At 45.1% G+C, this 230686-nt stretch carries 169 protein-coding genes, 13 pseudogenes and 3 riboswitches (1 of these 185 cut by a window edge); of the genes and pseudogenes, 82 read left to right on the top strand and 100 right to left on the bottom strand.

The window, feature by feature from the left end:
* Positions 1 to 4: the 5' portion of a hypothetical protein gene (locus BQ5591_RS11885; protein ID WP_071149547.1), read on the bottom strand. 551 nt of this gene lie to the left of the window's left edge; 4 of the gene's 555 nt are visible here — the first part of the coding sequence; its start codon is at positions 2 to 4; its stop codon lies off the left edge, out of view.
* Positions 5 to 70: 66 nt separating this feature from the next.
* Between BQ5591_RS11885 and BQ5591_RS11880 the strand changes: the two genes are divergently transcribed.
* Positions 71 to 271 carry a hypothetical protein gene (locus BQ5591_RS11880; RefSeq protein WP_071149546.1) on the top strand — a complete coding sequence of 67 codons (201 nt, stop codon included), beginning with the start codon at positions 71 to 73 and terminating at the stop codon, positions 269 to 271.
* Positions 272 to 284: 13 nt separating this feature from the next.
* Here the strand turns inward: BQ5591_RS11880 and BQ5591_RS11875 are convergent, their stop codons facing one another.
* The 6 genes and pseudogenes from BQ5591_RS11875 to BQ5591_RS20880 all read right to left on the bottom strand — a co-directional run bounded on the left by BQ5591_RS11875 (position 285) and on the right by BQ5591_RS20880 (position 6271).
* On the bottom strand, positions 285 to 551 hold the full coding sequence (locus BQ5591_RS11875) for a hypothetical protein (protein ID WP_235817088.1): 267 nt from the start codon (positions 549 to 551) through the stop codon (positions 285 to 287).
* A gap of 580 nt (positions 552 to 1131) precedes the next feature.
* Positions 1132 to 2160, bottom strand: a pseudogene (locus BQ5591_RS21610) (RHS repeat domain-containing protein); the annotation flags it as partial.
* Between the two features lie 89 nt (positions 2161 to 2249).
* Positions 2250 to 2666 (bottom strand): energy transducer TonB, encoded by a 417-nt coding sequence (locus BQ5591_RS11865; protein WP_071149545.1) that lies wholly within the window; start codon positions 2664 to 2666, stop codon positions 2250 to 2252.
* Positions 2667 to 3256: 590 nt separating this feature from the next.
* Positions 3257 to 4036, bottom strand: a pseudogene (locus BQ5591_RS21895) (RHS repeat-associated core domain-containing protein); the annotation flags it as partial.
* Between the two features lie 183 nt (positions 4037 to 4219).
* Positions 4220 to 4735 (bottom strand): hypothetical protein, encoded by a 516-nt coding sequence (locus BQ5591_RS11855; RefSeq protein WP_071149544.1) that lies wholly within the window; start codon positions 4733 to 4735, stop codon positions 4220 to 4222.
* Between the two features lie 6 nt (positions 4736 to 4741).
* Positions 4742 to 6271: an RHS repeat domain-containing protein gene (locus tag BQ5591_RS20880; protein ID WP_235817129.1), complete on the bottom strand. Its 1530-nt coding sequence runs from the start codon at positions 6269 to 6271 to the stop codon at positions 4742 to 4744.
* 275 nt (positions 6272 to 6546) lie between these two features.
* Here BQ5591_RS20880 and BQ5591_RS21410 point away from each other — a divergent pair, with 275 nt between their 5' ends.
* The gene (locus BQ5591_RS21410; protein WP_159434471.1) at positions 6547 to 6828 is read left to right on the top strand and encodes a hypothetical protein; all 282 of its coding nucleotides are present in this window, start codon (positions 6547 to 6549) and stop codon (positions 6826 to 6828) included.
* Between the two features lie 129 nt (positions 6829 to 6957).
* Here BQ5591_RS21410 and BQ5591_RS11845 read toward each other — a convergent pair whose 3' ends face one another.
* From BQ5591_RS11845 to BQ5591_RS11745, 22 genes and pseudogenes are all read right to left on the bottom strand, one after another.
* Positions 6958 to 7692: an SMI1/KNR4 family protein gene (locus BQ5591_RS11845; protein WP_071149543.1), complete on the bottom strand. Its 735-nt coding sequence runs from the start codon at positions 7690 to 7692 to the stop codon at positions 6958 to 6960.
* Positions 7682 to 8248 carry a hypothetical protein gene (locus BQ5591_RS11840; RefSeq protein ID WP_159434470.1) on the bottom strand — a complete coding sequence of 189 codons (567 nt, stop codon included), beginning with the start codon at positions 8246 to 8248 and terminating at the stop codon, positions 7682 to 7684. Before BQ5591_RS11840 ends, BQ5591_RS11845 begins: the two co-directional genes overlap by 11 nt.
* Positions 8249 to 8272: 24 nt before the next feature.
* Positions 8273 to 9352: pseudogene (locus BQ5591_RS22015) on the bottom strand (RHS repeat domain-containing protein); the annotation flags it as partial.
* Positions 9353 to 9406: 54 nt separating this feature from the next.
* A complete protein-coding gene (locus BQ5591_RS11830) occupies positions 9407 to 10147 on the bottom strand; it encodes a hypothetical protein (RefSeq protein WP_159434468.1) in 741 nt (246 codons plus the stop codon).
* Between the two features lie 86 nt (positions 10148 to 10233).
* A pseudogene (locus tag BQ5591_RS22305) lies at positions 10234 to 13206 on the bottom strand (RHS repeat domain-containing protein); the annotation flags it as partial.
* Between the two features lie 220 nt (positions 13207 to 13426).
* A complete protein-coding gene (locus BQ5591_RS11820) occupies positions 13427 to 13699 on the bottom strand; it encodes a hypothetical protein (protein WP_071150692.1) in 273 nt (90 codons plus the stop codon).
* Positions 13700 to 13703: 4 nt separating this feature from the next.
* Positions 13704 to 15968 (bottom strand): RHS repeat-associated core domain-containing protein, encoded by a 2265-nt coding sequence (locus tag BQ5591_RS11815; RefSeq protein ID WP_071149539.1) that lies wholly within the window; start codon positions 15966 to 15968, stop codon positions 13704 to 13706.
* A 243-nt stretch (positions 15969 to 16211) separates the two neighbouring features.
* Positions 16212 to 16694, bottom strand: coding sequence for an NTF2 fold immunity protein (locus BQ5591_RS11810; RefSeq protein ID WP_071149538.1), 483 nt, complete (start codon positions 16692 to 16694; stop codon positions 16212 to 16214).
* Between the two features lie 13 nt (positions 16695 to 16707).
* Positions 16708 to 17259 carry a DUF4329 domain-containing protein gene (locus BQ5591_RS22300; protein ID WP_449374830.1) on the bottom strand — a complete coding sequence of 184 codons (552 nt, stop codon included), beginning with the start codon at positions 17257 to 17259 and terminating at the stop codon, positions 16708 to 16710.
* Positions 17254 to 18368 (bottom strand): annotated as a pseudogene (locus BQ5591_RS21680) (RHS repeat-associated core domain-containing protein); the annotation flags it as partial. The pseudogene BQ5591_RS21680 and the gene BQ5591_RS22300, both read right to left, overlap by 6 nt.
* Before the next feature lie 69 nt (positions 18369 to 18437).
* Positions 18438 to 18845, bottom strand: coding sequence for a hypothetical protein (locus BQ5591_RS11795; protein ID WP_071149537.1), 408 nt, complete (start codon positions 18843 to 18845; stop codon positions 18438 to 18440).
* Between the two features lie 605 nt (positions 18846 to 19450).
* A pseudogene (locus BQ5591_RS21875) lies at positions 19451 to 20080 on the bottom strand (RHS repeat domain-containing protein); the annotation flags it as partial.
* A 142-nt stretch (positions 20081 to 20222) separates the two neighbouring features.
* A complete protein-coding gene (locus BQ5591_RS11785; protein ID WP_071149536.1) occupies positions 20223 to 20909 on the bottom strand; it encodes a hypothetical protein in 687 nt (228 codons plus the stop codon).
* A gap of 12 nt (positions 20910 to 20921) precedes the next feature.
* Positions 20922 to 21323: pseudogene (locus BQ5591_RS22190) on the bottom strand (AHH domain-containing protein); the annotation flags it as partial.
* A 120-nt stretch (positions 21324 to 21443) separates the two neighbouring features.
* Positions 21444 to 22361: pseudogene (locus BQ5591_RS21870) on the bottom strand (RHS repeat domain-containing protein); the annotation flags it as partial.
* Positions 22362 to 22817: 456 nt separating this feature from the next.
* A pseudogene (locus BQ5591_RS11770) lies at positions 22818 to 24448 on the bottom strand (RHS repeat domain-containing protein); the annotation flags it as partial.
* A gap of 109 nt (positions 24449 to 24557) precedes the next feature.
* Positions 24558 to 25265 carry a hypothetical protein gene (locus BQ5591_RS11765; protein WP_159434464.1) on the bottom strand — a complete coding sequence of 236 codons (708 nt, stop codon included), beginning with the start codon at positions 25263 to 25265 and terminating at the stop codon, positions 24558 to 24560.
* Between the two features lie 8 nt (positions 25266 to 25273).
* Positions 25274 to 28540 carry a DUF6443 domain-containing protein gene (locus tag BQ5591_RS21385; RefSeq protein ID WP_159434463.1) on the bottom strand — a complete coding sequence of 1089 codons (3267 nt, stop codon included), beginning with the start codon at positions 28538 to 28540 and terminating at the stop codon, positions 25274 to 25276.
* Positions 28541 to 28555: 15 nt separating this feature from the next.
* Positions 28556 to 32269 carry a hypothetical protein gene (locus BQ5591_RS11755; RefSeq protein ID WP_071149532.1) on the bottom strand — a complete coding sequence of 1238 codons (3714 nt, stop codon included), beginning with the start codon at positions 32267 to 32269 and terminating at the stop codon, positions 28556 to 28558.
* A gap of 134 nt (positions 32270 to 32403) precedes the next feature.
* Positions 32404 to 32508 (bottom strand): smalltalk protein, encoded by a 105-nt coding sequence (locus BQ5591_RS21380; protein WP_022163173.1) that lies wholly within the window; start codon positions 32506 to 32508, stop codon positions 32404 to 32406.
* 170 nt (positions 32509 to 32678) lie between these two features.
* On the bottom strand, positions 32679 to 33122 hold the full coding sequence (locus tag BQ5591_RS11750) for an N-acetylmuramoyl-L-alanine amidase (protein ID WP_022163174.1): 444 nt from the start codon (positions 33120 to 33122) through the stop codon (positions 32679 to 32681).
* A gap of 376 nt (positions 33123 to 33498) precedes the next feature.
* Positions 33499 to 34011 carry an HU family DNA-binding protein gene (locus BQ5591_RS11745; RefSeq protein WP_071149531.1) on the bottom strand — a complete coding sequence of 171 codons (513 nt, stop codon included), beginning with the start codon at positions 34009 to 34011 and terminating at the stop codon, positions 33499 to 33501.
* 431 nt (positions 34012 to 34442) lie between these two features.
* On the opposite strand from BQ5591_RS11745, the gene BQ5591_RS11740 reads away from it, so the two are divergent.
* Entirely contained in the window at positions 34443 to 35060 is a 618-nt protein-coding gene (locus tag BQ5591_RS11740; RefSeq protein ID WP_071149530.1) for a hypothetical protein, read from the top strand.
* A gap of 133 nt (positions 35061 to 35193) precedes the next feature.
* Here the strand turns inward: BQ5591_RS11740 and BQ5591_RS11735 are convergent, their stop codons facing one another.
* From BQ5591_RS11735 to BQ5591_RS11725, 3 genes are all read right to left on the bottom strand, one after another.
* Positions 35194 to 35448, bottom strand: a complete 255-nt coding sequence (locus BQ5591_RS11735) for a DUF4248 domain-containing protein (RefSeq protein ID WP_071149529.1) — start codon at positions 35446 to 35448, stop codon at positions 35194 to 35196.
* A gap of 278 nt (positions 35449 to 35726) precedes the next feature.
* Positions 35727 to 38144, bottom strand: coding sequence for a DUF3987 domain-containing protein (locus BQ5591_RS11730; RefSeq protein ID WP_071150691.1), 2418 nt, complete (start codon positions 38142 to 38144; stop codon positions 35727 to 35729).
* A 257-nt stretch (positions 38145 to 38401) separates the two neighbouring features.
* Positions 38402 to 40138 carry a bifunctional metallophosphatase/5'-nucleotidase gene (locus BQ5591_RS11725; protein WP_071149528.1) on the bottom strand — a complete coding sequence of 579 codons (1737 nt, stop codon included), beginning with the start codon at positions 40136 to 40138 and terminating at the stop codon, positions 38402 to 38404.
* 270 nt (positions 40139 to 40408) lie between these two features.
* On the opposite strand from BQ5591_RS11725, the gene BQ5591_RS11720 reads away from it, so the two are divergent.
* Complete coding sequence (locus BQ5591_RS11720; protein WP_071149527.1) at positions 40409 to 42541, top strand: Tex family protein; 2133 nt, start codon at positions 40409 to 40411, stop codon at positions 42539 to 42541.
* Between the two features lie 112 nt (positions 42542 to 42653).
* On the opposite strand, the gene BQ5591_RS11715 is transcribed toward BQ5591_RS11720, so the two are convergent.
* Positions 42654 to 43523, bottom strand: a complete 870-nt coding sequence (locus tag BQ5591_RS11715) for a CPBP family intramembrane glutamic endopeptidase (protein ID WP_317042579.1) — start codon at positions 43521 to 43523, stop codon at positions 42654 to 42656.
* Between the two features lie 116 nt (positions 43524 to 43639).
* On the opposite strand from BQ5591_RS11715, the gene BQ5591_RS11710 reads away from it, so the two are divergent.
* Positions 43640 to 44689 (top strand): leucine-rich repeat domain-containing protein, encoded by a 1050-nt coding sequence (locus BQ5591_RS11710; protein WP_071149526.1) that lies wholly within the window; start codon positions 43640 to 43642, stop codon positions 44687 to 44689.
* 132 nt (positions 44690 to 44821) lie between these two features.
* Here the strand turns inward: BQ5591_RS11710 and BQ5591_RS11705 are convergent, their stop codons facing one another.
* Positions 44822 to 46438: an ABC-F family ATP-binding cassette domain-containing protein gene (locus BQ5591_RS11705; protein ID WP_022163855.1), complete on the bottom strand. Its 1617-nt coding sequence runs from the start codon at positions 46436 to 46438 to the stop codon at positions 44822 to 44824.
* A gap of 218 nt (positions 46439 to 46656) precedes the next feature.
* On the opposite strand from BQ5591_RS11705, the gene BQ5591_RS11700 reads away from it, so the two are divergent.
* From BQ5591_RS11700 to BQ5591_RS11690, 3 genes are all read left to right on the top strand, one after another.
* The gene (locus BQ5591_RS11700; protein WP_071149525.1) at positions 46657 to 47295 is read left to right on the top strand and encodes a nucleotide exchange factor GrpE; all 639 of its coding nucleotides are present in this window, start codon (positions 46657 to 46659) and stop codon (positions 47293 to 47295) included.
* Positions 47296 to 47322: 27 nt separating this feature from the next.
* Positions 47323 to 48492 carry a molecular chaperone DnaJ gene (gene dnaJ / locus BQ5591_RS11695; RefSeq protein ID WP_071149524.1) on the top strand — a complete coding sequence of 390 codons (1170 nt, stop codon included), beginning with the start codon at positions 47323 to 47325 and terminating at the stop codon, positions 48490 to 48492.
* A gap of 253 nt (positions 48493 to 48745) precedes the next feature.
* Positions 48746 to 49300 carry a DUF3332 domain-containing protein gene (locus BQ5591_RS11690; protein WP_022163858.1) on the top strand — a complete coding sequence of 185 codons (555 nt, stop codon included), beginning with the start codon at positions 48746 to 48748 and terminating at the stop codon, positions 49298 to 49300.
* A 113-nt stretch (positions 49301 to 49413) separates the two neighbouring features.
* Here the strand turns inward: BQ5591_RS11690 and BQ5591_RS11685 are convergent, their stop codons facing one another.
* The 5 genes from BQ5591_RS11685 to tamL all read right to left on the bottom strand — a co-directional run bounded on the left by BQ5591_RS11685 (position 49414) and on the right by tamL (position 59139).
* Positions 49414 to 50709 (bottom strand): HlyD family secretion protein, encoded by a 1296-nt coding sequence (locus tag BQ5591_RS11685; protein WP_071149523.1) that lies wholly within the window; start codon positions 50707 to 50709, stop codon positions 49414 to 49416.
* 5 nt (positions 50710 to 50714) lie between these two features.
* On the bottom strand, positions 50715 to 52907 hold the full coding sequence (locus BQ5591_RS11680) for a peptidase domain-containing ABC transporter (protein WP_071150689.1): 2193 nt from the start codon (positions 52905 to 52907) through the stop codon (positions 50715 to 50717).
* A 143-nt stretch (positions 52908 to 53050) separates the two neighbouring features.
* Positions 53051 to 54307, bottom strand: a complete 1257-nt coding sequence (locus BQ5591_RS11675) for a TlpA family protein disulfide reductase (RefSeq protein ID WP_071149522.1) — start codon at positions 54305 to 54307, stop codon at positions 53051 to 53053.
* Between the two features lie 129 nt (positions 54308 to 54436).
* Positions 54437 to 56101, bottom strand: coding sequence for a tetratricopeptide repeat protein (locus BQ5591_RS11670; RefSeq protein WP_159434462.1), 1665 nt, complete (start codon positions 56099 to 56101; stop codon positions 54437 to 54439).
* Between the two features lie 731 nt (positions 56102 to 56832).
* Entirely contained in the window at positions 56833 to 59139 is a 2307-nt protein-coding gene (tamL, locus tag BQ5591_RS11665; RefSeq protein WP_071150688.1) for a translocation and assembly module lipoprotein TamL, read from the bottom strand.
* 190 nt (positions 59140 to 59329) lie between these two features.
* On the opposite strand from tamL, the gene BQ5591_RS11660 reads away from it, so the two are divergent.
* Positions 59330 to 60094 carry a TrmH family RNA methyltransferase gene (locus tag BQ5591_RS11660; RefSeq protein ID WP_071149520.1) on the top strand — a complete coding sequence of 255 codons (765 nt, stop codon included), beginning with the start codon at positions 59330 to 59332 and terminating at the stop codon, positions 60092 to 60094.
* Here the strand turns inward: BQ5591_RS11660 and BQ5591_RS11655 are convergent.
* The 6 genes from BQ5591_RS11655 to BQ5591_RS11630 form a co-directional block, all read right to left on the bottom strand.
* Positions 60045 to 60302, bottom strand: a complete 258-nt coding sequence (locus tag BQ5591_RS11655) for a hypothetical protein (protein WP_022161681.1) — start codon at positions 60300 to 60302, stop codon at positions 60045 to 60047. The two genes, BQ5591_RS11660 and BQ5591_RS11655, sit on opposite strands and share 50 nt — an antisense overlap.
* Positions 60299 to 61351: a DUF4296 domain-containing protein gene (locus BQ5591_RS11650; protein WP_083380962.1), complete on the bottom strand. Its 1053-nt coding sequence runs from the start codon at positions 61349 to 61351 to the stop codon at positions 60299 to 60301. Before BQ5591_RS11650 ends, BQ5591_RS11655 begins: the two co-directional genes overlap by 4 nt.
* Positions 61348 to 61980, bottom strand: a complete 633-nt coding sequence (locus BQ5591_RS11645; RefSeq protein ID WP_022161679.1) for a lipoprotein signal peptidase — start codon at positions 61978 to 61980, stop codon at positions 61348 to 61350. The genes BQ5591_RS11650 and BQ5591_RS11645 overlap by 4 nt, the downstream gene beginning before the upstream one ends.
* Positions 61981 to 62361, bottom strand: coding sequence for a TraR/DksA family transcriptional regulator (locus BQ5591_RS11640; RefSeq protein WP_022161678.1), 381 nt, complete (start codon positions 62359 to 62361; stop codon positions 61981 to 61983).
* A 41-nt stretch (positions 62362 to 62402) separates the two neighbouring features.
* Entirely contained in the window at positions 62403 to 65906 is a 3504-nt protein-coding gene (gene ileS / locus BQ5591_RS11635) for an isoleucine--tRNA ligase (RefSeq protein WP_071149519.1), read from the bottom strand.
* 93 nt (positions 65907 to 65999) lie between these two features.
* Positions 66000 to 66899: a helix-turn-helix domain-containing protein gene (locus BQ5591_RS11630; protein ID WP_022161676.1), complete on the bottom strand. Its 900-nt coding sequence runs from the start codon at positions 66897 to 66899 to the stop codon at positions 66000 to 66002.
* A 376-nt stretch (positions 66900 to 67275) separates the two neighbouring features.
* On the opposite strand from BQ5591_RS11630, the gene BQ5591_RS11625 reads away from it, so the two are divergent.
* The gene (locus tag BQ5591_RS11625; RefSeq protein WP_071149518.1) at positions 67276 to 67836 is read left to right on the top strand and encodes a DapH/DapD/GlmU-related protein; all 561 of its coding nucleotides are present in this window, start codon (positions 67276 to 67278) and stop codon (positions 67834 to 67836) included.
* 222 nt (positions 67837 to 68058) lie between these two features.
* On the opposite strand, the gene BQ5591_RS11620 is transcribed toward BQ5591_RS11625, so the two are convergent.
* From BQ5591_RS11620 to BQ5591_RS11600, 6 genes are all read right to left on the bottom strand, one after another.
* Complete coding sequence (locus tag BQ5591_RS11620; protein WP_071149517.1) at positions 68059 to 69603, bottom strand: carbon-nitrogen hydrolase family protein; 1545 nt, start codon at positions 69601 to 69603, stop codon at positions 68059 to 68061.
* A 127-nt stretch (positions 69604 to 69730) separates the two neighbouring features.
* The gene (locus BQ5591_RS11615; RefSeq protein WP_071149516.1) at positions 69731 to 70162 is read right to left on the bottom strand and encodes a Fur family transcriptional regulator; all 432 of its coding nucleotides are present in this window, start codon (positions 70160 to 70162) and stop codon (positions 69731 to 69733) included.
* Positions 70163 to 70352: 190 nt separating this feature from the next.
* Positions 70353 to 70874, bottom strand: a complete 522-nt coding sequence (locus BQ5591_RS11610) for an HU family DNA-binding protein (protein ID WP_071150687.1) — start codon at positions 70872 to 70874, stop codon at positions 70353 to 70355.
* A 243-nt stretch (positions 70875 to 71117) separates the two neighbouring features.
* Entirely contained in the window at positions 71118 to 72731 is a 1614-nt protein-coding gene (locus tag BQ5591_RS11605; RefSeq protein ID WP_071149515.1) for a hypothetical protein, read from the bottom strand.
* Positions 72732 to 72755: 24 nt separating this feature from the next.
* On the bottom strand, positions 72756 to 72908 hold the full coding sequence (locus BQ5591_RS21605) for a hypothetical protein (protein ID WP_162841930.1): 153 nt from the start codon (positions 72906 to 72908) through the stop codon (positions 72756 to 72758).
* A gap of 507 nt (positions 72909 to 73415) precedes the next feature.
* Positions 73416 to 74546, bottom strand: a complete 1131-nt coding sequence (locus tag BQ5591_RS11600) for a helix-turn-helix domain-containing protein (protein ID WP_071150686.1) — start codon at positions 74544 to 74546, stop codon at positions 73416 to 73418.
* Positions 74547 to 74630: 84 nt separating this feature from the next.
* A riboswitch (TPP riboswitch) is annotated at positions 74631 to 74721 on the top strand.
* 219 nt (positions 74722 to 74940) lie between these two features.
* Here BQ5591_RS11600 and thiS point away from each other — a divergent pair.
* From thiS to BQ5591_RS11540, 13 genes and pseudogenes are all read left to right on the top strand, one after another.
* Positions 74941 to 75138, top strand: a complete 198-nt coding sequence (gene thiS / locus BQ5591_RS11595; RefSeq protein ID WP_022163310.1) for a sulfur carrier protein ThiS — start codon at positions 74941 to 74943, stop codon at positions 75136 to 75138.
* A gap of 143 nt (positions 75139 to 75281) precedes the next feature.
* Complete coding sequence (locus BQ5591_RS11590; protein WP_071149514.1) at positions 75282 to 75938, top strand: thiamine phosphate synthase; 657 nt, start codon at positions 75282 to 75284, stop codon at positions 75936 to 75938.
* 117 nt (positions 75939 to 76055) lie between these two features.
* Positions 76056 to 76832, top strand: coding sequence for a thiazole synthase (locus BQ5591_RS11585; RefSeq protein ID WP_022163312.1), 777 nt, complete (start codon positions 76056 to 76058; stop codon positions 76830 to 76832).
* Between the two features lie 82 nt (positions 76833 to 76914).
* The gene (gene thiC / locus BQ5591_RS11580) at positions 76915 to 78609 is read left to right on the top strand and encodes a phosphomethylpyrimidine synthase ThiC (protein ID WP_022163313.1); all 1695 of its coding nucleotides are present in this window, start codon (positions 76915 to 76917) and stop codon (positions 78607 to 78609) included.
* A gap of 50 nt (positions 78610 to 78659) precedes the next feature.
* Positions 78660 to 79790 (top strand): 2-iminoacetate synthase ThiH, encoded by a 1131-nt coding sequence (thiH, locus tag BQ5591_RS11575; protein WP_071149513.1) that lies wholly within the window; start codon positions 78660 to 78662, stop codon positions 79788 to 79790.
* 101 nt (positions 79791 to 79891) lie between these two features.
* Positions 79892 to 80587, top strand: coding sequence for a HesA/MoeB/ThiF family protein (locus BQ5591_RS11570; protein ID WP_071149512.1), 696 nt, complete (start codon positions 79892 to 79894; stop codon positions 80585 to 80587).
* Positions 80588 to 80661: 74 nt separating this feature from the next.
* A pseudogene (locus BQ5591_RS21865) lies at positions 80662 to 81243 on the top strand (thiamine phosphate synthase); the annotation flags it as partial.
* 9 nt (positions 81244 to 81252) lie between these two features.
* Positions 81253 to 82029: a bifunctional hydroxymethylpyrimidine kinase/phosphomethylpyrimidine kinase gene (gene thiD / locus BQ5591_RS11565; protein ID WP_235817127.1), complete on the top strand. Its 777-nt coding sequence runs from the start codon at positions 81253 to 81255 to the stop codon at positions 82027 to 82029.
* 70 nt (positions 82030 to 82099) lie between these two features.
* Positions 82100 to 83221 carry a DUF362 domain-containing protein gene (locus BQ5591_RS11560; RefSeq protein ID WP_071149511.1) on the top strand — a complete coding sequence of 374 codons (1122 nt, stop codon included), beginning with the start codon at positions 82100 to 82102 and terminating at the stop codon, positions 83219 to 83221.
* 21 nt (positions 83222 to 83242) lie between these two features.
* Positions 83243 to 83752 carry an ECF transporter S component gene (locus tag BQ5591_RS11555; RefSeq protein WP_071149510.1) on the top strand — a complete coding sequence of 170 codons (510 nt, stop codon included), beginning with the start codon at positions 83243 to 83245 and terminating at the stop codon, positions 83750 to 83752.
* 197 nt (positions 83753 to 83949) lie between these two features.
* A complete protein-coding gene (locus BQ5591_RS11550; RefSeq protein ID WP_022163320.1) occupies positions 83950 to 84759 on the top strand; it encodes a patatin-like phospholipase family protein in 810 nt (269 codons plus the stop codon).
* A 68-nt stretch (positions 84760 to 84827) separates the two neighbouring features.
* Entirely contained in the window at positions 84828 to 86528 is a 1701-nt protein-coding gene (locus tag BQ5591_RS11545; RefSeq protein ID WP_071149509.1) for an alpha-amylase family protein, read from the top strand.
* Between the two features lie 35 nt (positions 86529 to 86563).
* Positions 86564 to 87922, top strand: a complete 1359-nt coding sequence (locus tag BQ5591_RS11540; protein ID WP_071149508.1) for an MATE family efflux transporter — start codon at positions 86564 to 86566, stop codon at positions 87920 to 87922.
* 15 nt (positions 87923 to 87937) lie between these two features.
* Here BQ5591_RS11540 and BQ5591_RS11535 read toward each other — a convergent pair whose 3' ends face one another.
* The 3 genes from BQ5591_RS11535 to BQ5591_RS11525 all read right to left on the bottom strand — a co-directional run bounded on the left by BQ5591_RS11535 (position 87938) and on the right by BQ5591_RS11525 (position 90982).
* The gene (locus BQ5591_RS11535; RefSeq protein WP_159434461.1) at positions 87938 to 89008 is read right to left on the bottom strand and encodes an alpha/beta hydrolase; all 1071 of its coding nucleotides are present in this window, start codon (positions 89006 to 89008) and stop codon (positions 87938 to 87940) included.
* Positions 89009 to 89297: 289 nt separating this feature from the next.
* On the bottom strand, positions 89298 to 90584 hold the full coding sequence (locus BQ5591_RS11530; protein WP_071147970.1) for an IS1380 family transposase: 1287 nt from the start codon (positions 90582 to 90584) through the stop codon (positions 89298 to 89300).
* Between the two features lie 131 nt (positions 90585 to 90715).
* Positions 90716 to 90982, bottom strand: coding sequence for a hypothetical protein (locus BQ5591_RS11525; RefSeq protein WP_159434460.1), 267 nt, complete (start codon positions 90980 to 90982; stop codon positions 90716 to 90718).
* Between the two features lie 256 nt (positions 90983 to 91238).
* On the opposite strand from BQ5591_RS11525, the gene BQ5591_RS11520 reads away from it, so the two are divergent.
* From BQ5591_RS11520 to xyl3A, 3 genes are all read left to right on the top strand, one after another.
* Positions 91239 to 94121, top strand: a complete 2883-nt coding sequence (locus BQ5591_RS11520) for a glycoside hydrolase family 31 protein (protein WP_071149505.1) — start codon at positions 91239 to 91241, stop codon at positions 94119 to 94121.
* An 86-nt stretch (positions 94122 to 94207) separates the two neighbouring features.
* The gene (locus BQ5591_RS11515) at positions 94208 to 96430 is read left to right on the top strand and encodes a glycoside hydrolase family 3 C-terminal domain-containing protein (RefSeq protein ID WP_083380961.1); all 2223 of its coding nucleotides are present in this window, start codon (positions 94208 to 94210) and stop codon (positions 96428 to 96430) included.
* 109 nt (positions 96431 to 96539) lie between these two features.
* Positions 96540 to 99137 carry a xylan 1,4-beta-xylosidase gene (gene xyl3A / locus BQ5591_RS11510; protein ID WP_071149504.1) on the top strand — a complete coding sequence of 866 codons (2598 nt, stop codon included), beginning with the start codon at positions 96540 to 96542 and terminating at the stop codon, positions 99135 to 99137.
* A gap of 388 nt (positions 99138 to 99525) precedes the next feature.
* On the opposite strand, the gene BQ5591_RS21860 is transcribed toward xyl3A, so the two are convergent.
* From BQ5591_RS21860 to BQ5591_RS11395, 24 genes and pseudogenes are all read right to left on the bottom strand, one after another.
* Positions 99526 to 99825, bottom strand: a complete 300-nt coding sequence (locus BQ5591_RS21860; protein WP_262483129.1) for a glycoside hydrolase family 97 C-terminal domain-containing protein — start codon at positions 99823 to 99825, stop codon at positions 99526 to 99528.
* Positions 99826 to 99840: 15 nt separating this feature from the next.
* Positions 99841 to 101502: pseudogene (locus BQ5591_RS21175) on the bottom strand (glycoside hydrolase family 97 catalytic domain-containing protein); the annotation flags it as partial.
* A gap of 60 nt (positions 101503 to 101562) precedes the next feature.
* Positions 101563 to 105591 (bottom strand): hybrid sensor histidine kinase/response regulator transcription factor, encoded by a 4029-nt coding sequence (locus tag BQ5591_RS11500; protein ID WP_159434459.1) that lies wholly within the window; start codon positions 105589 to 105591, stop codon positions 101563 to 101565.
* Between the two features lie 147 nt (positions 105592 to 105738).
* Positions 105739 to 106719, bottom strand: coding sequence for a family 43 glycosylhydrolase (locus BQ5591_RS11495; protein WP_071149502.1), 981 nt, complete (start codon positions 106717 to 106719; stop codon positions 105739 to 105741).
* Position 106720: 1 nt separating this feature from the next.
* The gene (locus tag BQ5591_RS11490; RefSeq protein WP_159434458.1) at positions 106721 to 109198 is read right to left on the bottom strand and encodes a glycoside hydrolase family 95 protein; all 2478 of its coding nucleotides are present in this window, start codon (positions 109196 to 109198) and stop codon (positions 106721 to 106723) included.
* Positions 109199 to 109502: 304 nt separating this feature from the next.
* Positions 109503 to 111272: a cellulase family glycosylhydrolase gene (locus tag BQ5591_RS20860; protein ID WP_159434457.1), complete on the bottom strand. Its 1770-nt coding sequence runs from the start codon at positions 111270 to 111272 to the stop codon at positions 109503 to 109505.
* 48 nt (positions 111273 to 111320) lie between these two features.
* Positions 111321 to 112589 carry a DUF4959 domain-containing protein gene (locus BQ5591_RS11480; protein WP_071149501.1) on the bottom strand — a complete coding sequence of 423 codons (1269 nt, stop codon included), beginning with the start codon at positions 112587 to 112589 and terminating at the stop codon, positions 111321 to 111323.
* A gap of 243 nt (positions 112590 to 112832) precedes the next feature.
* Positions 112833 to 114773 (bottom strand): RagB/SusD family nutrient uptake outer membrane protein, encoded by a 1941-nt coding sequence (locus BQ5591_RS11475; RefSeq protein WP_071149500.1) that lies wholly within the window; start codon positions 114771 to 114773, stop codon positions 112833 to 112835.
* A 12-nt stretch (positions 114774 to 114785) separates the two neighbouring features.
* Positions 114786 to 117935 (bottom strand): SusC/RagA family TonB-linked outer membrane protein, encoded by a 3150-nt coding sequence (locus BQ5591_RS11470; RefSeq protein WP_235817087.1) that lies wholly within the window; start codon positions 117933 to 117935, stop codon positions 114786 to 114788.
* A gap of 188 nt (positions 117936 to 118123) precedes the next feature.
* The gene (locus BQ5591_RS11465; RefSeq protein ID WP_071149499.1) at positions 118124 to 120289 is read right to left on the bottom strand and encodes a glycoside hydrolase family 3 C-terminal domain-containing protein; all 2166 of its coding nucleotides are present in this window, start codon (positions 120287 to 120289) and stop codon (positions 118124 to 118126) included.
* A 21-nt stretch (positions 120290 to 120310) separates the two neighbouring features.
* On the bottom strand, positions 120311 to 122569 hold the full coding sequence (locus BQ5591_RS11460) for a right-handed parallel beta-helix repeat-containing protein (protein ID WP_159434456.1): 2259 nt from the start codon (positions 122567 to 122569) through the stop codon (positions 120311 to 120313).
* Positions 122570 to 122718: 149 nt separating this feature from the next.
* Positions 122719 to 123969, bottom strand: coding sequence for a glycoside hydrolase family 5 protein (locus tag BQ5591_RS11455; protein WP_083380956.1), 1251 nt, complete (start codon positions 123967 to 123969; stop codon positions 122719 to 122721).
* Between the two features lie 148 nt (positions 123970 to 124117).
* On the bottom strand, positions 124118 to 125773 hold the full coding sequence (locus BQ5591_RS11450; RefSeq protein ID WP_159434455.1) for a hypothetical protein: 1656 nt from the start codon (positions 125771 to 125773) through the stop codon (positions 124118 to 124120).
* A 623-nt stretch (positions 125774 to 126396) separates the two neighbouring features.
* The gene (locus BQ5591_RS11445; RefSeq protein ID WP_071149495.1) at positions 126397 to 127200 is read right to left on the bottom strand and encodes a TrmH family RNA methyltransferase; all 804 of its coding nucleotides are present in this window, start codon (positions 127198 to 127200) and stop codon (positions 126397 to 126399) included.
* Between the two features lie 381 nt (positions 127201 to 127581).
* On the bottom strand, positions 127582 to 128274 hold the full coding sequence (locus BQ5591_RS11440; protein WP_083380955.1) for an SGNH/GDSL hydrolase family protein: 693 nt from the start codon (positions 128272 to 128274) through the stop codon (positions 127582 to 127584).
* 52 nt (positions 128275 to 128326) lie between these two features.
* On the bottom strand, positions 128327 to 129232 hold the full coding sequence (locus BQ5591_RS11435; RefSeq protein WP_071149493.1) for an IS982 family transposase: 906 nt from the start codon (positions 129230 to 129232) through the stop codon (positions 128327 to 128329).
* Between the two features lie 109 nt (positions 129233 to 129341).
* A pseudogene (locus tag BQ5591_RS11430) lies at positions 129342 to 129980 on the bottom strand (IclR family transcriptional regulator); the annotation flags it as partial.
* A 152-nt stretch (positions 129981 to 130132) separates the two neighbouring features.
* Positions 130133 to 131566, bottom strand: a complete 1434-nt coding sequence (locus BQ5591_RS11425; protein WP_071149492.1) for a rhamnulokinase — start codon at positions 131564 to 131566, stop codon at positions 130133 to 130135.
* Between the two features lie 9 nt (positions 131567 to 131575).
* The gene (locus BQ5591_RS11420) at positions 131576 to 132214 is read right to left on the bottom strand and encodes a class II aldolase/adducin family protein (RefSeq protein ID WP_071150680.1); all 639 of its coding nucleotides are present in this window, start codon (positions 132212 to 132214) and stop codon (positions 131576 to 131578) included.
* A 39-nt stretch (positions 132215 to 132253) separates the two neighbouring features.
* Positions 132254 to 134029 carry an L-fucose isomerase gene (fucI, locus tag BQ5591_RS11415; RefSeq protein ID WP_071149491.1) on the bottom strand — a complete coding sequence of 592 codons (1776 nt, stop codon included), beginning with the start codon at positions 134027 to 134029 and terminating at the stop codon, positions 132254 to 132256.
* Positions 134030 to 134117: 88 nt separating this feature from the next.
* On the bottom strand, positions 134118 to 135101 hold the full coding sequence (locus BQ5591_RS11410; protein WP_071150679.1) for a GntR family transcriptional regulator: 984 nt from the start codon (positions 135099 to 135101) through the stop codon (positions 134118 to 134120).
* Between the two features lie 506 nt (positions 135102 to 135607).
* On the bottom strand, positions 135608 to 136981 hold the full coding sequence (locus BQ5591_RS11405; protein WP_071149490.1) for an efflux transporter outer membrane subunit: 1374 nt from the start codon (positions 136979 to 136981) through the stop codon (positions 135608 to 135610).
* Positions 136978 to 140118, bottom strand: a complete 3141-nt coding sequence (locus BQ5591_RS11400) for an efflux RND transporter permease subunit (RefSeq protein WP_071149489.1) — start codon at positions 140116 to 140118, stop codon at positions 136978 to 136980. The genes BQ5591_RS11405 and BQ5591_RS11400 overlap by 4 nt, the downstream gene beginning before the upstream one ends.
* Positions 140119 to 140122: 4 nt before the next feature.
* Positions 140123 to 141256, bottom strand: a complete 1134-nt coding sequence (locus tag BQ5591_RS11395; RefSeq protein ID WP_071149488.1) for an efflux RND transporter periplasmic adaptor subunit — start codon at positions 141254 to 141256, stop codon at positions 140123 to 140125.
* A gap of 200 nt (positions 141257 to 141456) precedes the next feature.
* Here BQ5591_RS11395 and BQ5591_RS11390 point away from each other — a divergent pair, with 200 nt between their 5' ends.
* Positions 141457 to 142341, top strand: coding sequence for a helix-turn-helix domain-containing protein (locus BQ5591_RS11390; protein ID WP_071149487.1), 885 nt, complete (start codon positions 141457 to 141459; stop codon positions 142339 to 142341).
* On the opposite strand, the gene mfd is transcribed toward BQ5591_RS11390, so the two are convergent.
* Entirely contained in the window at positions 142342 to 145737 is a 3396-nt protein-coding gene (gene mfd, locus BQ5591_RS11385; protein WP_071149486.1) for a transcription-repair coupling factor, read from the bottom strand.
* A gap of 239 nt (positions 145738 to 145976) precedes the next feature.
* On the opposite strand from mfd, the gene BQ5591_RS11380 reads away from it, so the two are divergent.
* The 9 genes from BQ5591_RS11380 to BQ5591_RS11335 all read left to right on the top strand — a co-directional run bounded on the left by BQ5591_RS11380 (position 145977) and on the right by BQ5591_RS11335 (position 155792).
* Positions 145977 to 146720 carry a polyprenol monophosphomannose synthase gene (locus BQ5591_RS11380; RefSeq protein WP_022164141.1) on the top strand — a complete coding sequence of 248 codons (744 nt, stop codon included), beginning with the start codon at positions 145977 to 145979 and terminating at the stop codon, positions 146718 to 146720.
* Positions 146721 to 146757: 37 nt separating this feature from the next.
* On the top strand, positions 146758 to 148107 hold the full coding sequence (locus tag BQ5591_RS11375; protein ID WP_071149485.1) for a dihydroorotase: 1350 nt from the start codon (positions 146758 to 146760) through the stop codon (positions 148105 to 148107).
* 18 nt (positions 148108 to 148125) lie between these two features.
* A complete protein-coding gene (locus BQ5591_RS11370; RefSeq protein ID WP_071149484.1) occupies positions 148126 to 149016 on the top strand; it encodes a vitamin B12 dependent-methionine synthase activation domain-containing protein in 891 nt (296 codons plus the stop codon).
* A gap of 118 nt (positions 149017 to 149134) precedes the next feature.
* Positions 149135 to 149334, top strand: a riboswitch (cobalamin riboswitch).
* A gap of 294 nt (positions 149335 to 149628) precedes the next feature.
* Complete coding sequence (locus tag BQ5591_RS11365; protein WP_071149483.1) at positions 149629 to 151086, top strand: DUF5074 domain-containing protein; 1458 nt, start codon at positions 149629 to 149631, stop codon at positions 151084 to 151086.
* A 20-nt stretch (positions 151087 to 151106) separates the two neighbouring features.
* The gene (locus BQ5591_RS11360; protein WP_205410635.1) at positions 151107 to 152384 is read left to right on the top strand and encodes a DUF5074 domain-containing protein; all 1278 of its coding nucleotides are present in this window, start codon (positions 151107 to 151109) and stop codon (positions 152382 to 152384) included.
* Between the two features lie 283 nt (positions 152385 to 152667).
* Entirely contained in the window at positions 152668 to 153153 is a 486-nt protein-coding gene (locus BQ5591_RS11350) for an RNA polymerase sigma factor (protein WP_022164146.1), read from the top strand.
* A 4-nt stretch (positions 153154 to 153157) separates the two neighbouring features.
* Positions 153158 to 153784, top strand: coding sequence for a hypothetical protein (locus BQ5591_RS11345; protein WP_022164147.1), 627 nt, complete (start codon positions 153158 to 153160; stop codon positions 153782 to 153784).
* Positions 153772 to 154944, top strand: a complete 1173-nt coding sequence (locus BQ5591_RS11340; protein ID WP_071149481.1) for a metallophosphoesterase — start codon at positions 153772 to 153774, stop codon at positions 154942 to 154944. Before BQ5591_RS11345 ends, BQ5591_RS11340 begins: the two co-directional genes overlap by 13 nt.
* A gap of 86 nt (positions 154945 to 155030) precedes the next feature.
* On the top strand, positions 155031 to 155792 hold the full coding sequence (locus BQ5591_RS11335) for a lysophospholipid acyltransferase family protein (protein WP_022164149.1): 762 nt from the start codon (positions 155031 to 155033) through the stop codon (positions 155790 to 155792).
* Between the two features lie 307 nt (positions 155793 to 156099).
* Here the strand turns inward: BQ5591_RS11335 and BQ5591_RS11330 are convergent, their stop codons facing one another.
* The 3 genes from BQ5591_RS11330 to BQ5591_RS11320 all read right to left on the bottom strand — a co-directional run bounded on the left by BQ5591_RS11330 (position 156100) and on the right by BQ5591_RS11320 (position 158368).
* Positions 156100 to 157086 carry an IS3 family transposase gene (locus BQ5591_RS11330; protein ID WP_235817086.1) on the bottom strand — a complete coding sequence of 329 codons (987 nt, stop codon included), beginning with the start codon at positions 157084 to 157086 and terminating at the stop codon, positions 156100 to 156102.
* The gene (locus BQ5591_RS11325; RefSeq protein WP_071149480.1) at positions 157086 to 157466 is read right to left on the bottom strand and encodes a transposase; all 381 of its coding nucleotides are present in this window, start codon (positions 157464 to 157466) and stop codon (positions 157086 to 157088) included. Before BQ5591_RS11325 ends, BQ5591_RS11330 begins: the two co-directional genes overlap by 1 nt.
* Positions 157467 to 157621: 155 nt before the next feature.
* Positions 157622 to 158368, bottom strand: a complete 747-nt coding sequence (locus tag BQ5591_RS11320; protein WP_071149479.1) for a DUF4369 domain-containing protein — start codon at positions 158366 to 158368, stop codon at positions 157622 to 157624.
* A 132-nt stretch (positions 158369 to 158500) separates the two neighbouring features.
* Between BQ5591_RS11320 and BQ5591_RS11315 the strand changes: the two genes are divergently transcribed.
* The 5 genes from BQ5591_RS11315 to BQ5591_RS11295 all read left to right on the top strand — a co-directional run bounded on the left by BQ5591_RS11315 (position 158501) and on the right by BQ5591_RS11295 (position 165222).
* Positions 158501 to 159733 carry an anaerobic sulfatase-maturation protein gene (locus tag BQ5591_RS11315; RefSeq protein ID WP_071149478.1) on the top strand — a complete coding sequence of 411 codons (1233 nt, stop codon included), beginning with the start codon at positions 158501 to 158503 and terminating at the stop codon, positions 159731 to 159733.
* 103 nt (positions 159734 to 159836) lie between these two features.
* Positions 159837 to 161996 carry a S46 family peptidase gene (locus tag BQ5591_RS11310; protein WP_071149477.1) on the top strand — a complete coding sequence of 720 codons (2160 nt, stop codon included), beginning with the start codon at positions 159837 to 159839 and terminating at the stop codon, positions 161994 to 161996.
* Positions 161997 to 162099: 103 nt separating this feature from the next.
* Positions 162100 to 164262 carry a S46 family peptidase gene (locus BQ5591_RS11305; RefSeq protein ID WP_071149476.1) on the top strand — a complete coding sequence of 721 codons (2163 nt, stop codon included), beginning with the start codon at positions 162100 to 162102 and terminating at the stop codon, positions 164260 to 164262.
* Positions 164263 to 164330: 68 nt separating this feature from the next.
* Positions 164331 to 164630: a thioredoxin gene (gene trxA, locus BQ5591_RS11300; protein WP_022164228.1), complete on the top strand. Its 300-nt coding sequence runs from the start codon at positions 164331 to 164333 to the stop codon at positions 164628 to 164630.
* A gap of 172 nt (positions 164631 to 164802) precedes the next feature.
* Entirely contained in the window at positions 164803 to 165222 is a 420-nt protein-coding gene (locus tag BQ5591_RS11295; protein WP_071149475.1) for a thioredoxin family protein, read from the top strand.
* Between the two features lie 13 nt (positions 165223 to 165235).
* Here the strand turns inward: BQ5591_RS11295 and BQ5591_RS11290 are convergent, their stop codons facing one another.
* The 4 genes from BQ5591_RS11290 to BQ5591_RS11275 all read right to left on the bottom strand — a co-directional run bounded on the left by BQ5591_RS11290 (position 165236) and on the right by BQ5591_RS11275 (position 170219).
* The gene (locus tag BQ5591_RS11290) at positions 165236 to 166117 is read right to left on the bottom strand and encodes a histidinol-phosphatase (protein ID WP_262483128.1); all 882 of its coding nucleotides are present in this window, start codon (positions 166115 to 166117) and stop codon (positions 165236 to 165238) included.
* Positions 166118 to 166221: 104 nt separating this feature from the next.
* Positions 166222 to 168093 carry a ribosomal protection-like ABC-F family protein gene (gene abc-f / locus BQ5591_RS11285; protein ID WP_071149473.1) on the bottom strand — a complete coding sequence of 624 codons (1872 nt, stop codon included), beginning with the start codon at positions 168091 to 168093 and terminating at the stop codon, positions 166222 to 166224.
* Positions 168094 to 168120: 27 nt separating this feature from the next.
* On the bottom strand, positions 168121 to 168927 hold the full coding sequence (locus BQ5591_RS11280) for a DUF3805 domain-containing protein (protein WP_071149472.1): 807 nt from the start codon (positions 168925 to 168927) through the stop codon (positions 168121 to 168123).
* An 80-nt stretch (positions 168928 to 169007) separates the two neighbouring features.
* On the bottom strand, positions 169008 to 170219 hold the full coding sequence (locus BQ5591_RS11275; protein ID WP_071150677.1) for a hypothetical protein: 1212 nt from the start codon (positions 170217 to 170219) through the stop codon (positions 169008 to 169010).
* Between the two features lie 142 nt (positions 170220 to 170361).
* On the opposite strand from BQ5591_RS11275, the gene BQ5591_RS11270 reads away from it, so the two are divergent.
* The 13 genes from BQ5591_RS11270 to BQ5591_RS11210 all read left to right on the top strand — a co-directional run bounded on the left by BQ5591_RS11270 (position 170362) and on the right by BQ5591_RS11210 (position 183115).
* The gene (locus BQ5591_RS11270; protein WP_071149471.1) at positions 170362 to 170688 is read left to right on the top strand and encodes an ArsR/SmtB family transcription factor; all 327 of its coding nucleotides are present in this window, start codon (positions 170362 to 170364) and stop codon (positions 170686 to 170688) included.
* A gap of 63 nt (positions 170689 to 170751) precedes the next feature.
* Positions 170752 to 171192, top strand: coding sequence for a nitrophenyl compound nitroreductase subunit ArsF family protein (locus BQ5591_RS11265; RefSeq protein ID WP_071149470.1), 441 nt, complete (start codon positions 170752 to 170754; stop codon positions 171190 to 171192).
* Positions 171193 to 171197: 5 nt separating this feature from the next.
* On the top strand, positions 171198 to 171905 hold the full coding sequence (locus BQ5591_RS11260) for an aromatic aminobenezylarsenical efflux permease ArsG family transporter (protein ID WP_071149469.1): 708 nt from the start codon (positions 171198 to 171200) through the stop codon (positions 171903 to 171905).
* 37 nt (positions 171906 to 171942) lie between these two features.
* Positions 171943 to 172176 (top strand): thioredoxin family protein, encoded by a 234-nt coding sequence (locus BQ5591_RS11255; RefSeq protein ID WP_022164237.1) that lies wholly within the window; start codon positions 171943 to 171945, stop codon positions 172174 to 172176.
* Positions 172177 to 172283: 107 nt separating this feature from the next.
* Positions 172284 to 173252: a permease gene (locus BQ5591_RS11250; protein WP_071149468.1), complete on the top strand. Its 969-nt coding sequence runs from the start codon at positions 172284 to 172286 to the stop codon at positions 173250 to 173252.
* An 83-nt stretch (positions 173253 to 173335) separates the two neighbouring features.
* Positions 173336 to 173791, top strand: a complete 456-nt coding sequence (locus BQ5591_RS11245) for an arsenate reductase ArsC (protein ID WP_071149467.1) — start codon at positions 173336 to 173338, stop codon at positions 173789 to 173791.
* Between the two features lie 211 nt (positions 173792 to 174002).
* Positions 174003 to 174218: a hypothetical protein gene (locus BQ5591_RS11240; RefSeq protein WP_071149466.1), complete on the top strand. Its 216-nt coding sequence runs from the start codon at positions 174003 to 174005 to the stop codon at positions 174216 to 174218.
* 619 nt (positions 174219 to 174837) lie between these two features.
* On the top strand, positions 174838 to 176166 hold the full coding sequence (locus BQ5591_RS11235; RefSeq protein WP_071149465.1) for a nucleotide sugar dehydrogenase: 1329 nt from the start codon (positions 174838 to 174840) through the stop codon (positions 176164 to 176166).
* A 48-nt stretch (positions 176167 to 176214) separates the two neighbouring features.
* Complete coding sequence (gmd, locus tag BQ5591_RS11230; RefSeq protein WP_071149464.1) at positions 176215 to 177312, top strand: GDP-mannose 4,6-dehydratase; 1098 nt, start codon at positions 176215 to 176217, stop codon at positions 177310 to 177312.
* A gap of 45 nt (positions 177313 to 177357) precedes the next feature.
* Positions 177358 to 178455, top strand: a complete 1098-nt coding sequence (locus BQ5591_RS11225; protein ID WP_022162517.1) for a GDP-L-fucose synthase family protein — start codon at positions 177358 to 177360, stop codon at positions 178453 to 178455.
* A 279-nt stretch (positions 178456 to 178734) separates the two neighbouring features.
* The gene (locus BQ5591_RS11220) at positions 178735 to 179424 is read left to right on the top strand and encodes a response regulator transcription factor (protein ID WP_022162516.1); all 690 of its coding nucleotides are present in this window, start codon (positions 178735 to 178737) and stop codon (positions 179422 to 179424) included.
* On the top strand, positions 179399 to 181192 hold the full coding sequence (locus BQ5591_RS11215) for a sensor histidine kinase (protein ID WP_071149463.1): 1794 nt from the start codon (positions 179399 to 179401) through the stop codon (positions 181190 to 181192). The genes BQ5591_RS11220 and BQ5591_RS11215 overlap by 26 nt, the downstream gene beginning before the upstream one ends.
* Positions 181193 to 181255: 63 nt before the next feature.
* A riboswitch (cobalamin riboswitch) is annotated at positions 181256 to 181455 on the top strand.
* Positions 181456 to 181741: 286 nt separating this feature from the next.
* Complete coding sequence (locus BQ5591_RS11210) at positions 181742 to 183115, top strand: tryptophanase TnaA (protein WP_071149462.1); 1374 nt, start codon at positions 181742 to 181744, stop codon at positions 183113 to 183115.
* 86 nt (positions 183116 to 183201) lie between these two features.
* Here BQ5591_RS11210 and BQ5591_RS11205 read toward each other — a convergent pair whose 3' ends face one another.
* The 4 genes from BQ5591_RS11205 to mutY form a co-directional block, all read right to left on the bottom strand.
* Positions 183202 to 183828 (bottom strand): 4'-phosphopantetheinyl transferase family protein, encoded by a 627-nt coding sequence (locus BQ5591_RS11205; RefSeq protein ID WP_071149461.1) that lies wholly within the window; start codon positions 183826 to 183828, stop codon positions 183202 to 183204.
* 15 nt (positions 183829 to 183843) lie between these two features.
* Positions 183844 to 185193, bottom strand: a complete 1350-nt coding sequence (locus BQ5591_RS11200; protein WP_071149460.1) for a gliding motility-associated protein GldE — start codon at positions 185191 to 185193, stop codon at positions 183844 to 183846.
* Between the two features lie 23 nt (positions 185194 to 185216).
* Entirely contained in the window at positions 185217 to 185648 is a 432-nt protein-coding gene (locus BQ5591_RS11195; protein WP_022162510.1) for a single-stranded DNA-binding protein, read from the bottom strand.
* Between the two features lie 74 nt (positions 185649 to 185722).
* Positions 185723 to 186763 carry an A/G-specific adenine glycosylase gene (gene mutY, locus BQ5591_RS11190; protein WP_071150676.1) on the bottom strand — a complete coding sequence of 347 codons (1041 nt, stop codon included), beginning with the start codon at positions 186761 to 186763 and terminating at the stop codon, positions 185723 to 185725.
* Between the two features lie 152 nt (positions 186764 to 186915).
* On the opposite strand from mutY, the gene BQ5591_RS11185 reads away from it, so the two are divergent.
* Together BQ5591_RS11185 and BQ5591_RS11180 are read left to right on the top strand one after the other, a co-directional pair.
* On the top strand, positions 186916 to 187191 hold the full coding sequence (locus tag BQ5591_RS11185) for an HU family DNA-binding protein (RefSeq protein ID WP_022162508.1): 276 nt from the start codon (positions 186916 to 186918) through the stop codon (positions 187189 to 187191).
* A 330-nt stretch (positions 187192 to 187521) separates the two neighbouring features.
* The gene (locus BQ5591_RS11180; RefSeq protein WP_022162507.1) at positions 187522 to 189096 is read left to right on the top strand and encodes an Rne/Rng family ribonuclease; all 1575 of its coding nucleotides are present in this window, start codon (positions 187522 to 187524) and stop codon (positions 189094 to 189096) included.
* A 327-nt stretch (positions 189097 to 189423) separates the two neighbouring features.
* Here the strand turns inward: BQ5591_RS11180 and BQ5591_RS11175 are convergent, their stop codons facing one another.
* The 4 genes from BQ5591_RS11175 to BQ5591_RS11160 form a co-directional block, all read right to left on the bottom strand.
* Positions 189424 to 189864 carry a DUF6078 family protein gene (locus BQ5591_RS11175; RefSeq protein WP_071149459.1) on the bottom strand — a complete coding sequence of 147 codons (441 nt, stop codon included), beginning with the start codon at positions 189862 to 189864 and terminating at the stop codon, positions 189424 to 189426.
* Positions 189865 to 189877: 13 nt separating this feature from the next.
* Complete coding sequence (locus BQ5591_RS11170) at positions 189878 to 191050, bottom strand: iron-containing alcohol dehydrogenase (RefSeq protein ID WP_071149458.1); 1173 nt, start codon at positions 191048 to 191050, stop codon at positions 189878 to 189880.
* A gap of 46 nt (positions 191051 to 191096) precedes the next feature.
* Positions 191097 to 191465: a DMT family protein gene (locus BQ5591_RS11165; protein ID WP_022162504.1), complete on the bottom strand. Its 369-nt coding sequence runs from the start codon at positions 191463 to 191465 to the stop codon at positions 191097 to 191099.
* Positions 191466 to 191528: 63 nt separating this feature from the next.
* Complete coding sequence (locus BQ5591_RS11160) at positions 191529 to 192284, bottom strand: PP-loop family protein (protein WP_071149457.1); 756 nt, start codon at positions 192282 to 192284, stop codon at positions 191529 to 191531.
* 141 nt (positions 192285 to 192425) lie between these two features.
* On the opposite strand from BQ5591_RS11160, the gene BQ5591_RS11155 reads away from it, so the two are divergent.
* The 9 genes from BQ5591_RS11155 to BQ5591_RS11115 all read left to right on the top strand — a co-directional run bounded on the left by BQ5591_RS11155 (position 192426) and on the right by BQ5591_RS11115 (position 201769).
* Positions 192426 to 193856: a tetratricopeptide repeat protein gene (locus tag BQ5591_RS11155; RefSeq protein WP_071149456.1), complete on the top strand. Its 1431-nt coding sequence runs from the start codon at positions 192426 to 192428 to the stop codon at positions 193854 to 193856.
* Between the two features lie 25 nt (positions 193857 to 193881).
* Positions 193882 to 194349: an NfeD family protein gene (locus tag BQ5591_RS11150; RefSeq protein ID WP_022162501.1), complete on the top strand. Its 468-nt coding sequence runs from the start codon at positions 193882 to 193884 to the stop codon at positions 194347 to 194349.
* 52 nt (positions 194350 to 194401) lie between these two features.
* Positions 194402 to 195403, top strand: coding sequence for a flotillin-like protein FloA (gene floA, locus BQ5591_RS11145; protein WP_022162500.1), 1002 nt, complete (start codon positions 194402 to 194404; stop codon positions 195401 to 195403).
* 168 nt (positions 195404 to 195571) lie between these two features.
* Positions 195572 to 196450 carry a nucleoside phosphorylase gene (locus BQ5591_RS11140; RefSeq protein WP_022162499.1) on the top strand — a complete coding sequence of 293 codons (879 nt, stop codon included), beginning with the start codon at positions 195572 to 195574 and terminating at the stop codon, positions 196448 to 196450.
* A gap of 23 nt (positions 196451 to 196473) precedes the next feature.
* Complete coding sequence (locus BQ5591_RS11135; protein WP_071149455.1) at positions 196474 to 196968, top strand: GAF domain-containing protein; 495 nt, start codon at positions 196474 to 196476, stop codon at positions 196966 to 196968.
* An 87-nt stretch (positions 196969 to 197055) separates the two neighbouring features.
* Complete coding sequence (mnmE, locus tag BQ5591_RS11130) at positions 197056 to 198456, top strand: tRNA uridine-5-carboxymethylaminomethyl(34) synthesis GTPase MnmE (RefSeq protein ID WP_083380952.1); 1401 nt, start codon at positions 197056 to 197058, stop codon at positions 198454 to 198456.
* A gap of 249 nt (positions 198457 to 198705) precedes the next feature.
* Entirely contained in the window at positions 198706 to 199605 is a 900-nt protein-coding gene (locus BQ5591_RS11125; protein ID WP_071149454.1) for a helix-turn-helix domain-containing protein, read from the top strand.
* Between the two features lie 92 nt (positions 199606 to 199697).
* Positions 199698 to 200804 carry a site-specific integrase gene (locus BQ5591_RS11120; RefSeq protein WP_071149453.1) on the top strand — a complete coding sequence of 369 codons (1107 nt, stop codon included), beginning with the start codon at positions 199698 to 199700 and terminating at the stop codon, positions 200802 to 200804.
* 197 nt (positions 200805 to 201001) lie between these two features.
* A complete protein-coding gene (locus BQ5591_RS11115; RefSeq protein ID WP_071149452.1) occupies positions 201002 to 201769 on the top strand; it encodes a mobilization protein in 768 nt (255 codons plus the stop codon).
* A gap of 66 nt (positions 201770 to 201835) precedes the next feature.
* Here the strand turns inward: BQ5591_RS11115 and BQ5591_RS11110 are convergent, their stop codons facing one another.
* Positions 201836 to 202963 (bottom strand): hypothetical protein, encoded by a 1128-nt coding sequence (locus BQ5591_RS11110; protein WP_071149451.1) that lies wholly within the window; start codon positions 202961 to 202963, stop codon positions 201836 to 201838.
* 206 nt (positions 202964 to 203169) lie between these two features.
* On the opposite strand from BQ5591_RS11110, the gene BQ5591_RS11105 reads away from it, so the two are divergent.
* The 13 genes from BQ5591_RS11105 to BQ5591_RS11045 all read left to right on the top strand — a co-directional run bounded on the left by BQ5591_RS11105 (position 203170) and on the right by BQ5591_RS11045 (position 218205).
* A complete protein-coding gene (locus BQ5591_RS11105) occupies positions 203170 to 203538 on the top strand; it encodes a helix-turn-helix domain-containing protein (RefSeq protein ID WP_071149450.1) in 369 nt (122 codons plus the stop codon).
* Between the two features lie 11 nt (positions 203539 to 203549).
* Positions 203550 to 204917 carry a DUF3987 domain-containing protein gene (locus tag BQ5591_RS11100; protein ID WP_071149449.1) on the top strand — a complete coding sequence of 456 codons (1368 nt, stop codon included), beginning with the start codon at positions 203550 to 203552 and terminating at the stop codon, positions 204915 to 204917.
* An 83-nt stretch (positions 204918 to 205000) separates the two neighbouring features.
* Positions 205001 to 206074 carry a DUF6371 domain-containing protein gene (locus tag BQ5591_RS11095; protein WP_071149448.1) on the top strand — a complete coding sequence of 358 codons (1074 nt, stop codon included), beginning with the start codon at positions 205001 to 205003 and terminating at the stop codon, positions 206072 to 206074.
* A gap of 139 nt (positions 206075 to 206213) precedes the next feature.
* The gene (locus BQ5591_RS11090) at positions 206214 to 206522 is read left to right on the top strand and encodes a MobC family plasmid mobilization relaxosome protein (protein WP_009319489.1); all 309 of its coding nucleotides are present in this window, start codon (positions 206214 to 206216) and stop codon (positions 206520 to 206522) included.
* A complete protein-coding gene (locus BQ5591_RS11085; RefSeq protein WP_071149447.1) occupies positions 206512 to 207453 on the top strand; it encodes a relaxase/mobilization nuclease domain-containing protein in 942 nt (313 codons plus the stop codon). The genes BQ5591_RS11090 and BQ5591_RS11085 overlap by 11 nt, the downstream gene beginning before the upstream one ends.
* Positions 207454 to 207488: 35 nt before the next feature.
* The gene (locus BQ5591_RS11080; protein ID WP_071149446.1) at positions 207489 to 207893 is read left to right on the top strand and encodes a hypothetical protein; all 405 of its coding nucleotides are present in this window, start codon (positions 207489 to 207491) and stop codon (positions 207891 to 207893) included.
* A 164-nt stretch (positions 207894 to 208057) separates the two neighbouring features.
* Positions 208058 to 209356, top strand: coding sequence for a DNA cytosine methyltransferase (locus BQ5591_RS11075; protein ID WP_235340357.1), 1299 nt, complete (start codon positions 208058 to 208060; stop codon positions 209354 to 209356).
* Positions 209356 to 210126 carry a protein NO VEIN domain-containing protein gene (locus BQ5591_RS11070; RefSeq protein WP_071149445.1) on the top strand — a complete coding sequence of 257 codons (771 nt, stop codon included), beginning with the start codon at positions 209356 to 209358 and terminating at the stop codon, positions 210124 to 210126. Before BQ5591_RS11075 ends, BQ5591_RS11070 begins: the two co-directional genes overlap by 1 nt.
* A 3-nt stretch (positions 210127 to 210129) precedes the next feature.
* Complete coding sequence (locus BQ5591_RS11065) at positions 210130 to 211599, top strand: ATP-binding protein (RefSeq protein ID WP_071149444.1); 1470 nt, start codon at positions 210130 to 210132, stop codon at positions 211597 to 211599.
* Positions 211596 to 214397, top strand: coding sequence for a Z1 domain-containing protein (locus BQ5591_RS11060; RefSeq protein WP_204502701.1), 2802 nt, complete (start codon positions 211596 to 211598; stop codon positions 214395 to 214397). The genes BQ5591_RS11065 and BQ5591_RS11060 overlap by 4 nt, the downstream gene beginning before the upstream one ends.
* Positions 214387 to 215403, top strand: a complete 1017-nt coding sequence (locus BQ5591_RS11055; RefSeq protein ID WP_071149443.1) for a PD-(D/E)XK motif protein — start codon at positions 214387 to 214389, stop codon at positions 215401 to 215403. Before BQ5591_RS11060 ends, BQ5591_RS11055 begins: the two co-directional genes overlap by 11 nt.
* Positions 215390 to 217753: an AIPR family protein gene (locus BQ5591_RS11050; RefSeq protein ID WP_071149442.1), complete on the top strand. Its 2364-nt coding sequence runs from the start codon at positions 215390 to 215392 to the stop codon at positions 217751 to 217753. The genes BQ5591_RS11055 and BQ5591_RS11050 overlap by 14 nt, the downstream gene beginning before the upstream one ends.
* A complete protein-coding gene (locus BQ5591_RS11045) occupies positions 217642 to 218205 on the top strand; it encodes a very short patch repair endonuclease (RefSeq protein ID WP_317042576.1) in 564 nt (187 codons plus the stop codon). Before BQ5591_RS11050 ends, BQ5591_RS11045 begins: the two co-directional genes overlap by 112 nt.
* A 61-nt stretch (positions 218206 to 218266) precedes the next feature.
* Here the strand turns inward: BQ5591_RS11045 and BQ5591_RS11040 are convergent, their stop codons facing one another.
* From BQ5591_RS11040 to BQ5591_RS11020, 5 genes are all read right to left on the bottom strand, one after another.
* Positions 218267 to 219568, bottom strand: a complete 1302-nt coding sequence (locus BQ5591_RS11040; protein WP_071149441.1) for a hypothetical protein — start codon at positions 219566 to 219568, stop codon at positions 218267 to 218269.
* On the bottom strand, positions 219555 to 221744 hold the full coding sequence (locus BQ5591_RS11035) for an ATP-binding protein (RefSeq protein ID WP_071149440.1): 2190 nt from the start codon (positions 221742 to 221744) through the stop codon (positions 219555 to 219557). The genes BQ5591_RS11040 and BQ5591_RS11035 overlap by 14 nt, the downstream gene beginning before the upstream one ends.
* 216 nt (positions 221745 to 221960) lie before the next feature.
* Positions 221961 to 225119 (bottom strand): sacsin N-terminal ATP-binding-like domain-containing protein, encoded by a 3159-nt coding sequence (locus BQ5591_RS11030; protein ID WP_159434454.1) that lies wholly within the window; start codon positions 225117 to 225119, stop codon positions 221961 to 221963.
* Positions 225120 to 225451: 332 nt separating this feature from the next.
* Entirely contained in the window at positions 225452 to 226723 is a 1272-nt protein-coding gene (locus BQ5591_RS11025) for a type II toxin-antitoxin system HipA family toxin (protein ID WP_071149438.1), read from the bottom strand.
* 3 nt (positions 226724 to 226726) lie between these two features.
* Positions 226727 to 227047 carry a helix-turn-helix domain-containing protein gene (locus BQ5591_RS11020; RefSeq protein ID WP_071149437.1) on the bottom strand — a complete coding sequence of 107 codons (321 nt, stop codon included), beginning with the start codon at positions 227045 to 227047 and terminating at the stop codon, positions 226727 to 226729.
* A gap of 360 nt (positions 227048 to 227407) precedes the next feature.
* Between BQ5591_RS11020 and BQ5591_RS11015 the strand changes: the two are divergent.
* The 4 genes and pseudogenes from BQ5591_RS11015 (at position 227408) to BQ5591_RS11000 (ending at position 230542) form a co-directional block, all read left to right on the top strand.
* Positions 227408 to 228313: pseudogene (locus BQ5591_RS11015) on the top strand (helix-turn-helix domain-containing protein).
* A gap of 99 nt (positions 228314 to 228412) precedes the next feature.
* Positions 228413 to 229519 (top strand): site-specific integrase, encoded by a 1107-nt coding sequence (locus tag BQ5591_RS11010; RefSeq protein ID WP_071149436.1) that lies wholly within the window; start codon positions 228413 to 228415, stop codon positions 229517 to 229519.
* Positions 229520 to 229649: 130 nt separating this feature from the next.
* The gene (locus BQ5591_RS11005; RefSeq protein WP_071149435.1) at positions 229650 to 229949 is read left to right on the top strand and encodes a glutaredoxin-related protein; all 300 of its coding nucleotides are present in this window, start codon (positions 229650 to 229652) and stop codon (positions 229947 to 229949) included.
* Positions 229950 to 229951: 2 nt separating this feature from the next.
* Entirely contained in the window at positions 229952 to 230542 is a 591-nt protein-coding gene (locus BQ5591_RS11000; protein ID WP_071149434.1) for a YqiA/YcfP family alpha/beta fold hydrolase, read from the top strand.
* Positions 230543 to 230686 lie beyond the last annotated feature (144 nt).

The raw sequence follows: 230686 nt of genomic DNA, 5'->3' as shown, positions 1-230686 counted from the left end.
GCACGGTTCTTCCCTTGTTGTCGTAGTAGAGGGCGGTTGCAACGTAGCGCCCCGTTCCGTCGGGCAGGTAATGGCGGTTACCGGTGGGCAGCCCGTCGGCGTACGTGTGGCAGGTGTCGTACCCGCTTCGTGCAGCGTAGGTCAGGGCATTTCTTTCGGCGGACGTCAGTTTGATACTATATTACTTTTTCTTCAAAAAGGTAATAACAATAAAAGCTATCTTGGTAAACAGACTGAATATCTGTTTGATACCAAGATAGCTGAGAAATAATTTGAATAAACTATTAGGATTTATCGAACAACCAATATAATGTTACTAATATAGCATAAATTGCATATGCTACTATTATCTTAGCATAATAAATCAGCATATGTATTTCATTAAGCCTCTCAGCATTATTATACATTGGAGAAATTGTTTCATAGTCTAAAGGCAAACAATCTTCGATAGAATATTTTATCACTAAATAATAATCTAAAATAAAACAAATGCCATAGCCGATTATTATCAGTGAGAAGATTATGAATATTATTGAAATAGTTTTTTTCATAATTACCATTTTTACCATTTAGTTCCAGAACCGTGTAAATCAAATTCCTTTTTTATTTTATCATAATCAATCTTTTCAATTTGATATTTTTTTCTTTGGACATTACTTCCAAACGATCTCCTAAGGCTTTAGGACCTCTGGTATTATCCAGTTCCAAATCTTGTTTTACTCCTTTTTGTATTCCTTTCACAGAAGTAGTAACGCAATTATTTGTGAATAAATTATATTCATCAATAACTTTTGCATTCTCTTTATCCGCATATTTCCCTTGTCGTGGACTTTGATGGCTATTTTCCATTTTTTCATCAAAATGATTTGAAACAATTTCATCTGAACCGTTTGAAAATTCATATCCAATAGCCTCGTTTAGTAGCATTTGATCTTGGATATAGTCAATAGCTTCTCTACCTACTAATTTAATAAGTACTCCTTCTCCTGTAGGTGAAGTACTTCGTGCAAAACTTTTATCTTTTCTTAATTCACCATATCTACCATAAGTATATACAATTGTATTAGTACCATTCCCAACTGTCACAAATGCATGTCCCAGCCCTTTTCTTTCAACATAAATTCTTGGTAGTTTGCCATCTGTGTCGATAAATTTTATCGGATTATCCAAACAATAAGTATAAGGGCTCCAAGGATAATACTTCTCCGCCAACGGATCCACCGTCGCAAACCTTCCTACCGCCGCATCATAGTGCCGTGCCCCATAGTCATACCAATTCAGGCCTTTCTTCGTGTCCAGTTCCTTGCCGTTGTACTTATAGGGTTGAACGGAAGAAGTCGAAGCGAAGACACCTCCGAAGAGGTAGTAATGATTCGTTTCCTCCACCGTCCCGTTCTGGTCGATGACCACTCGGTTGTTTCCCTGATGGTCCTGCAGGTAGTAGTGGTACTTGCTGTCGGCCAGGGTGAGGTATCCGGCTTCCGTCAGCAGCAGTTTCTGCACACCGTTTTCATAGATCACGCTGCCGCAATAGTCCGTTGTGGTGGTCGTACCGCCTATTGTATGTACCGTGCGGAGCTTGGTTCCGTCGGCGGCATAAGTGTATTCGATAGTACTTCCGTCCGTAAACGTGACCTTGCGCGGTAAATTTAAACAATTATATTGAATTTCGGAAATGTTTTTATTCAAATCTTTCGTTAAATTACCGTTGGCGTCGTAAGCATATTCGTTCGCCTGCTTCACGGCGTCCTTGAACTCGAAGCCGTTGTTGTAGGCCGTAGCGGTAGAAGCGTCATCCACCCGGTTCAGCTGGTTGCCATTTAGAGTAAAAGTCAGATTATCTATCAAGCCATAGGTCGAAGTCCCCGTCTGCCCATAACGTTGCAAAGCAAGTATGTTCCCGTTCTTGTCGTAACCGGTCACCTTTTCGGTGAAGCGGTTGGCGTTGCTGCTTAGCGAAGTACCTTCGCCATAGACTGCATCCAGCATACGGTTCAGCCCGTCGTAGGTGAACTTGTAGCCGCGGAGTGTCGTCTCATTTCCGGCTTTCCAGGTCATGCTGCTGATGTTGCCGTTGTAGCAGGGTGTGCCGTTGCCGGTGTTGTAATACAGGTTCTGCGAGAACTTGTTGCCGCTGATGGCTGTCAGCCAGCTTCGGAGATAATTTATAAAAAAGTAATCCTTGAAACAGAATGAACTTCTGAATCAAGGATTACTTATTCTTAAAAGTTAGAATGTATCAATTCACTTTATTCTATACGCATACGAATAAATGTTGAAAGGAAATACTCAGATTTCACATTCTGACCATTTCTTTTACCAGGATTCCATTGAGGCATCGAATATATTACTCTTACCACTTCATTATTAATATATTCATCAAGACCTTGTAGTATTTTTACATTAGTTATATTACCAGTTTCAGTTACAATAAACATGCATATAACTTTACCTTGGACACTTGATTCTGCATGAATTTTAGGAAAAATGAAATGGTTATCAATATAGGATACTAAAGAATCGTAGCCACCTTTGAAAGTTGGCATAGAATCCAGTTCCATTAATTGATATATTTTATCTTCTTTCTGGTAAATGTTGTTATGACTATTTTGTAGATAGCCAAAACTAAACAATAGCAATGATATGAATAAAAAACTTATCTTCATTTCATGTTTTTTATTGTTTCGTTAATTGATTCATTTATTTTTTTGAATAAATCTCTATTTAGATCAACGCTCCCATTTTCATACTGATGTGATGCTTGTTTTCTATTACCTTGAGTCTTTATATAGGTATGAGCATGACCATTGGCTTCATGGCTATAAGTCTGCGCTTGTCCTTCTTCTGATAATTCTGAGTTTACAATAATTTTTATATTATCGTCAGTTGAATTTTGAAGACCGTTTTTATCAGGGAAGAGGGTCTTTCCTAGGAAGCCTGTTTCTCCAGTAGAGGTTCCTATTCCTTTTCCATCGTTGTTGCCAATAAAATCTTTGTCAACTCCTAAATAAGACATTTTACTTTCTTGGGTTTTACCATATTCATCTATATAAGTAAATTTATTATCCAATTTTACTTCTACAATAGTCTCTGATAAAACCATATCTTTTAAATAATTAAAATTGTGGCTATCAGCCGATACCCCTTTAATAATATCTTGATTTATATATCCTTGACTATTGAATACGACGTATTGTCTCAAATCTTTGGGTAATGTGTTTAATATCATCTTCTGCTCTGCATTAGAAATTGCTACCACATGTCCTCCATTAGGATCAATATATTTTATCGGATTATCCAAACAATAAGTATAAGGGCTCCAAGGATAATACTTCTCCGCCATCGGATCCACCGTCGCAAACCTTCCTACCGCCGCATCATAGTGCCGTGCCCCATAATCATACCAGTTCAGTCCTTTCTTCGTGTCCAGTTCCTTGCCGTTATACTTATAGGGTTGAACGGAAGAAGTCGAAGCGAAGACACCTCCGAAGGGATAGTAATGATTCGTTTCCTCCACCGTCCCGTTCTGGTCGATGACCACTCGGTTGTTGCCCTGATGGTCCTGCAGGTAGTAGTGGTACTTGCTGTCGGCCAGGGTAAGGTATCCGGCTTCCGTCAGCAGCAGCTTCTGCACACCGTTTTCATAGATCACGTTGCCGCAATAGTCCGTTGTGGTGGTCGTACCGTTGATGACATGCTTCGTGCGGAGCTTGGTTCCGTCGGTTGCATAGGTGTATTCAATGGTGCTTCCGTCCGTGAATGTGACCTTGCTTGGCAAATTTAAACAATTGTATTGAATATTGCTAATGTTTTTATTCAAATCTTTCGTCAAATTGCCGTTGGCGTCGTAAGCATATTCGTTCGCCTGCTTCACGGCATCCTTGAACTCGAAACCACCATTGTAGGCGGATGCCGTCACAGCATCGTCCACCCGGTTCAGTTGGTTGCCGTTGAGCGTGAAGGTCAGGTTGTCAATGAGCCCGTAGCTGCTTGCTCCCGTCTGCCCGTATCGTTGCAGAGCAAGTATGTTCCCGTTCTAGAGAAGTGCCTTCGCCAAAGGATATACATAGGCATTGCTGTAACTTGACGAACATGCCATACTAGATAAGAGAAATAATGAAATTCCCTGCTTACATCTAATGACATAAGCAGGGAATTGTCGCATTAAAAAATTGATATCAGGAAATGCTATATATTTCTATCCGATACAATAGAAAATTTAAAATCCATTTTGTCTTATGTAATACAAGGTGCTCGTTAAAGGATTATACAACAAGAAATATTTTTGGAGTCCATTTACATAAATGCAACTATAGTAATTGTTCTCATTTTTCAGTTCACTTTGTAACACTTTTCCTTCCTTAATCCCACTATCAATAATCCATGCCAATTCGAATTCATACTTCAATTGGGTTATTGAGTCTATCGGGCAATTGCTCCACGCTATCGTTTCTACTGTGTCGGGAAGTACTGCATATTCCCAGTTACTATCAATGATAGGGTAATTTGGGCCTATTATCGCATTGGTTATTCGATAGATAAATAATTCAAAATAGTCACCATGACTCCAACCTATAAAATCTTTATGAAATATGACTTCAGCATTCGTATTATTAGGGAAAAGACATTCAAAATCTTTTTTTCTCAAGGGAGTAAACGTTATCTCACCATAAACTCCATAGCAAATCAAAGAAACAATCCCTATTAACAAGGTGTAAAAAAAAACTTTTTTCATTTTAATCTATTTTACTACTGGAACAATTGCATATCCATAACCATGTATTAAAAAATCTTTTCCATCATTAGCCTTTCCCGGTCTTCCAACCCATGTCGCAAAATTTCGAAAAGGTCTACCGTCCATATTGAAATCATATATGTCCATGTACTTTTCAAAACCAATAAAAACTTTACCTTTTTCAGCATCTATTAAAGTCATTTTTAATGTTCCATAAGTCTTTCCGGTATTAGTCAGCCCCCAAATAAAATTCTTGCTAATAGGATTTTTTCTTTCAAAAGATGATGTGTTTACTCCATGAAGTTCGATTTTACTTTGATCGACAAATAAAGGTTTTCCAGATTTTCCTCTCCACCAAGCATCAGCTTCAGCCTTCGTCAAATATCCATCATAATCCGGCCTATCTTTCAGCCCGGTAAAGCTTGTTACATATCTCGACCGTGCTTCATCATCAACTAATCCGCTATATCCTAAATTATGGCTTAATGCCTCTTCATGGGACATATTTTGTTTGAAGTTGGATTTATCCATGATAATGGCTTCGCCTTGCAAACCTTCATCGTCAGTTCCCAACAAATTACCGTCCCTGTCATAGATAGGACTTGTCAGGCATCCGCTTGGGTCGATGAAATTCACCGGATTATTCAAACAGTAGGAATAAAGACTCGTTTGACTATCTTCTTCCCCCATCGGATCCACCGTCGCAAATCTTCCTATCGCCGCATCATAGTGCCGTGCCCCATAGTCGTACCAGTTCAGTCCTTTCTTTGTGTCCAGTTCCTTGCCGTTGTACTTGTAAGGCTGTACACTCGTAGAGTTGGCGAAGACACCTCCGAAGGGGTAGTAATGGTTCGTTTCTTCCACCGTCCCGTTCTGGTCGATGACCACGCGGTTGTTTCCCTGATGGTCCTGCAGGTAGTAGTGGTACTTGCTGTCGGCCAGGGTAAGGTAGCCCGCTTCCGTCAGCAGCAGTTTCTGCACACCGTTTTCATAGATCACGTTGCCGCAATAGTCCGTTGTGGTGGTTGTACCATTGATGACATGCTTCGTGCGGAGCTTGGTTCCGTCGGCTGCATAAGTGTATTCGATAGTACTTCCGTCCGTGAACGTGACCTTGCTTGGCAAATTTAAACAATTGTATTGAATATTGCTAATGTTTTTATTCAAATCTTTCGTTAAATTACCGTTGGCATCGTAGGCGTATTCGTTCGTCTGCTTCACGGCGTCCTTGAACTCGAAACCGTTGTTGTAGGCGGATGCCGTTACCGCATCGTCCACCCTATTCAGTTGGTTGCCGTTGAGCGTGAAGGTCAGGTTGTCAATGAGCCCGTAGCTGCTTGCTCCCGTCTGCCCATACCGTTGCAGAGCGAGTATGTTCCCGTTCTTGTCGTAACCTGTCACTTTCTCGGTGAAGCGGTTGGCGTTGCTGCCGATGTTCGTACCTTCGCCATAGATGGCATCCAGCATGCGGTTCAGCCCGTCGTAAGTGAACTTGTAGCCGCGGGTGGTTGTCTCGCCGCCCGCCTGCCAGGTCATGCTGCTGATGTTGCCGTTGTAGCAGGGCGTACCCGGGCCGTCGGTGTAGTGCAGGGCCTGCGAAAACTTGTTGCCGCTGATGGCTGTCAGCCAGCGGAAGTTGCAAACCAAAAAGCAATCCTTGAAACAAATGTTTTTGAATCAAGAATTGCTTTAATCCGGTATTGCCGCATATTGTCTGTTCGACAAGAAGCCGTCTATTAAATATGAAATGGAGGATACTTACGGACAATTGACATTGTTCGACTGAAAATAATTTTTGAGGACATAAACATGTGGAAGCGAAGAACAAGAGGTTCTCCGCAGGGGATACTCGTGGATATCTCACCAGGTTGAGAGTGTTATCTTATCCAAAATTCAGGTTTGTAGATGCATCGGTTGAAATGAACAAGAAACAGAAAGAGAAGACTGAACGAAAAGATACTGAAGCAGGAAACAGGCGGAAGCAACACCGTTCTGTGCAAGCATATTACAGGATGGTTGTATACAAAGAAAAATCCCTGACACGGAACATATGTTCGTATCAGGGATATAAAAGTAAAATTATTTACTTTTGATTACCTGTTAAAAATAGAAATAAGCTTTAGTGGCTTTGTCGTTTTTGCTCATTCAGAATATGTCCAGTAAATCTTTATCAGTTTGAAAATCCCAACAATATTAATATCGATTTTCTTATGATAGAACATTTAATGTTTTCTGAATTTTACTTTCCCACGATGCTCCTCCCGATTCATTTCTCTGAATTTGCCATGAGGATATACTCCTTCATAATGGATTTCTACGGGTGTTCTGTCCGTTTTGAATGTAGGAGGGCAACCTGGCTTAAGGGGTAGGTTCAACAGAGCACGGTTTATTTTGTCCCTCGCATCGATTTCGATACCCTCTCCATTTGAATTGTTCATCTTTTCGTTTCCTATCTTTTCGTCAGAAGTACAATTTTGCTTTTTAGGAGCGATAATTCTGCTTTCAATATATTCGGCAAGTTCTAAACAGACAATTTCGGGAGGATCAGCCTCGGTGTATTTGTAACTGGAATACCAAAATACAATCGGGTTTGAACTGCCTCCGTTTGTTTTTACACGGGTATCAAAACAATAAAAGTTTCCTCCTCCGTCGGGGCTGAAAGGAATCAGATATTTGTATTGAGGTATGATGACTTCGAAATGCTCGAAACGATATACGTCGACCAAGTCGTAAGTACCATCCCAGTTTATTCCCAGTACTTCATCACCCATCAAAATAAAACCGTTTGTGATACTCAACAGATATTTATAATCTTCTGGAAGCTGTACTTGATATGCTGATTCAAAACGCTTTATCAAAGCTGAATCGACAGGCCTTCGCCAATCTAACATTTTTGATGTGAATTGTTTTAGTTCAGCTATTGTTTTGTCCAGTTTTTGCTTTGTTTTATTGTCCATATTCTTTCCTCCAATATACTTTTCTCATTTCTCTAAACAGATCAGATTCTACTGATTTTAGAATGGAACGGTCGTTTGGGGATACAGATATGACGGATGTTTGGATTTCGATGTCCAATTCTTGTGTATCCCAATCCCAGTCTAGGCAAATGCTCTCTCTATGATCAATTCTGATAAAATCAATTAAACCGCCATGTGTGTCGTGCATGTTATACATCCAATTGAAGTCATCCAAGGATGACAGACAGACACATCCGCAATCCTTAGAATCTACAGTATATAAAATATATGGCATATCCCATCGGGAGATATTTTGGCGCAAAATATCCAGCAATAATGCTTTATTACTGAAGTCTATTGTTTGAAATAGTTTTGAGTTCCAAGAATATTTTCGGTTTGACTCCAAAAATAGGTCCGAATCAATGATTGACATGATTTCTTGTTTTGTTACACGATGCTTAATCAGATGATTAAGCTCTCCTAAATAGTCGTCAAGTCTATGGAATCGGCCAAACAAACGACGTTTTTTTTGTTCATAAGTTTCTTCTTTTTTCATAATATTCTTTACTTTTTCTATCATCTAACCGTGGCCAGCCATATCGATTATATTTGTTGTTTCCTTGTTTATCTTTTCGAATATCTCCAGCTTCCCAGTGCGGTTGTTCTGCATGACTTCTATCCAGCGTTTGCTGTTGTACAGATTTTTCTTTAGTGCCACACCTTCTTTAGGAACATCATAACGATATTCTCTTCCTGAAGCATTTTTAGATTGTGATTTAGGCTGTTGGCTTGTTGGGATTCCTTGTTCTCTCATAACTTCGCGACGGGCTGCTCTGGATGTCTTAGAAACATCTATCGCCTTGTCGACCTTGTTTGCAGAACTAACCGCATCCACAGCCTTATCTACCGCCCGTGCTCCCTTGATGGCAGCACCCGCACCTCCCGGAACTAACGGTAATGCAACAGCAGCCGCATCAGCAATAATTCCTACACCATCTAAAACGGCGGCTCCGATGTTTCCCTGACTGACATTTTCGGTAAAACTCTCTACGCCCATTATCAGGCTAAAAACATCCCAAACAGTTTCACCTATCTTACCGTCTTTATCGACATGCTTTATCGGGTTATCATAGCAGTAAGCGTACGGTGCCCATCCATACAGTTTCTCCGCCATCGGATCCACCGTCGCAAACCTTCCTACCGCCGCATCATAGTGCCGTGCCCCATAGTCGTACCAGCTCAGTCCTTTCTTCGTGTCCAGCTCCTTGCCGTTGTACTTGTAAGGCTGTACACTCGTAGAGTTGGCGAAGACACCTCCGAAGGGATAGTAATGATTCGTTTCCTCCACTGTTCCGTTCTGGTCGATGACCACTCGGTTGTTGCCCTGATGGTCCTGCAGGAAGTAGTGGTACTTGCTGTCAGTCAGGGTAAGGTAACCTGCTTCCGTCAGCAGCAGCTTCTGCACACCGTTTTCATAGATCACGTTGCCGCAATAGTCCGTTGTGGTGGTGGTCGTACCGTTGATGACATGCTTCGTGCGGAGCTTGGTTCCGTCGGCGGCATAGGTGTATTCAATGGTGCTTCCGTCCGTGAACGTGACCTTGCGCGGTAAATTTAAACAATTGTATTGAATATTGCCAATGTTTTTATTCAAATCTTTTAGCTACTGCTACTCTCTTCTCAAAGTCAGGGTATCAATCGTAATAATTGTCAACTAATCAGGAGTAATTACTATAGGTAATATCTTTCTAAACTTAGAGGGGCGATCCTTGGATGGAGACCATTTTATTTTTTCATGAAATAGCTGGATAATTTCCTTTTGTAAAGAAACGGGTATAGGATATCTATTCCATTTTTTGATAGTTATATCTATGGAATTTCCTTCTCTATCAATATAGAAATCAATCAGCAATTTTAAACTATCAATTTTTTCCTTCTCCATAATTGGCAAACAACTTTGTCTAATATAATTGTAAAAAATATCCTGTCCAGTTAAAAGAATAGGCTTATTGTTAATTATTGTATCACTTCCTGGTATTTTACCTTTTGAGATAAGTTTTTTCATTCTATCAATAAATGAGTTATTAACGCTGTAAAAAGTATCCCCATCCCAAAGTACATGCTGCCCTAAACACGCTACTTTGATTTTTTCTGGAGTATATATATATATTTTACATCTTACATCAATAGGTTGTTTTGTTTTGTTCTTTTTCATTAAAAATAAATCTTTAAATTCAGCGATATGTATGGGGGTAATAAGTATAGATTTTTTATAGTTTAAACTTAGCAAAGATTCAAATTCATCACAGTCAATATCGCTTATCGTCATGAGTTCAAAGTCTACATAATGGATAAGTACACTGTCTATTTGAGAGTTGTGCATAAGGCCGTTTTGTGAATACAAATACAAATGCATAAAAATCATCATTATGAATATACTTGTTCTTTTTCTCATATTGGTAATTTGTTTATAAAAGCGTTCGGATTACAAGTTATCTTAATCCGAACACTTTAAAATAATGTACAATTATCCTAATTCTATTATTTCTTTTTGGGCGTTATGACAATAGGATCTTTCCATTCTATGGTTGTTGGCCCTGTGGTTTCATAAAGAGTTCCCAAATGGTCAATACGTGTAACTTCTGTTTTATCTATTTCTCCTAATTTCTTGGCTGTTTCTTGTTCGCTTCCTGTTATTACCCTTTTTTCTTCTTTATTACTGTAGTTTTCGTCCTTTGAATTGTAATCTTGCATTTGTTGTTCATGATTCTGATCAAATTGTACTGCGTGATCTATTTCATGGTTTAACACAGTTGTGGGTGACAATTCAAATCCATTATTTGTTAGTAGACCAGTCCGAGAGCTCCATGTAATGGTTTGAGTATCTTTATTAAAAGAACTGGAAGCTAAAGGAAGCCCCTCATCTATATAATAAATTTTATCGGAAGCATGTAGTTTAGCCAATAATCCTCCAGCACCATTTTGATTTAAATATTGCACGGCTTGTTTAAAATCATTCTTGAATTCATTTGAAACTCCTGTTGCATAATATACTTTTTTTCCATCATTATCCACATATTTTATCGGATTATCCAAACAATAAGTATAAGGGCTCCAAGGATAATACTTCTCCGCCATCGGATCCACCGTCGCAAATCTTCCTATCGCCGCATCATAGTGCCGTGCCCCATAGTCGTACCAGTTCAGTCCTTTCTTTGTGTCCAGTTCCTTGCCGTTGTACTTGTAAGGCTGTACACTCGTAGAGTTGGCGAAGACACCTCCGAAGGGGTAGTAATGGTTCGTTTCTTCCACCGTCCCGTTCTGGTCGATGACTACGCGGTTGTTGCCCTGATGGTCCTGCAGGTAGTAGTGGTACTTGCTGTCGGACAGGGTGACATAACCGGCTTCTGTCAGCAGCAGTTTCTGCACACCGTTTTCATAGATCACGTTGCCGCAATAGTCCGTTGTGGTGGTCGTACCGTTGATGACATGCTTCGTGCGGAGCTTGGTTCCGTCGGCGGCATAGGTGTATTCAATGGTGCTTCCGTCCGTGAACGTGACCTTGCGCGGTAAATTTAAACAATTATACTGAATTTCGGAAATTCCTTTATTCAAATCTTTCGTCAGATTGCCGTTGGCATCGTAGGCGTACTCATTAGCCTGCTTCACAGCATCCTTGAACTCGAAGCCGTTGTTGTAAGCAGAACTCGTCACAGCGTCATCCACCCGGTTCAGCTGGTTACCGTTGAGTGTGAAGGTCAGGTTGTCAATTAAGCCATATCCGCTTGCGGAAGTCTGCCCATACCGTTGCAGAGCAAGTATGTTACCATTCTTGTCATAGCCCGTCACTTTCTCGGTGAAGCGGTTGGCGTTTGTGGTTAGGGAAGTGCTTTCGCCATAAACAGCATCCAGCATGCGGTTCAGTCCGTCGTAAGTGAACTTATAGCCGCGGAGTGTCGTCTCATTTCCGGCTTTCCAGGTCATGCTGCTGATGTTGCCGTTGTAGCAGGGTGTGCCGTTGCCGGTGTTGTAATACAGGTTCTGCGAGAACTTGCTGCCGCTGATGGCTGTCAGCCAGCCGCGGAGGTTGTAGTCGTAGGTGCTGGCATACAGGCCGTTTCCGAAGGTTTTCTGCTGCATCCGTCCGTAGCTGTCGTAGCTCAGGCGGTAGAGGGCACTGCGTGTGCCGCCATTGAGTGCACAGTCCACGGCCACCAGCCTGTCGTTGGGATCGTACATGTAGAAATACTCGCAGGTGAGGGAACCGGTATCCGACGCACTGCCCGTGTGGGTGTAGAAGTGCTTCGTCACCTGCCCGGTGAAACTGTTGGCATAGCTGTCCCGGTCGTAGCCGCCTTTCAGGTTCGTCCGTGTCTGCTGCACGGTTCTTCCCTTGTTGTCGTAGTAGAGGGCGGTTGCAACGTAGCGCCCCGTTCCGTCGGGCAGGTAATGGCGGTTACCGGTGGGCAGCCCGTCGGCGTACGTGTGGCAGGTGTCGTACCCGCTTCGTGCAGCATAGGTCAGGGCATTTCTTTCGGCGGACGTCAGTTTGTCCAGAAAGCTGTAGTCGTCGTAATAGTTCACTTCGAGCAGTCGCACGTCGCTGCCCCAGCCGACCGTCGTGTTCGTGTACCCTATCCCCAAGGGATCGTTCCCGCTGTCGCTTTCGGTGGCACATATCCCGCTTAGGCGGTTCCGCAGCGTGGCGATGTCCGTCGCGTCCGTGTGCTCGAAGCTGTATAGCAGCCTTCCGATGGCATCGTATTTATGCACCGTCCATCGGTTGCCGGCCCGCTGCGTGCCGTTCTGTTCCAGCACAAGGCGGTCGGCACGGTCGTATATCAGGCGTACGGTCTCGCAGCCCGGCAGCTTCTTTTCGATGCAGCGGTTGCGCCCGTCATATTGGTAGCTGTAGGCATGCCGTGCCAGGGTGGTCGCGTCGGTGTTTCCGTCGGCGGATGGCGGAAGGACATGCCGCAGCAGTCCGTAGTCGTCGTACACGTAATAGGTGTCGTGGCTCACGCCCCGGTTGCGGCTCCTTGTCAGCACCGTCTTCTCGCGTTTGTCGGTGAAGGTCAGCGTGCTGTCGTTGTCCTCCCCGACGGAGAGGGTAACCTTCAGTTCGCCTGGGGCGTATAGCGAGGGCGTTCCGATGGTTCCGTCTTCTCCCGCCGTATAGCGATAGACGGACAGCAGGCTGCCGGGAGTGTTGTCGTTCACCAGATATTCGGTGTGCCGGGCCTTTCCGGCGTTGTGCCAGGCCGCTCCCGGGCCGGTCTGTGCAAGTATGCGGTCGAGCGGCGACGGCTCATATGCCGTTTCCGAGTAAGGCGCGGCATCGTCCGTGAGCAGGGCGGCACGCGAAAACAGGCTGGTCACGAAACGCCCGTCACTGTACGCTGACGGGACGGGAACCGATTCCCGCCATTTGCGTCCGAAACTGTCGTATTGCACTCCCGAGACCAAATCGGAGCCGTCGGGAGCAAACTGTTTCAGCACGAGCTGGCTTTCACGGCCGAGTCCGTTTTTTAATTAGTAGTTACAAGACAGTGTTTTCATATTTAGCCTACATTTATACAGTAATATTTTAAATGGAGAAATGGCAAAAAGCAATCCTTGAAACAGAATTTTTCTGAATCAAGAATTGCTTTTTGCTATTATTCCATAATTACTTAAGTTTAGTTTTCTTCAAAATATTTGATTGCTGTATCATTATTTACAGAATTTGAGTAATTTAGGATGTGCATTTATTTATTACCCATTGTGAGCCAATTGACACTCTAAAAGCAATTTCACCTTTATTCAAAGAAAAAACTACATTAAATAGGCTATTATCGATTTGTAAAATTTCATCTAATGAAACTAATATAGCATCTTTTATGTCAAGAGTATCATTTCTGCTTAAAAATTGCCAATCCCCATCATTATCATAAATTACTCGTAATATGGGTTGTTTATGATATACAATACCTTTTGTTGTAAAGACATAAGCTGTTAAATGTTCCATATTTTTAATATTCAATTTTATTACTCTTTTTCAGATTTTCTTCTTTAGAAAGAACTTGTGCGTTAGAATAACTATTGCTTCCTCCTTTAGACTTGGGAGTTATATGATCAATTTCCGCTTGATTCATATTTGCTTTTTCTCCTTTTTTTGATTGAGTTGGAATATCTAACTTTTTACCACTCAAATCGCTTTTTAAGATGCCTCCATTCTTGTTACGATTAATTTCTAGTATTTTTCGTTTCTGGGTTTGAGTGAAACTTTTACCTGCGCTTACTGTTTTTGAATCTGGTAAATCTGCGTATTGACTTACCTTTACAATGTCTGAGGCTTTGTTTGCAGAACTAACCGCATCCACAGCCTTATCTACCGCCCGTGCTCCCTTGATGGCAGCACCCGCACCTCCCGGAACTAACGGTAATGCAACAGCAGCCGCATCAGCAATAATTCCTACACCATCTAAAACGGCGGCTCCGATGTTTCCCTGACTGACATTTTCGGTAAAACTCTCTACGCCCATTATCAGGCTAAAAACATCCCAAACAGTTTCACCTATCTTACCGTCTTTATCGACATGCTTTATCGGGTTATCATAGCAGTAAGCGTACGGTGCCCATCCATACAGTTTCTCCGCCATCGGATCCACCGTCGCAAACCTTCCCAGCGCTGCATCATAATGCCGTGCCCCATAGTCATACCAGTTCAGTCCTTTCTTCGTGTCCAGCTCCTTGCCGTTGTATTTGTAAGGTTGGACAGAAGAAGTCGAAGCGAAGACACCTCCGAAGGGGTAGTAATGGTTCGTTTCCTCTACAGTCCCGTTCTGGTCGATAACCACTCGGTTGTTTCCCTGATGGTCCTGCAGGTAGTAATGGTACTTGCTGTCGGCTAAAGTGACATATCCCGCTTCCGTCAGCAGCAGCTTTTGCACACCGTTTTCATAGATCACGTTGCCGCAATAGTCCGTTGTGGTAGTCGTACCATTGATGACATGCTTCGTGCGGAGCTTGGTTCCGTCGGCGGCATAAGTGTATTCAATGGTACTTCCGTCCGTGAATGTGACCTTGCGCGGTAAATTTAGTGAATTGTATTGAATATTGCTAATGTTTTTATTCAAATCTTTCGTTAAATTACCGTTGGCATCGTAGGCGTATTCGTTCGTCTGCTTCACGGCGTCCTTGAACTCGAAACCGTTGTTGTAGGCCGTAGCGGTGGAAGCATCGTCCACCCGGTTCAGCTGGTTGCCGTTGAGCGTGAAGGTCAGGTTGTCAATGAGCCCGTAGCTGCTTGCTCCCGTCTGCCCATACCGTTGCAGAGCGAGTATGTTTCCGTTCTTGTCGTAACCAGTCACTTTCTCGGTGAAGCGGTTGGCGTTGCTGTTTAGCGAAGTACCTTCGCCATAGACCGCATCCAGCATACGGTTCAGCCCGTCGTAGGTGAACTTGTAGCCGCGGAGCATCGTCTCATTTCCGGCTTTCCAGGTCATGCTGCTGATGTTGCCGTTGTAGCAGGGTGTGCCGTTGCCGGTGTTGTAATACAGGTTCTGCGAGAACTTATTGCCGCTGATAGCTGTCAGCCAGTCGCGGAGGTTGTAGCTGTAGGTCAGTCGGTTGGCGGAACTTCCGTGGTAGTCCGTATGCGACAGTCGGCACAACTCGTCGTACGTATGTGCCAGCAAGGTCTGCTTTACTCCTCCGAAGGTATGCTCCACTTTGGTCAGCCGGTCGGCATGGTCGTAAGTGTAGTCGTAAGCCTCGGTCAGGGTCGGCGCATTCTGTGCCGTATGCGTGTGTGTGCTGTGCGACGGCCGGTCGGTGAAGCTGTAGGTGGTCTCCGTCGTGTCATATCCTCCGCGAAGGTTGCTGCTCACTTCACGGATCAGGTTTCCCCGCATCGAGTAATAATATGCCTTGTACAAGCGTGTGTCCTGTCCGGGCACATAGACGATGCTTCCCGTCTTCCTGCCGCAGCTGTAGTTCCCGACCGGCGCTGGGAAATTCGTGTTGCTGAATCCGGTTCCGGTACGGAAGCTGTAATCGTCGTAAAAGTTGACAAGCTGTAACACGGGCGAAGGGAAGTTGAAGTTGGCCGTATATCCGCATCCGTCAATGCCCGTCCCCGGTCCTGTATATGTACAGATGGTTGCCTGTTCGGCGCCTGCAAAGTTTAACGGAATCTCGCATTCCCCTTTTACCACCAGCCGGTGCGTCTTGTCATACAGGTAAAAGGTCATGAGGTTGGCTGCTTGTTGCTTTTCGTCCTGCGAGAAGAGCATCAGGTCGTTGTTGCCGTATCCATAGTGTATGGTTCCCGTTCCGGGCTTTTTCAGTTCCGTGCATCGTCCCCTTTCGTCGTAGGTGTAGAAGAAGGCATGGAGTGAGAGGTCCGCCTCGTCGGCGGTTTTCGTGACGCGGAGGGTGCGTGTCGGATAGTAGCATTATTTACTATAAGTATATTTGTAAATAAAAGCAATCCTTGAAACAGATTGCTCTGTAACAAGGATTGCTAATATATATTACTATTTCCCTATGATTATAGGAGATGTTGCCCCTGTCTTTTTTTGTATTTCAACATATATATCGCCACCAAAAACGATTCCGCTATTAGGTTGTGGACAGCCATAGATTACCCATAACTCATTATCAACTAAATTGATACGAAAAGGTTTGTTTAATTCAATGTCAATATTGCAGATATCTAAAAAATAGGGCTTTACTATGCTAAAAGCCTCTTCTGGAGTTTGTACTTGACCTCCTTTCCAATGACAACTCGGTGTAAATTCGTATTCATGGATGTCTTCTGGATAAAGACGCTCCAATGTGGAGTCTATGATAAAATCAGGTTGTCCACTATCTATTATAATTGAATGAGGTATAAGGTCTAGTTGAATTTCAGATGTGTCAACCAATACTTCATTTACTTCTCCGATATGTGAAGGCTTAGTTTTACCGGTACAACTTGCACACACAGTAATGCATAATATAATATAAACATATTTCATATTCCAATATTATTTATTCCTCTTTAAAAAGTTCTTTAAACCAGTCTATAATTTTTGTTATGAAGGATGGTTCATAAGGTTGTGTTGTTGCTTTAATGCTATTTTGTCTAGTAGGGTCAGCAGAATCACTAGGCAAATCTGTAGAGAGAACAGAAATTAGCCCGTTTTGGGGATTATGTTCTAACAAACTGCCATTGGGAGTAGTTAAGAAGCCTATCAAATTTGAGTTGTCATTATAGGTTTTATCGGCAGGAGAGAATCTATTATCATAAACTTTAAGAGTTTTCCCAGCGGAGTCTTTTATATTCCCTGTATAATTAGCATGTGAATGAATAGTTGCAACTGTTTTTTCCCCTTTAGGAGGTAGAGAAAACCCCGCTTTATGCTCTTGAAATACTGCAGCTGGAGAATAAGAATACCCTATAATTTTCCCATCCTTCTTTATTTCATAAATCGAAGAGCCCATTTCTTTCTTGTATTTAATAGAATATCCATTATAGTACATACCCCAATCTCTAGCAGCTTCTCTTTTAGTCTTAAATAAATCACCGGGAGCATATTCCATACCATTCAAATCTATATATCTTATTGGATTGTTTCCACAATATGCATACGGACTCATCGAATAATACTTCTCCGCCATCGGATCCACCGTCGCAAACCTTCCTACCGCCGCATCATAGTGCCGTGCCCCGTAGTCGTACCAGTTCAGGCCCTTTTTCGTATCCAGTTCCTTGCCGTTATACTTGTAAGGCTGTACACTCGTAGAGTTGGCGAAGACACCTCCGAAGGGATAGTAATGATTCGTTTCCTCCACCGTTCCGTTCTGGTCGATGACCACGCGGTTGTTTCCCTGATGGTCCTGCAGGTAGTAGTGGTACTTGCTGTCGGCCAAAGTAAGGTAACCCGCTTCCGTCAGCAGCAGTTTCTGCACACCGTTTTCATAGATCACGTTGCCGCAATAGTCCGTTGTGGTGGTTGTACCATTGATGACATGCTTCGTGCGGAGCTTGGTTCCGTCGGCTGCATAAGTGTATTCAATGGTACTTCCGTCCGTAAACGTGACCTTGCTTGGCAAAGATAGTGCAAACCGAACACAAAAGGAAGCAAAAGCTTGCTTTTATTTACATTTGTTGAGGTGCAGCCTGTCTTCTCTAAATTTAAACAATTGTATTGAATATTGCTAATGTTTTTATTCAAATCTTTCGTCAGATTGCCATTGGCGTCGTAAGCATATTCGTTCGCCTGCTTCACGGCGTCCTTGAACTCGAAGCCACCGTTGTAGGCGGATGCCGTCACTGCATCATCCACCCGGTTCAGCTGGTTGCCGTTGAGCGTGAAGGTCAGGTTGTCAATGAGTCCGTAGCTGCTTGCTCCCGTCTGTCCGTATCGTTGTAGAGCGAGTATGTTCCCGTTCTTGTCGTAACCGGTCACCTTTTCGGTGAAGCGGTTGGCGTTGCTGCTTATCGAAGTGCTTTCGCCATAGACGGCATCCAGCATGCGGTTCAACCCGTCGTAGGTGAACTTGTAGCCGCGGAGCGTTGTCTCATTTCCGGCTTTCCAGGTTATGCTGCTGATATTGCCGTTGTAGCAGGGAGTGCCCGGGCCGTCGGTGTAGTGCAGGTTCTGCGAGAACTTGCTTCCGCTGACGGCTGTGAGCCAGCTTCGGAGGTGGCAAATAAAAAAAGCAATCCTTGAAACAAATGTTTTTGAATCAAGAATTGCTTTAATCTCTAAATATTGTTACATGATATAACTATTTAAAATCTCTAGAAAATTTTCCAAAGGTAATTTTAAGAAATTTCCTTTTTGAATATTTATCTCTAACATATTATTTGATATTGTACCAAAACTTATATTTCCACTCAGCATACAAACCTTGTTACTATCTTTTCTTAATGTTGTAATATTATTCATTGCTGTCATATATACATGTTTAGCTTGAAGATGTTTTTTAGCAGCGTTTATTGCTTCAACAAATTCTTTTAAAGATACTATGAATTTTTGGTCAGAAGTTGGATATATTTGTATTTCTAAATATCCATGCTCTTGATTTATTTCAGCGAATAGCAACTTATGATAAATTTCAGCAACTAAATATTCTCTATCAAATGGGCTTGCTATCAATATCTCATATTCATTTATATACATATTGCTTATTATTTTTAAGGTTCTAAAAAACCGATAAACTTACTTTCATTTGAATTGAAACGAGCCCCCATTCCATTAGGGATTTTATAATCTACGACACTTCCACCATAACGACCAATATTGTTATTGTTTACTGTCCTTTGTACATTAGGATTAGACAAAATTTCCTTTAAAACTTTTTCTCCTTGTGCATTTATTGCAGCTTGATTACCTACAGCTTTTGGAAAAGCACTTCCAATCCTATCACCATGTTTTTTTAGAGCGCGTCCAACCGCAGTTAACCCTGCTTTGGAATTCTGATTTGCGATTTTTAATAATTGAGTGATATTTTTTATTCCTAGAGATGGCAAGGGTGCTATCCCACTTCGAGGTGTAAGTCCTATAATATATCCATTTCGACTAACATTAAATTGCGAGCTTCCAACTATTTCGCCCGTTGGATTCCCATAATTATCAATACCATAAACAGGAATTTCCATGCTTCGCCCAAACAAGAACCATAGCAGATTATCCCAAAAACCGGATATGGGAGGAGCGACACGTACACGAGTAATAGTAACTTCGGGAAGAGTGCCACCATCTACAATAGTATCATCGGATTGCATACCATTGGGATCTATATATTTTATTGGATTATTCAAACAATATGTATAAGTACTTATATTGGAATAATCTTCCGCCATCGGATCCACCGTCGCAAACCTTCCCAGCGCCGCATCATAGTGCCGTGCCCCGTAGTCATACCAGTTCAGGCCTTTCTTCGTGTCCAGTTCCTTGCCGTTGTACTTATAGGGTTGAACGGAAGAAGTCGAAGCGAAGACACCTCCGAAGGGGTAGTAATGGCTCACCTCCTCCACCGTCCCGTTCTGGTCGATGACCACTCGGTTGTTTCCCTGATGATCCTGCAGGAAGTAGTGGTACTTGCTGTCGGCCAGGGTGAGGTATCCGGCTTCCGTCAGCAGCAGTTTCTGCACACCGTTTTCATAGATCACGTTGCCGCAATAGTCCGTTGTGGTGGTCGTACCGCCTATTGTATGTACCGTGCGGAGCTTGGTTCCGTCGGCTGCATAAGTGTATTCAATGGTGCTTCCGTCCGTAAACGTGACCTTGCTTGGCAAATTTAAACAATTATACTGAATTTCGGAAATTCCTTTATTCAAATCTTTCGTTAGATTGCCGTTGGCGTCGTAGGCGTATTCGTTCGCCTGCTTTACGGCGTCCTTTAACTTAAAACCGCAAATTAATATTCAGACCTTTCATTTGATAAACAAAAAACTATCCTAACATGCATGATATGACATACCTGATGTTAGGATAGTAATTAAATGTTTCTTTCTTTTTGCAACGGAATCAACCTACGGTCAGAGAAAGAAGGAATTATTCCACAATTAAATTTGTAGCAGGGGTAAACTCCCAACCGGTCAATCCATTATCCTCTATGGCATTTTTCAAGCGTTCGCTAACATAGTCATTGGAGTCAATCCAAGAGATTGAGAAAAAATCGAGTTCCTTGTCAAAAAGGGAATTCATTACGATTCTGTTTCCCCAAATAGTTTGGCATACTCCTCCCTGCTTTTCCACTTCATCTCTTTTTCGAAACAACTCTTCTTTGGAGTTCACGGAAACTTCCCCAAATTTTTCTTTACTAGCTATGTTATATTCTATAAACGAACTCTTTTCAAAATCAACATAATCGATATAATCAGCGAGAATAGTCTTAAGCAAGAAATAGTCATGCTTTACTTTTCTTTTATACAGTCCTAAAGGATAAAATCGATGGGGGCACAGGTTATATTGATCCAAAGTTTTCCGTCCATTTTCACTAATAATAAATAGTTGACTACTGAAACTGCTGCTCACAAAATCTGTCAACTTGGCATAGCCAGCAAGCATCATACCATCAAGTTCAGGCATATAATCAGGAAAAGATTCCACATATTTATATAAGCTAAACAATGCTTTGGGAGCATCTGGATTATATCCCTTAATAAACTTGTGAACTTGTGGGAAATCCTTTCCCACAATGTTTTCGTTAATCGATTCCTTTATAATGTAATATTTCATAATTTTATAAATTTAACTATGCCATGGGTTCTTATATTCAACCTTTATTAGCTCAGTAGGTTTTAAAATTTTGGTATTATCCATAGGTAAAACTTGCTGTTCCAACTTCAAATCATTTATCTTGATATTCGGATTATTTTCTATTGCATTTTTAGCTTTGGAACTAATCTCTTTTACCACATCTACAGCCTGTTCTGGTGTCATTCGGGGATTTTTGTTGAAAGCCTCCTTCAAATTCTGCTCAATCTGTCTCGTATAGTTCGGATGTTTCGCATGTTGTCCCTCACCGGTAGCTTTGCTAAATTTGTCAACAGATATCTTATTCCCTTTTCCTTCTAACTTAAAGCCTCCTTCCTTAGCTGTTTTAATTACATCATTTCCCTTCAATGACCTGGGAATGATATGATGTTCTTCTTTCGGTAAAGCCTTGACTATCTTATCCGAAGTTCCAAGCATCCCAATATTCCTCCCGGTAGCAATAATTGGATTGCTTGTCCCTAAAATAGGGGGATTCATTCCAAAGAAGGTCGGAGGTATTATGAGTTGTTTACCATCCGAATCAACAAATTTCATCGGATTATTCGCACAATACACATACGGACTCATCGAATAATACTTCTCCGCCATCGGATCCACCGTCGCAAACCTTCCTACCGCCGCATCATAGTGCCGTGCCCCGTAGTCGTACCAGTTCAGGCCCTTTTTCGTATCCAGTTCCTTGCCGTTATACTTGTAAGGCTGTACACTCGTAGAGTTGGCGAAGACACCTCCGAAGGGGTAATAGTGATTTACTTCCTTTACCGTGCCGCTTTGGTCGATGACCACTCGGTTGTTTCCCTGATGGTCCTGCAGGTAGTAGTGGTACTTGCTGTCGGCCAAGGTGAGGTAACCGGCTTCCGTCAGCAGCAGCTTCTGCACACCGTTTTCATAGATCACGTTGCCGCAATAGTCCGTTGTGGTGGTCGTACCGTTGATGACGTGCTTCGTGCGGAGCTTGGTTCCGTCGGCGGCATAGGTGTATTCAATGGTGCTTCCGTCCGTGAACGTGACCTTGCTTGGCAAATTTAAACAATTGTATTGAATATTGCTAATGTTTTTATTCAAATCTTTCGTCAAATTGCCGTTGGCGTCGTAAGCATATTCGTTCGCCTGCTTCACGGCGTCCTTGAACTCGAAGCCGTTGTTGTAGGCGGATGCCGTTACCGCATCGTCCACCCTGTTCAGTTGGTTGCCGTTGAGCGTAAAGGTCAGGTTGTCAATGAGCCCGTAGCTGCTTGCTCCCGTCTGTCCGTACCGTTGCAGGGCAAGTATGTTTCCGTTCTTGTCGTAACCAGTCACTTTCTCGGTGAAGCGGTTGGCGTTGCTGTTTAGCGAAGTACCTTCGCCATAGACCGCATCCAGCATACGGTTCAGCCCGTCGTAGGTGAACTTGTAGCCGCGGGTGGTTGTCTGCTAGTAACAAAAGGAAACTAATCCTTGAAGCAGAAAATTTTTTTGAGTCAAGGATTAGTTGCGCAATTGATAAATTTTAAGCAATGTCGAATATCTATTTTTAGTAATGCAAATAGTAGATATAGGATAATCTTGATAAATTATGAATATCTATGTTTGACAAATAGATAGATTACGACTGATGCTATAATTTCTGCCATGAATGCAGGAATTGAAATAAAAGAGAACATTATATCTGCATCATTATTCCATGCAAACCAAATTATTAGTGATAATAAATATGATATAAAGAATTGAAGAATGATATAAATATAGTATTTCTGCTTTGCCATTTTTGTTTTCATTAAGAGTAATGAAAATAAAACAGAACCTATAATAAAGGATATTATACCAAGAAAGAAATTCAATTCTAACAATTCATATAAATATAACATATGCTCAGTATTCATGTTACTTTCATTTTTTATTAGGGTCATATTTTATGGGCTTGAATTCATCTTGAAATTCTTCCACCATACTATTAGGTCTGGGGTCTATTATTGAAGGTGCTTTTTCTTTAACTTCATCATCCACTTTTAAAACGTCAGCAGCAAAAGTTCCACAATTATTCTTTAGTAAAGAATATTCCTTTCTATCAGGATTAGAATTTTCATTCATCTTTTCTATTGCATAATTATTCATTTCATCGAATTTGTCACTTTCAACATAAGCTCCTTCAATACGTCCACCATGTCCTGCTTGCTCTGAAACAGATTGCAATGTTGCATTTAATGATTCAGTTGTAGGATTCCCATTTTGGTCAATAACTACATTAGGAACTGTAAAAGAACGTACAATCCCTTTATTTTCAGAATCGTATCGGCCGTATTCATAGTATTTGGTAAGACCTGATTTATTATTTATTAAAAGTACACCTGCATGTCCTAATCCTCCAACACGTCCGATAGGAGTAGATATTTGGTAATCAGGAAAAGTTATGAAAATGCCATCATTACCATCTGGATCTATCATATTGATAGGAGTATTTAAACAGTACGCATACGGCGAAGTCTCGTAATACGATTCCGATGAGGGATCCACCGTCGTAAACCTTCCTACCGCCGCATCATAGTGCCGTGCCCCGTAGTCATACCAGTTCAGCCCTTTCTTCGTGTCCAGCTCCTTGCCGTTGTATTTGTAAGGTTGGACAGAAGAAGTCGAAGCGAAGACACCTCCGAAGGGGTAGTAATGATTCGTTTCCTCCACCGTTCCGTTCTGGTCGATGACCACGCGGTTGTTTCCCTGATGGTCCTGCAGGTAGTAGTGGTACTTGCTGTCGGCTAAGGTGACATATCCCGCTTCTGTCAGCAGCAGCTTCTGCACACCGTTTTCATAGATCACGTTGCCGCAATAGTCCGTTGTGGTGGTTGTACCATTGATGACATGCTTCGTGCGGAGCTTGGTTCCGTCGGCTGCATAAGTGTATTCAATGGTACTTCCGTCCGTAAACGTGACCTTGCTTGGCAAAGATAGTGCAAACCGAACACAAAAGGAAGCAAAAGCTTGCTTTTATTTACATTTGTTGAGGTGCAGCCTGTCTTCTCTAAATTTAAACAATTGTATTGAATATTGCTAATGTTTTTATTCAAATCTTTCGTCAGATTGCCGTTGGCGTCGTAAGCATATTCGTTCGCCTGCTTTACGGCATCTTTGAACTCGAAACCGTTGTTGTAGGCCGTAGCGGTAGAGGCGTCATCCACCCTGTTCAGTTGGTTGCCATCGAGCGTAAGGGTCAGGTTGTCAATGAGTCCGTAGCTGCTTGCTCCCGTCTGCCCGTATCGTTGCAGAGCAAGTATGTTCCCGTTCTTGTCGTAACCTGTCACTTTCTCGGTGAAGCGGTTGGTGTTGCTGTTTAGGGAAGTGCCTTCGCCATAGATAGCATCCAGCATGCGGTTCAGCCCGTCGTAGGTGAACTTGTAGCCGTGGAGGATCGTCTCGCCGCCCGCCTGCCAGGTCATGCTGCTGATGTTGCCGTTGTAGCAGGGTGTTCCGTTCCCGGTGTTGTAATACAGGTTCTGCGAGAACTTGCTTCCGCTGATGCCCGTCAGCCTATGTCACCGTCACGCCGCCCAGCGTATGCTCCACCTTTGTCAGCCGTTCGGTTTAGCTGGTGCTTAAAATATTGTTTAGAATACAACTTGTACTTGGATGGAAATCTTATTTTTTGAAGTTAATATCATTCCCAAAAATATCATATTCCCCCAATCGATAGTATATATGACTGTTAACATCACGATTAAGCAAGAAAAAATCTCGAAAGAAAATACATTGTATTGAGTACTTGTTGTGAGATATAATGACTCTTGTTAAACAATTATATGTTATGGGAAGTGCTGTAGCATTTATTTCTTCTTCCTTTCGTATGGCATCAATGCTCCATGTCGAACACAAACGCATCATATAAGCGGGGAAACATATTTCATTATATTCTACTTTAATGGAATCCTGACAACCAGTATAGGAGAGTAACGTCTTTTTATTCCAAATTGTGGATAAGAGGTATCTGTTTTCTCCATCTCCATATCTTTCTAAAAAGAAAATTGTATCGTTTTCTACTATTTGTAAATAATTAGTATAAAAGATTTCCTCTCTTGTAGAATTATATAATTTGAAAAAATCCAAAGCAACAGGATTATCTTTAAATTGTTTCCTCAATTCTTTATATTGAATTTTCTTCATTTTTGAGAATATTCTATTCCACGACTGTGCTGAAACCTCAGAACAAGTTAAAAACAATAATGTTATAATCCACATTTTCATAACTTTATTTTCTTTTATTAATGAGGGTGTTTCAAAATGAAGTGATTCTATTCCCCCTCCTCCAAGAAGGAAAGTTTCAGATACTCCTTTTTGATACACCCTCATTGGTTAAGTTAATAGATATAGGGAGTTGTATATACAGATATACCTCCTAATGTAACCTTTTTCTTAAAATAAAGACTTACCCCCGTCCCCGTTCGTAATAAAGGAGTATGAGGGTCACCCTTTCCATCACTTGTTATACCATAATGTGTACGTAGGGGAAGCTTATGCTCTGATCTTAATTGATTTTCAACATGAGTAGCATATTTTTCAGTGTTAGGTACACCATTGGCCCACTCCCCACCAACAACAGTTCCTCGCCAAATGTCTTGTATATGGGCTAGTTCATGCCCTAATCCAATATAAGCGGGACGAGTCGTATTACCGGCAGTATTTAAACCACCTTCTGTATCAGAGGCATTCCATGTAACATATGATCCATTAAGATCTGCTCCGTTTTCTTTTCTATTTGCAATGTTGACCTTTCTTTCACTATTAATTAGTTCATTGACCAAGGCATTTCCTACAGCTCCTTCCCTCAAATCTGCCAAAGCTTTGGACAAGTTGTTCATGAAGGCATCTTCGCCCGAGTATTTGTTTCCTTGTGCGTCAAAGAACCCATAGTTTCCTTTCGAATCTGTCCGGTATGTATAGTCTACATTTACCGTTTTACCGTCAACTTGCGTCGTAAGGGTTGTGATAATACTGTCTCCATTGATGTCAAGGTTCACAACTGGATTATTCGCCGCATACTGATAAGGCGACATGGACGAATACTTGTCAGCAAAGCGATCCACCGTCGCAAACCTTCCTATCACCGCATCATAGTGCCGTGCCCCATAATCATACCAGTTCAGCCCTTTCTTCGTGTCCAATTCCTTGCCGTTGTACTTGTAAGGTTGGACAGAAGAAGTCGAAGCGAAAACACCTCCAAAAGGATAATAATGGTTCACCTCCTCTACAGCTCCGTTTTGGTCGATGACCACGCGGTTGTTGCCCTGATGATCCTGCAGGTAGTAATGGTACTTGCTGTCGGCTAAGGTGACATATCCCGCTTCCGTCAGCAGCAGTTTCTGCACACCGTTTTCATAGATCACGTTGCCGCAATAGTCCGTTGTGGTGGTTGTACCATTGATGACATGCTTCGTACGGAGCTTGGTTCCGTCGGCTGCATAAGTGTATTCGATAGTACTTCCGTCCGTGAACGTGACCTTGCTTGGCAAATTTAAACAATTGTATTGAATATTGCTAATGTTTTTATTCAAATCTTTCGTCAGATTGCCATTGGCGTCGTAGGCGTACTCATCAGCCTGCTTCACGGCGTCCTTGAACTCGAAGCCGTTGTTGTAGGCGGATGCCGTTACCGCGTCATCCACCCGGTTCAGCTGGTTGCCATCGAGCGTGAAGGTCAGGTTGTCAATTAAGCCATATCCGCTTGCGGAAGTCTGCCCATACCGTTGCAGAGCAAGTATGTTCCCATTCTTGTCGTAACCGGTCACTTTCTCGGTGAAACGGTTAGCGTTACTGCCGATGTTCGTACCTTCGCCATAGACCGCATCCAGCATGCGGTTCAGCCCGTCGTAAGTGAACTTATAGCCGCGGAGCGTCGTCTCATTTCCGGCTTTCCAGGTCATGCTGCTGATGTTGCCGTTGTAGCAGGGGGTGCCCGGGCCGTCGGTGTAGTGCAGGGCCTGCGAAAACTTGCTTCCGCTGATGCCCGTCAGCCAGCCGCGGAGGTTGTAGCTGTAGGTGCCGGTATACAGGCCGTTTCCGAAGGTTTTCTGCTGCATCCGTCCGTAGCTGTCGTAGCTCAGGCGGTAGAGGGCACTGCGTGTGCCGCCATTGAGTGCACAGTCCACGGCCACCAGCCTGTCGTTGGGATCGTACATGTAGAAATACTCGCAGGTGAGGGAACCGGTGTCCGACGCACTGCCCGTGTGGGTGTAGAAGTGCTTCGTCACCTGCCCGGTGAAACTGTTGGCATAGCTGTCCCGGTCGTAGCCGCCTTTCAGGTTCGTCCGTGTCTGTTGCACGGTTCTTCCCTTGCTGTCGTAGTAGAGGGCGGTTGCAACGTAGCGCCCCGTTCCGTCGGGCAGGTAATGGCGGTTACCGGTGGGCAGCCCGTCGGCGTATGTGTGGCAGGTGTCGTACCCGCTTCGTGCGGCATAGGTCAGGGCATTTCTTTCGGCGGACGTCAGTTTGTCCAGAAAGCTGTAGTCGTCGTAATAGTTCACTTCGAGCAGTCGCACGTCGCTGCCCCAGCCGACCGTCGTGTTCGTGTACCCTATCCCCAAGGGATCGTTCCCGCTGTCGCTTTCGGTGGCACATATCCCGCTTAGGCGGGTCCGCAGCGTGGCGATGTCCGTCGCGTCCGTGTGCTCGAAGCTGTATAGCAGCCTTCCGATGGCGTCGTATTTATGCACCGTCCATCGGTTGCCGGCCCGCTGCGTGCCGTTCTGTTCCAGCACAAGGCGGTCGGCACGGTCGTATATCAGGCGTACGGTCTCGCAGCCCGGCAGCTTCTTTTCGATGCAGCGGTTGCGCCCGTCATATTGGTAGCTGTAGGCATGCCGTGCCAGGGTGGTCGCGTCGGTGTTTCCGTCGGCGGATGGCGGAAGGACATGCCGCAGCAGTCCGTAGTCGTCGTACACGTAATAGGTGTCGTGGCTCACGCCCCGGTTGCGGCTCCTTGTCAGCACCGTCTTCTCGCGTTTGTCGGTGAAGGTCAGCGTGCTGTCGTTTTCCTCCCCGACGGAGAGGGTAACCTTCAGTTCGCCTGGGGCGTATAGCGAGGGCGTTCCGATGGTTCCGTCTTCTCCCGCCGTATAGCGATAGGCGGACAGCAGGCTGCCGGGAGTGTTGTCGTTCACCAGATATTCGGTGTGCCGGGCCTTTCCGGCGTTGTGCCAGGCCGCTCCCGGGCCGGTCTGTGCAAGTATGCGGTCGAGCGGCGACGGCTCATATGCCGTTTCCGAGTAAGGCGCGGCATCGTCCGTGAGCAGGGCGGCACGCGAAAACAGGCTGGTCACGAAACGCCCGTCACTGTACGCTGACGGGACGGGAACCGATTCCCGCCATTTGCGTCCGAAACTGTCGTATTGCACTCCCGAGACCAAATCGGAGCCGTCGGGAGCAAACTGTTTCAGCACGAGCTGGCTTTCACGGCCGAGTCCGTCGTAATACTGGATGCGGTCCATGTACTGTGAAGCGGTGTTTCCCGCTTCGCGGTAAGTGCGCGTCAATACGTAGTTTTCTGTTTCGCTCTGCGAAAAGACGCGGAGCGGAGAAGCCCCCAGCAGAAGCAGGGGCAGCAAGACGAATAAATGATTTTTCTTCATGGCTGTTGTAACGTTTTAAAACATGTCCAGATTGATATGATAAGGGTACTTGAAAGTGATGCCTTCTGTGGCACTGATCATGCCAAGGGCACAAGTGCGGTCACTCTTATTGCAAACAATGTAAACCCGTGCTCTCCCTTGGGGCAAGTGTACAGTGACCAGTTCTGCACCTTTCCCCTTCCTGACAAACTTATGGCTCTTACCATCAGCTCCGGTTATGTAATAGGTAATGCCTTTATAAGTGTCCGTGTCATATTCCAAAGAGAAAGTCATGTCGGTTTCGACTGGGCAATTGAATTCAGCTTCCATAAACCGCTCGTTACCTTCTTCAAAATGGTTTATGTAATCGAAGGCTACTGACATGTCCATTACCACATCAAAAGAAACTACCGCCTCACAAGAGTTGTGATTCGAATCACTCACGCGGCATACCAGTTGGTACGATCCTACCTGTGTGAACTTGTAACTGAAAGTGCTACTTGTACTGACCTGTGTCTGGTATTGCGGATTTTCTTTCTCACTCAGGAACCATTGGTAGGTATAATCGGGGCTACCACCGCTGACTGTTACGGTGAAAGTATGCGTACCCAGATAATAGCGCGATTGTTGGGGGGTAATGGTGGCACTTATATGGTATGTATCGCTTGGAACTTTGCCCGAACTCATTTTGTAGTAGTACGAGTGACTCCGTTCAAGATGCCCGTTATAGTCAAGTTCTGCCGCAAGTTCGCCGAAACCGTTGTAAATAAACGATTTCAGATTACCGGAAGGGGAAGTTATCGAGCTGATACCTTCGAATGGTCTGTAAGTGTACGAAGTTACTTGGGCTTTGCCACGTAATTGTTCGCGCAGTGCAGAGCACATGGTGACCAATGAGGTGCTGTCCGAAATTGTTACATATTTGCCCACATTGTTTATCGCATCTGCATTTTCTCCTCTTATTTCGGCTACCGGATAATGTTGCGCATAAGCACGGATGTAAGCCAGATACGTAGAATTGTCTTTTACAGCTTCTATAAGATTACCGCCGCTGTCATATCTCGTGAAACGGATTCGTACTTCACGCGGGTTGTTGCCTTTTCCTGTCTCTATGCGATCAATCACTGGGATATCGGACGACAGGCGATAGGGATTGTATACATCGTACCGTGCGTCTCCTTCGGTTATCACACGTCTGACAACCGGTGAAATCCAGTTATGTTCTACCATGAAGCGGGAAGCCGCATCGGTAAAATCACCGGGATAGGAAAGCATCTCAACACGTTCTTGGTTCATATCGCGACGTGTCCGAATCTGGGTGAGCAGTAATTGGTCATTGTAAGCGTACTCTTTATGTGTTTCGAAGAACTTTTCACCATCAAATTCTCTTGTTGTAGTACTTGTCAGTTCCATATGTCCGCTTCTGAAAGAAGTACGGCCGTCATAGAGATAATCCTCGGGAAAACCGCTTTCATAAATTTCACTTTCGTCCGAATTGGGGACTCCGCCCAATTTCAGGATGCGTATTTTCTCCCATGAGGTCAATCGGGGGCCGCTAAATTCGTGTACTTGTACAGGATTGCATATCATATAAGTCACTTGTTTCCCTTCCCTTTCCCTATAGTTGTGCCGCTCTTCGCGCAACAACTTTCCGGTACTGTCATAATCTCTTTTCCTGATCAACTGTCCAACACTCCAATCACGGAACTTACGGTGTGATTGCCGGTAAAGCAAAGGGGCAAGCGGATCAAAGCTACCTCCTGTACGAGTGGTGCGTATGGAGGATAGTTTGCTATAATCGTACTCGTAAACGGTTTTTCCGCATTTTCCCTCTTCGTCACGATATTCCGTTACCACATCGTACACGATGGAAGCAGAAGACTCTAAAAAGTCGTTTACCACCGGATGAGCATGAAGCTGCACTTTGTACATATGGTAGGCTTCTCTCCAATGTATATACCCAGGCATTTTAAAATAGGTGGTATGGATGGCGGAAGTCATAAAGTCGGTATCTTCCAACGTGCGTACTGAAAGCCCTATTCCGCATTCGTTACGACCGTATTTGAATCGTCGCCGTGAAACTGCCGTGCCGTTTTCCTGACAATTCCTGATTTCACGGATGCGCAGACTGCCGTTCGAGACCGACTTTTTCCGATGGATGTCATCAAACTTGTTGGGCTCGTAATAAAATTCGGTGTATGCTCCGGTGGGGTAAGTCACTTTCTTCAGCATGAATTGCAAATTGGGTGAATCATCTCCGTCGTTGTAGTAATCTTTGCTGCCGTAGCAGAAAAAAAGTGAATCATTCGGGATACCGTCGGGCGAATAGAGCGAGAATTTGAATGACAGGCGGGGAATGTCGGTTTGCGTATTTCCTGAAGTGTAGTAAGTACTATAACCCCATGGGTTTACTTGAGGTGAATCATAAGCCATGCCTGTACGATCCCAGTAAGTGAATCCGTATTTACGATATGATTTCCCGTCTTTTTCCCATTGGAGTATGGCGTTCAGGCAGGGACGTTCTCCTATCGGTTCACTTAATAGCTGAAAGCGTCTTATCACGTTATCATTGGAATCTTTTATCACAATATTGTTCAGAATTTTTTGGGCAGTAAGGTATAAGGTCGCACGAATATAAGTAAACTCAATGCTTCCGCCCGGGAAGGTGATCCGGCTTGGGTAGCGGGAAGTAATCCGCTGTTCCCAGTAATTAGTGGAGCGGTTGTTACACCGTTCTACCAGACCGTTGCTTGTATGTCCGTTGCCTGGCAGTACATCGTTCACGGTTATTCGCATGTCCGTACCGCCACTGGCCAAACCCATCACATCATGTTGGACCAACGTTACCCCTTTGACTGCCGAATCGTCCAGTGGAGGATCGTCTTCCAGGCAATAATCCGGCCCTATATTCCCATCCCAACACATGATGTCCAGCGTGGCACTCTGTTCATAGTTGTGGAGCGTGTACTTGTAGGGGGTATTGTCCGTAAGTCCTTCGTAACTGAAAGTGATGGTCTCCTGCTGAGGTGTGACGATGCTATTGGCCTTGTACACGGCGATGTTGGAGATGGCACGTGTTTCAGTGACTGTCGTGCTTTCTTCTGTCGGGATGAAGTGATACTTCACACCGTCTGTATCTGTTATGTCAAATGATTTCAAATCAGAAGAATTGTCGATACGGATAGGGTCATAAGGGACAGTTACGAACTCTTTCATTGCATTGTCATTGGCCGGACGGTTCAAAAAGAAACTGCCTCCCTTGTTGGGTAATAAATAAAAATATTGGTCAGGTTCTGCATCATAATAGCCATAGGCGATATCAAGTAAAGTATCTCGTGCCGAGATATTGGTTCCTCTGTTCATATACAACCCATATACTGGCATCTCGTCCGGCAGTCCGTTCACCGCATGGGCAATCTGCGGTTCGGCCACTAAGCTCCAGCCGGCTCCCACGAAGCTGCGTTCGCCCGGCTTGAAACCGGAAGACTGGTACACCAACTTGATGGGAAGGGTATAGCCGCTGGCAAGCTTTATCTCGTAAATGGGTATCTCGGTTTTCACTAAGCCGGTATTGTAGCTCACCGGATACTTGAGCATTCCTATCAGGCGTGTCACCTCAGGCGTCTGGGGAATGGCGGGCGGGAATGCAGGCGAAAGCGTTACGTCCTGCCCGTACAGGGTTGCCGTATGCAGAAAAGCGGCCAGAAGGCCGATCAGTACGGAAATTGTTTTTATTCTGTTTCTTTTCATATTTTTCCAATCTATTACTTTTTGTTTGTCAGATAATTCATTTCTTTGGCCCCCTCCTTCCGGAAGGAGGGAGGGGAGCCGGACTGTGCCACCTTATTTTGACACAGCAGCCTTCTCCGCGCTTAGCGGGCGGCCTACAGCAGGTTAGCGGCTTGAACGCCCAGCGCGCCGGCCAGCACACCTGCCACAGCACAGATGATCTTGATAATCAGATCCCAAGTCGATTTCTTGACAGCCATAATTTTCACACCTCCTTTCGTTGCGGTTGATAGTAGTTGACGAGTTGACAAGTTGACGAGGGGCTTTAGCTGCCGAAGTTCCCGTAATCCTCGTTGTCCTCGTTTACTACCCACTTGTCTCCATTATCAATTCTCCATTCTCAATTATCAATTATCCATTCTCCATTCCCCTACATCTCCTTCGCCACCTCGAAGCACGGGCATTGCTTCACCCACTCCCATGCCTCGACCGTTCCGTTGCGGTCCAGGTCGGGGCTGAGGTCGCGGTGTCCGCAGACGCGGACGTTGCCCTTGAAGCGGCGCAGCAGCTGGGCCACCAGCAGGCGCAGGGCGGCGCGCTGTTCGGGCGTGCGGGTGTCCTTGGGTTGGCCCTGGGCGTCCAGTCCGCCTTCGTAGCAGATGCCGATGGAGTGCTTGTTGTAGCCTTTCACGTGCGCCCCTGCAAGCTCCAGCGGGCGGGTGACGACGGTGGTCCCGTCGCGGCGGATGTAGTAGTGGTAGCCCGTCATGCGGTAGCCGCGGCGACGGTGCTCCTGGTCCAGCGCCTCGGGGGTGAGGACGTGGCCCTCACGGGTGGCGCTACAGTGGATGACGATGTAATCGATTCTTCGCATGGTTCTTTAGGGTTTAGGGTTGAGGGTTTAGGGATGAGGGATGAGGGTTTAAGGTTTAGGGTTTAGGGATGAGGGTTGAGGGATGAGGGTTGAGGGGTGAGGGTTGAGGGGTGAGGGAGGGCACCACGGAGTACACAGAGTTCCACAGAGGGGAAAATTTTAATCCGTGCCTAAAAACTTCTTTCAACGCAGATTACGCAGATTATCGCAGATTAAAATCCATGTTTTTCCGTGTTATTCGCGTCATCCGCGTCTGAAGGATCTACCACAGAGCTTCACAGAGGGAAAGGCGGGGCCAGGTTCGTGTGCATTGTCTATACACCCTCAACCTTAAACCCTCAACCATAAACCCTCAACCCTCATCCCTCAACAGAGTTTATCCCAGCGGATCCTCCCCGCCTCCACCGCCACCTCCGCCACCGGGCGTTTCTTCATCGTCGGTGCCGTCGGCGGGCGTCATGTTCAGTTCCTGAAGCTTGGTGTCCAGGTCGACGAAGTCGATGCGTTCTTCGGCGCGGGTGGTCGAGGTGTCCAGGTTAGGGCGGATGGCGCTCGATGCACGGAAGTTGATGCGTACCGCCTTGATTTTTTCCGCCGTGCAGTCCTTGCGCTGTTCCGAGCCTTCGGTGGTGGCCGAGAGGCTGAACACCCCGAAGCCGTCGATGCTGACCGAATGGCCATTGTAGAGCTCCGTCCGCATGGCGGAAACGAAGTTGGTGAGTACGCTCTGGATGTCGCCCAGTGTGAGCGAGCTTTTTTCTTTCATCTGGATGGAGAGGCTTTCCAGCGTGGCCGGTTTTCCCCACACCACCAGTTGGGGGTAGTACTTGGCCGGTGCGGCCTGGTCCTGCGGGTTCTTCCGCTGGACACGTTTGAATGTGACAGACATACGAGTCTCCTTTCTTGTTTTTTCGGGTGATGAGGAGGATGCGAAAAAGGCAGGAAGGACTGAAAAAAACGGAAGTAGCGTTGGCATACATTCAAAATTAATCAGTACCTTTACCACCGGTTTGCAGAGAGCATCACCGTCGGCGGATGACAACCGCCCGATGCAGCCTTCTCCTGTCCGGCCTGCCGATGTAGGCATTTCCTCTGAATCAGTAAGTTAAGCGGTGTGCACCAACCGCGTCCATGATCTCCGGAAGTGGACAAAGCAAAGGTCCGCAAACTTTCCGACAAGGGTGGGACAACCGGTGTCGGGACGGGTGCTACTTGGACGAACTGGTGTCGGTGTTTAACGTTTATTTACTTCGGCACCCTTGAAAAAACGTATCAACTGCAATTTTGAAGTCGGAAAACACTTAAAAACTTAGCTTGAAAATGACACTGACATTGATTATCGTGCTGGCACTGGTGGTTGTGCTGGCATTGGCCGTCGGCGTGCTGGCCATTGTGAACCGCCGTATGCGCAGAAAGCACAAACAGGAAAGAGAAGAACTGGAACGCCAATATCGGGCCGTGGACGAACTGCTGAATACTGAGGCATGGAAACTGGACGAACTGTGGACAAACTCCCAGCGGCTGGAAAACGAACTGGAAGTGTTCGTGCGGATGCTGGACGAACAGGACAGCAGGAGTATATATAGTTATGGCATAGGCGGCAATTACTGTAAAGTCGATGAAAAATATGAAGAGCAGAGGAAAAAGTTAGATATCAAAGAGCTGGCCAAACGCTACGGGATCACCGAAGAAGAGGCAAAGGAAAGACTGCTGCGCGAAGAAGAAAACGATCTTTGGTTAGCGAAAAAGCAAACCACCACCGACATCTACGAACTACGCGAATTACGCGCCATGCTGGCCCGACTCAAAGAGATTAACGAAGAACACCGCGAAGTAAGCTACAACGCCCTGCGCGAACTGAAGCGCATCCGCCGCGAGATAGATAGAATCAGCAAACGCACGGAAAAGGCGCGCGAGGACAGGAAGAAAGAAAAGTAAAAAAAAAAGGCATGAACCACAGAGGTACGCAGAGTTTCATAGAGGAAGCACCACATTAAACGTAACGCCCCGCCACATTGCTTGTGGCGGGGCGTCGGATTGTTTGTAACGGCACACAACAAACGGTGTGGCGTCAGGGCTCGTCGAAGTGGCGAACCAGCAACTCTACCTGACGGCGGCTGAAGGTCTGCTCGTTGCGTCCTTCAGGACCTTCCTCGTAGAGCGCGCGGCGCAAGGCATCGCTGCGTTCTATCCAGCGGTGGAGCTTGCGCAACGCACAGCGGGGCGTGAGGTTGGGAAAATAGAGTTGGGCAAATTCGGCCTTACGGTAGGGCCGGATGACGAAGGGGCGGTCGGCTCCTTCGTCGGGAATCAATTCGGGTTTCATAGCGTTTGAATTTTTAAGTTTCTGAGTTTTTAAGTTTTATAGCCAAACAGAAATATCCAAAGAATATTTCCGCTTAGGAAATTAGAAGGAGGTTAGTAGTTAAGGAGTTAAGGAGTTAAGGAGTTAAGAAGTTAAGCCGATAGATAGACTACTCTAAACCATTAACCATTAACCATTAACCATTAACCATTAATCATTAACCATTTTCTTCGCAACGAACCGGTGTCCGGAAATTTCACCATCCGGCGACTCTGTTCCGCAGCTGCCGAGGGCTCATTTTAGGGCTCAGGCTCACTATGAGCCTTCCCCACGGGTGCAGATTCCGATTTTCGATAACCATCTTCCTCTTTTACAAGCAGTTCCGACTGTACAGCTTTGCGGAGTATCCGCTTGGCCGAACTTAGCGGAATGCCTGCGGGAACAGCTGCATCGACAAACTGTTTGTACGAGAATTTCGCAGGAAGCGACTCCAGCACGACTGCTATCCGGTGAGGACGTTGCAACGCCACGACGGGCCTTGCGCTGTCCGGCAGGGTGGAACTGAGCAGCAGGCTGTGCTCCAGCAGCGTCTGCGTGATGAGCAGGGCGTTGCGGAAGTCGGTGTCCGTGCAGCGGTACTCGGGCGCCTGGCGGAAATCGGCCCACTTGCGGAAGGCCGTGAACAGTGCTGCCAGACGCATGGCCAGCAGGCCGTGGCGGAAGATGATGCCAAGCACGGCATCGCGCCCCTCGGCATGGGCATCGGCCAGCAGGCGGCTGAAGCAAGCCGTATGCTCGCGCCACTGTTCGGGGCTGAAGGTGACCAGCGTAGGGCTTTTCAGCAGTCCCAGGTGGATGGGCAGCAGTTCTTCGCTCAGGCGGCGGAAGTGGCTGTAGCGGTCGGTCTGTGCGTCGGCGGGCGCACACGACTCCCACTGCACTGCCGGCGGACGGGTGCACACGGCAAAGCGGCTGTAGAGCCCCGACTCCAGCGAACGGAAAAAGGTGCAGAACTGTTCGGGCGTGCCCGACATGACGAGCGACAGCCGCGGACGACGTGCCACGAGCGGTGCCCCGTCCACCTTGTACGACGACCCTACCTCTTCGTGGTGGGCAGCCTTCAGCAGGATGTCCTCGAAGTGGCCGTAGTCGGTGCCGATGGCATCGCACAGGGTGGCCATCTCCGTTGTGGCCATGGCACAACCCACCTGTCCCGAAGCCGCCAGACTCTCTATCAGCCGGCTTTTGCTGATGGTGGCCGGCAGCTTGAAGTACTGCAGCACGGTTTTGGACGGGCGCAGGTCGCGGTTGGGCTTGCGCTGCTGCTTGCGTGCTTCGGCCAGTTCCAGCTCCCACAGGGTACGTGCTTCGTCGGCAGCCTCCTGCTGCTCCTCGCGGCAACGGGCATACCAGTCTTCGGTAGCATCGAGCAGCGAGGCGGTGAAGGCTATCACGCCCTTCCCCGTACCGGCGGGCGCCACTACGGCCAAGTAGAAGTGGGGCGAGTGTTCCACTCCCTTATAGACGAAGCGCACACCCGTCAGCAGCGCACTGCAACTGTTGAGCGACCCCATCAGCAGGAAGTCGCGTTCGCGGTCGTTGCAGGCGGGCTCGACGCATCGTGTCAGCAGCGGAGGCAGCGTGTCGTACACCGTGGCAGGAATGAGGGGGACGGAGGACATGAGCGTTTCATTATTTTCCAACAAATCGTCCGCATCGGCTGCCGCCTGGCCCCGTGGGGAAGGCTCATAGTGAGCCTGAGCCCTAAAATGAGCCCTCGCACCGGAAACGTCGGCCGGCGGAAGCTGGTCAACATACTGATAACCAGAAAGTACGCGCGAACGTATGTCGTCGGACGTAAAATCGTCCGAAGCATGGCGGTAACTGAAGACCTGGATGAGACGTTCCAGTTCGGATGCCGAAAAACCTTTACGACGGGCAGCATGCCCCAGTTTCAGTGCGACGTCGTTTCGTCCGCCCCGGACGAAAGGATGACGGTGCTCGAAGTCGCTGACAAACTGTTCGAGGAAGCCCGGCGCGGTAGCCGGCGTTGCGCCCTGTGCGGAGGCTTCGGCGGCGGGGACCGGAGAGGAAATGTCCGCCGCATCGGCATCGCTGCCCGCTTCGGCGGCGGGTACAAAGGGAAAGACCTCGGCTTCGGGGGCATACCAGGCAGCGGGGTCCCAGGAGTAGTAGCAGGGCTGAGTCAGGATGCGGCATTTTTCGTCGTAGGGATGGGCGGCACAGTTGCTCACGGCACTTCCCACCGCCGCATAGAGGGCGCGGTAGTTGCGGGCGGCATCGTCGGGACTGACGCGAGCCACTACCTTCAGGCCGTTGCCCGAGATGCTGCGGAAGGCAGCCACCACCCAGGGCAAGGTGCTGACGCGGCGTACGATTTCGTCCGTACGTTCGTCGGTATGGTCCAGGTCGATGCACAGCAGTCCGCTGTAGCTCGTCAGGTTGCGCACGGCGTGTCCGCCCCGGCAGGTGCCTGCCGTTACCACACAGGGGGTGCGCCCCTTCAGTGCCTGCGCTTCGGCCTTGCGGTCCGGCTGCGCGGCCAGTCGGCGGTAGTTCAGTGTGTGCGCCTTGAAGTCGTCGCCGCGTATGCGCCCGATGAAGCAGGCAAAGGGAATGTCGCGGGGCTTTTTGCTCCTGACGTCCGGAAATTCGGAAATCAGGAACGGTTCGTGTTTTGCAGTTGATGTTTCCATAGCAACTATCATGTTTTTTAGTCCGGCCGCCAGCACCATTGCTGCGGCCACTGCAAAACAAAGCAAAATATTCGGAACCGTTTCCCGATTTCGGAGTACTTATTCCCGTAAGTATCTGAAAGCCAGACGGGCGTAGGGAGCGTAGTACTCAGAATGCAGTTTTATGTTTTTTTAGGAGAAAGACACCGCAACTTTCCGTGAATTTCCGTGTAATGCCGAAAGGAAAGCGGTTTCTTCATTCACCCTCCCGCTTGACTCTAACGACCAAACAACAACTCATAATCTCTGCGGGAAGCAGGCACCGTCCACTCTTCGGGAATGAATTTCCACTGTCCCAAAGCCTGAGGATCTATCACTCCCTTCTGTTCGATATACTGCATCAGATAAAAACGCAAATCCTTATCGGTAGAATACAGGATACGTTCCTTCAGCTTGTCTTGAGGAATGCCTGCTCCCTTGGTCAGCAACTCTCCTCCCCCATTTCCCCGGTAAGAATTCAATGCGACCTTATACCGCTTGCCCATGTCAAAAGGAGAACCATCGGCCATGCTGATAATGTTCACCTTCTCTCCCACAGGTTTTGTTACATCTACCGTATAGACAATGCCTGCTGCCGAATCGAAATTGTAACTGAAGTTACGGAACATGGCCCGATCTTCGGCTCCCTCACGAGGTTCTTCACGCAACAGCAGCAAATGGTCATCAGGCGATTTCATCTGCGCTGTCCACAACCCATACGACATTTCAAGCATGTCGTGAATCTCTTTTCCCGAAAGCCACATGGTATAAAGCATATTCTCGTATTTGTACAAATTGAACATATCGCTCACAAACACGTCGCCAGCCTTAATCTCGGTATCGTAGGACAAAGGAGCCACAAAGGAAATCTCGGCCTGCCCAATCTGCAACTGCAACGTGTGGATGAGATCGACAAAAGCGGAAGAGCCGAAATATGCCGGACGAGTAGAAATCGTCTTTGTAAACCGGCCTATCTTTTTGGAAACAAACTGCTGAATGGTATCATATTGCGATGCAAACTGCTTCATGAACGCAGCACTTGGTTCATACGCATCCATTGCCGAGAGCCTTCCGTCAATCTGCTTGCTCACCACCTTGCCATCCTGCATTTGCAGCGTTACGTCAATGTCCGATACAACGACTCCTTTATTGGCCGGGTCTATCACCAGGACAGAATCACCCGCCACATTCTGTATTTTCTTGCACTCGCGTGCATGATCGTGCCCCATCAGCACAATATCAAACCCCGGAATATTGCGGGCGACTTCCACCGAAGCATTCTCTCTGTACTTACCGCTCATCAGAACCGCGTTCTGTCCGGCATGGAACATACCAATCAGCAAGTCCGGCTTCTCCTGTTCGCGAATCGTCTTCACCCACTTACGGGCAGTCTCTTCCATGTCGTCAAAACGCAGCCCTTGCCATAGGTTCTCTGACAGCCACGCAGGGACAGCAGGAGTAATCATGCCTAACACTACGATTTTCACGCCATCCCGTTCCAGCACCTCGTAAGGTTTAAAATGGGGCTTACCGGTCGATACCTCTACGATGTTGGCTCCCAATACAGGGAAATGGCAATCGCGGGTCCAACGGTCGAAAACAGCCCGTCCGGTCTCTACATCGTGGTTTCCCATATTTCCGGCATCGTAGCCCATATAGTTCATCATGTCGGCTGTCACATGTACCGAAGCCGTATCCATATAATTATAGTAATAGGCCGTAGGCTGTCCCTGAAGAATGTCTCCATTATCCAACAGAATAAGATTATCACCATAGCTCTCACGTTCTTTCTGAACAAAACTATGTACTCTCGACAAGCTGCCCACAGCCTCCTTCTGGAGAATAAAATCGTAGGGATAATAATTGCCATGAATGTCGCTGGTCTGAACGATTTTCAATTTTACTTCTTCATGCTGGGCACTCAGTGTCCCCGACAGAAGGAACATACTCACAAAAATACATGCACGAATCTTCATAACATAAAGTTTTTAAAGTTCACAAATATAGAAGTTTTTTTCGTACTTTTGGGCACTTTGCCTGAAGGAGTAAAAAAAGGAGTTAAGGAGTTAAGAAGTTAAGCCGATAGTTTAGTAACAAAAAAATTGATAATGGCCGTTAATTGATAACTTTTCATTGTCCATTCTCAATTATTCATTCTCAATTATCTTAGATATCGGCTTAACTCCTTAACTTCTTAACTCCTTCACTTCCCAACCCAAAAGTGATTGAAAATGAAAAATGAAGAATTGACTCAGACCTTTCACCAGATGCTTTCGGCCACCCTCGGCATTCCGGAAAAACAAATCGAGAAAACGCTCTCTCTGCTCAGTGAAGGAGCGACCATTCCCTTTATCAGCCGCTACCGGAAAGAAGTTACCGGCGGTCTGAACGAAGTGCAAATAGAAGCCATACAGATTCAGTACGACAAACTGAACGAACTGGCCAAGAGAAAAGAAACAATCGTCCACGCCATAGAGGAACAGGGAAAGATGACTGCCGAACTGCAAAAGCGCCTTGACGAAACGTGGGACAGCGCAACCTTAGAGGACATCTACCTGCCCTACAAACCCAAACGGAAGACTCGCGCAGAAATTGCCCGCCAAAGAGGACTGGAACCGCTGGCCACCCTGCTGATGCTGCAACGCGAACCCAACCCGGAAAAAAGAGCCGAGGCTTACGTAAAAGGAGAAGTGAAGAACGTGGAAGAAGCCATGAAAGGTGCACGCGACATCATAGCCGAACAAGTGAACGAAAACGAACGGGCACGCAACTGCATCCGAAACGCTTTCGCCAGACAGGCCATACTGACCGCTAAAGTCGTCAAGGGAAAGGAAGAAGAGGCTGCCAAATTCAGAGACTACTTCGACTGCTCCGAACCACTGAAACGATGCAGTTCGCACCGGCTGCTGGCCATCCGCCGCGGCGAGGCGGAAGGTCTGCTGAAAGTCAGCCTGAGACCAGATGACGATGAATGCACCGAACGCCTGGAACGCCTGTTCGTCCGCAGCAACAACGCATGTGGGCAGCAAGTGGCACAGGCTGTGCAGGATGCTTACAAACGACTGCTGAAACCATCCATCGAAACCGAATTTGCCGCACTGAGCAAGGAGCGGGCCGACGACGAAGCCATACGGGTATTTGCCGAAAACCTGCGTCAACTGTTGCTGGCCTCTCCCCTCGGACAGAAAAGGGTCATGGGCATAGATCCCGGTTTCCGGACGGGATGCAAGGTTGTCTGTCTGGATGCACAGGGCAATCTGTTGCATAACGAGAACATCTACCCTCACCCACCCGTGAGCAAACCCAAAGAAGCGTTCGCCAAAGTACAGAAAATGCTGGAAACCTACAAGATAGAGGCCATTGCCATCGGCAATGGAACAGCCAGCCGCGAAACAGAAGAGTTTCTTAAGCAGCACACCTTCAGACAGGATATACAGATTTTTGTCGTCAGCGAACAGGGTGCTTCCATCTATTCGGCTTCGAAAATAGCCCGTGAAGAGTTCCCTGATTACGACGTAACTGTCCGGGGAGCAGTGTCCATTGCCCGACGCCTGATGGACCCCCTGGCCGAACTGGTAAAAATTGACCCGAAATCGATCGGTGTAGGCCAATACCAGCACGATGTAGACCAAAGCAAGCTGAAGAAATCGCTCGATCAGACAGTAGAGAGCTGTGTCAATCTGGTAGGAGTCAACCTGAATACCGCAAGCACCCACCTGCTTACCTACATTTCCGGATTAGGACCACAGCTGGCACAGAACATCGTCAACTATCGTGCAGAAAACGGTGCTTTCACTTCACGCAAGGAGCTGCTGAAAGTGCCCCGGATGGGAAACAAGGCTTTTGAACAGTGTGCCGGTTTCCTCCGGATTCCCCATGCGAAGAATCCGTTGGACAATACGGCCGTACACCCTGAAAGTTATTGCATCGTCGAGCAAATGGCCAAAGACCTGGGATGCAACGTAAGCGAACTGATAGCCAGCAAAGAACTGAGAAAAAACATCAAGCCTGAACGTTATCTCACTCCCACCGTCGGAATGCCTACCTTGCAGGACATTCTGCAGGAGTTGGAAAAGCCGGGACGCGACCCCAGAGGCCCGATTAAAGTATTCGAATTCGACAAAAACGTTCGGACCATAGACGACCTGCAAGTCGGCATGGAGCTGCCGGGCATCGTCAGCAACATAACCAACTTTGGAGCATTCGTCGACATCGGCATTAAGGAAAACGGACTGGTCCATCTATCCCAACTGGCCGACCGTTACATCTCCGACCCCAATGAAGTAGTCAGCATTCATCAGCACGTACGGGTGAAGATTCTTAATATCGACCTGGAGCGCAAACGAATACAGCTTACAATGAAAGGAATGAATGGATAATTGAGAATGGAGAATTGAGAATGGAGAATGAATAATGGATAATTGAGAATTATTTCCTGTTCATCCGCAGGTCATTCTCCATTATCCATTATCAATTATCAATTTTCAATTTTCAATTCTCCATTCTCATGATGATAAAGGTTCCCGCAATCAGCAGCAATGTACAAAGCAAAGAGCCCTCAAAGCCAAAGTCTCCTCCGTTCATCCATTCATTTGCCGACAGGCGAAGATTCAGCAGGCTTTCGCCAAAGCGGATGCCACTTACTTCATAGCCCAACACCGGCCCCTGCAACCAATTCCAGAACCAATGCACAGCAATCGGGAAACTCAGATTACGGGTGTATATATAAGAAGCTCCCAGCATCATCCCCGCCAACAAGATGTTGAGGAATGGCAAAACAGAAAAATCCGGATTGGCAAAATGGAACAACGAGAACAGCACGGACGAAAGAAACAGGGCCAGGAATTTATTCATCCCCGAATCGAGCATATGGCCAAGCACAAAGCCACGCAATGTCAGTTCCTCGAAAAAGGCAACAATAGCAAAAAAGGCCAACGAAACAAGCAATGAATCAGGGCGGAACGACACCGAAACCACTTCCACACTGCCTGCCAACAAGCTGACGCCAAAGCCTATCGCATAAAGTGCAACGGCAAACAGCATTCCCCTGCACCAGTCCTTCGCATATCCCCTGAAATGCAATCCCAACGCCGAAAAAGGCAGACCACGCATACGCAACACAAGCCATGCGGAAAACAGCGAGGCCAACAATAGCAACAACTCGTCTATTACAGTCAACCACTGCTGCCCCACCCCTCCTTCTTCAGCAAAGAAGACGGAAAACAAAAGCCCGAGAACAGAATAAGTCAACAAAAAGACAAACAAGAACAACAAAATATCAAACACCATTTTAGCAAACCGCTTCCAGGTGGCACCGGCCGATGGCACTCCACTCTTTTCACTGCAATTCATTTCGGTCATACCCTTCATAATAAAATAGGTTAATATCCGACAAAAGTAACAATAAAAAGAAAAAAGTTCACCTCAACTTAAACAATCTTTTCTATATTTGAAGCTATAAAAAAATCACTTAAGACATGAAATTACAGAGCATCCTTTCCATTGTTGTCGGATTAGGAATTACACTGACTGTTTCCGCGCAACAAAAAAAAACATATTATGTCCCTAAAGCAGGTACACTGACCGAACTGATCAAAGAAAATGAAGCCAACGAAATAACCTACCTGACGCTTCAGGGCAAATTGAACGCCATCGACTTCCGCTATCTGAGAGACGGATTCAGCAAACTGACGGTATTGGACATATCGAATGCCTCCATCAGCATGTATGCCGGCAAAAACGGCACTTCTCCCGACCGTTTCTACATCTATCCGGCCAATTGTATTCCTGCCTACGCTTTCTGCAAGCAAACCAACGATACCACTTTTGTCGGGAAAGAGTCTTTGACCCGCGTAATTCTGTCCGATAAGACTAAAAACATAGAGGATGCGGCGTTCAAGGCCTGCAAGAACCTGAAGATTTGCCAGATACGCAAAAAGACACCTCCCAATCTGCTCAAAGAGGCCTTGGCCGATAGCATAACCGCCATTTTTGTGCCGCTGGGATGCAGCGATACCTACAGGGTAAAAGACAACTGGGGAACGTTTGCCTTTATCGAAGGAGAGCCCTTAGGCATTACCGTGCAAGTAGGTGCCATGGGAAGCCTGGCAAGCGAACTGGTAAAAAAAGGCATCCAGCCCAAAGAAGTGAACTTCCTGACCGTAGAGGGAAAACTGGACGAAGCAGACTTTACACTGATACGGGACTATATGCCCAATCTGGTTTCCATCGACCTGACGCAGTGCAATGCAACTGCCATTCCCGATTATACCTTTACACAGAAAAAGTATCTGTTGAATATAAAGCTGCCACACGGGCTGAAAACCATCGGTCAGCGTGCGTTCAGTGGTTGTACCCGCCTGTGCGGAACACTGATGCTTCCTGCCAGCGTGACGGCCATCGAATACGGTGCCTTTATGGACTGTGACAATCTGCGCCACGTCGTAGCAACAGGCAACAGCATCACAACTTTAGGAGACAACCTGTTCGGAAACAATAACGACAAGCTGATCTATCAGAAAAAATAAAAAAAATGAAGAATGAAAAAAATGAAGAATGGCAAATGGTTAATGATTAATGGTTAATGGTAAATGACAAGTCAATTCTTCATTCATCATTCTTCATTCATCATTAACCATTAATCATTCTTCATTTTCCTATCAGGCACCGTACATACGTGCCTTCAGCTCCTTGATATGATCTGACGTGATGTATTCATCATACTCCATCATCTTGTCGATGATGCCATTGGGCGTCAGCTCTATAATACGGTTGGCAACTGTCTGAATGAACTCATGGTCGTGAGAAGAGAAAAGAACGTTGCCCTTATAAATCTTCAAGTTATTATTGAAGGCCTGAATGGATTCCAGGTCCAGATGGTTGGTCGGAGTGTCCAGTATCAGGCAGTTTGCATTACGCAATTGCATACGGGCAATCATACAACGCATTTTCTCGCCTCCGGACAGCACACTGACTTTCTTCAGCACCTCTTCGCCCGAGAACAGCATACGGCCCAGGAAACTCTTCATATAGACTTCGTTGCCTTCGCCATATTGGCTCAGCCAGTCTACCAAATTCAAATCAGTATTAAAGAACGACGTATTGTCCAGCGGCAAATAAGCCGTAGTAATGGTAACACCCCAATTGTAACGTCCGGCATCCGGCTTCATGTTTCCGTTGATGATCTCAAACAAAGCAGTCATCGCACGCGGATCGCGGGACAGAAAGACAATCTTGTCTCCCTTCTCGACATTGAAGTTCACGTCGCGGAACAGTACCGTACCGTCTTCCAACGTTTTCGTCAGGCCCGACACTTCCAGAATCTGGTTGCCCGGTTCACGTTCCGGCGTAAAAATAATGCCCGGATATTTGCGTGAAGAAGGCTTGATTTCTTCCACATTCAGTTTCTCCAGCATCTTCTTACGGCTGGTCGTCTGCTTGCTCTTGGCCACATTGGCACTGAAACGACGGATAAATTCTTCCAGCTCTTTTCTTTTCTCTTCAGCTTTGGCCTTCTGGTTCTGCTGCTGACGAAGCGCCAGCTGGCTGGACTCGTACCAGAAGCTATAGTTACCGGCAAAAAGGTTTATTTTACCATAATCGATGTCCACCGTATGCGTACAAACCGAATCCAGGAAATGTCGGTCGTGGCTGACAACCAGCACCGTGTGTTCAAAGTTCGAAAGATACTCTTCCAGCCAGGTGACCGTTTCCATATCCAAGTCGTTGGTAGGCTCGTCAAGCAGCAAGTTGTCAGGGTTTCCATATAAGGCCTGCGCCAACATCACACGCACCTTCTCCTTATTGTTCAGTTCGCCCATCATCACATAGTGCTTGTCTTCCTTTATGCCCAGGCCACTCAGCAAAGCCGCAGCGTCACTTTCGGCATTCCATCCGTTCAGTTCGGCAAATTTCTCTTCCAGTTCGGAAACCTTCAATCCATCCTCGTCGGTAAAGTCTTCCTTGGCATACAATGCATCGCGCTGCTTCATGATGTCCCACAAGACAGTATGCCCCATCATCACAGTGTCCATCACCGTGAAAGCATCCCACTTGAAGTGGTCCTGGCTCAAAACGGAAAGCCGTTCTCCGGGTCCCAATGTAATCAAGCCTTTTGTTGGCTCCAGCTCCCCGGATATCGTCCGCAAAAAAGTAGATTTTCCGGCTCCATTCGCCCCAATTATACCATAACAATTACCGTTCGTAAACTTCAGATTTACGTCATTAAACAACACTCTTTTACCAAATTGCACTGCAACATTCGAGACTGTAATCATCTTCCTATCTTTGAATTTATTTACAAATTACGAGCTAATACCCTATATTCATTCATTTTGCCGGCAAAGATACGATTATTTCAGGAATAGAAACAGAGAAACGCTGTCAATCTGGCATAAAAGTGTTAACTTTGCAGCGTTTTTGTACAAAAGCATTTTTGGCAAAGTTTTTGTAGGAACAGAAATTAAGAAAATGCAAAACTTAAACCTTAGAAACGATGAAAGATAAAAAATATTACAGAAACAATAAGCATAATAACAATATGAATCCAGAAAAAGAAAACAACAGAGAAGAGAATCTGGGTACTCAGAATGCCCGCCCTAACGAGCAGGAAGAGGTTGCAACAGATCAGAATGAAGTTCGTGAGGAAGAAAACGCTTCCATGAGTAACGAGGAAAAGCTGGCTCAGGAATTGGAAAAAGCCCAGCACATGCTCGAAGAGCAAAAAGACAAATATCTGCGCCTGTCGGCCGAATTTGACAACTACCGCAAACGGACCATGAAGGAGAAAGCCGAACTCATCCTGAACGGAGCAGAAAAAAGCATCAGCAGCATTCTGCCTATTGTCGACGACTTTGAGCGTGCCCTTAAGAATATCGAGACTGCCACCGATGTAGCAGCAGTCAGAGAAGGCGTTGAGCTTATCTACAACAAATTCATGAAGGTACTGGAACAGAACGGAGTAAAAGTCATCGAGACCCAGGAAAAGGAACTCGATACAGACTTCCATGAAGCAATCGCCGTCATTCCGGCTCCCACAGAAAACCTGAAGGGAAAGATTTTGGATTGCGTTCAAACAGGTTATACTCTAAATGACAAAGTTATCCGTCATGCCAAAGTGGTAGTCGGAGAATAAAAATGACACTTGCGAAACTTAAGTAATATGAAAAAAAGAGATTACTACGAGGTATTAGGCGTTGACAAAAAAGCATCTGCAGACGAAATAAAGAAGGCTTATCGAAAGAAAGCCATCCAATATCACCCGGACAAAAACCCGGGCGATAAAGAAGCGGAAGAAAAATTCAAAGAGGCAGCCGAAGCTTACGACGTATTGAGCAATCCGGAAAAACGGGCCCGTTACGACCAGTTCGGACATGCCGGAGTAAGCGGAGCAGCCGGCAACGGCGGACCGTTCGGAGGCTTCAGCGGCGGTATGTCAATGGATGATATCTTCTCCATGTTTGGCGATATTTTTGGCGGCCACGGCGGATTCGGAGGCGGATTCGGAGGATTCGGCGGTGACGGAGGTGCGCAGCAGCGTCGCTATCGCGGCTCCGACCTGCGGGTAAAGGTTAAACTGAATCTGAAAGAAATTTTAACCGGAGTAGAAAAGAAGTTCAAGCTGAAGAAATATGTTCCCTGTAGTCATTGCCATGGCACGGGAGCAGAAGGAAACGGCGGAACCGAAACCTGTCCGACCTGTAACGGCAGTGGTACAGTCATTCGCAAGCAGCAGACAATTCTTGGCACCATGCAGACACGCAGCACGTGTCCTACCTGTGGCGGTGAAGGCAAAATCATTAAAAACAAATGTAAGGAATGTGGCGGTGAAGGAATTGTCTACGGAGAAGAAGTAGTAACCGTAAAGATTCCGGCTGGAGTGGCCGAAGGCATGCAACTCTCCATGAGCGGAAAAGGAAACGCCGGCAAGCACAACGGCATTCCGGGCGACTTGCTGATTCTGATAGAGGAAGAAGCTGACAAGGAACTGATCCGCGACGAAAACGATCTGATCTACAACCTCCTGCTTAGCTTCCCTACCGCAGCACTGGGCGGAACTGTGGAGATCCCGACCATCGACGGAAAAGTAAAAGTAAAAATAGAATCGGGAACCCAACCGGGCAAAGTGCTTCGCCTGCGTGGCAAAGGTCTGCCGAGCGTAAACGGATATGGAACAGGCGACCTGCTTGTGAATATCAGCGTATACGTTCCCGAAACTTTGAGCAAAGACGAAAAGAAACAACTGGAGGAAATGGAGAACTCGGACAACTTCAAGCCCAACACTTCCATCAAAGAAAAGATATTCAAAAAGTTCAGAAGCCTGTTCGACTAAATAACAGCAGGCACTGTATAAAAGTATAAGAAACTGTCCTGAAAAGGCATGGCCCACCCCAAGAAGGTCTGAAGGATTTTCGATTCTTCATCAGCTTACTTCGGTTGTGGTCCATGCCTTTTTTTATATAATATGATATTCTTTTGAAGCTTCAACGATACAACTATCACAAAAAATGCTATATTTGCAATGGAATAGAACTTCGACAAGGGACGTTTATTCCCTAAACACACAGTATTAAAAAGATTACGTTATGAAAAAAATCAATCTTAAAATGGCAGCTACCGTAATGATCTGCGGTGCTTTTCTCTTAAGTTCTTGTGTAGGTTCATTCGGCTTGCATAGCAAGTTGGTCAACTGGAATCAAAGTATTGGCAACAAATTTGTCAACGAACTCGTATATCTGGCATGCAACATCATCCCTGTGTACGGAGTATGCTATCTGGCCGATGCAGTTGTCATTAACTCCATTGAATTCTGGAGCGGCAGCAATCCGATGGCCAGCGTAGGCGACATTAAGAAAGTGAAAGGTGAAAACGGGGATTATCTGGTAAAGACACTCGAAAACGGATACTCCATTACCAAAGAAGGAGAAAATCTCTCCATGGAACTGGTCTACAACAAAGAGGCTAACACCTGGAACGTTGTAGCAGACGGAGTAAGCACCGAACTGTTGCAAATGAACAACGACGGCACCGCACAGATGTATCTGCCCAACGGAGAGGCCATGAACGTCACCTTGGATGCACAAGGCGTAGCAACTGCCCGCCAGGCTACTATGGTGAACACTTATTACGCCGCCCGCTAATTATTCTAATACAACAATACAAGTTTCGCCGGGTAACAGCACAAGTCCTGCACACATTTCTATGCGGGAAGGCTGTACCCGGCGAAACTTTATTGTTTTGACGGTGTTTTTTCTTACCTGTATTTTTCCCATAAATATTGCAACGGGCTTAGCAGACGTGCGGTAACGCTTCTTTCGTCTGTCAGTATTTGTGCCGTTCCTGCCAGCTCACCGCTAAAGTCCAGTGTTTTTCCATAAGATGTATTCAATTCTTGCGGCAGGCTGACGGTCACCGTATATGTACCGGCTTCGTCAGCCAGCAACGACACAGCCTGTACCTGTCCTGTCAGAAAGCCGAACTCCATATACGGATAGCCCGTCACACTGATGTTTACCCGCTGCCCCGGCCTCACTTTCCCCGATCCCGAGTCCGGCAGTTTGATTTTTCCAATAATGGCCCCCGTGTCCTCGGCTACAATCGAAAACACTTTGTCTCCGCCATTCACATTCTGATTCTTCTGCCACACATCGTTGTACGACAATATTCCGTTGGCCGGACTGACAAACAGAAAAGACAGTTCCCAGTCATCCATCTGTGTTTTCAGTTCATCCAATGCCGTTTTCAAGGCTGTCAATTGCGTGTTTTTCTCACGTTCCCGCTCCATCTTTGTCTCTATCATGCTTTGTTCCAATTGCGCTTCCTGAATACGGGCTGTCGATAGCGAAGTCATCAGTTGTTCAGTTCCTTGCCGCTTGGACAACAGTTCCTGTTGTGCTTTCTCGTATTCCGCCTTGGCTGTCAAGCCGTCTTCGTACAATCCCTTTTCACGGTCGTGCACAGTTTCAGCGATGGAACTCTGCTGTTTATCCAATTCTGCCTGCCGTTGCAAATGCCCGATGTAGTTACGATATTCATTCAGTTCGCGCACTGTCGCCTCTACTTTCTGTTCGTAAAGGTCCAGCGTCAGGAAGTTGCGATAGTCTGTCAGGTTTCTCAGGAATGAAGCGTATGCTGCCTGTATGCTGCCCAACGCCCACCTTTCCGTAAACTTCATGGCCAGCACACAACTGTCTGTTATGGCAAAGCCGGCCAGTTCTTCTTTCAGAGCCAGTACATCGGACGTAACCGCCGGATTATCAAGAACAGCGATGATATCGCCTGCATACACCGAGTCCCGGTCGTGCCGGTACAATTCTTTCAGCTTGCCACTTCCCCTTGCCACTATCCATACCGGTGGATGTTCGGTCGTGACGGTCACAGTAGCATCCACCGTATCAGGATATTTAAAAAAGCACCCGCCTATAAAGAACAGGGCCAGTAACCCGAAAAACACGGTAATGCCCCAGCGTACCAGCGCATGCGGAGGTCGTGTCAATATTTCCTGCACTTCCTCGCTCCTCAATTCTATATCCTTTTCCTGCTCTTCCATCTGTCCTAAATCTCCAACTGGTTCTTCACCAGCCTATAATACTGTCCCTTTCTGGCTATCAGTTCCTCGTGCGTGCCTTGTTCGCTGATGCGGCCGTGATCTATCACCACAATCTTGTCGGCATGGCGCACGGTGCTCAACCGATGGGCTACCACCACCGATGTGCGTCCCTTGAAAAATTGCTGCAGATTCTCCATGATACGCCGTTCATTGTTTGCATCCAGCGCATTGGTCGCTTCGTCAAAGAAGATAAATTCCGGATCTTTATACACAGCTCTGGCTATCAGTATCCGCTGTTTCTGTCCTTGGCTCAATCCATGTCCCTCGCTGCCTATCTTGGTGTTATAGCCCAAGGGAAGTGAAGCGACAAAATCCTGTATATTCGCCACCCGTGCCGCATGCAACAAGCGTTCCTTATCAATATGCTCTACCCCCGGAGCGATATTCCCCGCTATGGTATCCGAGAAGATGAATCCGTCCTGCATCACCACTCCGCACCGTTTCCGCCACTCCCGCACGCTGTAGGCATCCAGTGGTATGTCACCCAGCATGATGCGGCCCGCTGCCGGCGGATAAAACTCCAACAGCAACTTCACCAGCGTCGTCTTCCCACTGCCACTCATACCTACAATGGCCGTCTGGCGTCCTGCCTCAATACACAGGCCGATACGGTCCAGTGTAGGGGCCTCGCCCAGCGGGTCGTACTTGAAGCTCAGGTCTTCCACCCGCAAGTCCTTCCCCTGGGGAATGTCCCGCATCGTTTCCCGCCCGGCAGGTTCCTCGTCGGGCTTGTCGCGCACCTCGCTCAGCCGGTTCATGCTCAGGCGGGCGTCCTGCATGTCGCGGGCAAAGCCTATCAGTTCGTTCACCGGGCTGTTCAGTTGCCCGATGATGTATTGCACCGACATCATCATGCCCAGCGTCATGTCGCCCTGCACCACGAAGCTGGCCACCAGCCCCGTGATGATGACGTTCTTCGTCTGGTTGATGAGCACCGCGCCCGAGTCCTGATACTGCCGCAAGGCCAGACTCCGGATGTTCACCCGGAACAGGCGTGCCTGTATCCGTTCCCACTCCCACCGCTTCTGTCGCTCGCACGCGCTCAGTTTGATTTCCTGCATGCCTGTCACCAGCTGCACCACGCTGCTCTGGTTGGCACTCTGCTGGGCAAAACGCTTGTGGTCCAGTTCTGCCCGCTTCTTCATGAACAACCACACATAGGCCACGTAGAGTGCGCTGCCCGCCATGAAGATGAAGAACACCAGCGGACTGTAGAGCAGCAGCACCAGCCCGAACACCACGATGTTGAACGTGGAGAACACCACGCTCAGGCTGCTGCCCGTCAGGAAGTTCTGGATGCGGGTGTGGTCATTGATGCGTTGCAGGATGTCGCCCGTCATCTTCGTGTCAAAGTAACCCATCGGCAGGCGCATCAGTTTGGCCAGGAAGTCGGAGATGAGGGCGATGTTGATGCGCGTGCCCAGATGAAGCAGAATCCAGCCCCGTATGAACTCTACCGCCGAACTGCTGAAGGTCAGCGTCAGCTGTGCCACCAGCACCAGCCAGATAAACCCCAAATTCTGGTTGTTGATGCCGAAATCCACCACGCTCTGTGTCAGGAAAGGCAGCATCAGCTGTATTCCGCTGCCCAGCAGCAGTCCCAGCAGCAGTTGTCCTACCAGTTGTTTGTAAGGCCGCAGATACGAGTACATAAAGGCAAATCCTTTTCTGCTCATCTCCCCCTCGTCGCCGTCGTCCTCCCGCGCATAAAACTCCGGAGTAGGTTCCAGCAGCAACGCCACGCCCGTATCCAGTCCGTCCTTCTTCGCGCTGAACCAGCAGCGACAGAATTCCTCCTGTGTATATTTCAGTTTCCCCGCTCCCGGGTCGGCCACCCACACGTGCCGCCCGTCCATGCGATACACCACCACGAAATGCTGCTGGTTCCAGTGTACGATGCACGGCAGGGGCGCTTCCCTCAACCGTTCGTAATCCACCTGTACGCAGATGCTCCGTAGCCCGATGCGTTCCGCCGCCTCGCTGATGCCCAGCATCGACACCCCCTCGCGGGTCAGGAAACTCTTTTCACGCAGTCCTTCCAGCGAGTAGCGCTTGCCGTAGTGGGCGGCCACCATGCGTAGGCAGGTGGGACCGCAGTCCATTTGGTCGTGCTGGGTATAATAGGGGAAAGATTTCATATAAATCAAATAAATCTTGAATGCCATGTCAGCCATTCACCGTTTTTGGAGGAATTATAAAATTCTAATTTTGCAAGTTTATAAATAGATTGTAATCTATTAGTCAAAAAAGTTAAGGAATTAAGCTACTTAAATATTATATTTCATTGTTTCATTAAACTATCAACTGTCTGTATCAATAAATCGCCTCGCAAATCCTTGGCTATAATGCGACGCTCTTTATCCAGTAAGAAATTGGTCGGGATGGATTTGATATCCAATTGACGCAATAAACGGGTACGGGAACCATTTCGCAATGTCCCTATAACCTGTATAAAAGATTGAGTGTTATCTTCTTGAATGGCTTTCTGCCAATTATCCCGATTGTTGTCCAATGAAACCGCATATATGGCTAATGAATCTCCATACTGAGACAAGGCTTGCTGAATATAAGGAATTTCTTGCCGGCAAGGCTTACACCAGCTGGCCCAAAAGTCAACCAATACATAAGGTTGAGACAAACCTTTGGTACTTATTTCCTGTCCTTCTGCATTTTGAAAAGCCAACTCCATATAAGCACCAGTTTCTTTATTCAATAATTCACACTCACGTTTCTTCCTATTCAGTTCCTTAAAACGATTGGCAACTCTCTGAGCTTCTAAAGATGGACGACGGATTGAATCGGGCGAATACCAGGATTTGAGTCCATAATACCAATCAAACCTCTGAGCGGCTTTTTTAAACATTTCACTCATGTTTGTCGGCTTTGCTCCTTGAAGTCCATATTTAATCATGGCAAAACATTCGTATAGTATTGGGTAATCAGTGGCTTCATCCATCACTTTTTCCAAACGCTCCAGTCGTTTCTTGCTATAAATCTCAATACTATCCAATGATTCTTTTTCTGCCAATTCTTTGCACTTCCTACGGTAATTCTTTTGCTCCTCTCCCAATTCATGCAAAAAATTATTCAGACAGCCTCCTTTTGAAGCCTTTATACAATAACCGTTATATTGCGGTGTTTCTTCATCTACATATAGGGATAAACAAGAATCTTGTTCTATCACGAATGAAACCCTATCTGGCCCATTTTTGGAAAAAAACAATCGAGCATCTAATGTACATGGAATGTTTAATTCAAACTCTGCGTGATGTTGTCCTTTAGGGACATATACTGAATCAAAAAAAGCTTCTTCATTTCCGGAAATCCACCCCTTAAAGCCATAAACGTAAACCCATTGATCCTCACTACAAATGTAATCATCCATAGAAAGGAAAACACGAGCCGGTTTATTGACTAAGCTTTTGTCTTTTTTCCCCTTATCGGTAATTATTGTGGTAGAAGAGGCATTCACGCTCCTGGTATAGAAGGGCAATGTACCCATCCATAAAAAAAATAAAAATAGAATCGATGCTTTCATGTTAACTATGTTTTTTAGAGCTTTTAATACCCCAAAATTAACTGTCTGAAAGCACTGGATTTGTGGAATTTTTGTGGAATTTTCAGTTTTCCACAAACTTTTAAGTGTGGAAAAGGTGTGGAACTGGGGCTATTTGATGCTTTTCAACACCTTTTCCAACTTTTCATCGCCTGCATCCGGGAAATATTGATGCAGGAGACGTTTCTGACGTTTATATACACCGGAACGGTCTTTTTCCAACAGAATGGCGATGTCCTGTGTGGACAAGCCTAACAAGTGGAGACCACAAAATCGAAGGTCCTTTTCGGAAAGTGAAACTTGTTTTTCCAGACGGGTAATGAAACCGTCCGTAAAACGGTTAATCAGGTTAAGCAGTTCATTCTGATCTTCTACCGTGAAATGTTCTTCATAATCGTTGTAGGATTGGTGATAAGAAAGAATACGGGTCACCTTGGCATATAGTTCCGTTTCGCGAAGATGACCGACCAAGTCGTCAAAATCGATCAGAGGGTGCACCTCTTTCGGTTCATTGAAAGGCAGTAAGAGGATTCCCGGCTCAACCACTGACGGGGCTGCTGACAACAGCACCCGATGTTCCCTCCACCAGAACTTCATCAGTGCATCCATCTGCCCGCGAAGGCGTTTCCGCTCTCTGGCTCGTCGTCCCAACAACAGCACAATGCAAACGGCCAATGCACCAATTGCCGCCAGACAAATCAGAATCAGCTGCTTCATTTGCGACTGTTCCTGCCGATGTGTCTGCGCCTGCTCTGTCAAACGGATTTCGGTTACCTGCGACTGTTCTGTCAGTTCAGTCTCAGCCTGCTGATACTTCTTCTGATAGGCCAACGCCTTTTCCGCATCCCCCTGTTCTTCGGCAATATCCGCCAAACGCATGTAGGCCGCCGAGCGAACAGGCAAAGACGAATTATCCGTTATCGTTCTTTCCATCCAAATCACAGCCGAATCATAACGATTTAACTTATAATAAGCTTCACCAATTAGGAGGTAGGCCACAAACATCTCTGTAGTATCCACATTCAAATTCAAAGCTTCCCGAGCATATTGCAAAGCTTGCTCTCCATCTTGCATATAACTGTACAATTGGCTTAAGGTCAACATACAACTGCTTTGATTTTTTCCAAACCCTTTCTGCTGAGCCAATTGGCAAGCCTTCAGTAATTGCGTTTCCGCTTCCCGGTAATGTTCCTCCCCCATAGCTATTAAATGAATGCTCCGCCGTTCTAAAGTTTCAAGCCACAATACAGTATCTCCCGCTTGTACGGCCAGTTGTTCCGTTTCCTTATAAAGGGAATCGGCTTGGAAGAACATTCCTTGGTTGTGATAGATATAGGCCATCCTTCCATACGTCCGCCCTAACCACCAGGTATTTCCACACTGTTCCATCTGTATCTTTACTCGCTGAAAGATTTCCAAGGCCTGTCCACTTTGCCGGAGCTTATGGAGAATATATCCTCGGTTGTACTCGCCCCGCGCTTCCCAAAAGACATCACCGGTACGATGGAAATAGTCGATGACCGGCAACAGCAATGAATCGCTGGCCGGCATCTGTCCGTTGCGGCATTCCGCCTCCACGGTCAGCAACCGGTGACGCATGCGGTCGCCCTCTTCCAGAGCCGAAGGAGGGATGCTATGCAACAGAGTCAAGGCACTGTCGGGACAGGCATCTATCAGGCTGTCCGCCTTGACAAGCAGATTGGGATAGTCCGTGCGCGAGCCGCAGGACAAGCAGCACAAGCAGAGCAACAGGAGGAGGTAATGCGTCAGTTTCATGTCGGTGAATTTATTTTGGTGGCAAAGATACGATTTTTTTATTTCCGACTCACCACAGAAAGCACAGAGTTTCACGGCGTTTATAGGGTGAAGTTTCACCATAATCTTTTAAGAATTAGCGTGTTGCGGTGAAGGCAGATAGGCGAAAAGATAGATACGCGGACGACACGGAATGGGCGGATGAACGCGGATTTTAATTTTTAATTGAATGAACGTGAAACTTATCTTTCACCATATATCACTGATTATCAGCGCAGATTTTTCCTGTTGAAAGCGTGAACCCATTTTTCCCTTTTCTTATTTTTATCCGTGTGAATCCGCCCATTCAGCGTCGTCCGCGTATCCATCTTTCACCCACGTTATTCATTTCCAATTATTCACTTTTCATTCTCAAAGTGCCACTTGGCGACCGTAACTACCTACTTTAGCCGCGCGATATAGGTAGTTAGCCGGCGTAACAAGCAATGCTGTCGACCGTAACAAGCAATGTCGCCGAGATTAACAAGCAATGCTGCCGGGTTGTGAAAGGAAAGCCGACGGGTATTACAAGCAATCTCCACGAGTATTACATGTAATTCCCACGAGTATTGCTTGCAACTTCCACGAGTATTGCTTGCAACTTTTCTCAGGCACGGATTACACGGAAAACGCCTAACTGGGAAAAAAATATTCCCTAACTAAGAAAAAATTATTCCCTAACTGGGAAAAAATAATTTCCTAACTGGGAAAAATCAGAAGGGATAACCTACGGCAAAATGGAAGGCAAAATCGCGGCCGAAATCGGGATGGATAATGGGATAACGCTCTGCCCCCTGGGCGGGATTGACCGCCTTCATACCTCCATCGAAACGCAACACGAAAAAGTCCAGATCGAGGCGCAACCCCAATCCGTATGCCACCGCAATCTGCTTATAGAACTTGTTAAAGCGGAATTGACCTCCGGGCTGGTCCTTATAATCGCGCAACGTCCAGATGTTTCCGGCATCGACAAACACCGCGCCCCGGAACTTCCAGAACAGGCGGGTGCGATATTCGATGCTGGCATCGAGCTTGATGTCACCTGTCTGATTCAGGAAATTGCCGTCGCCGGGGAAAGAACCCGGTCCTAAATTGCGCACCGACCAGCCACGCACGCTGTTGGCACCTCCCGAGAAATAGCGTTTCTCCAGCGGAACTACGGTAGCATTTCCATAGGGCACCGCTATGCCGCCACCAATATGGAAGGCCAGCGAGTTGCGATTGTCGATCATGATATTCTTGGCAAAATCAATATCTCCCTTCACGTATTGGGCAAACGGGATGTTGAGCAACGTATACTCGTCGTTCTCGTTCTTCTTCATGCCTACCGTACGTCCCAACAGATATAACAGGTTGCCGGCCGACTCGATGTTGAAACGTACCGAATACGAATCGCCTATCAAGGTGTTGTTCATCAAGGCACGCCCGGCACTGTTGTAAACAAAACTATAGCCCGTACGGACTATCAACCGGTCTTCGTAATTGTACTTCAGGATATAGTTTTCATCTTTTTCCAGATATTGCTCTTCGAACTCCTGCGAAATCCAAGGCATGTACAGGTAATTGATGTCGAGCAGGTCGATGCGATGCTGCATGTTGCTCTGCTGCATTCCCCACTTGTAGCTCCAGCTGCCCGAAGCTACGATACGGGTAAACTCGGGACGGAACTGATAATTATACTGCAAGCCGAACTCCGTACTGGCCCTTATCTTCCTACGGAAATCGGACGACAGGAACGGGAAAAGGAAACGCGGAAAGTTGATGGTCGTTTCGGCACCCAGTTCGGTATAGTCTTCGTCACGATAACTGCCTTGCAGACCGGACACAGCTTCGTATGCCCCACGCAGCTTGACCATAAACAGTTCCGAGCCCTTAAACAGGTTGCGGTGCTGGAAAGAGACGGAAGCGGCTGCACCCAGGTCGCCCGCCGAATTGGTTCCTTCCAGCTCGAACGAAACAGACTGATGCTTGCTCTTGGTCAACATCACATAAGCGTTCAGCAAAGCACTGTCGTTCCGCTGGACCTCGAAGAAGCGGATATTCGTATATTTCAGTGCCTGCAAACGCCCGAAGTTGGCATAAGTGCGCTGAACGTCGTACTCATTGTACAGGCTGCCCGGAGTAAACTGCAAACTGTTGGTCAGCACCCGAGGCCGCAGATAGAGATTGTCTTTATAGTAAATGGGATAGCCTTTGTAGTGCACGGAGTCGTTTACCTCAATACTGCTCAAGGCCGAAGACTGAAGCACATTGTAGTCGGTCACAAAATTGACCTTATCGATGGTGTATTGCCGGTGCGTCTGTGCCTGTCCGTCGCCGCTTCCCCTGTATGGCGACAGATGCAGCGTCAGGTCGACCAGAAAAGTATTTCTGACAGTATCGGCCGTGTAGGTAAGGTAGTCTTTGTTGAACTTATAATAACCGTTCCGAAGCAGGTTGTCCGTAATGCGCTGCCGCTCCAGATCCAGCAAATTCACATCCAGAAGCATTCCCTCTTTCAGATACGTCTTTGCCGAATCCTGCCGCATATAGTTCCTGATTTTTTCATCAGGGATATCATAGTTCAGCGTACGCACCTTGTAAGCCTTGCCCGTCGTCACCCGATAGGTCAGCTTCACTTTCTTCCCTTTGTAGCTCGGCACCGCGGCAACGGTGGCGCCCATATAGCCCATGTTGCGCACTGCTTTTCCTATCTCGTCCCTTGTACGCTCGGTTTCATCCTCGCTGTAAATGACCGGGGCATCTCCCATTCGGTGCAATATGCGGTTGATCCAGCGCGTACTGTCGCGGCCGGACATGTTGTAAACATAAAGCTGGGTTTTCACCAGACTGAACCATTTGGCATTCGGATTCTGCCGGACATAAAGAGAGAGGCTGGAAGGCTTTACATCCTTGTTGTCCGTATGTATGCGCACCTCGTCCAGCAAATAGAAACCTTCCGGCACATACTTGGTGGAAGAGCACGAAGCCCCTAACAAAACAATGGCCGCATACAGTGCAAGGCGTAAGACTTTTTTCATTCCGGAGTCAATCAAGGTGGCGCATAAAAAAACGCCTACAAATATAGTATATTTTTTCATATCAGAGAAAAAACGCCGGAAGAGTTCACAGTTTTTGATTATCTGAAAAATATCCCGTATTTTTGTTTCACGAAAATAGGATACGTGGCTGTGTCAAAACCATATCAAATTAACCGAAACAGAAACAAAAATGGCAATAAGCAAGAATCGCATCAAATATATCCATTCGCTGGAGTTAAAGAAAAAGCGCAAAGAAGAAAACGTATTTCTGGGAGAAGGCCCCAAGCTGGTAGAAGACCTGTTAGGACACTTCGACTGCCGTTTCCTGATGGGCACCCGCGAATGGCTTGCCTCGCAAAAGAATCTGACGGACATTCAGGACATAACAGAGGTGACGGAAGAAGAGCTTGCACGCGCCAGCCTGCAAAAAACTCCGCAACAGGTATTGGCCGTATTCGAACAGCCGCAGTACATGACCGACCCTAAAATCGTAGAACATTCACTCTGCCTGGCACTCGACGACGTGCAAGACCCCGGAAACCTGGGAACCATTGTGCGCCTGGCCGACTGGTTTGGCATAGAAGACATTTTCTGTTCGCCCAACACGGCCGACATCTACAACCCCAAAGCCATTCAGGCCACGATGGGAGGAATCGCACGAGTCAGAGTGCACTATACCGATTTGCCAGAACTGATCCGCTCGCTGAACGGCGTACCCGTATACGGAACCTTCCTGGACGGGAAAAACATCTACGAACAACCGCTGTCCGAGCACGGACTCATCATCATGGGAAACGAAGGGAAAGGAATAGGCCGCGATGTAGAACAACTGGTAAACCGCAAGCTGTATATCCCCAACTATCCGGTCAGCCGCGAAACATCCGAGTCGCTCAATGTGGCCATCGCTACCGCAGTGGTCTGTGCCGAGTTCCGGCGACAGGCTGCATGGCGTTGAAGTCGAAAGGATAATACAGATAGGATGCCAGTTCGCCATCCGGCCCTTCGGGGAACAAAGCAATGACTCCCGGCAGCCATTCGACGTCTTCGACTTCTTCTTTCAGCGGAAAGATGCGAACGGCGTATCCCTGGTCTACCTCTACCACATATTGCTTCAGATAGCCATAGCCTGGTAGAAACAAATAATGCGAGGCAAATCTTTTCATTCTTCTCGCATTCTTGTTTTTAAAGGAACCACATTCTGCTTCTTTAAGGTAGCTTTTTGCAACCGCTGTCCGGACTTCAGGGTAGAAGTATTGTTGCTAACCGGCACATTGTTGACGCCCGGACGAGGACGTGCACGTTCTTCCGAGCGTTCTTCCTGCTGCGAGGGCGTTTCCTGCAGCTTCTGCACATCGTCCTTCGCTTTGGGCAAAGAGTCTTTCCGCAAGGAATCGGCACGCAACGAATCGGCCTGCAAGGTATCGGCTGCAATTGCCGGCAAGGAGTCTTTCGCATGGTAGCGCATCAGCGAAATCCGGTCAAGAAGCAAGTCGCCGGCTTCCTCCTGTTTCGGATAGTACACAAAGCCACGGACCTCCTTGATATCGCCTAACGTGTCGGCATACAGGGTCAGCGTATTCGTACCTTCCTTCAGCACATGCAGCATGGTGCTGATAACCGTATCTTTGGAGTAGGCTACCTGCATTCCCATCACAGGTGCCGTAAGCACATCCGCCGCTTTACCCAGCATCTGGAAACGGACGCTCCACCGCAAGGTGTCACGGCTATGGAAATTGGAGTCGGAAGGTATGGTAAAGGCAACTTTATTGTCCAAAGGCATGCCCGTCAGCTGATAAATGCGCTGTCCGAACCACACATCAATGCTGTCTCCCGGACGGGAGGACTTAGGACGGTTTTCCCTTAAGGCAATCAGGTGGTTGATGCCGTCGCGCCGGGCTTTCAGCCGTTGGTTGACTTTCTCGTATACCTTGGTCAAGGCATCGGGGTTGCGGGCAAACCACACCATGGATGAATCGAACTGCGCCTGAGTGATGCCATACTTCTTGAAGACGGATTCTACATAGAGCACCTTTTTGTACGAGTCATTGTAGGGGATATCCTCGCCCATTGCCTTGGCAATGTGGTAATCATAAAGCACATTCTCCATCGTCGCATCTGGCAGCACTGTGTCAGGTCTTTTCACCTGACAAGCACTCAGACATAAAACCGACAGAGCAATACTATACCATCGAATCCGCATCTTTCCTTTCATGATTTTTTTGTCACAGCATGATAGGCATCATTCAAATATTTGCTATAGAACAGCAGCAGAGCTATAATACCACAACTGATGGCCGCATCAGCAAAATTGAAGATAGGGCTAAAGAATATAAAATGTTCCCCTCCGACAAATGGCATCCACTGCGGCCAGTCGGTCTCGATGATAGGGAAATAGAACATATCTACTACCTTACCATAGAACAACGGCGCATATCCGCCTTCTTCCGGCATAAAGGATGCAATCTGCGCATGGGTGCTTTCGTTGAAGATGACTCCGTAAAATACGCTGTCTATAATATTCCCCAAAGCTCCGGTCAGAATCAGTGAAATGCAGACAATGAAACCGGTCTTCATCCCATGCTTCACAAACTTGTACAGGAACCATCCTATGAATGCCACTGCAACTATACGGAAGCTGGTCAGGAACAATTTTCCGAAAATTTCCATGCCGAAAGCCATGCCATTATTCTCGGTAAAATAGATATAGAACCAGTCGGTCACCCGGATGCTCTCATGCCAGAACATGTGAGTCTTAATCCAGATTTTGATAATCTGGTCAATGATCAATACCGAAAATATAACGGACAAGGCTATCCGGCCTTTCGTGAGAATTTTACTCATTTACTTCTTTCCGTTGTTTTTAGCTTCTATACTCAAAGTTGCATGAGGCACAGCACGCAAGCGTTCAGCAGGAATCAGCTTACCGGTCTCGCGGCAGATGCCGTACGTCTTATTCTCGATGCGTACCAATGCAGCCTGCAATCCTTGAATAAACTTCAACTGACGCTGTGCCAGACGCGTTGTTTCTTCCTTTGACAATGTATTGGCACCTTCCTCCAACACCTTGTAAGTAGGCGATGTATCGTCTGTATCGTTTCCATCGGCACCTGTCAGACTTGCTTTCAGCAAATCATAATCGCGTTGTGCCAATTCCAGCTTTTCCATTATAATGGCGCGGAATTCTTCCAATTCAGCATCCGAGTATCTTGTCTTTTCTGCCATAGCTTTAGAATTTTATTTAGGGTTCTTAATATGGTTCTCTTTTAAGCCTTAGCCACTTCCTTTTCAACGTTTATGAACAAAGAGAAATCATCGAAATTCAACTCTGTACCGTTTTCTACCTCATCCACAAGCGTAAGTGAGGTTCCCAAGACTTGGTTACAAATATAGTCTTTATATTCGGTTACCGCATCATCTGTCTGCTGATTTTTTGATAAGCAGATCCGAATTTTATCAGTTATTTCAAATCCGCTCGACTTGCGCAGATTCTGGATACGGTTCACCAGTTCACGGGCTACACCTTCACGACGCAACTCTTCAGTCACAGTGACCTCCAGAGCAACGGTCAGCTTGCCTTCGTTAGCCACCAGCCAGCCGGGAATATCTTCGCTGAAGATTTCAACGTCGCTCGTCTCGATGGTCGCATCGCCACTGTCCAGATGGAAGGTATACGAACCGGCCTTCTCCAGTTCGGCAATGGCTTCCTGCGACATTTCTGCCACTTGTGCTGCCACCGCTTTCATCTGCTTGCCAAATTTCGGTCCCAGCTTCTTGAAGTCGCATTTCACCTTCTTGACAAGCACACCGGCTGCGCCGTCCACGAAACGGATTTCCTTGACATTCACTTCGTTCATGATGAGCGACTTCACTGCTTCCACATGGGCACGCTGTTCCTCGTCAACTACAGGAATCATGATGCACTGTAGCGGCTGGCGAACCTTGATGTTCACCTTACGGCGCAATGCCAATACCATCGAAGTGACGTCCTGAGCCATCTGCATACGGGCTTCCAGCTCCTTGTCGATCATGCCTTCCTGACATACCGGGAACTTGGCCAAGTGCACGGAAACTACGTTGTCGCGTCCGGTTACGGCAATCAGGTCCATGTACAACATATCGGCATAGAAAGGAGCAATAGGAGCCATCAGCTTGGCTACGGTCTCCAGACAGGTATACAATGTCTGATAAGCAGACAGTTTGTCTTGTGTGAATTCTCCGCCCCAGAAACGTTTGCGGTTCAGACGGACATACCAGTTAGACAGGTTGTCGTTGACAAAGTCGGAAATCAGACGTCCGGCTCTTGTCGGTTCGTAGTCGTTATAGCAGGCATCTACGTTCTTCACCAGCGTATTCAATACGGAAAGAATCCAGCGGTCTATTTCCGGACGTTCTGCCATCGGCACGTCGGCTTCCTTGTACTCAAATCCGTCCACGTTGGCGTAAAGGGCGAAGAACGAATAGGTGTTGTAGAGCGTGCCGAAGAACTTACGGCGTACTTCCTCTACTCCGTCCACATCGAACTTCAGGTTGTCCCACGGCGAAGAGTTGGTAATCATGTACCAGCGCAAGGGGTCGGAACCATATTTCTCGATCGTAGCGAAAGGATCGACTGCATTGCCCAAACGCTTCGACATCTTGTTGCCATTCTTGTCGAGCACCAGTCCGTTGGAAATAACCGTCTTGTAAGATACGCTGTCGAAGACCATGGTAGCAATGGCGTGCAGTGTAAAGAACCAGCCACGTGTCTGGTCCACACCTTCGGCGATGAAGTCGGCCGGATATACCTGATGCGAATCAAGCAGTTCTTTATTCTCGAACGGATAATGAATCTGTGCATAAGGCATGGAACCGGAATCGAACCATACGTCTATCAGGTCCGACTCACGCTTCATGGGCTGACCGTCTTTCGAAACAAGGATAATATCGTCGACATACGGACGGTGCAAATCTATCTTATCGTAATTTTCTTTGGTATATACACCGGGAACAAAGCCTTTCTCCTTGTAAGGATTGCTTTGCATCAGACCGGCAGCCACCGATTTTTCTACCTCGGCGTAAAGTTCTTCTACCGACTCGATACACTTCTCTTCCGTGCCGTCTTCGGTACGCCAGATAGGAAGCGGAGTACCCCAGTAGCGCGAACGGCTCAGGTTCCAGTCGTTCAGATTCTCCAGCCACTTGCCGAAACGTCCTGTACCGGTGCTTTCCGGTTTCCAGTTAATGGTCTTGTTCAGCTCCATCATGCGTTCCTTGCAAGCCGTACTGCGGATGAACCAGCTGTCCAACGGATAGTAGAGCACCGGTTTGTCTGTACGCCAGCAGTGGGGATAGTTGTGTACATGTTTCTCGATCTTAAATGCCTGGTTGGCGGCTTTCATCATCATGCAGATGTAGAAGTCGAGCGACTCGGCTGCCTGTGCGGCCTTTTCGTCGTACTTGCCGTCTACGGTGAATTGCGGGTCGTAAGCATTCTTCACCCAACGGCCCTGGTATTCCTTATAAGCCTCAACATCCACACACTCGGCTACAAACTTCTCGTCCAGTTCGTCCAGCAGATAGAACTTACCGGTCAGGTCGACCATCGGACGGGTCTCGCCGCGCTTGTTGATCATGAACAGCGACGGGATGCCGGCTGCACGTGCCACGTTGGCATCGTCGGCACCAAAAGTCGGGGCGATGTGTACGATACCCGTACCATCTTCCGTCGTCACATAGTCACCGGGAATCACACGGAAAGCTTTTGCCGATGCTTCCTGCCAGTTACCGTCCTTATCCAGTTCGGTCGGCTTCACCCAAGGAATCAGCTGTTCGTACTCCATGCCGACCAGGTCGGTACCTTTGTACTCGCCGACTACCTTGAACGGAATCAGTTTATCGCCGGGCTTATAATCCTCTAATGCAATGTCTTCCGCCTTTTTATTGAAGTGTGTGTAGAGCAATGCCTTGGCCAGAACAACCGTCATCTTTTCGCCGGTATAACCATTGTAAGTCTGTACGGCTACATAGTCGATTTTCGGGCCTACACAGAGTGCTGTGTTGCTGGGCAAAGTCCACGGAGTAGTAGTCCATGCTATGAAGTAAGGGGTTCCCCACTCTGCCATCTCCGGTTTCGGGTTCTTCATTCTGAACTGTCCGACTACCGTCAGATCCTTCACGTCGCGATAGCATCCCGGCTGGTTCAGCTCGTGCGAGCTCAGTCCTGTACCGGCAGCAGGCGAATATGGCTGAATGGTATATCCCTTGTAAAGAAGTCCTTTCTTGTACAACTGCTTCAGAAGCCACCACAGTGTCTCGATGTAACGGTTGTCGTAGGTGATATACGGATCTTTCATGTCTACCCAATATCCCATCTTGTGTGTCAGGTCCTCCCATTCTTTCGTGAACTTCATCACGTCCTTGCGGCAGGCAGCGTTATAGTCGGCCACGGAGATGGTTTTTCCGATGTCTTCCTTCGTAATGCCCAGTGCTTTCTCCACACCCAGTTCCACAGGGAGTCCGTGAGTATCCCATCCGGCCTTACGCTTTACCTGGAAGCCTTTCATCGTCTTGTAACGGCAGAAAATATCTTTAATGGAACGTGCCATTACGTGGTGAATACCCGGCATACCGTTGGCCGAGGGAGGTCCTTCGAAAAATACGAAGGAAGGACATCCTTCACGTTCTGTCATACTCTTGGTGAAAACCTGGTTTTCGTCCCATTTCTTCAATACTTCTTTGTTCACTTCTGAAAGGTCGAACTTCGAATATTCGGCAAACTTCTTACTCATATCTTAAATGTCTCCTAAATACACTTTTATTTTTAAGGGCGCAAATTTATAAAAAAGTTGGATAAATCAGTGCTTTTAAGATTGTTTATTTATTCAGGCCAGCAGTTTCCGGTACTCGCCCGGCGTATATCCGACGTTTTTCTTGAAGATGCGGTTGAAGTGCTGCGAATACTGGAAACCCAGCTCGTAGGCTATCTGGCTGACTGTTTTTTCCGTACTTGCAATCATCTCCTTGGCCTGGTCTATCAGTTTGGTCTGTATATATTCCTGAGGAGTCTTGCCCGTCTCTTTTTTCACCAGATCGCCGAAGTAATTGGGCGACAGAAATACTTTCTCGGCAAAATACCGGACCGAAGGCAGTCCCTCTGTCTGAGGTTTGTCGCTGGCAAAATACTCGTCGAGCAAGTCCTCGAAGCGCATCAGTACATCCTTATTCACAACGGCACGGGTTGTGAACTGGCGTTCGTAGAAACGCATGCAATAATCCAACAGCAGCTCGATGTTCTTCGAAATCAGCCGTTTGCTATGCCTGTCAATAGGATGATTCAGCTCCATCTGTATCTTCTTCAGACAGTCCAGAAAAACGCTCCGTTCTTCTTCCGACAGATGAAGGGCTTCGTTCGAACTGTAGGCGAAGAAAGAATAATGTTTGATTTCCTGTCCCAACGATGTTCCTTTTATCAGGTCGGGATGGAACAACAGGCCACAGGCATTCAGGGGTGTTCCCTGCTCCAACGTTGTTTCGACAATCTGCCCCGGCGCAAAGCTGGTCACCGTGCCTTCCTGATAGTCGTAAGTCTGCCTGCCATAGCGGATATCTCCGCAACGGGTCTGTTTCAGAAACAGGGCATACACGCCGTAGTTCAGGACAAAATGTTCGGGATGACGCGTAGCCTGCGACAGGTCGACCACACTGACAAGCGGATGCAGTGTTTCCAGTCCGAACAAATCGTTGTATTGCTCTACATTCTCCAGTTTAATTACATCTTTCATAACCGATACGTTTTTACTTTCCCACAAATGTAGGCAATTTAGCCGTAAAGAGAGAACGGATCGGAACAGAATCTGTAAAATGAATACAACGAACCGTAATACATCCACATTCCATCCATCGGTATACAAGTACTTTTGCCGAACAATTAGTAACTCAACTTTCGCAAGATCGAGTTGACAAGGTGTTTCAAGCGGTGCCCTATCAAGCAGGACATCCCGGCCTTGTAGACCTGTTGCCTGATCTCTTTCAAAGGCTATGTGATAACAGATCCTTCACGGCGTTCAGGATGACAAAGCAAAGCGATAGTAACTATAAAGAGACTCATAGGAAACAGACTTTTTAAAGTGAACCCAATTAGTAAATAGAAATACCGATATGAATATCAGCGACTTCCTGTCTTACGTAAAGACCCGTCAGGCTCTCAATACACCTGACATTTTCAAATTCATGAACGAAATGAGCGACGAAGCCCGCCGCATCACTTTCCAGCTGAACACCGCTTACCACACTCCGGAAGAAGTACGCCGGTTGCTTTCCGAACTGTTCGGCTACACGGTGCCTGCCTCCTTGCGGGTATTTCCTCCCTTCTACACCGACTTCGGCAAAAACATCACCGTGGGCGAAAATGTGTTCATCAACGCCTGCTGCCACTTTCAGGACCATGGCGGAGTAACTTTGGGCGACGGATGCCAGATAGGTCACAACGTCGTATTTGCCACGCTGAACCACGGCCTGTCGCCCGAAGAAAGACCCATCACTTATCCGGCTCCCATCGTGCTCGAACGAAATGTCTGGGTAGGTTCCAACGCCACTATCCTCCAGGGAGTGACCATCGGCGAAAATGCCGTTGTAGCTGCCGGTGCGGTAGTGACACGCAACGTACCGGCCAACACCATCGTAGGTGGCGTACCTGCCAGATTCATCCGTAAAATATAATCCACTTGACTGATACGTTTGCCTTCACACATCGAAAATTCAAAACATGCGTTAAAAAGGCGTTTTACTTTCTTAAATCCTGTTATAAATCAACGAAATAAGAAGCAAAAGTTTGGAGTTTCCGCCAAAAGGGCTACCTTTGCAACGTGTTTTTCATAGTATTAGATTTAAGGTTAACAAGAAAGATTGGCTGTCTGGGATAGATAGCCTTTTTTTTTGCACTTAACTCTGGGACTGTTTTTTCATCCGCACTTCATACAGATCGCTCCGACGGTCTTTCAGGTTACGTACACTTCCGTACGTATGCAGCTCGTTCAGCAAATCCAAATCGACATCCGACACCAGAATCATCTCCGTATTCGGAGTGGCCTCCGCACGCTTTCCGTCGGTGGGGAAAGCAAAATCGCACGGCGTAAAGACACCCGACTGGGCATACTGGATATCCATATTGTGCACACGCGGCAAGTTGCCTACACTGCCGGCTATCACCACAAAGCACTCGTTCTCGATGGCACGGGCATGGGCACAGACCTTAACGCGGTTGAAAGCATTCTGCGTATCGGTCAGGAAAGGTACGAACAGAATCTGCATGCCCTGGTCGGCCATGATGCGCGACAGTTCGGGGAACTCCACGTCGTAGCAGATCAGGACACCGATCTTGGCACAGTCAGTCTCGAACGTCTTCAAGGTCTTACCTCCGCTCAAGCCCCAGCTCTTGATTTCGTCGGGCGTGACGTGAATCTTTTCGTACATCTCGTACGTGCCGTCGCGGCGGCAGAGGAAACCGATGTTGTACAAGCGTCCGTCTTCCTTGATAAGCGGCATGCTGCCCGTGATGATGTTGATGTTGTAGCTGATGGCCAGCTTGATGAAGCGTTCGCGTATCTCGTCGGTATAGGCGGCCAGACCGCGGATGGCTTCCGACTCACCCTCGTCGTTGAACTTTGCCATCAGCGGGGCATTGAAGTATTCGGGAAACAGCACAAAGTCACTCTTATAGTCGGACACGGCGTCGACAAAGAATTCCACCTGCTCGAACAGGTCGTCCAGCGTCTTATAGGCACGCATCTGCCATTGCACTAAGCCCACGCGGACGGTGGTCTTCGGATTGATGTATTCCTGCGTGGGTGGCTGGTAGTAGATGTTGTCCCACTGCAGGAGGCAGGCATAGTGCTTCGATTCCTCGTCGTTGGGCAGATAGTTGCGCATCACCTTGCGCACGTGGAAGTCGTTCGACAGCTGAAAGGTGAGCACCGGGTCGTAGATTTCCTTCTGGCGCACCTTGTCGATATACTCCTTGGGGCGCATCTGGTCGGCATACTTGTGGTAGTTGGGAATGCGACCACCGAACATAATGGCTTTCAGGTTCAGCTTCTCGCAAAGATCCTTGCGGTATTCGTACATACGGCGTGCCAGACGCAGTCCGCGATATTGCGGATGGATGAAGACTTCGATGCCGTACAGGATATTACCCTTGGGATTGTGCGTATTGAAAGTCTCTTTGCCCGTCACCTGAGCATAGGTGTGATCGTTCTTCACGTCGTCGTAATTGACGATGATAGAGAGGGCGCACCCCACGATTTTCTCGTCCACTACCGTCACAATCTGTCCTTCGGGGAAGATGCGGATCAGTTTCTCGATCTGCTTGTGTGTCCAGAAGACGTCGCTTCCGTCCGAATATACACGTGTGAATGATTGGGCCAATTGGTCGTAATCCTCGATTTGCAGATTGCGTATCTGCACTTTGTTGATTTTGATAGAATCCATAGTTGTTTTCTTGTTTTAATCGAAGACGGACAATCTTGCTTGCCGTCATTGCGGCGCAAAGGTAGTGCTTATTTTCATACGTTGAACCTTGCCTGTTTCCAAAACTTCACGTCTTTCCTGTAGAAACTCATCCTTCTATCTGCTTCGAGGCACAGTCGGGACAAAGGCCTTTCACCACGTAGTTGACTGATTGCATCACGAACCCTTCGGGCAGAGCGATGGAAGGAATGTGCAGGGTCTTGAAACAATAGGTCCGGTGACAAGCCTCGCAATGGAAGTGGATGTGCATATCATCCACGGAACAAGTCGTCTCGCCGTCGCACAGTTCGTACTTCAGGGCACCGCTACCGTCGTCGATGGCATGCACCACCCGATGCTCCAGAAACAGCCCCAACACCCTGAAGATGCTCGACTTGTCCATCCTCTCCAATACCTCTTCCAGTTCGGGCAGCGAGACCGGTCGCGCAGCAGCAAGCAGAGCGCGCAACACCAGAATGCGGTTGGCTGTCGGCTTCACTCCTTTCTTTTCCAATATGCGTATGTCCGATTTTTCTTCCATTGTCTCATCCGGTTGGTTATATAGGGACAAAGGTAGCGATTGCGTGGCAAACGGGCAATACAAAAAACGCGGATGGACGCCGTTTTTCGCAGATTTCACGTTTCTTCTGCGTACATCCGTGTGTCCATCCACGTTTCTGATTATTCTGTGGAAGTTCTGTGGTTCCGTACGGTGTGTGCCCCGCCCTTCGTCATCCTAACGGGTCTTCGCCGCCCGGCTCGGTGCCGCCGCCACTGCTGCCGCCCGGCTCGGTGGTGGTGCCGCCGGTGATGCCCTTCGCCTTCTTGTAGTCGGCCAGCGAGGCGTAGTTGACGTCGTTTTCCAGCACACCGCCGTTCTCGAACTGCAAGCCGTTGATGACCGACTCGCGAAAATCCTTGCTGGGCGTGAAGAGGATGCGCGGGTTCTTTATCATGCTCGATGCCTGATAATCGGTGATGTTTTCCACGCCGTCGCTCTGGAAGGTGACGCGCAGCGTACCCAGGTCGCCCACGCGCACGGTGTGGCCCTGCTGCAGTTGTTGGCGGGCGTAGTTGCCCAGCAGTTCCAGGGCGGCTTCCATTTCCTTGGGAGCCACGGTGGTGTTCTCGGTGGCGGCGCGCGTCATGGCTTTCACGTCCTGTGCCGTCTCGCTCAGGGGCGAGGCATACCATTTCTTCGGAGCACCCTTGTCTTGAGGATTACCCCGTTTCACTAATTTGTACTTGTACATAGTATTTACCATTTAAAAAGTTATACATAATGCCCTCTTTCCGGCAAGCGACCGGAAAGAGGGCTTTTTTTGCTATTGATTATCAGTTGTTTACCGAATTGCAGGAGTAATCCTTGGAGACTCCCGTGAGTCTTGCCCCGACACTCCCGGGAGTCATGGACGGAGACTTTAGGGAGTCATGCCTCATGACTCTAGGGAGTCTTGACGGGTGACTTCGGGGAGTTCTTTCGATGTAATATAGATTTACCATTCTACGGTACTGCCGTCCTCGAAGCCGCCGTGTTCAGCATCGGTAGGAGTACTAACATTCACATAATTGTTATACACGTCTTTTGACCATTCTGTATTCCACTTCTCCAACAGACTCTTCGGAAGAAGAAGCTTCAAGTACAAGGTTCCACTACCAGTGCTTTGTTTTTGACTTCCACATCGCAAATCTGTCAGCTTCCCATTTTCAATCAGGCTCAGTTCAGCCAGACGGTTAGTATTACACCACAAAGTTTCCAAATTTGTCAAAGCGCTGACATCTAACGTAGTCAAGGCATTGGCGTTGCATTTCAAGCTGGTCAGGTTAGTCGAAGCACTTACATCCAGCGACGTAATTTTGCTGCTGCTACAATCTAAAGTTTCCAGTTGGGACAAGCCCTGTACATTCAGCGTAGTCAGCATCGCACATTTGTTACAACTCAAGGTCGTCAAATTGGTCAGACTTGTGACATCCAACTCAGTCAGTTTATCACAATCATTGAAATTCAAGGTCGTCAGTTTAGTAAGGCCTTTAATAGCGTCTATGCCTGTTACTGTTACTCCGGTGTGGTAGCAATTCAAGCTTTCCAGCTTGGTGAAATATTCAATGCCGGACAAGTCTGTCAAATCTGACCTATTAGAGAGGTCCAACGATGCTACCTCTTCCATTGCTGCCAGGTTCGCGGCTGTCAAGGTCACGGTATTATCAGAGTTCTTTGTCCACCCAACCTGATTATTCGCTGCAAGAACAAACGTGGTGTTAGTAATAGGCTGCAGGAAATTGTCGTTGTCCAAACTCATATCATCGCCCAGATTGGTTATTTTCCCGGCTTCGAGGGTAACCTCATTGGTCGTTGATTTGCAGTATACATTACCATCCTTGGTATAGCAGAAGTTGAGTTCCTTCAGTTTGCCGGGTGCCACTACGAAATAATAAGTTTTCCCGGCTTCGAATGTGCCTGATAGCTTCACTTCATTTTGGGCAGATGTAACAGTCAAGGTGCCATTCGTGATACTATAGGACAGATCACCCGCCAGCCCTTCGCCATTCGCGCCTTGCAAGCTGAAACTTTCTATACCAGTAACATCAGCACCTTCGGCAATGGTGAACTTCACCAAGGCACAGAGGTTGTGGAACTGCAAACTACTGTTATCATCGGCCTTGGTCTGTGCCCACGAGGGGTTCAGACCCTTGGCAAAGCCGCCTGCCGTAGCAGTCTGTGCATTAGAAAGACGGAATGTGATAGTGTTATCTTGAGCATTGTAGTCACTATGCCACGAAGCAAGATTGTAAGGATAGAAGGCAGTATAAGTATCTGCCGCTGTCGCTTTACCGATAAAGGAAGCGCTGCTGCCATCGACCTGAGCAGCGGTAAACTTATTCTTGGTGGTATAGCTTCCGCTCCAAATGGTGATTTCATCGTCTGCATTCCAGTTGATGGCATGGCCTTCCTCGTCCAGCGACGTACGGGTCTGTGGCGTTCCGGCTGTAAAGGTCATAGGCACAAGCTCACCGATGCTGCCGACCTCGTTGTTCTCAATGATTTCTTCGTTGCCGCAGGCTGCCAACAGCAGGGCCAGTGCGGCGATGGTCATGTTCTTTGTTCTCATTGCTTATCATTATTATTTAAGAATTTACCAAATGTCGTCTCCGTCTCCGAAGCCGTCGTGCCCCGCGTCGGGGAAACTGGCCAAGAAGCCTGCCTCGACCTCCACTTCGATCACTTCGCACCGTGGAGACTCGTAAGCCCCCAAGCCGGTGTATTCTTCATTCTTGTTCTCTTGCATATCGTTAATATTTATTTAGATGATTCGGGGAAAGCGACAGGACAGGAACGCAAAAAAAACTGCAAACCCACGCAGAGGAGAGAAGACGCTCCCTTCGTCGGCTTGCAGGCTTCCTGGCCGTCGTTATCGCGCGTGCGATAACTATATATAAGGTATAGATAAATCCATGTGTGTTTATACAAAAATCACACATATCCAAATTTTCAGCATAGTTTTGTGCACGCTTATTCGCAAAAAAAGCAGACATAAAGCCTATGCCGCAAAGGGTGGCTTTGTGCCTGTTCTCTCTTGTCGTATCTGCTGTATAAACGCTTGTTTGCACTGTCAAATTCTCGTTTGGTTAAGACGGGACAAAATTAGACCAATCCTACCAAAGCACCGGGACAATGCTTGAAAACTTACGGGACAATTTAAGGAAAAATGCCCCGCAGAAGGGACAATAAGCCGAATTTCGTTCCATTGTCCTCCCCCTTCTGCCCTGACAGAAGGCATCCGCAGGTGCGGTTCTTATTCTTTTTCCTTCCGGTATGCGTCGAGGTTGCGGCTATAGGTTTTCACCGAAGCAAAGCCGCTGTGAAGAGCCACCTCTTCGCGGGTTGCTGCCGGATTCTTCTTTTTATACTCCAAGGCAGCCTCGACCCGCAGCCGGTTCAGTTCCTTGTAGAACGAGCCGAAACGTTCGTTCATCACAAGCGACACATACTTCCTGTTGCTCTTCACCGCCGCTGCCAGGTCATCTAACTTCAGATTCGGGTTCAGGTAAAGCTGCTGCTCCGTCAACACAGCACGTATCTTCACCTCCAAACCATCCTTCACCTCGGCCGACAGGCTCCACGAAGAACGGACGTCATCCTCCAACGCCTTCTGTTCGGTCAGCAATGTCTCCACCTTCTGCTCTACAAAAGCCTCCGCCTCGCCTACCGCCTGCCGGCATTCATGCCGTTGCGGATGCAGAATCTGCAGCAGGATGACCACATGCATCACGGCAATACTCAACTGTAGATACATGTTATAGGTGTGGCTCCCGGTAAAGAAAAGCACCCAGGCGGCTACAATATAAATAAGAGGAAAGAAAACTACGAATCGGGCAAAACGCATGGGAAAGTCGTCTTCGTTCGAATACTCCTCGTACTGATGCTTGCGTATCTGGAGGCAAAGCCACCACGTAGTACGCACCATTCCGACCGTCAGCAGCAGCGCATAAGCACCCACACACGGCAGAACTACATCGGCACGACGCCACAGCACGTCGCCTCCCATCCAGGCGAATGCCCAAAGCACCGCAATAAGCAGCAAAGGCAGCACCCCCGCCACCGCCAAGTACAGCCAGCGGCGACGCACACCGGCAAAGAAATAGCGGCGGAACGACAGGATACCGGCCACCGGCAAAAACAGGACAAAAAACACACGCACAAACAGCCACGCATCCGCACTGTCCATCCGGCACAGCCATACCCCCGGCAGGGCAAAACAGGCAAAGATAAACGTCATGAGCCTGCGTGCCGGATAGAAATAGGATTCTTGCTTGTCGAAAGGACGACACATATGAAAACAGCGCACAAAAGCGCAAAACAACGACGAGCACACAAGCACCAGCCCGGCTGCCGCATAATATAGTTCGGGAGTTTGCAACACCATAACAGTTCCAACTTTACTAAAAACAGAGACAAAAGTATGAAAAAAAGCAATCGGGTATTTCATTTTTTTCTTTATCTTTGCCGCTGAGAGACAAAGGGGTGCCCCGACGGGCTGAGATCATACCCTCGAACCTGATACAGTTAGCACTGTCGTAGGAATTGGATATCATCGCATACTTATCACATAGCTGCCCGCACCTTTTTGAGTTTTTAAGTTTATAAGTTTTTAAGTTTTTGAGTTTCTGAAGGCGTAAAGTCCGAAGTAAAACAATTAGCTTATGAACCTGCAAATTCATAAACTCAAAAACTCCCCCACAAAACTCAAAAACTTAAGAACTTAAAAACTTAAAAACTTAAAAACTCAAAAACTTAAAAACTCAAAAACTTAAAGCCATATGAAAATAACCGTTAACAATCAGGAAATCGACACCAATGCCACGACTCTCCGTCAGCTGGCTGAAGAACTGTCGCTGCCCGACCGTGGTGTAGCCGTGGCCGTAAGCAACCGCATGGTGCCACGCACCGAATGGGAAAATTATCAGCTGACCGAAGGAGCCTCGGTCGTCATCATCAAAGCCGCTTGCGGCGGATAATGGAAGAATTTTAAGTTTTTGAGTTTATAAGTTATTAAGTTAAAGTTACTGCTTTACTTTAACTCAAAACCCAAAAACAAACAACTTAAAAACTAAAGAACTCATAAACTCAAAAACTTAAAGACTCATAAACTCAAAATCCTATGGCAGAGAAAGAACAACGAATGATGAACGCCCGCCTGCAGTTCATCACACACTATACCGACCAATACAGCTACCTCGACTCGGTACGCCTGGCTCTCGAAGGCGGATGCCGCTGGATACAGCTACGCATGAAGGATGCCACAGCCGACGAGATAATACGTACAGGATTAGAGGCCGCCGACCTGTGCCACAGTTACGGCGCCACCTTCCTCATCGACGACCATGTAGAACTGGTCGGACGTATCCATGCCGACGGCGTCCATTTGGGCAAGAACGACATGCCCATAGCAGAGGCACGGCACCTGCTGGGCGATGACTGCATCATAGGCGGCACAGCCAACACCATCGACGATGTAAGGGCACACTACCGCTCGGGAGCTGACTACATCGGGTGCGGTCCCTTCCGCTACACCACTACCAAGAAGAACCTCAGCCCCATACTAGGACTGGAAGGCTACGCCGGCATCGTCCGCCACATGCAGCAGGAAAGCATCAATCTGCCCATAGTAGCTATTGGGGGTATCACCAATGCAGACATTCCCGCCTTAATGCAAACCGGCATCAGCGGCATTGCCCTGTCGGGTAGTATTCTGCGAGCCAATAATCCGGTGGAGGAGATGCAGTCGGTGTGCCGAGAATTAAAAATGAATAATTAAAAATTAAAAACGAGGTTCATGCATTCCGTGTAATCCGTGACAGATAATTTTAGTCGAAAGGGGCCTGTATAACTCCTAAAAAATAAATTCGCAATTCAATAAATAAAAATACTCGATATGGAAAAACTAGTCATCGCGGGACGTGAGTTCGACTCCCGCCTCTTCCTGGGAACAGGAAAATTCAACTCGAACGAAGTAATGGAACAATCCATCCTGGCATCGGGCACCGAAATGGTCACCGTAGCCATGAAGCGCATCGAACTGGAAAACAAAGACGACGACATGTTGCGGCACATTGTACATCCGCACATACAACTGTTACCTAACACCTCGGGGGTACGCAATGCCGAAGAAGCTATATTCGCTGCCCAAATGGCACGCGAGGCTTTTGGTACCAACTGGCTGAAGTTGGAAATCCATCCAGACCCTCGTTACCTGCTCCCCGACTCTACCGAGACACTGAAAGCAACCGAAGAGCTGGTGAAGCTGGGATTCGTCGTACTGCCTTACTGCCAGGCCGACCCTACCCTGTGTAAGCGCCTTGAAGAAGCTGGTGCTGCAACAGTGATGCCACTGGCAGCCCCCATCGGAACCAACAAAGGACTGCAAACACGCGACTTCCTGCGCATCATCATCGAACAGAGCAACGTGCCCGTCGTAGTAGACGCCGGTATCGGTGCTCCCAGTCATGCTGCCGAAGCCATGGAAATGGGTGCAGCTGCTTGCCTGGTGAACACAGCCATCGCCGTAGCCGGCAATCCTGTAGAAATGGCTATCGCTTTCAAAGAAGCCGTCATAGCCGGACGCCGTGCCTACGAAGCCGGACTGGGCACACAAGCAGCCGACCTGGTTGCATCGGCCTCCTCACCACTGACAGCCTTCTTAAACAATTAATAATTAATAATGAAAAATTAAGAACGAGAAAGAGGCAACTCTCCCACTATTATTTTTTAACTTTTAATTTTTAATTCCATAAATGAAAGAACAAGATAAAAGAGCGTACGCTCATGCAGAGAAAGCCTACATGCAGGGCACTCTTTATCCTTATATAAAGGTAGGAATGCAGAAAGTCAACCTCACCCCCACCGTGACAATTGTCGACGGCGAGAAAGTGATGACACCCAATGCCCCCGTCTATGTCTACGACACCAGTGGTCCTTTCAGCGATCCAGATATTGAGATTGACCTGAAAAAAGGATTGCCCCGTATGCGCGAAAGCTGGATAACCGGTCGGGGTGACGTAGAACAGCTGCCCTCCATCACCTCCGAATACGGAAAGATGCGCCGCGACGACAAGAGCCTCGACCACCTGCGCTTCGAGCACATCGCCCTGCCCTACCGCGCCAAAGCAGGTAAAAACATTACCCAGATGGCCTATGCCAAGGCAGGTATCATCACCCCCGAAATGGAGTATGTGGCCATCCGCGAAAATATGAATTGCCGTGAACTGGGCATCGACACCTACATCACCCCCGAGTTTGTCCGCGATGAAATAGCAGCCGGACGCGCCGTATTGCCTGCCAACATTAACCACCCAGAAAGCGAACCGATGATTATCGGACGCAACTTCCTGGTGAAAATCAATACCAACATCGGTAATTCAGCTACGACATCGAGCATCGACGAAGAAGTAGATAAGGCCGTATGGAGCTGTCGCTGGGGAGGTGATACCCTGATGGATCTCTCTACCGGAGCCAACATCCACGAAACACGCGAATGGATTATACGCAACTGCCCTGTACCCGTAGGTACTGTACCTATCTATCAGGCTTTGGAGAAAGTAAACGGACGAGTGGAAGACCTGACGTGGGAAATCTATCGCGACACCCTCATCGAACAATGCGAACAGGGAGTAGACTACTTCACCATCCATGCCGGCATACGCCGTCAGAATGTACATCTGGCCGACAAGCGTTTGTGCGGCATCGTTTCACGTGGCGGAAGTATCATGAGCAAATGGTGCCTTATCCACGATCGTGAAAGCTTCCTTTACGAGCACTTCGACGACATCTGCGACATTCTGGCTCAGTACGACGTTGCCATCTCACTGGGTGATGGTCTGCGTCCAGGCTGTATAGCCGACGCCAACGATGAAGCGCAGTTTGCCGAACTCGATACCATGGGCGAGCTTGTGCTCCGCGCCTGGGACAAGAACGTTCAGGCATTCATCGAAGGCCCGGGACACGTTCCTTTGCACAAAATACGTGAGAACATGGAACGACAGATTGACCATTGCCACAATGCCCCCTTCTATACTCTTGGACCGCTTGTCACCGACATTGCTCCTGGTTACGACCACATCACTTCGGCCATCGGTGCGGCCCAGATAGGCTGGTTGGGTACGGCCATGCTGTGCTACGTCACTCCGAAAGAACACCTTGGATTGCCTAATAGAGAAGATGTACGTACCGGTGTCATCACCTATAAAATCGCCGCTCATGCAGCCGACTTAGCCAAGGGACATCCTGGTGCACAAATCCGTGACAATGCCTTGAGTAAAGCCCGCTACGAATTCCGCTGGCGCGACCAGTTCCACCTGAGTCTCGACCCCGACCGTGCATTGGAATACTTCAACGAAGGACGCCATACCGACGGCGAGTATTGCACGATGTGCGGTCCCAACTTCTGTGCCATGAAGCTGAGTCGGGATCTTAAAGAAATTAATAATTAAACACCAATCACAACTTTTAATTTTTAACTTTTAATTATTCACTGAACCAAATGTTTTCAGAAGAACTTGAAAAAATAGATTGGGAGGAAACCACCAAAGCCATCTACTCGAAAACCGAAAACGATGTGCTTCGCGCCCTCGGCAAAGAGCACTGCGATGTAGATGACTTCATGGCACTTGTGTCACCCGCCGCCAGCAAATACCTGGAACCCATGGCACAACTGAGCAAGAAGTATACCGAAGAACGTTTCGGCAAGACCATATCCATGTTCATACCTCTTTACATCACCAACTCGTGTACGAACTCGTGCGTCTATTGCGGATTCCATATCAGTAACCCGATGGCACGCACCATTCTGACTGAAGAAGAGATTGTGAACGAATACAAAGCTATCAAAAAGCTGGCCCCCTTCGAGAACCTGCTGCTGGTAACGGGCGAAAACCCTGCCAAAGCCGGCGTGCCTTACATAGCCCGTGCACTCGACCTGGCCAAGCCTTACTTCTCGAACCTGAAAATCGAGGTAATGCCTCTTAAAACGGAAGAATATGCCGAGCTGAAAGAACATGGGCTGAACGGAGTCATCTGCTTTCAGGAAACATACAACAAAGCTCACTACAACATCTATCATCCGCGTGGCATGAAATCGAAGTTTGAGTGGCGTGTTAACGGCTTCGACCGCATGGGACAGGCTGGCGTTCACTCTATCGGTATGGGAGTGCTGATTGGTCTGGAAAAAGAATGGCGCACGGATATCACTATGATGGCGTACCATCTGCGTTACCTGCAAAAACATTACTGGAAGACGAAATACAGCGTCAACTTCCCGCGTATGCGCCCGGCCGAAAACGAAGGCTTCCAACCCAACGTCATTATGAGCGACCGTGAACTGGCACAAGTAACCTTTGCTATGCGCATTTTCGACCACGACGTAGACATTTCGTACTCGACCCGCGAACCGGCTTACATCCGTGATCACATGGCTGCACTCGGAGTGACTACCATGAGTGCTGAAAGCAAGACCGAACCCGGAGGATATTATACCTATCCACAAGCATTGGAACAATTCCACATCAGCGACGACCGTACGGCAGTAGAAGTAAATGCTGCCCTGAAACACATCGGACGCGAACCGGTATGGAAAGACTGGGATGCAAGTTTTGACTTGTTCAGTTCCAAATAATCTATTTTCTGTAATACAAGGAATGGTACACTTGTGATACTACCAATCACAAAGATGTCCCATTCCTTTACCATAGATAAAAAACTCAAAAAATAACAGCCATGACCTCACGGTATACCAGACAAACCGCTTTGCCTGAAATAGGTGAAACCGGACAGGAACGCCTTTCGCGCGCACGTGTCCTTATTATAGGTGTAGGCGGACTTGGCGCTCCTATCGCCCTCTACCTGACAGCAGCCGGTATAGGAACAATCGGCCTGATTGATGATGATGTTGTCAGCTTAAGTAACCTGCAACGCCAAGTGTTATACAGCGAAGCTGAAGTAGGACAACCCAAAGTAATTTGTGCTGCCCGACGCTTGCATGAACTGAATAGCCAAACATCCATACACACCTATCAGACAAGGCTAACCCGCCTGAATGCCGAAAAGCTGATCGCAGAATACGACATCGTAATAGACGGATGCGACAATTTTACCACCCGCTACCTGATAAGCGATGTCAGCTCCCGACTGGGAAAGCCTTATGTCTATGGTGCTATTCAGGGATTCGAAGGCCAGGTTTCCGTATTCAATTACGGCGAACAACCACGTACCTACCGTGATCTCTACCCAGACGAAGCCAACATGCTTCAGTTGACACCAGATTCATCAGTAATAGGTATTACCCCTGCCGTAGTAGGAAGTATGGAAGCCAATGAAGTGCTGAAAATTGTCTGCGGATACGGAGATGTATTATCAGAAAAGTTGTGGACCATCGATCTGAGAACCCTCCAGACTTACCAATTAGCATTCTGATTACATACCGATATGCGCCCCTACAAACCAACTAACTACCCAACACCGTATTGAGCTTTACAAACAAGTTGACTATGAAACTGATTGTTATCACCCGTCCCGACTTCTTCCCTGGCGAAGCGGAAGCTATCACCACCTTGTTCTACTATGGTCTGGAAATTCTTCATTTGCGAAAGCCAGAATCTGACATTACAGAAATTGAAAGTCTACTAGACAAGATACCCGAAGAATATCATTCGCGCATTGTTGTTCACGAACATTTTCAATTAGTCAACCGATATCATCTGAAAGGTATCCATTTGAACAGGCGTAATCCCCATGTTCCCCAAGACTATAAAGGACATATCAGTTGCTCCTGTCACTCGTTAGAAGAGGTCAAGCAACACAAGCCATCCTGCAATTACGTATTCCTTAGCCCCATCTTCGACAGTATATCCAAAGCCGGCTATTCGTCGGCTTTCACAACCAACCAGTTGCAAGAAGCCCACCGACAAGGCATCATCGATTCCCGTGTCATGGCATTAGGAGGGCTCGATAGCGAACGGATGAACGACATAAAACAATTCGGCTTCGGAGGTGCCGTTTTGTTGGGCGATATCTGGAATCATTTAGGCAATGACTTCATACCTCATTTTCTTCGTCTACGGCAAGCCGCTTTCACACCAATCATCCTGTCCATTGCAGGCTCTGACTGCTCGGGTGGTGCAGGCATTCAGGCCGACACAAAAACCATTTCAGCCTTAGGAGGATATGCCGCTACCGTCATAACAGCCATCACTGCCCAAAATACCCAAGGCGTACAAGCCGTCTATCCACAAACAGATGAGACAGTACGACGTCAGATAGAATCTGTGATGGACGACCTCCCCCCTCATGCCGTTAAAATAGGTATGGTACACGATGCAAATATTGTTACAGCCATTACTGATTGCCTGCAAATATACCGCCCTCTACATGTTGTCTACGATCCGGTCATGATCTCTACCAGTGGGCGCCGGTTGATGACTGAAAAAACCATACAAGCTATCTGCGAAAAGCTGTTTCCCCTATGTACGCTCATCACTCCCAATCTGCACGAAACAGCACTGCTGACCGGTAACACAATAAACAGTATAAACGACATGGAAGAAGCCGCACAAACTCTTGCCCATCGTTATGGAATTTCAGTACTCGTAAAAGGCGGGCACCTGGAAGGAAACGAAATGTGTGATGTCCTGTTCCATCGGGAAAACATATATCGCTATAGTGTAGCCAAAATTGAAAGCCATAATCTGCATGGAACCGGTTGCACGCTTTCGTCAGCCATCGCCACACAATTGGCCTACGGAAATTCCATGGAAGAGGCTGTCAGACAAGCCAAACAATATGTTTATCAGGCCATCAATCGAGGGAAAAACATGCAAATTGGTCAAGGGAACGGTCCGCTATGGCACTTTTTTTAGAATAATACCTACTTATTCTTAATTTAATCCGCTATTTTTGCAGAGATTATCACCATTAATAGGTATTAATATGGAAAAAGCAAAAGTATATTATTCGGATTTGCGTACTTCTCCAACATCAAACCTGCTGGACAAAATGGAACGCCTGTTGAAACGTGCCGGTATTGCGCAGCTTCCCTTAAAAGATAGCTTTACAGCTATCAAAATTCACTTTGGTGAACCTGGAAACCTGGCATATATACGTCCTAACTATGCTGCACGTATGGCAAACCTGCTTCGCCAACTGGGTGCAAAGCCTTTTCTGACCGACTGTAACACTTTATATAGCGGACGCCGTTCGAATGCAGTAGACCACTTACAAAGTGCCATGGAAAATGGATTCAATCCCATATCGGCACAATGTCAGGTTATTATAGGCGACGGTCTGAAAGGTACAGATTACCGTGAAATTCCTTTAAACGGTGAATACTGTCCTGCTCCCAAAATCGGTACAGCCATTGCCGATGCAGATGTGATCATCAGCATGAACCACTTCAAAGGACATGAACAGGCGGGCTTCGGCGGTGCACTGAAGAACCTGGGAATGGGATGTGCCAGTGTAGGCGGGAAACTGGAATTGCACGCAGCATCGCAACCCAAGATTAATACAAACAACTGCATCGGATGCAACATCTGTGTAAAGCATTGTGCCCACGACGCCGTGCATCTGAATGCGGACCGCAAAGCCGAAATAGACTATACAAAATGCGTCGGCTGTGGCCAATGTGTTGCCTTATGCCAACATGATGCTGCCGTCGTCAGCGATTGGGACACCTCAGAACGGTTGAACTACAAAATTGCAGAATATGCTTTGGCTGTAGTAAAAGACAAACCACATTTTCATATCAGTTTCATTATGAACGTATCACCCGAGTGTGACTGCTGGAACCATAATGATGCTGCTATCATCCCCGATCTTGGAATGCTGGCTTCAGCCGACCCTGTCGCATTGGACAAAGCTTGCGCCGACATGGTCATAGCTACTCCCATCCTACACGGCAACAACGTATTGGGCGAGAAGCACGAACACGAGGACCTGTGCGGATGCGACAAATTCCATATAATACATCCCGATACCGACTGGTTAGCAGGACTTCGCCACGCCGAGAAAATCGGTTTGGGAACAATGGAATACGAACTTATCAAAATATAAATCTTAATATCACACCGAAATATGGAAACAAATGCAAGATTTTACTCATTGTCTTTCGGAAACATAAAGACATACTTGTTTGCCTTCTTATTTATAGCAGGCAACATCCTTCTGCCACAGCTCTGCCATCTTATTCCAGCTGGTGGACCGACATTACTGCCAATCTACTTCTTTACTCTGATTGCAGCTTATAAATACGGGTTCCGGGTAGGTTTGCTGACAGCATTGCTTTCACCTGTCATTAACCACCTGCTTTTCGGCATGCCCGCAACTTCCATACTCCTCCCTATTCTGATCAAATCAACATTGCTGGCAGGCGCTGCCGCCATGACCGCCCATTATACACAAAAAGCAACTATTGCGACCCTGCTTATCGTTGTTCTGGCTTATCAGTTCATCGGTACTGGTTTTGAATGGGCTTTGTGCGGAGATTTTTACCTCGCTATTCAGGACTTTCGTATGGGAATCCCAGGAATGCTGATACAATGGTGGGGAGGTTTTCTGTTGCTGAAAGCCATCAGAAATCTCTGATAAATCCATCACGATATAGACCGGAACATGATCGGATGAAAATCCTTTCATGTTCCGTTTTTTTATATCTGCCAACCTTCGAATAAGTTTCCCCCTATAAAAAGCATATTTTTGCCCAAAATATTTCCATTCTTATACGTTATTCAAACAAGAAAATCATTAAATTCGTGCCGAATAAATGATACAAATCCCGAAAAATGGAAATTATAACAAATAACTGGTCTACGAAAAAATATGCTGTAGGATTTGCTTTAAGCGGTGGATTCATCAAAGGATTTGCACATTTGGGAGTCATGCAGGCACTACTGGAACATGACATTCATCCTAACATTATATCAGGAACCAGTGCCGGAGCATTAGCCGGTGTCTTCTATGCTGATGGGAACGAACCCCATAAAGTCCTTGACTACTTTGCCGGACACAAATTTCAGGACCTGACAAAATTAGTGATACCCAAAGTAGGACTGTTCGAGTTGGACGAGTTTATCGACTTTTTACGAAGCAACCTGAAAGCCAAGAAACTGGAACAACTGCAAATTCCCCTTATCATAACAGCAACCGATCTAGACCATGGCCGTATCGTACATTTCCACAAAGGCGACATAGCAGAACGGGTAGCCGCCTCCTGCTGTATGCCGGTACTGTTCTCTCCAGTAAAAATAGAAGGAACATATTATGTAGACGGTGGTTTAATGATGAACCTGCCAGTTTCCACGATTCGCCGGATCTGTGAGAAAGTAGTCGCAGTAAATGTCAGCCCGCTCATGGCTACCAAATACAAAATGAATATTGTAAGCATAGCTTTACGTTCTTACAATTTCATGTTCCGTTCCAATTCATTCCCTGAACGGGAAAAAGCCGACCTGCTGATAGAGCCTTATAACTTGGCAGGATACAGCAATACAGAATTGGAAAAAGCAGAAGAAATATTCATGCAGGGCTATAATACAGCCAATGAAATACTGGCACAAGCATTGTCCGAGAAAGGAAGTGTCTGGAAAACCTAAAAGCTAAAGTATGCTTCCGACTCTAAATCTAATTCACATAGTATCAATCTTCAATCAAACATAATAAAATGAAGGATAATCATAATAAGCCAATCATCTATCAAGTTTTCACACGTCTGTTTGGAAACAATAATAATCATTGTATCTACAATGGAAATATCACAGAAAACGGATGCGGTAAAATGGCGGACTTTACCATAAAAGCCTTAAACGAAATAAAAAAACTAGGAGCAACCCATATATGGTATACAGGCATCATAGAACATGCAACCCAAACCGATTATCGTCGTTACAACATCCGGCCTGACCATCCGGCATTTGTTAAAGGAAAAGCTGGTTCGCCGTATGCCATCAAAGACTACTACGATGTAGATCCGGACTTAGCCAAAGATATTCCCGGACGAATGAAAGAATTCGAGAACCTTGTATTGCGCACACACAGATGTGACTTAAAGGTTATCATCGACTTTGTACCCAATCATGTAGCACGCCAGTATCATTCGGACAGCCAGCCCGACGGAACAGCTCAATTAGGAGCCAATGATGATCCGGCTTATGCTTTCAGCCCCTATAATAATTTTTATTATATACCGAACTCTGAGCTCCATGCCCAATTTGACATGAAAGGAGCTGCTGCCGAAGCATATAAAGAATACCCGGCCAAAGCAACAGGCAATAACCGTTTCGATGCTTATCCGAACATCAATGACTGGTATGAAACCGTAAAACTGAACTATGGTATAGATTATCAGAATGGGAACACTCCTCATTTTAATCCGATTCCGGATACCTGGACTAAGATGTTGGATATCCTATTATTCTGGGCTGGTAAAAATATCGATGGTTTCCGTTGCGATATGGCAGAAATGGTGCCTGTAGAGTTTTGGGAATGGGCCATACCTCAAGTAAAAGCACAATATCCATCGATCCTATTCATTGCCGAAGTTTATAATCCTGCCGAATACAAGAATTATCTGTTCCGTGGAAAATTCGATTATTTATACGATAAAGTCGGACTATATGATACATTGCGCTCCATCATCTGCAATAATGGATCGGCAACTGCCATCACTCATGCATGGCAAAATCTGGGAGGAATTGAAAAGCGCATGCTCAACTTCCTGGAAAATCATGACGAACAACGAATAGCCTCCGATTTTTTTGCCGGCAATCCATTCAAAGCGATCCCAGGCTTAATCGTATCGGCCTGCATGAATACCAACCCCATGATGATCTACTTTGGACAAGAATTTGGAGAACCTGGTATGGATAACGAAGGCTTCAGTGGACGCGATGGCAGGACAACTATCTTCGACTATTGGAGTATAGATACAATACGACGCTGGCGTAACGGAGGAAAATTCGACGGTAATATGCTTACAGATGAACAAAAAGCTTTGCATTCCATTTATCAGCGTGTTTTGACTCTTTGCAATGAAGAAAAAGCAATCTCACAAGGGGACTTCTTCGACTTGATGTATGCTAACATAAACGGTTGGCGTTTTAATGAGCACAGACAATATGCTTTCTTGCGCAAATATGAAAACGAATTGCTCCTCATTGTTGTCAATTTCGATCATATGTCCATGGATCTTGCCATCAACATACCGACACATGCCTTCAATTTTCTGCAGATACCACAAAATCCCCAATATCGGGCAAAAGATTTAATTAGTGGAGAAGAAGAAGACATCAGCCTGCTGCCCTATAAGGCTACAGATATTTCAGTAAAAGGATACAGTGGAAAAATACTGAAAATCATATTGTAATCAGATATAAAAAACACAATGTATAGAAACGAGCTATGAACGATCCCCATATATTAGGAACTGAACGCATAGGCAAACTGCTTCTGCAATACTCTATCCCTGCCATTATCGGTATGACCATCACCTCGCTGTATAATATCATCGACAGCATTTTTATAGGTCATGGTGTAGGAGCCATGGGTATTGCTGGCCTTGCCATTACTTTTCCACTTATGAATCTCGTTGTAGCGTTCTGTACATTGGTATCAGCCGGAGGGGCTACCATCTCATCCATCCGTTTAGGACAACAAGACCTGAAAGGCGCTAATGAAATTGCAGCTACCACACTGACACTTTGCCTGATAAACTCTATCCTTTTCGGAAGCATATCTTTGCTTTTTCTGGATGAGATACTTCTATTTTTCGGAGCCAGCAATGACACTCTGCCTTATGCCCGTGATTTTATGCAAGTTATTCTGCTAGGAACACCTATTTCTTACACCATGATCGGGCTGAATAATATCATGCGTGCTACCGGTTATCCACGTAAAGCCATGCTGACCTCACTGGTAACAGTGATATGCAATGTGGTTCTGGCTCCTATATTCATTTTCCACTTCGAATGGGGAATCCGTGGAGCAGCAACAGCTACCATAATTTCCCAATTTATCGGAATGGTTTGGGTTCTGCAACACTTTATTCAAAAAACAAGTGTAGTGCAGTTGCATCGTGGATTCTGGAAAATCAAGAAACGCATTATCGGCAATATTTTCTCTATCGGAATGTCGCCATTTCTAATGAATGTAACAGCCTGTGCCATTGTCATTATAGTAAACAACAGTCTGCAACGCTATGGAGGAGATATGGCAATCGGTGCATATGGCATCATCAACCGCCTGTTAGTGCTTTATGTCATGATTGTATTAGGACTGACAATGGGTATGCAACCCATCGTAGGATATAATTTCGGAGCACTGAAACACGAACGGGTAAAAGCGACTTTGAAATTAAGTATCCTGACTGGGGTATGTATCACAAGTTCCGGGTTCATCATCTGTGAATTGTTTCCTCATGCCGTTTCGGCTGTTTTCACCAGTGACGAGCATCTCATCGACATGGCTTCGCACGGAGTACGCATTTGCATAGCCATATTTCCATTTGTAGGTGCACAAATTGTCATAGGTAACTTCTTTCAAAGTATCGGCATGGCCAAAATCAGCATATTTCTCTCTCTAACCAGACAATTATTATATCTATTGCCTGGTCTGATATTCTTCCCCCGATTTTTAGGATTGGATGGAGTATGGACCAGCATGCCTGTATCAGACTTTTTTGCTTTTGTCACTGCTGTAATTGCACTTTGGATTTATATCAAGAAAGTGGAGAAGAAATACCCTTCGTCTGTGCAAAGTTAGCAGTTTACTCTCATTTTAATAATAACCATGTTTCTGTAAAAAAGCATCTGTATACTTCCTTATTTCATAAAAGACGGAAGTCAACGGCTCACGATATAAGAAGAGTGGATGTCCCAGATCTTCAAACAAATGCAATTCGCAATCTATCCCCAAAGAATCCATCTTCGCTTTGTACGCTTCACACGTTTCTACAGGGACATACTGATCTTTAGTTCCTACCAAGAGCAAAGTTGGCGGAGTCTTGGAATTAATATTATGCAGAGGAGAGATCTTCTGATAATTATCTTTCATCAATTTAGGTCCATATCCTTGCGGACTATTATCAATAACCGGATAATACAACAATAATAAATCCGGGATATATGATTCTGTATCTCCCTCGGAGATATTAGATACAGTCCCCAAAGCCGCAGCCAATTGCCCACCAGCAGACGCTCCTGCGGCCACAATTCTTGTAGAATCAACATGCAGTTCCTGTGCATGTTTCTTTATCCAACGGATAGCATCTTTAGTATCATCAAAACTGTGGAAAGGAGTCGTATGGTGCAAAAAATTAATTCTATAGTCCACAGCTATTGCCACATATCCTTTTGAAGCATAATAAGAACATTCCCTATAAAATTGCAAAGGAGTGCCATAGCTCCATCCCCCTCCAAAGAAAAATACAATGGCAGGCTTAACGGATGCAGTTTTCAACTTTCTATCCTCAAAAACATGAAGAGTCAAAGAATCACCCTCTGCAATTGCTTTATATGAATAGATTTGCGGAGTATAAGCTTTCGTCGTCTTATGCACTAACCGAGTAATACCGTCTGCCCAAACTTTTGCTTTTTCCCCAACCACACAAGTTTCGTTACTTTTATTATCAGAAAACTGCTTCTTATGAACGCTTTCAAACGTAATATTAGAGTCAACCCATAATATCCTATCATTTGAAGGCATTCCAGATGTCATCGGTAGCCCTGCAATATGTGACACATACTCACTTCCCAGCCCTGTTTTAGGCAGAATTATCTTAACATTTGAATTAGCCTGCAATATATCTGTAATTACCGAAGCCCAACTTTTAGAGTAATCACTCTTCAAAGTGTCATCGCATTTAACTATATCTAACAGAACAATATCAGGTTGATATTCGGCTACAAGTTTTTCCAGCCTTTCTGCCTTATTACAAGACTTCGAATCCTCAGACAATTGAGTATAACCTCAAATCCGCAACCGCCCTCATAAGATGACACAGAGGTCAAAAAGGTAGCGACACTGTGGCAAAAGAGGGTGCAACGCAGCAAAAATCGCCACAAAGACGCATTAAATCCCCTTACCCCACCATGCGACTTGAGGCAATACGCAAAATCACGACCATAAGTTGTCGGTGTCATCCAAAGTCATTCTGGAACACATCAGCATAAGCGTTGTTGCATGAATAGATATTCAGCACATACTGCCTTGATGTCCTGACCCATTTGGCTGGCACAGAGATGAACTTGAAGACAAACGCCTTGATGCGGCTTGTTGCTTTGAGTCCGAACCTCTTCACGTCAAGCCTCGCCATGATGAATTTATAGAAGTTGCGTATGAGTGCCGTAAGCAGAAGAAACACCGTGTTTTCTCCCATGAAGGATTTTGGAAGCCTGTTCCAGCCGAATCCGTTATTCATGTCATCGAAGATGCGTTCCTTCCCTCCACGGAGGTTATAGAATTCGACAATCTCTTTCTCGGAAGACTCGTAGTCATTTGTAAGGATGCAGCGGTAGGTGTATTCTCCTTCCCACAGGTCGAGTTCGCCGTCTATCCGCTTCTGTCTTTGAATCACAAGACGGTATGCCTTCCCTTTCCATTTCTCGATGAGAATGGAGGCCAGCTCAAACTCAATGCCGCCCAATTCCACTTTCTTCCAACCTCTGAGGGCAAAGATGTCATTGTAGAGCGAACTGCATCGGTTGGCACGGATATAGAAGGTCTTGCAGTGTTTAGCAATCTCTTCCACTATCTCTTCAGAACACGAGCCGCAATCAGCTCTGAAACGGTTGATCATAAGCTTGTTCTTTTCAAACCTTTCAAAGAACCTCTTCAGCGTGTCCTTCTGGTGGAAACGGACATTTGTGTTGCCGTCGCTGTTCTCAATGCCGACAATCAAGTCGCCAATAACCGCCACGCCAGGACGGTATCCGAGAAACTTCTTGTATGTGGGTTTCGCATCAAACTTCTCAGCCTCTATGAACTGGTGGTCGAAGTCAACGTCATACCCCTCGCCATCTTTCAGCTGCCCTGTGGACAATAGGCAATTGAGGAGCAGTGTATTCAGCATGTCTGCCGTGTTTAAGTCGTAGGTCTTGCCAGTGTCGGATGTGTAGGAAATGTTATCCTGGGTCAGTTCCTTTATGGCTCTGAGAATCGTGTCGGCACTGCATGTGCGAAGTGTCGGATGAAGCGAGAGGTGATACATCAGATGAGTGGTGACATCCTCTATGCATGAGCCGCCACAGAAATAAACGCTCATAAGCGAACGGATGATTTCGCTGTATTGATAACCATACAGCCTACATCTCATACCGAGGGTTGAGTCGATTACAGATGAGAGATTGGAGTCAAATTGCTCCATTATTGAAAAAATTCCTCCAAAAGGAGAGAGTTTCTCAGATTTTATTGCTACCTTTGCCATGTCTGTCGGGTTTGATACATATTTTGATTTGCAACACTAAGATAGGTGAAAAATCTGACATGGCAAAATCCTGAGCAACTTTTTGTTGCTCAGGTACTTATAAAATAAGTTAAACTAAAATGCTGCGGAATTTAGGTATAATTCATCTTGCCTATCCTTGTATCTACAATATCAGGGCCGACAAACTTGAATTGAATATCTAGTATAAAAAGCTCCTTCCATAAAGAATATAAGAGTTTTTGATCCGCATGCTTGTCTACTGGTTCCCCATCTTTCATATACATTATAGAATAGTTTTTCGGATGATACAGTTCCCGACTCTCCACTACAACCGATGCGCTTGATGCGTATGAAGACATCAGAACAAAACTCAATAATAAGAATAAGATTTTCTTCATAGCCATGTGTTTTGGACAAAAATAAAAAATAAGATCTGTTTACCCTAGTGTTATTGCATAACAAAAACAGTATAAAATGATAATTAAAGCAGTGTTTCCCCCTTCAGAAAGCTATATTTTATTTATTTTCCCCTTCTCTGTTATGATTAGCGCACTCTTTGTTACTATTTATACCTATTTATAAAGGACTTATTTTCTTATCTTTGTATCAGCCTATAGAATTCTTTTATAATAATAAATAAACCATCTTACAACCATGAAAATAAAACTGTTTTCTTATTGCTTACTGACAGGACTACTACTAGGCTCCTGCAACAACAAAGTCTTTCAACCTACCGAAAACGGAGTTATTGTCAGAATACAACAAAAGAACGAGAATCAGCCGCAATTGGTACGTCTCCAGGTTGTAGGCGAAAAACTTATTCATGTATCTGCTACTCCTCTGGGAAAATTCAGTAAAGAGAAAAGTCTGATCGCCATTCCTCCAGAAGAACAAGTTCCATTCACAGTTCTGCAATCAGGAGATACAATATCCGTTTCGACTCAAGAAGTCAAGGCCAGTGTGCTCAGCTCAACCGGCGAAGTATGGTTCACAGATAAAAACGGAAAATTAATCCTCCAGGAGAACAAGGGGGGAGGAAAACATTTTACACCAATAGAGATAGAAGGTCGTAAAGGTTACACGATCCGTCAAGTATTCGAGTCACCGGACAATGAGGCTTTTTACGGATTGGGACAACATCAGTCCGAAGAATTCAATTACAAAGGAAAGAACGAAGAACTATTCCAATACAACACCAAAGTATCTGTACCATTTATTGTATCCAATAAAAATTATGGTATTCTGCTGGACAGTTACTCCCTATGCCGTTTCGGTAATCCGAATGATTATTCACAATTGGGAGAAGTGTTCAAGCTATACGATAAAGATGGAAAAGAAGGCGCCCTGACCGGCACCTATATACCATCCGAACATTCGGGAAAAGAAACGTTGGTACGTCGTGAGCCTTCCTTGTACTTTGAGCATTTAAAGCGCGAAGACTTGTCGAAAGTCATAAACTTGCCAGAAGGATTTCCATTCATGGGTTCCAAAGTATGTTTCGAAGGAACAATTGAACCTTCGCAAAGTGGAGAATTCAAATTCATCTTATACTATGCCGGATACACTAAAGTCTACATCGACAACAAACTAGTCGTACCCGAACGTTGGCGTACAGCATGGAATCCCAACAGCTACAAATTCTCTGTAAACCTTACAGCTGGTAAGAAAGTTCCCTTGAAAGTAGAATGGGAACCAGACGGTTCTGTCTCTTACTCCGGTTTGCGGGTTTTAAGTCCGGTAGATCCTCATGAACAAGGTAAACAGTCCTGGTGGAGCGAAATGACCCAACAGCTCGATTACTATTTCATTGCCGGAAATGATATGGACGATGTCATCAGCGGCTATCGTACCCTAACTGGCAAAGCTCCCATCATGCCCAAATGGGCCATGGGTTACTGGCAGAGCAGGGAAAGATACAAAACTGCCGATGAGATGCTTACTGCCTTTAAGACGTTCCGCGAGCGCCGCATTCCTATCGACAACATTGTATTAGACTGGAATCACTGGCCGGAAAATGCATGGGGAAGTCATGAATTCGACAAGCAATTTTTCCCCGATCCCAAAGCAATGGTCGACTCTATCCATGCCATGAACGGGCGTATGATGATTTCCGTATGGCCTAAGTTCTACATTAATACCGAACATTATAAAGAATTCGATAAGAACGGATGGATTTATCAGCAGTCTGTAAAAGACAGTCTGAGAGACTGGGTAGGTCCCGGCTACCACTACGGCTTCTACGATGCCTACAATGCCGATGCACGTAAATTATTCTGGAAGCAAATGTACGAACATTATTATCCGCTCAATATCGATGCCTGGTGGATGGATGCCAGTGAGCCTAACATCAGAGATTGTACCGACATGCAATACCGCAAAGACTTATGCGGACCTACTGCCTTAGGGCCTTCTGCCGAATATTTCAATGCTTATGCACTGATGAATGCCGAAGCCATCTACAACGGCCAGCGTAGCGTAGACAACAATAAACGTGTGTTCCTGCTGACCCGTTCCGGATTTGCTGGTCTTCAGCGATATTCCACAGCTACCTGGAGTGGCGACATCGCAACCCGTTGGGAAGATATGAAAGCACAAATTACAGCCGGTTTAAACTTCTCTGTAAGTGGCATCCCCTATTGGACAATGGATATCGGAGGCTTTTGCGTAGAAAGCCGATATGTAAAAGGCCAAACGGAATGGAATAAAACCCAAAAAGAGAATGCAGATTATAAGGAATGGCGCGAACTCAATACACGCTGGTACCAATTCGGTGCTTTTTGTCCTCTGTTCCGTGCTCATGGCCAATATCCTTTCCGTGAAATCTGGGAAATTGCTCCCGAAGGACACCCTGCATATAATTCCGTTGTTTACTATACCAAACTCCGCTACAGGTTAATGCCCTACATTTACACCCTTGCTGGCATGACTTGGCTCAACGATTATACAATCATGCGCCCATTGGTGATGGACTTCGCTGCTGATGAAAATGTAAACAATATAGGCGACCAATTTATGTTCGGTCCTTCCATCATGGTCTCTCCTGTATACCAGTACGAAGCACGAAGCCGTGAAATTTATTTCCCCAAATCGTCCGACTGGTACGACTTCTATACCGGAAAATTGCAAAAAGGAGGAATAAGAAAGAATGTAGATGCCCCATACGAACGTATTCCTTTGTTTGTTCGTGCAGGTTCAATCATACCTTTTGGTCCCGAAATTCAATATACCGACGAGAAGAAAGCAGATTCCATCAAATTATATGTCTATCAGGGAGCCGATGCCTCATTTACGTTATACGAAGATGAAGGCACTAATTACAATTACGAAAAGAACAGATATGCCCTCATTCCTATGACATATGATGAGACAAGCCACCAGCTTATTATTGGTGAGCGAAAGGGAGAATTTGACGGAATGCTTCAGGAACGGACTTTCGAAATCATCCCGGTAAGCAAAAACAATCCCCAAGCATTCAATGACAAAGCCAAAGGGATCACCATCACATACAATGGTAGCTTACAGAAAATACAGCTTTAACCTAAACTGCAAAATATATAGTATATATAGTCATAAATACTTTGATCCGATATATATCATGTATAACACTTAAAAATAAAAAGAATATGAACAAGAAACAGTTTCTTATGATAGGCCTGCTTACCGTAACGTGTACCTGCCTGAAAGCTCAAAACGATGCACTGCCTGTATATCTGGATGAGAATCAACCGATAGAACTGAGAATCAAAGACGCACTCAGCCGTATGACGTTAGAAGAAAAAACACGTCTGAGTTACGCCCAAGGCAAGTTCAGCTCTCCCGGTTGCCCCCGCCTTGGTATCCCCGAATTATGGATGAGCGACGGCCCTCATGGAGTACGTGCAGAAGTCAACTGGAACGACTGGGGATATGCCGGATGGACCAGCGACAGCTGCACAGCCTTCCCAGCCCTCACCTGTCTGGCTGCCAGCTGGAACACAGAACTTGCAGGCAAGTACGGAAAAGCGATTGGTGAAGAAGCACGTTACCGCGAAAAGGATGTTTTGCTGGGACCCGGTGTCAACATATACCGTACTCCTCTTAACGGACGTAATTTCGAATACATGGGCGAAGACCCGTATCTGGCAGCTGAAATGTGTGTTCCTTACATTCAGGGAGTACAATCCAACAAGGTAGCTGTATGCGTCAAGCATTATGCACTGAACAATCAGGAAGTATGGCGTGGCCATATCGACGTGCAAGTAAGTGACAGAGCTTTACGCGAGATTTATTTACCCGCTTTTCAGGCAGCCGTCCAGCGTGGACATGCATGGAGCATCATGGGATCTTACAACAAAGTACGGGGCGTACATGCCACACACAACGAATTGCTGAATAACAAGATCCTGAAAGGAGAATGGGGTTTCGACGGTTGTGTCATTACCGACTGGGGAGCTGCTCACGATACTTATCAGGCTGCCATGTACGGTCTTGACATTGAAATGGGTTCCTATACCAACGGACTGACCTCGGAAGCAGAATTCGGTTACGATGATTACTATTTGGGAAAGAATTATCTGAAAATGATAAAAGAAGGTAAAATCCCTATGGAGGTTGTAAACGACAAAGCTGCACGTGTATTGCGTTTGATATTCCGTACCTCGATGAACAGTCAAAAGGGATTTGGTTCTATGAACAGCGAAGCACACGAACAGACTGCATACGAAATAGCCTCCGAAGGTATTGTTTTGCTGAAAAACCAGAGTTCGAAAAAGAAAGCGGCTCTATTGCCTATTGTTCCCGAAAAATATAACCGCATTTTAGTGGTTGGAGACAATGCAACACGTAATCTGATGTTGGGAGGTGGTTCTTCCGAACTGAAAGTGAAAAGATTTGTATCGCCACTCGAAGGGCTCAAAAAACGATTGGGTAATCGCATAGAATATGCACAAGGCTATACAGCCGGACGTCCGATTTATGGAAATGCAGAAAACATACCGCAATCCGTTATGGATTCTTTACGAAACGATGCAATCGAAAAAGCTGCTAAAGCCGACTTGGTTATTTTCATTGGCGGACTGAACAAAAACCATTATCAGGACTGCGAAGGAGGCGACCGGCTTTCGTACGGATTACCGTTCGGACAGGACGAACTGATCGAGGGACTTGTCAAGGCTAATCCCAATGTCGTAGCAGTCATTGTCAGTGGAAATGCAGTAGAAATGCCATGGAACAACCAGGTTCCTTCCATTGTACAATCATGGTATCTGGGTTCAATCGGCGGAGACGCACTTGCCGATGTAATGACAGGTAAAGTTACTCCAAGCGGTAAACTGCCGTTTTCTTATCCGGTGAAGCTCGAAGACTGCCCGGCTCATCACTTCGGACAACTGAGTTACCCGGGTGATAGCATCAAGGAAGAATATAAAGAAGATATCCTCGTAGGCTACCGTTGGTACGACACCAAGAAAATAGCTCCCCTGTATCCTTTCGGTTATGGATTAAGCTATACGACATTCGATTATTCAAAACCTGCCGCTACATCCAAGACCCTGACAGCAACAGACTCTTTGCAAATATCCCTCAAAGTGCGGAATAGTGGAACAGTCATCGGAAAAGAGATCGTACAACTATACATCGGTGATGAAGAATGCACGCTGCTCCGCCCCCAAAAAGAACTGAAAAAGTTCTGCAAAGTAGAATTGAATCCCGGAGAAGAAAAAGAAATAACTTTCTCTATCACACCCGACGATCTGAAATTCTTTGATGACCGACAACAGAAATGGACTGTCGAACCGGGAAAATTCAAGGCATATATTGCTGCTTCATCAGCAGACATACGCGGAACCGTACAATTTGAATATAAATAATCGGGAAAACTGCAAAAAAGCAACTAGAGATATGCATTCCTCACCAAAATATGCATATCTTTAAAGCCCACAAACAAACAGTTTTTTCAAACAAAATCATTAAACAAACATGAAAAGAAAAAGAATTGCACGATTCGGACTGACATTAGGATGCGTTTGCTTCCTGATGTCAGCATGCCAAACACAAACAGAAGCGTATAAAGACGCTTCATTATCACCTGAAGTACGGGCCGAAGACCTCATCGGCAGACTGAGCTTAGAAGAGAAAGTCTCGTTGATGCAAATGAACTCACCTGCCATTCCAAGACTTGGCATCAAAAAGTATGACTGGTGGAACGAGGCCTTACACGGCGTAGGAAGAGCAGGTACTGCTACCGTTTTTCCACAATGTATAGGTATGGCTGCCTCGTTCGACAACGAGTTGCTGTATGACGTATTTACCGCCGTATCCGACGAAGCACGTGCCAAGAATACTCAATTTGCTAAAAGTGGTGACTTGAAGCGTTATCAAGGACTAACGTTCTGGACTCCCAACGTCAACATCTTCCGAGACCCGCGATGGGGCCGAGGACAAGAAACTTACGGTGAGGATCCCTATCTGGCCGGCGAGATGGGTGTAAGTGTAGTACGTGGCCTGCAAGGTCCCGACACTACCCGATACGATAAATTACATGCCTGTGCCAAACACTTTGCCGTGCATAGTGGTCCTGAATGGAACAGACATGTATTCAATGCCGAAAATATTGCTCCCCGCGACCTGTGGGAAACCTACCTGCCGGCTTTTAAAAGACTGGTTACCGAAGCCGGAGTAAAAGAAGTGATGTGTGCCTACAACCGCTACGAAGGCGAACCATGTTGCGGAAGCAATCGTCTGCTGCAACAGATTCTGCGTGACGAATGGGGATTCGACGGCATCATCCTGTCCGACTGCTGGGCCATAGCCGACTTCTATACCGAGGGAAACCACAACACTGAGCCCGATGCTCAACATGCCAGTGCCAAAGCTGTACGTACAGGAACTGACCTGGAATGCGGAGCAAGCTACGGCTCTCTGGTCGATGCTGTAAAAGAAGGACTGATAGACGAAAAGACGATAGACAAGTCACTCAAGCGTGTGCTGACTGCCCGCTTCGAACTGGGCGAAATGGACGAAGATGTTTCCTGGAAAAGTATTCCATACAGCGTAGTCGATTGCCAGGAACATCGCGACCTTGCCTTGAAGATGGCCGAAGAAAGCCTCGTATTGTTGCAGAACAAAAACAATCTGCTGCCTTTAGACAAACAAACGAAAGTGGCCGTTATGGGTCCCAATGCCAACGACTCCGTGATGCAATGGGGCAATTACAACGGATTCCCCAGCCACACAATCACGTTACTTAAAGGTTTACAGCAAATGTTACCCGAATCGCAGATTATCTACGAACCCGGATGCGACCATACTTCTGAAGTCACCCTGCTCAGCCTCTTCGACCGATGTAGCAGCAACGGACAAAAAGGTTTCAGTGCCATGTACTGGAACAAGCAGAAACCCGACAGTATTCCCGAAGTTACGGCACATGTTGGTACACCTTTCCGTTTCACCACGGCAGGAGCTACCGTGTTTGCTCCCGGAGTAAACCTCGGTGATTTTTCGGCTATCTACGAAGCCACTTTCCGTCCGGACAAAACCGAAGAAATCGCATTCAGTTTCCAGACACAAGGACATGTACGTCTCTACGTCGATGGCAAAGAAGTGGCTTCGGGATTAAATATGAAAAGTGCACGTGCCTATGCCATGCCCGTCGAGGCTGGAAAAGAATACCAGATCAAAGTGGCTTACGTAGCTACCGAAGGCGACTGCGCATCGCTCAACTTCGACCTGGGACGTGAAATTCCTCTTAATCTTTCAGCCTCTGTCAATCGGGTAAAAGATGCCGATGTCATCATTTTCGCCGGTGGTATCTCTCCTCAGCTCGAAGGAGAGGAAATGCCCGTTAAGATCCGTGGATTCCGTGGCGGCGACCGTGAGACCATCGAGCTTCCTTCGATACAGACAGCCTTGCTGAAAGCGCTTAAGAAAGCTGGCAAAAAAATCGTATTCGTCAACTTCTCGGGTTCGGCAATGGCGTTGACTCAAGAAACTGAACTGTGCGATGCCATGTTACAGGCATGGTATCCGGGGCAAGCCGGTGGAGAAGCCATTGCCAAGACATTGTTTGGTGAGTACAATCCGGCCGGCAGATTGCCACTTACTTTCTACAGAAGTACCAGCCAACTTCCCGACTTTGAAGACTATTCACTGAAAGGACGCACTTACCGCTATTTCAAAGGTACTCCCCTCTTCCACTTCGGACATGGGTTAAGCTATACCAACTTTGAATATGGCAATGCCCGACTGAGTGCTCCCTCCATCAAAGCCGGCGAAACGCTTACTGTCACCATCCCCGTAAGCAACATCGGTGCACGCGACGGCGAAGAAGTAGTACAAGTTTATCTGAGACGTCCCGGCGACAAAGAAGGTCCTTCGCATGCCTTGCGCGGATTCAAGCGCGTAGCCATAGCCAAAGGCAATACAACCGATGTAGAAATAGCATTGTCGCCTGAAGATTTCGAATGGTTCGACACAGAGACAAACACCATGCGACAGTTGGAAGGTGAATACGAAATTCTATATGGTGGCACATCAGATGTCAACAAGCTGAAAAAGACAAGCATAACGATAGAATAAGTTTCTCTAACCGTTAAGAATAATAAAGCTGAAATCTATCCTACAGCATAATAGCCGTCAGATAGATTTCAGCTTTTTTTCTGACTATACAATCCCCCCAACACACCGCATTAATTCATCTATAAAGACCAGCCAAACTCCAAGCAACTTACCTGATGTCCTAAAGTCCCTCTTTACGAAGCTAAATACCTTCTTTACGAAGCCAAACACCCTCTTTAGAGATAGCAAATACCGTATTTATACTAACTATATTTCTCCCAAGTTAGAGAGTGTTTTTTTCCCAGTTAGGAAAAAATAATTTCCCAGTTAGAAAAAAATTATTTCCTAACTGGGAAAAAATTATAGCCTGCCAGACAAAAATAATTTGGTGTCCGAACAATATGTTTTCCTAAAGTTTCTGGATCCTCATTGCCACTCCTCCACCGGAAGCCATGTCATACTTCAATACCATATCAGAGGTGACAGTGATTTCAGTCTTCCGGTAATCGGTGGCATTCCTGTCCGCATTGATTCCGTCAGTAAAAACAGTTGCTTTATACGTACCAGCAGGGAGGAAACTGAAATCGATGGTAATGGTCCGCTTATCCCAGTTCGTCAAAGCACCTACAAACCATTCATCGCCTTTGCGCTTTGCGACAGAAAGATATTTCCCGACTTTCGACTGCAAAGGAACATATTCATCGAACACCGTAGGCACAGACGCTATAAAACGTGTACAATCGACATTCCGTTCGTAGAAAGTAGGAGAATCGCACAACATCTGCAAAGGAGAATCGAACACAACGTAAGAGGCCAGCTGATGTACACGGGTACCCATCGACATGGGTTGCTGTGTGACTGGTCGGAAAACAGACCTGGCTGCATTGTTCATAGCTCCTGGTGTGTAATCCACAGGACCAGCTGCCATACGGATAAAAGGCATCGTCACATCGTAGGCTGGCATATCGTAATTGTGCCATTTGCAGTTTTCCAGTCCACGAACACCCTCAAAACTCAAGACGTTGGGATAGCAGACATTCAGACCTGATGGTTTGAACATGCCATGCAGATCCAGCACCAGATGATGCTTTGCCGCTTTCTTGGCCAACTCATAACAGAACTTCACCATAGGCTGATCGTCGCGGTCGAAGAAATCGATTTTAAATCCCTTAACTCCCATCTAGGCATAATGTTCCAGATAGTAATCTGTATTCTTCACGAAGCCCAGATAGGAAGCCCACAAAATGATTCCCACATTCTTTTCGTCCGCATAGCGAATCAATTCAACCAAGTCAAGATTCGGATTGAGCTCGCTCATATCTTTGGCGTTCTTGCTCCACCCTTCGTCCACTACCAGATATTCCAGTCCGTAACGGGAAGCAAAATCAACGTAATGCTTATAAGTCTGCGTATTACAACCAGCCTTGAAATCCACCCCTGTTATATTCCAATCGTTCCACCAGTCCCAAGCAGCCTTGCCGGGTTTAATCCAACTCGTGTCGTCCAACTGACATTCACCACCCAATTCGTATACAAGGTCAGAACCGAGCAATTGCGAATCATCGGTAGATACTGCCACAATGCGCCAAGGCAAGCACTGACCTGGAGATAGCTGCGCGATATAATCGGCTCTGGTCTGGGGCATTTCGTTCAACTGATTAAATCCACCAACATAGAAATCAAGTGGGTATCGTGCAAAGTCGGCTTCCACACCATAATTTGCCTGTTCGGCTTTTTTCAGAAACATACCCGGATAATCTTTCAGTCCGGACTCACCAATCAAGGCCTTGCGGTTTCCATCCAGACAAACCAACAACGGAGACAATGAAAGGGAATCTGCCTTCAGCGAGCTGAAGGGTAGAAAAGAATACAATGACTCGAATGCCGAACAATACTGATCGGACGCATCACGCAGATCGCAAACATAGGGAACCTGACAGGAATAGTCTTTGTCAAATACAAATTCGGCAACCTCATTGCTCAATATTACACTGTCCTCCGAATTGACAAAGCGGTAAGCTGCTCCCTGATTATACGCCCTGATCTGCAACCGGATATTATTCCTGAATGTCAGTTCGGTTTCACGATATTCGCTTTGCCAGCTACTTCTTTTATAAAAAGAAGATTGCCGAGTGACACAGACTTCTTTGTTTCGGACTTTCTTTACCCATAATCCAGCTTCTGACTCCTCTTGAAATTTAAGCCCCAAGCGCGATGGCTGCAATACGGCAGCATCTGTGTAAGCAACTTCCCATGTCAGAAAGCCATCATCTGCATGAAGAACAACACGCAACTTTCCGTCTGGTGAACATAAAGAATACTTCTTTGCAAACAAATTCAAAGACGCAAACGACAATAACAAACAAAATCCGATCAGCTTATACATAAGTAATATTTTTTATAAGAAAGTAAAACCTCTCCACTCCGATTTACAACAACATACTTTTCACTTATAATTCTTTCTATATTCAGACGGTAACATGCCATATTCCTCTTTAAAATATTTCGAGAAATACTTGGGTTCGGTATATCCTACCTCGTAAGCGATTTCGGCTATCGACATTTGAGTCTTCGACAGCAATGCCGCTCCTTTCTTGATGCGAAGCGAACGAACATACTCACTGGTTGTCTTCCCCGTCATGGCAGAAATCTTCTTATTGAGATACACGGTACTGATACCTATTTCCTTGCTCAGCTGCTCAACCCCAAAGGTCGACTCAGACAGATGTTGATCCATGATTGTTATTACCTTATTCAGCAGCTTCTCATCCTGCGAACTATGTTCGACTTTAGCAACAATAGGTTCTTCCCGTTTTTCCGTTTCCTTCTTCACTTCTTGTTTCTTCAGCAGATTGGCAATCTGTGCTTTTAAAACTTCCAAATTAAACGGTTTTGTAAGAAATACATCGATGCCCAATTCCAGCCCCTTGATCTTATCCTGTTCGGATACACTGGCGGTCAGCAGAACCACCGGAATAGACGCAGTCTTATCTTGAGCTTTCAGCATCTCGCACAACTGCAGTCCATCCTTTTTCGGCATCATGACGTCCGATATGATAAGATCCGGTATATGCTTACATGCCTTCTCAAATCCGGCCTCTCCATCTTCAGCTTCAAGCACATTGTATTCGTGACGAAGATTTTCCACCAAATAATACCTGAAATCATCATTATCGTCTATGACAAGAACCGTATGTTCCTTAGGCGAAAAGCCCAAGGATTGAACAGGTTTTGCCACGTCTGTCTGAATGGATGTTTCTACAGCTTCCTGCTCTATCAGACTCTCATCTCCCTTAACCAAGGGCAACTCTATTATAAAAGTAGTGCCTTTACCAATCTCGCTTTTTACATCGATCTCTCCCTGATGCAAATGTACAAAGTCGTGAATGATAGACAACCCTATACCCGTTCCGATATTAATGGTGCGGCCATTCGGCTCTACCTGATAAAAAGGCTTAAATATGTTCCTCAATTCTTTTTCCTCAATGCCAATTCCGGTGTCTGAGACACTAATTTTTATGGGCAGACTGGCTTCTTCGTCATATTCGACAGAAACTGCAACTTCTCCGCCATGAGGGGTAAACTTAAAAGCGTTGGAAAGCAAGTTGAAAATGATACGTTCCATTTTGGTCGGGTCAAATTGCGTATACAATTCCTCGACATTACCTGTAAATGAAAGCTTGACATTCTTACTTTGAGCCATATCTGCAAATGCAGCAGCCGCATTCTTAACAAAAGAGACCAAATCTCCCACCATCGGATTATAAGAGATTTCCCCAGCTTCCAATTTTCGGAAATCCAACAGCTGATTGACAATAAAAAGCAGCCGCTTGGCATTTCTCAATACCATATTCAACTTGTTCTTTATGGCCCAGTTTTTTTCTTGAACCAACAAGTTCTCAATGGGAAGTATAATCAGCGATACCGGTGTCCGCAACTCATGGCTTAAATTGGTGAAGAAATTGATTTTCATATTATTCATTTCTTCCATATGTGTCTTTTCCAGTTGTTGCTGCATGATTTTATACTTCAACGCAGTACGTAGCATGATATTTCTTACAATGTAATAAACAGCGAGAACAGCCACAATAAAATATATCAGGAATGCAGGCCAACTGAGCCAGAACGGCGGCAACACTTCTATCCCAATCATTTTTTCCTGAACATAACCGGCTCCCGATTGGTCGACCGCTCTTACCCGCAATTGATATTTACCATAGTCCAAATCGCTATACGATGCTGCAGGAAGTACACCTTGAACGTTCTGCCAGTCCTTGTCTTTTCCCTCCAACTTATACTCATACTTATATTTCTGCGGATATAACAAATCTAACGCAGAGAATTCGATCCGCATATTATTTTCATCATATTTAAGAACAACCTTCTTGCAGTTGGTCAACGCCTGTTCCAACAAAACACGCCCGTTGAGCTCTTCACCGATCTTTACTACCCTGTTATTGATATACAGATTGGTAAATGATAACCTTTCTCCCTGCTCTTTATGTACGATCTCGGAAGGATCGAAAACATTATATCCGTTTACTCCACCGAAGATGACCTTATTGTCTTTGGTCAAGAGTCCTGATTTTGCATTGAAAATATTATCCTGCAATCCGTCTTCTTTGCCATACTTCGATATTCGTACCTCCATATCCGTCAGATTCCCATAACTGATAACCTGAATGCAGAACAAGCCTTTGGGAGTACTGACCCAAATATCATTGTTTTTGTCTACAATCGCCATATAGACAGTATTCTGCTCGATGCCTTCTTTGTCTGTAAAAAAGTGATAGTTCTTCATATTTGCATCCACTACAGCAAGCCCACCTTGTGTACACACCCAGTAATATCCATGCAAGTCTTGTACAATACGGTTTATGTAATTCTTTTCAGTGGTCGTATCTTCAGGTTTGTTGAATCTGAAGAATTTCACTAATTCATCGGAAGCAGAGATGACCTGAATGCCAACAGAAGTTCCAAAACAAAGTTCATTATCAGCCTCTTTTCGGAATATACATTCGATCGTGGTAGCTGTCTTTTCCGCATTATATCTAGATGCGACAAAACGTTTCTCGCTGTCAACATAACGGAATATACCTTTATTCAAGGAACCGATCCATACATTTCCACTATTGTCCTCACCAATACACCACACAGAGCTGTCTATGCCGTCTTTCTCGTCAAAATGCACAAACTTATTATCTGCATAACAATACAATCCGTCCATGAATGTCCCGATCCACATTCGCTGCTTACTATCCTGAAAAAGAGATACGATAGTTCCTTTACCATCTCCTTTCGGATTATAGCTGATCTTCTTATAGGAGCTTTCATCCTTCGCTCTTATATAAAGTCCATCATCATTTGTCCCAATCCACAACCGGTCCTCACTATCTTCGGCAAAACAGTTAATGTCATTCAGCCATTTCGATTCGTTAATTTTATAAGAATGAAAAGAATTGAACAATGGATGATAGCAGTCAAGACCATATTTATAAGTACCAATCCACAAGATACCGTCAGCATCGGAATACAAACTGCTTACAGTATTGTCTGAAAGCGAATATAGTTCGTTCGTTTTTTTTATATTCTTGATGGAAAACGTATTCATATCTATGACATAAAGTCCTCCATGATCGGTCCCAATATAAATGTTATTCTCATTCTGAGTGATACATCGAAGCAGATAAGAATCGAACAAAACATCCGAAAATTCACGCCACTGATTGATTGCAGGATTATACTGAACCAAAAAACGCTCATCGCATATTGCCCAGACATTGTTACGGTCATCCATAAAAAGCCGGATCCTGCTGAGTCCTTTTCCCGAGAGATAAGAAGAGCGGTCTACAATATCCCCCGTATCCATATTTACCTTTAACAATGCAAAATCCTTATCCAATAGCCATAGGTATCTTTTAGAGTCGATACACCCCGTTATGAAACCTTTCTTATCAGAATCTTTAACCTTAAGTGTTTGCTTCTTTTCGTGATCATAGATAGAAACCGAATAATCGTCCAAGATGTATGCATCCAGATTTTTCTTCTGAATAATAGCCCGTATCCAGTTCCCTTGGGTTACATTTCGTTCTTTAAGAATAAAAGCATAATCATTGTAAAAGCACTCTTTACGCAAATCAAAAACAGAATAACCAGCCCTCGTCAATATCCAGAGCAAACCGGAAGCATCTTCGGTAATAGAATAGATATAATTATTGGCTATGCTGTTTTTATCAAGAGAATTTTCCTTGTACGTTTTAATCTGATAACCATCGTAACAGTTTACTCCCAAATCTGTACCGATCCATAAAAAGCCTCTACTGTCCCGATAAATGGTATACACCGAATTACTGGACAAATCCTGATTCGAATTAATATTTCTAAAATAATACTGCTTGGCCGAGACCGAAAAAGCCAATAAAAACAAAAAGATCCCTATCAGGTAAGACTTAACATAAGACATGTTATTTTTCATGGTAATCAGATACAAAAATTTACTTCTAGTTTACAATATCCGCCACTTTAAGGCAAAATCCTATGCAAAAATAGAAAATAGTTCCAACTCGGAATCCCTCATACGACAGATATTTCAATGATAACACTCTTTCCACATATTGGTCTTTTATTCGTCCAGATAGGGACCTTTCTGATTCCACTGCACACGAACTTTAGAGAGGAACCAGGTTTTTCCATGATCATTGTTGCCCTGATAGAACAAATAGCATTGCTCTCCATCGTCCAAAATTCCCGGATGTCCAGACTCACTACTGTTCCATTCACCGGCTTTTCCTACAGCTAGAAAAGGATTATTACTGCAGCGCGTCCACACCAAGCCATCATGGCTTTCTGCAACACCAATCTGCTGTGGCGCATTGTTATAATTGCCGGCATAAAACATATAAAGCTTACCATTGCGGTTGATGACCGAAGGAGCTTCAATGCAATTGCCTTCCCAGGCAAGTTCAGGAAAAAGTATAGGTGCCGAACATGCCTGTTTCCAGGTATCACGATCAAAAGAAGAGTGTCTGGAAGTGACTGCCACACCTAAGTATTGTTTCTGATATGCCTGATCTCTGGTCGCATAATACAAGAAATACTGCCCTTTGTATTCAAACACTTCTGCATCGATGGCTCTTCCGCAGTTCCAATCGCCCGAAGGACGAAACACTGGATTAGTACGGTTACGTACAAAATGAATACCATCAACCGAATAAGCGTGGCAAATGGCATCCAACGCCCCATTGCCATATATCTGATAGAATAAATGTATGGTATCATTCCTTACGATAGCACAAGGAGCACAGATACCCTTCCGCTCCAAATCGGAATCCTGCAACGGATTAATCTCCCCTACTTTCTGCCAGGAATCTAAATCCTGACTCTCTGCAATGCCAATTCCCCATCCGATACCACGTTCTTTGGATTCTGGTATCGAATAATACATCAAATAGTTTCCTTTCCATTTCAAGACATACGGATCCTTTGTAAAAGCCCTGCCCGTCCGGCTGCTGTCACCATACATCATGATACCTTTATGCAAATTTTGCCCCCACAAAGAAAGGGGGGCAATCATACAAATCAGATAAAAAACAAAAATCTTCATCTCACACAGGCTTTATAATATATTTCTTTCCATGTTTTACATCAAATACATTCAGATAGGTAGTTCCAGCTACGCTCTTCTGTTCAATGGTTTTCATCTTAACCCCTTTTATCTGTATGGGGGCATTCGTACGCAAACGGCACTCTGTATCTTTCATCGCAGACAATACCGCCTTTTTTAGTTTTCCATGTTCCCATGATATGTTCACTTCATAACCTCCGCGAGCTTTCAGTCCGATAATTTCTCCTGCATCCCACGACGAAGGTAAAGCTGGCAACAAATGTATTTCATGCAAATGACTTTGCAGCAACATTTCGGATATTCCTTCTACAACTCCAAAGTTCCCGTCAATCTGGAATGGAGGGCAAGCATTAAACAAATTCGGATACGTTCCACCATTCTCTGAGAAACCTCGTTCCGTTGTATAGTTCAGATAGTTGTTAATCAACTTATAAGCATGTTCGCCATCCAAAAGACGCGCCCAGAAACAAACTTTCCATGCCAAAGACCAGCCCGTTCCTTTATCCCCTCTTTTCAACAAAGTCTTCTTACAGGCCTCAAACAATTCGGGAGTCCGATTGGCAGAAACATCATGTCCCGGATGCAGGCAAAATAAATGAGAAACATGTCTGTGCTGTGGTTCTGCATCTGCATAATCAGCTCCCCATTCATTCAGATCACCCTCAGCCCCCGGCTGATAAGGTAGCATCTTTACCAATGCCTCATTCAAAGAAACGGCAAAATCCTTGTCTGTGCCCAAAACCTGAATAGCTTCTATGGTATTCTCAAACAGATTCCGGATAAGTCCTAAATCCATCGTAGCTCCTTTGGTAACAGCCCACGCTTTCCCATCTTCACCTATAAACCGATGCTCAGGAGAAGTAGATGGAGAAGTCAGCAAATGCCCGTTGCCATCATCAATCAGCCAGTCAAGACAAAATTCTGCGGCTGATTTCATAATCGGATATGCAGTGTTTTTAAGATATTCCTCGTCGCCCGTATAAGCATATTTTTCCCACAAATGCTGTGAAAGCCAAGGAGAAGCCATTGTCCAATTAGCCCATTGCGGATCGCCCATTCCCAGATGACCAACCGGATTGGTCATGGCCCAAATGTCGGAATTGTGTCCGGCAGCCCATCCACGACATTTATAATAATCCGAAGCAACATACCGTCCGGTTTTCGACATGTTGATGATTTGCTGAATCATCGGTTCATTCATATCTCCCAAGCCAGTTTTGTCAGAAGCCCAGTAATTCATCTCAAAATTAATATTGGTTGTATAATTACTACTCCACGCCGGACGTACATCTACATTCCATATTCCCTGCAAATTGGCAGCAACTCCTCCTTTTCGTGAAGAAGCGATCAGAAGATAACGTCCGTACTGATACAACAACGTTTCCAACCCATGATCGGAATTATCTGTCTGATATGCTTGCAGACGTTCATCGGTAGGCATCTTTTCTTTGGAAGCATCTCCTTTCAAATAGAAACCTAACTTATTAAAATATGAAGAATAATCAGCAATATGTGCCTGTTTCAGCTCATCGTAAGATTTCCCACAAACAGAGTCCAAATACGCTTTGGCCAGTTTTTTCTCGTCTTTTCCTTCTGATACCGGGCATTTATCAAAACCATTGAAACTGGTAGCAATGGATATACCCAGAACAACCTCCGAAGCATCTGTTATCCGAATGCTTCCATCCGTCAAAGCTTCCTGCCCATCGTTTTTCAAAGTACGAATACGTGTCTGAAAGCGCATACCTCTACACGAATCTCCCCATTGAACAGGTTCGTCTGATGTATTAATATAAGTAGGATCGGCATGCGAAGGTGCTCTGCCTTCGACCAGCAAATCTTTTCCGTCAACTGCTACAGTAGCATGCATCTTAGTCTGTGTACGTAGTTCCAAATCAAGAGCCTGGGGTACCGATGAAGTGAAACGAACTACCACCACCTGATCAGGATAAGACACAAATGCTTCACGAATATACTCCACATTATCAGCCTTAAAACGAGTGGTAGCAATTGCACGTTGCAAGTCCAAATCACGATAATAGTCAGTTGCCTCTCCCTTGTATTGCTGCTTGATCAGCAAATCTCCAATTGGTGCATAAGATTGGCTGAACAATCCTTGCATATTATGTGCCAGCTGATCGGCCAAGGCATAGTTCTTTTCGTCCAAAGCCTTTCGTATTTGCGGCAAATAAACGGAAGCATCAGGATTAGGTCTTAAATTGACAGGTCCTCCGGTCCAAAAAGAACTTTCATTCAAATGGATCAGTTCTTCCGACGGACGTCCATACACCATAGCTCCCAAGCGTCCATTTCCTAAAGGCAAAGCATTGATAAAATACTCTGCAGGCTCGTCGTACCATAAACGCATCACATTAGAGTTCTCCAATCGTCCAATATCTTCCTTACAGGATAGCAACATAACGGCAGCTCCCATAACGAATAACAAATTCCGTAACATACATGCTTTAACCATAGCTTCAACTATTCCATATTAATAATACATATTCCAAATAAAATCTTTTTCTCCGTAACAAATATACCCGATGTATCATTACCCAACAGGATGCAAATGATAACAAATAGATGCGTTTTGGATAACATTACAGCGTTATATGCTAAAAAGGGTGTACCTATAGCTACGGATATTGTAATTCATACCAATCTCAGTTATCAACAATGAAATTTAAACAGTTACAAATCACAAAAATCCAAAGCCACTCCGGCACACCCTTTCATCAGTCACAGACCTTCAACAATTCGCATCAGAACGGATAAACTCCGGCTTCTGCTCCTTTATTCAAAGCGTCCATGTCCATTTGTCGTGTTTCAATCACCTTGCAGTTTCTTCTATCCATCAACGGGAAATTCCATCCATCATCCCAAATAAACGGGATCAATCCATAGTTCTTAGCTTGCTCTGTTACATACTGCATGAAATAAGCTCTTGATTCCTCAGCCTTAGCTTGCAATTCCGGATCTTCCAGTTTCTTTTTTCCACCATATAAGGCACCGTATTCACCTAAAACAACAGGAATTCCCTTATCTGCGAAAAGTTCCTTCATCTTTTGGAATTGATCACATACATATGCCTCCTGATATCCTGTTTCTATTTGTCCGTATATCTTATATTCTTCTCCCCAGAAATATGTTCCTTCACCGGAGCCGCAGAAGGACCAAGGAGTATAATAATGGACTTCAGTCATAAGACTCATCGGAACATAATCTTCTACCAAATCCATGTACTGATATGCACGATTGATATCTGTATTCGGACACTGTATTACCAATGTTCTATACAGATTGTTACCTCCTGACTCACGTACAACATCTACAAAGGCCTGTTCGAAACGCTTGAAAATAGGCATAGCAGCCTGAGGTACATCTGCTTCATTGGCACAGGCGAATAAGAGCTTTTCGCCATATTCTTTAAACTCCTCTGCTATTTGTCCCCATATCAACCGAACTTTCTCTTCCGACTGTGCAACCAAAGCTTCATCATATTCTTTATAATTGAATTTGTCAATCCAATCATGATGAGTATTAAGGATTGCATACAGATCATTGTCCATGCAATAATCTACCACCTCTTTCACACGCGCCATACGATCAGCCCGAATTTCATATGTTCCGTCATTCGAAGCAAATGCCCCCCAAATACACGGAATTCGGACTGCAGAGAAACCGGCATTTTTCACGGCTGTAATCAACTCTTTTGTCGTTTTGGGATTTCCCCAAGCAGTTTCGCCGCTACCAACTTCCAACGAATTGCCCAGATTCCAACCTAGTTTTATTTCCTTAGCAATCTGGATGGCATTCTTTTTCATGCCTTCCGGACGTGGGGTAATTGTATATTCTACCTTTTCTTTATTCACAGCAAAAGTATCAACAGCTGTAGATACCGGCAGATAAAGTGAAGAATACTCAAACATACCGGCAGACAAGTCAACATTGCTGATGACACTGACATTGTTATCAGCCGATGTCACATGAGTGCATTCCTTACCGTTTATATCTTTATAGTAGATTTTCTCACCTACCAGCTGTTCGGTGGTTTTAGGTCCCCAAGAGATTCTCAGGAAACCTTCAGCTGCTTCCACATGTTCCACAGTACGTTGCATCAATCCCTGCTGAAACTTTTCGCCATAAACGGTAACCGACTGTTTCAGTGGTACGGAAAAGACCGATTTGTCTTCATTCGTCGTCATAAAAGTCAACTGATTGCTTCCTTCATCCAGCCCTTCTATATAAACGACTATCGAATCTTCCCGATTTCCTTCCGGTAAACTGATCCACTGTTCTTCCTCACTATTATCTTTTTGTACCATAAGCCACACTGAACGCCGGTCGGTAATCCAACACTTCAATTGGGCTCTCAAATTGCCCGGATACAGATACAAAGAATCCATCTTTCCAACATGCAATTCTTCTCCATCCCTCATATAAATGTCATGTTTGTCATTAATATCCTCACATGCAAACAAGCTAAGGAAACAAACAAACAATAAAAGTATAGTATGTAGTTTATTTTTCATAACTATATATTTTTTATAGTTTATATTCATAAAAACAGATGTTTCCGACTACTTCTTGACATATTGCCCATAGAAATCAACTTCTGCAATCGTAAACGACCCCGTACTTCCACCACTCCACATCGAAACCATTTCAATACAGATATATCTGACAGTCGGAATATCGGCTTTGAAATAAATATCAATTCCATCGACTTCAGCATATTGAACATCACCAGATGTAACTTGTGTACCGGGTAATCCAGAAGGTTTATAAACATGATATCCTCCCTTAGGCCCTTGTTCTTCCGTCAATAATGTCCAACGCTTTTCAATTGGTTCAACCGTTTGATCAAAAGTCGGCAATCCTTCTGGGTCGTTCGAACCCCAAACACGGATATATTCACCGATAGCAGAATATTTGTAATTCTTTCTGGCCCAAAGCTTCATTCGGGAAGGCTTGATCTGAGAAACCATATCAAACGTAATTCTGTTTTCTTTATTCCCTTGGGCTGTACTATAACAATTATCGGATGAATGGTTTCCTGGATGAAGTCCATCCCATATTTTCTCAATATCAAATCCCCACCATGCCTGATACTTGATTTGATCTGTACCTTGTGCATTGCTTGGATTCCATCGTCTGAACGAAGACTTATCTATCAATTCTTCAAACATCGGTTTGGCCATAAATTCATATTTAGAAGATCTGTTTCCCCAACGGTCTTCAACATGAACAGTAAAACGGGTCATAATAGAATCAATGCCTTGAATAGACCTTGAATCCTCTTTACCATTACCTTCTGCATAAATTCGTCCACCTACTGGTTGAATCATCTGACCGGCTTCGTTCTCACGATTCAGCACCAATATTACATTAAAATCTTTAGGATTTGTCCAAGAGATTTTAACCCCACCAAAAGTAGCTACACCAGATACAGTTTTTATAACCTCATATACAGGTGATGCTTCCGGAACAACGTCAATTAGCGCAACTTCCGATTCATTCTGGTTAACATCAACAGCTGTCACCCGGACCTGGCGCGTACTGTCGCCTACACCAAATCCTTCGAGCAACAGTTCATTTGTATAAGCCGATGCTTTCGCTTCTTTCCATTCCTTATTATCCAGCTGGTAGGCAGCCTTTACATACAACAAGTCTTTATCCATCGGCAGCTCATATTTCAGCTTCACTGCTCCCGGTAATGCTTCGTACTCAATATTGGTAACCTTTCCCGGAGGAGTGGATTCTACCGGATATTGTCCATAACTACTTTCTTCTTTGCATGAGGCCAGAAGAAGAAGTGCAAAAAATGCAATATTTATAAGACGTCTCATAATATATAATATTTCAGGTTTATTTAAGTTCCGCCATTTGTTTATTCTGCTTTAATACGGATAAACCGTCAGTTTAATACGGATAAACTATCAGTTTAATACGAGTAAACTATCAGTTTAATACGGGTAAACTACCAGTTTATTTTTAGTAAATTGAGAATAAACTAATATATTTCTGTTTATCAATCACTTACAATTTCGTACACAAGCATTTGCCAACATGCGGAACTTGAGTCAGGTTTATTATTCCCATCCCGGATTCTGAACCAAATTCAGGTTAGTATTCAACTCGGAATCCTTAATAGGCCACAAATTACTCTTAGTTTCATACTTGGTAGCATGTATCACTGTGGGAGTTGTTATATATTCCAGATTATCAGAATACTTCACGTTATAGCCCCGCATTGTACTTGCTCCAAACATACTTTCCATCAATTTCCATCTGCGCAAATCGAACCATGAATGTCCTTCGAAAGCCAATTCAATACGACGTTCCTGACGGATGATCTGGCGCATTCCTTCTTTAGTAGTATACTTCTGTGGATATTCCGAATACTTAGTCCAAGCATCTTCCACAGGCTCCAATCCAGAACGTTTACGCACTTCGTTCACATAGAAATAGACATCCGGATCAGGAGTGCCGTTTCCTACTGTACATTCATTCAATGCTTCTGCATACAACAAATACAAATCGGCTAAACGCATAATAGGCCAATGATAAAAATCAATTTCCTGGGCCGGAGCACTGGTATAAGGAACCCATTTACGGGCAAGCATACCGGTTGTATTGGCTCTATTGGTATTTTTAGGATAGAAATAATACATGTCGTCTATATTATTGTTACCATAGCCAAACAACAAGGAACCTCTGAAAGCTATCGATCCGTAATATCTTGGTTCACGATACAGATTTATTTTGTTAGTCTGATATCCTTCTTTAATCAAGTATTTATGATCTGTACGACTCTGGTAATCTTCATCGGCCTTATACCATTCATCTTCTTTATAATAGGTTTTATCCTCTGTGATAGGCACACCATGCTGCGTATAAAATGTCTCAGCTACGCTCATAGAAACGCCCAAAGAACCACAAGTCTCATATCCTACGAATTTCTCGGTCGGACTATAAATGTTTCCTTTATACAAATATTCAGGGAAACCATAACGGTATTGCATATCTCCGTAAACATTCTGCTTTGCCTCTGCCTGGCTCCAAATGATCTCTGTATTCAGCGGAAGTTTTCCAGCCAGAATCATGGCCGGCTGCAAGGTATAATCTATCTGCTCATTGGTGCCAAGACCAGAAGGTGCTGTAAACTTATAAAGTTTCATCCCTTGAGCATGACAAAAGTCGATAGCTTCTTTACAAGCCTGTGCAGCATCGACCCAACGTTGTTGGCTATATTCCGAGGAGAATAAATGAACACCTCTGTTGTCTACCATATTCTCGTAATCTCTATTTCCATTAAAGAAATCACTGGCTAACGTAACCATCACCTTTGCTTTTACAGCCATTGCGATAGCTTTGGTGATACGTCCCATTTCAGTTACTTCTGCTCCTAAAATATTGTCCGGAAGTCCTCCGCCTTGAATAGCTTTGTCGAACAAGCCAACAATATAATCGGCACATTCGTCTTTCGTATTTCGATAGACTTGCAAATCCTTATCCTCAGTAAAACCAGGATTAGTATCCATCAAAGGAATAGGGCCATACATTTGGAACAACCACCAATGATAGTATGCCTTTAAGAATATCACTTCATCACGCCAACGCATTTTTTCCACTTCCGACAGATTGGGAACAGTCTCAATATTCTCCAAGAAATAGTTACATACACGAATGGCAGCAAACATATTCTTCGTACGTGTCCACCAATCACAATAAGGATTGGCAGCATTGTTGCCTGTTTCAAACAATATTCTGGGCAAGCCCGACGGAGTAAATGTCCAGTTATCGGTTATCACAACAAATTCTCCTCCATAAGCAAATCCCGGGTTGTCACCAATACTGCGATGACTGGGCATAAAACTATAGCAAGTATACAAATACTGCTTAGCTGAATTTTTATCCCCAAATACAGATTCTACTGTAGCAACGTTATCCGGAATAATATCCAAAAACTCACAACTGCTGAATAATGGAGTAAACAACGTTGCTAAAATGAAATATTTTATTCTTTTCATAATCATGTTCCTTTAAAAGTTAACTTGTAAACCAATACTGTGTGTCCGCTGTAACGGATAGGCAAAAGCATTACCTCCAAGCTCCGGATCCCACATCTTGAATTTACTGAATACCAATAGATTAGTTCCTGTATAATACAATCTGACTGATTCCATATTCAGCTTGCGTAAGATCTTCCGTGGCATCGAAACTCCGACTTCCAACGACTTGAAACGAAGGAAACTTCCATCGCGCATATACCAGGTACTGCTCTGCTCATTGTTGCTGACACGAGTTGTAGATAAACGAGGCCAAAGAGCATAGATATTGCGGTTGTCTTCTGACCAATAACTGTCGGCAATATCTTGCAAAACCAAATTGCTTGCACCTTTTATACCACTGTTCGGATCAACAAACGGAGAACAATTAACAGGACTGATCCACAACGAACGGCGACCTGTTCCCTGGAAGAAACAAGAGAAGTCAAAGATCTTATAACCAGCAGAAATACCAAAACCATAGTTGATTTCCGGCACTGTCGGATATCCAATAGGTACCATATCATCATAGTCTACCTTGCCATCCTTGTTAATATCCTTATACTTGATATCGCCAGCCATAACCTTACCAAAACTTTGAGTAGGTGAATTAGCGATATCCTGATCATCGATAAACAGACGCTCGGCTACAAAACCCCATGACTGGTTCCAGCTCTGTCCTATTCTCGATCTCCAGGGAGTACCCAAAGCATCATAATTGGGCTCATCATATTTCGTCACCTTATTTGTTGCATACGTAAAGGTATTGTGCGATGTTATCCAAAGACCGTTACTGAAACTCTTGTTGTAATCCAAAATAATATCTACACCATGACTTTCCAATTCACCGGCATTTGCCTTAACTGAACTAAGCAAACCGGCTGTTTTAGGCAAATCAGAACGACTGATTAAAATATTAGAACGTTTATCTTTAAAGAAATCGACCTGAAGATCCAACGCACGGAACAGTCCTAATTCGATACCAAAATCCCACTTCTTGGAAAGTTCCCACGTGATTTCATCGTTAGCGTAACGAGTAATAGAAACGCCATTCAAGTGTTCACTAAAACGTTCTCCAAACGTTGCACCATATCCAGAATCGTTTACATTCACATTTGACAAATAGAAATAGCGGTCTTTGGCATCATTACTCAACTGATCATTACCTACTAATCCATAAGTCACTTTAAATTTCAGTTTGCTAATATAATCTTCAAACGGCTTCATAAACTTTTCATTGGAAACCATCCATCCCACACCAATTGATGGGAAAAAGCCCCAACGATGATTCTTTGAAAAACGTTCACTACCATTATAACCGAAGTTACCTTCTACAAAATATCTGTTATCGTAGCCATAAGCCAATCTTCCTGAAATACCCGCATTCCGATAGGGCAATGTAGCCAATACAGCCAGATTCAAATCGTTATTAGGAATTACAGAGGTTTCATAGTTACGTAAATATCCTACTAAAAGTCCCGATACATTGTGCTTTTCATTAAACGTCCGGTCGTAATTAAGTGCAGCCTCAAAATAAGTAGTTGCATTCACCTCAGTGGTTTCCGGAACATAATTCAGATAATCAGTTCCGCCATTATCCGACAAGTTAGGCGGATTCAGATTGGTCAAACTATATGTGTTTTTCACCGGATCATAATTAGTTACATAATAGTAGAACGGATTATATTGTCGTGTAGCTCCTTTATGGGAATAACGGTCGGTCGAGAACATTGCACGTGCCTTTAATCCCTTCGTAATCATTTCCAAATCCTGCTTCACTTCGAAAGTGGAAACAATCTTCGAATTGTCATACATTCTGTAACCACGCTGCAAATCGGCATACGGATTAGGATAATTGCCTGTACCATCATAGTTACCAAACATGATATGAGGCAAATTAGCGTATTCGCCTGTACGGGGATAATAAGCGGGGAACAATACCGGACTTGCCAGATTAGCTCTTCTGAACATATCCGTAGCACCATAAATAGGACCGGTGTAATCATCAACTGTAATACCCAGACGCATAATAACTTCCGTTGTCTTTGTCACATTCACATTGACATTGGAACGAAGCTGATAAGTGCTCAAGCGTACGTTATTATTAAAATCGTTAGCACCGTCGGCTTTCAACATACCGTTATCTATATTGTAAGTACCACCTACATAGTAACGGGCAAACTTCGAACCACCTGAAATGCTGAATGTAGACTTCATATTCATGGATGACTCCTTAAACAACATATCCTGCCAGTCTACCGCCGGATAAACATACGGATTAATTCCTAGAGCCGTATTGTCAATCTTATCCTGCGAGTACAACTGAACAGCCAACGGATCGCGTGTAGCAGTTGCCTCGTTGTGCAATTTCATGTATGTAACAGGATCTGTCACATCTACCATATCAGTCGGAGAAGAAAGTACTGATTCCAAACGAATATTGACTTTAATCTTTCCTACACTACCTTCTTTGGTTGTAATCAGCAAGATACCATTGGCACCACGAGCACCGTACAATGCCGTAGCTGTTGCATCTTTCAATATTGAGAAAGTTGCAATATCATCCGGTTGCAAACGTGCCAGGTCTGTCTGAGAACTTTCAATACCATCAATCAGAATAAGCGGAGAACTGGAGGCTCCCATGGTAGACACACCACGAACGAAGAAGTTAACATTCTGTTCACTGGGGTCACCACCCGTCTGATAAGCAATCACACCTGCCAACTTACCGGCAAAACTGGTTGTCAGGTTGCTGGAGCTTACCTTCAGTTGCTTGGTATTGATAGTGGTCACGGCACCAATCATACTTGATTTCTTCTGTGTACCGAATGCTACAATCTCAACCTCATCCAATTGTTGAGTATCACTCTCCATCGTTACATTAATCACAGTCTGGTTTCCTACTTTAACTGTTTTCTTGAAATAACCGATAAAGGAGAACTCCAAAACATCATTATTATCTACCCGAATAGAATATTTTCCATCAAAATCGGTCGTAGTTCCTGTCGTGGTTCCCTTAATTACTACTGTCGCACCTGTAACAACTTCTCCCGCATCGTCCTTAACGACACCCGTTACAGTACGGACCTGTGCCTGTGCAGAGACATAAAAGAATACTGTACAAATAAGGCATATATACTTCAAACACCTTATTTTTAAAACGTTGTTTGACATAATATTAAAAAAAAGTTTATATATGAGTAAAATGATTTTGTGCTCACTATACAGTTTATTCAAAACTGTAATGTACATCCATTATTCAAGAACTGTTCATATTGCTAAAATTTAAAAGGTTAAACATCTTGTTATTTCTATTACTCTGAAAAATCATTTCATTGCAATCGTATTTTACTTTTCAGTTTTATATTATCCGAAGCACTTCCCACCATCAGTTCCATCTTTCCTTCGGGTAATTTGAAACAATTTTCTGCGGCATTCCACAGCATCAGGTCAGTAGCGGGAATCTGTATCTCCACAGTCTCTGTCTTTCCTTTCTCAACAAATACTCTGGAAAATACTTTCAATCTTTTGGCAGCCACATCTCCCGGTAATTTCACATATACCTGAACCACCTCGTCCCCCGAATACTCTCCTGTATTAGTTACATTAAAACAGACATGAAGCGTTTCACTGGCCGATAAGGTCTTTTGTTCAACCTGCAAATGAGAATAATCAAAACTTGTATAACTCAAGCCATGTCCAAAAGCATATAGCGGTTTACCCTTAAAATACATATAAGTACGTCCCTTTCTGATATCATAATCCATTATGTGAGGCAGGTCACTAATATCTTTCACCCAAGTCTGCGTAGTACGTCCTGCCGGATTATAATCACCGAAAATGACATCGGAAACTGCATGTCCAAGTTCCTGACACGATTGCGTAAAATGCAATATCGCCGGAATATTATCTTGCGACCAGTTGATCGCATAAGGGAAACTACTGATAAGAACAAGTACTGTGCGCGGATTCTTCTTATAAACGGACCTCAACAAGTCTTCCTGTTCCAGCTGCAACGATGTGCGGTCCACATCTTCCCGACCGTCGGAAGCCAACGCAGTTTGTCCCCAAGGAGCCTTAGCCCATTCCTGACTACCTGTAGGATCATTCCCCAGACAAACGATCACTACATCTGCCCATGCAGCCGCATCTTCCGCCGCACTGCGTTTGTTGTCTTTCACATAGCGTATTTCAATTCCTTCACGTTCAGCCACTTCTTTCAGACCAGCCAGCGGTGTAATTTTATAAGGCATCGCACCGCTGTACCAGTCTTCCAATACCACATCTGCTCTATTGCCAATCACGGCAATACGTTTTACACTTCCCTTGTCCAATGGCAACAGACGGCCTTCGTTCTTTAACAGAACAGCCGATTTCCGGGCTGTCAGACGGACAAGCTGCCTGGTTTCTTCTTTCAACCAGGGATCTATCGTATCTTTTATACCTATTGATTTATAAGGATTGGAATCGTCATCATCCAGTAATCCCAGTCTTAACATAATTCTAAGATTTCCTTTTATATTCTCTTCCAGTTCCTTCTCGCTAACTTTTCCTTCATAGAATGCATTTTTTAAAGCAGCCTTATAGTCGTCCAGAAAACGGGTAGTACCGGCTTTAATACAAGCTTGGGCCGCATCTTCCAAACGCTCAAATACTTTATGCGTGTTCTTCAATTGCTGAAAGGCTCCACCATCGGTGATGATCATACCGTCAAATCCCCACTCCTTTTGCAAAACCTTCCGCAATACCGGAGAAATCGTACAAGGTATTCCGTTATAAGCATTATATGCTGTCATCAAAGCATTAGCTCCTCCCAACTCGATTCCCTTCCAGAAAGGATAGGAATAGTATTCACGAAACAGTGTCTCGTCAAAATCGGAAGAGGTCTCCACACGGCCGCATTCATGACTGTTTGCCAGAAAATGTTTCATCAGCGAAGCAGCCTTCCAATATTTCGGATGACTGCCCTGAAGCCCTTTAACAAAGGCTACTGTCAAAGCTGCAGTCAATACCGGGTCTTCTCCATAACATTCTTCTGTACGTCCCCAGCGGATATCACGTCCCAAGTCGGCATTGGGTGACCACAGAATGAGTCCTGCCCGCTGATATTTGGGACTCTGATACAAGTAACGGCCTTCATAAGCAATGTAGTCAGCTACCTGCTGTATCAACTCCACATCCCACGTTGCGCCTAATCCATAAGCTTGCGGAAAAGAAGTCGTAATTTGTTTGGCCTGATTAGGGTTCCACGCAGGTCCTCCCTGTACTATCCCATGAAGAGCTTCCGAACTGCCAGCTCCACGAATACCCAACCGTGGAATGCCAGCCCCACCAAACAATGCAACCTTCTCATCCAGCGTCAGCAATGAAATCAGATTGTCAAGACGTGCTTCCTCATTCAGCTGTGGATTCTGAAAAGGGAATCTGTAGCTTTGTCCCCAAACAACGCTTCCCCACATGCTACATATCAGTAATATTGTCCCTATTTTATTCTTCATAATTGTGTTCATTGTTATCCATTAAGCACGATAAATATACATCACGTCAAAAAATAAATGTCCGGTTCCTTTTTCTGTATTGAACAAGCTTATCTCATTCACTCCCTTCTTCAAGTCTACCTGAAGTGTAACGGTCCGCCATTCTCCCCTTGCTGTTTCATCGAGTTCACATGCCTGTATCTTTCCATTTACTTTCAACATCACCTTTCCATTCCAGTCTTTTGCCGACGAATAACGAAGCTTTACCACATATTTTCCACCAGCACTAACCTTGTTCTTAAAACGTATTTCATTATTCTGCTCCCTATCAAATCCCGAGACAAAACCCATCCCGCAATAATCGAATACATGAGTTCCGATACCCGAAGTCGTGTAAGCCCCACCGGCCATTTCAGCACATTCTAATTCAAAAATGTGTTTATCAGGAATAACCTCCCAGGCTGAAACAAATTTTCTCTTTGCCCCTGCATTCTTTTTAATCTTATCTACCATCCGCCGGGCATTGGCCTTATCAAACAAAACCGTGCTATCCATTCGGCAATTGTCGCATTTATCAGCAAGCAGATTCTTTACTTTATTGGAATAAATACCGTCTACCCGGATATCATGACTACCAGAATTGATCTTTACGTTATAATCATCAATCTTTTCATACACATTATCTGATACATGATAAAAAGCACTGCCATTGTCCAAATACACACCCTGTCCCCACATGGTACGATTCATGTAGTTTTCGGTTATGGTTGTAGGAGCTTGGGGAGAACCACCTCCCAAAGTATAAATTGATCCGCCATCTGCCAGCTCCACCATAACATTCTGAATCCAGTTACGCGTTATCAGATTATCACCATTAACCGTATAAGGCACCGTTGTCCAGCCCCAACCAATGTGAAACCCCGAATAAGGCAAGTCTTTCAGCGTATTGTTTCGGAAAACTGTCGAAACCGGAAAGGCAGCCCCTATACCTGTGGCCGAACGATATTCCACACCACATAATTCAATATGATTGTTCTCGACCAGATTTTCTCTTAACAGATTACGCTTGTCTTCCGGATGGTAGCTGTCTTCGCTATCACGCTTCTGCCAGTTTTTATAATTTCCCATCTGAATGGCAGTTGCTGCCAGATCGTAAAAAAGCGATCCGCTAACTTCATTATACGAGCATCCAGCCTCCATATTAATACCGTTACCACCCAGATGCAGAAACGAACAGTTATCTATGGAAATATGCTGTGCATGTCTCATTACAACCGCAGCCCCTTCGGCCATCGATTCGCCTTCGCCTGTAGCATTTTGTCGCATTACGTTGTTTTGCGCATCCGGATTTCCCCGATTCGTACCAGGACGCAACCAAGTAGTATAAGCCAATTGCAAACCATTCAGACGAACATTGCACACAGGGTTCTCCTTAGTCCCTTCTATTCTTACCAGCGATTCCAAAACCGGGAAAATACATGCTGCTTCTTCCAGATCTTCCCAAATATAAGGCTTATAAAAAAGTACATTTCTCCCTTTTCCCATAGCACCCGTCTTGTCAAGATACCACTCACCTTCTTCATCCAATAATTCCATTGCATTTTCCCAATACCACGGAGTACGGGTCGAAGTAATACCCTTGTTTCTACAGTTTTTCCATCCCGGCTGTTTCATGGTCACACGTACGAGTGTATCGCCTAGCTGCGTAATAGACGCTACACCACATCGGGGAGCAGTCCATATTTCACGATAAACACATTCTGCGAATTCCGGATTCTTCCATTTCAGCAATGACATATCAGAAGTAAGATGTCCGATGCTGTCTGACTTAATCCATCGCTTTACAGCATCACTCTCGCGTGCACGGACAGCTCGTTGACCGTTTACAAAGAACTGACGTCCGTCCAACGTTTCGGGCAATTGGGCATAATATACAGAACGGTCAATGTCATACAGTTGCCAGCCTTTCACCCGATAACCACCACACAAGACTGGTTGTTCCTCCTGATAAGCCCGCAATTCTATTTTCCGTTTGATGTTTCCACCCATCTTTTCATCAAATACCAATGGAGAAGTCAGCTCATACACACCATCACGTATATACACCACAATGTCGTTATACGTATCGGCTGCAAGTAACCTTTTCTGTAACTCTTCGAAAGTACGGATCGGTGAATGAAGGGTTCCGTCATACGTATCCTTTCCGTGTATGCCATCGACATATATCTTTGTAGTTGCAGCATGCATCGTTATCCAAACCGTACTTGCAAGCAGGATCATAAAAGAAGTTAACCTTTTCATTTATAATACTTTTTACTTCAATAAAACTTGTGATTTTCTGTTTTTATGTCTCTATTTTCAGGACATAGAAAGGGCTGTCAGCCGAAAAAATCCGACTGATTATTCAAAGTTTACCATCTTATCAAAGAGAAATAACAGCTGTCAATGCTCTACCGGGGAGCTTGCTCGTAGACCGTCTGCAAGGTATAAAAACTATCCTCCGTAAACAGTCCTTTCTTCATGGCTCCGATCGCCTCAAGCGCACCCGGTTGCCAGTCGCCTGTAGCATGATTCAGCAGACACAGTCCCTTACCTCCGTCGTCCCAGTAGAAAGGAGCCAAACCATAGGTGCGGGCTGCCTTGTAAAAATATTCCAGATAGTATTTTCGGAATGCCTCTTCCCTTTCGGTTGCACGGTGTATACATCCCATTTCACCGATGTATACCGGAACGCCTTTTTCTACAAAGTGTTCTTTCAGCGCTTTAAACTGACTGGCAATCTGATTTTCGTTGTCACCGGTCACCTTTTTAGGTGCATCTGCCGTATGTCCCCACTCTGTATATTTGTTGCTCATGGCATAATCCATAGGATCGTAACAATGCACAGATACCAGCAAACGGCCAGGCACAACGTCTTTAGGCAATACAAAACTCTGAAGAGTAAGTTCAATATTGGTAGCATAACCCGGTACGCATAGATAACGGTCGGTATTCTTGCCGCCAGTAGCACGTACTGTATTTACAAAAATCTGATTCCACTCGTTCAGAATAGCATACTGACGGCCACCGTCCTTCCGGTTATCTCCCCATCCCCAGCGACCGTCGTGGATTTCGTTCATCGCCTCGAACAGCAAAAAATGTCCTTTGTCCTTGAAACGGGCAGCTATTTGTGTCCACACAGCCTTCAACTGAGCCTTAATCGCCTCGTTTTGTTCTTCCCCCTGAATGGCTTTCTTCATGCTAAGCCAATAATTGTCATCATGATGTATATTAACAATAGCATTCAATCCGGCTTTCTCGGCATATCCTACAACTTCTTCCACACGTTTCAGCCACGATTCTTCCAATTTATATTCAGGCGCACTACCAATATGTCCCATCCAAGTAACAGGTATACGTACGGAAGTAAATCCGGCCGCAGCCAATTTGTCGAATGTAACTTGTGTCACAGGACGATTTCCCCAAACTGTTTCGTTGGACACACCTTCTGCTATGGCATCCAACTGATTACCCAGGTTCCATCCCATACCCAGCCAACGTGCCACTTGCCATGCGTCTTTGTCTGCTTTCTCTGTATCGTTTGCCTCCGGATATGAATGTGCCTGTCCTCCTTGCAATACAAAAAAAGTGCCGCATAACAACAGGCATATAACTCTTGCCAATAGCGTTCCAGAATAGTTATTTGATAATTCTGTTTTCATGGTATTAATGATATTATAAAGTTATTTTATGTTTGTTTTCTCTCTAAATTATTCCACAAGTATAAAAAAGATAATCTACAAAAGTGTTTTTCTTATCCATTATATTCCATCTCGCGGGCTTTTAATTGCGGAAACGTTTTCCCGAAACTTACCGCATCCCGTTCACTGCTTTATCTGCCACTTCCGACCATGTACGGCGGATAAGTGTTTTCGAATACAAAGACGGACAGTATGCCGGTTTTTCGTCTGCCAACTGTTCGAGGCATCTCCAGGCATCGTCGTATTCTGCCAGATAAACTGTTTTATCTTCTTCCGTCAGCCCTTGTCTTATGGCAGCCAGATGGAACAACGCACAATAAATCCGATACATCTGCTTGCCATAACGACATGTCACCTTCATCGTTTCATCCAACAAAGCATCGGGGATGCTGATCTGCTCTGACAATTCAACGATCCGTTCCCAATATGTCACTGCCGTATCTTTCTCGGCCAACAGAGTCAGGACTTTCTCTTTGTTCTTGGGTAAAGCAGGAAAGGTAATGTATTCGTCTCTCACCCACATAGCAAAAACATCATTCGGGAAAGCAGCACTACGCATTCCTCTCAGTGTAGCTTTCTCCGAAAGCAATGCCAATTCTCTGAAACGCGCCGCATCCTTACGGGAAAGTTTCAAACGCTTGGTCGCATAGTCATGGAAAATCTTTTCTTCCGGTTGCTGCGGTGAACGAGCCCACTGAGCCATTACCCATGCATTAAGGTCGCACCACAGCTCATTTTTAGGATAAGGTCCTTCCCATCCGCCACCGCGCGTCCAGGTCCACATACCGACCAACTTACCCGTATTATAAATATCGCGGATGCACCAGTACTTGCCTTCTTCCTTTTTTGCCCGGTCTTCTTCGAAACCTTCAATCACCCCACGAGCAATATAGTTGGGATATGCACCCTTGCCCTCGTACTCGCGGGCACACTGAACTTCCACCAATTGCTGATGACGGCCTAATCCCAAGACTTTACTAAAAGGATTTCCACGATGAAAATCTCCCTCACAATGTTTGATAGCAATCACCAGATTGGGATGAGGTTCAACCTGATCACTGATATATTGATATTTTTTTGCGTCTGTGTCGAATGCCCACCATGTCCTGAAAATAACCTTTTTGTTTAATTTTACACACACCTCTTCGCGCAATAAATTCATCAGAGGAATAATGCACTGATCTGCATTATCCTTTTTCTGAATGTGTCCTACATGAAACGGCGCATCTTCCAAATAGGTCTCGCCGATACGTACCACAATACCGTCCATCTGAGGGAACTGCTTGAAAAAAGCATTAAGCTGATAGCGCAATATACGCTGAACTAATGTATCCTGAGGATTACCAAATGTTTTTTCGATACCATATTTACTGACCAGCCGTTTGGGCAACAGAATCAAATCGCTCATGGCATATACGTCGACTCCGTTCCGCTTGCAATCATTAAACAGTCCGTGCAGACGCGCCGCTTTCTTGTCGACCCATTCACGGTCGGGCGTACCCGGCGGAAGGATATCTTTATCGAAATCGTCCCAGTTAATGGCCAACGTAGGCGAATCGAACAAAAAATAGCATTTTCCATTATAACCCATCGACTTCAATACGTCCGGTCTGTCGTACATACTCTCGTAAAGAGGTTCGCCCGGATTGTTGTGTACCATATCCATAATATAAGGCAAACTTGCCGACTGCGAATGAACCGACAATGCCCCCATTGTGAATAAAAAGGTAAGAGTTAGTTTTTTCAGGTTAAACAATGTTTTCATGGTTTTATTTACTATATCATTAAATTTTCAGAACCGCCAATTTGCATTGGCTCACTTGCAAAATAACACAATTATTAGCCTAACAGTAGGTATAAAATAAAAACGGTTATGGTTCTTATCATAACAATACATACCCATTTTTAAGCAAACAAGAAGTTTATCTGCAATAAAAGGGGCGAAAAGACTTATAAATACCCTATCAGCCACTACCGAGCAACACTTGCACGGCTCGCGAGCCATGCTTGCAATACTCTTGGGAACTACTGGCAATACTCACGGACTTTACTTGCAATACTCGTGGGCTTTGTATGTAAAACCCGACAGCATTGCTTATAAAACCTGACGACATTGCTTGTCATACTAGACAACATTGCTTGTTAGGTTAGCTAACTACCGATGTTGCCCGGCTAAAATAAGTAGTTACGGGCGTCAAGTAGAACTTTAGAAAATGAAAGATGGATACGCGGACAACGCGGAATGAGCGGATTGGCACGGATAAAAAGAAGAAAAATGAAAATCCGCGTTCATCCGCATTGTCCGTGTTGTCCGCGTATCCATCATTGCAACACACTAACCCTCAATAGATCACAGCAAAGTGAGGTTTCACCGAAACTTGAGCATTCTTAGCATTTCTTACACAACTCCCAGAATGCTACAGCCGAAGCAGCCGCCACATTCAGCGAATCGACCCCATGCATCATAGGAATACGTACCACATAGTCGGCTCCGGAAATGGCCTCGACAGGCAGGCCATCGCCTTCGGTTCCCATCAGCAAAGCCAGACGGGCTTCTGCTTTCAGTGCCGGTTCATCTAAAGAAACAGAACGGTCGGTCAAAGCCAATGCAGCTGTACGGAATCCAAGTTCCTTCAGTTTCGTCAACGGATTCTCAATCCACGTCCAGGGAATCAGAAAAACCGAACCCATAGACACGCGCACCGAACGGCGGTTCAACGGATCGCAAGAATCGGGAGTAAGCAATACGGCATCAATGCCCAAAGCTGCTGCCGAACGGAATATGGCACCAATATTGGTCGTGTCCACCACTCCATGAATCACAACCACACGACGTGCGCCATTGCACACATCTTCCACCATCGGCGGCAATGGCCGACGCATGGCACAAAGCACTCCGCGCGTCAGCGTATAGCCGGTAAGCCGAGTCAGCAAATCGCGGTCGCCGGTATAAATGGGAACATCACCTATTCGTTCTACAATATCGGCCGCATCGCCCGTTATGTGCTTCCGTTCGCAAAGCAAGGCGGTAGGCTCGTACCCCGCATCAAGTGCTACGCGAATCACTTTCGGACTTTCGGCAATAAAGATACCGTGTTGTGGATCGAGCCGGTTACGCAGTTGTGCTTCGGTCAGTGTGCTGAACACTTCCACACCCGGTTGTTCCAGAGAAGTTATTTCAATAACAGACATATCGTTCCTTTAAATTCACCGAGACAAAAATAGTGTTTCTTCCCCACATATCTGATAATATTTCTTCCGAAAATCAGCTTAAAGCACAACAAGCATACCTCTATGACAGGAAAAGACACAGCATTAGACAAAGTGTCTATTCAAATAGAAGCATTTCTCAAGAAATGTCTACTATTATAGTTTATAAAATAAAAAGCTTATGATTATATCAGGAGAAGGCATGAATTTTTCCCAGTTAGGAAAAAATTATTCCCTAGTTAGGAAAATAATATTCCCCAGTTAGGGAAAAAAGATTTCCTAACTGGGGAAAAATAAAGCACTCTGCTTTTTAGCCTACAACTCCTCAATAACTCGTTCCTCTTAACTTGCCGTTAACCATGATTATGATTTCTTTTCAACAAAGCATTGCAGAATAATCGGATTCAAAACCTTAAACCAATTACAAGCCATCACAAATGCACCTGTCAGATTGGGATGAACTTTATCGGCTATGGTATGAATGCGCCAGTCGAATCCATCGTTCACAGAGACATACTTCACATTCGGGCGGTTTACGTCTTCTACCATCTGCCGAAGACTTTCGTTAAGTTCGGCGATGTAACTATACTTCGGCAACTTACCACTATGAATAACTCCCGCTATTAATATCACTGCATCCGGATTGACCTGCATTATCTTATCAATCATAGAACGATGAGCGGCCACAATGCCCGGAACCGGCTTTTCTTCTACAAAATGATTATGACCGGAATGTATCAGTACAATGTCCGCCGGGAAAGTCCGATATATGGAGTCAATTCTCTGTTCAACATATTCGGTATTCTTACCACCAAAAGCAGCATGTTTATATGAAATGCCGGCAGAACTTCCATTCCGGGGACCTACAAACTCATAGTCGAAACCTGCCGCACTCAACAGTCGTGCCAAAGGCCCCATATATGAAGTGAAAGTTCCCCCTCCTTCCGTGATAGAGTCACCTATTCCCATAATGCGGACAGTACCCGCATGAAGTGGCATTGCAAACATAATAATGCCCAATACAATACAGAAGCGATGTAACAATCTATTATTCATATCTATTTCAGCTATACAATCAACTATTATTTAACGTGAGTTCGATATAAAATCAAAAAAAAGAAAGTTGTCTGTCATTGACAAAATTTATATCAATAGCTGGCTTCTTTTCAAAAAAGCAGTATGCTGCGATAGCCGACAAAGAGTTAGCTATAAAGTTATTGAATGAACGATGTCTGGAGTGCTCTATCTGTGCAATGTTCTTCAATTCGTCATTGACCGTTTCGATCAGGGCTCTTTTTCTGAGCAAGATCTTGTCGGCAATACTCATCAGTGAGTTCTTCATATTGTTCTTGACCTTGGTGACAAGTTGTATGCCATTAAGAAAAAGATTCTCGAACAGGGCCTGACCAATATATCCTTTGTCTGCACATAGTTTTCCTTTAATGTTCTTCAGGAACTTGCCCAGCTTCAAAGGCTCCCGGTCATCCACGTTTCCGGGAGTAAACATGAAATTGAGAATTTCCCCTTTGTCATTGATTATCAGATGCAACTTGAATCCGAAGAACCATCCCATTGAACATTTTCCACGCTCGGCAAGTCCTTCAAATGTCTTATGAATAAGGATTCTTTGGTTACGGCATACACGTAAGGGAGTGGAGTCCACAAAACTGATGCCGGTACAGGTTCCCAGCAGTACTTTTTTGATAAAGATGCTCAGGGGAAGTAGTACTTCCTTTTCCAATTCTACAAAACGGTTATAGGAAACTTGGCGCGGAAAAAGGTGTTTCAGATGTTTACAGACATACTCCTTGTAGTAATGCTTGAAACAGCGAAAACCACCGGAGTGAAACAGGATAAGAATAACCATAATCTCAGCATCACTCATACGGTTGGGTTTATTGCGATGCTTGGTCTTCTTATCATCAATCATATATTTTTCCTGTTGAAATGTAAATTCCTTGCAAAAATCATCGGCCATACAATAAATCTCTGTAACTTTAGACTCTGGAAACATAGTGATAATCGTTTAAATGTTATAATTGTTCACTATAAATTTAATACTTTTATCGCTATGTTCCTAATTTTCAGTGAAATATTTATTTGCTTATATCGAACTCACGTTAATTAAAAATAGGCGCACCGATACAAATCACTCCCGACAATTCTTCCTCATTATCCATCGCATATCCTTTTTGCAGTACCTCTTCTAATTCTTTCAGATAATCTTCACGGGAGGTTATTGTCCGTTCATTATACTGCTTAAAATCCATATAGGACAGATAACGGTCTCTGACATTGTTAGGCAGATAAGCCATAATTGCCTTACCCGGTGCCGAACAATGCAACTTAAAAGGTTTTCCTGGAGAAAGTGTAAAACTAAAGGCGTGAAGTCCTTGCGCCTGATCTATAAATATTCCTTTTTCTTCTCCCATCACTCCGAAGCACACCGTTTCTTTCACACAATCACGCAGATTGCGCAAATGAGGATAAACGGTCTCAAGCAGCTGATGTTCGTTCAAAGCACGGAAACCCAGTGTCAACAATTTGCGCGAAAGTTTATAACGACGGGAATCCTCATCGTATATCAGATACTCCAAACGTACCATTGTATTCAATATACGATAAGTTGTAGTTTGGGAAATTTCAAGATCTTCCTTTACCTCCTGCAGCGTTTTTCCTTTAAAGCTGTATGAGAGATATTCCAATACCGCCAAACCTTTTTCAAGGTTAGGTACTTTGTAGTTAGAGTCCTGATTTTCCATATTTGAACACATGTTTTCCGTATTTGAAATAATGTTTCACTTCGGAAATAAATATAAATATCTCATCGAAATAAAACAAAATTTTAGCCAGTTTTTTAGTCGCGTTTTTTATTTCGTTTTGATCTGTATGTTTTTTCCTCAAACTGTTACAATCAACTGCGCGGATAAAACATCTGCACCTCAAAACTATCAGCAACGATTCTTCGCAATTCATCCATGCCGGACAATTCACCTTTTGCCATTGCCTGCGTAAGAATATTGCCTATAGCTGTTGCCTCTACGGGACCAGTCTGAACAGGAATACCCAGTGCATCGGCGGTTAACTGATTGAGCAAGCGGTTTTGCGATCCACCGCCAATGATGTTCAGTCGAGAAATCGGTACAGACAAGAAACCATTCAGACGATCTACCGCCTGCCGGTACTTGGCAGCCAGCGACTGCAACACACACTTCACCAGTTCTGCTTTACTCTGCGGTAACCGGAAATTCTGCTGACGGCAGTAATCCAAAATGGCGGCTTCCATACTGGCAGGATTCATAAAACGATCATCATCTACCGGTATGAACGCATCGGTAACAGCTTTTTCAGCTTGCGGAATAAGCTCATCATAAGTTTGCTCTTCTCCCCGCAATTTCCATTCTGACATCAGGCGTTGCAAAATCCATAAACCCGTAATGTTTTGAAGGAAGCAAATGCGATTCCCTACACCTCCTTCGTTCGTAAACTGCGCCATTCGGGCTCCTTCCGTCAGAACTGGTCTATCCAGTTCTACTCCCAGCAATGACCAGGTACCCGAACTGAGATATGCCACTGTTTCGTTTGTCACCAGTGCCGCAGCTACAGCACTAGCAGTGTCGTGCGAACCTACTGCAATCACGTCAACAGCTCCCAAGCCTGTTTCGCGGGCTACTTCTTCCGTCAAACGACCACGCACATGCCCCGGAAAAACAATCTCTCCAAACAGATGTTCCGGAAGCCCCACCGCACGAATGGTATCCGACGACCAGCAGCGGCAACGCGCATCCAACAACTCGGAAGTAGAAGCAATGGTATATTCCGTATTAGCCGTACCAGTCAGGAAATAGCTGAACAAGTCTGGCATAAATAGCAGTTTATCGGCTACATCCAGTTGCGGGTCACTAGCTTCCTTCATACTGTACAATTGGAAAAGAGTATTAATCGGCATTACCTGTGTACCGGTTACTCGATAATGTTCACCTGGTTCCAACAGACGGAAAACTTTCTCTGGCATCCCTTGTGTACGCTCGTCACGATAGCAGACCGGATTTCCCAACAGATTTCCGTTTTTATCGATCAGACCAAAATCAACTCCCCAGGTATCTATACCGATTCCACTAACCGAGTAGCCCCGTCGGGCAGCTTCTTTCAGCCCGTTCTTCATCTCCTCGAAAAGAGCCGGAAAATCCCAATACACATGCTTCCCCATACGTACCTGACGGTTAGGAAAACGGTATATTTCCTCCATCTTCAGTTTTCCGTGAACGAGGAAGCCGGCAATGACTCGCCCGCTTCCTCCTCCAAAATCAACTGCCAGATAAGTATTCTTAACTACAGTTTCTTTCATAATGTCATACTATTTGGTTTTCTTGCCCAGCACGTACGTTTCCAGATCGTCTATTTCGGCAGGAGTAAGTACATCGTACGCCCCACCCGACTGTACCATAATGCGGCACGCCATCTCAAAGAACATGGCACGTTCGAAAGCCTCATCAAAGTCTTTGCCACATACCACCTGACCATGTTTGGCCAACAATACTGAATTATGGTTGCGCATCGCCTCTACCACTCCGGCAGCAAGTTCTTTCGAACCCGGACGATAATAAGGCACAACAGGAATTTCCGTTCCTACATGGCAGGGAATTTCTGCCGTTACATTGAAGTTTGTCGGTCGGTTCTTCATACAGGCTATCACCGTAGCATACTCTGACTGGAAATGCAAAACCACATTCACATCCGGACGCTCGCGAAGGATACCCAAATGAAAACCGCTCTCCATCGATGGTTTCACTCCGTTCAGCGACTGACCGTCGGCAATATTGCAAATAGCCACATTCTCTCTGCGAAGAGAAGGAACCCACGAGCCGGTTCCTGAAATCAATGCCTGTTCGCCAATGCGCCACGACAAGTTACCACTACTACATATAGTCAACCGGGCATCACCACAACGGTGAGCCTGCGAAATAAATTCCTGAATATGTTCTTCTGTTATCATCATAATGAATATTCTTTTTTCAAATTCTGCTATCTGAGTTTATTTATAAATAGGTCCATAAGTAGCACAAGCCCGATAGTCGGCACCTTCCTTATCCATGCCGAAAGCATTCCATGCGGCAGGACGGAAAATCTGGTCATCTTCCACATTATGCATGCAAACCGGTATACGCAACATCGAAGCCAGCGTAATAAGATCCTGACCGATATGGCCATAACTGATGGCACCATGATTAGCTCCCCAATTGTTCATTACCGAATATACGTCTTTGAAAGCCGGTTTATCGCACAAACGCGGCACAAACCAAGTAGTAGGCCATGTCGGGTCGGTACGCATGTTCAGCTTCTCATGGATTTCAGGATCAATGGTCACCGTCCATCCTTCGGCTATCTGCAGCACAGGACCAAGACCTTTTATCAGATTCAGACGCATCATCGTAACAGGCATTCCTCCCTTAGACAAGAAGTTCGAAGAGAAACCTCCGCCACGGAAGTAATCACGGTCTGCCGGATACCAGGTTGTTGCTTTCAGACAGTTGTCTACATCAGCTTCTGTAATATTCCACGGTTCTTTCATCACCGGATTGCCATTTTCGTCAACCGACTGTCCTGAGCCGTCCAGTGTAGTTGCTCCAGAGTTAATCAGATGGATGATACCGTTAGCAGCCAGACCTGTCAGATCCTTACCTGTTACACGTTTTACAGCTTCGGGGCTCCAATAGGTACGTACGTCCGAGAATATCTGAGCACGATTGGTCAGCAAGTGTCCGAACAGCATAGCTACACCGTTGCAGGCATCATTTTCAGTAGCTACGACAAAAGCTTCGCGAATGCCGTTCCAGTCGAAAGATGTGTTGAGCAATGCTTCGGGATAGTCACCATTGGGATAAAAATCTGTCCACTGACGCTGTCCCTGGAAACCGGCTGCTATGGCGTTGTGGCCCAATGCCTCTTCCATGAATCCCAGTTCTTTCAGACGAGGATTACCTGTCATCAGGTCGCGCATGATAATCATCATTTTCACCACAAACTCCCAGTCGGCATCTTTCTGCTCGCGAGTCTTGCGCTTCTCGGGACGGTTTTTGAAGTCTTCTCCTTCGTTTACCTTACAGTATTTCTCGGTCCAGGCCATTGCCTTGGCATACTCTTCAGGATCGTAAATACCTTCTGTCATGCGGCGGATGATTTCAGTCAAGTCCACTGATTCGTTGCGCATGCCCAAATACTCCTGGAAGAAATCCGGATTGACAATCGAACCTGCGATTCCCATAGATACACTACCCATAGACAGGTAAGACTTGCCACGCATCGTGGCCACAGCCTGTGCCGCACGGGCAAAACGAAGAATCTTTTCGGCTACATCGGCCGGTATGCTGTTATCGTCCAGATCCTGTACATCGTGTCCGTATATACCAAAAGCCGGTAAACCTTTCTGAGCATGTCCGGCCAGTACGGCTGCCAGATAAACTGCTCCGGGACGTTCGGTACCGTTAAATCCCCATACAGCTTTCGGATAATAAGGATTCATGTCCATTGTTTCAGCGCCATAACACCAGCACGAAGTGACAGTGATGGTAGAACCTACTCCTTCACGCTCGAACTTTTCGGCACAAGCCGCGCTTTCGGCTACCCGACCAATGGTTCCGTCGGCAATCACACACTCTACCGGACTACCATCTCCGTTTTTCAAGTTGCTGCTGATAAGCTGGGCTACAGCTTTAGCCAGATTCATAGTCTTTTCTTCCAGACTCTCACGAACTCCGCCCTGACGACCGTCAATGGTGGGACGAATACCGATTTTAGGATACTTTTTCATAATTCTGATTATAATGAGTAGAATAAATTAATATGTATTTTATTAAAGATTATCTATACTGATCTGTGCTGATTCCCGGATAAAAAAATTATAAGGAACATCGCAGCCTTACCTCCGTCGGGAGGTACTCCTGCACTGTCGTGTTATTGAGAACAAAATGTGCCACCTCATCGCCCATCTTATGCCAGTCGATGGTCAGTGCAGTAATTCCTTCGTCGATTACTTCGTACGAAGGAACATCGTTATAGGCCAGCAGTCCGAAGTCCTTTCCACACTTCAATCCCTCTAGCCTGCCCTGCTTCACTACCTTAACCACATCCTGTTGTTTGATGGCCAAATAAGCCGTTTGCGCTTCAACCTGCAGATTGTCTACATCGTCTTCGATCGTGCACTCCAAACGGTTTGCCTGACAAAAACGCACAAAGTAATCCTTGCTGCTCTGCGGATGTTTCAGCGTACGCGGAAACAAAAAGACAAATTTCCGGTAACGGGTCAACCGGTCTTTCAGACTCTCCAATGCACGATAGAACGATTCGTCAAAATCCTGGCAAACATACGAGTACTTTGCTTTATCGAACTTACCGAAATCGAGCAATAACAGCCTGGCGGGATTGATTTTATGCAATGCCTTACTGAACTTCTCGTTGTCGAAGTTCATCACTACATACTTGTTGTACTTGCCCACAGATTCACGGACAATGGTATTGAAGAGGTGCTCGTTGTACTGATGAAACAACAAATCTACTTTATAATTGAGTGGAAGATGACTCACAAAACTGTTGTACAGCGTTTCTTTAAAAGGTGTATATTGGTCGAGCAAAAGCAATACGTTTGTAACCTGACTCGTAACAAAATAACCTTTGCGGGGCGTTGAGTCAATCAGTCCCCGTTCCCTTAAATCCTGGAAAGCCTTGAATACAGTATCACGCGAAACCCCATACCGACGGCTCAGTTCGTTGATGGAAGGCAAAGAGTCTCCTTCCAAAAACTCACGCATCGAAATAGCCTGACTGATACGATCGGCCAGCTGCGTTACTTTACTTGACTGTTGTCCGAATGTGTTGCTTTCCACGGTGTTTTTTCTACTTAAAGCACAGGCATTACAGCTGTGCTGAACTATACTGATACAAAGGAAAGTATTTTTTGCAAAGAAAACGAGACTCAGGATGGTGTTATACAACATATTCACATAAAAAAGCCAGATTGGCGCAATGTTTTCGGCAAATGCAGTCAACGATAGCAATAGGACTTTTTTGCATAGTTAGGAAAAAATATTTTCCTAACTGGAGAATAATTTTTTCCTAACTGGGGAAAAAACAGAGCCCTTAAGTCGTTTCACCACAAGCCATACTTACACGACTCGCAAGCCATGCAAGTACGATTCATTCATCAGACAGATTACCTGATCGGTACTGATAGAAAAAGAGGGATGTGTCTTCACGACATATCCCTCTCAAAACCCATACCAGTAGTGATTCTTTTATATTATTAGAGGTATAATGAAGAAGAGAGTAGACCGAATCTGGCTACTGCATGGGCAACTAAACATCTATCAAATCGCAAAAAAACATCTATCTATCAGTCAGTCGCCCCGCCTCCCAATGCATTGTACAGACTGATCATATACTGACACTGGGAAAAACTGTCCGAAACAACATTCAGACGTGCACTCAATAGCGACTGACGCGCCGTCAGCAATTCCAGATAAGTGGCATTGCCCGTCCGATACAAAGCTTCGGCAGTCTGCACGGTGCGTTCCAATTCGCGGCATTGCTTCTGATGACTCTCCAGACTGCGCTGTGCCGAACTTACAGCATACAAAGCATCGTTCACTTCCTGTCCGGCATCGAGCAATGTCTGTTTGTAATTAAGCAAAGCTATTTGTTCTTCGTCCTTGGAGACACGCAGATTGGAAATCAGCTTGCCACGGTTGAAGATGGGTTGAGTCAACGATGCCACGGCCGACAGAATCCAACCACCCGGATTGGTCACTGCCTGACCTAAAGAATTGGTCCAACCGACACTACCCGAAAGTGTCAGATTAGGATAGAAAGCCGAACGCGACTGGTTGGTCGTGTAATACGCATTGGCCAACGTCATCTCCGCCTGCACGACATCGGGGCGTCTGGACAGCAACCGCAGAGGCACACCCGTCTGAAACGTATCGGGGAACTGCTGTTCCTTCAGCGAGCTCCGTTCGATGGTGCGCGAAGTAATACCCAGCAAAGTGCAAAGCGTATTCTCGGCTTCGCGCTGCTGACGAAGCAAATCGTTGTGGGTAGCCTCCAGCTCGTACAAGCTGGCACGTGCCTGCGTAACGGCATTCTCAGTCTCCTCACCGACTTTCAATTTGGATTCGAGCAGACGTACCTGTTCTTTCCACACTTCCAGCGTAGACGAGCTGATGGCTATCTGCTCGTCCAGCATCAGAAGCGAATAATAATCATTGGCAATGGTAGCAATCAGATCGGAGCGGACTGCTTGCTGATAGGCCTGCTGCTGAAACAAAGTGGCCTGAGTGCCTTTCCGGGCATTGCGCAGGTTGCCAAACAGGTCTACTTCCCAACTTGCCTGGACAGGCAGCTCGTACGTTTTCACCGCCTTGCCTCCATCGCTGCTAGTCAGTGTGCCTTGAGGTGACAAAGTAAGCGAAGGCAAGAACGACAGGTTGGCAGCTCTGAGTTGTGCCTTTGCCTGGTCTAAGCGCAACCATGCGGTCTGCATATCTGTATTGTTTTTCAACCCGAAACGTATCAGCTCCTGCAACAGAGGATCCTGAAAAACCTCCTGCCAAGGCAGATCACCGAAACTGACGGAATCTTCTCCGGCCGCCATATCAACATCCCTGAACAGGCTGTCTACCGGCAGGTTGTCGGGACGTTGGTAATTGCGGTAAATGTGGCAACTGCTCAGCATTGCCATACACATTATTATATAAACTATCTTTTTCATAATTTTCTGTCTTCTTTTCGTTTACCCATAACCCGTTCTTCCAAATACTGGAAAGTAATGAAAAAAGCAGGTGTTACAAACAACAGCGCTACCGTACCTATCAGCATGCCTCCTACGACACCTACGCCCAGCGAAGTATTACCATTGGCTCCTACACCCGAAGCAAACATCAGCGGAAGCAGACCGAATATCATGGTCAGTGCCGTCATCAGGATAGGCCTCAAACGTACACCGGCAGCCGAGATGGCAGCCTGCGACAGCGACATGCCTTCCTTACGCCGCTCGGTAGCATATTCGGTCAGCAGGATAGCTGTCTTCGACAAGAGTCCGATCAGCATAATCAACCCTGTCTGCAAATAGATGTTGTTCTCAATCCCCCACAGGCGGGCGAACAGGAAACTTCCCATCAGTCCGAAAGGTACGGACAGAATAACAGCCATCGGGATAAACAGACTTTCGTACAGAGCACAAAGTATCAGATAGATGAACAGAATGCAGACACCATAGATGATGACCGTGTCGTGCGAGTTGGCCATCTGCTCTTCCTCGCGTGTCATGCCCGAAAACTCGTAACCGTAACCTGTAGGAAGCGTCTGCGCAGCCACTTCTTTCACCGCATTGATGACATCGCCCGAACTGTATCCACTGGCAGGCATACCCTGTACATTGATAGACGAGAACATGTTGAAACGCGTCAGCGACTCGGCACCGTATGTCTTGGTCAGCGTCACAAACTGGCTGACCGGTGCCATGCCATCCGATGTCTTCACATAAATATTGTCGAGCGACTGCATCGTCTTACGGCTGTCCGACGGTGCCTGTATGATAACCCTGTACAGCTTCGTGAAACGATTGAAATTGGAAGCATAAATGCTACCGAAATAGCCAGACAGAACGGACAGGACGTGTTCTGTTGTAATACCGGCCCGCTGACATTGTGCCTCATCCACGTCGACACGATATTGCGGGAAGCGTGCACTGAAAGAAGTATAAGCCATCTGGATTTCCGGACGTTTGTTCAGTTCTAGCAGGAAATTATCTGTTACCTGGCTCAAAGCATCAATACCCTTACCCGAACGGTCCTGCAAATACAGTTCGAAACTGTTACCCGTTCCGTAACCTGAAATCATTGGCGGCGAGAACACAAAGATATTCGCATTCTTTATGTGAGCCGTACGCCGATAGATTTCAGCCGAAATAGCATCTACACTATTCTCCTTACCCGGGCGTTCGTCCCAGTGCTTCAGCTTCACAATAAACATACCATGCGAAGCACCGCTACCCGAACCCATTCCAAAACCTGCCACCTTGTTGAAGTTCGCTATCTGCGGAATTTCCTTCAACTCTTTCTCCACCTTTTCCATAATACTTGCCGTCTCGGCCAACGTACTTCCTGCAGGAGCATCCAAGCTGACAAATATAGAGCCGGTATCCTCCGAAGGTACCAGACTGGTCTTGGTCGTTCCCATAAAATAGAACAATAACAGGACCGCAGCCGCAAATGAAGTCCATGCCAGCCATTTTCTTTTAATAAAGAATTTGGCTCCGGATTTATATTTCAACACAATGCGCTTGAAAGCCGAATCGAATGCCAGACGGAAGCGGGTCGAGAATTCCGGTTTCTTACCGTCGACCAGAATTTCGTTCGGACGAAGAATCAAAGCACAAAGGGCAGGCGAAAGCGTCAAGGCATTGATGGCCGAAATACCTACCGCCACAGCCATCGTGATACCGAACTGAGTATAGAACACTCCTGACGTACCACCCATAAACGACACCGGAACAAACACTGCCATAAACACCAGAGTCGAAGTAACGATAGCCGAAGAAATGCCACTCATGGCATCGATAGAGGCTCTGTATGGCGAACGGTAACCCTCGTCGAACCTTACCTGCACAGCTTCGACCACAATGATGGCGTCGTCGACAATCGTACCGATGGCCAACACCAATGCAAACAGCGTAAGCAGATTGATACTGAATCCTGCTATGTAAAGCACCGCAAACGTACCTATCAGCGAGACAAAGATACTGACGGTAGGGATCAGCGTAGAACGCGGATTCTGGAGGAAGACATATACAACCAACACAACCAGTATGATAGCTTCAATCAAAGTCTTGATTACTTCGTTGATAGAAGCATCAAGGAAATTCTTGGTACTCATCAGTTCCACAACTTCCACGTCTTCGGGCAACGTTTCTTTCAGTTCTTCCAGAAACTTGTCTATCTCCATGATGATCTCATTGGCATTGGTTCCGGCCGTCTGATTGATCATACACGTACTGCCCGGAGCTCCGTTTACACTACCGGTATACGAATAACTCTGTGCACCCAGTTCTACGGTAGCAATGTCTTTCAGTTTCAGTACCCGACCGTCGTCCAGTGCCTTAATGACAATCTCTTCGAATTCTTGTTCCTTCTCCAGACGTCCACGATACTTCAATGTATACTGGTAGACATTCTTGGAATCCTCGCCGATAGAACCGGTCGAAGCTTCAATGTTCTGACTGGACAAGGCAGACTCCACATCGCTTGGTTCCAACTCATACTGAGCCATCACTTCAGGTTTCAGCCAGATACGCATGGCATAGTCACCACCCATCACGTTTACTTCGCCTACACCCGAGATACGCTGCAACTGCGGTTTAACGTTTATACTCAGATAATTAGTCAGGAAAGTTTCGTCATACGTCCCGTTCGGGCTATACAAACCAAAGATTTTCAGCATACTGCTCTGACGCTTCATGGTAGTTACGCCTACTTTGGTTACTTCGGCCGGCAACAAAGAAGTGGCAGTAGAAACTTTGTTCTGCACGTTGACAGCCGCCATATCCGGATCGCTTCCCTGCTTGAAGTAGACTGTAATTTCAGCACTACCCGTATTGCTGGCTGTAGAAGTCATATAAGTCATGTTCTCAACGCCGTTGATGGCTTCTTCCAGAGGTACGATCACACTCTTCTGCACAGCTTCGGCATTGGCACCACTATATGTAGTAGATACACGGATAGTAGGTGGAGCAATATCCGGATATTGTTCAACCGACAAGGCATAGAGTCCGATAAGTCCGGCCACCAGAATTACGACCGAAATCACCATGGAGAGAATCGGCCGGTCTATAAAATGCTGTAGTTTCATTATGTCAGCCCTCCATATTTGTTTCGTTTGCCTGTGGCGTAGCCGATGCACTTACTACAGTGCCGTCCTTCAGCAAGCCGGCACCCTCGGACACAATCACATCGCCTTCGCTCAGTCCGCTTTCTACAATATATTCTTTTCCATCGTTTATCTCGAATACTTCAATCGGGGTCGAAACAGCTTTTCCGTCTACTACTTTATAGGCAAAAATCCGATCCTGTATTTCGTATGTTCCTCCCTGCGGGATAACGATGCATTGCTTCCGCTCATAAGGAATAACCACACTGGCTGATCCACCACTCATCAGACGTTTGCCTTTATTATCGAATACCGCCCTCAAACTGACTGTTCCGGTTGTTTTGTCGATAATGCCACTGATGACATCTACTTTTCCTTTCTGCTCGTACACCGAACCGTCATTCAGTTGTAGAGAAACTTCGGGAAATGAGGCCAACGTGCTGTCCAACGAACCGTATTGTGCTGTCAGACTCAAAACCTGTTTTTCACTTAGCGAGAAATAGACGTACATTTCCGAATTGTCCGATACACGAATCAAAGGGTCGCTCATGGAGGCGCTTACCAACGCACCGATACGGTAGGACGTCATACCCGCATAACCGTCAACCGGACTTTTTACCTCTGTATAAGAAAGATTGTTTTCGGCATCTGTCAACTCAGCCTGCGCCTGTTCCAGCAGTGCTTTGGCACTTTGATAATCGTTCTGTGCCGTACGAAGCTCAAAGTCTGAAATAACTTTGTCATTAAACAACAACTGTTTTCCTTCCAACGTCTGTTTAGCAGTGGCTTCACTGGCCTGTGCCGTAGCTACAGCCGCTTTTGCCTTTTGTAAAGCTGCTTTGTAAGGTACCTGATCAATAACAAACAATACTTGCCCTTTGTGTACTTGTGCTCCTTCTTTCACCAATACCTGTGTAATGGTTCCTGAAACCTGCGGGCGAATCTCTACATCCTGCTTACCTTCGATCACAGCCGAATAGCTGACAGAGAGTTCTCTGTCCTCGGGTTTCAATGTCATTAACGGATAATCTTGTTTTCCCTGTTGCTGTAAGTTCTGCCGGCATCCCGACAAAACGGTCATGCAACATACACCTAATAAAATTACTCTTTTCACCTTCATTTTTACTCAAATTTGTTATTTTTCGAGCAAAATTATAGGCAATATCAACGAGCTTTTTGGCAATTTGGAACAAAGATTTGTCCAAAACACCCCTTATTAGATTTTGTTAGGAATCCATATGTCTATTTGACGTCTAAATTTGTCGTTAACAGACATTTTTCTGTATTTTCGCAACATAACCAACGCTTTTGAAACAGACAATGACACAAAAAGAACTATCTCTGCTATTTTCGCCTGACTGCTATATCAGCGGACAGGTACTTTTAGTTTCTCCTGCCAACTTCTATAAGCTGGAGAATCGTCTCATCGAAAATAGCCGTATATTCCTATTAGTATCAAACGGCAGTGTGAACATATCTTTAGGGAACCAGTCGTGTGAAATGAAAGCACCAGCCTACCTCGACATTTTAGACACCATGACTCTGAAAATGACAAACTTCAACTCTGACCTACGTGCATGGTGCCTGTTCATTACCTTTGAATTTGCCTGCGAATCGCTAAAAAACTTACGTCCAGGTCCACTAAACCGAATGACCGAACGTCAGACCATTCCCATCCGTATTTTCTCTGCTCAGGATAATGCTCTTATTGAGAACCAATTATGTCTGCTGAAAGACACACTCAGCACACAGACTCATTACTATCGACAGGAACTGGCACAACTTTACTTCAAAAGTTTTAGCCTTGAATTAGGAAACATCATGTTCGCACAAGAAAAGAATGTAGAACAGTCTGCTTCCTACATCAGCAAACAGGACCTTATCATACTAAACTTCATGAAATTGGTTTCAACTCATTTCGCAACTGAACATCAGCTAGAATTTTATGCCAATGCTTTATGCATTTCTGTAAAGCATCTGACACGTACCGTACGAAAGATGACCGGAAAGACTCCGCACACCATCATTTGTGACGAAATTCTAGGGCATGCCTTGCACATGCTCGATGACGACAGCATTCCTATCAGCCGGATTGCCGAAGAACTACACTTTGCCGATCAGGCTTCTTTTTGCAAATTCTTCAAAGCGCAAAAAAAGAAGTCTCCCATGGAATATCGGAGAAGGAACCACACGGACCTCCCCTGATTATTCCTCGATCTGCATGGCAAACATTTCCTGCAATACGTGAACAGCCTCCTCTACCGAAGTGACGTCTTTAACCTGCATACTGCGTTTTCCGTTCTGCTCGCGCAAATCGCAACGACGGGTATACTTCATCATGTAAGAAATAACCTTACCAAAGGCCTGGCTCTGATAATACGGACTATCAGGTATGGAGACGAAGAACAAAGTCATACGCCCTCCTTTTAAAAATACCTTTTCCGCACCAAGTCGGGCAGCCAGACGACGTAAAGGAACAATGCGGAGCAGTTCCTGCGTCTCAGGAGGAATTGGACCGAAACGGTCTTCCAGACGTGAGCGGAAGGCCTCCACGTCTTTGTCCAATACCAGACCGTCCAATTCGCGATAGAGCAACATACGTTCGCTACTACCTGTCACATAATCGGCAGGTAACAATAATTCCAAATCGCTCTCAACCTGGCATTCATCCACAAACTGTTCACCGGTAATCTGTCCGCTTCCGTCGGCAGCTTGCTGTTCTTCTGCCATCAGATCGGAAAACTCTTCATTCTTCAGCTCGCGAACGGCCTCGGTCAGAATCTTCTGATAAGTTTCATAACCCAAATCGGCAATGAAACCACTCTGTTCAGCTCCCAGCATATTGCCTGCCCCCCGAATGTCGAGATCCTGCATAGCAATGTGTATACCACTTCCCAAATCGGAGAAGTTCTCAATAGCCTGCAACCGGCGTTTAGCCTCAGGAGTCAACGACGACAAAGGAGGAGCGAGCAGATAACAGAAAGCCTTCTTGTTGCTCCGCCCTACCCGGCCACGCATCTGATGCAAGTCACTCAGCCCGAAGTTCTGTGCCTGATTGATAATAATCGTATTGGCATTGGGTATGTCAATACCGCTTTCGATAATGGTAGTGGCTATCAGGACATCATAGTCATAATTCACAAAATCCAGTATGATTTTCTCCAGTTCGGCGGGTTCCATCTGTCCGTGGCCGATGCAAATCCGACAATCCGGAATGTTGCGTTCGATCATGGCCTTCAGTTCCACCAGATTGGAAATACGATTGTTCACGAAAAAGACCTGTCCGTTACGGCTCATCTCAAAATTAATGGCATCCGTTATCACTTCTTCATTGAAAGTATGCACTTCGGTTTGCACCGGATAACGGTTGGGTGGAGGTGTTTGTATAACCGACAAATCTCTTGTTCCCATCAGCGAGAACTGCAAAGTTCGGGGAATAGGAGTAGCCGTCATGGTCAATGTGTCTACATTAACCTTCAACTGACGCAGTTTTTCCTTTACACTAACCCCAAATTTCTGCTCTTCATCAATAATGAGCAATCCCAGATCCTTGAACTTTACATCCTTACCCAAGATACGGTGTGTGCCTATCAGAATATTTACTTCTCCCGCAGCCAAACCCTTGATAACCGCTCTGGTCTGTGCCGATGTGCGGGCACGACTCAGATATTCGACTTTACAAGGCAACTCTTTCAAGCGTTCTTTAAAAGTTTGAAAGTGCTGGTATGCCAACACCGTCGTCGGTACCAGTACAGCTACCTGCTTATTATCGGCCACAGCTTTAAAAGCAGCACGTATAGCTACTTCCGTCTTACCAAAGCCAACATCACCACACACCAGACGGTCCATCGGACGGGCACTCTCCATATCGGCTTTCACCTCAGCAGTAGCTTTGCTTTGGTCGGGAGTATCCTCATAAAGGAAAGAAGCTTCGAGTTCGCGTTGCAGAAAACTGTCGGGGCTGAACTGGAATCCTTTCTCCTCGCGACGTTGTGAATAAAGTTTGATCAGGTCACGGGCAATGTCTTTGATTTTAGTCTTGGTGCGGTCTTTCAACTTCTCCCAAGCACCAGTTCCTAGTTTGTTCAGACGAGGCGCCTCTCCTTCCTTTCCCTTGTATTTGGATACTTTATGCAAAGAATGAATAGAAACAAACACAACATCGTCATTCTGATAAACCAGTTTCATTACCTCTTGCGTAGTGTCGCCATTAGGTATACGCACCAACCCAGCAAAACGTCCTACTCCATGATCAGTATGCACTACATAGTCACCCGGAGTAAACTGATTCAGCTCTTTCAGGCTAAGTGCCACTTTTCCACTGCGTGCCTTATCGCTTTTCAGATTGTACTTATGAAAACGGTCAAAGAGCTGATGATCGGTAAAAACGCACAAATGCAAATCATTATCGGCAAAACCTTCATGCAAAGTACGCTCTACTGCCGTAAAGGAAATGTTATCGCCACGATCTTCAAAGATAGCCCGAATACGATCAGTCTGCCTTGTACTGTCACTACATATATAAATAGTATAGCCATTAGCGATATATTCTTTAAAGCTTTGTGCTACAAGATCAAAATTCTTGTGGAAGATAGGCTGAGCCGAAGTGCTGAAGTTCAAAACAGCATTGGGAGTCCCTGTCGGTTTATTGCCAAACTCCATCCGTCTGAAATCAAGAGCCCGTACCGTAAACTCACCTCCGTCTATTAATTTTCCATCCAGTCTGATGGCTCCGTTTTCTTCCGCTTCGCGGGCTGCAATTGCCTGAGGTGTCAACGACTCGTCGTGCACATTCTGTATACGTTCGCGTAACCAAAGGAAATCGCGCATGGCCAACACTGTATCAGCTTGCAGAAAATCGAGCAGAGATACCATCCCACCATTTCCTCCATCTTCCAGATTATGACTTAAGTCGGGAACAATGACTATGTTTTCTTTTTTTTCTTTCGACAGCTGTGTCTCTACTTCAAACGTACGGATACTTTCCACTTCGTCACCGAAAAAGTCGATACGGAAGGGATACTCGGATGAGAAGGAAAACACATCTATAATACTTCCGCGCACTGCATATTGCCCAGGTTCGTAAACGTAATCGACATATTCAAAACCATAATTCCGCAATACCTCTCGAACAAAGTCCATATCGACTTTTTCTCCGACATGCAGTTTCAGCGTTTTGTCATCCAAATCCTTACGTGAAACCACTTTTTCAGCTAAAGCATCAGGATAGGTCACTACACATACATGCTTTCCGTCTTTCTCCAAACGGCTCAACACTTCGGTACGCAATATCTCATTGGCAGCATCCTTCTGACCATATTTAATAGCGCGCCGAAACGATGAAGGGAAAAACAGCACATCATCCGAGCCCAATATTTGCACCAAATCATGATAGAAATAGCCCGCTTCTTCCAAATCGCCCAGGACAAAAACGAACGGGCACTCGGCCTGCTGTACAATTGTCGAAGCAAACAGCGAAGCAGACGAAGCGCATAAACCGTTACAGTACAAATGTCTGACTGAAGAATCTTTTAATAATCGAATCATGCCCTCCACATTAGGATGAGCGGCATAAAGTTGCTGAAGTTCAGTAATAGTCATTGTCATCACACTAATTCGAGCACAAAAATACGAAATAATCCACGCGTTTTATTCGTCAATGACGGAAAAAACAGTATTTTTGTTCTCATTAAAGGTACGACAGACACGAAGATTCCTACAAGGAAACAAGACTTCGTAATGTCTGTCTTTGTATCTGTAACAAAAAGTAAACAATGCTAGAGCTGAATAACGGATAAATTCAGCAACCATATAATAACCGAAACAAACTCAAAGGTGATATGCAGACATCAGACAGTATAGTTATCATTCCGACCTACAACGAACGGGAAAACATTGAAAACATCATCCGTGCCGTCTTCAGCCTCGAACATGGATTTCACATCCTTGTGATTGAAGATGGTTCGCCCGATGGCACTGCTTCGATTGTACGTACACTCCAGCAAGAGTTTCCCGAACGCCTTTTCATGGTAGAACGTCGGGGAAAGCTGGGATTAGGTACCGCTTACATTGCCGGATTCAAGTGGGCACTCGAACACAACTACGAATATATTTTCGAGATGGATGCCGACTTCAGTCACAATCCCAAAGATCTGCCACGCCTGTACGAAGCCTGTGCCAAGAATGGTGCAGATGTTTCCATCGGCTCACGCTACGTCAGCGGAGTCAATGTTGTAAACTGGCCTATGGGGCGCGTACTGATGTCTTACTTTGCGTCCAAATATGTCCGTATTATCACCGGTCTGCCTATCCACGACACCACAGCTGGATTTGTATGCTATCGCCGTAAGGTATTAGAGACCATTCAGCTTGACAGTATACGCTTTAAAGGATACGCTTTTCAGATAGAAATGAAATTCACAGCCTACAAATGTGGATTCCAGATCAAAGAAGTTCCGGTTATCTTCATCAACCGCGAATTGGGGACTTCTAAAATGAACAGCAGTATCTTTGGCGAAGCTGTCTTCGGGGTAATCCGCCTAAAGTGGGACAGTTGGTTCAAAAAATATCCGAAAGGAAAATGATTAATAAACATCAGAGAAACGCTCAACGACCATCAAAATGAAACGTACTCTTATACATAATGCCCTTATCGTCAACGAAGGAGAAACCGTACAAGGTTCTATAGTCATCAGCAATCAGGGCTACATCACCGAAGTGCTGACACACGGAAAACCTCTTTCCGCTCCTTGCGATGAAACCATTGATGCTACCGGATGTTATTTGCTTCCCGGAGTTATCGATGACCACGTACATTTCCGCGATCCGGGACTGACACACAAAGCCGACATATTAAGCGAAAGCCGTGCTGCAGCTGCCGGCGGTGTAACCAGCATCATGGACATGCCCAATACCAGTCCGCAGACTGTTACGCTGGATGCACTGAACGCCAAGCTGGACTTGCTGAACGAGAAATGTATTGTCAATCATTCCTGTTACTTCGGAGCTACCAACAATAATTATACAGAATTTGAAAAACTGGATCGCAACCGTATATGTGGTATCAAGCTTTTTATGGGCTCTAGTACAGGGAATATGCTGGTAGACCGTCAGGAAAGTCTGCGAAGTATATTCAGAAGTACAGACATGCTCATCGCCGTCCATTGCGAAGATCCGGCAATCATACGCCTAAACACGGAGAAATACAAAGCCCAATACGCGGATGCAGATGATATACCCGTCAATAAACATCCCAACATCCGTTCCTCGGCAGCCTGTTATGCTTCATCGCACTTGGCTGTACAGCTGGCAAAAGAAACCGGAGCACGACTGCATGTACTCCATCTGTCTACCGCACGCGAACTTAAATTGCTCGAATCCGGTTCTGTCAGCAGCAAGAAAATTACAGGTGAAGCCTGTGTCGCCCACTTGCTTTTCAGCCAGTCCGACTACCGCACACTGAACACTCTTATCAAATGTAACCCGGCCGTCAAGTCCAAAGCTGACCGCGATGCCTTGCGTGCCGCTATCAATGACGATGTAATCGACGTAATTGCTACCGATCATGCCCCTCACCTCATCACGGAGAAAAAAGGAGGTGCCTTAAAAGCTATGTCGGGTATGCCTATGATACAATTCTCGCTTGTCAGCATGCTGCAACTGGTCAATGAGGGAGTTTTCACGATCGAAAAGGTCGTACAGAAAATGTGTCATGCTCCAGCTCAGTTATACGGCATTCATGAGCGAGGTTTTATTCGTGAAGGATACCGAGCCGACATGGTATTAGTAAGACCTGAATCTCCCTGGACATTGGAAAAACACCTCATTCAAAGCAAATGTGGCTGGAGTCCGCTCGAAGGACGCAGTTTTGACTGGAAAGTGGAAAGAACATTTGTCAATGGATATACTGTCTACACTGAAGAACAGGTCGACGACAGTTACCGTGGAGAAGAATTACGTTTTGAACGATAATCTTTTTAATGCCAGAACATGATACTGACTTACCGTATCCGCGACATAGTCCCTTACATCAATTGGATCTACTTTTTCCATGCTTGGGGATTCCAGCCCCGTTTTGCCGGAATAGCCAATATCCACGGATGCGATTCTTGCCGTGCCATGTGGCTGGCATCCTTCCCCGAGAGCGAACGTAGCAAAGCTGCCGAGGCTATGCAACTCCATAAAGAAGCTTGCCGAATGCTTGAGCGTTTTGACGAAGAAGGATATACAGCGCGTAGCCTTTTCAGACTATGCCGTGCCAATTCAGACGGAGATAACATCATAATTGAAGACATTCTCTTCCCCCTTCTTCGGCAACAAACACCACATGCCGACGGGAGTCCTTACCTCTGTCTAAGCGACTTTATCCGCCCTTTATCATCAGGCATTGCCGATACAATTGGACTCTTTGCTTCCACAACTGGCCAAGATGCAGAAACCCACTTTAGCCAGGACCCTTACCAACACCTGTTAGCACAAACTTTAGCTGACCGACTGGCCGAAGCTGCAACCGAAAAGATGCACGAATATGTACGCAAATATGCATGGGGATATGCCCCAGACGAATCATTGAGCATGGATGAGTTATTGGCAGAGAAATTCCAAGGCATCCGGCCAGCAGTAGGTTATCCTTCATTGCCCGACCAATCAGTCTGCTTTCTGCTGGACAAACTGCTGCAAATGGAACAAATCGGAATTACCCTCACTGAAAATGGAGCCATGCATCCCCATGCTTCGGTCTGCGGTCTCATGCTATCCCACCCTGAAGCATGCTATTTTTCAGTAGGGACAATCGACCAAGAGCAACTGGCAGACTACGCCCAACGTCGCGGGATTCCTATTAATGAAATGCGTAAGTACCTGTCCACTCGTCATTTATAGTCCATTGGATACATTCTATCTATACCTGCAGCATGGCTCTCCTCCCAAAATGTTTCTCTTTCCAAAAGTTTTTTAAATATAATATTCTTTAATTGTTTCATTAGCTTCATATATCCTCTTTATCTTTGCGGCCGATTGGTTCTGTGTAGCCGTTCGGCTTCATGGATTAAAAGGGAATCGGGTGAAAGTCCCGAACAGTCCCGCTGCTGTGAAACTCTTTTTGTAACGCTTTGACAAATACTTATGCCACTGGGTAAAACCGGGAAGGGGTCAAAGGCGAGAGTCAGTCAGAAGACCTGCCATCATTTAAGATAAATCGGACGCGAGGACAGTTCGATTTGGTGCATTAGCAGAATGCTGGATAATTTTTTAGTGTTTGCATATCCTTCAATTCGGGATATGAATTATTGTGCCCTGTATAATTTGCATTATTGTAAGATTACCGGTCACATTTTCAAATCATATCATCAACATGATATGTGATTTGTTGTGATTATATGGCTATATCTATATGTCAGACAAGTCTTCAAGAAACACTTAAACTTTCTCCAACTGTTGATTTTAAAAAGCTATTTTATTAATAATCAATTATTAATCTAAATCAAAAAAGTAATGAAAGTTTTATTTAACATGAGGCTGAAGACACTATGGGCCGTCATTTTATTTGTTAACGTATTGTTTTTTACAAGCTGTAGTGACGATAAGGATTCCCCTGTAGCACTTGCGCCAGAATTCGAATGGATAACCCAACTTGATGAGACCACCCCTTTCTTTGTCATACCTGGACAAAGCTATCAATTAGAATATTCTGCCCAAAATGCGAATGCAATAAACATTGCCACACTACCCGAAGGCTGGAACGCACAAGTAGACGAAACTAACCACTCCATCAGCATACAAGCTTCTGAAAATGCAGTATCGAAAATTACATTGACAGTAAACGTACAAGGAGAAGGCGAACAAAAAATTTCATCAAAGGTTGACTTATACTGTTTAAACTCATTTGATGACCCTAACGGAACTTTTGTATTGAATGAAGGTAACATGACAACCGAAAACGGTTCGCTGACGTACATCACTCCTGAAGGCTATGTCATCGATGATGCTTATAAAGCTGTCAATGGAACTGAACTTGGCAACGTTGCACAAGACATGGCCTTTTGCGACGGAAAGATCTATATAATTTCACAAAACGGAGACATGAATGCCGTAGGCAGCCACTTCGACAACGACGGAATGCTGATAGTAGTAAACGCCAAAACATTAAAAAAAGAAATAGCATTCAGCAATGCCGAACTTCCTGGAATAGATTGGCCAAGCCACATTGCCGTCATTGATGAGCAACACGTATACATTCGAGACAATGAGGGAATTAAACATCTGGATATGTCTTCAAAAGAATTGAAATTTGTAGAAGGAACCGAACAAGCCCCAAAATCTCAGTTTTTCACCAGAAATGGAAAGGTTTATACGTACAAACCAGGATTAATCAGCGGTATCATTGAAATTACGCCAGAGGACGACTCTGTGAAAAAAATACTTTTCCCATATACCCTCTCGTGCCAAATCAACACGGTACTGGGTATTAAGCCTGCCGACGACGGCGATATATGGGTCATGTCGTTCGGTGCCGGTAAAAGCGCCATCAGCAAATTTAATCCGACAACCCGCGAAACTATACAACGTCAAATAAGTGTTCAGCCTTCGGTAGGCTCATCTGGTATGGGTTTCGCTGTTAAAGGAAACACTTTCTACTACGCTGATGGAACAACAATCTACCAGATGAATTTCAATGATGATCCAGCACTGGATGAAACAAGCGGACTTGATTCTGAAGAAATTCTTTGTGACTTGAATACCTTAGACAATAATGCAGGAATGCTTTACAATAACATAGCTGTTCACCCTAAAACTGGACAGGTATACATCAACACCATCAAATCATATGCCCAGTTCCAAACCAACCAGATATGGGCATTCGATTTTAACGCAAGTAAAGATGCCCCTGCTGCCAAATACGAAAATTATACAAACTTCCCTGCCGGATGTTATTTCTACCCTGAAAATTAATTGATAAAGAGACTTGAAAGATGAAAATAAATAAAACAATCATGATGGCTTGTATAGCCAGCTTCTGTACACTGAGTTTGGTGACCGGATGTTCTTCCGATACGATTGATGAAACTCCCGGCGATTCCAACAACTCCAACGACGAAACAACCTATCTGGACGGATATGCCCATCCGGATGGAGTGATAATCCTGAACCAGGGAGCACGTGTCTCACAAAACAGTACTATCACCTATATCAGTCCAGAAGGTACTATTGAAGAAAACAGCTATAAAAAAGTGAATGGAACCGCCTTTGGAAATGAAGCTCAAGATCTTTATATGTATAATGGAAAAATCTACCTGATAAGTAACGGCATCTACAGTCCTAATGGTGAAGAAGGAGATGGAGTACTGGTTATAGCCGATGCTGTCACTTTAAAACGGGAAAAAGCATATAAAATGGATGAGCTCAAGTTTCATCGTCCTGAAGGAAGCCTTGATCCAGAAGAAATGATGCCGATCACTACCCCTCTTGAGAATATTGCAGTTCTCGACGAACAAAATATTTTCTTTTCTGATGCACAAGGCGTATTCCGCTTCGACAGTACTACGGGAGATTTGAACATCATCGAAGGCTCCTTCCATTTCGGCAACCAAGGCAATACGGTAGAAGGAGTAGCCAGTACCCGAGGTATTATTCGTGTAGGAGACCACCTGTATTGTGGCGGCGGAGGTTTCTGGGAAACCACACGCCTGATTGAGTTTTCGAAAGGCATGAACAAAGTAAGCCGTGTATTGCCTGATCTGAAAGGAGATTTTATCAGCGGCATTTGCCAGACTGGCGAACGTGAAGTTATGTTAGCTACTTGTGGCAGAGGAGGTGAAAAGAAAAGCTATTTATATTTTGTCGATTTGGATAAATGGGAAATTACGAAAGAGAAACAGATTGCAGAAGATATCTCAGCCGAATTCTTCAACACTCCCGGCATTGCATTGGCTGGCGACTATCTGTATTATGCAGCTGGCAGTACAACAGTGAGACGTCTGTCACTTAGTACCTGGAAAGCTGTTGACTACATTGATATAAAACAAGATGCTCCTGATGGCGAGTATCTGAACTGTAATGTAGCTGTTGATCCTACGAACCAATACTTATATATTGCTGTATCAAATGCCTACAGCGAAAGCGAAATCCCCACTAAAAATTATCTGTTAATATACGATTGCAGTGGTGAAACATCCAAATTGGTTAAAAAGATCGAAAACCAGACCTGCTACCCCATTGGAGTTTTTCCTATGAGAAAGTTCTATAACTGATTTTGGAGTTCTCTCATGAATATTATGAAAAAAGCCCAAACAATCCCTGTTTTGGACTTAATCTTCAACAATCCTTCATAACACTTTTTCCTAATCTGCAAGGTTCACCATTCTTGGATAGAACCTTGCAGATTTTTTCACAAATTATGTTACCTCAATATGGTTTTCAGCATTATCTTTCTATCTTTGCCACAACGTTTTTTCTCCGTATTGTGATTTTTACCGACATAATACTACTAATAGAGTACAAAGTAAATAAGCAAAAACTGATACAGGAAAAGGAATGGATCATGTAGAGCAAGAATTCGTAACTCTCATACAGGAATATGAGCGTGTCATTTATAAAGTGTGCTATCTGTACACTACACCTCATGCTACCCTTAACGATCTGTATCAGGAAGTAGTTATCAACCTGTGGAAGGCTTATCCCAAGTTTCGAAACGAATGTAAAATTTCGACTTGGATCTACCGTATAGCCTTGAATACTTGCATCAGTTTTATCCGTAAAGAAAAAAACATTCCCGAAATTGTGACGCTGTCACAAATAGCCGACCGAATAGAAGAAACCGATGAAACACAAGTTATGCTAAAACGGTTATATAGCATGATCAATCGTTTGGGACAATTGGAAAAATCGATCGTGCTTCTCTATTTAGAAGATAAAAGCTACGAGGAAATTGCAGAAATTACCGGATTGACCTTAACCAATGTAGCGACCAAATTAAGCCGGATAAAAGACAAACTGAGAAAAATGAACAAGGAGGAATAGACATATGAATTTGGAGGAACTGAAAAAATCGTGGAACACATTGGATCAACAACTGCAAAAAGAACAGATTGCCAATGGAAAACAAATCAAGGAACTCATCGAAGGCTGTAAGTCTGGGACAAAACGAAGCATAAGCCGGATTTTAGGACTACAACGCATTTCGATGGTAACAGGTGGTATTGTTCTATTGCTGCTTGGAGTAGCTCTGATCGTAATGCCTGTCGTACTGGACGATTCAGACATGAGAGCCAGAATCTCACTGTTTCTGTTGTTTATCGGCGTCAGCATCGTCATTGGCATCTGGTGGGACTGGAAAACCTATCGTTGGAATAAACAGACTCACATTGACGAGATGTCTGTAGCCGAAGTAAGCCGACGCATGACAACTTTCCGACAGTGGACCCGCAACGAAATCATAGCCCTCTGCATCTGGGTAGTCGTATTCAATGCTTTCAACTACTGGGTGATGGGCTATCATCTGAAATCCATCGGAACACAAGTCGTCATCATATCAGCTTTCACTGCTATAGATATACTGATTATCTGCATCTTATATAAAAAAGGAATTTATCAGCATCTAGACAACATCAAAAAGAACATAGAAGAATTGAAAGACATATGCACCGAATAACACTTTTACTGGCCATTTTTCTGTTGATACCCGATGTGTACATCTATTTGGTACACATCGTAAAAAAGACTCAAAATATCCGAATACGACTTTCTTATTGGATGCCCACTCTGCTATTATCAGCCATTTATGTCTATTACATGTATCTGAGTGGTGATAATGCCTTGTCCAACCATACTCATAGCATCGGACGGCTGGCGGTAGGTATCATGTTATTTGCCGTTCCCAAAACCCTCTTCATGCTCTGCTCTTTAGTTGGCTTACTGATAAATTCTATCATCCGCCGCTGCCCTCGTCTACCGTTTAACATTATAGGTTTACTACTTGCTGCCATTAGTTTTGGCAACATCATCTACGGTGCCCTGTTTGGCATCAAACAGTTTGAAGTAAAACAGGTGGAATACAGTTCCCGACACCTACCCGCTGCTTTCAACGGCTACCGCATTGCACAAATATCAGACATTCACATCGGAAGTTGGGAGAAAGATCCCGCCTCCATACAGAAACTGGTAGATATAGTCAACGCCCAAAAGGCCGATATGATAGTCTTTACAGGTGACTTGGTCAACCAGCAAAGTCACGAACTGGACGGTTTCCAAGAGATTCTGTCACAGCTCCATGCACCTGATGGCGTTTACTCTGTATTAGGTAATCACGACTACGGAACCTACTACCGCTGGCCTACTGCCGATGACGAAAAGCAAAACCTGAACTACCTTATAGAACAGCAAAAAGCCATGGGATGGAAACTGCTGAACAACGAACATGCCATCATACGGCACAACGGTGACAGCATTGCCCTGATAGGTGTAGAAAACGACGGTGAGCCTCCCTTCCCGCAACATGCCGATCTGCCGCATGCCATAAAAGGAACCGAAGGCATGTTCAGTGTCCTGCTAAGCCACAATCCTACACATTGGCGTCGGGAAGTATTGCCCAAATCCAATATCGAGCTAATGCTGTCAGGACATACACATGCCATGCAGATGATTCTATTCGAACATTCGCTGGCTACCTTGAAATACCCCGAGTGGAAAGGCATGTATTACGAAGGCGAGCGTGCCTTGTATGTCAATATCGGCATTGGGTATGTAGGATTACCTTTCAGGTTCGGTGCCTGGCCCGAAATCACGGTCATCGAACTGAAACAGAAAGAATGACAAGAAAAAAATCACTTTGGTATTCCCATTATCCATTATTCGATATTATCTTTGCATCCGGAAATACTGATAAATCAAAGAAGAATATGAGGATACTCTACAACATCTACCAAGTATGCTTTGCGTTGCCTGTCCTGCTGGTACTTACTATCCTGACCGCACTGGTTACCATCGTTGGCTCTCTGATCGGAGGAGCACATTTTTGGGGCTACTACCCTGGTAAAATATGGTCACGCCTGACTTGTTATCTGCTATTGATTCCGGTAGAAGTTAAAGGTAGAGAAAAAGTACACAAGCACACCTCGTACGTTTTTGTACCCAATCATCAGGGAGCTTTTGATATTTTCCTGATATACGGTTTCCTCGGACGCAACTTCAAGTGGATGATGAAAAAGAGCCTGCGGAAAATTCCTTTTGTAGGCAAAGCTTGCGAAAGCGCCGGACACATCTTCGTAGATCGCAGCAATCCCAAAAAGATATTGGCAACTATGCGTCAGGCCGAATCTTCACTGACCAATGGCGTATCATTGGTTGTATTTCCGGAAGGAGCACGTACCTTCACAGGCCACATGGGCTACTTCAAACGAGGTGCTTTCCAGCTGGCTGACGATCTTCAACTGGCAGTCGTTCCCGTAACGATCGACGGCTCGTTCGAAATACTTCCCCGTACAGGCAAGTGGATACACCGCCATCGGCTGATACTAACCATACACGATCCAATCCCTCCCAAGGGAAAAGGACCTGAAAACATCAAAGCTACCTTGTCCGAAGCTTATGCCGCTGTCGAAAGTGCCCTACCCGAAAGATATAAGGGAATGGTTAAAAATCTGGACCAGGAAGTCCATTAAAAGAACAGCCTAAAAACAGTCGCCTATTAGAAAAAAAATTTTCCCCAGTTGGAAAAAGATTTTTTCCCAACTGGGTAAAATAATATAGTGCATATACAGCTGTCTTTTCCTGATTTAACTAGACGCTTTTTTATTTTATAAACTATAATAGTAGACATTTCTTGAGAAACGCTCCTATTTGAATAGACACTTTGCCTAATACAGTTCTGATTAGGTCATCAGTTTTCGATGTACCGGACATGCAAGAGTTCCGGCCTTGTTGTTCGGTAAAACCGGATGCCCTTCGATGGGGCATTCGGTTTTTGAGTCAGATGTTCCGGCTTACGCTTTCGTCCGACCTTGTTGTTCGGTCTGACAAAGATGCATCATATTCACCATTATCGAAAGTTTTCTGCGGGCAAATTTTCTTTTTCCACATTTTCTTCTGTTCACCCTGCTCCAAATGTACGAGAGCGGGGACTTTGTAACCGATACTCATATGTGGTCGGTAGCAGTTGTAGAAATGGATGTATCTACCGATGACCTTCTCGGCATGCCCGATATCCTTGAAGTGGCTTTGTCGGTAGACACGTTCGCACTTGATTATCCCGTTGATCCGCTCGGCGATGGCATTGTCCGTAGGGTTGTAGTCCTCCGTCATGCTAATGTCAATCTCGTGCGCCTGTAGCATCGCCACATAAGCGTCGCAGCAGTATTGTACACCCCGATCAGAATGGTGGATCAGTCCTTTGAGACTTGTGCTGCCTCTCAGTTTGACAGCCTGCTTTATTGCCTGCTCCAATGCCTGCATGGTAATGGCCGCGCGGAGCGTGTCGGCAAGCTTCCAGCCGACAATCTTGTGCGAGTAGGCATCGGTTATCAGATGAAGGTAGCAGACGCTCCCGTCGGCAAGCACAATGTAAGTGATGTCGCTCACCCACAACTGATTGGAAGATATTGGTACAAAATTCTTCACCAAGTTCTTCCACTTGTGATAACGGTGGTTCGAACGGGTTGTGTGCCAGGGTTTGGGAGGCGGGAGCATCAGACGGTAACGGCGAAGAAGCGCAAAGAAGCTGTCACGCCCGGGGATGAACTTTGCCCCGAAAAGGGCGGTGAGCATGACCCAAAGCTTGTAACCTCCAATGCCGGGATCCTCCTTTCGGATTTCATGTACGTTTTCCACTATGACGCGTTCGCGCTGCAACTCCTCCTCGATGTCGGCCTTCGACTGGTAGAAGGCCTGACGGCAATGGCCAAATAGACGGCAGGCGGGGGCGACCTTCAGACCGCGCCCGCTGACCAGTTCCTTCACTACTTGGCCCCAGATTTTTTTCGGATGGGGATGTTAAAATACTCCTCGGCACGCGTAATCATCAAATCGCGTGCTTCCGTTTCTAAACGAGAGAAAGAAAGCGCTTTTTCCAATTCCTTGATGCGCTTCTTCAACTGAGCGTTCTCTTCACGGTAACTTTCTTTGCTGCGATTGGCCATATCTTCTTCCGTTGAAGTTATCGAAGGTGAAGATAGCGATTTTACTTTATCACCATACTTTTCTATCCAATAATTTAAAAGCCTAAGACCGCTGAGGGAGTGAAGTTTGCAAAAAGAATGCTTGCTCAAGCCTGACTGATAATAAGCACGAAGAAGAGATATTCGATCCTCTTCACTGAAACGACTGTGTTTTTTCCTCATTGTTGATTCACATTTTTGTTATTAAAATGTGTCTACCTATATCAGTACAAGACACAGCTACGTCCGCTTCAAGTAAAAAAAATCCCGTATCACTTTCATCCGAAATGCAATCCACTCCGTTCCTGTGATACGGGAAAATATGAATAAATAAAATATCAGTTAGCGCTTCCTGCCGCACTCAGTCTTTTCTGTTCTTCGATCAGCTGCATGTTCTCCTTCGCCTTCGACAGGAAATCTTTCACAAAGAAGTTTTCCTTAAAGCTGGTAGGAGCTGTTCTCATAATATCTTCTATCTGCGGAGTCATCATTGGATAAGGCAGTGTACTGCACAACATCATGAAGACGCTGGGACCTAGTACATTCTCGTAGTTTTCGGCAATAAAACCTTTCACATAATCGTTCATTTCCTTCAGCAAGTCTTCACTTTCCTTATTCAGCTGTTCATGAATATCCTCCAGATTAGCACCATCAAGTACCATACGTGCCTCTTTCCGGTCTACCTCATCAAGTTGCAATTCAAGCGAGTTACGCTTTTCTATAAACTCATAAAGGGCATCATTCAAAGGAGTTCCTTTAGCCATCAATTGTTCATTGGATAAAGTCACCTTAATTTTTCCACTCTCCAAAACAACCGGCATAATGCCTTCATCGTCCATATACAGAGTTACCATCCTAACCGAGTCCACAGGCCCTTCCATATGAAAAAAACCGTGAATCACCTCGGCCGAATCAACCGTAATCCATTGTCCATCATTCTGAAAGACTTTAAGAAACAGCATTTTTCCATCAAGACTGGTAATAGAAGAGGTACCCTCAACTTTATACTTGTTGCGTCCGCAGGAAGAAAACAGTAACAATGTAATCAAAAAAGGTAAAATATAGCTTATCTCTTTCCTAACCATACATCAAAGATTTATGATTTTCTGAGGTGCAAAGGTATTAATAATCCTTATAAAGAAAGAGGTAAAAAACGTATTTTCATTTGCTTTACGTATTTTTGCACATTAATTAATCAAAAGCATTAAAAACTAAATATGTCCACTTATGCACCTTTTGCCAAACCGCTCTATGTGATGCTGAAGCCCGTAGGAGCCGTATGCAATTTGGCATGTGACTACTGTTATTACTTGGAAAAGTCCAAGCTGTACAAAGAAAATCCCAAGCATGTGATGAGTGAAGAACTGCTGGAAAAATTCATCGAGCAATATATCAATTCGCAAACCATGCCACAGGTTCTTTTCACCTGGCACGGTGGTGAAACCTTGATGCGTCCCCTTTCCTTCTATAAACGGGCCATGGAGTTGCAGAAAAAATATGCCAACGGGCGTACCATCGACAACTGCATACAAACCAATGGCACATTGCTCACCGACGAATGGTGTGAGTTCTTCAAAGAAAACAACTGGCTGGTAGGTGTATCCATCGACGGACCGCAAGAGTTTCACGATGAATATCGTAAAAACAAACAGGGACGTCCCTCCTTCCATAAGGTGATGCAAGGCATCAACCTCCTAAAAAAGCACGGAGTAGAATGGAATGGCATGGCTGTAGTCAACGACTACAATGCCGATTATCCTGAAGAATTCTACCGCTTCTTTAAAGAGATTGGTTGCCATTACATCCAGTTTGCTCCTATTGTAGAACGCATCATGCCTCACGGCGACGGACGCCATCTTGCATCGCTGGCCGATAGCGGCGAGATACCATTGGCCGACTTTTCCGTTACGCCGGAACAATGGGGCAACTTCCTTTGCCGTCTGTTCGACGAATGGGTAAAAGAAGATGTAGGAACTTATTACATACAGCTGTTCGACTCTACCCTGGCCAATTGGGTAGGGCAACAACCGGGTGTCTGTTCCATGGCACGTACGTGCGGACATGCCGGCGTAATGGAATTCAACGGCGACGTTTATGCGTGCGACCACTTTGTCTTCCCCGAATATAAGCTGGGCAACATCTACCAACAGACGCTGGTGGAAATGATGTACAGCGAACGCCAGCAGCGCTTCGGACAAAACAAGTTCGACTCTCTTCCCCGCCAATGCAAAGAGTGCGAATGGCTCTTTGCCTGCAACGGTGACTGCCCCAAGAACCGCTTTGCCCGCACAGCTGACGGTGAACCGGGACTGAATTATCTTTGCGCCGGATACAGAAAGTTCTTTAGCCACGTGGCTCCATACATGGACTATATGAAAAAAGAACTGCTGGCCGAACGTGCTCCCGCCAATGTGATGCAAGCCATCCGTGAAGGAAAGTTTACGAGTTGACAAGAAGGCAACTGACAAGGAGCAGGAGACCATTTCTTCATCAACTCGTCAACTCGTTAACTCGTTTACAAAATAACTTTAAACCAAATAACTTAATCACTTTATGAGAATCAAAAAGTACCTTGTTGCGGCCCTCGCCGCAGCATTCACCTTCTCGGCACAGGCCGACGAAGGCATGTGGCTGCTCCAACTCATCAAGCAGCAGAATTCCATTGAAATGATGAAAAAACAGGGACTGAAGCTCGAAGCCGAAGACTTGTACAACCCCAACGGCGTGTCGCTGAAAGATGCTGTCGGCATCTTTGGAGGTGGTTGTACTGGTGAAATCATCTCGCCCGAAGGCCTCATCCTGACCAACCACCATTGCGGATATGCCTCCATTCAGCAACATTCCAGTGTGGAGCACGATTACCTGACTGACGGTTTCTGGGCCAAGAGCCGTGCCGAGGAACTGCCCACTCCGGGACTGAAATTCCGTTTCGTGCACCGTATTGTCGACATCACCGACCTGGTGAATGCCAAAATAAAAGCTGGTGAGACAGACGAATACAAAGCCATGACCCGCCCCTTCCTCAATCAGCTGGCCAAAGAAGAGATGGAAAAGAGCGATCTGAAAGGCAAACCGGGCATCGAGCCTCTTGCACTGCCCTTCTATGCCGGAAACAAATACTACCTTATTTATTATAAGGTATATACCGACGTACGTATGGTGGCCGCTCCCCCTTCGAGCGTGGGTAAGTTCGGTGGCGAGACAGACAACTGGATGTGGCCGCGCCACACGGGCGACTTCTCCATGTTCCGTATCTATGCCGACAAGAACGGCGAACCGGCCGAGTATAGCAAGGACAATGTTCCCCTGAAGACTCCCAAATATCTCAGCATCTCACTCAAAGGTCTGAACGAAGGTGACTATGCCATGATTATGGGCTTCCCCGGTTCTACCGAACGTTACCTCACCCAAAGCGAAGTACGCCAGCGCATGACGGCTATCAACCAGGCCATGATAGACATGCGTACCGTCTACCTGGACGTGCTGAAGAAGTACATGCGCCAGAGCGACAAGACCCGCATCCAGTATGCCAATAAGTTTGCCGGCAGCAGCAACTACTGGAAGAACTCCATCGGTATGAACAAGGCCATTGTAGACAACAACGTACTCGAAACTAAGGCTGAACAGGAAAAGCGCTTTGCCTCCTTTGCCCAAGGTAAGCCCGAATACGAAGGTGTGGTAGAGAAGATAGACGCCCTCGTTGAAAAGATGACCCCCGCACTGCGTCGTACCGAATATCTGTACGAAGCCCTGAACGGAGCCATCGAATTTGGTTGTCCTCCCGCACTGATGGACAAAATGAAAGAAGCCATCGAAACAAAGAACGACTCCCTGCTGCAGGCTACCAAGAAACAGCTGGAATCGGTATACGAAGGCATCTACAACAAAGACTATGACCAGCAAGTAGACCGTGCCGTAGCCAAAGCCATCCTGCCTGCCCTGGCCAAGGCGCTGACACCCGAAGAACTGCCCGCTTTCTACCAGACCATCGAAAAAGAGTACAAGGGTAACTATGATGCCTACGTGGACGATCTCTTCGATACATCTATCATGGGCAGTCGTGCCAACTTCGACAAGTTCCTGAAGAAGCCCAGCGTGAAAGCCATCGACCGTGACATGGCCACCGCCTACAGCCGCGCCAAGCTCGAAGCCATCAAAGCTGCCTCAAACGAATACAGCCAACCGTCCAAAGAACTTAGCCTGCTGCACAAAGCCTATATCCGCGGACTGGGTGAAATGAAGCAGCCAGTGCCCTCCTATCCCGATGCTAACTTCACCATCCGTCTGACATACGGCAACGTGAAGTCGTACAACCCGAAGGACGGTGTACACTACAAGTACTTCACTACCACCGACGGTATTCTGGAGAAGGAAGATCCCGAAAATCCGGAATTCGTAGTGCCTGCTAAACTGAAAGAGCTCATCCAGAAAAAAGACTTCGGCCGCTATGCCATGGCCGACGGCACCATGCCTGTCTGCTTCCTGACGACGAACGACATTACCGGCGGTAACTCCGGTTCGCCCGTCATCGACGGCGAAGGCCGCCTCATCGGCTGCGCCTTCGACGGCAACTGGGAATCACTGAGCGGCGACATCAACTTCGACAACAACCTGCAACGTTGCATCGCCCTCGACATCCGCTACGTGCTCTTCATCCTTGAAAAGCTGGGCGGCTGCGGCCACCTCATCAACGAGATGACCATCGTAGAGTAATAAAATAAAAGGCACGGATTACACGGACAATCACGGCAATAGAAACAACCGTGAACCTTCCGCGAGATCCGTGCCTGTTTTTTCACCTTAAGCCCCATTCATTATGAAAAGACTGTTATTTGCGGCAGCCCTGTCTGCCCTGACACTCCCCGCACTGGCCGACGAAGGCATGTGGATGCTGACCGACCTGAAGCGGCAGAACGAAGTAGCCATGCAGGAACTGGGCCTGCTCATCCCAGCCGACTCCATCTACAACCCCGAAGGCATTGCCCTGAAGGATGCCGTCGTACACTTCGGCGGAGGTTGCACGGGCGAAGTCATTTCGGCCGAAGGCCTCGTGCTGACCAACCATCATTGCGGCTACGGCGCCATCCAGCAGCACAGCAGCGTAGAGCATGACTACCTGACCGACGGTTTCTGGGCCATGAACCGCCAGGAAGAACTGCCTTGCAAAGGCCTTACCATCACCTTTATCGACCGCATACTGGACGTGACGGACTACGTGCAGCAACAGCTGAAGAAAGATCCCGACCCACAGGGAACCAACTATCTTTCGCCCAAATACCTGGCTCAGGTATGCGAACGCTTCCTGAAAGACCAGAACATCACCCTGGGCAAAGGTGGCAAGGCTGAACTGAAGGCCTTCTACGGCGGCAACCGCCACTACCTGTTTCTGAAAACCGTCTACAGCGACATCCGCATGGTGGGCGCACCGCCTTCGAGCATCGGCAAGTTCGGTGCCGACACCGACAACTGGATGTGGCCACGCCACACGGGCGACTTCTCCCTGTTCCGCATTTATGCCGACCGTGACGGACAACCGGCCGCCTACAGTCCCGACAACCAGCCCCTGCATGTCAAGAAACACCTGCGCATCAGCCTGGCTGGCTTCAAGGAAGGCGACTTCGCTTTCGTCATGGGCTTCCCCGGACGCAACTGGCGCTACATGATAGCCGACGAGGTGGAAGAGCGCATGCAGACCACCAACTTCATGCGCCACCACGTACGCGATGCCCGCCAGCGCGTTCTCATGGAACAGATGTTGAAGGACGATGCCGTACGCATCCACTACGCCAGCAAGTATGCCTCCAGTGCCAACTACTGGAAGAACGCCATCGGCATGAACGAAGGACTCGTACGCCTCAAGGTGCTCGACACCAAGCGTGCCCAGCAGGAAGCTTTGTTGGAACGTGGTCGCCAGATAGGCGATACCTCCTATCAGGTTGCTTTCAACCGTATCCAAGCCATCGTGAAGCAACGCCGTCCGGCCCTCTACCATCAGCAGGCCATTCAGGAAGCACTGGTCACTGCACTCGACTTCATGCGCATCCCCAACACCACTTCTCTGACCACGGCTCTGAAGAACAAAGACAAAGCTGCCATTCAGGCAGCCAGCGACAGCCTGAAGAAAGCAGCTGATAAATATTTCGCTTCCATCCCTTATCCCGAAGTCGAGAAACTGGTAGGTAAGGAAATGCTACGTACATATGCCCGCTACATTCCCGAAGACCAACGCATAGGCATTTTTAAAGTCATCGACCGCCGGTTCAAGGGAGATACAGATGCTTTCATCGATGCCTGCTTCAAGTATTCTATCTTCGGCAGCCGCGAGAATTTCGACAAGTTCATCCGCAAGCCCAAACTCTACAAGCTGACGGGCGACTGGATGGTGCTGTTCAAATACTCCATCACCGACGGTCTGTTACAGACAGCCCTTGCCATGATGGACGCCAACCGCGACTACAACAACGCTCACAAGATTTGGGTAAAAGGTATGATGGACATGCGCCAAGCTAACGGACAGCCCATCTATCCTGATGCTAACTCTACCCTGCGCCTGACCTACGGCAAGGTGGCTTCGTACGAACCGGCTGACGGAACGGTATACGACTACTATACCACTCTGGACGGTGTGATGCAAAAAGAAGATCCGACAAACTGGGAATTCGTTGTCCCCGACAAATTGAAGCAACTATGGAAGGCTAAAGACTTCGGCCGCTATGCCCTGCCCGACGGATGCATGCCAGTCTGCTTCATCGTCGATACCGACAACACGGGCGGCAACTCGGGTAGCCCCGTGTTCAATGCCAAAGGCGAACTCATCGGTACCGGTTTCGACCGCAACTATGAGGGTTTGACAGGCGACATCGCCTTCCGTCCTTCGTCGCAGCGTGCAGCCTGTGTAGACATCCGCTATACGCTCTTCATCATCGAGAAATATGCAGGTGCCTCACACCTTATCGACGAACTCGACATTGCTGAATAATTGACTGGAAGAACAAAAACGGCACACTGTTTGTTAGAAGTATCAAGAACTATTTATTCAGAACAATTATGGAAAAATTTGAAAACTTGATCAACAGCACAACAGTGCCCGTACTTGTAGACTTCTACGCAACCTGGTGCGGTCCCTGTAAGATGATGCACCCCATATTGGAAAACGTAAAAAGCCGTGTGGGCGACAAGGCACGCATCGTTAAAATAGATGTAGACGAACAACAGGCATTGGCCATGCAGTACCGCATACAGGCCGTACCCACCCTGATGCTCTTCAAGAACGGACAGCAGGTATGGCGACAGTCCGGAGTGGTACAAAGCAACGAACTGGTCAGCCTGATTGAACAATATGTATGATAGCTGCGAGTGACGAGCTACAAGCTACGAGTTACGAGTGACAAGTGTATGATGAGGGTATAATTCACGATTTATAAGTTTATAGCTCACTACTCGTAGCCCATATCTCATCACTCGTAGCTCGTAACTTGTAGCTTGTAGCTCGTAGCTAATAACTAAAACTAATAAAGATATGAAGAAACTATTGCTAACGCTGGCTCTCGCAGCCACCACACTTCTGGGTTACGCCCAGGAAGTCGTTGTGATGGACAAAGCCATGTTCATCGACAAAGTATTCGACTATCAGAATGAAAAAGAATGGAAATACAAAGGCGACAAACCCGCCATCATTGACCTTTATGCCGACTGGTGCGGTCCATGCCGCAAGGTAGCTCCCATCATGAAAGAACTGGCCAAAGAGTATGCCGGCAAAATCACCATCTATAAAGTAAATGTAGATAAGGAGAAAGAGCTGGCTGCCTTGTTCAATGCTACCAGCATTCCTCTCTTTGTGCTCATTCCGATGAACGAGAAACCTCAACTGTTCAGCGGAGCTGCCGACAAGGCAACATACAAGAAAGCCATCGACGACTTCCTGCTGAAGAAGGAATAAACCTTCAGACCGGCTACCTTAACGGAACTTCTGCCCACTGACCCGCACGCAATTGCATCACAGATGCAAAGCCTGCATTCCGCAAAGCCCGAAAAGCAGCGGACATGCCACTGCTAATACGTTCGGGATAGTGGGCATCACTGTTTACTTGAATACGGATTCCCAACTCGCGCAGCAGAGGGAAGTAACGTTCGTCCGGATAGAAAACACCCAACTCCTCATAAGCTTTCGTATTGACTTCCATCTGATATCCCCGACGGGCAATCTCGGCAAAGTAATCGCATACCAACTGGTCGTACCAAAGCTCATCCATGATGCCGGGACGACAACAAGCTGCATTGTAATGCACCTTGTCGACATGACCTACAATGTCGAAACCACCCAGTTCCACCATCCGCCACGAGCGTTCGTAATACTGGCGTACCACCTGTTCCACATCACCATGAAAATGTTCGTCAACCATCTGCCGGAACTTTCCAGCGGGTAGATCGGCATCTACCACCTTGCCCGTTTCATCGTATAACAAGTGAACCGACCCGATGCGATAATCCAACGGCAAACGCTGGAAACATTCGGCTGCCGGATTGCTTTCTTCGTTCAGATAATCTATCTCCAACCCGATATACAGCTCAATCTGTCCGGCATACTTCTGCCTCAATCGTTGGAATTCGGCCAGATAATCCTCCATACGATCCCACTCCATCGTCCAAGCTGTAGAGAACGGAAGAGGAGCGTGCGACGAGAAACCGTAAGAAACAAAACCACGGCTTACGGCAAAACGTACAAAGTCTTCCATTCCGGCACGGCCGTCGCAGTAAAGGGAATGGCTGTGGTAGTTAGCCTCCCCCCCCTGCCCCCCTCTCCCAAAGAGAGGGGGAAGTAGATGAGATGAAATATCGGTTGTTGGTTGCATATCTATCTGATTATCTTTAATTATTCATTCAGAAAAGGTAACTCTTCCCCTCCCCTCTCCTTGGGAGAGGGGCCGGGGTGAGGCTTTTATTCTATCTCACTCAACTCCAGCCATCGCATCGTCTTCTCGTCAATCAGCTCCGTCAACTGTGGCAAACGTTTCGACTTCTCCGTCAGCTCTTCCACCGACAGTGCTCCGCTGCACAACGCTTCTTCTATGTTTTTCTTTTCGGCTTCCAGAGTGGCTATCTCCTGTTCCAGTTGTTCGAACTCGCGACGTTCCTTGTAAGTCATACGACGCTTATCGTTCAGGCGTACCTTGGCAGTCTTAGCTTCCTGTGGCTTAACGGCTGCCTGCTGCTCTTTGTCATGACGCGCCTTTGCCTCCTTCCATTCCCGATACTGGGTATAGTTACCGGGGAAGTCTCGGATATCACCTCCACCGTTGAACACCAAAAGATGATCTACTACCTTATCCATAAAGTAACGGTCGTGGCTCACGACGATAACACACCCCTTGAAGCTTTGCAGATACTCTTCGAGCACTTGCAAGGTAACGATGTCCAGATCGTTCGTCGGCTCGTCGAGCACCAGGAAGTTCGGATTGCGCATCAGCACCGTACAGAGGTAAAGCCGCCGGCGTTCTCCGCCGCTCAGTTTATAGACGTAACTGTGCTGAGTTTCGGGAGTAAAAAGAAAATGCTGCAAAAACTGCGAAGCGGTAAGCCGCTTGCCGTTGCCCAGTTCAATAACTTCGGCAATGTCACGGACTACATCGATCACCTTCATCTGTTCGTCAAACTGAAGTCCGTCCTGCGAATAGTAACCGAAGCGAACTGTCTCACCAATATCCAGTGTGCCACTGTCTGGTTTCACCAGTCCCATCAGTATCTTGATAAAGGTCGATTTTCCGGTACCGTTGTTACCGACAATACCCATCTTCTCGTAACGGGCAAAGATATAAGAGAAATCATCCAGTATTTTCAGATCACCAAAAGACTTACTCAGGTGGTCGGCCTCGAATATCTTGTTGCCGATGTACGAAGCCTTCACATCGAGTTTGACGTTGGCATCGTAAAAACGCTGCTTTGCCACCTTCTCCAGTTCATAGAAAGCATCTTCGCGATAGCGTGCCTTGTGTCCGCGTGCCTGCGGCATACGGCGCATCCACTCCAGCTCGGTACGATACAGATTGTTGGCACGTTCGATTTCTACCGTCTTAGCATCGATCCGTTCCTGTCGTTTCTCCAGATAGTAGCTGTAGTTTCCTTTGTACGAATAGATCGTACGGTTGTCTATTTCGATAATCTCAGAACATACCCTGTCGAGGAAGTAACGGTCGTGAGTCACCATCAGCAAAGTCAGGTTCGTACGCCGCAGATACTCTTCCAGCCACTCAGTCATGTCGAGGTCAAGGTGGTTGGTAGGCTCATCCAGAATCAGCAGATCGGGTTCGGTAATCAGGGTGTTGGCCAGCGCCACACGCTTCAACTGTCCGCCCGAAAGGTGCTTTACCTGCTGGTCGAAGTCGCGTATCTTCAGCTGAGAAAGTATCTGTTTGGCTTTCTGCTCATAATCCCAAGCTTTCTCCTGATCCATGCGAAGCAAGAGTTCATCCATACCGGGATGACCTTCGGTTGCCAAGCATCGTTCGTACTCCTTAATCAGATCCACGGTGCTGTTGCCATGATGAAAGCAGGCTTCGAGCACCGTCAGTTCTTCGGGGTAATGCGGACTTTGCTCCAGATAGCCCACGCGAAGGTCTCGACGAAAGGCTATCTTTCCCTCGTCGTAACCTTCCTTACCCGACAGGATACTCAGTAAAGTGGACTTTCCGCTTCCGTTTTTGGCAATCAGTCCCACACGCTGCCCTTCGGCCAGCCCGAAGGATATATTTTCAAATAAGACCAAATCGCCGAACGACTTGGTAAGGTTTTCTACTTGTAATATTGAAGACATTATTTAAAATGAAGAATGATAAATGAATTAACCATTGTTACAGTAGGCTTCGGCCAGGTTGACTTTCTCGCCCGCTTTCACCTTGCTCCATGCCAGCTTCATGGGATCGACCCACTGCCCGGTGGCAGTGTTGAGCAATACGGGAGCTTCACGGTTGCCGTCAATCAACGTACGCCACTCCATTCCGTCTTCCTCGTTTGCCATAATGACACAAAGAGTAATACCCATAGCCAGCCAATGGTCCTTTTTCTTAGGCCCTATCACACCACGGTCTACCACCTGCTGCATGTTTTCCACATCGGCTTCCACTCCCTGGAAATCTTTCTTCAGCAAGTCTTTAACCGTATTCGACACCCATTCATAAGCTTCGTTAATCTGGCAGATTTCCGAAACACGCACAGGTATCAGCTCGGCCGGATATTTCACACCCTGCTTCCGCACTTGCAACGAAGCAATCACCTGTTCGGCTTCGGCCACAGGCTGCCCCTTGCGAACGGTAAACGAACATTCGAATGCTACATCGTCGATACCCGTTATCCAGATGTGCGAAGTGTAATGTTCGCCATCTTCTTCGAACGTTTCACGGCTGTAGGCACAGTCCAAGGCTCCTACCCTGGCCCGGCGTGCGGCAGGATTTTCTTTCAGTTCCAGGCTGACGCACTCACGTCCGTACCCTTCCTGACCCCGATAAGCCGAAATGCGGAAGTTTCCAGTCCATTCTTCGGGATTATAAAAGAGGAACGAACCTTCACCGTCCTCGAATTCGTTCCATGTTGCCGGATATTGCATGGAGAACCAGGCTCCCGGCGAAATATACTTTTTCTGTTGTTCCATAATGTGATTCCATTCAGAGTTGGTTGGGCAAAGGTAACATTCCCGCAGCTCATTTGCAAGCGAAGCCCGCAAAAAGCAGCCTATCTGCCAATGGGCTGAATCTTACGCCGGACGTCCTTCGATATTTCCAAAAACATGTAATTTAGCTTGTCCGAATGGATACCTTCCTCATGTTGTTTATACTTACGGTTGGCATACTCTTTCGACTTGTCGAAGGTGATGCGCGACATCTGGTTCTGCGTCTTGCCCACCATAGTCGAGTCGAGCCGCTCGTCGGGGAAGAAATCGTCCAAATCGACATCGCCAATCATCGTAGTTTCCAGAAAATCCATATTCTTATGCCCGTTGTCGGTATAGTAACCCACAAACATGTGGCCGGGTATACGCACCAGAATGGGCTCGATGTTGATAGCACGTAACAGCGAGGCAAACAGTACACTACCGTCCACACAGTTGATTTGTGAAGAATTGAGGGCATCATCGAATGTACGTACCCGCTGTGAAAAGACAACATTACTCGACAAGCTTGTGTTCGATACCGAGCTATAACGAAAATTCCGCTTCTGCAACACATTCCACAAAGCGTATACTTGCTTGTCCACCGACCCGGCCGTACCACCTTGATAACCCAAGAAACGATTGACGATGCGTGTATTCAGCGCCTCACGCAGCAGTTGGTCTATCATGGGGTTTTCTTCGTTGACGTAAGCAGCAAAGAAAACGCCAGTATCGTGAAACTTAGTACCGTCGGTCACATAGCCCAGCAGGCATTCGTTGATGCTGCGCACCGAAAAAGTACGTACCCGCTGCCCCATCTCCTTACCGTTGAGTTCGACCGTTACTGCCACGCTGATAGGCTCTGCCTGCTTGTTGTTCTTCAACGCTTCGTAATTCCAGATAATATCGGGATAAATGGTATACTCCGTATGTGGCTTGGCCAATACGAACTCCGACACCGAGAGCGAAAAGAAAGGTGTTTCGGCCACTTCGATACGCACACGGCTATATGCCTTGCCCGAACGGACTCGTATGCTGATACACGACTTCGGATTGCCTACATACAAAGAATCGGAAGGCACAATGACCTGTGCATCGGTCGTAGCTACAGACAATATACTCGAAGGAAAAATATTTCCTCCCAATTCATCGGTTATCTCAAATCCCGAACGGAAAGGAGAAGTGTTCAGCCACACCGAGCCACCCACCACAAGAACCAGTAAGCCCACTATCAACGGCAACCGCCAACGGTGTTGCTGTCCTTTATTCCAATCTACAATAGGAAACGATTTCATCTCTTTTACATCATTGGTACCTGACAAAATTAGCACTTTCCATGCATAATTATCTTCTTCAAAAGAAGAAAAATGAAAATTCTTTTGACAAGAAATATATTATTCGTATTTTTGCGAACAACAAACAAGAAAAAAGACAGCAATGACTCAAAAGAAATATTCAGAAGAACAGGAAAAGATAGCTCGTTTTGCCAAAGCCATGGGGCATCCCGCACGCATAGCCATACTCCAGTTTCTAGCAGCTCAGGAATGTTGCTTTTTCGGCGACATCCACGAAGAACTGCCCATAGCCAAAGCTACGGTATCGCAACACCTGAAGGAGCTGAAGGAAGCCGAACTGATCCAAGGAGAAATTGAGGCACCTAAAGTAAGATACTGCATCAATAAAGAAAACTGGGAAATAGCCAGAAGAATGTTTGCCGACTTCTTCGGACAGCCGGTATGCAAAAAAGAGAGCTGCTGCAGTTAAGCTCTTTTTTTGCAATAGATGTTCGTTGTTTTACGAATTACTAACATTAAATATATTATAAACATGAAAAAGATTCTGTTTCTGGTTGCCGCCTGTTTCGCATTTGCCTCATGCCAGACGAATGTAAAGAACGAAGCAACCGCACAAGCTCAAAAAGAAGTCGCTGTCAGCGACCACGTGGAAGTACTGTATTTCCATGGGAAACAGCGCTGTGCTACCTGCATGGCCATTGAAAACAATACCAAGGCTGCAATAGAAGAAAACTTTGCCTCGCAGATAAAGAATGGCGATGTAGTATTCAGAGTGATAGACATCAGTCAAAAGGAGAACGAGGAAATTGCTGAAAAGTACAAAGTAACATGGTCGTCGCTGTTTGTTGTCAAATACAAAAACGGGCACGAAACCAGGGAGAATATGACCGAATTTGCATTCGGCAATGCCCGCAAGTCGCCGGATGTATTCAAAGCCGGAGTAGTAAAATCAGTAACAGACATGCTGAACTAAAGCTTATGGATTGGCTACAGACACTGCTCGATAACAGCTCCACACCTGTATTGACGGCATTTCTACTCGGACTGCTGACGGCACTTTCGCCTTGTCCGCTGGCAACCAACATCGCCGCCATCGGATTCATCGGAAAAGACATGGAGAACAGGAAACGGATCTTCCGCAACGGCTTGCTCTATACACTGGGGCGCATCCTGTCATACACCCTGCTTGGCATTGTGCTGATTATGATTCTGAAAGAAGGTTCAAGCATGTTCGGCATCCAGAAAACTATCGGCACATGGGGCGAACTGGCCATAGGGCCGCTACTGCTTATTATCGGCCTGTTCATGCTTTGGGGAGACAAACTCAACTTGCCTAAGTTTGGCTTCAACGGCCGAGCAGAAGGACTTGCCCGAAAAGGCGGATGGGGTGCACTGCTGATAGGCATCCTCTTTGCACTGGCGTTCTGCCCCACAAGCGGCGTATTCTATTTCGTCATGCTGATACCCATGTCGGCCACAGCTACAGCAGGCTACCTGCTGCCCGCCGTATTTGCCATCGCTACCGCCATACCAGTACTTGCCGTAGCTTGGATACTGGCATTCAGCGTACAGCAGATGGGACGTTTTTACGGTCAAATGAAAGTGGTACAGAAATGGATGAACCTCATTGTCGGATGGATATTCATTGTAATAGGCTTATATTATTGCTGGACAATGTACCTATAAAATACTATTAATACTAACAAACAAAAATTTTAGGAATATGGAAATTAAAGTATTAGGACCGGGTTGCTGCAAATGCAAGACAACCTACAATGTAATCGAAAAAGTAATCAAAGAAAACAATCTGGACGTAAAACTGACCAAAGTGGACGACATCATGGAAATGATGAACTACAATATCATGACTACTCCCGCCGTTGTTGTCGACGAGGTGGTAAAAATGAAAGGACAGGTTCCGACCGAGAGTGACGTAAAAAAACTTTTGGGCATCTGACAACCCAGATTATTTAACTGCGAACGGCAGAAACAACCGTTATTGAATCTGCCGTTCTTTTTATATAAACATTGTTCGTATTTATACGAATTAAAAAAACAGTAAACATGATACAAGATTTTGCAGACTGGCTTGTTTACGGGCTGTTCGGACTGAGTGCCGATACACCGTTAGGAGTGGCCGTAAACTTCTTCTTTTATGATACAATCAAGATTCTCATCCTGTTATTCTTTATCAGCGTGCTGATGGGAATCATCAATGCTTATTTCCCGATCGAACGTTTGAGAAACTACCTGATGACGCACAAGATGTATAGCTTGCAATACCTGCTGGCATCCGTATTCGGTGCCATTACTCCATTCTGCTCCTGCTCTTCCATCCCGCTGTTCATCGGTTTCGTCAAAGGCGGCATTCCTTTGGGAGTGACTTTTGCCTTTCTTATCACCTCGCCGCTGGTCAACGAAGTAGCCGTTGCGATGTTCCTTGGTTCTTTCGGAGTGAAGGTGACACTGATCTACGTCATCAGCGGCATCCTGCTGGGCGTTATAGGTGGAGTTGTGCTGGGACGGATGAGACTGGCACCTTACCTGACCGACTGGGTAAAACAGATACAAGCACAGGCTTCGGTCCAGGCTGGCGAATGGGAAAAGGAGCATACTACTTTCTTCAAGCGGCTTCCGACCATCATCCGTGACGCTTGGAAGATTGTCAGCGGCGTACTTGTCTACATCCTGATAGGTATCGGTATCGGTGCCTTTATGCACGGCTTTGTTCCCGAAGGCTTCTTCGCACAGCACATGTCGAAAGATAATTGGTATGCGGTTCCCCTGTCCGTCATTCTGGCCGTACCAATGTATGCCAATGCCGCAGGCATTGTGCCCATCATTGAGGTATTTGTGGCCAAAGGTATCCCCATGGGTACGGCCATCGCTTTCATGATGGCTGTTGTAGGCCTTTCGCTACCGGAAGCCACACTGCTCAAAAAGGTGATGACCTGGCGACTGATTGGCATATTCTTCGGCACAGTGACCTTTTTCATCATTCTGTCGGGCTATCTGTTCAACTATATATTGTAAACATCTCCCACAAAAACATTCAAAACAGTATTTATTATCAAGTCTACAATCCGATTACTATAAATGTAATTAGCAATAAAAAAATGAAAGTATTGATTCTTTGTACAGGAAACAGTTGCCGCAGCCAAATGGCACACGGCTTTTTACAGTCATTCGACCACACGATAGAAGTATATTCAGGAGGAACAGAACCTGCTGCACAAGTAAATGCCAAGGCTGTGGAAATGATGAAAGAGGTTGGAATAGATATCAGTTCGCATGTACCCACGCACGTAAACACTTATCTCGATCAAGAATGGGATTACGTGATAACCGTATGCGGAGGAGCAAACGAAAATTGCCCTACATTCAGCGGCAAAGTAGGAAAACGTCTACATATAGGCTTTGATGATCCGTCACATGCTAGAGGTACACCAGAATTCATCGATTCGGAATTCCGCCGTGTACGCGACGAAATCAGAAAATCCTTTGCCCGCTTTTACATCACTGAAATCAGAAAAGAAGCATTGCCCCAATGCTCTTGTGGAGGCAATTGCTAACATTACGAGCATAAATAATCCACGTTCCACACTTGTACGGCTCGCGAGCGACACTTGCACGGCTCACGAGCCGTGCTTGCAATACGCACGAGAGTTGCAGGCCATACTCACAGCATTGCTTGTTACGCCAGCTAACTACCAATGTTATGCGGCTAAAGTAAGTAGTTAAGAAAGGAAAGTGAATGATTAAAAATGAAAAACCGGGTGAAAGATGGATACGCGAACGAAGCGGATGGGGCAGACTAACACGGATAAAAATAAGAAAGGGGGAAATCGGGTTCACGCTTTCAAAACGTTATTTTTCATTGATATACAGAAAGATATGGTGAAAGATAAAGTTTCACCGACATTCGGTGAAACACAAATCGGGATGGCTGTACAACCCGTTAATTTTTTCCCAGTTAGGAAAAAATTTTTTCCTAACTAAACAGATATTTTTTCCTAACTAGGAAAAAAAATTGCAATAGTAGCATTAGCTTTCACACCCCTTTCTGAAAATTCGCTCTGCCTGTATCATCCGCTTTAACCGGCTCAACAACTGTTTTATCTTTCACTACAATCTATTCATATTCATACGCTTATGGTGAAACGTCACCCAAATAGATACCCATTTGATGTCTGCTGCTGAAATCTATGCCACAGTAAAACACAAAAATGCTGCAGTGCTGAAGGATTGTTCGTGTACGTCGTCCGCCGACCTGTTAGCGCAGCTGGGCGCAGGATATATACGAAGTATGAGCATGGGGATTTTGTGGAGCAAAACGGAAGTAAAATCATAAAACCGACCGGCTTTCATTTGTGAAATAAATGTAAATAAGCCCCATCAGCTTTCTTTAACCTCATACGTTTATCTATCTTTGCAGAAAGAATCTGTAAGGACTTTTTGTCACATCCTTTATATAAAATCAAACCTGTTTCCGATTGGAACAAATCATAGGTTATCAGTTGAAAGCTGTATTCTACAACTGAATAAATAAAAGGAGTACAAAAACAGTAAACGGACTCAGAAAAAAACAAAAACGATTTCAAGGAAGGAGAGCAACGTTATGAAAGATTACAGAATTGCTATAGCCGGAACCGGCTACGTAGGACTTTCGATAGCAACCCTACTGTCGCAACACCATCAGGTAACAGCTGTGGACGTAATACCTGAAAAAGTGGAAAAGATAAACCAACATATCAGCCCCATACAAGACGAGTACATCGAAAAGTATCTGGCCGAGAAGCAACTGAATCTGAGCGCCACCCTCGACGGATGGAAAGCCTATAGCGAAGCCGACTTCATCGTGATAGCCGCACCGACCAATTATGACCCGATGAAGAACTACTTCGACACAAGCCATGTGGAAGAAGTAATCGATCTGGTACTCGAAGTGAATCCTGATGCCGTCATGGTGATTAAAAGTACCATCCCCGTGGGCTATTGCCGAAGCCTGTACGTAAAGTATGCCGAGCGCTTCCAATCGTCACCCGCCCTGCAAGGCAAGCGGTTGAATCTGCTGTTCTCGCCCGAGTTTCTGCGCGAAAGCAAGGCACTGTACGACAACCTCTACCCCAGCCGCATCATTGTAGGATATCCCAAGATGATAGAAGGACGAGAGGAAGAAAACGAAGCCATCCGAGCCATCGCCGGAGAGCGGCTGGAAGAAAAGGCTCACGAATTTGCCGCACTGCTACAGGAAGGAGCCTTGAAAGAAGACGTTCCTACCCTGTTCATGGGACTGAAAGAAGCAGAAGCCGTGAAACTGTTTGCCAATACTTACCTGGCACTGAGGGTAAGCTACTTCAACGAACTCGACACTTATGCCGAAGTGAAAGGACTCGACACGAAAGCCATCATCGACGGCATCTGTCTGGATCCGCGTATCGGAACACACTACAACAACCCTTCCTTCGGATACGGCGGCTACTGCCTGCCCAAAGACACGAAACAGCTGTTGGCAAACTATCAGGATGTGCCCGAAAACCTGATCCATGCCATTGTGGAGAGCAACCGCACCCGAAAGGACTTCATCGCCGACCAGGTGCTTCACAAGGCAGGATATTACGACTATTACAATCGTGGTGCATTCGATCCGTCGAACGAAAAGAAGTGCGTCATCGGAGTATACCGGCTGACGATGAAGTCGAACAGCGACAACTTCCGCCAAAGTTCCATTCAGGGCGTCATGAAACGCATTAAGGCCAAAGGTGCCAGCGTCATCATCTACGAGCCCACACTGGAAGATGGCAGTACCTTCTTCGGATCGGTAGTCGTAAACAATCTGGAGAACTTCAAACAACAGTCCGACGCCATCATTGCCAACCGCTACGACAGCTGTCTGGACGATGTAAAAGAGAAAGTCTATACCCGGGATATTTTCCGAAGAGACTGAGAAAAACAAAGTCATCAACTTTAATAAAGTGCAACCATAACAAAAACAATGGAAAAGAGAAATGTAGCTTTAATTACCGGTATCACCGGACAAGACGGGTCGTTTCTGGCCGAATTGCTGCTAAGCAAAGGATATGATGTACACGGCACCATCAGACGGTCGTCGGTAGACTATCGCGAACGCATCGCGCATCTGGAAGGAAAACCCAATTTCCATCTACATTATGCCGACCTGAGCGACTCGATGAGCATCCTGCAAGTCGTAGGAAAAGTGAGACCGACCGAAATATACAACCTCGCCGCACAAAGCCATGTGCAGGTAAGTTTCGACTCTCCGGAGTTTACAGCCAACGTAGATGCTACAGGCGTACTGCGTGTATTGGAGGCTGTGCGCCTAGCGGGCCTGACTGATACTTGCCGCATATATCAGGCATCCACTTCGGAACTGTACGGCAAAGTGGAAGAGGTACCGCAAAATGAGAATACACCTTTCCACCCTTACTCACCTTATGCTGTTGCCAAACTGTACGGTTACTGGATTGTAAAAGAGTATCGCGAGGCATACAACATGTACTGCTGTTCGGGCATCCTGTTCAACCACGAAAGCGAACGCCGTGGCGAAACTTTCGTAACGCGGAAAATCACGCTGGCAGCAGCGCGCATCGCACAAGGTAAGCAGGATCGTCTGTATCTGGGTAACCTGGATTCGCTGCGCGACTGGGGATACGCCAAAGACTATGTGGAATGTATGTGGCTGATTCTGCAACAGGAGAAACCGGAAGACTTCGTGATAGCTACCGGCGTGCAACATTCGGTAAGAGAATTCTGCTATCTGGCTTTCAAATATGCAGGTATCGAACTGGAATTCAAGGGTGAAGGCATTGACGAGAAAGGCTACGACAAAGCCACGGGCAAATGCCTGGTAGAGGTAAGCGAAGACTTTTACCGTCCGACCGATGTGGTGAACCTGTGGGGAGACCCGACTAAAGCAAAAGCCAAACTGGGCTGGAATCCCAACAGCACCAGCTTTGAAGAACTGGTACGCATTATGGTGGAAGCAGATATGGCCAAAGTAGCTGCCGACCATGCAGCTCAGCAGGTAAGAACCAATCTGGCAGAATATCTGGAGAAAGGCATTGTGAAGTAAACGGTAAATTACCTTTTTACATAGTATATATAAGTAAGAATGAAAATGGATAAAGATACTAAAATCTATGTAGCCGGTCACAGAGGACTGGTAGGATCGGCCATTTGGAACAACCTACAGGAAAGAGGATACCACAACCTGGTAGGACGCACACATAAGGAGCTGAATCTGCTGGATGGAGTAGCCGTCAAGAAATTCTTCGATGAAGAGCAACCCGAGGCTGTAGTGCTGGCAGCCGCTCATGTGGGAGGCATTATGGCCAATCTGCAATACAGAGCAGACTTTATCTATGAAAATCTGCAAATTCAGCAAAACGTCATAGGCGAAAGTTTCCGCCACGGAGTCAAGAAGCTGCTCTTTTTGGGAAGTACCTGTATCTACCCCAGAGAGGCACCGCAACCCATGAAAGAAGAATGCTTGCTGACATCGCCGTTGGAATACACCAACGAACCTTACGCCATAGCCAAAATTGCCGGACTGAAAATGTGTGAAAGCTTCAATCTGCAATATGGTACCAACTACATTGCCGTGATGCCCACCAACCTGTATGGTCCGAACGATAACTTCCATCTGGAAAACAGCCATGTTCTGCCAGCTATGATGAGAAAAGTGTATCTGGCCAAATGCCTGAACGAAGGAAACTGGGAAGCTGTAAGAAAAGACATTAACCTGCGCCCGGTAGAGGGAGTAGACGGCAGCCGGACAGAAGAAGAAATCAGACAGATTCTGGCCAAATACGGCATCACAGCCGAAGCTGTCACCCTGTGGGGAACCGGAAAACCCATGCGCGAATTCCTGTGGAGCGAAGAAATGGCCGACGCCAGTGTGCACGTACTGCTGAACGTGGACTTCAAGGACACTTACCGTGAAGGTGAAAAAGAGATTCGTAACTGCCACATCAACGTTGGAACTGGAAAAGAACTGAGTATCCGCGAAGTGGCCGAAAAGATTGTTGCCGAAATCGGATTCAAGGGTGAACTGAAGTGGGATGCCAGCAAGCCGGACGGCACAATGAGAAAGCTGACCGACGTAAGCAAGCTGCACGGACTGGGATGGCACCACAAGGTAGAAATAGACGAAGGAATACACCGTCTGTACGAATGGTACAAACAAGGAATCTGCATCAACCATCAGACTGTGTAACCCCCTAAGATACGTATACCGTACAAATGACACACCGATGAGACTGCCACAGCATCATCGGTGTGTTTTTGTATTACCGCATTCCCTCTCTGTGTTCCTGGCAATAGATGTTCAGATGCAAAGTGTAACAGAATCGTAATACTTGTTTCATGCGTCCGTAATAAAAATGCCTCACTTTTGCCCGCGAAAAGAAATAAAGTATAACTTTGTAACAGGAAGAGGACGTACCGTTACAGACGGGAAAAGTGCTTCCCTGTTGCAACTTAAAACCAGGAAACAATGAACAATTACCGAATCTTAGTAGTAGACGATGAAGAAGATTTGTGCGAAATCCTGAAGTTCAACCTTGAGAACGAAGGATACGAAGTGGATACTGCAAACTCGGCCGAAGAAGCCCTGCGAATGGACATCAGCAGTTACAACCTGCTACTGCTTGACGTAATGATGGGAGAGATATCGGGATTCAAAATGGCAAGTATGCTCAAAAAGGATAAAAAGACAGCACAAGTGCCCATAATCTTCATCACAGCTAAAGACACGGAAAACGATACTGTAACAGGATTCAATCTTGGAGCGGATGACTACATATCGAAACCATTCTCACTGCGTGAAGTAGCAGCACGGGTTAAAGCCGTACTGAGACGTACAGGACAGGGGGAAAGCGAACGGATGCCCGAGCAATTGGTCTATAAAACGCTGGTTCTTGACATTGTGAAGAAAAAAGTTTCCATTGATGGACAGGAAGCTCCGCTGACCAAAAAAGAATTCGAAATTCTGCTGCTGTTGCTGCAAAACAAAGGACGTGTCTTCTCGCGCGAAGATATTTTGGGACGTATCTGGAGCGAGGAAGTCTATGTGCTCGACCGTACCATAGACGTTAACATCACCCGCCTGCGCAAAAAAATCGGTATTTACGGAAAATGCATTGTAACTCGCTTGGGATATGGATACTGCTTTGAAGCCGAATAAAGATGAACGGCATTTTCTGTCATTCAGCCGGAAGTTATTTCTTTCGGTTATCTCGCTGTTTCTTGCATTCGCAGCTTGCTTCATCGCTTATCAGTACCAACGTGAAAAAAGCTACAAAATAGAATTGCTCAACACACAATTGCAGGATTATAACGAGCGTTTGTCGTTCGAACTGCGTATTGTTCCCGACAGTCTGTGGACCAGCACCTTGGACAATTATATCAATAGAGTAAACAATAACCTGCGTGTCACTCTTATCAGTCTGAACGGGAAAGTGATATACGACAGTTACAAAGGTAAACAGGAACCAGGCAATCACCTTGGACGCCCGGAAATACAACAAGCACTTCGGCAAGGAAAAGGATACGACTTACGCCGTATGTCAGAAACTACCGGAATGCCCTACTTCTATTCGGCAACTCTACAAGACAATTATATCATACGTTCGGCACTGCCATACAACTTGAATCTGATTCATAACCTGGCTGCCGACCCTCATTACATCTGGTTTACCGTTATCGTAACCTTACTGCTGATATTCATCTTTTACAAGTTTACAGCAAAACTTGGAAAAGCCATCACCAATCTTCGCGAATTTGCCAAACGGGCCGACCGCAATGAACCGATTGAAATGGATATACAGGCTGCATTCCCCCATAATGAGTTGGGAGAAATCTCGCAACACATCATCCAGATATACCGACGCCTGCGAGAGACAAAGGAGGCTCTTTACATCGAAAGAGAAAAACTGATCACACACTTACAGACATCGCGAGAGGGACTAGGTGTATTTACCAAAGACAAAAAGGAAATACTCGTCAACAACCTCTTCACACAATACGGGAACCTTATTTCGGACCAGAATCTGCAAACTACCGAAGAGATATTCTCTATCTGTGAGTTTCAGAAAATAACCGACTTTATCAACAAGTCGCAGAAACGTCCGGCTAATGCAACGGAAGAAAAGCGCATGTCGCTCAACATCAACAAAAACGGACGTATCTTTATCATCGAATGCATCATCTTCCAAGACCGTAGCTTCGAAATCTCGATTAACGACATAACCCAGGAAGAAGAGCAAATCAGACTAAAGAGGCAACTGACCCAAAATATAGCTCACGAACTGAAAACCCCGGTAAGCAGTATACAGGGCTATTTGGAAACCATCGTCAGCAACGACAGCATCCCACGCGAAAAGATACAGACTTTCCTGGAGCGCTGCTATGCCCAAAGCAACCGCCTGAGCCGACTGCTACGCGACATCTCCGTGCTGACACGTATGGACGAAGCAGCCAACATGATCGATATGGAAAAGGTAGACATCAGCCTGCTGGTTGGAAACATCGTCAACGAAGTAGCTTTGGAACTGGAAGAAAAGCATATTACAGTAGTCAACTCGCTGCAACCCAAAATACAGCTGAAAGGCAACTATTCACTACTCTACTCCATTTTCCGGAATCTGATGGACAACGCCATCGCCTACGCTGGTACCAACATATATATACACATCGGCTGTTTCCGCGAAGACGAGAACTTCTATTATTTCAGCTTTGCAGATACAGGGGTAGGCGTAGCTCCTGAACACCTGAACCGCCTGTTCGAACGCTTCTACCGGGTAGACAAAGGCCGTTCGCGCAAGCTGGGCGGAACCGGCCTCGGACTGGCCATTGTGAAAAACGCCGTTCTGATACACGGAGGAACCATCTCGGCCAAAAACAGGCAAGGAGGAGGACTGGAGTTTGTATTCACACTGGCCAAGGAAAAATAAAATATTACCTTCGTAACATGTATTAATTTGCCGGAGATTTCCCTTGTAAATCCCCGGCTTTTTCTTATCTTTGCGCTGCATTGGTTTGCAATCCTCTTTCGGGAAAGCAATTAAAAGGGAATCAGGTGAGAATCCTGAACAGTCCCGCTGCTGTAAGTTTCGTGAAGTGTGACAGGCACATACCTCTTAAGCCACTGGATACGTCCGGGAAGGCGTCTGCCACAGAAACAAGTCAGAAGACCTGCCATGCAACACACTTTATCATTGCTTTCGAGGAAAAAGCGTTGAGTTTGATGAACCGGACAACTATTTCCTGTCCAAATCATTTCAACTGATTCAAAGAAAGTAAAAAGGTAAATAAACTCTGCCAAGTTTATTGAGAATGTCCGGTCGAAGTGATTTCGCCCGGACATTTGTTCTTTTACAAAGGGAAACAAACTTCTTGCTTTATAGAAGAAAAATCACTATCTTCGACTCCTGAGCAATAAGTCATAGACTTATTCCGTTAACCAAATGTCAAACCCTCAAAAAAAGAAAAACTAATCAACTATGGAATTACCCTTTGCCGAATCCTGGAAAATAAAGATGGTAGAACCCATCCGCAAAAGCACCCGACAAGAACGTGAACAATGGCTGAAAGAAGCCCATTACAATGTATTCCAACTGAAATCTGAACAAGTCTACATTGACCTGATCACCGACTCGGGTACAGGCGCCATGAGCGACCGCCAATGGGCCGGAATGATGCTGGGCGATGAAAGTTACGCAGGTGCTTCATCGTTCTTTAAACTTAAAGATACCATTACCAGACTGACCGGATTCGAATACATCATCCCCACCCATCAGGGACGAGCCGCCGAAAACGTACTCTTCTCCTATCTGGTGCATGAAGGAGACATCGTGCCTGGCAACTCACACTTTGATACGACCAAAGGACACATTGAAGGACGCAAAGCTTTCGCACTGGACTGTACTGTCGACGAGGCTAAGCAAACACAGCTTGAGGTTCCTTTCAAGGGAAACGTCGATCCTGCCAAACTGGAGAAAGCCTTGCAGGAACACGCCGACCGGATTCCTTTCATCATCGTCACCATCACCAACAATACGGCAGGAGGACAACCCGTATCCATGCAGAACCTGCGTGAAGTACGTGCCATAGCTGACAAATACGGCAAACCCGTTCTGTTCGACTCGGCCCGTTTTGCCGAAAACGCCTATTTCATCAAGACACGCGAAAAGGGCTACCAAGACAAGACCATCAAACAAATTACCCGTGAGATGTTCAGCCTGGCCGACGGCATGACCATGAGTGCGAAAAAAGATGGCATTGTCAACATGGGTGGTTTCATCGCAACCAACCGGAAAGATTGGTACGAAGGCGCCAAAGGCTTCTGCGTACAGTTCGAAGGTTATCTGACTTATGGAGGCATGAACGGACGCGACATGAACGCACTGGCCATCGGCCTGGACGAAAATACCGAATTCGACAATCTGGAAACCCGCATCCGACAAGTACAATATCTGGCCTGCAAACTGGATGAATACGGTATCCCCTACCAACGTCCGGCTGGCGGACATGCCATCTTCATCGATGCTCCCAAGGTGCTGACTCACGTTCCTAAAGAAGAATTTCCGGCTCAGACACTCACAGTAGAGTTATATCTGGAGGCTGGCATACGGGGATGCGAGATAGGTTATCTGCTGGCCGACCGTGATCCTGTGACGCGCGAAAACCGATTCACCGGCCTGGATCTCCTGCGCCTTGCCATACCGCGCAGAGTGTATACAGACAACCACATGAACGTAGTGGCAGCTGCACTGAAGAATGTATACGACCGACGCGAAAGCGTGACACGAGGCGTACGCATCGCCTGGGAAGCACCCCTGATGCGACATTTCACCGTGCAACTGGAAAGACTGTAAACAACTTATTGTTTGAAGTAAGTAGACGTATCAGCCAGGGTCAACTGGCTTAGAAGAATAAGACAAGCACTTGGAGCTGGACGGACTCAGTATACCGTCCACGTCAATACAAAATCAGGATGGAGCAGATAACGGATGAGAAACGTTCGTTGCTGCTCCGTCTTATATTCACAAGCACGAAACTCTCCCCTTTCTTGCGGAACAAACGGCAGTATCTGCAAATGATCACACAAATCGACTTCGGAACGGTCTATGCATTTAAACATTACCTCCTTAGCCGACCAGTGAAGCAACAAGCTCCACGTGTCATCGCCCTGATAAGGAACCGGCTGTTCGTCGGCACGCATAAACTTCGACGAAATCCGATGCACGCGAGTAGCATATTGCTCAATATCGATACCTGCAGGTGTCGATGCCAGCAACAAAGCCACATAACCACGTGTATGCGAAATACTGATGTGAAAGCTGCCGTCAGCCAGATAGGGCTTGCCGGAAGGTAAATAAGCAATCTCTTTGTCGGCTCCCAACAGAGTACGCAGCAGAAGCCGGACCGACAGCCATTCATGCCTACGCTGCACTGCATGGAAACGTTCGGACGCCTGACGGCAAAGATCCGTACCGGCCAACTGACGGCACAATTCCTCATACGATTCATCCATCCGCCATACTCCCAGCAGAAATCCGTCCTCCTTATGCTGCATAAAAAGACTCAAGACACCACCCTCCGTTTATGCATTACCTTCGGCCTCGGCCGTAAGGGGATTGACTGTGAACTTGACTTTCAGAATGCGTCGGTTATCCATTTCGAGTACCTCAAATTCATAACGCTCATAGCTAACCTTCTCATGCAAAGCCGGGAACTCGCCTTTCAGCTCCAGCAACAGCCCGGCTACCGTATCGGCATCGCCGGCTACCTCGTCGAAAGCAGTATCGTCAATATGAGTTACCTTATAGAAATCGGTCAGCTGTGTTTTGGCTTCGAATACCCATGTATGGTCATTCAATATCGTGTACGTACGTTCTTCGTCATCGTACTCGTCACGTATTTCACCTACAATTTCCTCAATGATGTCTTCCATTGTCACAATGCCCGACGTACCTCCAAACTCGTCTACAACGATGGCAATGTGTATTTTATTAGCCTGGAAGTCACGCAGCAGATCATCAATCATCTTTGTCTCAGGCACAAAATAAGCCGGACGGATCAGCGACTGCCAACGGAAATTGTCACCTTTGTTCAGATGCGGAAGCAAATCCTTGATATAGAGTACGCCCTTGATGTTATCACGCGTTTCGGCATATACAGGAATACGCGAGTATACATTCTCGACAATACACTTCAGCACATCTTTAAATGGGGTACGTATTTCAAGGTCGACCACATCCAAACGGGAAGTCATGACTTCTTTCACCGTCTCGCCACCGAAACGGATGATACCTTCAAGTATATTGCTTTCTTCTTTCAACTCAGCCTTGTCCGTCAATTCCAATGCATGCGAAAGTTCGTCGACAGAAATGTTGTGGTTCTTACGGGTAACATGCTTGTTCAGAAACGCCGTGGAATGTACCAGAACAGAAGCCAGCGGATAGAAGAACGAACGGAACATCGTAATGCCCGGAGCTGCAAAACGGCAGAATGCCAAGGTCTTCTGAGCAGAATAAATCTTAGGCATAATCTCGCCAAACAGCAACAGCAAGAAAGTAAGTATGACTGTCAGCACCAGAAACTCGGCAACAGGCGAGTGAAATTCGAAGACAGTCATAAAGAAGAAGTTGCAAAGCATGATGATGGTCACATTCACAAAGTTGTTTGTAATCAAAATCGTAGCCAGCAACCGCTCGGTATCATCCAGCAATCGGCTGATTTTTTCATCGGAAGGATGCTTCTTCTCGGCAATGGCACTCAAGTCTGCCGGAGAAAGCGAAAAGAAAGCTATTTCGGATGCAGATGCAAATCCGGAAACAAGCAGGAGCAGTCCTGCCAAAACAATGGCTATAATAGCCGAAACAGAAGGTGTATGTACGGAAATTCCGTTAAATACGTCTGCCAACTGGCATAAAAAAGCGTCTGGGTCCAAAGAATCGGGTTTTAGTTAAACAATTAGAACGGCAAATCATCCGCCTGGTTATTCTGAACAGAAGCTGCCGGAGATGAAGCTGGTTGCTGGGGCTGTTGTGGAGTTGGAGCCGCTGAGGTGTTTCGAGGCGAAAGCATCTCCATGTTGTCCACAAAAATCTCGGTCACATAGCGCTTGATGCCTGCCTGGTCATCATACGAACGGCTGCGGATTTTTCCTTCCACATAAAGCTTGTCGCCTTTATGTACATACTGGTCCACAATCTCGGCCAGACGGTTACGGAATACCAGATTATGCCACTCCGTACGGTCGGGTATCTGCGTACCATTCTGCAAGGTATATCCTTTCTCGGAAGTAGCAAAAGATACTTGCGCCACACATGCGCCACCGTCGTAGTATGTCACCTTCGGATCCTGTCCGACATTGCCCAACAATATTACCTTATTTACCGACATAGACTTCTATTTTATCAATTCGCCGCCAAAAGTAACAAGAATAATTACACAATGCAAGAATCGGCACCTACTTTTCACTCGTATTTTTCCAGGAACGCATGTATCAGCCTGGGCACTGCATATTGTCCAAGCTCTTCCCGGGACACCCGCCGATAAGCTGAAAACGAACGCGTTTCTTCCGGCAACACCACTTCATAGAAACTGGCATAGATCACACGGTGGGACAATACATGCTTCACCCCACGACGCAAACAACGCAACTGCGGCTTATCCTCCGCGGCAAACAACTCACGGAATTGGGGCAACTGCACAAACTCAGCTTCCGGCATATCTCGTTCGGTCTCGATCAGCGGCAGTTCGAACAAATTCTTCCAGATGTCATTCCCGGTACGTTTATTTATATACGTGTACGCGCCTGCACGTACATATATATAATTGAAAAAACGATCGGTAGTCTTCGTCTTATGCTGTTTCACCGGCAATTGGTCCACCCTTCCCTGTGCCAGTGCTGCGCACGTATCGCACAAAGGACAATACATGCACAAAGGCGATTGCGGCGTACATTGTATGGCTCCGAAATCCATGATGGCCTGATTGTACTCCGCCGGTCGGGAGACAGGAAGCATCTCCTGTGCCAAAGCCGCAAACAGTTTCTTTCCTTCGGTCGAATCAATCGGAACTTCAATGCCCCAATAACGCGACAAGACACGATAGACATTTCCGTCAACCACGGCATAAGGCATGCCATAAGCTATCGAACAGATGGCGGCAGCCGTATAATCCCCTACTCCCTTCAGAGCACGCACTCCCTCGTACGTACTGGGGAATACTCCGTTCATGCTACGTGCCGCCTCGTGCAGATTGCGTGCACGCGAGTAATAGCCCAGCCCTTGCCAGTACTTCATGACTTCATCTTCGGAGGCCTCGGCCAAAGCGTGTACGTTGGGAAAGCGCTGCACAAAGCGCAAAAAATAATCGTACCCCTGCGCCACCCTGGTCTGTTGCAAAATAATTTCCGAAACCCAGATCAGATAAGGGTCCTTTGTATTCCTCCATGGCAGTTCGCGAGCATTATCCGCGTACCACCCAAGCAATGTTTCGCTAAAAATATTCATGCCGCAAAAATAGTACATTTCCCGCCCGATAAAGCCTAATGCAGCGACTTTTTCAAAAAATAGTCCGAAATATATTTTTCAGAGACGCGGAAAAGCTATATATTTGCAGTCCAAAAAATTAAGAAACAGTAATAACCATATTTGTAGAAAAAATGACTAAAGCTGACATTGTAAACGAAATTGCAAAAAACACCGGAGTTGATAAGACCACCGTACTTACAACCGTTGAAGCATTCATGGAAGCAGTAAAGGCATCCTTGTCAAGAGAGGAAAATGTTTACCTCCGCGGGTTTGGTAGTTTTGTTGTAAAGAAGAGAGCACAGAAAACTGCCCGTAATATCTCTAAGAATACAACGATTATCATTCCGGAACACAATATTCCGGCGTTTAAGCCTGCAAAGACATTCACTCTTTCAGTGAAAAAATAATAAACAATAGTATTAACCCATAAAATTTTAGAAGCTATGCCAAGCGGAAAGAAGAAAAAAAGACATAAAATGTCTACGCACAAGCGTAAAAAAAGACTAAGAAAGAACAGACATAAAAGCAAAAAGTAAATCTTAGTCTGAAAGACAAGACAAAAGAACAAACTTGTGAAACAAAAGGTCTCGCGGGTTTGTTCTTTGTTTAAGTAATGAATTGTGCCAGCAACAAGCCGGCAAGAAAAAACGGAGCATATATACATCTCCCGACTTGTTTCCTGCCAGCTTGTCCACAATGAAACCCTGTATTATCAAACAAAAACAAAAGTAACGACTGTGACCAGCGAACTCGTTGTAGACGTACAGCCCAAAGAAGTCTCCATCGCCCTGCTCGAAGACAAGCAACTGGTGGAACTTCAGAGCGAAGGAAGAAACATTTCTTTCTCCGTGGGCAATATGTATTTGGGGCGTGTCAGGAAACTGATGCCCGGCCTGAATGCCTGCTTCGTGGACGTGGGTTACGAGAAAGACGCTTTTCTTCACTATCTGGACTTAGGTCCGCAATTCAACTCGTTAGAGAAATACGTAAAGCAAACTTTAAGCGACAAGAAGAAAATCAACCCTATCACCAAGGCAACCATACTCCCCGACCTTGAAAAAGACGGCACCATAGCCAATACCCTCAAGGTAGGACAGGAAGTTGTGGTTCAGATTGTCAAGGAGCCTATTTCGACCAAGGGCCCCCGACTGACGTCCGAACTGTCTTTTGCCGGAAGATACCTCGTACTGATACCTTTCAACGATAAGGTTTCCGTATCGCAAAAAATTAAATCGAGCGAAGAACGGGCCCGCCTTAAGCAACTGCTGATGAGCATCAAGCCGAAAAACTTCGGCGTTATCGTCCGCACCGTAGCCGAAGGCAAACGGGTAGCCGAACTCGACGGAGAACTTAAAGTATTGCTGAAACACTGGGAAGACGCCGTAGTAAAAATACAGAAAGCCACCAAATTCCCCACTCTGATTTACGAAGAAACCAGCCGCGCCGTAGGACTGTTGCGCGACTTGTTCAATCCATCGTTCGAGAACATCTATGTGAACAACGAAGCCGTGTTCCACGAAATCAAGGATTACGTAACTCTCATTGCCCCTGAACGGGCAGGAATCGTGAAACTGTATAAAGGCCCTCTCCCCATCTACGACAATTTTGGCATCACCAAGCAGATTAAATCCTCTTTTGGTAAAACCGTTTCATACAAAAGTGGTGCCTACCTGATTATTGAGCATACTGAGGCGCTTCACGTAGTAGATGTGAACAGCGGTAACCGCACCAAGAATGCCAACGGGCAGGAGGCCAACGCACTGGAAGTGAATCTGGGAGCTGCCGACGAACTGGCACGCCAACTGAGACTTCGCGATATGGGAGGCATCATCGTCGTGGACTTTATCGACATGAACGAAGCCGAGAACCGGCAGAAACTCTACGAGCGCATGTGCCAGAACATGCAAAAAGACAGGGCACGCCACAACATCCTGCCCCTGAGCAAATTCGGGCTGATGCAAATCACACGCCAGCGGGTACGCCCCGCCATGGACGTGAATACGACAGAAACCTGCCCCACATGCTTCGGGAAAGGCACCATCAAGTCGTCCATCCTCTTTACCGATGCCCTGGAAAGTAAAATAGACTATCTGGTAAACAAGCTGAAGATAAAGAAATTCTCGTTACACATCCACCCGTACATCGCTGCCTACGTCAACCAAGGGCTGATGTCCCTGAAACGGAAATGGCAGATGAAATACGGATTTGGCATTAAAATCATTCCCAACCAGAAACTTGCGTTTCTGCAATATATCTTCTACGACCCGCAAGGCGAAGAGATAGATATGAAAGAGGAAGTAGAAATTAAGTAAATCGAAGCGGCTATGCCCTCCCAAAGGCATAGCCGCTTTTCTATGTTTGCCAGCGTCGCTGCCCATCGCTATTTTCCAATCACGTATTATCTACCTGCGATATTCACTCCCCTCTTCGCCCACATTGCTTATCCGCTCCGTTCCCTCCTGTGGAAACGGCCGTAACCATTAAAGGGAACGGGAATTCCCTCAACAGGAAACGCGCGTTCCCCAATAAGGAAACAGCAGTTTCCTCTTATAGAAACAGGAGGAAACTGCCGTTATCTGATTTACAAAGACTTAACCTGAATATAAAATCGACCGTTATCGGGCGAAACGGATAAGCATCTACGCCCAACGGTGCTCGAAGACATAATCGTCGAAATACTCGTCAAGCTCTACACCCAGCGAACGGGCAATGTGTACAATCTGCTGTTGCTCCGACGGAGACAGCAGACGCTCTCCGCGGCGAGTCAGGTAATAGTTTTTCCGTCCCAGGCAACTGATGGCACGGTTGCGGAAAGTTCCTGCCACGCCCAATGTCAACGCCTTCACCGTACGCATAAAGCCACGGGCATAGCGCACGGGCTCGTCGGGCAAAAAGTACTTGCACGCCGCTTCGCCCTCGACCGTCCGGCAAGGGTTCAGCATCCGGAAGGACTCCAACCGCGACGGCAGGTGACAATAGGCCAAATGGCGCAAACACGCCGCCGACTTGGCACAGTGCGAAGCGCCGCAATGCAGAAAGCCATGAGGCACTTTGGTATAGTCGAAAGAATCGTCGCTCATAATCTTTCTTTTTTTATAAGGCCATGCGATAGATTTCTTCCGTATCGGCCGAAGTCAGCTTCACATAACTACCTACAGTGAGGCCTTTGTTGCGGTGCAGATTGGCCACCAGCGTATCAATGTCGGGCTGTTCGATGCCCAGCTCCTTGAAGCTGACGGGCAGTCCGATGTAGCGGAAGAAGAACTTCAGCTGCGACACGCCGCTCAACGCCATCTCCAGCAAATCGTCCGACTGGGGCACACCAAATACGCGGTGGGCAAACTGAGCCACCTTCTTCGGGTTGCGTTCGGCCACAAAAGCCATCCAGGCAGGTACGATCACTGCCAGACCGGCACCGTGAGTGACATCGTAAAGGGCACTGACTTCGTGCTCCAGGAAGTGCGAAGCCCAGTCTTCCTCGCGTCCCACTCCGCACGTACCGTTGTGGGCGATGGTGCCACACCACATGATGTTGGCGCGCGCATCGTAATCGTTCGGATTGGCTTTCAGCCGATAAGCTTCCTTGATAATGGCCACCAGGGTGCCTTCGCACAAGCGGTCGCTCACCTCAACACCTTCGGTATTGGTGAAGTAACGCTCCATGATGTGCACCATCATGTCGGCAATGCCACTGGCTGTCTGATAAGCAGGCAGCGTATAGGTCAGCTCGGGATTCATAACGGCAAACACCGGACGAAGCACTTCGGGGGCACGTATGCCCAACTTCTGCAGGGTAACCGAATGGGTGATGACCGCATTGCCCGAGCCTTCGCTTCCGGCAGCAGGAATGGTGAGAACCACGCCCACCTTCAAAGCCTTGGTGATGCTGGCCTTGCCGATGTAGAAATCCCAAAAGTCGCCCTCGTAAAGCGCACCTACTGCAATGGACTTGGCCGTATCAATCACCGAACCGCCGCCTACGGCAAGCAGCATGTCCACTCCCTGTTCGCGACAAAGACGAATGCCTTCGTACACTTTGGGCTCGGTAGGATTGGGCTGTACGCCTCCCAGTTCGCAATAGGCTACACCAGCTGCCTGCAACGACTCTTCAACACGGGCAAGCAAACCGCTACGCTGCACCGAGCCGCCGCCATAGACTATCATCACACGGGTGCCACCGTACTTGCGCACCAGACTACCTGTCTGCGCTTCCGTATCCTTGCCAAACACAAATTCGGTAGGACTATAAAAAACAAAATTGTTCATAGCTGAAATAATATGGTATTAGTTTTAGTAAAAGAAAGCATGCAACTTACTTGTAGAATACAAAATAAACGGCCAGCACCAGGCAGATGAATGCCACAAAGTGATTCCAGTGTAAAGCCTCGCCCTTGAACAGCACCGTGGTAAAGACCGTGAACACGATGAGCGTAATGGCTTCCTGAATGACCTTGAGCTGCATCAGCGAAAAAGGTCCGCCATTGCCTACAAAGCCGATACGGTTAGCCGGCACCTGACACGAGTATTCGGCCAGTGCAATGCCCCACGAAAACAGAATCACCGCATAGAGCGGCCAGTTGGAGATGATTTTCGTCTCCTGCAACTTCAGGTGCCCGTACCAGGCAAAGGTCATGAAGATGTTAGACACGACCAGAAGTAGAATAGTGTAAAATCCTTTCATGTTGTTTTCCTTATTTTATTTCGATTTTTCTTTGATTTCTGCATTGGGTATGGGAAAGCCTCATCAAGGCATCGGCTGCTCCTTGCGAGGCAGAAGCTCGTCCTGAACATTGGACATACTCCCCCAAAGACTGTAGCGTGCTTCGGGGTTCATTGCTTCCAACTGCTTCAGCACGTCTTTCATCGAGCTACGGTGGGAGTCATGCTCGTAGGGACAATTCTTCACCTGCTTTCTGAAGCCGCGCGCAGAGGCCAGTTCTTCCAGGTCGGACTCGTGAACCAGACACATCGGACGGATGATGGTCATATCGAACTTCTTCATCACCAACCGGGGCGGCATCGTACCGAACGCCCCTTGAAAGGTGATATTCATCAGCAGCGTTTCCAGAATGTCATCCATGTGATGCCCCAGGGCAATCTTGTTGCATCCCTGCTCCTTGGCCACGGTGAAAAGCGCCTTACGCCTGTTCCACGAACAAAGAAAACAGGGCGACTTGCGGGTATCGGTCGAAGCGTCAAACTCTGTTTCATATATCACCAGAGGCACGCCCCACGACTCGGCATAGCGGCGCAGGTAGTCGGTATCGCTTTCGTAAGCAATGTTTTTCATCACCACGTGAGCAGCCACAACCGAAAACCTTGGCTTGTAGATGCGTGCACGGCGCGCCAGCAGCTCGACCAGCGCCAACGAATCTTTCCCGCCCGAGAGACCGATGAGAATCTTGTCTCCCTCTTCAATCAGCCCGTACTCCACCACTCCTTTGGCAAACCGTTTCTCGATGCGACGGAGCATTTTTTCTTCTTCTGTATACTTTGCCATAACCTGTGAAAATCGGGCACAAAAATAACGCAAAAGAATGATTTAAAGAAGAATTAACATAATAGAATCAGCGAAAAGGGCTTTATTCGCGATTAATTTGTATTTTTGAACTTTTGATAGCATAAAGAATACAATAAAAATATGAAAAAGAAATATATCCTGTTGCTTTTCTCCTGCCTGCTGGGCACCGGTGCCTACTCGCAGACACTGGCCAAAGCCAAAGAATTGTACGAGAAAGGCGAATACGAACAGGCCAAACCGGCATTCCAACGCCTTATCAAGTCGAACCCCTCGAACGGTAACTACAATCTGTGGTACGGCGTGTGCTGCCTGAAGACCGGCGAGGCTGAAAAGGCTGTGAAGCCTCTGGAGATGGCTGTGAAGCGGCGCACCCCCAGCGGGCAGCTCTATCTGGGGCAAGCCTACCACCAGGTGTACCGTTTCGAAGAGGCTGTCGAAGTATACGAAGAATACATTGCCGAACTGAAAAAGCGCAAACGCTCGACCGATCAGGCCGAAAGCCTGCTTCAACAAAGCAAAATCGGATTGCGACAGTTGAGGGGTGTAGAAGAAGTGTGCATCGTCGACAGTTTCGTCGTAGACAAGAAAGACTTTCTGAAAACCTACAAAATAGGTTCGGAAGCCGGCAAGCTGTTCATGTACAACGAATACTTCAAAGACCGGGAGCCCAGCGAAACAACGGTTTACGAAACCGAGCTCGGCACCAAAATCTACTATTCCGAATACCAGCCGGCCGACAGTACCCTGAATATTCTGGCCAGTAACAAACGTCAGGACGGATGGAGCAAAGGTACTCCCCTGCCCGGCTCTATCAACGGAGAGGTAAATGCCAACTATCCCTACGTCATGTCCGACGGAGTTACCATTTACTATGCAGCCGACGGCCCTGAGTCGATAGGCGGATACGACATCTTCGTCACCCGTTACAACACTCAGAACGGAACCTATCTGAATCCGCAAAACGTCGGTATGCCTTTCAACTCGCCCTATAACGACTACATGTACGTTGTCGACGAATACAACAATCTGGGATGGTTTGCTTCTGACCGCCACCAGCCCGAAGGCAAGGTATGCGTCTATGTCTTCATCCCCAACACCTCCAAACAGGTGTACAGCTACGAAAACATGGAACACGAAAAGCTCCTCGCCCTGGCACGCCTGAGCTCTATCAAACAGACCTGGGTAGACAACGACCTCGTCACCGAAGCCCTGCAACGGCTCAAAGATGTTTCTACCGAGAAGAAGGAAGTAAAACAGAAACACGATTTCGAATTCGTCATCGACGACCAGACCGTGTACTATAAGATGGCCGACTTCCGTTCGCCACAGGCTAAGAAAACATTCCAGAAATACCGTCAGCTGGAGAACAGCTATGCCCAGCAGAGCAATAAACTGGACGATCTGCGTAAACGCTACGCGTCGGCTCCACAAACTGAAAGAGGAAAAATGGCTCCGGGCATGCTCGATCTGGAAAAGCGTATCGAACAGTTTGCCGATGAAATAGACCAGACAGCCATCTTGGTACGCCAGCAGGAAAAAGGAATCAAATAACAAAAACTATATTACGAAAAACACTATGGACATACTTATCATTGCCGTACTTATTGTCGCCGCGATTATCCTTTTTCTGGTGGAACTGTTTGTCGTACCCGGCATCAGTATCGCAGGCATTCTGGCAGGAGGCTGCATCGTCTTTGCCAACTACTACGCCTTTGCCCACATGGGAACGATGGCCGGCTTCATCACCCTGGTTATTTCGGCACTGGGATGTATAGGGTCGCTGATACTGTTCATGCGGTCGAAAACCCTCGACAAGCTGGCCTTGAAGGAAGACATCTCGTCGAAAATCGACCGTACGGCCGAAGCGAAAGTCAAGGTAGGCGATACGGGCATTTGCACCACCCGTCTGGCCCTGATCGGATATGCCGAAATAGGAGGCGACATCGTCGAAGTAAAGTCGGCCGACGGTCTGCTGGACGAGAAGACTCCCATCGTAGTGACCCGCATCACCGACGGCGTCATACTGGTGGAAAAACAAAAATGAAATTACAAAAGATTCAAAAACTTAAAAACTCAATAACTTAAAACCTAAAGCAATGGACACAAGCTCTCTGTATCTGACTGCTTTCCTCGTGGTAGGAGGCATCATCTTTCTGGTACTTTTCTTCCATTACGTACCCTTCTTCCTCTGGCTTTCGGCCAAGGTGTCAGGAGTGAACATTTCGTTAGTGCAACTCTTCCTGATGCGCATCCGTAACGTACCGCCTTATGTCATCGTGCCCGGACTGATCGAGGCCCACAAAGCCGGACTGAACAACATTACCCGCGACGGACTCGAAGCCCACTACCTGGCAGGCGGACACGTAGAAAAAGTAGTTCACGCACTGGTATCGGCAGCCAAAGCCAACATCGACCTGCCCTTCCAGATGGCTACTGCCATCGACCTGGCCGGACGTGACGTATTCGAAGCTGTACAGATGTCCGTAAATCCCAAGGTGATCGACACTCCGCCTGTCACCGCCGTAGCCAAGGACGGTATCCAGCTCATCGCCAAGGCACGCGTCACCGTTCGTGCCAACATCCGCCAGCTGGTAGGTGGTGCCGGCGAAGACACCGTACTGGCCCGTGTAGGCGAAGGTATCGTATCGTCCATCGGTTCGAGCGAAAGCCACAAGTCGGTGCTCGAAAACCCCGACTCCATCTCTAAACTCGTACTCCGCAAAGGACTGGATGCAGGCACCGCTTTCGAGATTCTCTCCATCGACATCGCCGATATCGACATAGGTAAGAACATCGGTGCCGCCCTTCAGATGGATCAGGCCAACGCCGACAAGAACATCGCCCAAGCCAAGGCCGAAGAGCGCCGTGCCATGGCCGTAGCCAGCGAACAGGAAATGAAAGCCAAGGCTCAGGAAGCCCGCGCCAAAGTGATAGAAGCTGAAGCCGAAGTGCCTAAAGCCATGGCCGAAGCTTTCCGCAACGGCAATCTGGGTATCATGGATTACTACCGCATGAAAAATATTCAGGCTGATACCGACATGCGCGAAACCATCGCCCGTCCCACTGCTGGCGGAAGCAGTCAGCCAATGAATAAATAAGGCGAAATGACAAGTCATAAGTTGTAAGTTCATCCCCCTTTCTTCACCAACAAATTACTAGAATCTGAACTTATAGCTTATGGCTCGTCATTCAAGACTCAAAAACTCATAATCTAAAAACTAACAGCTCGGAGCTTATAACTCGCAGCTAAAAAAACACCTACGCTTATGAAAAAGTATTTTCCTTCTTCCGAACTGATTATCAACGAAGACGGTTCCGTTTTCCACTTGCATGTAAAGCCTGAATGGCTGGCAGACAAAGTAATCCTTGTAGGCGACCCTGGCCGTGTAGCCCTCGTTGCTTCGCATTTTGAAAATAAAGAGTGCGAAGTTGAGAGCCGTGAATTCCGTACTATTACCGGCAGCTATCAGGGCAAGCGTATCACTGTAGTGTCTACCGGTATCGGATGCGACAATGTAGACATCGTAATGAACGAACTTGACGCACTGGCTAATATCAATTTCCAAACGCGCGAGGAGAACGACCACTTCCGCCAGCTTGAAATCGTACGTATCGGCACATGCGGCGGTCTGCAACCCTATACTCCCGTAGGTACTTTCATCTGTTCTGCAATCTCTGTCGGCTTCGATGGCCTACTCAATTTCTATGCCGGACGTAATGCTGTATGCGACCTGCCCATGGAACGCGCCTTGCTGAACCACCTGGGATGGAGCGGCAACCTTTGCGCACCTGCTCCATACGTTATCCATGCTGACGAGGAACTGGTAGAACGCATTGCCCGTCAGGACATGGTACGCGGGGTAACGGTGGCATGCGGCGGATTTTTCGGTCCGCAAGGACGCCAACTCCGTATTCCTTTGGCCGACCCGCATCAGAACGAGAAAATTGAATGTTTCGAATATCAGGGACACCGCATCACCAACTTCGAAATGGAAAGTTCGGCCCTGGCTGGACTGAGCCGTCTGATGGGGCACAAGGCTACTACCGTATGTATGGTTATAGCCAACCGACTGATCAAGGAAGCCAATACGGGCTACAAAAATCAGATAGACGACCTGATTAAAACAGTATTAGACCGCATCTAACAGTTTCCTTAAAAACAGATCAAATGGAAGCAAGTTTCAAGACGAATGAAAATATGAGTAAAGAGGAACGCTATCAGGCGTTCCTCACCCAATATGCGCCGCTGATTGAAGGCGAGACCAATGCTGTAAGCATACTGGCCAACACATCAGCAGCCTTAAAAGAAGCTTTCGGTTTCTTTTGGGTAGGATTTTATATGGTAAATGACAACGAACTGCATTTAGGTCCCTTTCAGGGAAGCGTAGCCTGCTACCGCATCAGGAAAGGACGCGGGGTATGCGGCACCGCATGGGCCGAAGCAAAGACTCAGGTCGTGGCTGATGTCGACCTTTTCCCCGGACACATCGCATGCAGTTCGCTCTCACGATCTGAAATTGTAGTGCCCATCATCGCCAACGGCGAAGTAAAAGGTGTGCTTGATATCGACAGCGACCAGCTGAACACTTTTGACGAAACCGACCGAAAATATCTGGAGCAAACAGTACTCATTCTTACCCAAGTCCTCTATCCGCAATCATAATTCTCCAAACTACATTTCGCGATGTAATCCGAATGACGTATCTTTGCAAGCCATAAAAAGAACAGATTTTTCAGAGAGATAAACAACGTGAACATACAACTATCCAACGATACCATCTGTGCCATAGCCACTGCCCAAGGCGGTGCTATCGGCATCATCCGTGTGTCCGGGCCACAAGCCATCAGCATCACCAATAAGATCTTCACACCTGCCACAGGGAAGTCCCTGAGCGAACGTCCTGCTTATACATTGGCTTTCGGCCAAATCCGCACGAATACAGGCGAAATTATAGACGAAGTACTAATCAGCCTATTCCGTGCTCCCCATTCGTATACAGGAGAAGATTCCGTAGAGATTTCATGTCACGGTTCGTCATATATTCTTCAGCAGGTAATGCAACTCCTCCTTAAAAACGGATGCCGTGCTGCAGGCCCAGGAGAATACACCCAACGGGCTTTCCTGAACGGCAAAATGGATCTGAGTCAGGCAGAAGCTGTAGCCGACCTTATCGCTTCGACCTCGGCTGCCACCCACCGCATGGCTATGAACCAGATGCGGGGAGGATTCAGCCACGAACTCTCCCTGTTACGTGATAAGCTTCTGCACCTCACCTCTCTTATGGAACTGGAACTGGACTTCAGCGACCACGAAGAGTTGGAGTTTGCCGACCGTTCGGAACTGCAAGCCATCGCCTCCCAAATAGAAACGGTTATCAGCCGCCTGGCCGACTCGTTCAGTGTAGGCAATGCGTTGAAAAATGGTATCCCTGTAGCTATTGTAGGCGAAACCAATGCCGGCAAGTCTACCTTGCTGAATGCCTTGCTAAACGAAGAACGTGCCATCGTTAGTGACATCCACGGTACCACGCGCGATGTTATCGAAGATACCCTGAACCTGGGCGGCATCACTTTCCGCTTTATCGACACGGCCGGTATACGCGACACCCACGACACCATTGAGAGTTTAGGTATCGAACGCACTTTCCAGAAGCTGGAGCAGGCCGATATCGTCCTGTGGGTGATCGATGCTACCTGTGCCCACGAACAATACCAGCAACTAGCCGAAAAGATACTGCCCCGATGCGAAGATAAACACCTTGTGTTAGTGATAAACAAAGCCGATCTCGCACCTCAGGCTTCCTCCATCACCTTCGACAGATTGCCCCAAGATACCCACATCCTTACCCTTGCTGCTAAACAGAAAGAGGGCCTTGACGCCCTCCAGCAGTTACTCATCGGTTTTGCCGCCCTACCCGACCTCTCGCAAACCGACGTCGTTGTAAGCAACATCCGACACTACGAAGCCCTGACCCATGCCCTCGCAGCCATCCACCGCGTACAAGACGGCCTCTCCATCGGCCTCTCCGGTGACTTCGTCAGTCAGGATCTCCGCGAATGCCTATACCACCTTGGCGAAATTGTGGGAGGAACTATTGAGACGGATGAGGTGCTGGGGAATATATTTAGGAATTTCTGCATCGGCAAATAAATACTTGATTATCAAATAGTTAAATTGATTATAGTCGATTAATATGGCGCTCTTTACGGGCGCCTTTTTTGTTGCTCAAGTATCGTTGATAATCGTTGCTAAGCCTTTTTACGCCATTTTTTGTACCTCCTGTGTACCTCACCACGAAAATCCGAGGATTATCGTTGGCAAGGTCGTGGAGAAATGAGACGCTGTGAGACACAGTGATACGCAGAGATACAGTTTTGGCGAAATAAAAAGATAAATGAAATGGCTAGTAACATCAACATTCAGAAAAAATGTGAGTGGTGTGGCAAATTATTTATTGCCCACAAAATCTCGACACGATGCTGTTCGCGTCGTTGTGCTAACCTTGCCTACAAAGAAAAAACAAGGCAAAAGCGTGTTAGCGAATTCCAAACAATGGTCAATCAGCAAATCGAAAAAGAAGATTGCATTGACAAAGATTTCTTTACCCCAAGCGAAGCTGCAAAGTATATCGGTATCAGCAGGGCTACCTTTTATAGGTATCTAGAAACTAACCTGATAAAATCGGTCCAGTTAAAGAGAAAAACTATTATCAGGAAACGAGACATCGAGGCTCTGTTTGATAATGCTTCTCCTTACAAAAAACATCTACCAAAATCCAAGCAGAGCATCATCGACTTCTACACTACAGCTGAAGTTAAGGAAAAGTATGGCGTAAAGGATTCTTGGATATTTCATATCGCTAAGGAACATAATATTCCACGAACCTTTCACTGTGGTAAAACCTATTGGAGCAAAAAGCATATTGATGACTACTTTGCAAAGAAAGCTCCCGATCCTGAAATCAAGGAATGGTACAGCACGCAAGATATGCAGGAGAAGTTTGGCATGACATTAACGGCCATCTATTCTTTTGTATCAAAGAATGCCATTCCCAAAAAGAAAGTCGGCATCATGGTGTACTACTCCAAGAAACATGTGGACATTGCCAAAGGCCTCATAGCTCCCGAAGAACCTAAATACTACACCATTGCCGAAGCGATGGAGCGATTCAATCTGACACGAGACCAACTCTACCATTATGTGAAATACCATAATATTCCCCGTATTAAGGTCGGTAAATATACCAAGATCCTGCGGGCAGAGCTGGACAAGTTCTTTGAGCCTCCAAAGATAGAATGAGGCAAAAGTTATTTTCCGGTGATAAATACCACCATCATAACACCTATTTTATTTGCAACAAAAACAAATATTAATCAAAAAACAATATAGCTATGACACTTACATGCACCAACGTAACACTGAGACAAAAACCATTGCGTAACGACCGCATATCTCTTTATCTGGATTATTACCCGGCCATCCGCAATCCTTACACGATGAAGATGAGCCGCCGGGAATTCCTCGGCATCTACATTTATGCCAAGCCCAAGAACGAGCAGCAAAGAATGTTCAATCAGGATATGCTGAACAAGGCAGAGGCAATCCGCTGTATCCGTCTCCAGTCGCTTATCAATGAAGAATTCGGGTTCCTGGATAAGAACAAACAAAAGGTAGATTTCCTCGCCTATTTCCGGACTAAAGCACGAGAAAAGTACGAGAAATGGGATTGCGTTTACAACCACTTCGAGAAATTTGTCGGTGGCAAATGCACCTTTGGTGATGTCACCGTGGAACTGTGTGAGAAGTTCAGGGATTACCTGCTCAAATGCAAACAGATCAATCATCCCAATGCTTACATCTCACGAAATTCGGCAGCCGGCTATTATTCAACTTTCCGAGCCTTGTTGAAAATAGCCTATAAAGAGAAGATGCTGCGTGAGAACTTGAACGACTTTCTGGAAAAGATTGAATGGAAAGAGGTCAAGAAAGAGTATCTGACACTTGATGAAGTCAAAAAACTGGCGGCTACGCCATGCAAGATTCCAGTCTTAAAACAAGCCTCCCTGTTTGCCTGCATGACAGGCCTACGTATCAGTGATATTCTAAAGCTGGACTGGCGTGATTTTGAAGTCGGCCCGGATCAAGGTTACTATATCCGTATCTGCACCGAAAAGACAGAAACCGAGGCTACACTCCCCATCAGTCAGGAGGCTCTGGAACTGTGTGGCGAATGGGGCACCGGAAAAGTCTTCAAAGGTTTAACCCGATCCATGACTCATCATCCTCTGAAACAATGGATTGCCGAAGCCGGAATCAGAAAACACATAACTTTCCACTGCTTTAGGCACTCGTATGCGGTCATCCAAATCTCTTTAGGTACAGACATTTACACAGTATCGAAGATGCTGACGCATAAGAATGTCACCACTACTCAAATCTATGCTGATTTGGTTAACTCCAAGAAGCGAGAGACGGCGAATAAGATTTCACTGAAATAGTATAAAGCTCTGTAACGTAAGACGAGTCCGACATGTGGTTAAAACCTAGTCGGACTCTTCTTTTTTATTCTATCGTGGCACAGATGACATAGAAATAAGTACCATATCGAGGACAAATGCTGCCACTTTCTTAGATTTATAACATGGTATCTATGAAATGACATATATTTGCGCACAAACAATTAGCAAATATCACTATGAATCAGAAAAGTATAGAACATATAGCACTCTATTCCCTTGTATTGGTAGGTACTCTTGTTGTTGGCGTTTTAGCTCGTCAGTTTGTTTTATCCAAAGGTGTTGACGATTTCAGTAGTAATGTTGCATTTTTTGCAACAGTAATTGTTTTGATGGCGATCTATGCCAGTTTACAGACAACTTTCAATCAGTTTCTGTTGCCACGCATAGAAGCCTTTCTTTTGCGTTTCTCTGCTTTTCAAACGATGGAAAATCACAATGATACCGTTTCTGAACCGGAAGCCCTTACAATTGAAGATTCAAATCAGGCTATTCCCAATATCATAGACCCTGCTCCTGCCGCTGAAGAAACAATCTCCGAACTTTCAGAATATGAAGTTATGCGAACCAATGCTATCGCAGAAAATAATCGTGTTATTCAAACCAAATTAGAAAAGGTGCTCAATTATACTAAGCAAACAATGGTTGCCTATATGAGTGAAGAAGACCTCAACCGTCTATGCACATACGTTGCAGAATATAGCTCAGGCGATACCTTACAAAAGATATCGCCCGTAAAGGTTGACTCACAGCTTAAAAGCATTGATATTATGCACTTTGGTTGGAATATTGGTAAGGCTTTTGGGATAAAGCGCATTCATACAGCCACATTTATCAAAAATGTCTTTGCCCATACCCTTCGCGACTTGGAAATCTCAACTATTGAGCGTAAAATGTCACATACCGAATCAGAGTGCCGTATTAAATTAGATGATAAGATTGGATAAACTCTATTTATAACTCTCTATTATTGTTTTACACCGTTTATCGAAAGTTTATCTTTATATAGTAATCTACTCCTTGATTTTGATATAAACATTCGGTAATTTACCATACTTACCTATAATATCTTCTTTATAATAAAGATTCTCGGGTAAATAGATAACAATATTTTGTTTATCAGCTAGTTTCAATAACATATCAATCACAACAAATGAACAACTTATTGCAGGATTCACTTGCCCACAAATGTCAACTATTATTTTTTTACAATCCATTGGGACTTTACATAACTCATTTAAAACAAAGCCTTTAGCCTGCACTCGGCCAAAAATTTCATTTGCATTAAAATTTATGGTATAATTAGAACCCCCTTTAGGGAAATCTAAGTTGTTAGGCAAAACTATCTCTAAAATATTCTTTGTATTATATCTATAATTGATTTCAAATAACTCAGCAGCATACTTCATTGTGGCCTTACCTCCATTTCCATTATTCTTTAACAATGTGGAATAATCAAATGGAGCACCATCTTCAGTGAAAATAACACAATCGTTTTCTACTTTAATTCCGAAGGTACCTGCACGTCCATGTTCAAATGCATTAATAGCTATTTCATAAGCAAGATCCTTCAAAATATTAATGGCCAAGTGGTTTAGACTATTAAAAAGTCCTGGACGTGAAAAAAAAGCATGAAGTTTATCAACCGTTGCGAACACTGGAATTTGAATTTCATGTAGCAGGGATGCTTCTTTTATATCTGGATAAAAACGTTCCATTATTGTCGGACGACATTGTACCTCATCTTCTATATCATCCCACGCCCAAGTATCTACAGAGAAAGAATATATGTTTTGTTCTGTAATGTTACGGCAATGCTGTTGAACGACTACATCTCTAGGGGATGTTGTAGCCATAATAAATGATTTAAGGCTTGGTTTGAAATTAACTGCTTTTTTACATTCATTATCAATTTCATCAGTAGTCAATTTGCTTTGATAATTCCCATTTTTACCTTTGCATTGAACACCTGAATAATAACGATCGAACATATTTATTCCCCATATATCTACACCATTTTGAGCTTGTCCGTTACGACCATTATGATGAGCATATGGATCTCTCCACATTTCTTTCCAAAGCTGAAAACATAAATCTTGGAAGTCAGACCAATTAGCAGGATATGGTAAATTTAATTTCATAAATAGACACTTGTTTCTTATAATATACAAAGTTAATCAAATATTAAGCTTCTAAGTAAAATTGAGAGGATTAAAATATTGACCATACTATTAAAGCTACACCAACACTCCCCATCAAAAGTTATCTCACAGTTATATTCCGGTGATGTTTTCCACCATCAAAACACCAATTTCCTTTGCCAGCGAACAATTAAAAACGAGTACGTATGGCAAACGAACAAATCACTTTTGATAAGCTGCCGCAGGCGGTAGGTTATCTCACAGAACAGATGGAACAAATCCGGCAAATGGTGGAGGCACTGCAATCACAGACTTCTTCCGACAAGCATCGTCTTATTGAAATTGACGAAGCCTGTAAAATCACACGAAAGGCGAAGCCTACTATCTACACGCTTGCGCGTAAAGGACTAATTCCAGCCTATAAAAAAGGAAAGAAACTCTACTTCTATGAAGATGAGTTGCTGCAATGGATTGAGTCCGGGCGCAAGCAGATGCAGGCAATGTCGCTCCAGGAACAGGCAGCGGAGATAGTACATGGAGCGAAACGCAAACCAAAGGGAGGCTATAACTTTTGATCTGCACGGTTATGGAAACCTCCAAATTAACAGCAGAAGGTATTATCGGTGAGGCTGTGCGCATCGGAGTCAAGATGTCCGGCGGTGAGTTCCCGATAGAAGTCTTTCCTATCAGGATTCAGCGTATCATCAGCAGTTTGCACGATTGTCAGGGCTATCCCGTGGATTATGTTGCTGCGGCTATCCTTGCGGCCATTGCCGTGGGGATTGGCAACTCCCATCTGGTGCAGGTGAAGCGCAACTGGCTGGAAAGTCCCATTCTGTACATGGCACTGATTGGACGCCCTGGAGCCAATAAAAGTCATCCGCTGAGTTTCGCTTTCCAGCCATTCATTGAACACGACTATTGTCAGAATCAGGAATATCAGAAGCTGTATGCCGAGTATGAACGCACTATGTCCATGAGCAAAAAGGAACGCATGGAAGCTGGTTTGGATGAATTTCCGCAGGCTCCCGTGCGCAGACGCTTTCTTGTTTCGGATATTACTCCCGAAGGATTGAGCCTGATACATGCCCAAAATCCCAGAGGACTCTGCCTTTGGTCGGACGAGCTGTCGGCCTGGTTCAAGAACTTCAACCGTTACAATAACGGTTCGGAAGAACAGTTCTGGCTTTCGGTGTTCAATGCCAAGCCCACGATTTCCGACCGCAAGAGTACGCAAAGTTCCATTTTTATCAGACGTCCCTATATCTCCGTTATCGGTACCATCCAAAAGAAAATTCTGGGCGAACTGGTCAAGGGCGAGCGTTCGAGTAACGGTTTCATAGACCGTATTCTTTTCGTGATGCCTGAATCTGTCTTGAAAAGCAGATGGAACGACCGGGAAACTCCTGAAGAGCTGGAAATCCAGTGGCAACAGATTATCGACAAGCTGATCGCACAGGATTGTCCGCATGACGAGAATAATGAGTTGCAGCCTCAATGCCTGCCATTCGATGAAGATGCCAAGCAACGGCTTTACGGTTGGCAGCATGAAAATGCCCGCCAATGTGATATGGAAACCAATGATGCGTTGGTAGGTATTTACTGCAAACTAGAAATCTACATTATCCGGTTTTGTTTGATTATCCAGCTTGCCCGATGGACTTGCGGAGAGTGCGACAAGCATACGATTGACCTTGAAAGTGTGAACCGTGCCATCCTGCTGACTGAGTATTTCCGAACTACAGCAGTAAAAGTGCAGACTGCCGTCAGTCAGGAACAGTTGAGCGAATTGCACCGCAACATCTACCTGAACCTGCCTCAGAGGTTTACTACGGCAGAAGGTATTGGTATTGCCGAAAGTTACGGGATGAAGGAACATGCTTTCAAGATGTTTCTAAAACGCCACATCGGAACATTATTCAGAAAAGAGAATCATGGAGAATACAGTAAATAAACCTGTTACTATGCACATTTTCGCAACCGAGGGGTTTGTGAAGTTGCGAAAATGTGCATAGTAACATCCAAACAGAAAGAAAAATGAACTACAGATTTACATTAGAACCATACAAAGGTGTCAGCACCCGGCATACATGCCCGAACTGCCACCGCAAAAGTTGTTTCGCCAAATACATCGATACGGAGAAGCAAATCAGCTTTCCTGATTATGTAGGGCGATGCAACCATGAACAAAAGTGCGGCTATAACTATACGCCCAAAATGTATTTTGACGAGAATCCGATTGCCAAAGAGCGATTGAACGAAGAGTTTGTGCCGATGTCAAAGCCACATATCAGTCTGCCTCCTGCGCCATCCTTCATTGAGCCGGAAATAATGAAGCAGTCCCTGAAACTGTATCACACAAACAAGCTGTTTCAGTTCCTGAGTTTCCATTTCGGACAGGAGGCTACCGAAGAGCTGATGTTACGCTACCATGTGGGAACCTCGAAGCATTGGCCGGGAGCTACAGTCTTCTGGCAGGTAGATATTTCCGGACGGGTACGCACCGGAAAAGTGATGCTCTACAATCCTGAAAACGGAAGACGGATTAAAGAGCCGCACAACTACATCACGTGGGTACATTCCCTTCTGAAGAAAGAGAATTTCAACCTTCGGCAATGCCTGTTTGGTGAGCACCTTTTGTCCTCCGACCAGCAGCGTCCGGTTGCCCTTGTGGAGAGTGAGAAAAGCGCTTTGATATCCAGCTTCTATCTGCCGCAATACCTCTGGATTGCTTCGGGCGGAAAGAACGGAGCATTCAATCGGGATGCCATGAGCGTATTGAGAAATCGCCGTGTTCTGCTCTTCCCCGACCTTGGGGCAACCGACTATTGGAACAGCAAAATGGAGATGATCCGGAGCCTAGGAATAGAGGCTTCTCTCTTCGATTTTATGGAAAGAAACGCAACAAAAGAAGAACGGGATGCAGGTTATGACATCGCCGATTTTCTGCTGAGAGAAGATACAAAGGAGGTTATTTTCGATCGTCTTATCACGTTAAATCCAGCTTTGAAAACGCTGGTCGAAACTTTCGATTTACAGCTTGTTAATGTGGAGAAAGCACCGCTTTCAGCAACGGTTCAACATACTCGGAAAGGACTTTTCAAACGATGATTGTCAGATGTCTGATTCACTCCTTTTTCACTGGAGCAAGTTTATGCCGGTGTATTACATTTCCCGGCCACTTGCTCACCTCAAAAGAAGGTGAGACGGCTCCCGATGGTCACAATTATTAATCTCAAAAGCGAATATTATGGACAAGAAAAATACAGTTACAATCCGTCTTACAGACGAACAATTCGGCTGGCTCAGAGCACTCAGCCGACGTAGTAAACGCAGTCAAAGCGAAGTAGTGCGTTCACTCATCGAACACGGTACAGTGCGCGAACGGATTACGAGAGAAAATCTTGACATCATCCGAAAACTGATTGGCGAAAGCACAAATCTGAACCAGCTTGCCAGACGAGCCAATGCTTACGGTTTTTATCATGTGGCCGATGAGTGCAGTACCGCCGTTCAACAGATTTCACAACTCATAAAACAGCTCAAGGATGATCGGTAAAATTGTCAAGGGCACATCGTTTTCCGGGTGCGTAAACTATGTGCTGAAAGAAGATAAATCGCGCCTGCTGAAAGCGGTTGGTGTCTACGGCTCGCCTGAAGAAATAGCGGAACAATTCGAGTTGCAGACTTTACTGAACGACAAGGTCAAGAGCAAGGTTGGCCATATATCATTGAGTTTCTCCGCAGAAGACGGAGACCGCATCCGTGACGATGATGGACTGATGTTGAGAATCGCCCACGACTATATGAAGCTGATGGGAATTGCGAACACGCAGTTCATCATCGCCCGGCATATAGACCGTGACCATCCGCATTGTCACATCGTTTACAACCGGGTAGATAATGACGGCCGCACCATCAGCGACAAGAACGACCGTTACCGAAACGAAAAGGTCTGCAAGATGCTGACAGCCCGTTACCGCTTGCATTTTGCCGAAGGAAAAGAGCATGTCAATTTCATGCGGTTGCGTCATCACGACAAGGTAAAGTATTTTATCTATCATGCCTTGAAACGAGAAGTTCCGAATGCCCGAAGCTGGAGTGAGCTGAGACTGGCCTTACGGAAATACGGAATTGATACGCAATGGAAGCTAAGTCGCACGACCGGAGAGATGCAAGGTGTCAAGTTCACATGTGACCAACTGACCTTTAGCGGTTCCAAGATTGACCGTCAGTTCAGTTACCTGAACATCGACCAGGAACTGAGATATAACGCTCTTTCTGCTACTATGAACCAGCGTCAGATACAACAGGCAGAAATCATACGCGAGGAACCTCGGCATGAATACCAGCAGGAGAACCATCTCGGTATCAGTCTGGGACTGTTCACGCCCTCTCCTACGGATTATGATACGGAGGAAGCGATACAAGCCAACCGGCTTAAAAAGAAGAAAAAGAAACCGAAACGTAAGCGAGGTTTCAGTCTATAATTAATTTTTTATTAACCATCAAAATTCAAATTATTATGAACTATTCCGATTTTATTTACGATTTCAATCTCTATTTGTGTGAAAGATTCGGTTACAGAAACTGCTGTTCCGTTATGCACAACGCCAACGGCATTTGTGTTTCTGTCCATGTAGGCGAAATGGATTTATACATCCGTTTCTGGGAATACAGTTGTGGTGTTGGCAGCATCCCCGACTGGAGCATTATCATTGTGCGCAGCAACTTCAAACGAAACCAACAGGAAAACCTGAAAGACCTTGCCCGTTTCTTCAAGGAGTACGCCCCGCGCTATGGTTACAAATACCTCTGCACCGAGGATGATGATTACAAGTATTATCAGACCCTTGGTTTGAAACTTATCCACAGAGGATTTTTCGGACAATATAATTATGGGTTGTCGTTGAAGGAATTAGAGGTGTAATATAGGTATCTTTATGAAGGAGAGGAAAAACCTCTCCTTCATAAAATCACACCGATAAATCATCGATTAAATTTAATATCTCCATTTTGCAAAAATTACAGCAGATAATCAAAGCATATATGTAGATTATTAATTAAATTTGCTAACTTTGTAAATAATACACTATGATCAAATTAATGGAAAAAACAAAAATATATACATTCATAGATTTATTTGCTGGAGCAGGAGGACTTTCCGAAGGATTTGTAAGGGCTGGATTTACACCGCTTGCACACATTGAAATGGATAAGAATGCCTGCAACACATTAAAGACCAGATCTGCATTTCACTATCTTCAGAAAAATGGAATGCTGTCAATTTATGAAGACTATCTCAAACATAAGGAAGAAAGAACAGACGGACAAAAATTGTGGAATCAGGTTCCCAAAAGCATAATCGATACTACGATATGCGCTACTATTGGAGAGAACACTATTGATGGTATTTTCAAGAAAGTAGATCAGCTCAAAGGAAACAACAAAGTGGATATTATCATAGGGGGACCACCTTGCCAAGCGTATTCTGTCGCTGGAAGAGCTCGTATGGGTAAGAAAGTTGAGGAAGATCCTCGAAATGAATTGTACAAATATTACGTGCAATTTATTAAACGCTATGATCCCGAAATGTTCGTATTCGAGAATGTATTGGGACTACTGACCGCTAAGCGAGGTGAACCTTTCGCGGATCTTAAACGATTGGTTGAAGAACTCGGCTATGATATGGACTGTAAAGTTCAGGTTGCGTCCCAACATGGAGTATTGCAAAATCGGCAAAGAGTTATTATTGTAGGTTGGAAACGCATTGTAAAAGGGATAAAAAGTCCATATCATTATCCGGAACTTCCCGTGGAAAAGTGTCCTTATCAGGTTCTGCGGGATTTGTTCTCGGATTTGCCTGTGCGAAAAGCGGGAGAAGGAAAATTCAGCGAAGTCGTTTCGTATGTCAAACCTCTGTCCGAAATGCCGTACCTCAATAAGTCTGGAATACGTGGCAAGTTTAATTTTACAACTCAGCACGTTGCCAGACCAACAAATGAAAATGATCGAAAAATATACAAAATTGCTGTTGACAAGTGGTTAAATGAGCACCAGCGATTAAACTACGCGCAACTACCGATGGAGTTGCAGACTCATCGAAATACAAAGATTTTTCTTAATCGTTTCAATGTTGTCGATCCTTACGGATGCTGTCATACTGTAGTAGCGCACATAGCCATGGATGGCCATTACTATATTTATCCAACGTTAAATCCGACATTGGAAACAGTACGATCCATTACGGTTAGAGAGGCGGCTCGTCTACAATCATTTCCAGACGATTACTTTTTTGAAGGGAGCCGAACATCTGCCTTCAAACAGATTGGCAATGCCGTCCCCGTTGTATTGGCACAGAGAATTGCTGAAGCTATAAAAAAAATGTTATAATGATAGCAACGAAAAATATATATGCGACGATAGTAGCTTTCTATTTGGCAAAATATGATAAGATTGCCATTGAGCATCTAGGGTACAAATCTTTTTCAGAAGCATTTACTAAGTGTGCAGAAAAACTTGGGGCAAATAAAATATATATTAAACTTCGCCGAGATGAGTTTGATCCTGTATATAAGTGGAGAAAAGGTTGGTACAATAGGCCGATGCCCAAAATAATCAGTCGAACTATAGATTTGTTTGATCAGGAGTCTGAATCTGATATGTGTGCACTTGTATGGGATATTCTTGAACATAATAAAACAAAAAGCTGGAAACCAATAGTTTCTCAGATGTTAGACAAAAAACAGGATGCTCAGAGTGCCAGCTTTGCGTTACGGGTCATGACTGGCAAAAGAGCTGAAACACATTTCAAGGAGTATCATGCTCAAACAGGATTTCCAATATCTGGAGCTTTAGAAGATTGTACGGCAGAGGGATGTGGTTATGATTTTCGCATACATTCTGGATCAGAGAATTTTTGCATTGAGGTTAAGGGAATAACTGATGATTATGGGGGTATTCTTCTGACGGAAAAGGAATGGAAGACGGCCATGATCTGTGGTGAACGATATTATTTGTGTATTGTGAGCAATCTTGATTCAACACCAGAGTTTCAATTCATACGTGATCCTTATAACAGCCTTAAAGTTATTAAAAGATCGATACAGATAACTCAAACGACTTACTCGGTTTCTAAAGAAGAATTAATAAAAAATAAATAAAGGATGGATTTCTCTGTTTTAGGTACAGCTTCTGCTATTCCAAGAGCAGCAGCAATGATCGAAACATTTCGAGCCATTGGCTACACCTTGGAAACTGCCGTTGCGGATATCGTAGACAATTCGATATCCGCATCGGCTAAGAATGTATGGATCAATCGGATCTGGAAAGGAGGAAACTCCGTCATAACGATCATGGATGATGGGCATGGGATGACTGGAGACGAAATCATTCAGGCCATGCGACCTGGAGCACAGAATCCGCTGGAAAAACGTGCTGTAACTGATTTGGGACGTTTCGGTCTTGGTTTAAAAACCGCGTCATTTTCTCAATGTCGTACGCTGACAGTCATGAGCAAAATTCAAGGCCAGTCTCCTGAATTCTGGACTTGGAGTTTGGATCACGTTGCTCGCAGTGACCGATGGGAACTGATCCATTGGCTTCCTGAAGGTTTTGAGCATGAATTGGATGGTCTTACATCCGGTACCATTGTTATCTGGACAGATCCGGATCGGATTATACCGACTACAACAAAAATCGAGAACGAACATGCCAAACGAAAGTTTTCTGAAGCTTTCGATAGGGTTAAGAAGCATCTTTCAATGACTTTTCATCGTTTTCTTGAGACCAAATCCATCACAATACATTGGTGTGGGCATGAAATAGCTCCATGGAATCCTTTCTGTCCAAAGGAGAGTAAGGTACAGATCATGCCGTCTGAACAAATTGGAGAACATGTAACTGTTAAGGGGTTTATTTTGCCTCACAAAAATAATTTTTCTTCAGAAACAGCATACAAAGAAGCTGAAGGAATCTTCGGATTCTCTGCACACCAAGGCTTCTATGTCTATCGTGGGAACCGTTTGTTGTTGGCCGGAGACTGGCTGGGATTATTTCGCAAGGAAGAAGCCTACAAACTGGTACGAATACAAATTAATCTACCCAACAGTTTGGATTCTGATTGGCAGATAGACATCAGAAAGGCCAAAGCATTTCCTCCAGTGGGATGTAGACAGCAGCTTGAATCCTATGCCAGATTGGCTTGTAATAAGGGATCCGAAGTGTATAGGCACCGTGGGCGCATTCTGAAACAGAGGGCCGGACAGGATTTTCAAAGTCTGTGGTTGGAAAAGAAGAAGGACAACAAATGGTCCTTCATCGTCAATCGAGAGCATACGCTTATTCGTAACATACGTGAACTTGCTAAAGAGAACCCAGATTTGGCCATTGATATGCTACTGAAATTCGTAGAGGAATCCATACCAGCCAAAACCATTTATGTTCGGGAAGCTAACGATGACGATAGTCAAAAACAGCCCTATTCAGATATGGATCCTAAGTTGATTAACACAATGATAAGAAGAATCCATGAAGAACAACTCGCACAAGGCCTAACTCTGGAACAGTCTAAATTGGCTCTTAAACAAATGGAACCTTTCAATGAATACGAAGACTTAATAAATGAACTGCAATGAATGAATTGAACGATAAGGCAATAAATATATGTCAGGCAATAATCGGATTTAAACTTGGAGTGAGTGATGATGAAATAAATCAAGCTATTTCCGACGTTACCAGTATCCCCATGTATGCAGGACTGGACAAAACCGAATTAAAAAAGAGTCTGTTGGCTATCTACAATGTAAAAGTGGATACATACCAGATTCTGGAAGGACGTGATGCTCGGATTCCTTGGTTAAAAGAATTTAAAGCAGAGCGTCAATCAGAATGGCTTTTTTGGACCAGGTATAAAAGGTACTTGGCCGAACAAAAACATTTTGCGCCGGAGGTTATTTCACAATTGGACGATTTAACTGATCGTATTTTGGACAAGTTGTTTAATCCACAGCGCGATGATGTTATCATTAATAAGAAAGGACTTGTCGTTGGACAAGTGCAGTCTGGTAAAACGGCCAACTATACGGGACTTATTTGTAAAGCAGCCGATGCTGGATTCAATCTGATTATCATATTGGCCGGTATACACAATAATCTGAGAAGTCAGACACAGACCCGTATAGATGAAGGATTCTTGGGATTTGACACACAGAATACCAGAGCATACGACATGAATCGAACCATACGGATTGGAGTAGGACTTATTCCGGGATTTGACAATGCCATTGCCAATTCCTACACGACTAGTACAGAAAGAGGAGATTTTACTAAACAAGCAGCAAATACTGCCGGCTTCAACTTCAACAATCCACAGCCGATTATTCTTGTGATAAAGAAAAATGTATCTGTACTCAAACGATTATACAGTTGGTTAAAATCACAATCAACTCACGATATCATAGCCAACAAGTCCCTGCTTCTTATTGACGACGAAGCGGACAATGCCTCCATAAATACCAGTCGGGATGGTGATGACCCGACCGCCATAAATAAAAACATATGTAAGATCATCAAGTTGTTTAACCGGTCTGCCTATGTCGGTTACACGGCCACACCGTTTGCCAATATCTTTATTCCTCTTGACAAGGACGATCTTTTTCCAAAGGATTTCATTATAAACCTCCCGGCTCCGGACAACTACATTGGTCCTGAGAAGGTCTTTGGAACTTCGGCAAATCCCGATGGGAACGAAGATCTTTTGCCTATTGTCTTCCCGGTTACGGATAGTGATACATTCGTTCCTGCAGGGCATAGAAGAGATGATCCAAAACCAACCATAGATGATATTCCGGAATCGTTAAAAACGGCCATTAAGTGTTTTATTATTACTTGTTCCATACGCATTGCACGGGGGCAGGAAAACAAGCATAACTCCATGCTGATTCATGTGTCCCGTTTTCAGGCATGGCAAAATCACCTCAAGATAATCATTGATCGTCTATTCAAGTATTACAAGAGTGAAATCGAGGCGAATGATCCGACCATAATGGAAGAGTTTCGCCAAATTTTCGAGGAAGATACTCCAACCTATCGTTCGTATTGTAGCATTACCCGAGAAATTATGAATTCACCCGTTCTGTCCCGAGTTGACAACCGAATGAGGCTTCATACGTGGGATGAGATTAAGCCTCTGCTATATCGAGCGGTACAGAAAATTGAGGTCAAATCCATCAACGGTACATCTGGGGACAGTTTAACATATTATGAGAATGAAAAAAACGGCATTTCAGTTATTGCCATTGGAGGTGACAAGTTGTCTCGGGGTCTTACACTTGAGGGCCTGTCTGTAAGCTATTTCTTGCGCGCCTCAAAAATGTACGACACATTGATGCAGATGGGACGATGGTTCGGATATCGTCCCGGCTATGTGGACCTTTGTCGGCTCTTTACCAGTAACGAACTGAATGAATGGTATCGACACATAACTCTTGCCAGTGACGAACTGCGGGAAGAGTTCAGATATCTGGCAGAATCAGGTGGGACACCAGAGAACTATGCCCTGAAGGTTCGTACTCATCCTGGACAACTGCAGATAACATCCATATCCAAAATGCGCCATACAAGAAATATTCAGGTTTCATGGGCAGGTCGTCTTGTAGAGACCTATCAGTTGCTTCAGAATTCGATTTCCAAACGGAACAATCTGGCGGTAACGGACAGTCTTCTTTCGGAGCTTGGTACTCCAGACAGAATCAAGAGCGACTATCTGTGGACTGGTGTATCTTCTGATATCATATGTGACTATCTGTCTCGATTCCAACTTCCAGAATCCCTGACTAAGGTAAATCTGGATCTTATATGCGACTATATTAGGGAACTGAATGAAGTCGGAGAACTCATTTCCTGGAATATTGCCTTGATGAGTAAGAATGTCGATAAAAACACGTGTGTCCACACTTTCTCCAACGGCGTGCAAGTGGGTTGTTTTATTCGTAGACAGGCAAAAGATGCCCAGAATTCTAAGACATACTATATTCGTAAGAATCATATCGTCGGCAATCCAACGGATGAATTCATCGACCTTCCCGCTGACATGCTGTCGGATGCACTTGACGAGACGAGAGACCGAAAATTCAAAGCCGGTGAAGAGTGGAAACATGATTATCCCTCCCCCCAGCTCGTGAGACAAGAGTTCCGGTCAAAACAGACTCCATTACTTATGATTTATCCATTAAATCCTGCATTTTCAAATGTGTCAGGATTAACGGATACAACCACTGATACAAAAAACGATGAACCATTTATCGGATTCGCCATAGCATTTCCACATAGTGATACCAACAAGGCGGTCTCTTATGTCGCCAATCAGGTAACGGATTTTGCAATTACGGAGGAAAATTTCGATAACACCAACGATAATACTTATGATGAATAGTAATTCTATAATAGATATATGGGATAATCTGAGCATGGGAGAAGAAGTTGGACTCACCAAACGCAGAGTTCCAATTGAATCTCCTCTGTGCATATACGGAACATATCGATACCCAGATAATCTGTTTGGTATTGCATTCTCTTATAACAAAGATCTGACTATCCCTGTCGAACAATTTAGGAGTCTAAAAGAACTTAAAATTCAGCAGATGTCAGACAAAAGTTTTGAGTACAAAAACTTGTTGCTAATCCAACTGCTTCATACGGATTGTCTGGGAGTATTTGCAACATTATGTTCAGATTTAGTAAGTGCCGTAACAAGAGAGGTATCTGAAGATACGGCCATTCGTATTGTCTTAAATCAACTTGAAAAGTGGAGAACCTTGTTTGATCGTGGCCTCGCATCCGGTCTTACACCAAGTGAACAACAAGGCTTGTATGGTGAACTTCATCTTTTGTCTCGCATGTTGCGCCGAAATGCTATCAACAAGACGGATATTGTTAGTTTCTGGGTTGGCTGCGACAAAGCCATGAGAGACTTCCAAGGTGAAGATTGGGCTATAGAAGTAAAGACTACGGCAACAAACAGCTCAGACCGACTTATCATCAATGGTGAACGCCAATTGGATAGTACGTTAATTAACAGACTGTTTCTATATCATCTTTCCGTTGAAGTCTCTAGAAAAAATGGACAGACATTAAATAAGGAAGTTGAGGATCTGAGAAAAATGTTATCGGACGACGCGATTGCATTACACAATTTCAATTCCTGTTTGACACATGCAGGATATTTTAATGAACATGCCTCCTTGTATCAGGATCGTTGTTATAGGATTCGCAGTGAACAGACTTATCGCATATCAGGAAATTTCCCTAGAATAGTGGAGCAAGAGCTACGCACTGGAGTCAGCAATGTTACATATACTATCAATACGTCCGCTTGCAAAGAATATGAGGTAAATGATACGGAACTCTTTAAAAATACAATTGGCCATGAAAGAGATTGAGAAGTTTTATCAGTCATTGATGCAAGACGTTGTTGCCATGCAGTCTGGTGATGAAGAGGGCAACACTCAAGAGCAGATATTTACTCGAATATGCTTGGATATGCTGGCTGATGCTGCTGAAACGGAAAATGTTTCGGTCGCTTATGACGAACGTGATTTGAGAAAAAAAGGCCAGCATAAGATAAACGGGTATGCAATCTCGGACAATTACGAAACCGTAGATCTTTTTATTACCCTCTACGCAAACACCATGGAAGCTCGGACAATATCCAAAGGAGAGATAGATACAGCTGCCAAAATGATAACGAATTTTTTTCGCCGAGCCGTATACAACGATTATGTAAATGAAGTTGCAGAATCTTCCGAAATCTTTGAATTCGCAAATACGCTGGCCAATTATGCGGAACTGCGTAACAATTTGATTCGCGTAAATGCCTTCATCCTGACGAACGGCGTGTACAAGGGAGAACTGCCAGCCAGCCAGACCATTTGCGGATACAACATCTACTACAAAGTTATAGACATAGAGTTCCTTTATAAGATTTCCGAACAAGCTGGAGTTCCCATAGAGTTGGATTTTGAGAACCTTGACGGACACAAATATGAAATTCCATGTCTTGCTGCCAATCTGAGCAATTCGGATTATGAAGCATATGTTGCCATTATGTCTGGAGAATGTTTAGCCAAACTTTATGAATGCTATGGTGCTCGTTTACTTGAACAGAACGTGCGTTCGTTTCTTCAGTTTACGGGAAAAATCAATAAGGGAATACGTGAAACCATCAAGAATGAGCCTCACATGTTTCTGGCATATAACAACGGTATTGCTGCAACTGCTGATCATATTGAACTGGATGAGACAAAACATTTCATCAGACACATCAGTAATCTCCAGATTGTCAATGGAGGTCAGACGACAGCTTCCATCTATAATACAGCAAAAAAGGATAAGGCTGACATTTCCCAAATTCAAGTCCAAGTAAAACTGTCCGTCATCAAGGACAAGGATCAGTACGCGGAAATTGTTTCACGTATATCGCGCTATGCCAATACTCAGAACAAAGTCAATGATGCTGACTTCTCGGCCAACAATCCGGCTCTTGTAGAAATCGAACGAATCTCAAGATACGTATTTGCTCCCGCAACTCCGACCAACAATTTACAGACAGTGTGGTTCTTTGAACGGGCTCGTGGACAATACAAGACCTTACGAGCCAAGGAAGGCTTTACCAAATCCCGACAAAAGGCTTTTGATCTAAAATATCCAAAGAAGCAGGTTGTGACGAAAGTAGAACTTGCCAAATATGTCAATGCTTGGCAGGAGATTTATAATGGCAAAAATCTGGCTGTTGGGCCTCATATCGTCGTTCGGGGAAATGAAAAGAACTATGCACGTTTCATAAACTATAATCTTCCGGATGCCAAACATATTGATGTCGCATGGTTTGAGGACACAATAGCCAAGGCAATTCTCTTCAAGACCGCAGACAAACGTTATGGAACCAAACTTTCAGGAAATCATATTGGTGAATTGAAACAAGTTGTCGTTCCGTATACCTTGTCTCTCTTGAATATCATTACAGAGGGACAATTGGATTTGTATCGGATCTGGAAAAACCAATCGATATCGCCGGCATTGTCGGATTTTATATATGATTTGATGAAACAAGTCAACGAGTTTATTCTTAGAGAATCCCCTGTTTCTCACTATATCGAATGGGCAAAAAAAGAAGAGTGCTGGTTAAAAGTTCGTTTAAATAATTGGACCTATGATCTCGATGAGATACAACAAGATTTTATTGATGAGAAGAATCCTCCCAAACGCAACCACAAAAACGATGGTGAAGATGAAGAGTTGGAGAAACGGCATAAGGAGGATATCATACGGGCCATCCCTTTTTCCCTCTGGAAGAAGATAGAGGCGTGGGGACGTGATACGGAAATGCTGCAGCCGACCTTAACTTCTATGGCAAGTGATATTGCATATAAAATCAAGAATAATCGTAAACTGAACGACAATGATATCTCCAGAGGATATCTGATTTATGAAAATGTCTGGCAACATAACCCAGAACTTCTTGAGGAAGCGGATAATTTGGCGGAATTGGATCGTATAAAAGCAAGCGAAAGCGCAAATGCCATATCCAACCAAGTAGACTGTCGCGATGAAATTACGTTGGAACTAATCAAAAAAATGGTGGAATGGGACAAACGACGGCGAATCCTTGAAGATTGGAAATGGAAAGCCATGAAGGATGTCGCCGATGGAATAAAACCATTGACAGACAGGATGAAGTATGCCTTCTATTTCAATTTGCAGAAGTTAAGGAAGGCTGGATTTTCAAATTGACGATTGATATGGATATTTGGAGCCGAGAGAAAAGATCTGAAGTCATGTCCCGAATCAGAAATAAGGGTACGAAACCGGAAATTATGCTCCGCAAGGCTCTTTTTGCCCGCGGATTTCGCTATCGTGTCAATGTCAAAAGTCTTCTAGGAAAACCGGATATAGTTCTGCCACGATACAAAACTGTAATTTTCGTTCATGGATGTTTCTGGCACGGACATCCTGGTTGTAAATATGCATATACTCCCAAAAGCAATACGGAATTCTGGATTAACAAAATATCAAGTAACCGAGAACGGGATGTAATCACAAAACACAAACTTGAAGAATCAGGCTGGAAGGTTATTATCGTTTGGGAATGCGAGCTTAGACATGAAAAGGATTTCTCAATTCTAATAGAGCGTTTATCCCTAGATATTCGTTCACAAGATTCTAATCTAATGGGTCACCTTTGATTATACTTAGTTCATTTTGTGTCCGGTTCACCATAGCGAGCCGGACACTTTACCTTCCCTATTATTGAAATGATGTTATTCCGATTCGCGAAATATGACTAGCATATTTGTTCCCAATCATATCCATCATCTCTTTTCGAATGAGAAATATGGGATTATCCATACTTGCAAACATTGCATTATCGATAAAGTTATAATTTAAATTAAGTCCTATTAAAATGTCCCGTCCAGAGTATTCTAAAGGTGGTAATATTAGGGTATATTCCCCCGCAGGACTTATTTTATGTTTTGCATCTATTATAACTCCCAATAAATATTTTTCAGTTCTTTTTTTATTTTGAGAAAAATCACAAGATGCACTGAATTCTATAAGTATGGGGCATGATGTACTTATTAGTTCCTCTATATTAGTACCTTTCTTAAATTTAAAAGTAGATTCAATCCATTCATGATATTCAATTTTAAAGATATTACTAAATACATCTTTAATACTCTCTTGAGTAATTGGACAAACAGCGCCACGCTCTGTTTTTAAGCGATGATCTATATTATAACTATCAATGTGAAATATTGAATTCAACTTTGCTGTAGAAACAGACATCGGGAATTTTAATTCAGAAGAATTCTTAGCATCTCTCAACGGTGTTAAGAATTTTTTCCAACACGAGTCATTGTTTTGTTTTAAAATGCTTTCAAAAACAGGTGTAATAGCTTCTTTAATTGCAGCATCCGGATTTTTTTGAGCTTGCGTAAACCCATAGGAGGCTTCAGCTATTTTGGAAAAAACAGCCTTACAATCACTGCTGAACTGATCAGTCTTACCCCATTGATCCGTAAAGGGAATTATTGATAATATATTGTCTAAAGTTTGTGTTGCCGCTAATAAAACGGCTTCATCAAATTTTATCAGACACTCCACAATATCATTAGACAGAATAGCATTCAATTTTGTTTCCAAATCTGAATCAGAATTAATGAACTCATTCTTATCCAATATCTCGAGAGCTATTGGTTTTAATTTTTCTTTAAATTCATCATCAGTTCTATTTATAAACTCAATAAAGTCTTGAATCAATTCTGTTCGATTTGACCAAAATATCAATACATATTTACCATTTTCTTTTGATATATATTTAGATATAGCATCTTTTAATGTTGAGAATATAGTTTTATTCTCAGGACTTTGAGCCAAATGAATATCAAAAAAAGCAAAGCGAACTCCCTTCAAAGGTGTATCTGGAAAATTGAATCCATCATATCTGAATGTTTTACATCCAATTCCATACTTATGAAAAACATCACTCAATTTTTGCAGATCTTCGTCAGCATCATCCACTATTATTATTCTATTATTTTCTATCATTGTTTTCTATTTTAGGAAAAACCAAAACTACAAAAGCTCCATCATATACAGATGGTATATTATAGTCATTTCGATCGGGAAACAATAATTTTCCTCCGATTGTTTCCATTACTAAATTCACATAATAAAGCCCCAATCCCATACCTTCAGGCCTCATTGTTCGAAAAGGAAGAATCATGTCTTCTGGATCCATTTGAAAACCGGTTCCAGTATCAGCAATCATAATTGCTGGACCATCAAAAGAATTAATATCTGTTCCAACATATATAGCTTTACGATATTGAGGATCTTTCCGTAGTTCAGAATTAATCTTAACCCAATAGATGGAGTTATCTATGATATTAGACAACGCACTCAATAATAAATTACCAGGACCAACTATATTGAAATCATCATCATCCCCAGTTAAAACTGGAGATGAAAAAATTATCTCATGATACTTGAATCGAGTTTCATGAATTTGTTTCGCACGTTCTATTAATTGAGATGCCTTTAATTTTAATTTCTTATTCTGTTTAACGATTGGAGCAAAGTTTTCAATGAGTAAAAGAAGAGATTTTACTCGATGTTTTAAACCAGAAGAGTCGATTTCATCCAAACTTAAGCTTTGATTCAGATTTCGAATTTCTCGTTCAATCTCATGAAAAATAAGGCTTAAATTAAGTCCACTCATTCCCGAATTCAACATGACATCTCTCATATCATTATAATCCTTCTCAACCTTTTTCAGTAAAGGTGAGAGTTCTTGCTGAAGTCCTCGTTTAGTTAATTCAGCCTCTAATTCTTGGATAGTTGTTGAGAATCCTACTCTTCTTACTACTGATGTATTTTTTATGAAAGCTTCGATTGCATCTCGATTAGATATGGCTGTTCTCTCAAAAACCGCAAATGTTTCTTGTACAATGGACTTTAACAACCGGTATGCTTCATTATCTGTAAAACCTTCTCTATTCGTTTTTTCTTTTAAAGCATCCTCACTTTGTTCCAAACTAAGGAAAATAGCCCCTATTGTAACTTTCTTACTAAAATGATCTCCGATTTTCTGAATTTTAGCCAATTCCAAATCAAGCCAATCATCAGACGGTTCGCCATAATTGTATACACGAATATTATCCCTAAATATTTTAACGCCACAATTATCCTTAATAAAATCTTTTATTGCAGAACGTTTTCCGGCTCCGAAAGTTAGATCCAAAATTCGCCCATTTTGATTAAATACATGGAAGACTCCGGAAATAGGTCCAATACCAATCAAATCTTTGTTTTGAAGGATATGTCGACCTCTTTCTCCATTCTGGTCGACTTGTTCATCAAACACATCCGCCCTCAGTATTAAACGTGTATCATCAGATGACTCCTTAGATTCAGTGATTATTCCACTATTACCAGGAAAATTAATTGGATTAAATGAATATTTCCAATGAAAAGAAGCAAATTCATTTTGTGTTGAGGGCTCAATCTTAAAGGCAAAATTATATAAACTATTATTCAAAATCCAAACGGGAGATTGAACCTCATCTAACCAATGTTGTTTTTCTTGTTCATTTGAAATTAATTTAATCTCAAATGAATCAAGATCACAAAAAGGATTTTTAATTGATACAATCTTTCGCGCCAGTTCTTTAAGAATAGCTTTCGTCCACCTTTTCGTTTTTAGGCTTGTTAATGTTATTCTGGTTCCATGCTTGTCTGGGAATTCTTTTGAAATGCCATCTTCTACCTCTACTGAAAGATCTTCAATATATTCTTCTGATTGAATAAGCTCCTTCCAATTTATATGCAAACTTGAGCCAAATAAATCTCCTTCAGATTGCGATTCTAGAAATATTTCATCGGCCAGTCGATGCACGGCTAAACGCCCTACACCTTTATTCCCTAATGAAATACGATGAAACTTTTTGCTAATTTTCGCTTGTTTTTTTTTATAGTCAGTTCCAATAGTCAGCCAAACTTTCTGAATTACAGAAGAAGTCATTCCTATTCCATTATCTTCAATAACTATATTACGATTAGGAGAATCCAAATCATTAAATGATATGGTAACTAATGTTGCATCCGCATCATAAGCATTCTTAACTAACTCAAAAATCGCAAGACTGTCACTTCCAATGAGTTCATCACCAAGTAAATTTATGATGTAACTCGTAGCCTTTATCGGATATTTTTCTTTTGACATAAAAATCGTTTTTATTTCGCAATTACATGTGCCATTATAGGAGGCTACATAAAAAGGATTTTAAGAGTTTTCAAAACAAGTATTGTTATGAAAAGCTCGTTTCTCTTGAATAAACGTATATTTATATGCGCATATTAAGCATTTTTAACTACATAAGCAACATATTATTTATTTTACAGAGCACAAATATAGTGAGATTCTTACATTTTCTGCATATCATGAAATAGATGTTTGAAAGTAACGTTTCAATTTTTCTATAAAATCACCAAATCCACTCGCAGGAAATACATTTTGTGGAACATGGACTCCATAAGTACCCACAGCTCTAATATCTGTATCCTTACCTCTAAACGCGTCATCAACACGTCTACGCAAATCAGCCTCTAAATACCCTATATTATCTAAAACTTTTATACGACTTTGCATTTCATCTAAAGAGACATTCTCTTTCCTCTGAACTCTGTTTTGATCAAAAGTCCACATTTGAGCAGATATCAAAGCATAATTATCGGGATTATCAACAGCTTTTTGAAATTGTTGTTGAGACATGACAACAGATTCTTTGTCTACCCATCTCGACTTTATCTCAATATAATAATTAGTATAACCCTCTTTACTAAGTATTAAATCTTGTCCGCCTTGTTCATTTTCTACAGAAACGCCTATGTCACTTAATGCACTCTTGATATAATACTGAATATGAGATTCTACAAAATCACCTAGCATCTTGATGTATGCTTCATGTTCACTTTCAGCTATAGCATCTTGTACCCGAAGAACAATTTGATCTGCATCTTCACGCTCAGAAATATCAGCCATCTGTTCCAAAAGATTCGGATTACGCCGCTTCATCATACGATTTATTGCAGATCGTTCAGTCGCTGTCCCTAAATTATAACGGATTGACTCTCGCTGATTATAAATGTCTCCAAATAAACTTTGCCAACTTTTACCTACAATCCCTTCCTTTTCAGTTAATTCTATTATATCCAGAACTATTACATTACTATATTTATCACCACTCAATTTATTCTGAATTTCTTTTGCAATAGAATGAGCTGTATTTTGGAATTCGTCATTATTGAAACAATCACAATACTTTTCAAAATCGGGATGTACGCATTTATCATGTAAGTCTTCACCAAATACCTCTAAATATAACTTAAAAAGATCCTCATTCAAATCAACATCTCTTTTTAGGTCATTAGGTACATGCAGGTTTAAATTCATATCTGGATATATTGCATATTGAGTGCAAAAGTTTTTGAAATCATCTCCACGAGCAGCATCGACAAATGAAGAGAGAGCCTCAAAATTAATTTTTACCCATTCTGTACTTTTTGTCGAAATTTTCCGCATCTGATTTTCTACAAGAGTAATAAATATTTGTCTATATATATCTAAAGATTTATCATCATCTTTCCATGCTGGAATATATAATTCTTTATATTCAAGATCTTCAAATGAGCATATAATAGGCATAATACGATTCCGCTTAGAATCACCATTTTGTGTAGTGAATGCAGAACACAGTCTAATCAGATTATATTCAAAATCTGCACTTAACAAATTACCTTCATTCCAATGGATCGCATTTTTTTCTGCATTAACAGATGAATTCAATTCATCACGAAGATTACTCCGAGTATATGGAGACAGCTTTACAATATCCGCAAATTTTGTATTAACAAACTTTTTACAGATAGTCGGATCTAAGGCAGAAACCAAAATATATAAATCTTCCGTAATTGAAATAGCATCACGAAGTTCTTCACGTTTCCTTAGTTCATTATTCCTATTTGGCAGTAAAGCATAATCTGTGAAAAAAGCATCATATCCAGATTTTACAAGCATTTCCAACATACTATGCAACAATATGCCATCATCATTATTCTTACTTATATAAGCAACTATATCTTCAATTTTTAGATAAAATGTATTGTCCGGAAGATTCCATTCTGCTATAATTTTAGACCATTTCAATAATTCTGATTGAATTGGGATAAGTGCCACAGATTTAGCATATGTATAAAGAGTTGGCAAGTATTCAACATTTTCTTCATCAGAAAAGAATTCTACAAGATTAGGCTCAAGGACTAAAGGATGTACTTCATCTTTCATTGCATATCGAATGCCCTCTATGTCTATAATCTTCAATTTAATAAATTCGTTAACCCATTTTTTCTTTAAGTCTTTATAGAATTCTTCTGTCTCACTTTCTGTATATCCAGAATCTTTTATCGGAAGAGCAGCCATATTCATTGTTCCTTTCCAATGCTCTACATGAGTTTCTAAAAATGCCCATAAGTAATGTGTCATTTCTTCGAGAATTTTACTATTCCGTTCCGCTATGTCTTTTACAGCATCATTATTTTTAGGAACAATAATATTGTCTCTAGCCTCCTCAGGAGTAAATTTATGCGAATGAAAAATAAAACTAACATTTAAATATTCTGATCCGATAAGCGGAAAATGAACAAATAAATGTGGAATATTCTGAATTGGTCTCACAATATTTTCACTTTCAAGTGGAAGAATTATCCGACTTTCACCATCATGCAATTGAAGATAATAACAATCAAAAGGATTAGGGCTATCACTATTTTTTGAAATCCATATTCTTGCTAAATGTAAATCATTTGTGGAGGTTGGAAGTTTTTCTTTTGAAAACTTTATAACAAAATCTCGATTTTTATCTTCAATACAACAGCTTCCAATATTATCATTAAATGTAAGCACATAGGGCATTAGCTTAATCGACTCGTCTATAGCATTCTGAACTTTTAACAACCTTTCTTCATTAAGACTATATATTAATTCAGTCCATTCACGTGGCTGGTTAGTTTGAGGCGCATCCATAAGGGCATTAACAGCCTCTATTTGTATAAACATATCTCCAATAAAAGCTGGTATATTATTAAAATTCGTTCTGTCAATTTTAAAATTATCAATATCAACATAAACAGGAGGGTCCTGATTGATACACATACTGCCATTAATTATTATTTTTAGGCCGAATGTATGTGTTGCCAAAAAACCTGTTCCGTATTGCCCAACGGTATCATCACTCTCTTTTTCTTCCGAACTAACTTGTTTTACAAGAGAGCACAGAGAATCATAGGTAAAAGACTTCCCTTTATGTGCAAATATGAAAGCATTTTTTTCGATTGTCATTTTAATTTCAGCACATTCTGAAAGATCTCCCGCATTTTGAAATAGTTCCCAAATAGCTCGATGGGCACTTGCCGTTCCATTCTTTTGTATGCCGTCGCGAATTTTAGTACAATGGCTTTTTAGATTCTGTCTTATCTCACTATCGCGAGCTTCTTTCTTTTTGTTTTCTAGTTGTTCTTCTGTAAGAATATTATTTGACATAATATTGAATTTTAATAATTTGTAATTAGTTCTATGAATCCCAACAAACAAGCAACCTAAAAAGTTAATATTTTAAACTTTTGTCTGAATGTAATTATTAGCTTCCATCCCCACTACAGAAAGATACTCTTTTACTGATCCTATGTTAACATAGAGTGAAGTTATGCGAAGGCCCTTAGTATCATCGATTAGTAGCAGTACATATAAACCGTTTTTTGGGAAAACTTATACTTGTCTGATAAAAGTTGTTTATCAGGTGATTATTTCTATAAAGCAGCAAAAGATTCTAAGCTAGGCTACAAATACATAAGGAGTAAGTTTTTCCCATTTCATTACTGCGAATTATATAAGTGAATCTGTCGCTCAAAAACAGTAGCAAACCGTTCCTGTTCGCTTTTCACAATACCTAGTCGCGTAGCCAATAATCGCCATTTCTTGACTGCATTCAGTACTTCACTAATGATTTGCTGAGCTAACTGTTTCTGTAGCATATATTCCTCACAAGAATTCAGCAATTCATTCAAATCCGATTTATTGTTAGAGCTATTGATCAACAGGCTCTGATACTCATTCAGAGAGGGATTCATATCATATGCCGGAGATAAAGTCCACCCCTTGGCAGTCAGAAGAAAACCATGATTGCGGAAATGATCATCTGTATTACCAACACAGATATTGAACGCGACTCTGCGATACAGTTCTTGCAGATTATCCTCCACGTTGGTACAGTTCTGAAGTATGAAATCGACAATATCCAGATAGCCATGGCCGGTATTAGCATTATTACCATCATTTAAGCCCAAAAGAGTCATGGCTGAAGCAAAGTGTATGCGCTTACCTTCTTCCCTTCTGTCAAATCGCCGGGAAAGCAAAGTATGGTATTTGTCGCTTGTAGAGATTACTCTTGTTTCTGCAGCATTGACACCAGCCTTCTTGGCCAACAGATGTGAGAAATGTTCCCAAAGTCCAACATCATAATCATCTTTACGGGACGGAAATTTTGCTATACACAAAATTCTGTTTTCATCAATTACACTTGCCTTTGGACGCGCTCCGCCAAGAGAAGAACCAGGTTGTACCAGTTGAGCAATCCAACGCATTTCGGGTAACCTGTTCTCATCTTCACTTTTCTCTATTTCGGAACTAGCTGCAATCAACTCACGAATATCTGTCAGTGGTGGTATGCGCAGGATTTCGCTTGCATTGATATAATCTCCATTTATAGACTCCTTGAATCGAAAAGCCCCCATGCGAGAAAAGTCCTCAATCCCGATAAGATAGTCGAATGAAGAAAGCCGACGCATCGGACGATTCTCTTCCTTTGCTAGAATCTGCTCCCAACGATTTATCAATGTACGTCCCCACCTGTCTGGAAGGGCATCAGAAAAACATCCGAAAATATCCTTGCCGGGAGCCGTGTATTGCTGACTAGGATAGTTGTTCAAGTCATCACTAAGAAACAGACCTCCATAGTCCTTGAGCCATTCATCATTATAGCAAAATCCAGAGCTGTCAGAGCCACAAAGGGATTCGTAATTCAGATCTCCAATTAGCCTTGGTTCTTTCAGCCAATCAAAATCAGCAAATACATAGAGTTCTTTCATACCTTATTCTTTTTTGGATGCCCTTTCCCGCTGTTTAAGACTTAAATCCTGTAATGCTTTTCCCATTGCATCTTCTTTTGCAAGCAGAAGAATATCATCATCCAGCTGAAGAGCATAAAGCACCCTAAGATAAATGCCTATTGCCACCGTTGGTACACCTTTCTCTATGCGTGAAACCGTCAGAGGTGAACAGGTGGCACGTTCGGCGACTTGGGCAATACTAAGATTCCTGCGTAGTCTGGCCAGCCTGATCTGCTCACCTACTATCTGCATCTTCTGATCCAATTTTCTTGGCAACTTGGTACCCATTGTACTTTTTGTCATGGCTCAACATATCATATAATATGCAAATATAGCAGTTTTACTTTATTTTATGATGCGTTACAGAGGTAATTTTTGAATTTATTCCTGTTAAAATCTGTTTGGCAAGTAAATGTTTGATTATCAAATAGTTGAATTGATTATAATCGATTGATATGGCGCTCTTTACGGGGCGCCTTTTTTGGTGCTCTACTGTCAATATTAGTCATTTATAAGCTTTGTACATCATCTTTTTGTACCGTTTTTGTACCACGAAGCAAAATTCCGGCATTTTACGCTGGAAAGATTGTGGAGTGAGTTTACGCCATTTTACAGAATTTTACGGGATTATACAGATTATTGGGTGAAATAAAGCGAAATAAAATGAAAAGTAGAATTGAAATTAAAAGAATTTGTGCCTGGTGCGGTAAAGAATTTATTGCCTACAAAACGACGACAAATTGTTGTTCCCATAAGTGTGGAAACGCATTATATAAGAAACGTAAGCGTGATGCAGCAATAATTGCCAATAATAATTTAACTGAAAAAATTGTTACAGAAAAACCTATTGAGAAGATTAAAGACAAACCTTTTCTGACTATTACAGAAACTGCAATTTATCTTGGAGTAACAAGACCAACAATATATGGTTACCTTAAACGAGGCGATCTTAAAGCAACACGTATAGGAACTAAATTTCTTTTAAGCAAAGATGACATAAACAATATGTTTAATCATCCTGCAGATTTTAAGTTGCCACCTAAGGAAAAACAAGCAATCACAGAATTTTATACTACAGCTGAAAGTATAGAAAAATTCAATGTTAGCGAATCATGGATATTTGTGATGGCTAAGAAAAATAAAATTCCCAAAACGTTCAATCGTGGTAAGACTTACTGGAGTAAAAAGCATGTTGATGCTTATTTTTCCTCGAAGGCTCCAGATGCAGACATTACAGAATGGTATAGTGTGCAAGAAGTACAGGACAAATTTCAAATGAGCCTTAACGCTATATATTCTTTTGTTTATAAAAATGCCATTCCGAAAAAGAAGGTTGGTATTACAGTATATTATTCAAAAAAGCACTTCGATATAGCAAAGGGAATACGTCAGGCTGAAGAGCCCAAATACTATACAGTTTGAGAGGCTATGGAAAAATTCAAAATAACAAGAGACCAGCTATACCATTATACCAAGTATCATCAAATTCCCAAGATTAAGAAGGGAAAATATACTCTTATATCCAAACCTGAGCTCGATAATTTGTTCGAAGATCCTATCATTGAATAATCCCGGTATAAGTTATTTCCCGGTGTGAGTACTCACCAAGAAAACACCAGTTTAATTTGTACCGATAATAATAATTTATCAACCAAAAACATTAATCTTATGGCACTTACATGTACTAACGTAACATTGAGACAAAGAGTTATCAGTAACGGCAGAATTTCTCTCTACCTGGACTATTATCCAGCCATTCGCAATCCGTACACAATGAAAATGAGCCGCAGGGAATATCTTGGCATTTATATCTATGCCCGTCCTAAAAATGAGATTGAACGTGATTTCAACAACGAGATGCTGAGTAAGGCTGAAGCCATTCGTTGTATCAGAGTACAGGCAATCGTTAATGAGGAGTTTGGATTTCTTGACAAACACAAAATGAAAGCTGACTTCCTTGCCTATTTTCGTGAGAAAGCAAAACTGAAGTATCACAAATGGGACTGCGTTTACCAGCATTTTGAAAAGTTTGTAAACGGCTATTGTACTTTCGGCGATGTAACGGTAGAGCTTTGCCAGAAGTTTAGGCAGTATTTACTGAACTGTAAACAAATCCGTCATCCTAATATCAGCGTTTCGAGGAATTCGGCAGCTGGTTATTTTTCAACTTTCCGTGCATTACTGAAAATAGCTTATCAAGAGAAGATGCTACGTGAAAATCTGAATGACTTCATAGACAAGATTGAATGGAAAGAAGTCAAAAAGCAGTATCTCACATTAGCAGAAGTTAAGAAACTGGCCGCTACACCATGCAAGATTCCTGTACTGAAACAAGCTTCATTATTCTCCTGTATGACCGGTCTTCGTATCAGCGATATTTTACAGCTTACATGGGATAATATTGAAGTCGGTCCTGACAATGGCTATTACATCAGAATTTGTACGGAAAAGACAGAAACTGAAGCCACTCTCCCCATCAGTAACGAAGCATTGGAACTATGTGGTATTCCTGGTTCAGGCCGGGTATTTAAAGGACTGACCAGAGCTATGACAAATCAGCCTCTCAAGCAATGGATTTCAGAAGCCGGAATCAAAAAACACATAACCTTCCACTGCTTCCGTCATTCGTACGCCGTCATACAAATCTCTTTAGGCACAGACATTTACACAGTATCAAAAATGCTTACTCACAAAAATGTTTCGACTACACAGATTTATGCTGATTTGGTCAATTCGAAAAAACGAGAGACGGCGAATAAAATTTCGTTGAAATAATATAGCTCTTTACCTATTAACAGGTTATATCTGATAAATCTATCGGATATGACCTGTTTTTATGTTTGCTTTATCTGACAGAATCGCTATCTTTGAAGGAAATTGAGTCTTTAAATGAATAACTACAGCTATGATAAAAATATATGGAATGGGAACTTGTCCGGATTGTACGTATGTAGAAGAGCAAGTAAAAGGTAATAACCGATATGAAGTCATCGATATTGGTCAACACGTAAGAGATTTGAAAGCATTCTTGAGACTAAGAGATCATCATCCGGCCTTTAATGAAGCCAAAAGTGTTGGAGCCGTTGGAATTCCTTGCTTTGTATTGGAAGACGGTACAGTTACTTTGAGTCCAGAAGATGCCGGATTACGTTCACGTCCTATTAATGAAGGAGCAACATGTAATATTGACGGAAGTGGTTGTTGATTATGGCACAGAAAATTCTTTTCCTTCATGGTTTCTTTGCATCAGGTACATGTATCCCAGCTCTTGCCTTGAAAGAATATTTCAGCGGTAAGGCAACAGTCATGAGTCCAGACTTACCCCTGCCTCCACAGGAAGCTATCGACTTTATCCAAAGATTGTGCGACCAAGAACAACCTGATATATTGGTAGGAAACAGTAATGGCTCGTTTTTGGCACAGATAGTAGCATCTAAAAACAATATCCCTGCTTTACTCGGAAATCCCCATTTCGAAATGACACGTTTCTTGATAGAACGTATTGGTTCGCATGAATACAAATCACCACGAGCTAACGGAAATCAGCAGCTTGTCATTAACCAAACATTGATTGATGAGTTCGCAGAACTTCAACAGCATCAATGGGACAATTGTCAGGTAGCTAACCAAGAAAATATATGGGGGATATTTGGTGAGAATGACCATCTAGCACACTTTGAGCCTTTATTTTTAATGCATTATAAATATTCATACCACTTTCCTGGCGGTCATACTCCAACAGCTGAAGAAGTACAAAAATATTATGCGCCATTAGCGGAACGATTATTGGAATTATAGCATAACTTATCATATAATACAATAGTTCGTTAAAAATTAGCCTAGCCTAAGCGGCTCTGGCAGTAAATAAAATGAGTTCTTTGAAAAGTTTGTCAATTAATTGCGTGTTTGGTTCAATCCCAGACACGCAAATAAATCGTTCAA

Origin of the sequence: Bacteroides ndongoniae, assembly GCF_900108345.1 — a bacterium.
Classification (GTDB): domain Bacteria; phylum Bacteroidota; class Bacteroidia; order Bacteroidales; family Bacteroidaceae; genus Bacteroides; species Bacteroides ndongoniae.
The sequence above is the reverse complement of the archived record's forward strand: the minus strand, read 5'-3'. Positions and strand labels throughout refer to the sequence as shown.

What these genes read in the sequence shown, in the direction of transcription:
- BQ5591_RS11880 (WP_071149546.1), top strand. Translation starts at nt 71, where the DNA reads ATGGCGGTTACCGGTGGGCAGCCCGTCGGCGTACGTGTGGCAGGTGTC.
- BQ5591_RS11875 (WP_235817088.1), bottom strand. Translation starts at nt 551, where the DNA reads ATGAAAAAAACTATTTCAATAATATTCATAATCTTCTCACTGATAATA.
- BQ5591_RS11865 (WP_071149545.1), bottom strand. Translation starts at nt 2,666, where the DNA reads ATGAAGATAAGTTTTTTATTCATATCATTGCTATTGTTTAGTTTTGGC.
- BQ5591_RS11855 (WP_071149544.1), bottom strand. Translation starts at nt 4,735, where the DNA reads ATGAAAAAAGTTTTTTTTTACACCTTGTTAATAGGGATTGTTTCTTTG.
- BQ5591_RS20880 (WP_235817129.1), bottom strand. Translation starts at nt 6,271, where the DNA reads ATGACCTGGCAGGCGGGCGGCGAGACAACCACCCGCGGCTACAAGTTC.
- BQ5591_RS11845 (WP_071149543.1), bottom strand. Translation starts at nt 7,692, where the DNA reads ATGGACAATAAAACAAAGCAAAAACTGGACAAAACAATAGCTGAACTA.
- BQ5591_RS11840 (WP_159434470.1), bottom strand. Translation starts at nt 8,248, where the DNA reads ATGAAAAAAGAAGAAACTTATGAACAAAAAAAACGTCGTTTGTTTGGC.
- BQ5591_RS11830 (WP_159434468.1), bottom strand. Translation starts at nt 10,147, where the DNA reads ATGAGAAAAAGAACAAGTATATTCATAATGATGATTTTTATGCATTTG.
- BQ5591_RS11820 (WP_071150692.1), bottom strand. Translation starts at nt 13,699, where the DNA reads ATGGAACATTTAACAGCTTATGTCTTTACAACAAAAGGTATTGTATAT.
- BQ5591_RS11815 (WP_071149539.1), bottom strand. Translation starts at nt 15,968, where the DNA reads ATGCTCTTCTCGCAGGACGAAAAGCAACAAGCAGCCAACCTCATGACC.
- BQ5591_RS11810 (WP_071149538.1), bottom strand. Translation starts at nt 16,694, where the DNA reads ATGAAATATGTTTATATTATATTATGCATTACTGTGTGTGCAAGTTGT.
- BQ5591_RS22300 (WP_449374830.1), bottom strand. Translation starts at nt 17,259, where the DNA reads ATGGAATATGCTCCCGGTGATTTATTTAAGACTAAAAGAGAAGCTGCT.
- BQ5591_RS11795 (WP_071149537.1), bottom strand. Translation starts at nt 18,845, where the DNA reads ATGTATATAAATGAATATGAGATATTGATAGCAAGCCCATTTGATAGA.
- BQ5591_RS11785 (WP_071149536.1), bottom strand. Translation starts at nt 20,909, where the DNA reads ATGAAATATTACATTATAAAGGAATCGATTAACGAAAACATTGTGGGA.
- BQ5591_RS11765 (WP_159434464.1), bottom strand. Translation starts at nt 25,265, where the DNA reads ATGAGGGTGTATCAAAAAGGAGTATCTGAAACTTTCCTTCTTGGAGGA.
- BQ5591_RS21385 (WP_159434463.1), bottom strand. Translation starts at nt 28,540, where the DNA reads ATGAAGAAAAATCATTTATTCGTCTTGCTGCCCCTGCTTCTGCTGGGG.
- BQ5591_RS11755 (WP_071149532.1), bottom strand. Translation starts at nt 32,269, where the DNA reads ATGAAAAGAAACAGAATAAAAACAATTTCCGTACTGATCGGCCTTCTG.
- BQ5591_RS21380 (WP_022163173.1), bottom strand. Translation starts at nt 32,508, where the DNA reads ATGGCTGTCAAGAAATCGACTTGGGATCTGATTATCAAGATCATCTGT.
- BQ5591_RS11750 (WP_022163174.1), bottom strand. Translation starts at nt 33,122, where the DNA reads ATGCGAAGAATCGATTACATCGTCATCCACTGTAGCGCCACCCGTGAG.
- BQ5591_RS11745 (WP_071149531.1), bottom strand. Translation starts at nt 34,011, where the DNA reads ATGTCTGTCACATTCAAACGTGTCCAGCGGAAGAACCCGCAGGACCAG.
- BQ5591_RS11740 (WP_071149530.1), top strand. Translation starts at nt 34,443, where the DNA reads ATGACACTGACATTGATTATCGTGCTGGCACTGGTGGTTGTGCTGGCA.
- BQ5591_RS11735 (WP_071149529.1), bottom strand. Translation starts at nt 35,448, where the DNA reads ATGAAACCCGAATTGATTCCCGACGAAGGAGCCGACCGCCCCTTCGTC.
- BQ5591_RS11730 (WP_071150691.1), bottom strand. Translation starts at nt 38,144, where the DNA reads ATGGAAACATCAACTGCAAAACACGAACCGTTCCTGATTTCCGAATTT.
- BQ5591_RS11725 (WP_071149528.1), bottom strand. Translation starts at nt 40,138, where the DNA reads ATGAAGATTCGTGCATGTATTTTTGTGAGTATGTTCCTTCTGTCGGGG.
- BQ5591_RS11715 (WP_317042579.1), bottom strand. Translation starts at nt 43,523, where the DNA reads ATGACCGAAATGAATTGCAGTGAAAAGAGTGGAGTGCCATCGGCCGGT.
- BQ5591_RS11710 (WP_071149526.1), top strand. Translation starts at nt 43,640, where the DNA reads ATGAAATTACAGAGCATCCTTTCCATTGTTGTCGGATTAGGAATTACA.
- BQ5591_RS11705 (WP_022163855.1), bottom strand. Translation starts at nt 46,438, where the DNA reads ATGATTACAGTCTCGAATGTTGCAGTGCAATTTGGTAAAAGAGTGTTG.
- BQ5591_RS11700 (WP_071149525.1), top strand. Translation starts at nt 46,657, where the DNA reads ATGAAAGATAAAAAATATTACAGAAACAATAAGCATAATAACAATATG.
- dnaJ (WP_071149524.1), top strand. Translation starts at nt 47,323, where the DNA reads ATGAAAAAAAGAGATTACTACGAGGTATTAGGCGTTGACAAAAAAGCA.
- BQ5591_RS11690 (WP_022163858.1), top strand. Translation starts at nt 48,746, where the DNA reads ATGAAAAAAATCAATCTTAAAATGGCAGCTACCGTAATGATCTGCGGT.
- BQ5591_RS11685 (WP_071149523.1), bottom strand. Translation starts at nt 50,709, where the DNA reads ATGGAAGAGCAGGAAAAGGATATAGAATTGAGGAGCGAGGAAGTGCAG.
- BQ5591_RS11680 (WP_071150689.1), bottom strand. Translation starts at nt 52,907, where the DNA reads ATGAAATCTTTCCCCTATTATACCCAGCACGACCAAATGGACTGCGGT.
- BQ5591_RS11675 (WP_071149522.1), bottom strand. Translation starts at nt 54,307, where the DNA reads ATGAAAGCATCGATTCTATTTTTATTTTTTTTATGGATGGGTACATTG.
- BQ5591_RS11670 (WP_159434462.1), bottom strand. Translation starts at nt 56,101, where the DNA reads ATGAAACTGACGCATTACCTCCTCCTGTTGCTCTGCTTGTGCTGCTTG.
- tamL (WP_071150688.1), bottom strand. Translation starts at nt 59,139, where the DNA reads ATGAAAAAAGTCTTACGCCTTGCACTGTATGCGGCCATTGTTTTGTTA.
- BQ5591_RS11660 (WP_071149520.1), top strand. Translation starts at nt 59,330, where the DNA reads ATGGCAATAAGCAAGAATCGCATCAAATATATCCATTCGCTGGAGTTA.
- BQ5591_RS11655 (WP_022161681.1), bottom strand. Translation starts at nt 60,302, where the DNA reads ATGAAAAGATTTGCCTCGCATTATTTGTTTCTACCAGGCTATGGCTAT.
- BQ5591_RS11650 (WP_083380962.1), bottom strand. Translation starts at nt 61,351, where the DNA reads ATGAAAGGAAAGATGCGGATTCGATGGTATAGTATTGCTCTGTCGGTT.
- BQ5591_RS11645 (WP_022161679.1), bottom strand. Translation starts at nt 61,980, where the DNA reads ATGAGTAAAATTCTCACGAAAGGCCGGATAGCCTTGTCCGTTATATTT.
- BQ5591_RS11640 (WP_022161678.1), bottom strand. Translation starts at nt 62,361, where the DNA reads ATGGCAGAAAAGACAAGATACTCGGATGCTGAATTGGAAGAATTCCGC.
- ileS (WP_071149519.1), bottom strand. Translation starts at nt 65,906, where the DNA reads ATGAGTAAGAAGTTTGCCGAATATTCGAAGTTCGACCTTTCAGAAGTG.
- BQ5591_RS11630 (WP_022161676.1), bottom strand. Translation starts at nt 66,899, where the DNA reads ATGAAAGATGTAATTAAACTGGAGAATGTAGAGCAATACAACGATTTG.
- BQ5591_RS11625 (WP_071149518.1), top strand. Translation starts at nt 67,276, where the DNA reads ATGAATATCAGCGACTTCCTGTCTTACGTAAAGACCCGTCAGGCTCTC.
- BQ5591_RS11620 (WP_071149517.1), bottom strand. Translation starts at nt 69,603, where the DNA reads ATGGATTCTATCAAAATCAACAAAGTGCAGATACGCAATCTGCAAATC.
- BQ5591_RS11615 (WP_071149516.1), bottom strand. Translation starts at nt 70,162, where the DNA reads ATGGAAGAAAAATCGGACATACGCATATTGGAAAAGAAAGGAGTGAAG.
- BQ5591_RS11610 (WP_071150687.1), bottom strand. Translation starts at nt 70,874, where the DNA reads ATGTACAAGTACAAATTAGTGAAACGGGGTAATCCTCAAGACAAGGGT.
- BQ5591_RS11605 (WP_071149515.1), bottom strand. Translation starts at nt 72,731, where the DNA reads ATGAGAACAAAGAACATGACCATCGCCGCACTGGCCCTGCTGTTGGCA.
- BQ5591_RS21605 (WP_162841930.1), bottom strand. Translation starts at nt 72,908, where the DNA reads ATGCAAGAGAACAAGAATGAAGAATACACCGGCTTGGGGGCTTACGAG.
- BQ5591_RS11600 (WP_071150686.1), bottom strand. Translation starts at nt 74,546, where the DNA reads ATGGTGTTGCAAACTCCCGAACTATATTATGCGGCAGCCGGGCTGGTG.
- thiS (WP_022163310.1), top strand. Translation starts at nt 74,941, where the DNA reads ATGAAAATAACCGTTAACAATCAGGAAATCGACACCAATGCCACGACT.
- BQ5591_RS11590 (WP_071149514.1), top strand. Translation starts at nt 75,282, where the DNA reads ATGGCAGAGAAAGAACAACGAATGATGAACGCCCGCCTGCAGTTCATC.
- BQ5591_RS11585 (WP_022163312.1), top strand. Translation starts at nt 76,056, where the DNA reads ATGGAAAAACTAGTCATCGCGGGACGTGAGTTCGACTCCCGCCTCTTC.
- thiC (WP_022163313.1), top strand. Translation starts at nt 76,915, where the DNA reads ATGAAAGAACAAGATAAAAGAGCGTACGCTCATGCAGAGAAAGCCTAC.
- thiH (WP_071149513.1), top strand. Translation starts at nt 78,660, where the DNA reads ATGTTTTCAGAAGAACTTGAAAAAATAGATTGGGAGGAAACCACCAAA.
- BQ5591_RS11570 (WP_071149512.1), top strand. Translation starts at nt 79,892, where the DNA reads ATGACCTCACGGTATACCAGACAAACCGCTTTGCCTGAAATAGGTGAA.
- BQ5591_RS11560 (WP_071149511.1), top strand. Translation starts at nt 82,100, where the DNA reads ATGGAAAAAGCAAAAGTATATTATTCGGATTTGCGTACTTCTCCAACA.
- BQ5591_RS11555 (WP_071149510.1), top strand. Translation starts at nt 83,243, where the DNA reads ATGGAAACAAATGCAAGATTTTACTCATTGTCTTTCGGAAACATAAAG.
- BQ5591_RS11550 (WP_022163320.1), top strand. Translation starts at nt 83,950, where the DNA reads ATGGAAATTATAACAAATAACTGGTCTACGAAAAAATATGCTGTAGGA.
- BQ5591_RS11545 (WP_071149509.1), top strand. Translation starts at nt 84,828, where the DNA reads ATGAAGGATAATCATAATAAGCCAATCATCTATCAAGTTTTCACACGT.
- BQ5591_RS11540 (WP_071149508.1), top strand. Translation starts at nt 86,564, where the DNA reads ATGAACGATCCCCATATATTAGGAACTGAACGCATAGGCAAACTGCTT.
- BQ5591_RS11530 (WP_071147970.1), bottom strand. Translation starts at nt 90,584, where the DNA reads ATGGCAAAGGTAGCAATAAAATCTGAGAAACTCTCTCCTTTTGGAGGA.
- BQ5591_RS11525 (WP_159434460.1), bottom strand. Translation starts at nt 90,982, where the DNA reads ATGAAGAAAATCTTATTCTTATTATTGAGTTTTGTTCTGATGTCTTCA.
- BQ5591_RS11520 (WP_071149505.1), top strand. Translation starts at nt 91,239, where the DNA reads ATGAAAATAAAACTGTTTTCTTATTGCTTACTGACAGGACTACTACTA.
- BQ5591_RS11515 (WP_083380961.1), top strand. Translation starts at nt 94,208, where the DNA reads ATGAACAAGAAACAGTTTCTTATGATAGGCCTGCTTACCGTAACGTGT.
- xyl3A (WP_071149504.1), top strand. Translation starts at nt 96,540, where the DNA reads ATGAAAAGAAAAAGAATTGCACGATTCGGACTGACATTAGGATGCGTT.
- BQ5591_RS11500 (WP_159434459.1), bottom strand. Translation starts at nt 105,591, where the DNA reads ATGAAAAATAACATGTCTTATGTTAAGTCTTACCTGATAGGGATCTTT.
- BQ5591_RS11495 (WP_071149502.1), bottom strand. Translation starts at nt 106,719, where the DNA reads ATGAAGATTTTTGTTTTTTATCTGATTTGTATGATTGCCCCCCTTTCT.
- BQ5591_RS11490 (WP_159434458.1), bottom strand. Translation starts at nt 109,198, where the DNA reads ATGTTACGGAATTTGTTATTCGTTATGGGAGCTGCCGTTATGTTGCTA.
- BQ5591_RS20860 (WP_159434457.1), bottom strand. Translation starts at nt 111,272, where the DNA reads ATGAAAAATAAACTACATACTATACTTTTATTGTTTGTTTGTTTCCTT.
- BQ5591_RS11480 (WP_071149501.1), bottom strand. Translation starts at nt 112,589, where the DNA reads ATGAGACGTCTTATAAATATTGCATTTTTTGCACTTCTTCTTCTGGCC.
- BQ5591_RS11475 (WP_071149500.1), bottom strand. Translation starts at nt 114,773, where the DNA reads ATGAAAAGAATAAAATATTTCATTTTAGCAACGTTGTTTACTCCATTA.
- BQ5591_RS11465 (WP_071149499.1), bottom strand. Translation starts at nt 120,289, where the DNA reads ATGAAGAATAAAATAGGGACAATATTACTGATATGTAGCATGTGGGGA.
- BQ5591_RS11460 (WP_159434456.1), bottom strand. Translation starts at nt 122,569, where the DNA reads ATGAAAAGGTTAACTTCTTTTATGATCCTGCTTGCAAGTACGGTTTGG.
- BQ5591_RS11455 (WP_083380956.1), bottom strand. Translation starts at nt 123,969, where the DNA reads ATGAAAACAGAATTATCAAATAACTATTCTGGAACGCTATTGGCAAGA.
- BQ5591_RS11450 (WP_159434455.1), bottom strand. Translation starts at nt 125,773, where the DNA reads ATGAAAACATTGTTTAACCTGAAAAAACTAACTCTTACCTTTTTATTC.
- BQ5591_RS11445 (WP_071149495.1), bottom strand. Translation starts at nt 127,200, where the DNA reads ATGTCTGTTATTGAAATAACTTCTCTGGAACAACCGGGTGTGGAAGTG.
- BQ5591_RS11440 (WP_083380955.1), bottom strand. Translation starts at nt 128,274, where the DNA reads ATGAATAATAGATTGTTACATCGCTTCTGTATTGTATTGGGCATTATT.
- BQ5591_RS11435 (WP_071149493.1), bottom strand. Translation starts at nt 129,232, where the DNA reads ATGTTTCCAGAGTCTAAAGTTACAGAGATTTATTGTATGGCCGATGAT.
- BQ5591_RS11425 (WP_071149492.1), bottom strand. Translation starts at nt 131,566, where the DNA reads ATGAAAGAAACTGTAGTTAAGAATACTTATCTGGCAGTTGATTTTGGA.
- BQ5591_RS11420 (WP_071150680.1), bottom strand. Translation starts at nt 132,214, where the DNA reads ATGATAACAGAAGAACATATTCAGGAATTTATTTCGCAGGCTCACCGT.
- fucI (WP_071149491.1), bottom strand. Translation starts at nt 134,029, where the DNA reads ATGAAAAAGTATCCTAAAATCGGTATTCGTCCCACCATTGACGGTCGT.
- BQ5591_RS11405 (WP_071149490.1), bottom strand. Translation starts at nt 136,981, where the DNA reads ATGAAAAAGATAGTTTATATAATAATGTGTATGGCAATGCTGAGCAGT.
- BQ5591_RS11400 (WP_071149489.1), bottom strand. Translation starts at nt 140,118, where the DNA reads ATGAAACTACAGCATTTTATAGACCGGCCGATTCTCTCCATGGTGATT.
- BQ5591_RS11395 (WP_071149488.1), bottom strand. Translation starts at nt 141,256, where the DNA reads ATGAAGGTGAAAAGAGTAATTTTATTAGGTGTATGTTGCATGACCGTT.
- BQ5591_RS11390 (WP_071149487.1), top strand. Translation starts at nt 141,457, where the DNA reads ATGACACAAAAAGAACTATCTCTGCTATTTTCGCCTGACTGCTATATC.
- mfd (WP_071149486.1), bottom strand. Translation starts at nt 145,737, where the DNA reads ATGACTATTACTGAACTTCAGCAACTTTATGCCGCTCATCCTAATGTG.
- BQ5591_RS11380 (WP_022164141.1), top strand. Translation starts at nt 145,977, where the DNA reads ATGCAGACATCAGACAGTATAGTTATCATTCCGACCTACAACGAACGG.
- BQ5591_RS11375 (WP_071149485.1), top strand. Translation starts at nt 146,758, where the DNA reads ATGAAACGTACTCTTATACATAATGCCCTTATCGTCAACGAAGGAGAA.
- BQ5591_RS11370 (WP_071149484.1), top strand. Translation starts at nt 148,126, where the DNA reads ATGATACTGACTTACCGTATCCGCGACATAGTCCCTTACATCAATTGG.
- BQ5591_RS11365 (WP_071149483.1), top strand. Translation starts at nt 149,629, where the DNA reads ATGAAAGTTTTATTTAACATGAGGCTGAAGACACTATGGGCCGTCATT.
- BQ5591_RS11360 (WP_205410635.1), top strand. Translation starts at nt 151,107, where the DNA reads ATGAAAATAAATAAAACAATCATGATGGCTTGTATAGCCAGCTTCTGT.
- BQ5591_RS11350 (WP_022164146.1), top strand. Translation starts at nt 152,668, where the DNA reads ATGGATCATGTAGAGCAAGAATTCGTAACTCTCATACAGGAATATGAG.
- BQ5591_RS11345 (WP_022164147.1), top strand. Translation starts at nt 153,158, where the DNA reads ATGAATTTGGAGGAACTGAAAAAATCGTGGAACACATTGGATCAACAA.
- BQ5591_RS11340 (WP_071149481.1), top strand. Translation starts at nt 153,772, where the DNA reads ATGCACCGAATAACACTTTTACTGGCCATTTTTCTGTTGATACCCGAT.
- BQ5591_RS11335 (WP_022164149.1), top strand. Translation starts at nt 155,031, where the DNA reads ATGAGGATACTCTACAACATCTACCAAGTATGCTTTGCGTTGCCTGTC.
- BQ5591_RS11325 (WP_071149480.1), bottom strand. Translation starts at nt 157,466, where the DNA reads ATGAGGAAAAAACACAGTCGTTTCAGTGAAGAGGATCGAATATCTCTT.
- BQ5591_RS11320 (WP_071149479.1), bottom strand. Translation starts at nt 158,368, where the DNA reads ATGGTTAGGAAAGAGATAAGCTATATTTTACCTTTTTTGATTACATTG.
- BQ5591_RS11315 (WP_071149478.1), top strand. Translation starts at nt 158,501, where the DNA reads ATGTCCACTTATGCACCTTTTGCCAAACCGCTCTATGTGATGCTGAAG.
- BQ5591_RS11310 (WP_071149477.1), top strand. Translation starts at nt 159,837, where the DNA reads ATGAGAATCAAAAAGTACCTTGTTGCGGCCCTCGCCGCAGCATTCACC.
- BQ5591_RS11305 (WP_071149476.1), top strand. Translation starts at nt 162,100, where the DNA reads ATGAAAAGACTGTTATTTGCGGCAGCCCTGTCTGCCCTGACACTCCCC.
- trxA (WP_022164228.1), top strand. Translation starts at nt 164,331, where the DNA reads ATGGAAAAATTTGAAAACTTGATCAACAGCACAACAGTGCCCGTACTT.
- BQ5591_RS11295 (WP_071149475.1), top strand. Translation starts at nt 164,803, where the DNA reads ATGAAGAAACTATTGCTAACGCTGGCTCTCGCAGCCACCACACTTCTG.
- abc-f (WP_071149473.1), bottom strand. Translation starts at nt 168,093, where the DNA reads ATGTCTTCAATATTACAAGTAGAAAACCTTACCAAGTCGTTCGGCGAT.
- BQ5591_RS11280 (WP_071149472.1), bottom strand. Translation starts at nt 168,927, where the DNA reads ATGGAACAACAGAAAAAGTATATTTCGCCGGGAGCCTGGTTCTCCATG.
- BQ5591_RS11275 (WP_071150677.1), bottom strand. Translation starts at nt 170,219, where the DNA reads ATGAAATCGTTTCCTATTGTAGATTGGAATAAAGGACAGCAACACCGT.
- BQ5591_RS11270 (WP_071149471.1), top strand. Translation starts at nt 170,362, where the DNA reads ATGACTCAAAAGAAATATTCAGAAGAACAGGAAAAGATAGCTCGTTTT.
- BQ5591_RS11265 (WP_071149470.1), top strand. Translation starts at nt 170,752, where the DNA reads ATGAAAAAGATTCTGTTTCTGGTTGCCGCCTGTTTCGCATTTGCCTCA.
- BQ5591_RS11260 (WP_071149469.1), top strand. Translation starts at nt 171,198, where the DNA reads ATGGATTGGCTACAGACACTGCTCGATAACAGCTCCACACCTGTATTG.
- BQ5591_RS11255 (WP_022164237.1), top strand. Translation starts at nt 171,943, where the DNA reads ATGGAAATTAAAGTATTAGGACCGGGTTGCTGCAAATGCAAGACAACC.
- BQ5591_RS11250 (WP_071149468.1), top strand. Translation starts at nt 172,284, where the DNA reads ATGATACAAGATTTTGCAGACTGGCTTGTTTACGGGCTGTTCGGACTG.
- BQ5591_RS11245 (WP_071149467.1), top strand. Translation starts at nt 173,336, where the DNA reads ATGAAAGTATTGATTCTTTGTACAGGAAACAGTTGCCGCAGCCAAATG.
- BQ5591_RS11240 (WP_071149466.1), top strand. Translation starts at nt 174,003, where the DNA reads ATGGATACGCGAACGAAGCGGATGGGGCAGACTAACACGGATAAAAAT.
- BQ5591_RS11235 (WP_071149465.1), top strand. Translation starts at nt 174,838, where the DNA reads ATGAAAGATTACAGAATTGCTATAGCCGGAACCGGCTACGTAGGACTT.
- gmd (WP_071149464.1), top strand. Translation starts at nt 176,215, where the DNA reads ATGGAAAAGAGAAATGTAGCTTTAATTACCGGTATCACCGGACAAGAC.
- BQ5591_RS11225 (WP_022162517.1), top strand. Translation starts at nt 177,358, where the DNA reads ATGGATAAAGATACTAAAATCTATGTAGCCGGTCACAGAGGACTGGTA.
- BQ5591_RS11220 (WP_022162516.1), top strand. Translation starts at nt 178,735, where the DNA reads ATGAACAATTACCGAATCTTAGTAGTAGACGATGAAGAAGATTTGTGC.
- BQ5591_RS11215 (WP_071149463.1), top strand. Translation starts at nt 179,399, where the DNA reads ATGGATACTGCTTTGAAGCCGAATAAAGATGAACGGCATTTTCTGTCA.
- BQ5591_RS11210 (WP_071149462.1), top strand. Translation starts at nt 181,742, where the DNA reads ATGGAATTACCCTTTGCCGAATCCTGGAAAATAAAGATGGTAGAACCC.
- BQ5591_RS11195 (WP_022162510.1), bottom strand. Translation starts at nt 185,648, where the DNA reads ATGTCGGTAAATAAGGTAATATTGTTGGGCAATGTCGGACAGGATCCG.
- mutY (WP_071150676.1), bottom strand. Translation starts at nt 186,763, where the DNA reads ATGAATATTTTTAGCGAAACATTGCTTGGGTGGTACGCGGATAATGCT.
- BQ5591_RS11185 (WP_022162508.1), top strand. Translation starts at nt 186,916, where the DNA reads ATGACTAAAGCTGACATTGTAAACGAAATTGCAAAAAACACCGGAGTT.
- BQ5591_RS11175 (WP_071149459.1), bottom strand. Translation starts at nt 189,864, where the DNA reads ATGAGCGACGATTCTTTCGACTATACCAAAGTGCCTCATGGCTTTCTG.
- BQ5591_RS11170 (WP_071149458.1), bottom strand. Translation starts at nt 191,050, where the DNA reads ATGAACAATTTTGTTTTTTATAGTCCTACCGAATTTGTGTTTGGCAAG.
- BQ5591_RS11165 (WP_022162504.1), bottom strand. Translation starts at nt 191,465, where the DNA reads ATGAAAGGATTTTACACTATTCTACTTCTGGTCGTGTCTAACATCTTC.
- BQ5591_RS11160 (WP_071149457.1), bottom strand. Translation starts at nt 192,284, where the DNA reads ATGGCAAAGTATACAGAAGAAGAAAAAATGCTCCGTCGCATCGAGAAA.
- BQ5591_RS11155 (WP_071149456.1), top strand. Translation starts at nt 192,426, where the DNA reads ATGAAAAAGAAATATATCCTGTTGCTTTTCTCCTGCCTGCTGGGCACC.
- BQ5591_RS11150 (WP_022162501.1), top strand. Translation starts at nt 193,882, where the DNA reads ATGGACATACTTATCATTGCCGTACTTATTGTCGCCGCGATTATCCTT.
- floA (WP_022162500.1), top strand. Translation starts at nt 194,402, where the DNA reads ATGGACACAAGCTCTCTGTATCTGACTGCTTTCCTCGTGGTAGGAGGC.
- BQ5591_RS11140 (WP_022162499.1), top strand. Translation starts at nt 195,572, where the DNA reads ATGAAAAAGTATTTTCCTTCTTCCGAACTGATTATCAACGAAGACGGT.
- BQ5591_RS11135 (WP_071149455.1), top strand. Translation starts at nt 196,474, where the DNA reads ATGGAAGCAAGTTTCAAGACGAATGAAAATATGAGTAAAGAGGAACGC.
- BQ5591_RS11125 (WP_071149454.1), top strand. Translation starts at nt 198,706, where the DNA reads ATGGCTAGTAACATCAACATTCAGAAAAAATGTGAGTGGTGTGGCAAA.
- BQ5591_RS11120 (WP_071149453.1), top strand. Translation starts at nt 199,698, where the DNA reads ATGACACTTACATGCACCAACGTAACACTGAGACAAAAACCATTGCGT.
- BQ5591_RS11115 (WP_071149452.1), top strand. Translation starts at nt 201,002, where the DNA reads ATGAATCAGAAAAGTATAGAACATATAGCACTCTATTCCCTTGTATTG.
- BQ5591_RS11110 (WP_071149451.1), bottom strand. Translation starts at nt 202,963, where the DNA reads ATGAAATTAAATTTACCATATCCTGCTAATTGGTCTGACTTCCAAGAT.
- BQ5591_RS11105 (WP_071149450.1), top strand. Translation starts at nt 203,170, where the DNA reads ATGGCAAACGAACAAATCACTTTTGATAAGCTGCCGCAGGCGGTAGGT.
- BQ5591_RS11100 (WP_071149449.1), top strand. Translation starts at nt 203,550, where the DNA reads ATGGAAACCTCCAAATTAACAGCAGAAGGTATTATCGGTGAGGCTGTG.
- BQ5591_RS11095 (WP_071149448.1), top strand. Translation starts at nt 205,001, where the DNA reads ATGAACTACAGATTTACATTAGAACCATACAAAGGTGTCAGCACCCGG.
- BQ5591_RS11090 (WP_009319489.1), top strand. Translation starts at nt 206,214, where the DNA reads ATGGACAAGAAAAATACAGTTACAATCCGTCTTACAGACGAACAATTC.
- BQ5591_RS11085 (WP_071149447.1), top strand. Translation starts at nt 206,512, where the DNA reads ATGATCGGTAAAATTGTCAAGGGCACATCGTTTTCCGGGTGCGTAAAC.
- BQ5591_RS11080 (WP_071149446.1), top strand. Translation starts at nt 207,489, where the DNA reads ATGAACTATTCCGATTTTATTTACGATTTCAATCTCTATTTGTGTGAA.
- BQ5591_RS11075 (WP_235340357.1), top strand. Translation starts at nt 208,058, where the DNA reads ATGATCAAATTAATGGAAAAAACAAAAATATATACATTCATAGATTTA.
- BQ5591_RS11070 (WP_071149445.1), top strand. Translation starts at nt 209,356, where the DNA reads ATGATAGCAACGAAAAATATATATGCGACGATAGTAGCTTTCTATTTG.
- BQ5591_RS11065 (WP_071149444.1), top strand. Translation starts at nt 210,130, where the DNA reads ATGGATTTCTCTGTTTTAGGTACAGCTTCTGCTATTCCAAGAGCAGCA.
- BQ5591_RS11060 (WP_204502701.1), top strand. Translation starts at nt 211,596, where the DNA reads ATGAATGAATTGAACGATAAGGCAATAAATATATGTCAGGCAATAATC.
- BQ5591_RS11055 (WP_071149443.1), top strand. Translation starts at nt 214,387, where the DNA reads ATGATGAATAGTAATTCTATAATAGATATATGGGATAATCTGAGCATG.
- BQ5591_RS11050 (WP_071149442.1), top strand. Translation starts at nt 215,390, where the DNA reads ATGAAAGAGATTGAGAAGTTTTATCAGTCATTGATGCAAGACGTTGTT.
- BQ5591_RS11045 (WP_317042576.1), top strand. Translation starts at nt 217,642, where the DNA reads ATGGAAAGCCATGAAGGATGTCGCCGATGGAATAAAACCATTGACAGA.
- BQ5591_RS11040 (WP_071149441.1), bottom strand. Translation starts at nt 219,568, where the DNA reads ATGATAGAAAATAATAGAATAATAATAGTGGATGATGCTGACGAAGAT.
- BQ5591_RS11035 (WP_071149440.1), bottom strand. Translation starts at nt 221,744, where the DNA reads ATGTCAAAAGAAAAATATCCGATAAAGGCTACGAGTTACATCATAAAT.
- BQ5591_RS11030 (WP_159434454.1), bottom strand. Translation starts at nt 225,119, where the DNA reads ATGTCAAATAATATTCTTACAGAAGAACAACTAGAAAACAAAAAGAAA.
- BQ5591_RS11025 (WP_071149438.1), bottom strand. Translation starts at nt 226,723, where the DNA reads ATGAAAGAACTCTATGTATTTGCTGATTTTGATTGGCTGAAAGAACCA.
- BQ5591_RS11020 (WP_071149437.1), bottom strand. Translation starts at nt 227,047, where the DNA reads ATGACAAAAAGTACAATGGGTACCAAGTTGCCAAGAAAATTGGATCAG.
- BQ5591_RS11010 (WP_071149436.1), top strand. Translation starts at nt 228,413, where the DNA reads ATGGCACTTACATGTACTAACGTAACATTGAGACAAAGAGTTATCAGT.
- BQ5591_RS11005 (WP_071149435.1), top strand. Translation starts at nt 229,650, where the DNA reads ATGATAAAAATATATGGAATGGGAACTTGTCCGGATTGTACGTATGTA.
- BQ5591_RS11000 (WP_071149434.1), top strand. Translation starts at nt 229,952, where the DNA reads ATGGCACAGAAAATTCTTTTCCTTCATGGTTTCTTTGCATCAGGTACA.